This is a genomic window from Aeribacillus sp. FSL K6-8394 (assembly GCF_038008865.1).
Lineage (GTDB): Bacteria > Bacillota > Bacilli > Bacillales > Aeribacillaceae > Aeribacillus > Aeribacillus composti.
In genome coordinates, this window is the sequence record NZ_JBBPAA010000002.1 from 444,517 (window position 1) to 675,202 (window position 230,686).

At 38.3% G+C, this 230,686-nt stretch carries 178 protein-coding genes, 10 pseudogenes, 1 CRISPR repeat array and 2 riboswitches (2 of these 191 running past the window's edge); of the genes and pseudogenes, 148 read left to right on the forward strand and 40 right to left on the reverse strand.

The features are described from left to right. On the reverse strand, positions 1-360 hold the 5' end (the start) of the coding sequence (gene tagU / locus NSR00_RS14680) for a polyisoprenyl-teichoic acid--peptidoglycan teichoic acid transferase TagU (protein ID WP_340789571.1). It extends 591 nt beyond the left edge of the window; the window shows 360 of its 951 coding nt (coding positions 1-360); its start codon is at positions 358-360; its stop codon lies off the left edge, out of view. A gap of 193 nt (positions 361-553) precedes the next feature. Here tagU and NSR00_RS14685 point away from each other — a divergent pair, with 193 nt between their 5' ends. The 4 genes from NSR00_RS14685 (at position 554) to NSR00_RS14700 (ending at position 7,648) form a co-directional block, all read left to right on the forward strand. Continuing rightward, positions 554-1,348, forward strand: a complete 795-nt coding sequence (locus NSR00_RS14685) for an SGNH/GDSL hydrolase family protein (RefSeq protein WP_340789573.1) — start codon at positions 554-556, stop codon at positions 1,346-1,348. Positions 1,349-2,189: 841 nt separating this feature from the next. Further along, on the forward strand, positions 2,190-4,283 hold the full coding sequence (locus NSR00_RS14690) for a CgeB family protein (protein ID WP_082830195.1): 2,094 nt from the start codon (positions 2,190-2,192) through the stop codon (positions 4,281-4,283). Positions 4,284-4,528: 245 nt separating this feature from the next. Further along, positions 4,529-6,655, forward strand: a complete 2,127-nt coding sequence (locus NSR00_RS14695; RefSeq protein WP_063386317.1) for a glycosyltransferase — start codon at positions 4,529-4,531, stop codon at positions 6,653-6,655. A 75-nt stretch (positions 6,656-6,730) separates the two neighbouring features. Further along, on the forward strand, positions 6,731-7,648 hold the full coding sequence (locus tag NSR00_RS14700) for an NAD-dependent epimerase/dehydratase family protein (protein ID WP_063386316.1): 918 nt from the start codon (positions 6,731-6,733) through the stop codon (positions 7,646-7,648). A 92-nt stretch (positions 7,649-7,740) separates the two neighbouring features. Here NSR00_RS14700 and NSR00_RS14705 read toward each other — a convergent pair whose 3' ends face one another. Next, positions 7,741-8,910 carry an ISL3 family transposase gene (locus NSR00_RS14705; RefSeq protein WP_021292746.1) on the reverse strand — a complete coding sequence of 390 codons (1,170 nt, stop codon included), beginning with the start codon at positions 8,908-8,910 and terminating at the stop codon, positions 7,741-7,743. A 141-nt stretch (positions 8,911-9,051) separates the two neighbouring features. Here NSR00_RS14705 and NSR00_RS14710 point away from each other — a divergent pair, with 141 nt between their 5' ends. Further along, entirely contained in the window at positions 9,052-13,245 is a 4,194-nt protein-coding gene (locus NSR00_RS14710) for an alginate lyase family protein (RefSeq protein WP_340789577.1), read from the forward strand. Positions 13,246-13,802: 557 nt separating this feature from the next. Further along, entirely contained in the window at positions 13,803-17,006 is a 3,204-nt protein-coding gene (locus NSR00_RS14715; protein WP_340789579.1) for a glucosaminidase domain-containing protein, read from the forward strand. Positions 17,007-17,232: 226 nt separating this feature from the next. On the opposite strand, the gene NSR00_RS14720 is transcribed toward NSR00_RS14715, so the two are convergent. Beyond that, positions 17,233-18,348 (reverse strand): IS4 family transposase, encoded by a 1,116-nt coding sequence (locus NSR00_RS14720; RefSeq protein WP_340786703.1) that lies wholly within the window; start codon positions 18,346-18,348, stop codon positions 17,233-17,235. A gap of 310 nt (positions 18,349-18,658) precedes the next feature. Here NSR00_RS14720 and NSR00_RS14725 point away from each other — a divergent pair, with 310 nt between their 5' ends. The 7 genes from NSR00_RS14725 (at position 18,659) to wecB (ending at position 32,576) form a co-directional block, all read left to right on the forward strand. Beyond that, positions 18,659-19,444, forward strand: coding sequence for an ABC transporter permease (locus NSR00_RS14725; RefSeq protein ID WP_340789580.1), 786 nt, complete (start codon positions 18,659-18,661; stop codon positions 19,442-19,444). A gap of 1 nt (position 19,445) precedes the next feature. Then, positions 19,446-20,180, forward strand: a complete 735-nt coding sequence (locus tag NSR00_RS14730) for an ABC transporter ATP-binding protein (protein WP_063386314.1) — start codon at positions 19,446-19,448, stop codon at positions 20,178-20,180. Next, positions 20,177-21,406, forward strand: a complete 1,230-nt coding sequence (locus NSR00_RS14735; RefSeq protein WP_340789582.1) for a glycosyltransferase — start codon at positions 20,177-20,179, stop codon at positions 21,404-21,406. The genes NSR00_RS14730 and NSR00_RS14735 overlap by 4 nt, the downstream gene beginning before the upstream one ends. 71 nt (positions 21,407-21,477) lie before the next feature. Further along, the gene (locus tag NSR00_RS14740; RefSeq protein ID WP_340789583.1) at positions 21,478-22,734 is read left to right on the forward strand and encodes a nucleotide sugar dehydrogenase; all 1,257 of its coding nucleotides are present in this window, start codon (positions 21,478-21,480) and stop codon (positions 22,732-22,734) included. Positions 22,735-22,830: 96 nt separating this feature from the next. Further along, positions 22,831-25,590 (forward strand): glycosyltransferase family 4 protein, encoded by a 2,760-nt coding sequence (locus tag NSR00_RS14745; protein WP_340789584.1) that lies wholly within the window; start codon positions 22,831-22,833, stop codon positions 25,588-25,590. 122 nt (positions 25,591-25,712) lie between these two features. After that, on the forward strand, positions 25,713-28,646 hold the full coding sequence (locus NSR00_RS14750) for a M14 family metallocarboxypeptidase (protein ID WP_340789585.1): 2,934 nt from the start codon (positions 25,713-25,715) through the stop codon (positions 28,644-28,646). Between the two features lie 527 nt (positions 28,647-29,173). After that, positions 29,174-30,922: a CRISPR direct-repeat array (repeat unit 30 nt; unit sequence GTTTTTATCTTAACTATGAGGAATTGAAAC). Positions 30,923-31,427: 505 nt separating this feature from the next. Then, a complete protein-coding gene (wecB, locus tag NSR00_RS14755; RefSeq protein WP_340789586.1) occupies positions 31,428-32,576 on the forward strand; it encodes a non-hydrolyzing UDP-N-acetylglucosamine 2-epimerase in 1,149 nt (382 codons plus the stop codon). A 13-nt stretch (positions 32,577-32,589) separates the two neighbouring features. Here the strand turns inward: wecB and NSR00_RS14760 are convergent, their stop codons facing one another. Then, a complete protein-coding gene (locus tag NSR00_RS14760; protein WP_340789588.1) occupies positions 32,590-33,813 on the reverse strand; it encodes a glycosyltransferase family 4 protein in 1,224 nt (407 codons plus the stop codon). Between the two features lie 91 nt (positions 33,814-33,904). Between NSR00_RS14760 and NSR00_RS14765 the strand changes: the two genes are divergently transcribed. Further along, positions 33,905-35,026, forward strand: coding sequence for a glycosyltransferase family 4 protein (locus NSR00_RS14765; protein WP_340789589.1), 1,122 nt, complete (start codon positions 33,905-33,907; stop codon positions 35,024-35,026). Between the two features lie 108 nt (positions 35,027-35,134). After that, the gene (locus NSR00_RS14770) at positions 35,135-36,220 is read left to right on the forward strand and encodes a glycosyltransferase family 4 protein (protein ID WP_327856585.1); all 1,086 of its coding nucleotides are present in this window, start codon (positions 35,135-35,137) and stop codon (positions 36,218-36,220) included. A gap of 890 nt (positions 36,221-37,110) precedes the next feature. Here NSR00_RS14770 and NSR00_RS14775 read toward each other — a convergent pair. Both NSR00_RS14775 and NSR00_RS14780 read right to left on the reverse strand, forming a co-directional pair. After that, positions 37,111-38,097: an LCP family protein gene (locus NSR00_RS14775; RefSeq protein ID WP_327873221.1), complete on the reverse strand. Its 987-nt coding sequence runs from the start codon at positions 38,095-38,097 to the stop codon at positions 37,111-37,113. Positions 38,098-38,118: 21 nt separating this feature from the next. Beyond that, complete coding sequence (locus NSR00_RS14780) at positions 38,119-38,751, reverse strand: YigZ family protein (RefSeq protein ID WP_340789591.1); 633 nt, start codon at positions 38,749-38,751, stop codon at positions 38,119-38,121. A 172-nt stretch (positions 38,752-38,923) separates the two neighbouring features. On the opposite strand from NSR00_RS14780, the gene NSR00_RS14785 reads away from it, so the two are divergent. The 25 genes and pseudogenes from NSR00_RS14785 (at position 38,924) to NSR00_RS14895 (ending at position 63,564) form a co-directional block, all read left to right on the forward strand. After that, positions 38,924-40,081, forward strand: a complete 1,158-nt coding sequence (locus tag NSR00_RS14785) for a sensor histidine kinase (RefSeq protein WP_340789592.1) — start codon at positions 38,924-38,926, stop codon at positions 40,079-40,081. Between the two features lie 68 nt (positions 40,082-40,149). Beyond that, positions 40,150-40,827: a response regulator gene (locus tag NSR00_RS14790; RefSeq protein WP_063386301.1), complete on the forward strand. Its 678-nt coding sequence runs from the start codon at positions 40,150-40,152 to the stop codon at positions 40,825-40,827. Positions 40,828-41,523: 696 nt separating this feature from the next. After that, the gene (locus NSR00_RS14795; RefSeq protein ID WP_340789876.1) at positions 41,524-42,363 is read left to right on the forward strand and encodes a DegV family protein; all 840 of its coding nucleotides are present in this window, start codon (positions 41,524-41,526) and stop codon (positions 42,361-42,363) included. Positions 42,364-42,664: 301 nt separating this feature from the next. Continuing rightward, positions 42,665-44,041 carry a DEAD/DEAH box helicase gene (locus tag NSR00_RS14800; protein WP_340789593.1) on the forward strand — a complete coding sequence of 459 codons (1,377 nt, stop codon included), beginning with the start codon at positions 42,665-42,667 and terminating at the stop codon, positions 44,039-44,041. 138 nt (positions 44,042-44,179) lie between these two features. Continuing rightward, positions 44,180-44,455, forward strand: a complete 276-nt coding sequence (locus tag NSR00_RS14805) for a late competence development ComFB family protein (protein ID WP_063386299.1) — start codon at positions 44,180-44,182, stop codon at positions 44,453-44,455. Further along, a complete protein-coding gene (locus NSR00_RS14810) occupies positions 44,455-45,153 on the forward strand; it encodes a ComF family protein (RefSeq protein ID WP_242513831.1) in 699 nt (232 codons plus the stop codon). The genes NSR00_RS14805 and NSR00_RS14810 overlap by 1 nt, the downstream gene beginning before the upstream one ends. Positions 45,154-45,218: 65 nt before the next feature. Further along, complete coding sequence (locus NSR00_RS14815; protein ID WP_063386298.1) at positions 45,219-45,641, forward strand: TIGR03826 family flagellar region protein; 423 nt, start codon at positions 45,219-45,221, stop codon at positions 45,639-45,641. 90 nt (positions 45,642-45,731) lie between these two features. Continuing rightward, on the forward strand, positions 45,732-46,001 hold the full coding sequence (gene flgM, locus NSR00_RS14820; RefSeq protein WP_063386297.1) for a flagellar biosynthesis anti-sigma factor FlgM: 270 nt from the start codon (positions 45,732-45,734) through the stop codon (positions 45,999-46,001). A gap of 241 nt (positions 46,002-46,242) precedes the next feature. Then, the gene (locus tag NSR00_RS14825) at positions 46,243-46,722 is read left to right on the forward strand and encodes a flagellar protein FlgN (protein WP_066246862.1); all 480 of its coding nucleotides are present in this window, start codon (positions 46,243-46,245) and stop codon (positions 46,720-46,722) included. A 14-nt stretch (positions 46,723-46,736) separates the two neighbouring features. Then, positions 46,737-48,242, forward strand: coding sequence for a flagellar hook-associated protein FlgK (gene flgK / locus NSR00_RS14830; RefSeq protein WP_340789595.1), 1,506 nt, complete (start codon positions 46,737-46,739; stop codon positions 48,240-48,242). Positions 48,243-48,412: 170 nt separating this feature from the next. Further along, the gene (gene flgL / locus NSR00_RS14835) at positions 48,413-49,285 is read left to right on the forward strand and encodes a flagellar hook-associated protein FlgL (RefSeq protein WP_340789596.1); all 873 of its coding nucleotides are present in this window, start codon (positions 48,413-48,415) and stop codon (positions 49,283-49,285) included. 296 nt (positions 49,286-49,581) lie between these two features. Continuing rightward, the gene (locus NSR00_RS14840; RefSeq protein WP_340789598.1) at positions 49,582-50,172 is read left to right on the forward strand and encodes a DUF6470 family protein; all 591 of its coding nucleotides are present in this window, start codon (positions 49,582-49,584) and stop codon (positions 50,170-50,172) included. 13 nt (positions 50,173-50,185) lie between these two features. Continuing rightward, positions 50,186-50,620, forward strand: a complete 435-nt coding sequence (gene fliW, locus NSR00_RS14845; RefSeq protein ID WP_340789599.1) for a flagellar assembly protein FliW — start codon at positions 50,186-50,188, stop codon at positions 50,618-50,620. Between the two features lie 4 nt (positions 50,621-50,624). Further along, positions 50,625-50,855, forward strand: a complete 231-nt coding sequence (gene csrA, locus NSR00_RS14850; RefSeq protein ID WP_340789600.1) for a carbon storage regulator CsrA — start codon at positions 50,625-50,627, stop codon at positions 50,853-50,855. Positions 50,856-51,065: 210 nt separating this feature from the next. Next, on the forward strand, positions 51,066-51,875 hold the full coding sequence (locus NSR00_RS14855; RefSeq protein ID WP_340789601.1) for a flagellin N-terminal helical domain-containing protein: 810 nt from the start codon (positions 51,066-51,068) through the stop codon (positions 51,873-51,875). A gap of 115 nt (positions 51,876-51,990) precedes the next feature. Beyond that, complete coding sequence (locus NSR00_RS14860; RefSeq protein ID WP_340789602.1) at positions 51,991-53,916, forward strand: tetratricopeptide repeat-containing glycosyltransferase family 2 protein; 1,926 nt, start codon at positions 51,991-51,993, stop codon at positions 53,914-53,916. 12 nt (positions 53,917-53,928) lie between these two features. Beyond that, positions 53,929-56,019, forward strand: a complete 2,091-nt coding sequence (locus NSR00_RS14865; RefSeq protein WP_340789604.1) for a glycosyltransferase — start codon at positions 53,929-53,931, stop codon at positions 56,017-56,019. Further along, positions 56,019-57,302: pseudogene (locus NSR00_RS18155) on the forward strand (glycosyltransferase); the annotation flags it as partial. The gene NSR00_RS14865 and the pseudogene NSR00_RS18155, both read left to right, overlap by 1 nt. Positions 57,303-57,629: 327 nt before the next feature. Next, a pseudogene (locus NSR00_RS18160) lies at positions 57,630-58,463 on the forward strand (glycosyltransferase family 2 protein); the annotation flags it as partial. A gap of 123 nt (positions 58,464-58,586) precedes the next feature. After that, a pseudogene (locus NSR00_RS18165) lies at positions 58,587-59,270 on the forward strand (class I SAM-dependent methyltransferase); the annotation flags it as partial. A gap of 35 nt (positions 59,271-59,305) precedes the next feature. Beyond that, positions 59,306-60,049: a sugar phosphate nucleotidyltransferase gene (locus NSR00_RS14875; RefSeq protein WP_340789606.1), complete on the forward strand. Its 744-nt coding sequence runs from the start codon at positions 59,306-59,308 to the stop codon at positions 60,047-60,049. Positions 60,050-60,066: 17 nt separating this feature from the next. Further along, complete coding sequence (gene rfbC / locus NSR00_RS14880) at positions 60,067-60,630, forward strand: dTDP-4-dehydrorhamnose 3,5-epimerase (protein ID WP_340789607.1); 564 nt, start codon at positions 60,067-60,069, stop codon at positions 60,628-60,630. Beyond that, positions 60,627-61,640 (forward strand): dTDP-glucose 4,6-dehydratase, encoded by a 1,014-nt coding sequence (gene rfbB / locus NSR00_RS14885; protein WP_340789608.1) that lies wholly within the window; start codon positions 60,627-60,629, stop codon positions 61,638-61,640. Before rfbC ends, rfbB begins: the two co-directional genes overlap by 4 nt. Then, positions 61,637-62,497 (forward strand): dTDP-4-dehydrorhamnose reductase, encoded by an 861-nt coding sequence (rfbD, locus tag NSR00_RS14890; RefSeq protein WP_340789609.1) that lies wholly within the window; start codon positions 61,637-61,639, stop codon positions 62,495-62,497. The genes rfbB and rfbD overlap by 4 nt, the downstream gene beginning before the upstream one ends. Continuing rightward, complete coding sequence (locus NSR00_RS14895; RefSeq protein ID WP_340789610.1) at positions 62,467-63,564, forward strand: glycosyltransferase family 2 protein; 1,098 nt, start codon at positions 62,467-62,469, stop codon at positions 63,562-63,564. Before rfbD ends, NSR00_RS14895 begins: the two co-directional genes overlap by 31 nt. 287 nt (positions 63,565-63,851) lie before the next feature. Here the strand turns inward: NSR00_RS14895 and NSR00_RS14900 are convergent, their stop codons facing one another. After that, positions 63,852-64,844: an NADPH:quinone oxidoreductase family protein gene (locus NSR00_RS14900; RefSeq protein ID WP_340789611.1), complete on the reverse strand. Its 993-nt coding sequence runs from the start codon at positions 64,842-64,844 to the stop codon at positions 63,852-63,854. Between the two features lie 131 nt (positions 64,845-64,975). Between NSR00_RS14900 and NSR00_RS14905 the strand changes: the two genes are divergently transcribed. The 3 genes from NSR00_RS14905 to NSR00_RS14915 all read left to right on the forward strand — a co-directional run bounded on the left by NSR00_RS14905 (position 64,976) and on the right by NSR00_RS14915 (position 67,481). Next, on the forward strand, positions 64,976-65,563 hold the full coding sequence (locus tag NSR00_RS14905; RefSeq protein ID WP_327863938.1) for a TetR/AcrR family transcriptional regulator: 588 nt from the start codon (positions 64,976-64,978) through the stop codon (positions 65,561-65,563). Positions 65,564-65,818: 255 nt separating this feature from the next. Continuing rightward, positions 65,819-66,565, forward strand: coding sequence for a YkgJ family cysteine cluster protein (locus NSR00_RS14910; protein ID WP_340789612.1), 747 nt, complete (start codon positions 65,819-65,821; stop codon positions 66,563-66,565). 310 nt (positions 66,566-66,875) lie between these two features. Beyond that, positions 66,876-67,481, forward strand: coding sequence for a TetR/AcrR family transcriptional regulator (locus NSR00_RS14915; RefSeq protein WP_340789613.1), 606 nt, complete (start codon positions 66,876-66,878; stop codon positions 67,479-67,481). 463 nt (positions 67,482-67,944) lie between these two features. Here NSR00_RS14915 and NSR00_RS14920 read toward each other — a convergent pair. Further along, positions 67,945-69,068, reverse strand: a pseudogene (locus NSR00_RS14920) (IS3 family transposase). Positions 69,069-69,449: 381 nt separating this feature from the next. Here NSR00_RS14920 and NSR00_RS14925 point away from each other — a divergent pair. The 3 genes and pseudogenes from NSR00_RS14925 to NSR00_RS14935 all read left to right on the forward strand — a co-directional run bounded on the left by NSR00_RS14925 (position 69,450) and on the right by NSR00_RS14935 (position 71,585). After that, positions 69,450-70,243: pseudogene (locus NSR00_RS14925) on the forward strand (ParA family protein). Next, on the forward strand, positions 70,227-70,511 hold the full coding sequence (locus NSR00_RS14930) for a hypothetical protein (protein WP_094245219.1): 285 nt from the start codon (positions 70,227-70,229) through the stop codon (positions 70,509-70,511). Before NSR00_RS14925 ends, NSR00_RS14930 begins: the two are co-directional and overlap by 17 nt. Before the next feature lie 240 nt (positions 70,512-70,751). Further along, entirely contained in the window at positions 70,752-71,585 is an 834-nt protein-coding gene (locus tag NSR00_RS14935) for a hypothetical protein (RefSeq protein ID WP_340789614.1), read from the forward strand. Positions 71,586-72,085: 500 nt separating this feature from the next. Here NSR00_RS14935 and NSR00_RS14940 read toward each other — a convergent pair whose 3' ends face one another. The 3 genes from NSR00_RS14940 to NSR00_RS14950 all read right to left on the reverse strand — a co-directional run bounded on the left by NSR00_RS14940 (position 72,086) and on the right by NSR00_RS14950 (position 74,830). Beyond that, complete coding sequence (locus NSR00_RS14940) at positions 72,086-72,886, reverse strand: ExeA family protein (protein WP_340787332.1); 801 nt, start codon at positions 72,884-72,886, stop codon at positions 72,086-72,088. Then, entirely contained in the window at positions 72,879-74,132 is a 1,254-nt protein-coding gene (locus tag NSR00_RS14945; protein ID WP_340789615.1) for an IS481 family transposase, read from the reverse strand. The genes NSR00_RS14940 and NSR00_RS14945 overlap by 8 nt, the downstream gene beginning before the upstream one ends. 140 nt (positions 74,133-74,272) lie before the next feature. Beyond that, positions 74,273-74,830, reverse strand: a complete 558-nt coding sequence (locus tag NSR00_RS14950) for a DUF6431 domain-containing protein (protein WP_340789616.1) — start codon at positions 74,828-74,830, stop codon at positions 74,273-74,275. A gap of 589 nt (positions 74,831-75,419) precedes the next feature. Here NSR00_RS14950 and NSR00_RS14955 point away from each other — a divergent pair. The 5 genes from NSR00_RS14955 to NSR00_RS14975 all read left to right on the forward strand — a co-directional run bounded on the left by NSR00_RS14955 (position 75,420) and on the right by NSR00_RS14975 (position 80,176). After that, positions 75,420-76,124: a FadR/GntR family transcriptional regulator gene (locus NSR00_RS14955; RefSeq protein ID WP_340789617.1), complete on the forward strand. Its 705-nt coding sequence runs from the start codon at positions 75,420-75,422 to the stop codon at positions 76,122-76,124. Between the two features lie 127 nt (positions 76,125-76,251). After that, entirely contained in the window at positions 76,252-77,505 is a 1,254-nt protein-coding gene (locus tag NSR00_RS14960) for an enolase C-terminal domain-like protein (RefSeq protein ID WP_340789618.1), read from the forward strand. 29 nt (positions 77,506-77,534) lie between these two features. Next, positions 77,535-78,482: a sugar kinase gene (locus tag NSR00_RS14965; protein WP_340732871.1), complete on the forward strand. Its 948-nt coding sequence runs from the start codon at positions 77,535-77,537 to the stop codon at positions 78,480-78,482. A gap of 11 nt (positions 78,483-78,493) precedes the next feature. Next, positions 78,494-79,132, forward strand: coding sequence for a bifunctional 4-hydroxy-2-oxoglutarate aldolase/2-dehydro-3-deoxy-phosphogluconate aldolase (locus tag NSR00_RS14970; RefSeq protein WP_340789620.1), 639 nt, complete (start codon positions 78,494-78,496; stop codon positions 79,130-79,132). A 33-nt stretch (positions 79,133-79,165) separates the two neighbouring features. Then, the gene (locus NSR00_RS14975; RefSeq protein ID WP_340732874.1) at positions 79,166-80,176 is read left to right on the forward strand and encodes a zinc-dependent alcohol dehydrogenase; all 1,011 of its coding nucleotides are present in this window, start codon (positions 79,166-79,168) and stop codon (positions 80,174-80,176) included. Between the two features lie 152 nt (positions 80,177-80,328). Here NSR00_RS14975 and NSR00_RS14980 read toward each other — a convergent pair whose 3' ends face one another. Next, the gene (locus NSR00_RS14980; protein WP_027725928.1) at positions 80,329-81,558 is read right to left on the reverse strand and encodes an IS110 family transposase; all 1,230 of its coding nucleotides are present in this window, start codon (positions 81,556-81,558) and stop codon (positions 80,329-80,331) included. Positions 81,559-81,989: 431 nt separating this feature from the next. Here NSR00_RS14980 and kduD point away from each other — a divergent pair, with 431 nt between their 5' ends. The 4 genes from kduD to NSR00_RS15000 all read left to right on the forward strand — a co-directional run bounded on the left by kduD (position 81,990) and on the right by NSR00_RS15000 (position 85,925). Beyond that, positions 81,990-82,745, forward strand: coding sequence for a 2-dehydro-3-deoxy-D-gluconate 5-dehydrogenase KduD (kduD, locus tag NSR00_RS14985; protein ID WP_340789621.1), 756 nt, complete (start codon positions 81,990-81,992; stop codon positions 82,743-82,745). Between the two features lie 109 nt (positions 82,746-82,854). After that, positions 82,855-84,207: an MFS transporter gene (locus NSR00_RS14990; RefSeq protein ID WP_340789623.1), complete on the forward strand. Its 1,353-nt coding sequence runs from the start codon at positions 82,855-82,857 to the stop codon at positions 84,205-84,207. An 83-nt stretch (positions 84,208-84,290) separates the two neighbouring features. Then, positions 84,291-84,524 (forward strand): hypothetical protein, encoded by a 234-nt coding sequence (locus tag NSR00_RS14995; RefSeq protein ID WP_340789625.1) that lies wholly within the window; start codon positions 84,291-84,293, stop codon positions 84,522-84,524. A gap of 519 nt (positions 84,525-85,043) precedes the next feature. Beyond that, positions 85,044-85,925, forward strand: coding sequence for a LysM peptidoglycan-binding domain-containing protein (locus tag NSR00_RS15000; RefSeq protein WP_063389278.1), 882 nt, complete (start codon positions 85,044-85,046; stop codon positions 85,923-85,925). 150 nt (positions 85,926-86,075) lie between these two features. Here the strand turns inward: NSR00_RS15000 and NSR00_RS15005 are convergent, their stop codons facing one another. Together NSR00_RS15005 and NSR00_RS15010 are read right to left on the reverse strand one after the other, a co-directional pair. Next, positions 86,076-86,423, reverse strand: a complete 348-nt coding sequence (locus NSR00_RS15005) for a hypothetical protein (protein ID WP_327856578.1) — start codon at positions 86,421-86,423, stop codon at positions 86,076-86,078. Between the two features lie 417 nt (positions 86,424-86,840). Continuing rightward, positions 86,841-87,479 carry a Bax inhibitor-1/YccA family protein gene (locus tag NSR00_RS15010; protein WP_340789628.1) on the reverse strand — a complete coding sequence of 213 codons (639 nt, stop codon included), beginning with the start codon at positions 87,477-87,479 and terminating at the stop codon, positions 86,841-86,843. A 683-nt stretch (positions 87,480-88,162) separates the two neighbouring features. On the opposite strand from NSR00_RS15010, the gene NSR00_RS15015 reads away from it, so the two are divergent. The 4 genes from NSR00_RS15015 to NSR00_RS15030 all read left to right on the forward strand — a co-directional run bounded on the left by NSR00_RS15015 (position 88,163) and on the right by NSR00_RS15030 (position 93,996). After that, positions 88,163-89,755, forward strand: a complete 1,593-nt coding sequence (locus tag NSR00_RS15015) for a sigma-54 interaction domain-containing protein (RefSeq protein ID WP_311066874.1) — start codon at positions 88,163-88,165, stop codon at positions 89,753-89,755. A 238-nt stretch (positions 89,756-89,993) separates the two neighbouring features. Next, the gene (locus NSR00_RS15020) at positions 89,994-91,139 is read left to right on the forward strand and encodes an iron-containing alcohol dehydrogenase (protein WP_340789629.1); all 1,146 of its coding nucleotides are present in this window, start codon (positions 89,994-89,996) and stop codon (positions 91,137-91,139) included. A 20-nt stretch (positions 91,140-91,159) separates the two neighbouring features. Then, a complete protein-coding gene (locus NSR00_RS15025; RefSeq protein WP_063389297.1) occupies positions 91,160-92,560 on the forward strand; it encodes a hypothetical protein in 1,401 nt (466 codons plus the stop codon). Beyond that, complete coding sequence (locus NSR00_RS15030) at positions 92,557-93,996, forward strand: NAD-dependent succinate-semialdehyde dehydrogenase (protein WP_327856574.1); 1,440 nt, start codon at positions 92,557-92,559, stop codon at positions 93,994-93,996. The genes NSR00_RS15025 and NSR00_RS15030 overlap by 4 nt, the downstream gene beginning before the upstream one ends. A gap of 243 nt (positions 93,997-94,239) precedes the next feature. Here NSR00_RS15030 and NSR00_RS15035 read toward each other — a convergent pair whose 3' ends face one another. Next, positions 94,240-94,365: a hypothetical protein gene (locus tag NSR00_RS15035; RefSeq protein ID WP_261308703.1), complete on the reverse strand. Its 126-nt coding sequence runs from the start codon at positions 94,363-94,365 to the stop codon at positions 94,240-94,242. Between the two features lie 353 nt (positions 94,366-94,718). Next, entirely contained in the window at positions 94,719-95,897 is a 1,179-nt protein-coding gene (locus NSR00_RS15040; RefSeq protein WP_340789630.1) for an MFS transporter, read from the reverse strand. 604 nt (positions 95,898-96,501) lie between these two features. Here NSR00_RS15040 and NSR00_RS15045 point away from each other — a divergent pair. The 19 genes and pseudogenes from NSR00_RS15045 to NSR00_RS18175 form a co-directional block, all read left to right on the forward strand. Next, positions 96,502-97,494: a Gfo/Idh/MocA family protein gene (locus NSR00_RS15045; RefSeq protein ID WP_340789632.1), complete on the forward strand. Its 993-nt coding sequence runs from the start codon at positions 96,502-96,504 to the stop codon at positions 97,492-97,494. Positions 97,495-97,789: 295 nt separating this feature from the next. Further along, positions 97,790-98,620: a BglG family transcription antiterminator LicT gene (gene licT, locus NSR00_RS15050; RefSeq protein ID WP_063389270.1), complete on the forward strand. Its 831-nt coding sequence runs from the start codon at positions 97,790-97,792 to the stop codon at positions 98,618-98,620. A gap of 256 nt (positions 98,621-98,876) precedes the next feature. After that, entirely contained in the window at positions 98,877-100,340 is a 1,464-nt protein-coding gene (locus tag NSR00_RS15055; RefSeq protein ID WP_063389269.1) for a glycoside hydrolase family 1 protein, read from the forward strand. Positions 100,341-100,396: 56 nt separating this feature from the next. Beyond that, the gene (locus tag NSR00_RS15060; protein WP_340789633.1) at positions 100,397-101,809 is read left to right on the forward strand and encodes a glycoside hydrolase family 1 protein; all 1,413 of its coding nucleotides are present in this window, start codon (positions 100,397-100,399) and stop codon (positions 101,807-101,809) included. 288 nt (positions 101,810-102,097) lie between these two features. Next, positions 102,098-103,348, forward strand: a complete 1,251-nt coding sequence (locus NSR00_RS15065; protein ID WP_340786714.1) for an IS4 family transposase — start codon at positions 102,098-102,100, stop codon at positions 103,346-103,348. A 187-nt stretch (positions 103,349-103,535) separates the two neighbouring features. Then, positions 103,536-105,473, forward strand: coding sequence for a beta-glucoside-specific PTS transporter subunit IIABC (locus NSR00_RS15070; RefSeq protein ID WP_340789634.1), 1,938 nt, complete (start codon positions 103,536-103,538; stop codon positions 105,471-105,473). Between the two features lie 352 nt (positions 105,474-105,825). Beyond that, positions 105,826-105,956: riboswitch (guanidine-I (ykkC/yxkD leader) on the forward strand. Between the two features lie 140 nt (positions 105,957-106,096). Continuing rightward, entirely contained in the window at positions 106,097-107,122 is a 1,026-nt protein-coding gene (locus tag NSR00_RS15075; protein WP_340789635.1) for an ABC transporter substrate-binding protein, read from the forward strand. Between the two features lie 13 nt (positions 107,123-107,135). After that, positions 107,136-107,954: an ABC transporter permease gene (locus NSR00_RS15080; protein ID WP_063389266.1), complete on the forward strand. Its 819-nt coding sequence runs from the start codon at positions 107,136-107,138 to the stop codon at positions 107,952-107,954. After that, the gene (locus tag NSR00_RS15085; protein ID WP_340789639.1) at positions 107,955-108,749 is read left to right on the forward strand and encodes an ABC transporter ATP-binding protein; all 795 of its coding nucleotides are present in this window, start codon (positions 107,955-107,957) and stop codon (positions 108,747-108,749) included. Between the two features lie 34 nt (positions 108,750-108,783). Further along, positions 108,784-110,475 (forward strand): methyl-accepting chemotaxis protein, encoded by a 1,692-nt coding sequence (locus NSR00_RS15090; RefSeq protein WP_066246816.1) that lies wholly within the window; start codon positions 108,784-108,786, stop codon positions 110,473-110,475. Between the two features lie 136 nt (positions 110,476-110,611). After that, a riboswitch (guanidine-I (ykkC/yxkD leader) is annotated at positions 110,612-110,734 on the forward strand. Between the two features lie 62 nt (positions 110,735-110,796). Then, on the forward strand, positions 110,797-111,510 hold the full coding sequence (locus NSR00_RS15095) for an urea amidolyase associated protein UAAP1 (RefSeq protein ID WP_063389264.1): 714 nt from the start codon (positions 110,797-110,799) through the stop codon (positions 111,508-111,510). A 100-nt stretch (positions 111,511-111,610) separates the two neighbouring features. Next, positions 111,611-112,261, forward strand: a complete 651-nt coding sequence (locus NSR00_RS15100; RefSeq protein WP_094245131.1) for an urea amidolyase associated protein UAAP2 — start codon at positions 111,611-111,613, stop codon at positions 112,259-112,261. A gap of 43 nt (positions 112,262-112,304) precedes the next feature. Beyond that, on the forward strand, positions 112,305-115,943 hold the full coding sequence (gene uca / locus NSR00_RS15105; RefSeq protein ID WP_339229662.1) for an urea carboxylase: 3,639 nt from the start codon (positions 112,305-112,307) through the stop codon (positions 115,941-115,943). Then, entirely contained in the window at positions 115,940-117,712 is a 1,773-nt protein-coding gene (gene atzF, locus NSR00_RS15110) for an allophanate hydrolase (protein ID WP_340789640.1), read from the forward strand. Before uca ends, atzF begins: the two co-directional genes overlap by 4 nt. Positions 117,713-117,990: 278 nt before the next feature. Further along, positions 117,991-118,470, forward strand: a complete 480-nt coding sequence (locus tag NSR00_RS15115; protein WP_340789642.1) for an ABC transporter permease — start codon at positions 117,991-117,993, stop codon at positions 118,468-118,470. Positions 118,471-118,486: 16 nt separating this feature from the next. Beyond that, the gene (locus NSR00_RS15120) at positions 118,487-119,512 is read left to right on the forward strand and encodes a substrate-binding domain-containing protein (RefSeq protein ID WP_340789644.1); all 1,026 of its coding nucleotides are present in this window, start codon (positions 118,487-118,489) and stop codon (positions 119,510-119,512) included. A gap of 10 nt (positions 119,513-119,522) precedes the next feature. Further along, the gene (gene deoC, locus NSR00_RS15125) at positions 119,523-120,194 is read left to right on the forward strand and encodes a deoxyribose-phosphate aldolase (protein ID WP_340789646.1); all 672 of its coding nucleotides are present in this window, start codon (positions 119,523-119,525) and stop codon (positions 120,192-120,194) included. Between the two features lie 140 nt (positions 120,195-120,334). After that, positions 120,335-120,842, forward strand: a pseudogene (locus tag NSR00_RS18170) (transposase); the annotation flags it as partial. Positions 120,843-121,044: 202 nt separating this feature from the next. Next, positions 121,045-121,206: pseudogene (locus NSR00_RS18175) on the forward strand (transposase); the annotation flags it as partial. Between the two features lie 232 nt (positions 121,207-121,438). On the opposite strand, the gene NSR00_RS15135 reads toward NSR00_RS18175, so the two are convergent. The 3 genes from NSR00_RS15135 to NSR00_RS15145 all read right to left on the reverse strand — a co-directional run bounded on the left by NSR00_RS15135 (position 121,439) and on the right by NSR00_RS15145 (position 125,899). Further along, on the reverse strand, positions 121,439-122,572 hold the full coding sequence (locus NSR00_RS15135; protein WP_094245137.1) for an iron-containing alcohol dehydrogenase family protein: 1,134 nt from the start codon (positions 122,570-122,572) through the stop codon (positions 121,439-121,441). Between the two features lie 12 nt (positions 122,573-122,584). Continuing rightward, positions 122,585-123,931, reverse strand: coding sequence for an aminotransferase class III-fold pyridoxal phosphate-dependent enzyme (locus NSR00_RS15140; RefSeq protein ID WP_340789648.1), 1,347 nt, complete (start codon positions 123,929-123,931; stop codon positions 122,585-122,587). A 786-nt stretch (positions 123,932-124,717) separates the two neighbouring features. Next, a complete protein-coding gene (locus tag NSR00_RS15145) occupies positions 124,718-125,899 on the reverse strand; it encodes a PucR family transcriptional regulator (protein ID WP_094245139.1) in 1,182 nt (393 codons plus the stop codon). Between the two features lie 166 nt (positions 125,900-126,065). Between NSR00_RS15145 and NSR00_RS15150 the strand changes: the two genes are divergently transcribed. The 5 genes and pseudogenes from NSR00_RS15150 to NSR00_RS15170 all read left to right on the forward strand — a co-directional run. After that, positions 126,066-127,322, forward strand: coding sequence for a Zn-dependent hydrolase (locus tag NSR00_RS15150; protein ID WP_340789651.1), 1,257 nt, complete (start codon positions 126,066-126,068; stop codon positions 127,320-127,322). A gap of 127 nt (positions 127,323-127,449) precedes the next feature. Continuing rightward, the gene (locus tag NSR00_RS15155; RefSeq protein WP_340789877.1) at positions 127,450-127,608 is read left to right on the forward strand and encodes a DUF3311 domain-containing protein; all 159 of its coding nucleotides are present in this window, start codon (positions 127,450-127,452) and stop codon (positions 127,606-127,608) included. 88 nt (positions 127,609-127,696) lie between these two features. Continuing rightward, positions 127,697-129,226 (forward strand): sodium:solute symporter family protein, encoded by a 1,530-nt coding sequence (locus tag NSR00_RS15160; protein ID WP_340789652.1) that lies wholly within the window; start codon positions 127,697-127,699, stop codon positions 129,224-129,226. Between the two features lie 679 nt (positions 129,227-129,905). Further along, entirely contained in the window at positions 129,906-131,513 is a 1,608-nt protein-coding gene (locus tag NSR00_RS15165) for an amidohydrolase (protein WP_340789653.1), read from the forward strand. A gap of 347 nt (positions 131,514-131,860) precedes the next feature. Beyond that, positions 131,861-132,594: pseudogene (locus NSR00_RS15170) on the forward strand (type I restriction-modification enzyme R subunit C-terminal domain-containing protein); the annotation flags it as partial. 218 nt (positions 132,595-132,812) lie between these two features. On the opposite strand, the gene NSR00_RS15175 reads toward NSR00_RS15170, so the two are convergent. From NSR00_RS15175 to NSR00_RS15190, 4 genes are read right to left on the reverse strand one after another with little or no spacing between them, the layout of a single operon-like run. After that, positions 132,813-133,412 (reverse strand): DDE-type integrase/transposase/recombinase, encoded by a 600-nt coding sequence (locus tag NSR00_RS15175; RefSeq protein WP_340789878.1) that lies wholly within the window; start codon positions 133,410-133,412, stop codon positions 132,813-132,815. Between the two features lie 15 nt (positions 133,413-133,427). After that, on the reverse strand, positions 133,428-133,691 hold the full coding sequence (locus tag NSR00_RS15180) for an IS3 family transposase (protein ID WP_340789655.1): 264 nt from the start codon (positions 133,689-133,691) through the stop codon (positions 133,428-133,430). 38 nt (positions 133,692-133,729) lie between these two features. After that, complete coding sequence (locus NSR00_RS15185; protein ID WP_340789656.1) at positions 133,730-133,933, reverse strand: hypothetical protein; 204 nt, start codon at positions 133,931-133,933, stop codon at positions 133,730-133,732. A 9-nt stretch (positions 133,934-133,942) separates the two neighbouring features. Then, a complete protein-coding gene (locus NSR00_RS15190; protein ID WP_340789657.1) occupies positions 133,943-134,041 on the reverse strand; it encodes a transposase in 99 nt (32 codons plus the stop codon). A gap of 500 nt (positions 134,042-134,541) precedes the next feature. On the opposite strand from NSR00_RS15190, the gene NSR00_RS18180 reads away from it, so the two are divergent. Next, positions 134,542-134,694 (forward strand): HXXEE domain-containing protein, encoded by a 153-nt coding sequence (locus NSR00_RS18180; protein ID WP_445659589.1) that lies wholly within the window; start codon positions 134,542-134,544, stop codon positions 134,692-134,694. Positions 134,695-134,929: 235 nt separating this feature from the next. Here the strand turns inward: NSR00_RS18180 and NSR00_RS15195 are convergent, their stop codons facing one another. Continuing rightward, complete coding sequence (locus tag NSR00_RS15195; protein WP_340789659.1) at positions 134,930-135,142, reverse strand: M23 family metallopeptidase; 213 nt, start codon at positions 135,140-135,142, stop codon at positions 134,930-134,932. Between the two features lie 131 nt (positions 135,143-135,273). On the opposite strand from NSR00_RS15195, the pseudogene NSR00_RS15200 reads away from it, so the two are divergent. The 5 genes and pseudogenes from NSR00_RS15200 to NSR00_RS15225 all read left to right on the forward strand — a co-directional run bounded on the left by NSR00_RS15200 (position 135,274) and on the right by NSR00_RS15225 (position 139,656). Then, a pseudogene (locus tag NSR00_RS15200) lies at positions 135,274-136,389 on the forward strand (IS4 family transposase). Positions 136,390-136,699: 310 nt separating this feature from the next. Continuing rightward, the gene (locus NSR00_RS15205; RefSeq protein ID WP_340789880.1) at positions 136,700-137,425 is read left to right on the forward strand and encodes a S8 family peptidase; all 726 of its coding nucleotides are present in this window, start codon (positions 136,700-136,702) and stop codon (positions 137,423-137,425) included. Positions 137,426-137,436: 11 nt separating this feature from the next. Next, complete coding sequence (locus NSR00_RS15210) at positions 137,437-138,345, forward strand: SAR2788 family putative toxin (protein ID WP_340789660.1); 909 nt, start codon at positions 137,437-137,439, stop codon at positions 138,343-138,345. Then, positions 138,321-138,839: a DUF7878 domain-containing protein gene (locus NSR00_RS15215; RefSeq protein ID WP_340789661.1), complete on the forward strand. Its 519-nt coding sequence runs from the start codon at positions 138,321-138,323 to the stop codon at positions 138,837-138,839. The genes NSR00_RS15210 and NSR00_RS15215 overlap by 25 nt, the downstream gene beginning before the upstream one ends. Before the next feature lie 298 nt (positions 138,840-139,137). Then, a complete protein-coding gene (locus NSR00_RS15225; protein WP_340789662.1) occupies positions 139,138-139,656 on the forward strand; it encodes a DUF7878 domain-containing protein in 519 nt (172 codons plus the stop codon). A gap of 714 nt (positions 139,657-140,370) precedes the next feature. On the opposite strand, the gene NSR00_RS15230 is transcribed toward NSR00_RS15225, so the two are convergent. Continuing rightward, positions 140,371-141,552 (reverse strand): IS701 family transposase, encoded by a 1,182-nt coding sequence (locus NSR00_RS15230; protein WP_040037972.1) that lies wholly within the window; start codon positions 141,550-141,552, stop codon positions 140,371-140,373. Positions 141,553-141,815: 263 nt separating this feature from the next. Here NSR00_RS15230 and NSR00_RS15235 point away from each other — a divergent pair, with 263 nt between their 5' ends. Together NSR00_RS15235 and NSR00_RS15240 are read left to right on the forward strand one after the other, a co-directional pair. Continuing rightward, positions 141,816-142,715, forward strand: coding sequence for an ABC transporter ATP-binding protein (locus NSR00_RS15235; RefSeq protein WP_339194285.1), 900 nt, complete (start codon positions 141,816-141,818; stop codon positions 142,713-142,715). Next, the gene (locus NSR00_RS15240) at positions 142,708-143,961 is read left to right on the forward strand and encodes an ABC transporter permease (protein WP_339194287.1); all 1,254 of its coding nucleotides are present in this window, start codon (positions 142,708-142,710) and stop codon (positions 143,959-143,961) included. Before NSR00_RS15235 ends, NSR00_RS15240 begins: the two co-directional genes overlap by 8 nt. Positions 143,962-144,235: 274 nt before the next feature. Here the strand turns inward: NSR00_RS15240 and NSR00_RS15245 are convergent, their stop codons facing one another. Next, a complete protein-coding gene (locus NSR00_RS15245; RefSeq protein ID WP_094245152.1) occupies positions 144,236-145,861 on the reverse strand; it encodes a methyl-accepting chemotaxis protein in 1,626 nt (541 codons plus the stop codon). Positions 145,862-146,067: 206 nt separating this feature from the next. Between NSR00_RS15245 and NSR00_RS18185 the strand changes: the two genes are divergently transcribed. Next, positions 146,068-146,151 carry a putative holin-like toxin gene (locus tag NSR00_RS18185; RefSeq protein ID WP_375338799.1) on the forward strand — a complete coding sequence of 28 codons (84 nt, stop codon included), beginning with the start codon at positions 146,068-146,070 and terminating at the stop codon, positions 146,149-146,151. Here NSR00_RS18185 and NSR00_RS15250 read toward each other — a convergent pair. Next, positions 146,120-146,290, reverse strand: a complete 171-nt coding sequence (locus NSR00_RS15250; protein ID WP_158640191.1) for a hypothetical protein — start codon at positions 146,288-146,290, stop codon at positions 146,120-146,122. The two genes, NSR00_RS18185 and NSR00_RS15250, sit on opposite strands and share 32 nt — an antisense overlap. 292 nt (positions 146,291-146,582) lie before the next feature. Between NSR00_RS15250 and NSR00_RS15255 the strand changes: the two genes are divergently transcribed. The 12 genes from NSR00_RS15255 to NSR00_RS15310 all read left to right on the forward strand — a co-directional run bounded on the left by NSR00_RS15255 (position 146,583) and on the right by NSR00_RS15310 (position 162,170). Next, entirely contained in the window at positions 146,583-148,652 is a 2,070-nt protein-coding gene (locus NSR00_RS15255) for a bifunctional aldolase/short-chain dehydrogenase (protein ID WP_144598060.1), read from the forward strand. A gap of 415 nt (positions 148,653-149,067) precedes the next feature. Continuing rightward, positions 149,068-149,838: a DeoR/GlpR family DNA-binding transcription regulator gene (locus tag NSR00_RS15260; protein ID WP_066246791.1), complete on the forward strand. Its 771-nt coding sequence runs from the start codon at positions 149,068-149,070 to the stop codon at positions 149,836-149,838. Positions 149,839-149,964: 126 nt separating this feature from the next. Continuing rightward, on the forward strand, positions 149,965-150,393 hold the full coding sequence (locus NSR00_RS15265; protein ID WP_063389250.1) for an RbsD/FucU family protein: 429 nt from the start codon (positions 149,965-149,967) through the stop codon (positions 150,391-150,393). 66 nt (positions 150,394-150,459) lie between these two features. Continuing rightward, the gene (gene xylB / locus NSR00_RS15270) at positions 150,460-151,989 is read left to right on the forward strand and encodes a xylulokinase (protein WP_340789670.1); all 1,530 of its coding nucleotides are present in this window, start codon (positions 150,460-150,462) and stop codon (positions 151,987-151,989) included. A 35-nt stretch (positions 151,990-152,024) separates the two neighbouring features. Next, a complete protein-coding gene (locus NSR00_RS15275) occupies positions 152,025-152,693 on the forward strand; it encodes a transaldolase family protein (protein WP_066246789.1) in 669 nt (222 codons plus the stop codon). Positions 152,694-152,753: 60 nt separating this feature from the next. Beyond that, positions 152,754-154,259 (forward strand): sugar ABC transporter ATP-binding protein, encoded by a 1,506-nt coding sequence (locus NSR00_RS15280; protein ID WP_340789671.1) that lies wholly within the window; start codon positions 152,754-152,756, stop codon positions 154,257-154,259. Positions 154,260-154,325: 66 nt separating this feature from the next. Beyond that, complete coding sequence (locus NSR00_RS15285; RefSeq protein WP_063389247.1) at positions 154,326-155,324, forward strand: ABC transporter permease; 999 nt, start codon at positions 154,326-154,328, stop codon at positions 155,322-155,324. Positions 155,325-155,428: 104 nt separating this feature from the next. After that, positions 155,429-156,385: an ABC transporter substrate-binding protein gene (locus NSR00_RS15290; RefSeq protein WP_063389293.1), complete on the forward strand. Its 957-nt coding sequence runs from the start codon at positions 155,429-155,431 to the stop codon at positions 156,383-156,385. 146 nt (positions 156,386-156,531) lie between these two features. Next, a complete protein-coding gene (locus NSR00_RS15295; RefSeq protein WP_066246786.1) occupies positions 156,532-157,182 on the forward strand; it encodes a class II aldolase/adducin family protein in 651 nt (216 codons plus the stop codon). A gap of 29 nt (positions 157,183-157,211) precedes the next feature. Next, the gene (locus tag NSR00_RS15300; protein WP_066246784.1) at positions 157,212-158,684 is read left to right on the forward strand and encodes a rhamnulokinase; all 1,473 of its coding nucleotides are present in this window, start codon (positions 157,212-157,214) and stop codon (positions 158,682-158,684) included. A gap of 23 nt (positions 158,685-158,707) precedes the next feature. Further along, a complete protein-coding gene (locus NSR00_RS15305) occupies positions 158,708-160,495 on the forward strand; it encodes an L-fucose isomerase (protein ID WP_063389244.1) in 1,788 nt (595 codons plus the stop codon). Positions 160,496-160,520: 25 nt separating this feature from the next. Beyond that, positions 160,521-162,170 carry a ribulokinase gene (locus NSR00_RS15310; RefSeq protein ID WP_340789672.1) on the forward strand — a complete coding sequence of 550 codons (1,650 nt, stop codon included), beginning with the start codon at positions 160,521-160,523 and terminating at the stop codon, positions 162,168-162,170. Positions 162,171-162,464: 294 nt separating this feature from the next. Here the strand turns inward: NSR00_RS15310 and NSR00_RS15315 are convergent, their stop codons facing one another. From NSR00_RS15315 to NSR00_RS15325, 3 genes are read right to left on the reverse strand one after another with little or no spacing between them, the layout of a single operon-like run. After that, positions 162,465-163,646 carry an acetyl-CoA C-acetyltransferase gene (locus tag NSR00_RS15315; protein WP_063389242.1) on the reverse strand — a complete coding sequence of 394 codons (1,182 nt, stop codon included), beginning with the start codon at positions 163,644-163,646 and terminating at the stop codon, positions 162,465-162,467. After that, positions 163,647-164,300 (reverse strand): CoA transferase subunit B, encoded by a 654-nt coding sequence (locus NSR00_RS15320; protein WP_063389241.1) that lies wholly within the window; start codon positions 164,298-164,300, stop codon positions 163,647-163,649. Positions 164,301-164,317: 17 nt separating this feature from the next. Further along, on the reverse strand, positions 164,318-165,013 hold the full coding sequence (locus tag NSR00_RS15325; RefSeq protein ID WP_094245162.1) for a CoA transferase subunit A: 696 nt from the start codon (positions 165,011-165,013) through the stop codon (positions 164,318-164,320). Between the two features lie 116 nt (positions 165,014-165,129). Between NSR00_RS15325 and NSR00_RS15330 the strand changes: the two genes are divergently transcribed. The 12 genes from NSR00_RS15330 to NSR00_RS15385 all read left to right on the forward strand — a co-directional run bounded on the left by NSR00_RS15330 (position 165,130) and on the right by NSR00_RS15385 (position 181,619). Continuing rightward, positions 165,130-166,011 (forward strand): LysR family transcriptional regulator, encoded by an 882-nt coding sequence (locus NSR00_RS15330; RefSeq protein WP_340789674.1) that lies wholly within the window; start codon positions 165,130-165,132, stop codon positions 166,009-166,011. A gap of 552 nt (positions 166,012-166,563) precedes the next feature. Then, positions 166,564-168,711, forward strand: a complete 2,148-nt coding sequence (locus NSR00_RS15335) for a hydantoinase/oxoprolinase family protein (RefSeq protein WP_063389238.1) — start codon at positions 166,564-166,566, stop codon at positions 168,709-168,711. Between the two features lie 22 nt (positions 168,712-168,733). Beyond that, positions 168,734-171,013 (forward strand): hydantoinase B/oxoprolinase family protein, encoded by a 2,280-nt coding sequence (locus NSR00_RS15340; protein WP_340789676.1) that lies wholly within the window; start codon positions 168,734-168,736, stop codon positions 171,011-171,013. 4 nt (positions 171,014-171,017) lie between these two features. Then, on the forward strand, positions 171,018-171,518 hold the full coding sequence (locus NSR00_RS15345) for an acetone carboxylase subunit gamma (protein WP_340789678.1): 501 nt from the start codon (positions 171,018-171,020) through the stop codon (positions 171,516-171,518). Positions 171,519-172,035: 517 nt separating this feature from the next. After that, positions 172,036-174,024: a sigma-54-dependent Fis family transcriptional regulator gene (locus tag NSR00_RS15350; RefSeq protein ID WP_340789679.1), complete on the forward strand. Its 1,989-nt coding sequence runs from the start codon at positions 172,036-172,038 to the stop codon at positions 174,022-174,024. A gap of 233 nt (positions 174,025-174,257) precedes the next feature. Then, positions 174,258-174,686 carry a DUF2935 domain-containing protein gene (locus NSR00_RS15355; protein WP_063389235.1) on the forward strand — a complete coding sequence of 143 codons (429 nt, stop codon included), beginning with the start codon at positions 174,258-174,260 and terminating at the stop codon, positions 174,684-174,686. Positions 174,687-174,882: 196 nt separating this feature from the next. Continuing rightward, positions 174,883-175,927, forward strand: a protein-coding gene (locus tag NSR00_RS15360; RefSeq protein WP_015374552.1) for an IS630-like element ISBs2 family transposase whose coding sequence is annotated in 2 segments (ribosomal slippage) — positions 174,883-175,386 and positions 175,388-175,927 — 1,044 coding nt in all. Because the reading frame shifts where the segments join, the coding sequence is not laid out codon by codon here. A gap of 360 nt (positions 175,928-176,287) precedes the next feature. Further along, positions 176,288-177,388: a sensor histidine kinase gene (locus NSR00_RS15365; RefSeq protein WP_340789681.1), complete on the forward strand. Its 1,101-nt coding sequence runs from the start codon at positions 176,288-176,290 to the stop codon at positions 177,386-177,388. Continuing rightward, positions 177,388-178,023 carry a response regulator transcription factor gene (locus NSR00_RS15370; RefSeq protein WP_340789683.1) on the forward strand — a complete coding sequence of 212 codons (636 nt, stop codon included), beginning with the start codon at positions 177,388-177,390 and terminating at the stop codon, positions 178,021-178,023. Before NSR00_RS15365 ends, NSR00_RS15370 begins: the two co-directional genes overlap by 1 nt. A 272-nt stretch (positions 178,024-178,295) precedes the next feature. Beyond that, positions 178,296-179,228 carry an ABC transporter ATP-binding protein gene (locus NSR00_RS15375; protein WP_327848465.1) on the forward strand — a complete coding sequence of 311 codons (933 nt, stop codon included), beginning with the start codon at positions 178,296-178,298 and terminating at the stop codon, positions 179,226-179,228. Between the two features lie 13 nt (positions 179,229-179,241). Next, positions 179,242-180,507 (forward strand): ABC transporter permease, encoded by a 1,266-nt coding sequence (locus NSR00_RS15380; RefSeq protein WP_340789685.1) that lies wholly within the window; start codon positions 179,242-179,244, stop codon positions 180,505-180,507. Further along, entirely contained in the window at positions 180,504-181,619 is a 1,116-nt protein-coding gene (locus tag NSR00_RS15385) for an ABC transporter permease (RefSeq protein WP_340789687.1), read from the forward strand. The genes NSR00_RS15380 and NSR00_RS15385 overlap by 4 nt, the downstream gene beginning before the upstream one ends. Positions 181,620-181,659: 40 nt before the next feature. Here the strand turns inward: NSR00_RS15385 and NSR00_RS15390 are convergent, their stop codons facing one another. Next, a complete protein-coding gene (locus NSR00_RS15390) occupies positions 181,660-183,357 on the reverse strand; it encodes an ABC transporter ATP-binding protein (RefSeq protein WP_340789883.1) in 1,698 nt (565 codons plus the stop codon). A gap of 534 nt (positions 183,358-183,891) precedes the next feature. On the opposite strand from NSR00_RS15390, the gene rraA reads away from it, so the two are divergent. The 8 genes from rraA (at position 183,892) to NSR00_RS15430 (ending at position 191,214) form a co-directional block, all read left to right on the forward strand. After that, positions 183,892-184,371, forward strand: a complete 480-nt coding sequence (rraA, locus tag NSR00_RS15395) for a ribonuclease E activity regulator RraA (RefSeq protein ID WP_340789689.1) — start codon at positions 183,892-183,894, stop codon at positions 184,369-184,371. 708 nt (positions 184,372-185,079) lie between these two features. Further along, positions 185,080-185,418, forward strand: a complete 339-nt coding sequence (locus tag NSR00_RS15400; RefSeq protein ID WP_063389226.1) for a L,D-transpeptidase — start codon at positions 185,080-185,082, stop codon at positions 185,416-185,418. A 169-nt stretch (positions 185,419-185,587) separates the two neighbouring features. Continuing rightward, positions 185,588-186,007, forward strand: coding sequence for an IS200/IS605 family transposase (gene tnpA / locus NSR00_RS15405; RefSeq protein ID WP_340734271.1), 420 nt, complete (start codon positions 185,588-185,590; stop codon positions 186,005-186,007). A 1-nt stretch (position 186,008) separates the two neighbouring features. After that, positions 186,009-187,274 carry an RNA-guided endonuclease InsQ/TnpB family protein gene (locus NSR00_RS15410; protein WP_340789871.1) on the forward strand — a complete coding sequence of 422 codons (1,266 nt, stop codon included), beginning with the start codon at positions 186,009-186,011 and terminating at the stop codon, positions 187,272-187,274. A 500-nt stretch (positions 187,275-187,774) separates the two neighbouring features. After that, the gene (locus tag NSR00_RS15415; protein ID WP_063389224.1) at positions 187,775-188,485 is read left to right on the forward strand and encodes an AAA family ATPase; all 711 of its coding nucleotides are present in this window, start codon (positions 187,775-187,777) and stop codon (positions 188,483-188,485) included. Positions 188,486-188,577: 92 nt separating this feature from the next. Continuing rightward, the gene (gene ybaK / locus NSR00_RS15420; RefSeq protein WP_340789690.1) at positions 188,578-189,072 is read left to right on the forward strand and encodes a Cys-tRNA(Pro) deacylase; all 495 of its coding nucleotides are present in this window, start codon (positions 188,578-188,580) and stop codon (positions 189,070-189,072) included. 126 nt (positions 189,073-189,198) lie between these two features. Then, the gene (locus NSR00_RS15425) at positions 189,199-189,489 is read left to right on the forward strand and encodes a phasin family protein (protein WP_339198839.1); all 291 of its coding nucleotides are present in this window, start codon (positions 189,199-189,201) and stop codon (positions 189,487-189,489) included. Between the two features lie 45 nt (positions 189,490-189,534). Further along, complete coding sequence (locus NSR00_RS15430; RefSeq protein ID WP_340789692.1) at positions 189,535-191,214, forward strand: ABC1 kinase family protein; 1,680 nt, start codon at positions 189,535-189,537, stop codon at positions 191,212-191,214. Between the two features lie 223 nt (positions 191,215-191,437). On the opposite strand, the gene NSR00_RS15435 is transcribed toward NSR00_RS15430, so the two are convergent. Beyond that, entirely contained in the window at positions 191,438-192,244 is an 807-nt protein-coding gene (locus tag NSR00_RS15435) for a glycosyltransferase family 8 protein (protein ID WP_066248838.1), read from the reverse strand. Between the two features lie 201 nt (positions 192,245-192,445). Here NSR00_RS15435 and NSR00_RS15440 point away from each other — a divergent pair, with 201 nt between their 5' ends. The 7 genes from NSR00_RS15440 (at position 192,446) to NSR00_RS15470 (ending at position 203,290) form a co-directional block, all read left to right on the forward strand. Continuing rightward, on the forward strand, positions 192,446-194,665 hold the full coding sequence (locus NSR00_RS15440; protein WP_340789694.1) for a helix-turn-helix domain-containing protein: 2,220 nt from the start codon (positions 192,446-192,448) through the stop codon (positions 194,663-194,665). A 142-nt stretch (positions 194,666-194,807) separates the two neighbouring features. Continuing rightward, positions 194,808-195,662, forward strand: a complete 855-nt coding sequence (locus tag NSR00_RS15445; protein ID WP_063389218.1) for a 3-hydroxyacyl-CoA dehydrogenase family protein — start codon at positions 194,808-194,810, stop codon at positions 195,660-195,662. 22 nt (positions 195,663-195,684) lie between these two features. Then, entirely contained in the window at positions 195,685-196,464 is a 780-nt protein-coding gene (locus NSR00_RS15450) for an enoyl-CoA hydratase/isomerase family protein (RefSeq protein WP_130158386.1), read from the forward strand. A 160-nt stretch (positions 196,465-196,624) separates the two neighbouring features. Further along, positions 196,625-198,178 (forward strand): class I adenylate-forming enzyme family protein, encoded by a 1,554-nt coding sequence (locus NSR00_RS15455; protein WP_340789697.1) that lies wholly within the window; start codon positions 196,625-196,627, stop codon positions 198,176-198,178. Positions 198,179-198,990: 812 nt separating this feature from the next. Continuing rightward, positions 198,991-200,709 (forward strand): acyl-CoA dehydrogenase family protein, encoded by a 1,719-nt coding sequence (locus tag NSR00_RS15460; protein ID WP_340789698.1) that lies wholly within the window; start codon positions 198,991-198,993, stop codon positions 200,707-200,709. 751 nt (positions 200,710-201,460) lie between these two features. Continuing rightward, on the forward strand, positions 201,461-202,684 hold the full coding sequence (locus NSR00_RS15465; protein ID WP_340789700.1) for an FAD-dependent oxidoreductase: 1,224 nt from the start codon (positions 201,461-201,463) through the stop codon (positions 202,682-202,684). Between the two features lie 33 nt (positions 202,685-202,717). After that, a complete protein-coding gene (locus tag NSR00_RS15470; protein WP_340789702.1) occupies positions 202,718-203,290 on the forward strand; it encodes a hypothetical protein in 573 nt (190 codons plus the stop codon). 923 nt (positions 203,291-204,213) lie between these two features. On the opposite strand, the gene NSR00_RS15475 is transcribed toward NSR00_RS15470, so the two are convergent. From NSR00_RS15475 to NSR00_RS15485, 3 genes are all read right to left on the reverse strand, one after another. Next, the gene (locus NSR00_RS15475) at positions 204,214-205,482 is read right to left on the reverse strand and encodes a phenylacetate--CoA ligase family protein (protein WP_339198847.1); all 1,269 of its coding nucleotides are present in this window, start codon (positions 205,480-205,482) and stop codon (positions 204,214-204,216) included. A gap of 118 nt (positions 205,483-205,600) precedes the next feature. Further along, the gene (locus NSR00_RS15480) at positions 205,601-206,371 is read right to left on the reverse strand and encodes an IclR family transcriptional regulator (RefSeq protein ID WP_340789705.1); all 771 of its coding nucleotides are present in this window, start codon (positions 206,369-206,371) and stop codon (positions 205,601-205,603) included. 14 nt (positions 206,372-206,385) lie between these two features. Continuing rightward, entirely contained in the window at positions 206,386-207,186 is an 801-nt protein-coding gene (locus NSR00_RS15485) for an IclR family transcriptional regulator (RefSeq protein WP_340789707.1), read from the reverse strand. Between the two features lie 138 nt (positions 207,187-207,324). On the opposite strand from NSR00_RS15485, the gene NSR00_RS15490 reads away from it, so the two are divergent. The 17 genes and pseudogenes from NSR00_RS15490 to NSR00_RS15575 all read left to right on the forward strand — a co-directional run bounded on the left by NSR00_RS15490 (position 207,325) and on the right by NSR00_RS15575 (position 226,166). Next, complete coding sequence (locus NSR00_RS15490; RefSeq protein WP_094245184.1) at positions 207,325-208,275, forward strand: fumarylacetoacetate hydrolase family protein; 951 nt, start codon at positions 207,325-207,327, stop codon at positions 208,273-208,275. Then, positions 208,272-208,751 (forward strand): DinB family protein, encoded by a 480-nt coding sequence (locus NSR00_RS15495; RefSeq protein ID WP_094245185.1) that lies wholly within the window; start codon positions 208,272-208,274, stop codon positions 208,749-208,751. Before NSR00_RS15490 ends, NSR00_RS15495 begins: the two co-directional genes overlap by 4 nt. Positions 208,752-208,775: 24 nt before the next feature. Then, positions 208,776-209,888: a cupin domain-containing protein gene (locus tag NSR00_RS15500; protein ID WP_063389206.1), complete on the forward strand. Its 1,113-nt coding sequence runs from the start codon at positions 208,776-208,778 to the stop codon at positions 209,886-209,888. Positions 209,889-210,458: 570 nt separating this feature from the next. Then, positions 210,459-210,689, forward strand: a pseudogene (locus tag NSR00_RS15510) (group II intron maturase-specific domain-containing protein); the annotation flags it as partial. Positions 210,690-211,151: 462 nt separating this feature from the next. After that, positions 211,152-211,496 (forward strand): flagellar protein FlaG, encoded by a 345-nt coding sequence (gene flaG / locus NSR00_RS15515; RefSeq protein WP_063389205.1) that lies wholly within the window; start codon positions 211,152-211,154, stop codon positions 211,494-211,496. A gap of 15 nt (positions 211,497-211,511) precedes the next feature. Then, positions 211,512-212,990 carry a flagellar hook-associated protein 2 gene (locus tag NSR00_RS15520; protein ID WP_340789710.1) on the forward strand — a complete coding sequence of 493 codons (1,479 nt, stop codon included), beginning with the start codon at positions 211,512-211,514 and terminating at the stop codon, positions 212,988-212,990. Positions 212,991-213,046: 56 nt separating this feature from the next. Continuing rightward, the gene (fliS, locus tag NSR00_RS15525; RefSeq protein WP_340789711.1) at positions 213,047-213,448 is read left to right on the forward strand and encodes a flagellar export chaperone FliS; all 402 of its coding nucleotides are present in this window, start codon (positions 213,047-213,049) and stop codon (positions 213,446-213,448) included. Continuing rightward, entirely contained in the window at positions 213,448-213,801 is a 354-nt protein-coding gene (locus tag NSR00_RS15530; protein WP_066249842.1) for a hypothetical protein, read from the forward strand. The genes fliS and NSR00_RS15530 overlap by 1 nt, the downstream gene beginning before the upstream one ends. 174 nt (positions 213,802-213,975) lie before the next feature. Next, a complete protein-coding gene (gene hpf, locus NSR00_RS15535) occupies positions 213,976-214,527 on the forward strand; it encodes a ribosome hibernation-promoting factor, HPF/YfiA family (RefSeq protein ID WP_063389201.1) in 552 nt (183 codons plus the stop codon). A gap of 191 nt (positions 214,528-214,718) precedes the next feature. Further along, positions 214,719-217,229: a preprotein translocase subunit SecA gene (secA, locus tag NSR00_RS15540; RefSeq protein WP_340789712.1), complete on the forward strand. Its 2,511-nt coding sequence runs from the start codon at positions 214,719-214,721 to the stop codon at positions 217,227-217,229. A 136-nt stretch (positions 217,230-217,365) separates the two neighbouring features. Then, a protein-coding gene (gene prfB, locus NSR00_RS15545) for a peptide chain release factor 2 (RefSeq protein WP_340789713.1) occupies positions 217,366-218,467 on the forward strand; the annotation gives its coding sequence in 2 pieces (ribosomal slippage) (positions 217,366-217,437 and positions 217,439-218,467; 1,101 coding nt in all). A 358-nt stretch (positions 218,468-218,825) separates the two neighbouring features. Continuing rightward, complete coding sequence (gene cccB / locus NSR00_RS15550) at positions 218,826-219,158, forward strand: cytochrome c551 (RefSeq protein ID WP_063389198.1); 333 nt, start codon at positions 218,826-218,828, stop codon at positions 219,156-219,158. A gap of 315 nt (positions 219,159-219,473) precedes the next feature. Then, positions 219,474-220,160 (forward strand): cell division ATP-binding protein FtsE, encoded by a 687-nt coding sequence (ftsE, locus tag NSR00_RS15555; RefSeq protein WP_327863853.1) that lies wholly within the window; start codon positions 219,474-219,476, stop codon positions 220,158-220,160. Beyond that, on the forward strand, positions 220,153-221,043 hold the full coding sequence (gene ftsX / locus NSR00_RS15560) for a permease-like cell division protein FtsX (RefSeq protein WP_327863852.1): 891 nt from the start codon (positions 220,153-220,155) through the stop codon (positions 221,041-221,043). Before ftsE ends, ftsX begins: the two co-directional genes overlap by 8 nt. 73 nt (positions 221,044-221,116) lie before the next feature. Next, positions 221,117-222,433, forward strand: a complete 1,317-nt coding sequence (locus tag NSR00_RS15565) for a murein hydrolase activator EnvC family protein (protein ID WP_340789714.1) — start codon at positions 221,117-221,119, stop codon at positions 222,431-222,433. Between the two features lie 535 nt (positions 222,434-222,968). After that, the gene (locus tag NSR00_RS15570) at positions 222,969-224,414 is read left to right on the forward strand and encodes a S41 family peptidase (protein ID WP_340789715.1); all 1,446 of its coding nucleotides are present in this window, start codon (positions 222,969-222,971) and stop codon (positions 224,412-224,414) included. Positions 224,415-224,975: 561 nt separating this feature from the next. After that, positions 224,976-226,166, forward strand: a complete 1,191-nt coding sequence (locus tag NSR00_RS15575) for a PDZ domain-containing protein (protein WP_063389193.1) — start codon at positions 224,976-224,978, stop codon at positions 226,164-226,166. A gap of 315 nt (positions 226,167-226,481) precedes the next feature. Here the strand turns inward: NSR00_RS15575 and NSR00_RS15580 are convergent, their stop codons facing one another. The 5 genes from NSR00_RS15580 to NSR00_RS15600 all read right to left on the reverse strand — a co-directional run. Next, positions 226,482-227,528, reverse strand: coding sequence for a flavin-containing monooxygenase (locus NSR00_RS15580; RefSeq protein ID WP_340789716.1), 1,047 nt, complete (start codon positions 227,526-227,528; stop codon positions 226,482-226,484). 21 nt (positions 227,529-227,549) lie between these two features. Continuing rightward, complete coding sequence (locus tag NSR00_RS15585; protein ID WP_340789718.1) at positions 227,550-228,464, reverse strand: cation diffusion facilitator family transporter; 915 nt, start codon at positions 228,462-228,464, stop codon at positions 227,550-227,552. A gap of 14 nt (positions 228,465-228,478) precedes the next feature. Continuing rightward, positions 228,479-228,787, reverse strand: a complete 309-nt coding sequence (locus NSR00_RS15590) for an ArsR/SmtB family transcription factor (protein ID WP_063389190.1) — start codon at positions 228,785-228,787, stop codon at positions 228,479-228,481. A gap of 662 nt (positions 228,788-229,449) precedes the next feature. Further along, positions 229,450-230,622, reverse strand: a complete 1,173-nt coding sequence (gene chrA / locus NSR00_RS15595) for a chromate efflux transporter (protein ID WP_340789719.1) — start codon at positions 230,620-230,622, stop codon at positions 229,450-229,452. Position 230,623: 1 nt separating this feature from the next. Then, positions 230,624-230,686 carry the final stretch of a PadR family transcriptional regulator gene (locus tag NSR00_RS15600; RefSeq protein ID WP_063389188.1) on the reverse strand. The gene runs 258 nt beyond the window's last position, so the window shows 63 of its 321 coding nt (coding positions 259-321); its start codon lies off the right edge, out of view — the gene reads right to left on this strand; its stop codon occupies positions 230,624-230,626.

Here is a 230,686-nt window from a genome sequence, read left to right on the forward strand (position 1 = left end):
AATGCCTTTTCCGACAATTTCTGTTCTTGTATCGCGGGGAATGCTGACCATTTCCATTGACTGTTCTTTTGGATTGACTGTCATCAAAATGAGCGAATCAGACCGTCCTCGGTCTCCTTTTCTTTCATCAACACCCATCAGCAATATGGAAATAGGATCGCGATTTTTAAAGTTGACTTGCTGATCGCGTTTGTCTGATTTATCCCGCCCGATGTTTTCTTGAATGTTGGCAATGGTCGATTGTGCTTTGTTCCAAATGTAAAAGGCATAGGATCCCGTGGCAATAATGAAAACTCCAATGACTGATAACAAAATCCAGAGCCATTTCTTTCTCTTTTTTCTCTGTCTATCTGATCTCATAATTCCATCCCTCATTACTAAATTTATCTAATCTGATTATAAGTTTCCAATTCTATTAAGACAATATATTTGTGAGGAAAATATTTTCGTATATACTTGTCAGCACCGCTTGAAAAAATGAATGGACAGCATGGAACGGCAGGGCATTTTCCGCTATAATAAAGTGAGAAATTTGTCGTTTGGAGGATTATCTGTGAAAAAAAGGATTATTGTTAGTAATGTTGTCGTTTTATGTATAGCATCAATTATTGTCGGCCATTTTTACTGGAAACAAAAAATTTCAAAACCGACAGCTGCTTCTGTGGAATCGTCTGCAGAAAATATAAAGGAAGACAATAGTAAACAAAATGATACGCGAGAGGACTACGCCAAAAATTTACCGGAGGATGTTCAGAAAAAAATCCAAACAGCATTAAAAGAAGAGAAACAATTGAACTTTGTAATTTGGGGATCTGAATCAGTTCCTTCCGATCAAAATGGGTGGCCGGAAAAACTGAAAAAGGAGCTTCTTTCTGCATATGGAGATGAGCTCTTTAACATCTCGATTGTTTCCGATGCTGAGGAGACAACGCATAGTGTATTGAATAAAAAATTATATAAAAAAATTGCAGACAAAAAGCCTGACATCCTCCTTTTCGAGCCGTTTATTTTGAATGATAACGGCGTTGTCGGCATTGACAATACTCTAAGCAACATTACGGACATCTTGCGGAAAATTCAAGAAGCAAATCCTGACGTATCGATTATGCTGCAGCCTGCGCACCCGCTCTTTGGTGCAAAATTTTATCCTAAGGAAGTAGATGCGCTCAAACAATATGCCGAAGAAAACCATTTTACATATTTAAACCATTGGGAAAATTGGCCGGATAAGGAAGACGAACAATTGAAGCAATACGTTACAGAAGACCGATCCAAACCGAGCGAAAAAGGAAATCAGGTATGGGGAGAGTATTTAATTAAAAATTTTGTCGCAAAGGACGGACAATGATCGTCCATTCTCCTTTTCCCATGTAGAAAATTTGCTGTTTGCCGTCAAAACACGCGGAAAAACGAAAATTTTCTGGGAAATAATTATTGGGTGTTTATTTTATTATATTGATATTATTTAGAATAGGGATAAAATCAAAAAATTAATTAAAAAAGCTTTATAATGGGAATTGCAGAAATATATTCAAAAAGTATAATTGGGGTGTCGAAAAAGTAAAGTATTTAGAAGACAATCTGTCAGTAAAATAGAGTTAGAGATTTTTAATAACAATTTTTTTTATTAACCAGACAGTGTATCGATTTTTATACTTTCGATCAAAATTCAGGTGAAATAAGAAAATACTTTGTTGATTCTTTATAAGAAATATATTTTTTTAAATGAAAAAACTTTGAATTTAATAATGTGTATTATTCAACAACAAGAAAAATTCAAAAATGTTTTTTTGAAAATTTTTTTTGCAGTGAAAATTCATTTGAATATATAAGAGGTGAAGCTATAGGGGTTGTATTTCTAAAAGGTTCTAGGAAATCAACATTATCAAATTATTTGCATAAGTAAAATAATAAAAGGAGAAATTAAATTTTATGTGCATTCTCCCTTAATATATCAATATTAGCTGGATTAAATAATAATTTTAATAGGAATAGAAAATTTTTATCTTAAATGTATGATATATGGTATATTGGAACAGTGATGTTAGTGAAGATAAAGAAACTTTATATAGGGAACTTTAGTTAACGTTTTGTGCTATTGTTTTGAAATTAGTAGGATATTTTTACTAATTAATATCATATACAGGCTTTAATGCTATAAAATTTACAGGATCAAAGGGTGGATTAATTTGATAGCTAAAGCAAGAAATCTTTTTGTAAGGAAAATACTTAATAACTATAGAAAAAATTTAACAGACATTATGCCAAATTTTAAAACAGAATTCTTTAAAATCGAAAATTGGAATTATAAAAAAAATGGAGCTCAAATATATCTTAAAGAAAATGAATTGGTGATAAATAAAACAGGAAACGGATTGTCCTATTTTAGTTTTTTGGAAAAAAATAAAAACTACAATTTTATTCCGTCAAATAGTAAAAGAATTATGTTAAAAAACAACTTTCTTGTAAAAATTTCAGGCAGAACAACTTCTAGTGTGAAAGCACTCATCTACCTAATTGAATATGATAATTTTACTAGAATAAATACTCATAAAATTCCACTAAATAAAGAGGTTGAAGTAGTTATTAACCCAAAATCAAAATACTTAAGAGTTGCTATTCGCCTTTTTGGAAAAGGAACAGTAAAAATAACGAATGTTGAAATAGTAGAGGATTATATTTTTAAAAATTTCTCCAAGAAAATGAAATCGAAAGCAAGAAAGATAAATGAAATAAAAGTTGCTTGTATATTAGATGAATTTAGTATGTCTTGTTTTTCTGATATAATTTCTCTTATTCCGTTTTCACCTGATAATTGGAGAGAAGTTTTAACGGAAAATAAACCTGATTTTTTATTAGTGGAGTCAGCATGGCGAGGAAACTTTGGTTCTTGGGAGTATCAAGTCGGTAAATACAATAATAATCAAAATAATTTAAAATTAAAAAGGTTAATAAAATTTTGTAAAAATTGTGGCATTCCAACAGTATTTTGGAATAAAGAAGACCCTATTCATTTCGAAAAATTTATAGAAACTGCAAAACTGTTTGATTATGTGCTTACCACTGATGCAAATATGATTCCAAAATATAGAAATTATGTTGGGCATAGTAGAGTTTATGCAATGCAATTTGCGGCAAATCCTGCCCATCATAATCCAACCTCTGCAAATAAACAAAAAAGAAATAATATTTCATTTGCTGGCTCATATTATGCCAATCGTCATGAAGACAGAAGACGTGATATGGATATGATGCTTTCCGTGACTAAAAAATTTGGATTAGATATTTACGATCGAAACTATGAAAGAAATAAAAATGGAAACTCTCATTTCCAATTTCCTGAACAGTTTCAAGACAATATTGTTGGGACTTTGAAGTATAAAGATATTGATATAGCCTATAAAGAATATAAATTAATTTTAAATGTAAATAGTGTAAAATATTCTCCAACTATGTTTTCTCGAAGAGTGTTTGAAGGTTTGGCGTGTGGAACACCTATAATAAGTAGTTATTCGATAGGTATAAAAAAGACATTCAAGAATGTTGTATTGATGTCTGAAGATAAAGAGGAATTAATTAAAAATATAGAAGAAATATTAAATAATGAAAAAAAATATCGTGAGTTGTCCATGGAGGGAATTCGTTCAGTTTACCGGAAACATACTTATTTTCATAGAATAAAATTTATTTTGGATCTTTTAAACATAGAATATGATGACAATAATCAAAGTATTACTTTAGTAATTCCTGTAAGTTCCTTGTCGGAATTTAATGAAGCTCTTGCAGTGTTTGAAGAACAAAGTTACGAAAATAAAAAACTATTAATATTTATTCAAAAATTTGAAGGATATGAACAGTTATTAAATAAATATAACAATTCAGTTATCACAACTATGATTCATGACTATGTTTTTAACTATGAATCAATAAGTGATATTATTTCAACCGACTATTTTACAATAATGGATACAAATAATAGTTATGGAAAATATTATATAGAAGATCTTATGTATGCAAGTATTTATTCAGGAGCAGATATAATAGGTAAAAGAGTTTTATTTAAAGATAGTTATGAAGTTGAAAATTACGAATACCAATATGTTGATTATGTAATACCGGATACCGCCTTGTTTAAAACAGATATAGCTAAATTTTACAACATAAAAGATATATTATATAACAGGGAGTATGTAATTTCTGAGTTATTTAAAAAATATGGTGCAAAAATTTACAGTTCTGATAAATTTAATTTTAAGATAGGAGAAAAAAACAGTTCTATCTAATCTCAAAATAGCTATAACTTTAAATATTAACCCAAAAATAGTATTTATTTAAAGATAGGCATGCTTATCTATGACAAACCAATTTTTAGGTGATTGTCATATAAAGCATGCCTTACCAAATATTCGAATAATAATAGGGATTAATTTATAATTAAGTATTTTTTTGTGAACCCAAGTATTAAAAATGTTCTAGTTTAATAAAAGCATACAAAGCATTATAAATGTGAACTCAAGGAGGAGCAAAAGTGAAACGGCTGAAAATTTTACTATACGGAGATCAAAATTTAAATATAGTAGATGGATCAGCAATTTGGTTAACATCTTTGGCCAATTTACTTACTATCGATGACAGAGTAGATTTAACAATTTTGTTGAAAACTCCTGTAAAGCGTAAAGAGGTCATTTCCAATATTAAAAAGAAAAATAATATCGTATTTATAAATCCATATAATAGGTTTTCAAACTGGAATTTCAATGATAAACATAAAATGAATGTAGGGGATGCTACTAATATTATAGAATTACTAGATAATATTGAAAACTATGATTTAATCATAACAAGAGGAAAAGATTTAACAGCTGAATCATTAAAAAAATCTTTTGTAAAAAAACAAATCCCATATATAACAGATTTTACACATGATGAAACAAAGATAGCAGAAGAAGAAATTAATTTTTTTAGAGAGGTTTATACCACATTTCCAAATATATTTGTTCAGACAAAGGAAATGGGAAATTACTTAAAAAAATTGCTTAATGTAAGTGGGGAAAAATTTATTGAATTACCACCAACTGTGGAGGATTCTCTTAACCCACCAAAATTCGAATTAAATAACTATTCTATTGTTTATGCAGGGAAATTTGCAAAGGAATGGATGATAGAGGAGTTAATTAATGTTTATAAACAAGTAAAAAAATATGATCCTGCCATTACTTTAAATATAGCAGGGGATAAATTTCAAGGTGAGCTTATTGATAAAAAAGATGAAATAAAGCAAATTTTTAATGATACTGAAGGAATTCAATGGTTTGGAGCTCTTAGTAGAAGAGATTCATTAAATCTGATAAAAGATTCAGACATTGGATATGCATATAGATCTGAAGAAATAGATAATGATAATAGTCTAGAGTTATCTACAAAAGTCTTAGAATATGGGATAAATGGGAAGCCAGTTTTACTTAGAAGAACGAAACAATATGAAAAATTGCTGGGATCAGATTATCCATTATTTGCAAATAACGAAGAAGAATTAAAAAACAAAATTGTATTGTGTTTCAATGATGAAAGAATTTATCAAGAAGCTGCAAGAAAATGTTATGAAGCAAGCAAAGCTTATCAGATCAGTTTAGTTAGTAAAAAAATTTTAAGTGAATTGTGGAAATACAATAATGATAAATTGACGATTTTATTTGCTGGTCATGATTTTAAGTTTTTGAATTGGTACATTGACTGGTGTAAGGAAAACAAGAATATAAATGTACTTATTGATAAGTGGGAAGGTCATAATACTCACAACATAGAGCAAAGTGAAAAATATTTAAGAGAAGCTGATATAATTTTTTGTGAGTGGGGTTTAGGGAATTCTGTGTTTTATTCTCAAAATAAACTAAGAGGACAAAAACTCTTTATTAGGCTACACAGACAAGAACTCGATACAAATTATCTTGAAGAAGTCAATTTTTGTAATGTAGATAAAGTTATCGTGATAACACCATATTTATTTGAAGAATTTAATAAGAAAAAGAGAGTTCCAAGAGAAAAAATGATAATTATCGAAAATATGATTGATTATAAAAGATTTGATAAGCCTAAATTAGATAAAATTGATAAAAACTTGGGGATTATTGGCATTTTACCTAAACTTAAAAGATTGGACAGAGCCCTAGATATTTTTGAAAAGTTATGGATTAAAGATAATGAATATAAATTATTTATTAAAAGCAAATTGCCTAATGAACTTCCTTGGTTAATGGCTAGAGAACAAGAGAGAAGATACTATGAAGAAGTTTTTAATAGGATCGAAAATTCAAATTGGAAAGAAAATGTTATTTTTGATCCTCATGGTAATGACGTTGATGAATGGTTACAAAAAATAAAATTTATACTATCGACAAGTGATATAGAAGGTTCTCACGTTTCACCAATGGAAGGTATGGCTAGTGGTGCAATTCCGATTGTTTTCAATTGGCCAGGAGCCGACACAGTATATCCTGAACAGTTTATTGTTAAAAGCGTTGATGAAGCAGTAGATTTAATAGAAAATTATGAGGAAAAGGTAAAAAATTTTGATATCAAAAATTTTCCAAGGAAATATTCAAGGGAATCGAGAATTAATGCCTTTAATGATTTATTATTTGGTGATTTGAATTAATTAAATTAAAAAAATGTATGAAATTGATAAATTTTATTTTAAATATCTTTCGCTATTACTGGAGGAGAAATTGGTATGAAAAAACAGAAAGTATTAGTTACTGGAGGGTGTGGATTCATTGGATCTAGAATTGTGAAAAAGCTCCTAGAAAAGGATTTTGAAGTTCATGTTATAGATGATTTAAGTACTGGAAATATTTCTAATATTCCCTTAGATCAAGTTGAATTTTTTCATATTGACATATTGCATAATGATTTAGAGGATCTATTTTCTAAATTTCAATACGATTATGTTATACATCAAGCTGCACAGACAAGCGTTGCCTTTTCTGTTGAAAATATTAAAACAGATGCAAAAATAAATATTTTAGGTTCGATTAATTTAATTGATTTAGCTATAAAATATAAAGTCAAGAAATTTATTTTTGCTTCTTCAGCTGCAGTTTATGGACATCCAAATGAACTGCCTATAACTGAATCTCATAATACTGTTCCTTCTTCCCCGTACGGACTTTCTAAATTAACAATAGAGAAATATTTGGATCTTGCTCATGATTTATACGGTTTAAGTTATATTATTCTTAGATATTCGAATGTTTTCGGACCAAAACAAACAGCTAAGGGCGAAGGAGGAGTTGTTTCGATATTTAATGAATGCTTAAAAAATAATGAAAGACCTATTATTTATGGGGATGGGAATCAAACAAGAGATTTTATTTTTGTTGATGATGTAGCAGAAGCAAATATTGCAGCTATATATTCAAATGTTAGTGGAATCTATAACATCTCTTCAAATGAGCAAATTTCTATTAATAAATTATTATCAATAATGAATGATATTTCTGGAAAAAATTTAAAACCAATTTTTGATTCACCACGGGTCGGTGATATTAGAGATAGTTTATTATCTAATGACAAGGCCAATCAGTATCTAATGTGGAAGCCGAAAATTTCATTATATGATGGATTAAAGATGACATTGACGATATATTAAAAACTATTTTATATTGTATATTTTCAATTTCATATTTTTGGAATAAAATAAAAAATATGGTTCATCACCAAAAGATGTACTTGATTTTTACGTTAAAATGTGATAGAGGTCTCTAGACGGACACGCAAAGTAAAACGCTGGATATTTCGATACCCATATCCTCGCCTTTTGATCAATTTTATTTTGTTGTTGATTCCTTCCATTGGACCATTTGAGTAAGAAAAAACGATGCAAGAAAGCACTGCGTCTCTTCGGGTGATGAGTGCCTTGGCAATACTGCGTACGGCGGCACAGTCGCTAAAAAGGTACCGGTCAAACCATTGGGTCAAACGAGTTTCGGCTTGCTTTCTTGTTTGGCTTTTGGATACGTAACGGAAATGTTGAAGTGCTTGATAGACATCACGTAAATAAGCACTTTCTTGGCACCATTGTCGAACTTCCTGTCTCTCTTCTTCTGTTAATTTTTCTGGACGTTGGCTTAACAATCGGCACACGCGGCGAACGCTTCCATGTTTGGTTCCGCCTTTGGCAAGGTATTTGCGACAACGTTCCAGTGCATCGGTGAATAACTGAATCACATGGAAGTGGTCAAGAACATGGATGGCTTTTGGACATACCTTTTCAATGGCTTTTCTCATGGCAGGAGCCAAGTCGCTGACAACATACTTCACTTTGGAGGCGACGGGTTGAAGCGCCTCCACAATGGCTTCTTCATTTTTTCCAGAAGCAATGGAAAGGACATTCCGAGTCTGTGTGTCCATCACCGCTACTCCGTAATCATGTCCCTTTCGGAAAGCGAATTCATCCACACATACTACTGTAGGATTCGATGTTGGTAAAAGAGCCGGGGCATATTGATAAAACCAGCGTTCTACTGTCGTATAGGCGAGTTGTAACAAGCGAGCGACTTCTTGAATCGTTTTTCCGATGCATAACTGGGCGACCCAATGTTGAAACGATTCCGTCGCGATACTGTGAGACGGAAGTCCCGGATAAGAAACGGTGAACGTCAGAAAACAGGCTTGGCAACGCCGTCTTTCTATGGGAAGTTCAATCCAAAATAAACCGACCGTATTGGTATAGCCATGAATCCATTGTTTTCGTTTCGATGATATTTTGGTTGTCCGTCCGAAGCAAGTCGGGCAGATCGGACAATGAGGAGGGAGGGAAAGTTCAAAAATCCATCGTTCTCCCTCTTTTCGTTCTCCATGAATAAGAAAGCCTGGTAAAGTGATCAAATCTTTGATAAACTGAGATTGCATGCGAAATTTCCTCCATGGTTGATGGTTTGGTCACCTTTACCATACAGGAAATTTCGCATTTTTTGTACCCTTGATCAGAAAACAACCTGATTGTCAAGTACATTTTGTGGTGAAGAGCCAAAAATATGGGGGGGTGATATTATGCAGAGATTGATTTTTAGACGTGTGTTTTCAGTTTTGATCGTTCTGGTACTATTGATCTCATTCTTTTTACCTGTAAGGGCATTAGCGGAGAGTAATGGAATTCAAACGGATGAAGTAGAAACATTTTATTTGCGAGTAGTTGAACAAACCGATGTTTACGAGATGGAGGGCTATGTGATCGGGAAATTGTTAGAAGGCGCTGTTTTGCAGGTTGAAAAAGTGGAGAACAACCGCGTTTATTTTCAATGGAATGACGACTTGGCCTATGTAAATTTACAGGATGTTGAGATTTTAACGGAAGTAGACAATGTTTCATGGGTTGATCCAAAAGATTTTAAAATTTCAAATGTAATAGAGTTTCCCAAAGAAATAGAAGTGCTGGATGGTCAAGATCGTTTGAAAAACAGTCCGATTGCAATGATCGCTGCAGGTGTGTCATACTCCGTCATAGGAGAAGATGAACAAAACTACTATATTATTATTGGACATCGTCAAGGAACAGTAGTAAAAGATCAACTATCCGAAACAGTGGAACAACCTCAGTCTACAGAACAAACGAATGATCCAGAAAAGGGAACAAATCAAGAAGCAGTTACAGATGAAATAAATGAGGAATCTACAACAAAAGAACAAAGCAATGAAAATCAAGAATTAACCAGCGATCAAAAAACGAATCCTGATCTCAAACAGGAAAATGAAGAAACAACAAAAGGTCAAGCACGTCTTTTCACTATTCAAAATCAAGCCGATTCTAAAACATCAGATGCTGCCCAACAATCAGTCAAGTTCGAAAAAATTGACAAATATTTTGAAGTTCTAGAAGACAATTTACCTGTTTATGACAACCGTACCGGTAAACTTGTGAAAATTGGAGAACTCAAAAAAGGCCAAGTATATCCAAGAGTAAGCGATTATGGGAACTGGCATCGGATTCAGTTTAGTGATTACTATGGTTACGTAAAAAAATCCGAGACAAAGCCCGCAAATGGTACTTCCATCAAAAATGAAAATAAAAGTTATAAAAATAGCAGCAAAAGTTTTAAAGCGATAGAAAATGTGACGGTCTATGACAATACGTCAGGAAAGCTTGTTCCGTTTGGAACGATTGAAAAAGGAAAAGAGTATAAAATTGCGTCTGATTACGGGAACTGGTGGCGAATTATATTCAGCGGCCGGATTGGGTATGTACAAAAATCTGCTGTTCAGCTTCCGTTCAGTCAGCAGGATAAGTATTTTGAAGTTCTAGAAGACAATCTACCAGTTTATGACAACCGTACCGGTAAGCTTGTGAAAATTGGAGAACTCAAAAAAGGCCAAGTATATCCAAGAGTAAGCGATTATGGGAACTGGCATCGGATTCAGTTTAGTGATTACTATGGTTACGTAAAAAAATCCGAGACAAAGCCCGCAAATGGTACTTCCATCAAAAATGAAAATAAAAGCTATAAAAATAGCAGTAATAGTTTTAAAGCGATAGAAAATGTGACGGTCTATGACAATACGTCAGGAAAGCTTGTTCCGTTTGGAACGATTGAAAAAGGAAAAGAGTATAAAATTGCGTCTGATTACGGGAACTGGTGGCGAATTATATTCAGCGGCCGGATTGGGTATGTACAAAAATCTGCTGTTCAGCTTCCGTTCAGTCAGCAAGATAAATATTTTGAGGTTCTAGAGGACAATCTACCAGTTTATGATAATCGTACTGGTAAGCTTGTGAAAATTGGGGAACTCAAAAAAGGCCAAGTGTACCCAACTGTAAGCGACTATGGGAACTGGCACAGAATCCAATTCAGCGACTATTACGGATATGTGAGAAAGGATTCGACACGGCCAGCCAACGGTTCATCAATAAAAAATAAAAATTCTTCTTATAAAAGTAATGGCAGAAAAATAACACCAATTCAAAAGATAACTGTTTATGATAATAGCTCTGGAAAACTTGTACCATTTGGAGCGATCGAAAAAAGAAAAGTATATAAAGTAACATCTGACTATGGTAATTGGTGGCAGATTGTTTATAGTGGAAGAATTGGATATGTAAATAAATCAGATGCCATCGCAGAGTTTTTTAGCAGTGATAAGTATTTTGAAGTTATAAAAGACAATGTGGCTGTTTACGATAACCGTACCGGAAAACTAGTAAAAGTCGGAGAATTAAAGAAAGGCCAAATCTATCCAAGAGTGAGCGACTATGGGAACTGGCACAGAATCCAATTTAGTGATTATTACGGTTACGTGCAAAAAAGTTCGACCAATTATCCAACTAAAAAAGTCGTACTGCCAAGTGAAAATACACAATATACACATTCGAAAAGCCAGTTTGCAACGATAAGAAAAGTAACAATTTATGATAATAAAGAAAAGGTAAATGGTAAAAATGTACCTTTTGGTACAATTGATGCGGGGATTACATACCCTATAGCATTTGAGTACGGAGATTGGTGGGGAATCATTTATTCGGGAAGAATAGGATATGTGAAGAAAACTGAAACTTCTACAGTAAGTGAAATAAATGAAGTAAAAACGCTAAATCATTATTATATGAAAAATGATAATATTGAAGCTTATAAAAATATTAATCAATTATTTATTTCACCTTCATCAAATTATTTGGAATCAGCTAACAACATACTAATCAATAAATATAAAATTGGGGACTACGGCACATTTTCATTTCCTGATGGCATTGTTTGGGATAAACCGATAGTGAATGAAAATGAGAGATCCTATCTCCGTGAATTAAACGGACACTTTTTTCTTTCTGATTTGATCAAAAGTTATGAAGTAACTAAAAAAGAAACTTATATAAAAAAAGGCTATGAAATAATAAAAGATTGGATTGACAACAATTCATATGCTACAACATCTAATTCAATGGCATGGCATGATGAAACAACTGCTCGCAGACTTGTGCAGTGGATTCATTTTTACCACCATGCAAAAAATGTTTTATCTAAAAAAGATTTAGAAATTTTATTAGCAAATATTACTTTCCATGCAGAGTTATTATCAAAGGATTCCTTTTATGCCCATAATACGAATCATGGAATGTTTCAAGATGAAGCTTTGCTTGCTTTTAGTGAATATTATAAAGCACATAAAAAATCCGATTATTTTAAAAATCTTGCTAAACAAAGATTAAAAGATTATTTTAACTTTATAATTTCGGAAGAAGGGGTACATTTAGAGCATTCTCCTCAATATCACCAAATAATTGCAAGTTCATTATTAAGTTATTATAATCTTTTTGACAAAATAAATGATACTTCAATGAAAGAATATCTTTTCAAAAAATACGAAAAGATGTCAGACTTCGCTACATTTATAACAAAACCAGACGGAGTTTTTCCAGCAATTGGAGATACTGAGTATAATTTTAAACCATCAAGTACTTTGTGGAGTAATGATTACTATAAATTTGCTGTAAGCAAGGGTGCGTCGGGAAAGCCTCATCCGAAAACAGACATGGTGTTTAAAAATTCAGGATATGCAATCTTCAGAGACACTTGGAATAAAGGCCCTGATTCAACATATGTTCTTTTTACTGCTGCTTATCATACTGGATATCATAAACATTCAGATGATTTAAATATGTGGATTTATTCTAAAGGAACGGACATAATCGTTGAAGCAGGCCCACATGGATATGACTATCACAATGCTTTTACAGAATACGGATATTCATCTTTTGCTCATAACACATTAATTGTAAATGATAAAGGTCTTCCGAGACATGATTCTCAGTATAAAAAAGTTTATATTGAAAGTTATCAACTTGATAAAAATAAAGCTAAGGTCAGAGGAGTTAATGAAAGATACAAAAATGTAAAACATATTCGTGATATTCAGTATGATAAATTGAACCAAATGATTGAAGTAAATGATACGATTCAATCAAGTGTCAGAAATAATTACAAATTACTTTGGCATATGGCAGAAGGCATTGAAGTTGAACTGGAAAAAATACACAATAATGCTTATAAGGTTTATCTTTTTAAAAATGAAAATAAAATAGCGACTATTGAGGTCACTAGTGAATCAAAAATTGAATTAAATATAGTGAAAGGACAGAAAAATCCCCCTCTAGGTTGGAAATTATTAATTAAAGGGGAAAATGTACCAATTAATACTCTAATCATTTCTACAAATGATGATACTGCCAAAATAAAAACAAACTTCATATTACATTGATTTATAGTCGACAAAAATTATGGGCACCTTGAAAAAGGTGTCTTTTTTTGAATAAGCATAAAACGGTGTGTATAGTGATTTTTTACAAAATTACAAGAAATATGTCGAAAAACCTTATTTTAATTCTAGCATTTTGATATAATGTATCCTGTGTAATTTTTTAATAATAAAAAGGAGTGGTGCGTTCGAAAAATTGTTTATATTTTTAGAAAAAAGTGTAAAATTGTTTAATTTGGTAGAATATTTTTTTTAAAGAGTGCCACTAGGTTAAACAATAATTAGGAGTGAGAAAATTAATGCAGAGATTGGTTTTTAGGCGCATTTTTTCCGTTTTGACAATTCTAGTACTATTGATCTCACTCTTTTTGCCTGCAGGGGCAATAGCGGAGAGTAATGAAATCCAAACGAATGAAGCTGAAGCATCTTATTTGCGAGTAGTTGAACAAACCGATGTTTACGGGCTAAAGGAAAATGTGGTCGGGAAATTGTTAGAAGGCACTGTTTTGCAAGTTGATAAAGTGGAGAACGACCGCGTTTATTTTCAATGGAATAACGACTTGGCCTATGTAAATTTACAGGATGTTGAGATTTTAACAGAAGTAGACAATGTTTCTTGGGTTGATCTGCAAGACTTTAAAATTTTAAATGTAATAGAGTTTCCAAAAGAAATAGAAGTGCTGGATGGACAAGAAAACAGTCCGATTGCAATGATCGCTGCAGGTGAGGCATACTCCATCATAGAAGAAGATGAACAAAACTACTATATCATTATTGGTCAACGTCAAGGAGCAGTAGCAAAAGATCAACTATCCGAAACAGTGGAACAACCTCAGTCTACAGAACAAACGAATGATCCAGAAACGGGAACAAATCAAGAAGCAGTTGAAGATGAAATAAATGAGGAATCTACAACAAAAGAACAAAGCAATGAAAATCAAGAATTAACCAGCGATCAAAAAACGAATCCTGATCTCAAACAGGAAAATGAAGAAACAACAAAAGGTCAAGCACGTCTTTTCACTATTCAAAATCAAGCCGATTCTAAAACATCAGATGCTGCCCAACAATCAGTCAAGTTCGAAAAAATTGACAAATATTTTGAAGTTCTAGAAGACAATTTACCTGTTTATGACAACCGTACCGGTAAACTTGTGAAAATTGGAGAACTCAAAAAAGGACAAGTATATCCAAGAGTAAGCGATTATGGGAACTGGCATCGGATTCAGTTTAGTGATTACTATGGTTACGTAAAAAAATCCGAGACAAAGCCCGCAAATGGTACTTCCATCAAAAATGAAAATAAAAGCTATAAAAATAGCAGCAAAAGTTTTAAAGCGATAGAAAATGTGACGGTCTATGACAATACGTCAGGAAAGCTTGTTCCGTTTGGAACGATTGAAAAAGGAAAAGAGTATAAAATTGCGTCTGATTACGGGAACTGGTGGCGAATTATATTCAGCGGCCGGATTGGGTATGTACAAAAATCTGCTGTTCAGCTTCCGTTCAGTCAGCAAGATAAGTATTTTGAAGTTCTAGAGGACAATCTACCAGTTTATGACAACCGTACCGGTAAACTTGTGAAAATTGGGGAACTCAAAAAAGGCCAAGTATATCCAAGAGTAAGCGATTATGGGAACTGGCATCGGATTCAGTTTAGTGATTACTATGGTTACGTAAAAAAATCCGAGACAAAGCCCGCAAATGGTACTTCCATCAAAAATGAAAATAAAAGCTATAAAAATAGCAGTAAAAGTTTTAAAGCGATAGAAAATGTGACGGTCTATGACAATACGTCAGGAAAGCTTGTTCCGTTTGGAACGATTGAAAAAGGAAAAGAGTATAAAATTGCATCTGATTATGGAAACTGGTGGAGGATTATATTCAGTGACCGTGTTGGCTACGTGCGAAAATCTGAAGTCCAACTTTTGTTTAGTCAGCAAGATAAATATTTTGAAGTTCTAGAGGACAATCTACCAGTTTATGACAACCGTACCGGTAAACTTGTGAAAATTGGAGAACTCAAAAAAGGCCAAGTATATCCAAGAGTAAGCGATTATGGGAACTGGCATAGAATCCAATTCAGCGACTATTACGGATATGTGAGAAAGGATTCGACACGGCCAGCCAATGGTTCATTAATTAAAAATAAGAATTCTTCTTATAAAAGTAATGGCAGAAAAATAACACCAATTCAAAAGATAACTGTTTATGATAACTCTTCTGGAAAGCTTGTTCCATTTGGTGTAATTGAAAAAGGTAAAGAATATAAAATAGCTTCAGATTATGGAAATTGGTGGCTGATTGTATACAGTGATCGTATAGGGTATGTGAAAAAATCAGAAGCTATAGCAGAATTTTACAAAAATGATCGATATTTTGAAGTTATTAAAGACAATGTGGCTGTTTACGATAACCGTACCGGAAAACTAGTAAAAGTCGGAGAATTAAAGAAAGGCCAGATCTATCCAAGAGTGAGCGACTATGGGAACTGGCACAGAATCCAATTTAGTGATTATTACGGTTATGTGCAAAAAAGCTCGACCAATTATCCAACCCAAAAAGTCGTACTGCCAAGTGAAAATACACAATATACAAATTCGAAAAGCGGTTTTAAAGCAACGAAAACAATTACCGTTTATGACAATAAACAAATTCAGGGGAAATTAGTACCTTTTGGTGAAATTACTGAAGGCGCTCATTATCAAATTGCTTTTGATTACGGTAATTGGTGGGGCATTATATATGCTGGCCGAGTAGGATATGTAAGAAAAGCAGATGCAAATATAAAGTATACAAAATATAATAGAAGTTTTAATGAGTTATTAAATATGCAGATGAAAGCAGCTCCACAAACGGATTTGTATCGAAATTTACCTGCCTATGTTTCAGCATATTATATTAAAGATAATAAAGTAACAGCGAGCACATTAAATGTAAGAGAAAAACCGAATAATACATCATTCATTTATGGAACTCTGAAAAAAGGGAGCACAGTCACAATTAAAGGAACGGTAACAGGTACTGCAGTCAATGACAACACAAAATGGTACAATATTGTCATGACTTGGCGCAATGCAAAACAAGCTGATCTATCTTATTATTTAAATCCAGATAATTTCAAATCAAAAGAAGAAATGTATCAGTTTTTAGTATTGTCCAAGTATACAGGAATAAAGGGAGAAGCTTTAAATAAACTTTTGGTTGGTAAAGGGGTATTACAAGGTAAAGGTAATGCATTTGCGACTGGGGCTAGCAACCATAAAATAAATGAAGTTTATTTAATTGCACATGCCTTACTTGAAACTGGAAATGGAACTTCAACTCTTGCAAAAGGTGTGCCAGTTAAAGTCAAAAGAGATAAAAACGGAAACCCAATTAAAGATCAAAATGGATTAATTGAGGTAGAAATTGTTGAAAAAGGAGAAGATAAAATCGTTTATAATATGTTTGGAATAAATGCAACCGATAGCTGTCCGGTATTGTGCGGTGCTAAAAAAGCTTATAATGAAGGATGGACAACGGTCGATAAAGCCATAATAGGTGGCGCAAAATTTGTTGGTCAATCTTATATTCACCATCCAACATATAAGCAAGACACTTTATATAAAATGCGCTGGAATCCAGGAAACCCAAATAGTTATGCAACACATCAATATGCAACGGATATCGGTTGGGCGGTAAAACAAGCAAAAATAATCTCAAACCTTTATGATAAACTTGACGTAACATATCACACCTTTTATGATATTCCGGATTTTTGATTCTTAAAAATTGACAAAAGGTATTCGATGGCTTAGTCTATTGAATACCTTTTTTCTATATCAGATAATATATTAAAAATCATTAGCATTGCATAAATATAGTTAGAATTTTCTGTTAATTATTTTTTGTGAATTTGTGCCAAAAAGACAAAACCTAAAGAAAGGTGGCACTGCCCATTTGGTAAATATATACAGTTAAATCAGAGCGACAACGACAAAAGGGAGATTATGGACTGGCTCGCCCATCAAATTTTCGCAACCAAACATAAGCTGGTTTCCACAGAGCTCTCTTTAACCAACGAGTAATTCGAAGTAGGGATTTCTTACTTTTCATCTCCAATTGAATGAGAACATGTAAGCAATACGTGATAAGGGCTAAGAAAATTTGATTTTGAATAGCTGTTTCACTCATTCCATAAAAGTGCTTAATTTCTACGTGTTGCTTAAGCCATTTGAAAAAGAGTTCAATAGCCCAGCGAGATCGGTAAATATCACTTATCTCTTCTGCTTTTAAATCAAATCGGTTGGTAATTAAACGAAGTAAGTTCCCTTTTGTGTCCATAACTTCTAGTAGACGATAGACATTTTCAGTACGATTTTGTGTGGTACCAATGTAGACCATTTTATCGGATAGAACGTGACAATCATCAGGAAGTGAAAATGTATAGACTTCACGAATGACTGCGTTTTTCTTCAGTCTTGAAACGAAGAAATAGCCATCATCTGTCATCCGGTCAAAACGTTCATAGTCCACATAACCGCGGTCAAACACATACATGGCTTCTTTATCATCCACTAGGACTTCGAGTTGATTTCGGTCATGTTCTTTTGCTGTCGTAATCACTGCTTTTTCAGGATAGACGGTGTCTTTATCCATGAAAACGAGCCGTAAGTGTAGCTTTACACCAGCTTTTGTTTTACGGAATTTTGCCCATTTATAATTGGTCAAATTCAACGGGAGTGTACTCGAATCAATGATTTTCAGTGGCATATTCTTTCCGTTTTTATAATGGTACCGTTGAATTTTCCAAACAAGATCCAAGAACAAATTTGCAAGAATTAGTGGGTTGATCTGATTGTTTTTTCGGGATAGCTGAGAGGCACTTATCGATTCAAATCCGAGTGCTTTTTGAAGATCTTCGTCTACAAGTGCATCACTCATTTCCTCTAAGCTCTTAAATTCGAGCAGTTGGGCTACCAATAAAAGTTTAATATAGGCTTCTGTTGTCAGCTTTTTTGTGTAATAGTCCTGTTTCAATTCTTTGACTTGTTCGCTAAGTTTTTGAATATTTATGGGTGAAACCCATTTACCAAATGATGAAATTAGTGTATTCTTGTCCATAACAGTTATCCTTTACGATTGGATTTGGACAGGAACCACCTGTACTTCCATTGTAAAGGATTTTTTTGTTTCGAAATCAATAAAAAATTGAACATTCTTAGTATTTTGAATCATCAGATTTAATTACTGCAATGCTAGTGATTAAAAATTATCCAAAAAATGTTTACTTTTTTTTCTAATGGAAATAGATGTTTGAAGTTGTTATAAAATTGTTATGGAAAAGCAATGTAAGATGTTGAAAAATATGATAAAATAATGTTTGTTTTTTGGATTACATGTGTAGAATACTCTAGAAATAGGAGATATTTGCATGACAGTATTTGCGAAGTTCATTCGTTCTATTAAAGAACATAAAGATTTGATTCGTTATTTGACTTTTTTTGATTTAAAATCGAATGTGGCAAGAACCTATATGGGATTTTTGTGGTGGATTATCGATCCAATTCTCTATATGATGATTTATTATTTGCTTGTTGTCGTTATTTTAGGGCGGGGAGGTCCGCATTATCTAGTGATTTTATTTACCGGGTTAATTCCGCTTAAATTCACAACCGCCTGCTTAGTTGATTCCACGTCATCGATTGTCGGGAAAGCTAGCATAATCAAGCAAATATATGTGCCGAAAATTGTTTTTATTCTAGTTCGCCTATGTGTAAATAGTATAAAATTTTTGTTAAGCAGCATTGTGTTAATGTTGTTTTTGTTAGTTTACGGCATTGATTTTGAATGGACGTATCTTTTATATCCTTTAATCGCCGTTATTCATGCGATCATTTTATTGCCTTTAATGATTCTTTTCGCCCATGTAGGAGTTTATTTGCGGGATATCAAAAATTTAATGCAGTATATTGCAAGGGTACTTCTTTATGTATCGCCTGTATTATTTACAATTTCGGATGTTCCTAAACGACTGGCTGGTCTTTTTTATTTAAATCCATTTACAACTGTGATTGAATCTTACCGGAATATTTTGCTCCACCATTCTCAGCCATTATGGCTTTTATTAGGTGGCTTAATCGTAATAAGCTTCATTTTGTTATATTTTGCACTAAAGATTTTATTTAAGTATGAAAATGAGTATGCAAAGGTGATTTGATTTGAGTACATCGATTATTGAATTAAAAAATTTATGGGTTTCCTACCCGTTAGGAAAAAAAAGCAGAATTTCCGACTTGTTTAAAAAACGGAAAGAAAAAAAGGAATTTTGGGCTTTAAAAAACTTAAATTTTGATGTAAAAAAAGGAGAGGTATTAGGGGTTATCGGACGAAATGGGTCAGGGAAAAGCACTCTTCTAAAAATTTTGAGCGGCCTCATTCTCCCTGATAAAGGCGAATATATTGTTCGTGGAAAACGTCCTGTTTTATTGTCGCTCGGAGCAGGGTTTGACGGTGAATTATCAGGTATCGAAAATATTTATTTAAACAGTCTCCTTCTTGGCCATAAAAAAGAAGAAGTAGATGCCAAGCTAAATGATATTATTGAGTTCTCGGAACTAGGTGATTTTGTATATGAGCCTGTCAGAACATATTCGTCGGGTATGCGGTCAAGGCTGGCATTCTCCATTGCGATCTCGCTGGACCCGGACATTTTATTAATTGACGAAGTTCTCGGCGTTGGCGATCAAGCATTTAGAGAAAAAAGTGAAAAAGCCATCCTTGAAAAAATTAAACAAGACAAAACAGTGATTATTGTTACCCACTCGGCCAGTTTGGTCAATAAAATTTGCGACAGAGTTGTCTGGATTCACCTAGGGGAACAAAAAGCCGTCGGATTAACTGCTGAAGTTGTTCCAAAATACAATGCATTTATGAATGGAAGAGCGAAAAAATGAAGCGGATTGTGATGCTTCTTTACAAAGATATCCATTTTGATGCGAGAGTTCAACGGGAAGCCATCGGTCTGGCAGAACAAGGTGAAGAAGTTTTCATTCTTTGTTTGAAGGAATTTAACACAGAGCCCCCGTTTCTTCATAAAAACATTAAAATTGTAAGAATGAGCATATGTTCGAAAAAGTATAAACAGCAATTGCTCAATGAACCGAAAGAAAACAAAAAATTAAGTGTTAAGCACAAGGTGATAAGCCGCATCATTCGGAGTCCGGTCATTAAATTGATAAAAGATTTATATTCTTATCATGAATTTTACCTAAAATGCAGAAGCTGGTTGAAAGAACAGCAGCAACAATGGGATGTTATACATTGCCATGATTTGAATACATTAAAAACTGGAATAAAACTGGCAAAAGAATTTCAAGCGCACGTTGTCTATGATTCTCATGAACTGTTTAACGAAATGTCAGGCAGGAACAAGCTTGACCGTTGGTACGGTTATCGGCTTGAAAAAAAATTGCTGCGGGATGTAGATCAACTAATTGTTGTTAATCCGTATGTTGCCGAAGAATTTAAGAAACAATACGGTCAATTGCCGGAAGTAACGGTTATTCAAAACGTACCGATTTATAAGGAAGAAGATACGTGCGCTATAGAAGATGACTATTTTCGAAAAAAATACCGATTAAAAGAAAATGATTTCCTGCTAATTTTTCAAGGCGGCATTGATCCTCACAGAGGATTGGAAGAGATTTTAAAGGCAATGGAGCTGCTGCCTGAGCATTTTAAATTAGTGCTTGTTGGAAATGGCCGGATCAAGAGTGATCTAGAAAAGGCTGTTTTGGAAAACGGTTTGGCAAACAGGGTGTTTTTTCATGAACAAGTACCTGCTAGCGATATTTTATGTTATACAAAACAAGCTGATGCAGGACTTGTTATGTATAAAAACATAAGCCGAAACAATTATTTTTCTACACCTAACAAAATATTCGAATACTTGTTAGCCGGCATTCCTGCTATAGCTTCCGATCATCCTGGAAAAAGCTATATAGTCAAAAATGAACAAACAGGCATTTGTACGGAAGAAACTCCTGAACAAATTGCTAAAGCCGTGTTACAAATTTATGAAAACTACGATTTCTATAAAAACAACTGTTTACAAAAACGAGAAAAGTATTCATGGCAAAAGGAAAAAATGAAACTTGTCGAAATGTATCGAAGACTTTGAAAAATAGTTGTGTATTTTTATTTTTGGTATAATATAATGGTGTTTATTAGTGCAAAAGGAGTGTACATTTCATGAGATTGTGTGTAATGGGTCTAGGTTATATCGGTCTGCCAACTGCAGTAATGTTTGCAAAACATGGTGTGCAGGTGCACGGCGTTGATGTGAATGAAAAAGTTGTTAATATGTTGAATAATAAAGAACTTCATATTGAAGAACCCGGATTGCCTGAAATGCTTGCTGAAGTTATTGATGCTGGACAATTTACAGTCAGCACGAAACCGGAAAAAGCTGACGCATTCATAATCGCAGTTCCTACGCCGGTTAATCCGGACGGTTCTGCTAATGTTGATTATGTCCGCAGTGCAACCGAGATGATTCTTCCGTATATTGAAAAAGGGAATCTTGTCATTCTTGAATCTACTGTACCGCCAAAAACAGTTGAAAACGTGATGATTCCAATTTTAGAAAAATCAGGCTTGGTTATTGGAGAAGAATTATATATTTCACATTCACCTGAAAGAGTTCTTCCAGGGAGACTGTTTGAAGAGCTTGTATCAAATGATCGAATTGTCGGTGGTATTAATGAAAAATCAAGTGAATTAACCGTGCAATTGTATAAACGATTTGTTAAAGGTACTATCCATACGACAGATGCTACTACTGCGGAAATGGTTAAATTAATGGAAAATACTTATCGCGATATAAACATTGCCTTTGCTAATGAACTTGCTAGAATTGCTGAAAAATTGAATTTTGATGTATGGGAAGCAATTGAGCTTGCAAACTATCATCCGCGCGTAAACATTCATAAACCAGGACCTGGTGTTGGCGGACATTGTATTGCAGTTGATCCGTATTTCATTATTGATAAAGCACCTGAGCAGTCTAAGCTTATTACACTGGCACGCAGCATTAATTCCAATACACCAAAAACTGTCGTGAAAACCATTCAAAATATTGTAAAGGAAATCGAAGAGCCGAAGATTGCTGTATTAGGGTTGGCATTTAAAGGCAATATTGATGATATGCGGGAAAGTCCTTCTTTAGAGATCATTGAGGAACTGAAAAAAGCAGGATTCAAGCTCAGCATTCATGATCCGCACGTGAAAGCAGATGTAGAAGGAAAAGTGGATACGGTCGAGGAGGCGGCAAAAGATGCTGATTTATTGGTAATTTTAACAGATCATTCTGCTTATAAAGATTTGGATTTTGCGGCAATCAAGAAAGTGATGAAATCTCCGATTGTTTATGACACACGGAACCTGCTTGATCAAGAAAAAGTAGAACAAGCTGGGCTTCACTATTTAAAAATTGGTTCAAAACTTTAATGTATGAAGAGGCTGGCTCATGTCGGGGAGTTCAATCTTCCTGAAAAAATGTCTTTGAGCAGCCTCTTCTTCTATATGCTGGAGGTTATGAAACCAATGAAACAATGGATCTTAAAAATGGGCGTTTTCTTTTCTTTATTTATAAAATCTCAGCCAGTGCAAAATCGCCTTTTCCGCCTGTATTTAGAAAAAGGGGACTCTCTGCAAACGGCAATTGATTTGATTCCACTGGCAAAAAAATTTAATAAACAACTTATATACATGAACATGATTCAACGGACAAACCAATTGAAAGATACAGAAAAACGCTATATAAAAGCTCTTATTTGGGAATCTCTTTCCCTTTTTTCAAAAGCTTTAAAAGAAATTTTCCAGCTTTCAGATCAAAGTGAAGAAATAGTGAAATTAAAAGGGAAATTGCTCTATTTGGAAAGAAGGACTAAACCATTTCTGCTGCTTTTGGAAAATACAGAACACCGCCATTTTTTGCCGATTGAGATGCAATTATCGTTTATAAGATACGCATACAGCAAGGAAAAAATTGAAATAGCCAAACAGCTATGTGAACTGTTTTTACAATGGGGTCAGAATAAAAATGTAGAGGAAGTTTATCAGCACATTGTTGAAATTTATGATATAAGAAGGAAATGGGAAGACGAATTCCAACACGTCTCCTATGATATTCATACGGCCATTCAAACCATTGAAAACCTTCCCGAATTAGAACAAACACAGGCAGTCATCGCATTGCTTCAACAAAAAGACGGAGACGAGTATGAAACTGTATTGCGATGGTTATGGGAAAAAGGGGTATCAATCCCTTATTCAGAAGAAATTTTACTACCTCTAAAAGAAGCGATAAAAGCGAAGGATCAAAAAAAGTACCAAACAGTTTTTCATCAGTGCATGACAGCATACAACAGAGGTGAACGCTCCCAACTGTTAAGAAATATGCTCATCGAAAGTTTGCAAAATGCTGTCCTTTCAGAACAAGAGCTTTATTCATTAAGAAATGCGGTGGAATCAAAATATATCCATTTATTGAGCAGGGAGCTGTTAAACGCATTAAAAGAAAACAATCAGCTTATTTCTTTATATGAACAAATGATGACCGATTCTGTTACACTTGATGATTTTTCTGTTTTCATGAATTGGTGCAGGACTATAGATCACGATTTATCGATTAAAATGTTAAAGACTTTCGTCCGCAAGCTGTTTCATTCAAACAGAAAATTGCCAATTGCAAAAGAGCATTTAGAAACAATGAATCATTTTATTGCAGGCGATTTCGAATTTGAATGTGTGAAAAAAAGGTGGCTTCTTGAACATCGCCAACAAGAAGAACTGCTTAAAGAAATCGACGGCTATAGCAGCCATCATAAAACGAAGATGCTTTTTTATTTGGCGAAATATGCTTATGAACATGAGTATTATGCTGAAGCATCGCTTCTTCTAAATAAAGCGTATCAATTGCGGCCGAGAAGTCTGTTTGTATTAAGAACATTGATTGGGGTTCATCATCGATTGGGAAACATTTCTGAGCGTGTGAAATATTTTGAAGAGCTTCCTTTTTTCATTCGACGAATACTCAAGAACGATTATGAGATCGCAAAAGATGAAAAAGAACGGATGAAGGAAAAGTGGACGTGGAAAAAAGATTTGCCGCAGATCGCATTAGGCGACAAAATTGTCCACGTATTAAATAAATCTATGCCTGAGGTTAATGGATATACCATTCGAAGCAGAGAAATTGTCGTTCATCAAAAGAAGCTTGGGCTCAAACCGGTCGTCGTGACAAAACTCGGCTGGCCCCTAAATCGGAAGAAAACGAAAATAGAGAACATTGATGGAATTGAACATTATCGGCTGTACACGCAGCAAGATATTCGTTTAAACGTTGTTCCGCTGACAATGTATTTCGAACATTATGCTGAGCAGTTTGCAAATTTATTGATGGAAATAAAACCGAGAATTGTACATGCAGCGTCAAATTTTCAAAATGCTTTGCCGGCTATTCAAGCAGCTAAAAAGCTCGGCATTCCTACTGTTTATGAAGTAAGGGGCTTTTGGCACGATACGACAGCGAGCAAAGTAAAAGGATTTGAACATTCCGAACGTTACCGGATGCATGAAGAATATGAAATCTATTGCTGCCAATTAGCAGATAAAGTTGTAACAATAAGTGAAAGCTTAGCTCAACAATTGATCTCTTTAGGAGTTGAAAAAAATAAAATTTTCATCGTTCCAAATGGTGTTGACGCAGATGTTTTTACTCCTGAAGAACGAGATGAGGAGCTCATGAACTTGTATGATTTGCATGGTAAAATTGTTTACGGGTTCATCGGCTCTGTGACAAAATACGAAGGACTGGACTTTGCTTTAAAAGCTCTTAAACGATTGAAACAGGATGGTGAAGATTTTCATTTCCTTTTAGTAGGTGATGGACCTGCTGTCGCTGAATTGAAAGAACTTGCTCAACAACTCGATATAGCCGAACACGTTACGTTTGTGGGTAGAGTCCCGCACGATGAAGTAAAAAAATATTATTCTGTTATTGATGTGTTTCCGTTTCCGCGTATTAATGCGAAAGTATGCCGGCTTGTTACTCCTTTAAAACCTTACGAAGTAATGGCGATGGGGAAACTTGTGCTTGTCAGCGACATTCCAGCTTTGAAGGAAATGGTGATCGAAGGTGAGACCGGATTAATCTTTGAAGCGGAGAATGTTGAATCATTATACGAATGTATGAAAAAAGCTCAGGCAGATCTGCACATTGGCATAAAAAGCAGAAAATGGGTAGAGCGGGAGCGCCATTGGAAAGAGTTGAGCAAGCAGTATGTAAACATATATAGTTGAATGAATTGCCCAATTGTTTTGGGCATTATTTTTTTGAGTGATAAAAAATTTGTTATTTATACCGATACAACATAATGATATGATCTTTTAAGTGGCACAATTTTTATTCAGGAGGAGATGTTGTGACAAAAAGGTATTTTTCTATATTTTTAGCCTTTATCATGATATTTTCTTTATTTTTTCAGCCAGTTTTAAACGATGTTTATGCTAATAAAACTGATGCTGTTTCTCTCGTTTCGTTAAAAAAAGATTTTGTGATCACAGATGATGCAAATCAAATTTTAGGCACTATTTCCAAAGATACTGAAATTTTTGTAAAAAAAACTGAAAACGGAAATTATGTATTTGATTGGCTCGGAAAAGAAATGGAACTGCCGCAAGATCAATTTGAACTGAGTGAAAGCCAATTAAATTACTATAATGTGAATGGCGAAAATAGCAGTATAGTAGATTTTAAAAGTTTTAAGGAACGTGTGAAAGTTTCTGATCCAAAATCGAATAAAACAATTGCATACATAGAACCTGGTCAGAACATTCCATTCATAGAAGAGAATGAAAACAAGTTAAAAGTAATTATTGGCAATCGTGAAGGAATTATAACTCTTAAAAAGACTGACCAAGCAACAGATGCTAATACTGAATTGCCAGTACAAGAAAAGGATGTAAACAATAAGGAAAGTGTTCCAGATTCTAATGATGTAAACACTGAAAATGATTTTAAAAACAGCGAGGAAATAAATAAGCAAACAGAAGGAACAAACAATCGTGAGAATCAACAAACATCTTTAACCCAAAACATAAAAGAAAAACAGCTTAATAATGAAATATTAAGTTTCACAAAAAATATTAAATATTTTAAAGCTCTTGAAGACTTGGCTGTTTATGTCAAACGAAACGGAAAATTAGTCAAAGTCGGGACGCTGGAAAAAGGGCAAACGTATCCAAGAATAAGGGACTATGGCAATTGGCATGAAATCCAATTCGGAAAATATAAAGGATATGTTCACAAAAATGGAACGGCGGCAGTTCTTTCCCCGTCTATAAAAAATATTAATAAAAGCTATAAAATCAGCTCTTATTTGCTGAAGATCACCAAAAACGCCCAGGTTTATGACAATAGTTCTGGGAAACTAGTAAAGTTTGGGGAGATATATAAAGGAAATGAATATCCGGTTGTGGCTGATTATGGAAAATGGTGGAGAATAGACTATTTAGGAAGAATCGGATACATTCAAAAAAGCCAGGGAGAACTGCTTTTCGCTGCCAATATAAAATACTTCCAAGTAATCCAAGATCAAACACCTGTATATATTAAAGGAAAAGACAAATTGGTCAAAGTCGGGGCGCTAGTAAAAGGACAAGCGTATCCAAGAATAAGGGACTATGGCAATTGGCATGAAATCCGCTTTGGAAAATATAAAGGATATGTTCACAAAAATGGAACGGCGGCAGTTCTTTCCCCGTCTATAAAAAATATTAATAAAAGCTATAAAAATAGCTCTTATTTGCTGAAGATCACCAAAAACGCCCAGGTTTATGACAATAGTTCTGGGAAACTAGTAAAGTTTGGGGAGATATATAAAGGAAATGAATATCCGGTTGTGGCTGATTATGGAAAATGGTGGAGAATAGACTATTTAGGAAGAATCGGATACATTCAAAAAAGTCAAGGAGAGCTGCTATTCACTGCCAATATAAAATACTTCCAAGTAACCCGAGATAATACACCAATTTATATTAAAGGAAAAGACAAATTGGTCAAAGTCGGAATGCTGGAAAAAGGGCAAACGTATCCGAGGATAAGGGACTACGGTAATTGGCATGAGATTCAATTTGGCTCAAAAAAAGGATACATTCATAAACTTTCAACTGTTCCGGCAATAAAATTTGGTCAAAAGAAAGTGGGACAATCAAAAACAAATATAGGCACCTTTGTTGCATTAAAAAATGCCGTCATTTATGACAATTCAGGAAAGAAGCTTGTACCGTTTGCGACCATCTCAAAAAATATTGAATACCCAATAGAAGCACCTTATGGCAACTGGGTGAAAATCCATATTGCTAATCGGGTTGGCTACGTCCATAAGAGTGATGTAAAAGTTTCGTTTAAAAAACAGGCGAAACCTGGGAATCTTGTAAACCCGAATCAAGTTTACACATATGAAGAGATGGTCCGGGATATTAGCGAATTAGAGAAAGCTTATCCTAATCTCATTAGTAAGAGAATTATCGGTCAATCGGTTGATGGACGAAACATATATGCAGTGAAGCTTGGAAAAGGCAAAACGGAAATTATGATAAACGGTTCCCATCATGCGCGAGAATATATCACGACAAACTTGCTGATGGAAATGATCGATGTATATGCTTACGCATATTCAAAAAATTTACGTGTTGATGGCTATCCTGTAAGAAGCATTTTAAATAATGCCTCCATTTGGTTTGTACCGATGGTAAATCCGGATGGGGTGACATTAGTACAAAAAGGGCACAGAAGCGCTAAAAATCCTGCCTATGTATTAAAACTAAACGGTGGCAGCACGAATTTTGCAGCATGGAAAGCAAACATTCGGGGAGTGGATTTAAACCGGCAATACCCAGCAGATTGGTATAGAATTGCTGGGAATACAGGAAGACCATCCCCTCAAAATTACAAAGGGCCTAGACCATTAAATGAACCGGAAGCAAAGGCAATGGTTAACTTTACGCTAAGCAGAAATTTTAAAACGGCGGTTTCTTATCATTCTTCTGGCGAGATAATATATTGGCACTTTAATACACCAAAACAGCATGAAGTAAGAGATAGAAAAATAGCGAGTATGATAGCATCAAAAACAGGTTATCGTCTCGTTCCGCCGAGGAATAATCCTAGCGGGGGAGGTTTTACGGACTGGTTTATATCAACACAGAAAAAACCGGCCTTTACTCCTGAGGTCGCTCCATATGTTGGCAATCGTCCTGTTCCGATATCTTACTTCCCATCCATTTGGAAGAAAAATCAGGCCATTGGCATTATGCTAGCTGACGAAGCATATAAAAATAGAAATACTCGATAACAAACAATGAGGGTGTCCTAAAAGTAATTAGGGACATCCTTTTTTAAAAAACACTCCAAGGTTTGCCACTTCTTAGATATAGTTATATTGAAAAAAACGTAAAAAATTGAGATTGACGGTGTATTTTTTAGCTGATTCGAAGACAATCGCAAAATTAAACAATCTTTTCAAATATCCTGGATATTTGGGTCTTAAAAGGATCAATGTGAAAATGGTTCAAAAAGGGATGGAAAAAGCCGATGGATATTCAGCACAAAAACAGAAGCAGCAGTAAAAGCATTCTAGAAAAACATATATTTATAAAGGATGGAGTTATCGAGCCGCAAACGTAATACGTCTGTTTTAAAAATAATGAAATTTGTCGTCGACCTCCAATCGTGCAAAAATCCCAGGGGATCGACGACTCTTTTAAATCTCCATTGAGCCCGCGCAAATCAAAGGATTGATAAATTTTTACTCATTGGCTAAAATGAAATTAACCAATCAACCATTTAAATCGGAATGCTGACCTAACAACATTTTTTGGGGTTTTTATCTTAACTATGAGGAATTGAAACTCTACCTTGAATCCATTTTCGGTTTTCACCATTTCGTTTTTATCTTAACTATGAGGAATTGAAACTTTTTTCCGCTAACTCTATAAGCTTTTGTTGGTCTATGTTTTTATCTTAACTATGAGGAATTGAAACAGGTTCCGTTGCTTGATGCGATCGTGGACATGGAAGTTTTTATCTTAACTATGAGGAATTGAAACCCATTTCGCAATGCGCTAGAATCAAACCCTGCGTTCGTTTTTATCTTAACTATGAGGAATTGAAACCGTGTCGTACAGCAGTTCCCCACGGAAACTTCACGTTTTTATCTTAACTATGAGGAATTGAAACTTTTCGAGTTGCACAATCGTTCCTACTCGCAGTCCACAGTTTTTATCTTAACTATGAGGAATTGAAACTGGCGGTGAAACATTACATCTTAGAAAAGCGTACCGCCGTTTTTATCTTAACTATGAGGAATTGAAACATAGTAATAGCCATAAAAGTGTGCGAGAAGGAGTGAGTTTTTATCTTAACTATGAGGAATTGAAACTCGAATACAGGCGTGAATGAAGCTGCCTTATCACGGTTTTTATCTTAACTATGAGGAATTGAAACCGTTGTTTGTATTTGAGTTCTCTTTCAAGTTCATCGTTTTTATCTTAACTATGAGGAATTGAAACTTTGTTCTTTTGTAAGTGTAAATCATTCTATTTCCGTTTTTATCTTAACTATGAGGAATTGAAACTTTTTTGCCCTATGTGCAATTTTTTTCACCCCCTTCGTTTTTATCTTAACTATGAGGAATTGAAACAACATCTTCGATCGTATTTCAGATTCATTCATATCAGTTTTTATCTTAACTATGAGGAATTGAAACAGGACAACGGCCGATCTTGTGGAAGAAACGCAGTCGTTTTTATCTTAACTATGAGGAATTGAAACAAACGATTCAATTCTTCTCTGAACCGTTTTGGATTGTTTTTATCTTAACTATGAGGAATTGAAACGTTTATCGAAAAGCATTTCGAGCGGCTCACGGGAAAGTTTTTATCTTAACTATGAGGAATTGAAACTTTTTCAAAGATGACGATGATGACGATCGTAAATACAGTTTTTATCTTAACTATGAGGAATTGAAACACGGCAATCGTGCTTTTATGTTCGAATGCGAAGGGTTGTTTTTATCTTAACTATGAGGAATTGAAACTATAACCGCACAAAAGACTTGAATCCGACTTTTTGGTTTTTATCTTAACTATGAGGAATTGAAACTGTCGAGGATTACAAAGAACCTAAAAAGACAACAACCGTTTTTATCTTAACTATGAGGAATTGAAACAGCTGTATTTGATTGGACAGCTGCGTTATAGATGTTTCGGTTTTTATCTTAACTATGAGGAATTGAAACTTGCTTCTACTAGGTCATCGTATGTTCCCACGAATCGCGTTTTTATCTTAACTATGAGGAATTGAAACAATATCACATGGAATCTACCACAATCTCCTTGCATATGTTTTTATCTTAACTATGAGGAATTGAAACTAGAAAAATAGAGTATATCGCGGATTTTGAAGTGGTTTTTATCTTAACTATGAGGAATTGAAACATATGCTCGATTTGTTCTTTGTGTGTTTCTTCGAGTGTTTTTATCTTAACTATGAGGAATTGAAACCAATGTTTCATTGGCTTCATATCGCCTTCTGAACAGCGTTTTTATCTTAACTATGAGGAATTGAAACCATTCTTTCTAGTAATGTGTAAACGACAACGTCGTTGTTTTTATCTTAACTATGAAAAAATATTAAGCAAAAAACTTATTAAGATTAGTAGCACAGACCACGGTCAAGGTATGTGCTACAATTTTTTTATAGCAGAAGGAGAAGGGGAGAATAGATCGTGACATTGTCCAAGTATCATTAGTTCGTAATGCGGTTGCATTAAGGACAATCGGTCGTTCCGAAGAACTTTTGCGGGAACTCACCAAGGTACACATCGAGTTTAGAATTGCGGAATTGGTTCACAACATAGTGAAGTAACAGTCATCCGCCAAGCTGCTTTAAACAAAAATCGAAAGTATACAAAACAAGTGGAGAAAAGCAGCAAGTTTTCTCCATTTGTTTCATTTTAGGAACTTATTGGACAGTTTCTAGCAATTTGGTGAAAAATATGAAATTCGTTTGTACAATGATTGTGGTTATGATAATTTAGTAATTGGTGCATATTAACGAAAAAGGAGACGTCAGAATGGATCGAAAGATTAGGGTAATGACCATATTTGGTACAAGACCTGAGGCGATTAAAATGGCTCCGTTAGTGTTGGAGCTAAAAAAATATTCGGACGAAATAGAATCGATTGTGACGGTAACAGCTCAGCATCGGCAAATGCTGGACCAAGTTCTTGAACTGTTTGAAATTAAGCCTGATCATGACCTCAATATTATGAAGGATCGACAAACATTGACAGGCGTTACGGTGAGAGCACTTGAGGGGCTTGATCAAATTATGAAAGATGTCAAGCCTGATATTGTGTTGGTACATGGAGATACGACAACAACATTTGTTGCCAGTCTTGCGGCTTTTTATAATCAAATTGCTGTCGGACATGTAGAGGCTGGGCTGAGAACATGGAATAAATATTCTCCATTCCCAGAGGAAATAAACCGACAAATAACAGGTATCATTGCGGATTTGCATTTTGCACCGACGACAAAGTCAAAACAAAACCTTCTTCAAGAAAATAAAAACGAAGATTCCATTTTTGTTACTGGAAATACAGCGATCGATGCTTTAAAAACAACTATTAAAGATTCTTATCAAAACGATATTCTCGATAAAATCGGTTCGGATCGGATGATTTTGCTAACTGCCCACCGGAGGGAAAATCTGGGTGAACCAATGCGCAACATGTTTAGAGCTATTAAAAGAATTGTTCAAGAGCATAATAATGTACAAGTTGTGTATCCGGTTCATTTAAATCCTGCTGTTCGTGAGGTAGCGAATGAAATTTTAGGAGACGACGATCGGATTCATCTTATTGAACCGCTTGATGTATTTGATTTCCATAATTTCGCTGCCCGTTCGCACATTATTTTAACCGATTCCGGCGGAGTACAAGAAGAGGCGCCTTCATTAGGGAAACCTGTTCTTGTGTTAAGAGATACGACAGAAAGACCTGAAGGTATTGAAGCGGGTACATTGAAATTAGCGGGGACGGACGAAGAGACCATCTACAAAATGGCCAAAGAGCTGCTTACAAATAAAGAGGAGTATGAACGAATGGCGAAAGCGTCGAACCCATATGGAGATGGAAATGCCTCTAAGCGCATAGTAGAGGCCATTTTATATCATTTTGGCAAAAGAGAAGAAAGACCACAATCTTTCCAACCATATTAAGAAAGAGGGAATTTTAAGCATTCCCTCTTTCTTTCTTTTTATGAAGTAATTCAATATGATCTGATAGTTTTTTTGCGAACATTTCTCGATTGTAATGTGCTAGCAGCCGTTCCTTCAAATTTTTCCGCATTCGTTTTAATTCCGCCTCATTTTCAAAGGCGTTGAATAGAGCGCGGATAAAGTCGTCTGCATTTTCAGGTTCAAAGAAGTAACCGCCATTTAATTTTTCAATAATTTGTCTCGCCTCTCCATCAACACCGATTAAAACAGGAATGGACATGGAAAGGTAATCGAACATTTTCGATGGGATCGTAATAGAGAAAAGAGGGTGCTTTTTTAAACTAACAATACCGATATCTGCTGCTTTGTAATAGGAAATAAGCTCATCTTTCGGAATTTGATCGATAAATCGAACGTTTGATAACTGATTTTGTTCAGCTAACTCTTTTAACCGTTTTTTTTCGACCCCTTCACCGATGAATAAAAATATATAATCAGAATTGTCTTTTAGCTTGATTGCCGCCTGAATAACGGTTTCCAGTCCTTGGGCTGAGCCGATATTCCCTGAATATAATATCACTCGTTTGTTTTGAAGATTGTACTCTGTTTTTATATCTTTATAATTAGCATAAGTGTCATTAAGCAAAGCAGGATTGACGCCGTTAGGAATGACAATAATTTTTTCTTCCGGAATTCCTTCGGATACTAATCTGTCTTTATATCCATTGGTCACAACGACAATGAGATCAGCCTTTTTATATAAAAATTTTTCCAACTTCCGTGCAAGGTTTAAAAGCTTTTTATTTTTGAATTGGCCAAGAATCTCAGCAAAATCCACCCATAAATCGCGGACCTCCAAAACAAATTTGGCTCTGTGCCATTTGCTTAAAAGCCATCCGGAAAAAGTTTGAAAAAGCTGTGGCGTAGTAGCGTAAACGATGTCAGGCTTTTGAACAAAAATCCCTCCAATAAAGCTTGAAAAAGTAAAAGAAAAATAATTCATTAAACGCCGCAATGCGCTTTGTTTCGTATCTTTCATCCGAAACATACGGTAAACATTTACATGCTCCATTGTTTCTTTTTTAAAAATGCCAAAATTCGTTTCATGATTAGGGAAGGCTGTTATAATAGTAACGTTATGTCCTAATTTTCCTAAATAATAACTTAAATCGTATGCCCTAGCAGGCGCAGCGCCTATTTCAGGCGGAAAATGCTGTGTAATGTAAATGATTTTCATGTTAATTCCCTCTATATGAAAATAGAATTCGCTAATCTAATAGTGTAAAGTAAAATTATGAAAATGACAATGCATAAAGAGGTTGGAGAATATGACAAAAGTGTGCGTGTTAACAACAGTCCATCATGCTTATGATGGAAGAATTTATCATAAACAGTGCAAAACGCTGCAAAAAGCCGGCTACGAGGTTACGCTGATTGCTCCAAAACCGGAAAAAATAATTGAACATGATAATATACAACTGATTCCGATTGATAAACCGAAGAAAGAATGGAAACGTTTTTTACATACATTTTCTATTATAAAAAAAGCAATAAAAACGAACGCAGATGTTTATCATTTTCATGATCCGGAATTGCTCCCTGTAGGGGTTTTGTTAAGGCTTATAACACGTAAAATTGTAATTTTTGATGTTCATGAGCATTATCCGAATGCGATTATGAGCAAAAAATATTTAAAAAAATGGGTAAAAATTCCTGTTCGAATCGCATATGAGATTATTGAGAAAATTTCTTTGCAGTTTATTTCCGGGGTTATCTATACAACAGATGAAGTAGGGGAAAGATATAAAAAATATAAAAGCTGCAAAATTGAAAACTACCCTTTGCTTGAAATGTTTGAACAACTCAGCATCAATCAAAAGGATCCAAAACTTATTTTATATTTAGGCGGGATTACACCTATAAGAGGCATTCGGGAATTAATTGAGGCATTCAAGATCGTTTCTGAAAAAATGGATGCAAAGCTGCTGTTTGTCGGCGGGTTTGAAGCAGAATCTTTTGAGAAAGAAATAAAAGATAAAATCCGTCAATATGGACTTGAGAACCACATTCAATTTGCTGGGAAAGTTTCTTATGAGCAAATCCAAACATATTTAGAAAAGGCATCGATAGGGATTATTCCTTATTTGCCTGTTCCGAATCATCTTGTTTGTTTGCCTAATAAAATTTTCGAATATTTAGCAGGCGGTGTTATTCCGATTGCATCAAATTTTCCACATTATGATCGGGTGCTGAAAAAAGCAGGAAGCGGCAGAGCGGTCGACCCTGAAAATCCGAAAGAGATAGCGGATGCCATTCTGTTCTTTTTGCAATGCGGTCAGGACCAGTTAAATCAAATGAGGGAAAGAGGGAGAAACGAATTTTTAAAAAGCTTTAATTGGAAAAGTGAAGGGAATAAACTGCTTGATTTTTACCAATCGTTTCAAAAATAAATGAGTCATAAAATAGTTATAAAAATTTAAAAATAATATTGTTGAAAGTTTCGCCATTTCTGCTATGATGAAAGAAGTGAATACTTCTTGCAATGAGTGGGGGATTATATGAATTATTCCCAATATATAATAGCCTTTATTTTAACATTCGTTATTGCGGCATTGCTTACACCTTTTGTAAAAAAATTGGCTTTAAAAATAAATGCAGTGGATTATCCAGAAGGAAGAAAAGTTCACACAAAAGTTATGCCCCGTTTAGGCGGGCTCGCCATTTTTTTTGCAGTGGTGATCGGTTTTCTGTACTTGCAGCCGGATGATCCTCACATGTTAAAAATTATTTTAGGGGCTACTATAGTTTTAATTACTGGCATTTTAGACGATATTTTTACTTTGACACCGAAACAGAAATTATGCGGGCAATTGTTGGCTGCATTCGTTGTCGTGACATCAGGGCTTTTGATTGATAAAGTAACATTGCCGTTTGTTGGAACGGTTTACATAGAAGAATATCTTAGCTATCCTTTGACAATTTTGTGGATTGTCGGCGTTACGAATGCCATTAACTTGATAGATGGATTAGATGGTCTTGCGGCAGGAGTCACAGCGATTGCCTTGACAAGCATTATGATTATGGGATTTATGGATGGCCGTTTAGTTGTTGTTGCTCTGTCTGTCATTCTCATCGGCAGCACGTTAGGATTTCTTGTCCATAATTTTTATCCTGCCAAAATATTTATGGGCGATACGGGCGCAATGTTTTTAGGCTATTCGGTCGCGATCATTTCGATGTTAGGATTGTTTAAAAATGTTGCGCTGTTCAGTTTTGTCATTCCGATTATTGTGCTGGCCATCCCATTATTTGATACTATTTTTGCGATCATTAGAAGAATTTTGAACAAGCAAAGCATTACAATGGCTGATAAACATCATCTGCATTATTGCTTAGTTGATTTAGGATTTAGTCATCGGACATCGGTGCTAATCATTTATTTAATAAGCGCATGCTTCGGCGTTTCAGCGATTCTCTTTACTCATGCGACATTATGGGCATCGTTGATCATTATGATTGTGCTGATTATTATAATTCAAATCGGTGCTGAGATAGTTGGGTTAATCGGAGAAAATCAAAAACCTTTTCTTAATATGTTGAAAAAAATATTTTCTTTAAATAAACCGCAAAAAGATAATTCATAACCTTTGCCAAATATAAAAAGCTGTCAAAAGATTGACAGCTTTTTCCTTGTGCGCCCGGCATGGGTGTAATCTATAGGGTGAAAGTCCCGAGCTGCGAAGGCAGAAGTAGCAGTTAGCTTAACGCAAGGGTGTCCGTGGTGACGCGGAATCTGAAGGAAGCGAGCGGCAAACTTTAAGGTCTCTCGGAACACGAACTTCATATGAGGCTAGGTATCACTGGGTGAGTTTGCAAGACAAAACAAAGCCCTTTCTGCCGAAGGTGATACAGAGTAAATGAAGCAGATGGATGGAAGGAAAGATTACACTCTTACCCGGGGAGGTCTGGCTGGCACGCCAAGTAACCTTGGTAACCTATCTAGTGATAGATAGCTGAACAGTCAGAAGTCAGCAGAGGTCATAGTATTAGTTGGTCTAGAACAACTAAGAAGGACCGAACAATTAAGAGAGAATAGCCCTTGGCATTCAGTGAGTCATGATGAACACAGAAAACGTAGTACCTCACTTGAGGGAGGAAGCGGTGAATCCCGTGGGAGATCTCTTGGAGGGTGGAGTGACCACTGGCATAAAGAGAACAGCTATTCACGGAAGTTATAAAGACTTGCGTCAATTATCTTAATTGAACCGCCGTATACGGAACCGTACGTACGGTGGTGTGAGAGGACGGGAGTTAATCGCTCCCTCCTACTCGATTAGGGGAATCTGTCTTATACGTTTGCGCGGCTCGGCAATATCTATGTCGAGTTTGGGATTTATGGCAGTTATCCGACATCTTAAAATAGTCGGCGACTGTTTTCAGCAAAAAATCGAAAAAATTACAAAAGCCGGTGGAAAAAACAGCTCATTTTTTCCACCGGCTTTATTTAAGACTTCTCGGACGTCCCTTTTTTCATTTATTCGAGGGAAGCCCTATTATTCAATTGAAAATTTAGGTGATCCTGCAGATCATGTTGTACCTCCGCAAGGGATTCATCGTCTACGATATAATAGGAAACGCCATTTATATATTCTGGTGTGCCTTCTAGTTTTACTTGCTCGATTTTGGAAGAATTAAAATCTGAATATTTTTTGTAAAAAGCTAGCAACTCGGTTACTTTCATATTTGTTTCTACGTTATCGCCGATTTCATCTGTTAATTTATCAATTTTCGTAATAGTTCCGATAGAGGAAAGTTTATCAATTACTGCCATTACGACCTGCTGCTGTCTTTCATTTCTTCCGAGGTCTCCGCGCGGATCTTCAAGCCGCATTCTTGCGTAGGCAAGAGCATGACGACCGTCCAAAGTCATCGGTCCTTCTTTGAATTCAAGCTTCTCTGCGACTCTGTCGTCACTGTTTTGTTTAAAGTCAAATGGGACATCGACTTCAATTCCGCCAAGAATATCTATAATATTTTTAAATCCTTCAAAATTGACTGTCACATAATAGTCAATAGGAATGTTTAAAAAGTCTTCGACTGTTTCGATTGTCAACTCTTTGCCACCGTAGGAATATGCATGATTAATTTTTGTTTTCTTATCCTTTTCTTTTATATAAACTCTTGTATCCCTTGGAATACTTAACAGTTTCATCGTTTCATCTTTTGGATTAAACGTGGCAACCATTAAAGTGTCCGACCGCCCGCCTTTTCCGCCGCTGGAGTAGTCTTCAACACCCATAATCAAAATGGAAACAGGGTCATTCGATATCGTAACCGCCTCATCGCGCAGTTTTGATTTCACCCGATCCAAATCATCATAAGCGGAATTATAAACTTTCCAAAACGTATATCCTGTGTAGCCGGCAAACACTAACAAAATTAAAATAAAAAGCTGCACAATTCGTTTAAATAATTTTCTCTTTTTTCTCTTTCGTGTTTTTTTCAATTGTTGACGTTTCATATAATATCCTCCATAAAAAAATTAGATTTTCTCCTCCAAATAAACGAAATCCCCCTCCTGGATCACACATTTCCCATTGGTGAGATCGGTCATCCAGTCTTTGAAGCTTTGAACCCGGCCTTCCTCTACATATGTTTCAACTTCCACATGATCGGTATAGTAGATGTCTTTCAGCTTATAGACAGACGAGCGCAATTCGTTTTCGATTTTGCCGAGAAAGCTGTAATCGAACGTAGTGCGAATAATTTTCATTAGCTTGCGTTCGATGATGCCAACGTGGTCAATGGCTTCTGAAACAGCTTTTCCGTATGCACGGATCAGCCCGCCGGCGCCGAGTTTAATCCCGCCGAAGTAACGGGTGACAACAACGACAGTGTCTTTTAGTTGTTTCTTTTTCAACACTTCAAGCATCGGCACTCCTGCTGTTCCGCTTGGCTCTCCGTCGTCGTTCGCTTTTTGAATTTGGTCATGCTCTCCAATTAAATATGCGGAGCAGTTATGTGTGGCATCCCAATGTTTTTTTTTGATTGTATCAATAAACTCTTGAGCTTCTTTCTCAGTTTTGGCACGATTAATATAGCAGATAAATCGTGATTTTTGAATCACGATTTCATGCTCTCCAAAGCCAGCTACGGTATAATAGGAGGAAAGCATTGTGTATCACCTCCGCAGAAGAAACAAAACGGCATAACTTTTTTTTGACAAAAATCGACTTTTTTTATAAAAAAACACTCACATTAGAATATTATAAAACGACAAAATTTTTACTTCAATTATGAACTGATAAAGTTTTTGTAACAACTTTTTTAAAATGGAGGAAAAGGCTGTGAACTCCAAAAAAATAGATTCTACTGTAATAGACGATATTTTAAATAAAATGATCGAAACCGTCCAATCAAGCAAAGATCAAATTTTTGAAATCGGTGAAAAATCCCGCACAGAGTATGAGAAAATAGTAGAAGAATTGGAAGAAGTGAAAGAGCAAGTAAGTGAGGTGATAAAGCAAACCGATAAGCTGACGATTCAATCGAAAATCGCACGGCAGCGCCTCGTGGAAGTCAGCCGCAACTTCTACAAGTTTTCAGAACAAGATATTTTGAATGCCTATGAAAAAGCGCAAAATATTCAAATTGAACTGGCCATGCTCCAAGAAAAAGAAAAACAATTAAGAAAACGGCGGGATGAATTGGACCGCCGGCTTTTATCATTAAAAGAAATGATTGAACGAGCAGAGGTCATAGTAGGTCAAATTACTGTTGTGCTGCAATATTTAAACCAAGATTTGCGGCAGGTTGGCGATTTGCTGGAAGATGCAAAGAAAAAACAAGCCTTTGGCTTAAGAATTATAGAAGCGCAGGAAGAAGAGCGAAAACGGGTGTCACGTGAAATACATGACGGACCAGCCCAAATGCTTGCAAATGTTCTGATGCGCTCTGATCTGATTGAACGGGTTTTTCGGGAAAAAGGGACTGCAGAAGGGTTTCAAGAAGTTCAAAATTTAAAAAAAATGGTGAGAAATGCGTTATCTGAGGTTCGCCGCATTATCTATGACTTAAGACCTATGGCATTGGATGATTTAGGACTCGTTCCAACACTTAGAAAGTACCTTTCGACTATTCAAGAATATGAAAAAGATATAAAAATCAATTTTCAAAACATCAGTGATGTGGAAGAAAAACGGCTCCCGCCGAAATTTGAAGTGGCCCTGTTCCGGCTTGTTCAAGAATCTGTAACGAACGCTTTGAAGCATGCGGAAGCAAAGCAAATTGACGTTAAATTTGAAGTCCGTCCAAACCAAGTAAATGTTGCAATAAAAGACGACGGCAAAGGCTTTGATATAAAGAAAGTGTTTAAAGAAAAAAAGGAGTCATTCGGTTTAATGGGAATGAAAGAACGAGTGGAGCTGTTGAATGGGAAAATGGCAGTCCATTCTGCACCCGGAAAAGGAACGTTCATTATTATTCAATTGCCTACTAATCTATGAAATAGAGAAATGGTCTGATTGACTTCATGCATACACCACTGAAAAAATAATAATGGGGAGGATTGTAAATGAATAATCAAGTTAAAATTGTCATAATAGATGACCATGCTCTGTTTCGGGAAGGTATAAAACGTATTCTTGATTTTGAGCCTAATTTTGAAGTGGTTGCGGAAGCTTATGACGGCAGTGAAGCTTTAACAGTTGTTGAAAGCTATATGCCGGATGTTGTCATTATGGATATTAATATGCCTGGTGTAAATGGCGTTGAAGCTACTAAGCAGCTGGTTAATTCATATCCGGATACGAAGGTTATTATATTATCGATCCACGATGATGAAAATTATGTGATACATGCTTTGAAGACCGGAGCGAGAGGATATTTATTGAAGGAAATGGATGCTGACACTTTAGTAGAAGCAGTTAAAATCGTGGCAGAGGGAGGAAGCTATTTACATCCAAAAGTAACTCACAATCTAGTCAATGAGTTCCGCCGTCTGTCATCAGCCAATAATGGACAAATTCCAGCTACAGTCCGGCGCCCTCTTCATATTTTAACCCGACGTGAGTGTGAAGTTTTGCAAATGCTTGCTGATGGAAAAAGCAATAGAAGAATCGGTGAAACGCTGTTCATTAGCGAAAAAACGGTGAAAAACCATGTCAGCAACATTTTGCAAAAATTAAATTGCAACGATCGAACACAAGCTGTAGTTCTTGCCATTAAAAACGGCTGGGTGGAAGTTAAGTAAAGTTACATATTTTCCATGGCGATTAATTTTGAACGATTTGAATCGTCAAACCGTGAAAGTGAGATTGATTTCTAAATACCAATTTTGCTCGGTGTATCTATATTGTTTTTTCCGACTTGGCTGATTGTCCAGCGATGATAAATGAATTCAATTGCATTTCTTCATTACGGCTGGAAACATAATATCATTTGGCAACTTGTCAATCTATTCGGATCCTGACCAGAGAAATGTTTTGATCAGAAGCTACGAGAATGAATCATAGGAAGCATTACATTCAATGTTCCGGTTTTGCAGAACTCACATCTTAGGCGAAAATAAATCAACAGGAAGCATAACGGCCTCTTCAAATAACTACAGGCGCTGGGAAGAGGTCGGTTTGCTCAGAAACAAGAAAAAATGTAGCAAAATTGGTAACCGCAATTGGAATCCACATAAAAGCTCCGTTTAAGCTGCTCAAAAATCCTTTAAAAAGGTGTAGACCTCATAAGAATAACCTCAACGAAAATCATAATGAGCCGATCGACAAAACGAAATCCGCATAAATGGCAGTATAAAGACTTTGAAGCAGCTAAAAAATTTTTCATCCTCTTGCAGTTTCATGGAAATCCGGCAAAGTTAATGATAAAAGCTTGCTTTTTTTATAAAATAGTCTTATAAAGGAGAGAATGAAATTATTAAAAGGAAAGGAAAAACATGATGCAAATTGCGATTGTAACAGATAGTACTGCTTACATTCCTGAAGAAGTTCGAAAGAGGCATGACATACATATGATTCCTCTTAGCGTTATTTTTGGAGACGAGTCTTATCGTGAAGAGATAGATATGACAGCAGAGAGTTTTTGGGAAGAAATAAAGCGCCAGAAAGAGCTGCCTACAACTTCTCAGCCGCCAGTTGGTGAATTTGTCGAGTTGTTTGAAAGCTTATCGAAAGAATATGATGCAGTCATCAGCATTCATCTTTCAAGCGGTATCAGCGGCACTTACAATGGTGCTGTCACAGCAGGTCAAATGGTAGACAGCATTAAGGTATATCCTTACGATTCGGAAATAAGCTGTATGGCTCAGGGATTCTATGCAATTGAAGCAGCGAAAATGGCAAAGGAAGGGAAAAAACCGGAAGAGATCATCGCTCGCCTTGATGAAATTAAAAAATCAATGGATGCTTATTTTATGGTGGACGATCTTTCTCATCTTCAGCGCGGCGGACGATTAACCGGTTCTCAAGCTTTAATAGGGAACCTGCTGCAACTGAAGCCTCTTCTTCATTTTGTTGATAAAGTGATCGTGCCGTATGAAAAAATTCGTACGCGTAAAAAAGCAATCCAACGTATCTATCAATTATTTGACGAAGCTGCAAGCAAACATCCGGTGCGGGCGGCTGTCATTCATGCCAACAGGCCGGAGGATGCCAAAAAAATGAAAGAGGAGCTCGAAAGTAAATATCCAAATTCTGAATTTATTATCAGCTATTTTGGCGCTGTCATTGGAACTCATCTAGGAGAGGGAGCTATGGGTCTCTGCTGGTATAAAAAGTAATTGCAAGGAAACGTTAAACCCATTGTGAAAAATGGCTGTATCCATCCTCTTAAAAGAACTTCCCCTTCAAAACGAGAAAAGGTGTGATCCACCAAAAAATGGAATGGTGTCTGACCATCTGAAGGTGCAAAAAGCACCTTTTATTTTTTACAGAAATGAAGGATATAAATGATTCATCTAGCATCTTTCATTCGGACGAAAAGCAATAAGATCAATTGAATAAATATATTGATTTTTCAGAAAATATAAGGTAAAAAATAATAGTAAGGAACAATATGGTATGTACAAGCGGAGGTTTTATATGCATGATCATGATCTTCAAAAACATCTTCTCGGAAGACATCTCCTTTCAAATGAGCTCCCGTTTTCAATGGATGCCGTTCAAAATGCCCTCTTCGTTGAAATAGAACAAGGCGTTGTGAAAAAATCCGGTTTTTTTTATTGCAATCGATGTGGAAATGATCAGCCCTTTTTATTTGCAGGCTTTGACTGTGCAAAGTGCGGAAAGTTTTGTCATTATTGCCGGAACTGCATCATGATGGGGCGAGTAAGTGAATGCTCAAAGCTTGTTAGTTTTCCAAGACGAGAGAAGGAGGAAAAACATTCGATCCAATCGGATCAAACAAACTTTTTGCAATGGGATGGTGAACTGTCTCCGGCGCAAAAAAGAGCATCTGACCGGATCGCGGAGTCCGTTTTGCAGCGTACAGACTGTCTCATTTGGGCAGTTTGCGGAGCAGGAAAAACAGAGGTGCTGTTTGCCGGCATAAACACAGCTTTGCAGAAAGGGCTATTTGTTTGCATTGCTGCACCGCGTACGGATGTTGTTTTGGAGCTTGGACCGCGTTTGAAAAACGTTTTTCCGAGCATCGATGTGGCAGTGCTTTACGGAGGAAGCGAAGATCGTTTGAAGCTGAGCCCAATTACCATTTCAACGACTCATCAGCTTCTTCGGTATAAAGAAGCCTTTGACGTGGTGATTCTTGACGAAGTGGATGCTTTTCCATATTCTGTAGATTCTGCTTTACAATTTGCGGTTGAAAAAGCACGCAAACGAAACAGCTCCCTTATTTATTTAACTGCGACTCCCTCCTCATCAATTAAACAGCATTTTAAGCCTTCCGAAATTGTGAAAATCCCTGCTCGATACCATGGTTATCCCCTACCTGTTCCTGAATTCAAATGGTGCGGCAATTGGAAAAAAAGATTGGAGAAAGGAAAGCTGCCGAAAAATATCATCACATGGGCAGCCGAACAAATGCAAAAGGAAAGACAAGCTTTTCTATTTGTACCGGAAATCAAAGTGCTTCATGATGTCGTTCCGTTACTAAAAAAATTGAATTCAGCGGTTGAAGGAGTACATGCCGAAGATCCCCAAAGGAAAGAAAAGGTTCGGGCATTTCGAAATGGCCGGATTCCGATCATTGTCACAACTACCATTTTGGAAAGGGGTGTAACAGTTCCTGGAACTGATGCAGCTGTTTTAGGAGCAGAAGAAACCATTTTTACAGAAAGTGCCCTTGTTCAAATATCCGGCCGTGTTGGACGGAGCATGAACAATCCAACAGGCTCCGTTATCTTTTTCCATTATGGCAAAACAAATGAAATGATTGCAGCGAAACACCATATTCTTGCTATGAATCGGGAAGCGGCAAAGGAAGATTTGTTAAAGCGTTAGTATTTAGAAAATGAAGGAAACGATACAGAATGTGTAAAGTTGGAAAAATCTTTTCAATTTTGGCTGAAAAAAGAAATTCCTTTTTCCAGTATGATCCAATATAATACAGATTAGAGATCATATATTTGGGGTGAGGACATGATAGTAAACGCTCTGGAAAAAATTATGGAAGAATTGCTAGATGAATATATTGACCAATTTCATATGGAATGCACGTGCCCAACTTGCCGCAATGATGTTTTAGCTCTAGTGTTAAATAGAGTTCAGCCCCGTTATGTAACGAGTGAAGATAAAATTACATATGTAAGAGCGGAATTTTTTGATCGGCAGCAAATGACATCTCTTCTTGTCAGCCTGGCAGAATGCGCAAGAATTGTTTCAGAAAACCCACGATGTGATAATAGGAAGGCTTGATGCGAAATATGGGAAGATGTCTTTATTGTTTTAAAAGTATAGATGTCCGCTTGACTTGGAGACGGCTTTTTTTCCTTGAAAAAGACCCTGTTTTATGCGAAGAATGCTCCAGCAAGCTAAACGTTATATCAGGCCCCATTTGTCCAATGTGCGGGAGGCAAAGTGAAAAAGCCGAGTATTGTACTGATTGCGCGGCTTGGGAAAAACATCCTGACTATCATGGAGTGATAAAGAAAAACCGCTCTGTTTTTCAATATAATGAATTTATGAAAGAAGTGCTTGCTAGGTTTAAATTCCGCGGGGATGCGATATTGGCGCAGATGTTTTCCGAACCTTTTGTGAAAGCATTTCACCATCACTTCGACAAATCGATGATTCTCGTTCCCATCCCATTAGGTGAAGAAAGGCTTTTGGAACGCGGGTTTAATCAAGCAAAATTATTGGCCCAGCTCCTTCAGCTTCCGATTATTGAGCCTTTGCGCAAAACAGATGCAGCAAAACAATCAAAAAAATCACGGATCGACCGAATGAAGACGAAAAATATGTTTACTGTAACAGATCCAAAACAAGTACATGGTCAACATATTGTTATCATCGATGACATTTACACAACAGGCGCAACGGTACGCCAAGCTGCAAAGCAGCTGATGAACGCTGGTGCGAAAAGTGTCGAATCATTTACGCTTGTCCGCAGCTAAATGACAAATCCGTTTTTCCGATATAAAATAATAATAATAGGAAGATTTTTGAAAGGTGGATTTTTATGGGGGAATTAGCAAACTGCCCAAAATGTGGTTCCTTGTTTGTCAAAACGCGGCTTCGTTCAATATGTGATGCTTGCTACCAAGAGGAAGAAAAGGCATTTGAAACAGTATATAACTTTTTGAGAAAAAAGGAAAACCGCAGATCGACCATTACTGAAGTTGTGGAAAAAACAGGAGTGGAAGAGGACTTAATACTGAAGTTTATTCATCAAGGACGCATTCAACTGGCGAACTTCCCGAACCTTGGTTATCCTTGTTCACGGTGCGGCAAATTTATTCGCGAGGGAAAACTTTGTGTTTCTTGCAAAAAGGAAATACAGTCTCAAATTGAGCAAATGGAAAGAGAAGAGCAGTTTCAGGAGGAGAAAGAGAAGATGCAAACATACTACGCTATCCAACCGAAAAATAATGAAAAACGTTAACAAATCCCTCTATCGATCCGATAATGAATATAGAGATAGATTTCCAGCTGAAACAATCGTTCCATTAGAGCAGGAAAGGAGGCGGTGTCCATGAAGATTCACAGCTATCGGTCATCAAACGTTAATCCTTATCAAAAGCAAATGGATGCTAGCAAGCAGATGAAAGTGGAAGTCCAAAAAGATAGAGTGGAAATATCCAAGCAGGCAAAACAGCTTCAGCAGACGAGCGGTTTTGATCTTCAGCGCCAAGAAAAAGTGCAGGCGATAAAAAAAGAAATTGAAAGCGGGACTTACAAAATCGCCCCAGACCTGATCGCGAAAAGCATGATCCAATTTTATAAGAAAAAAAATGAAGAATAAATTGCGTCAATCCGTTTCGGTTTTTGATTTGGTTGCGTACGAAGCAGCCTGTTTCGATTTTTGATTTGGAACAGAATGAAAATGTGCTGGGCAACTATATTGTACATTTCTGCATTTTTAGCATCTTCATCTTTACAACAAAAAATTATTTTTCATGTCCGGCTTTGGATCATCTTGTCAATGTTTTGAACGAAGCACCGGTAAATATGATTGTATTGAATTTTGCGGGGAGGACGTTTTCGTGTCTCTTGCCAATTTAATTAACGTTTTAGAAAAGCAGTTAATCATTCATGAACAATTGTATAACTTGGCAGTAAAAAAAACGGATTTGCTGAAAAAAGATGATGTTAATCAATTAATGCAGCTTTTAAAGGAAGAGCAGAAATATGTAATGCAGCTTGAAAATGCTGAAAAGGAACGGATCAAAGCAGCGGCTTGCTTTTTAGAAAGAGAAGACGATTTAACAATTTCCGCCTGTATTGAAAAAGCGGAAAATGAGGATAAAGAACGGTTGATAAATCTAAAAGAAAAATTGACAAACGTATTGGCTAATTTGAAAAACGCGAATTTTGTCAATCAACAACTGGCATTGCAAGCATTGCAGGTTGTGAATTTAACGCTTGATCTTTTCATGCCGGAGGAAGCATCGCCGAATTACACGAATCCGAATCAAGAATCGAAGCAATCGAAACGGCGTTCATGGTTTGATTCAAAAATTTAACGGGGGAATTCGCAATGGTATCAACATTTTTTGGACTGGAAGCGGCTAGAAGCGGATTGTATGCCGCACAAAGCGCTTTATATACAATTGGACATAATGTGGCAAATGCCGAGACACCTGGTTATTCGCGGCAGAGGGTAAACCTTGTGCAAAAGCAAGCGTATCCGACACCAGGCCGTTTTCGAGCTGATATCCCTGGGCAGTTTGGAACAGGGGTGGATACACAAACAGTGCAGCGGATCCGCGACCGCTATCTTGATGTACAATATCGCGGCGAAAATTCTAAGCTTGGCTACTGGAGCTCTAGATTCAACGCATTATCGAGAATGGAAGATGTGATGAACGAGCTGAACGAGACAGGCTTGAACAAAACGATGGATAGCTTTTGGCAATCGCTGCAAGATTTGGCGGTCAACCCTTCCAACCTGGGCGCCCGCTCTGTTGTCCTTGAGCGCGGAAGAGCTGTTACAGAAACGTTCAATTATTTGGCGGAATCATTAAAGCATAATCAGAAAGATTTACGCAACGAACTCGATGTCGCAACAACGAAAATCAACTCTTTGCTTGAGCAAATCAACCAAATTAACAAACAAATCGGCGAAGTAGAACCGAATGGTTATTTGCCAAACGATTTGTATGATGAGCGCGATCGATTATTGGATGAGCTTTCTTCGTATATTGATATTAAAGTGACGCCGGTTGAAAGCGGAGGCAACGCTTTGAAAGTAGCCGAAGGAAAAGTAACTGTCGAGCTCGCTGGCTTCGAACCGCCAATCACCCTTGTCGACGGAAATAGATACAAAGTAAGACAATTTAGCCTCAATGAATCCAAGACGAACGGTCTCATCGAATCTATTTCTGTTGGTGGAAGAATGATAGGGGCAGACGATTTTGTTGAAAATTTAAACATCAATGGAAGTTTAAAAGGCTTAATCGAGGCGCACGGTTATACGAACATAGGCAGCACGATTGAACGCGGCATCTATCCTAGCATGATGTCAGATTTAGATCAAATGGCATATGATTTTGCGAACGCATTTAACACTGTCCACAGAAACGGATGGAGCCTTGAGGACATAAACAACGGCGTTCAAACACAGCGTGATTTCTTTGATCTCGGAGGTTTAAGCTCTCCTAAAGGCGCTGCGGCTGCCATTAAAGTATCGGATGATATGAATCGCGATCGAATTGCAGCTTCTGCTACAGGAGAAATCGGCGACGGCCAAAATGCGCTGAAGCTTGCTGAAGTAAAAAATACTTCGTTTCAAAGTTATTTTGAAGCTGTTATCGGCGAAATGGCTGTTATGACACAAGAAGCGGAGCGGATGAAGGAAAATTCAGAAACTTTAGTTTCATCTGTTGAACAACGCCGCAAATCCGTCAGCTCCGTTTCATTAGACGAAGAAATGACAAACATGATCCAATTCCAGCATATGTACAACGCCGCAGCAAGAATGATCACTTTGCAGGATGAAATTTTAGACCGAATCATAAACGGCATGGGACTGGTCGGGAGATAAAGTAAAATTGACGGTTGAATAACCATAGTGGAAAATGAAAGCAAAAATTGTCGGGTTCAGAATGTATGAAATGAAATAAGGCGATGAAGTGCAAATCATATAAGAAATGTACTATTTGCACGTTATGAATTTGTACAAAAAATTTATTTAATGAAAGAGAGGTGCAGCATATGCGTGTCACTCAATCGATGCTTGCGCAAAACTCGCTCCGCCATTTAAGTAAAAGCTATGAGCTGCTGGGAAAATATCAAGATCAGATGTTGACAGGAAAAAAAATCACCCGCCCGTCCCAAGATCCCGTTGTAGCGATGAAAGGATTGTACTATCGGACAAACTTAAAGGAAGTTGAACAATATAAACGAAATTTATCAGAGGCTTACCTTTGGATCGAAAATTCTGAAGCGGGATTAGAACAGGCCAACCAAGGGCTGCAACGAATACGCGAGCTTTTGATTCGGGCAAAAAACGGTACAAATTCGGAAGACGAACGTGATGCGGTTGCCCGCGAATTGAAACAAATTAAAGACGACCTTGTTGCTGTCGCCAACACACAAGTGGCCGGTCGCTATATTTTTAATGGAACGAAAACAGACTCAGCGCCTGTCAGCGGCGACCCGCCTGTCGTTAATAACAACAATGAACCGTTTAAAATTGAGCTTTCAAAAAACATTCAAATCCAAGTGAATATAACGCCTGACAATGTCTTTAACCAAGCATTGTTTGATACAATTCAAGACATTCAAAATGCTTTGGAAAACAACGACACAACGAACTTGGACACCCTGCTCGGCCAGCTTGATGACCATATTGATGCTCTCAGTGCAGAACGGGCTGAGCTTGGCGCCCGTTACAACCGGATCGAGCAGATGGAAAACCGCATCGGTCAACAGGAAGTAATCTCTACAAAAATTTTGTCAGACAATGAAGATGCCGACATCGAACGGGTCATCATCGACTTGAAAGAGCAAGAAAGCGCGCACAGAGCAGCGCTTGCTGTCAGCGCCCGCATCATTCAGCCAAACTTAGTTGATTTTTTGCGATAATGTGAGAGCGAAAGGACCTGCATAAAGGTCCTTTTTGTTCATCGTTATGACTTTGTTTTTGCCCCATGTTTTCCTGCTTCTAAAGGGTTCACAGTTTTTATCGAAGAAATTTCAATTCCCGGCTAATTAGATTTTGCATTGTTCTTAGTATATAGTTTGTTCCTATCATTGAGGAATTTTAATTGTATCGTAATAGTTGAAACCCAATAAAAATTGTTTGTTGGTTTGCACCAACGGAGTTAAGATGAGAATTTCTTTTCTGTTTAAAACTTATGTTGTCAGTCGAGGTGAGAGGAATGCTCCTGCCGCAAATCAGAATGGAAAGCCAAATGGCGAAAATTGCGATCAACACTACTCCTGGAAAGCAGTCGATCAAACAGCCGAAAGCGGATGTCGACTTGCAGCCGGCGAAAGTAGCGGTGGAAATCAACCGCACGCCTGGAAAATTGACTATCGATCAAACGAAAGCGTGGGAAGACCGGAATTTAGCTGACACGTTCCGTTTCATTGAAAAAATAGCTGAGGAAGGCTATCAAGCTTGGCTTGAAGGTATTGCCCGCCGCGCCGAGCAAGGAGATGAACTGATGAAAATTGAAAACGGCGGCAGCCCGCTGGCTGATCAAGCGAAAGAAAACAGCGAATCCCCGATGTATGAAGTGAATGTCGGCTGGATTCCATCGCTGTTCAGTGTGAATTTTGATTACGAACCAGGAAAACTTGACATTAATTGGCATTTGAAAAAGGCTGAATTTCGCGCCATTCCCAATAAGCCGATCATTCATTACGACCGTGGCAGAGTCGATATAAAAATCGCCCAATACCAAAAATTAAAAATCGACTTTGCCAACCTCACCTTTAAAGGACAAAACTTTGAAATGAACATATGAAGGTTGTGAGAACATGAAACTAGAGACAAAATATCATGGCGAAATAGAAGCCGCAAGCGACAGCATCATCCAATTTCCATCAGGAATCCCGGGGTTTTTAGATGAAAAGCAATTTGTGCTTTTGCCATTTGGCGCCGAATCGCCATTTTTTATTTTGCAATCGGTCAACACAAAGGAACTTGCTTTTGTCATGACTATTCCTTTTTTATTTTTCAAAGACTATGCTATCGACTTAGACGATGCGACGATTGAGCAGCTGGAAATCGAGTCGGAACAAGACATCGCTGTCTATGTGATTTTAACGTTAGAAGAGCCGTTCGAAAACACAACCGCCAATCTGCTAGCTCCGGTCATCATCAATCAAAAAAACAAAAGGGCCAAGCAAGTGATTTTAACAGGCACTACATATAAAACGAAGCATCCACTTATGGAACAGAAGGAGGTGTGAAGCCGTGCTCATTTTAACAAGAAAGCTGAACGAATCCATCATTATCGGCGACAACATCGAAATCACCATCACCGCCATCGAAGGCGACCAAGTCAAACTCGGCATTAAAGCTCCAAAACAAATCGATGTCCACCGAAAGGAAATATATGACGCCATTCAAACAGAAAACAGCGCGGCTTCCCGCACCGACCTTGACCTGTTAAAACAATTTCAAGAAAAGCTCAACAAAAAATAAACCTGAGGTTTGAAACTGTAAAAACCGTAATCAAACAAGGATGTTCAACCATTTTATTTTTCTATTAAAAAAGTCCTATTTTTTCTTTAAACACTATTAAACATCAAAAAAACAATCCGATATAAAACATGTAAAGAGCAGCGGCGGCCGACGCGGCTCTTTTCATACCACATGGACGTGGAAAAATAACAATTCAAGGAGGAAAAAATCATGAGAATTAACCACAACATCTCGGCGTTAAACACTTACCGCCAACTTTCATTTAACAACACACAAACTGCGAAAAACCTTGAAAAGCTTTCTTCAGGTTACCGCATCAACCGCGCTGGCGACGATGCAGCAGGTCTTGCCATCTCTGAAAAAATGCGCGGCCAAATTCGCGGGTTGGAAATGGCATCTAAAAACTCACAAGATGCTATCTCTTTAATTCAAACAGCTGAAGGTGCATTAAATGAAACACATGCGATCCTTCAACGGATGCGTGAATTAGCGGTCCAAGGCGCTAACGATACGAACACAACTGCAGACCGTCAAAACATCCAAGACGAATTAAATCAATTGTTGTCTGAAATTGATCGTATTTCAACTACGACACAATTTAACACACAAAATTTATTAGATGGTAATTTTTCGGCTACATTCCAAGTAGGAGCAAACGATGGTCAAATTATCACATTAAGTATTACTGATATGGACGCTACTGCTCTTGGTATTAATAGTATTTCAGTAGGTTCAAACGCTGCTGCGAGTGCTTCTATGTCTTTACTTGATGCTGCAATTCAAAACGTGTCAAAAGAACGTTCAAAACTTGGAGCACTTCAAAATCGCTTAGAGCACACTATTAATAACTTAGAGACTTCAGCTGAAAACTTAACTGCTGCGGAATCTCGTATCCGTGACGTAGATATGGCGAGAGAAATGATGGAATTCACGAAAAACAACATACTTACTCAAGCAGCACAAGCTATGTTGGCTCAAGCTAACCAACAGCCTCAAGGAGTTCTTCAATTACTCCGCTAATACAATAATGTCCCTCTTTTTAAGAAGAGGGACGTTTAAAAAAGTGTCGTGTCTATCCTTTGAAATGAATGACACGATATTTTTTTAAGCAATTGGGTGAAAAAGGATGTGTACTATGAAACCATTGTTATCTTTATGTATGATTGTAAAAAATGAAGAAAAGGTATTACAACGTTGTCTTGATTCTGTTTATGGCATTGTGGATGAAATCATTATTGTTGATACTGGCTCCACAGATTCTACAAAAGAAATCGCTTTAAAATATGTAGATCAAGTATATGAATTTGAATGGACAAATAGCTTTGCGGATGCAAGGAACTATGCACAAAAGCAGGCAAAAGGGAAATGGATTTTAGTACTTGATGCAGATGAATATGTAGATAGATCGAACTTGGAGGAAGTTATAACAAAATTAAAGAATTCTGAAGAATATATAGATGGCTATGATGTAACCATTTATAACTTTATAGGAACGTCTGGAGAGCGTATTGTTCAACATCGAAATACAAGAATATATCGAAATACAACTAACATTCGTTATTTTCGTTCAATTCACGAACAACTGAAAAAAAATGAAAATGAAGATTTAACCACAGAGATGATTCCTTTAATCATTTTTCACTCTGGATACATAACGCAAATTGTTAAAGAAAAGAATAAAAAGGGACGGAATGCGAAATTACTCGATAAGGAAATAAAATTGTCTGGAAGTAAGGGATTTGATTACTTTAATTTAGCAAATGAATATCTTTCAAAAGACGTGGAAAAAGCTCTTGAATATTATGTGAAAGCTTATAAAAATAAACCTGATTTTGGATATAGTTGGGTCTCTCTTTGTATTATACAGATTATCCTTTGTTTAACATATTTAAAAAGATTTAATGAAGCATTGAACGTTATAAGTGATGCAGAGAACATTTATAGTGAAACACCTGATTTTAAATATTTGAGAGGAGAAATTTATTTTAAACAACATAGATATGATGATGCTTTAGTAGTTTTAACTGAATTAGTCCAAAACAAAAATAAATTTCAGCGGTTTATAAGAAGCATAGAATACTTGGAGTACGATCCGCACATTTTGCTTGGGCATATTTACAAATATAAAGGTAACCTCCAAGAAGCAGTCCATCATTATACAAGTGCATTATCTGTTAACAACAAGAGCTATGAGGCATTATACAATGTTTTAGGTTTATTTGCGAAGTTTCACTCTGAAAATGAAATAATTCAATTCCTTGAAAAAAGAAATTGGTTTACTAATGAAAGAGATATATCGCTACTATTAAGGATTATTCTTAATCTAAATTTGACAACGATTGCGGATTATTTTATGTCAAAATTAACAAACGAAGCTATTAGAAAAGGATTTCAAATTAAACGCAATATTCTAAAAGGTGAATACGAAGAGGCAATTACAACATTAATGAACAGCTCTATATCTTCATTAGAAAATTATATAAAAAATGGCTGCCTAGACTTATATGATATTTTAATTGCTTCTTTAAGTGTAGGAAAACGAGAGATTGTACAAATGTTATCTGCGATTGTTAGTGATAAAAAAGAAAAAGAGTTTTTATTATTTATAATAGATGAAACAAAGCATGTGCCTAAACAAGATTTTTATTTGAAACTAATTGAAAGAACAGTCCAACTAAAAAAAGATCATTTATTTGAACAATTAATTTCAAAAAAAGATAAGTTCGAAAATAAAGTAAATCTTTATCTTGGAAATCTTCTTCATCGTTATGAATTTTTTGAGGTTGCCCTTGGCTTTTATCAAAGCATAGAAAATTTGAATGATTTAGATGCAGAAGGTTTTGTCAACATTATCGAAGGGCTAGCAATGAAAAACCAATTTACAGAGGCGATTCAATATGGACTATTAGGAATTAATCTCGGTTATAACGATTTTCGATTATATAAATATGTATTAGAGCTTATGAAACTAAACGGAATGTCAGCAGAACGAAAAAATATATTGAAAAAAGCAAAAAATATTTACCCTGATAGTAAATGGTTGATGCAGCAGGGGGATTAAGAGGAGACTTACATGAAAACTAGTATTATCATTCTCACTCATAATCAATTGGATTATACAAAGCAGTGTATAGAAAGTATTACTAAATATACAAAAGAAGGCAGTTATGAAATTATTATTGTTGATAACCACTCTACTGATGGTACGGTAGAGTGGTTAAAACAACAAAAGAATATTAAGGTAATCTTTAATAATGAAAATTTAGGCTTTCCAAAAGGATGTAATCAAGGAATTGAGATTGCAACAGGGGAAAACATACTTTTTTTAAATAATGATACGATAGTAACGGCCAACTGGTTGGATAATTTACTGACATGTTTATATAGTTCTGATGATATTGGGGCAGTAGGGCCAGTGACTAATTCGGCAGCTTATTATTCAACCATCCCTGTAAACTATACGTCTATTGATGAAATGCACCAATTTGCTGCAAGTCATAATGTGTCTAATCCTGATAAATGGGAAGAGCGGTTAAAGCTCATTGGTTTTTGTATGCTGATTAAAAGGGAAGCGGTTGATGAAGTTGGTTTACTTGATGAGCGGTTTACACCAGGGAATTTTGAAGATGACGACTATTCTGTGCGTTTACGTAAAGCAGGATACCGTTTGATGCTTTGCAGAGATACGTTTATTCATCATTATGGGAGTGTATCTTGGAAAAAAGACGTAAATACATATTCTAAAGTTTTGACTAAAAATGAAAAGAAATTTAAAGAAAAATGGGGAACAGACTCAAATTCATACAGAATTGATTATGAAATGATTGAGTTGATTGATGCTTCTAAAGAAGAAGCCATTCAAGTTCTTCATATTGGTTGTGGATCAGGTGGCACTTTATTAAAAGTGAAACATGAATATCCTTTAGCAAAATTATATGGCATAGAGAACAATCCATTTTCCATTGAAGAAGCAAATCGATTTGCTAAAGTTACTAGCAGTTTTGAGAATGAAGAAATACGGAAAAGAAAGTTTGACGCTATTTTATTTAGTGATAATGACGTTAAGCTAGATAAATCATTACTAGAATTTGTTAAAGAACATCTTGAGGAAAATGGAATATTTATTGCTAAAATCCCTAATATTGGTCACTATCTAGTGATACAAGACTTATTAAATGGGTATAATCCTTTTGTGAAACATAACATAAACATGTATAGTTTTTCACAAATTGAAAATTTACTAAAGGATACTGGTTTTAATATTTCAATATCTGGTTTAAAGTCTTTTATTAACGCTGATCAACAGCAATTTATCAATCAACTAATTGCTGTGCGTGGAGACGCTATTCGTCCGATGTTAGAATCAAGCTACTTTTTAGTTTCTGGTCAATTACAGAATGAGCAACTTTTATCTTTACTAAATAAATTAGCTTCGGAACAAAGTAATGACCCAAAAGTATTAGAAGAGTTAAATCATTATCCAATGGAACACATTATCAATACAGTTAAAGAAAATTATCATTCATCTGTTACCATGCTTAATCAAATTGCTATTGAAAATTTTGCGGCAGGATATCATGAACACGTTCTTCCTTATTTGCAAGCGGCTTTTGAAGAAGAACAAGAAAATACAGATACTCTTTATAACTTAGCGTTTGTGTTAAATGCATATGGTGAGAAACAATTAGCTAATCGATATCTTTCTCTAATTAAAAACCCAGATGATGAAATTCAAAAATTATTCGAGGAAATAAATGAAGAATCATTAAAAAAGATTCAAGAGCTAACATTTTTAATGCGTCGGTTAGAGTTTGATATAGACGTAGAAGAAACAAAACAAATTATTGCTAAAAAATTTGTACAAGATGAAATAGAAGAACAGTTAATTAAAGAAGTGATCAATACAAGTATCGTTGACAAAATAAAAGTATTGCAATCGCTAGCCATTATCTGTTTTGAGCAGGGACTTCATGAGCAAGTATTACCGTATTTGCAAGCAGCTTATGAACTCGATAAAACTAACGAGGATACTCTCTATAATCTCGGTTATGTATTGCTATATTATGGAGAAAACGAATTGGCAGAGAATTTTTTACGGCAAATTCAGCAACCTGACGAACATGTATTAGATTTATTAAGGGTTGCAAGAGGAGAGTCTTTGTAATGAATGAAAAAAAAGTTGCTTTCATCTATTGTGTTAACAATCATGAATTATATGAAGAGTCAGTTCGTTATGTAAATTCCCTTAATGTACCTGATGGATATGAAATTGAAATTATTAAAATTGAAAATGCTAAGAGTATTACTTCAGGATACAACCAAGGAATGAGGCAGACAGATGCAAAGTATAAAGTGTATTTGCATCAGGATGTGTTTATAGTTAATAAAAATTTCTTATATGACATTATTGCTCTTTTTGACAAGTATCCTAAATTAGGGATGATTGGAGTAGCTGGAGCGAAGACAATTCCTAGAAATGGAATTTGGTGGGAGAGCACGCAACGATTTGGAAAGGTTTATGACAGTCATACTGGAGAAATGAAGTTACTAAGTTTTAAGGAAACAGAACTAGAGTATGAACCCGTTCAAGCTATTAACGGGTTAATAATGATCACTCAATACGATATCCCATGGCGAGAAGACTTGTTTACGGGTTGGCATTTTTATGATCTCTCCCAGTGTCAAGAATTTTTATTAGCGAGTTATGATGTAGGGGTTGTGCGCCAAAACGAGCCATGGTGTGTTCATGACTGCGGTATAGCGGATGCGAAAAATGGATTTGATAATGATCGAAAAAAATTTATTGATGTTTATGGGGAAAATGTTCAGAGATTCAACAAGACATTTCTTCCCCTTGTGAGCATACTAACTCCTACTTACAATCGTCCGCATTATTTTGAGCTTGCTTTACAAAGCGCTTTAAATCAAACATATGAAAATATTGAAGTTATTGTATGTGATGATAGCACAAATGAGGAAACAGAAAAGTTAATCAAAAAATATACTGCTAAATATGATAATTTAACCTATATCAAAAATCCAACTAGATTGGGACAATTTGAAAATGATATTAAATTATTTAACCTTGCCAATGGAGAATATATTAACTATTTAATGGATGATGATTTGTTCCATCCCCAAAAAATTGAAAAAATGATGAACTATTTCATCAGTGATGTAAATAAAGAAATAAAACTTGTTACTTCGAGTAGGAAAATGATAAACCAAAATGGGGAACAACTTCCAGATAATGTTCTGACACAGCCTCTTTTTGAAGAAGATACGGTAATAAACGGAAAGGATTTAGGAAATTTAGTTTTAAAACATAATTTTAACTGCATAGGTGAACCAACTACAGTATTGTTTCGAAAATCTGATTTAAAGGAATCATTTGGAACATTTCTAGGTAGAAAATACGGTTGCAATGTAGATATAGCAACATGGTTAACCTTGTTAGCGGAAGGAAAAGCGGTATATATTTCCCAACCGCTAAGCTATTTCAGAATTCATAATAGTCAACAACTGCAATCAACAAAAATGTTATTAGATGGGGCTTTAGATTATGCTCATGAGGTTTTATATGCGAGGAAAAAAGGGTTTTTAGAAAAGAAGGAAGATTATTTAATTGCGCTCAATAGTTGTGAGAAATATTTAGCTAATGTTATAGAGCAACTTAAACAGGAAAAAGATAACGATAATTTTGAAGAGCTTTTAGATGTTTATAAGAAGATTAATTTCGAAATAAAAACAGTTGAAAAACAATCAAAAGATTTAATGATTAATGAGAAATATCCGTTAGTAAGCATACTAATTCCATCTTATAACAAACCATATTATTTTGAGTTGGCTCTACAAAGTGCTTTAAATCAAACATATAAGAATATAGAAATAATAGTATGTGATGATAGCACGAACGACGAAATTGAGAGACTTATATCTAAATATACTTGTAAATATGATAACTTAACCTATATTAAAAATCCGGTCAGATTGGGTCAGTTTGAAAATGATGTTAAGCTGTTTAACCTTGCACGAGGAGAATATATTAATTATTTAATGGACGATGATTTATTTCATCCCCAAAAAATTGAAAAAATGATGAATTATTATCTAAATGATAAAAATAATGAAATAAAGTTAGTAACATCACATAGACAATTAATTGATAGAAATGGGAATTTTTTAAAGGATATTGTTAGTACGAGACGGCTTTTTGAATCAGATACTATTATAGATGGAAAAATGATGGCAGATTATGTATTAATGTCACTGATTAACTATATTGGTGAGCCTACTACAGTGTTATTCAGGAAGAGTGATTTAGATGAGCCTTTTGGTACTTTCCTTGGAAGGAAATATTTGTGCAATGTTGATCTAGCTTCATGGTTTAATCTTTTGGCTAAAGGAAAAGTTGTTTATATTAGCGAAACACTAAGTTATTTTAGGATTCATGATGATCAGCAATCACAATCAATTGAAATGCAGTTAAATGGAATAATAGATTTTGCTCATTCAATTATAGAGGCTAGAAAAAAAGGTTTTTTACAAAGTGATAGGAACTACGAATTAGCCTTAAAACATTGGTTAGATTATATAAATAGATTCATAGATGAAATATTGAATAATTCGGAGATTACAGAAATATTTAATTCAAATGTTTCAGATAGAATAGGAGAAATACAAAAATATAAACTATTAATGGAAACAGAGTATCATAAACTTGTTCAACAATTAAAGCGAACTAAATATGATTTTAACATAGATATAAACGCTGAAAACAATTCTCATGCTATGATACTGAGAATGGTTGGAAAAAATAAAAAAGTTTTAGAATTAGGTTGTGCCACTGGATATATGACTAATATATTAACTAATTTATTAGGCTGTGAAGTTAGTTGTGTAGAATATGATGCGGTGGCTGCTGAAAAGGCAAGAAGATATTCTAATAATGTTATTGTAGGCGATCTTAACAATTTCGATTTTAGTCAGCATTTCCAAAAAGGGGAATTCGATGTTATTATCTTTGCGGATGTTTTGGAACATTTATATGATCCTTTGGATGTATTAAAGCGTGTCAAACCCTATCTAAGTGCAAATGGGGAAATTCTTGTATCCATTCCTAACATAGCTCATTGCTCTGTCATAGCAGAGTTATTACAAGGTAGATTCCCTTATAAAGAATTAGGTCTTATAGATAATACTCATATTAGATTCTTTACTAGATCCGGAGTTGTCAAGTTGTTCCAAGACGCTGGATTAACGATTAAAGAAATGAATAGAACAGTGTGTCCACCGGAGCAAACAGAATTTAGAACTAATTTGAATGTATTTCCTCAGCAAGTTGCTGATTATTTGAGATCACTACCTGACGCGGATACTTATCAGTTTATAGTACGCGCAGGGTTAGTTAATTAGTTAAGTAAGGATGAATTTACAGGAGGATTACTTAAATGAAAGGCATCGTCCTCGCAGGTGGGACAGGCTCCCGTCTTTACCCGCTTACCAAAGTAACAAACAAACATTTGCTACCAGTTGGCAAATATCCAATGATTTACCATGCAATTTATAAACTGAAAGAGGCTAATATTACTGACATTTTAATTGTGACTGGACGCGAACATATGGGAGATGTTGTGAATCTTTTAGGCAGTGGTTCTGAATTTGATGTTGAGTTTACATATAAAGTACAGGATCAAGCTGGTGGAATTGCACAAGCATTAGGTCTATGTGAAGCGTTTGTCGGTAATGATTTAATGACGGTTATTTTAGGGGATAATGTATTTTCTGACAGCATTGTTCCTTATGTTGAAAACTTTAAAAAACAGGCAGCAGGAGCGAAAATTTTAATTAAAGAAGTTGAGGATCCTGAGCGATTTGGCGTTCCTGAACTCGAAGGTAATCGAATTAAGAGTATTGAAGAAAAGCCAAAGAAGCCGAAAAGCCGTTATGCGGTTACGGGAATTTATATGTATGATGCTAAAGTATTTGACATTATTAAAACGTTAAAGCCGTCTGCACGAGGCGAATTAGAAATTACAGATGTGAATAATGCTTACATTGAACGAAATGAATTGACGTATGATATTTTGGACGGATGGTGGACGGATGCCGGTACGCATACATCCTATTTGCGGGCCAATGAACTGGCTAAAGATGTCGATTTCGGTAGCTCGTTTAATAAGAATATGAAATAATTGAAGGATGAAGCGATATGAGGATTATTCAAACCGAATTTGATGGAGTGGTTATATTCGAGCCTACTGTATATAAAGATGAGCGCGGTTTTTTTATGGAAAGTTATAATGAACAAACATTTCGTAAATTAGGTTTCGACCTTCGGTTTATGCAAGATAACCATTCTCTTTCCGTAAAAGCGGGGACGATTCGAGGGTTACACTATCAACTAAATCCGAAAGCCCAAACAAAACTTGTTCGTGTTACTCGCGGTGCGATTTATGATGTGATCGTTGATATTCGTAAAGGGTCACCGACGTTTGGAAAATGGCAAGGATTTATTTTGAGTGCGGACAATAAACGACAATTGTTAGTTCCTAAAGGATTCGCGCATGGTTTTTGTACAATAGTAGAGAATACAGAAGTGCAATATAAAGTCGATGAATACTATTCTTCTGAGCATGATCGGGGCATTCTTTGGAATGATCCGTCATTAGGGATTGATTGGCCAGTAACTGACCCTGTTCTTTCGGAAAAAGATGCAAATCATCCATTGTTAGCGGATGCAGAAATTAATTTTGTATGGGAGAGAACTCTATGAATCTTTTAGTAACTGGCGGAGCAGGCTTTATCGGCAGCAATTTTGTGCATTATATGTTAAATAAATATCCTGAATATAAAATCGTTAATTACGACTTGTTAACTTATGCTGGTAATTTGGAAAATTTGAAAGATATTCAAGAAAATCCACAGTATGTCTTTATTAAAGGTGATATTAGAAACTATCAACTCGTTGATTATATTGTAAAGTCTCATCATATTGATGTGATTGTTAATTTCGCTGCTGAATCGCATGTGGATCGCAGTATTTCTGACCCAAATATTTTCGTTAAAACAAATGTATTGGGGACTCAGGTATTGTTGGATGTCGCGAAGGCGAACAATATCCAAAAATATGTTCAAATTTCTACCGATGAAGTGTATGGCAGTTTAGGAGATACAGGGTATTTTACGGAAGAAACGCCGCTTGCTCCAAACAGCCCTTACTCAGCAAGTAAGGCTAGTGCAGATTTACTTGTAAGAGCATATCATAAAACATATGAATTAAATGTGAATATTACACGTTGCTCGAATAACTATGGACCATATCATTTTCCAGAAAAGCTAATTCCATTAATGATAACAAATGCATTAGAAGGTAAAGATCTTCCTATTTATGGTGATGGTCAAAATATTCGCGATTGGCTTCATGTTAAAGATCACTGTGCCGCTATTGATTTAGTTATTCATAAGGGCAAGTCAGGAGATGTATATAATATCGGCGGACATAATGAACGGACAAATAACGAAATAGTCCATTTAATTGTTGAAAAACTTGGAGTTTCAAAGTCGTTAATTAAATATGTAGCGGATCGTCCAGGGCATGATCGCCGCTATGCAATCGATCCTACGAAAATTATGACAGAACTTGGTTGGAAACCACAATATACGTTTGACAAGGGAATTGAGGAAACGATTCAATGGTACATCAATAATCCAGATTGGTGGAAACGTATTAAGTCTGGAGAGTACATGGCTTATTATCAAAAGCAATATGGTGAAAGAGAATGAGTAAACCAAAAATATTAGTTACTGGTGCGAAAGGGCAGTTAGGCACAGAAATGGTCAAATTGTTAAAAGAGATGAAATATGAAGTATATGGATATGGACGAGCAGAACTCGATATAACGGATTTTCAGCAAGTGAAAAATGTTATTGACCATATCCAACCTAATGTCGTTATCCACGCTGCTGCTTATACAAAAGTAGATGCAGCAGAATCCGAACCAGATCAAGCATTTTTAGTTAATGCATACGGAACAAGAAACATAGTCGTAGCGTCAGAGCATATAGGTGCTAAGTTTGTTTATATAAGCACCGATTATGTGTTTGACGGCACCGCCAACGTGCCTTATAACGAGTTTGCTTTTACGAATCCGATAAGCGTATATGGAAAAAGTAAACTAGCCGGTGAACAGTTTGTAAGAGACCTTCACTCTAAATTTTTTATTATTCGAACATCATGGGTTTACGGGAAACATGGAAATAATTTTGTGAAAACAATGTTAAAGCTAGCGCAAGAACAAAAACAGTTGTTTGTCGTTGATGATCAAATTGGATGTCCAACTTATGCAGTTGATTTGGCTAGATGCATTTTTCAACTTATTCAGACTGAAAAATATGGAGTTTACCATATTTCTAATTCAGGTCATTGTTCTTGGTATGAATTTGCAAAAGCCATTTTCGAAGAGGCCAGTATTAATATAGTAGTTAATCCATGTAAAACAAAAGATTATCCAAGACCTGCTCAACGCCCTCCATATTCTGTATTGGATCATATGGCTCTACGATTAAATGGATTTAAGGAATTAAGGCATTGGCGGGAGGCGTTAAAGGAATGTATCAAAGTTTATGGGGTGAAATCTTGACAACATTAGCATTAGTCATGATTGTAAAAAATGAAGAGCGACATCTTAGCCGTTGTTTGCAAAGTGTCAAAGGTATTGTTGATGAGATGGTCATTGTTGATACAGGATCTACCGATCGTACAAAGGAAATAGCTTATTCATTTGGTGCGAAAGTATTCGATTTTGAATGGGTGAATGATTTTTCCGCTGCCCGGAATTATGCACTTGAAAAATCCACGAGTGATTGGAACTTCGTATTAGATGCGGATGAATATATTATGAATGACTGCGGAAGCGTTATACGTAATTTTATAGAAAAAAATGGAAAAGTAATTGGGCGGATTAAAATAATTGATGAGTTTATGCAAGATGGTGAGAAGAGGTATGCGCAGTCTTATCTATCACGGTTGCTGCCTAGAGGGGTGAAATATGTCGGAAGAATTCATGAGCAGGTAGAGTCTGATTTACCGAGAAAAAATTTGGATATAGAAGTGTATCACGATGGATATGTTTATACAGACAAAACGGATCGAAACCTCAAGTTGTTGTTGCTAGAATTGGAAAGAGATCCTCTTAATGATTATGTTTTGTATCAAGTAGGAAAACAATATAAGTTGCGGCAACAACTGCAACAAGCAGAATTATATTTTGAAAAGAGTTATCATCTTGCTCCATTGAGATCATGGTACCGTCATAGTTTCATTATTGATTATTTATATACGATTATAGGAAATAAATCGTTCGAGAAAGGCTTGAAATTAATTGAAACTGAGCGGGACCGATTTGTCGATTCCCCAGATTTCCATTTCGCATGCGGTTTATTTTATATGGACTTAATTTTTAGCAACGTTAACAAATACATCCATTTATTTCCGCTTATTGAAAAATCTTTTCTTCGATGTTTAGAAATCGGGGATACGGATAAGTATGATAGTGTGAAAGGGACGGGAAGTTTTCTTGCTTCTTATAATTTAGGAGTTTATCACGAGGTGATTGGCAATAAGGACAAGGCTGTCACTTTTTATCAACATGCAGCAATAAAGAATTATGAAAGAGCAATTGTACGTTTAAAAAAGCTACTAAAGTAATCTCAATAATATAACTTTACAAATAACAGAGTTTTGATGGGCTGGCTTTTTTTGCCGAATATAAAAAAATACTGAGACCGAACTAAAAGAAATAATTTATCTAAAAAAAGCTGCGGATTAGTTGCTGGTACGAGCTGCAAACTTTTTTTAAGAACTGTTGACAGACAAAAAGCTCGGCATATGCTGAGCTTTTTGTCATCAATTCACTAAAAAATTTTTTTAAATACCGATTTCCCGTTTCAAAAAGGGAACTATTTTCAAGCAAAACCCAGAAAGTGCTGCGAGTATTATGAGAGCTTTACAACCGTTCTGCCGCGCAGTTTGCCTTTTAGAATGTTCGATAATGCGTCAGGAAGCTGATCGAGTGTGATTTCTTGCGCAATAGATTCTAGTAGTTTATCAGGTTTTAAATCAGCGGCCATTCGCTCCCAAATTTGTTTTCGCAATTCCATTTGGCAATAGACCGAATCGATGCCAAGCAGGTTGACTCCTCGCAAAATAAATGGGAAGACAGTCGTTGGAACGTCGCTGCCTCCAGTTAGCCCACTGACTGCTACAGAGCCGTTGTATTGAATTCTGCTAAGGATTGCGGCAAGGGTTTTCCCGCCTACAGGGTCAACGGCTGCTGCCCAATATTGTTTATCTAACGGACGGATCTGTTCTGGACAAACTTCTTCGCGAGAAAGGATTTCTTTTGCGCCAAGCTCGCGTAAATATTCATGTTCTGTTTCTTTGCCTGTACTTGCGACAACATGATAGTTTCGTTTTGCCAACATGGAAACTGCGATGCTTCCGACTCCGCCGGTTGCTCCTGTAACGAGTACTTTTCCTTTGTCAGGAGTTAATCCATTTTCTTCTAAACGATGGACAGACAATGCCGCCGTAAATCCAGCTGTTCCTAAAGCCATAGCATCTTTTAGTGTCAATCCTTTTGGAAGAGGGACAATCCAATCTGCAGGAATGCGGGCGTATTCGCTGTAGCCGCCGTAATGTGTCACGCCGATTTCATAGCTTGTTGCAATAACTTCGTCTCCCTCTTTAAAGCGCGGATCTTTAGAAGAAACAACAGTGCCGGCTAGATCGATACCTGGTACGAACGGATACGATTTTACAATTTTCCCATTCGGAATGGAAGCTAATCCATCTTTATAATTGACACTGGAATAAGCAACTTTTATGACGACATCTCCTTCTGGAAGGTCATTCATGGAAATGGTTTGTACTTTCACTGAAAAATCTGTCTCCGTTTTGTTCACTACTAACGCTTTGAAGTGGTCCACTCGACATCCCCCTTATTGTTTTTCATATTCTTGTTTTTACGATAACAAAATTATTCTGACCGGTCAAAATATTTTTATCGTCAAAAATTCATGTATAATAGCGTTATGACCGAAGTTTGAGGGGTGTTTTTATGAAGAAAAAAGCAGAAGAAAGGCGAGAACAAATTTTAAGGGCTGCTTTTCAAGCTGTTTCAGATAAAGGGTACGAAACGGTAACATTGCAGGATATTGCTGATTATGCAGGTGTAAGCAAAGGGGTTACGAATTATTACTTTGAAAATAAGGAGGACGTTTTTTTAAGCTTGCTGGAATGGGTGACGGATCGCATTTATCAACATGAGTATAAAGCGGTTAGTAAGCAGACAGCAGCGATAAATAAATTAGAGGCTTATATCCATTCTGTTTTTATCGATCCAAAAAAGAATAAAAAATTTTACAAAGTGTACCTTGATTTTATGGCACAAGCGAGCCGAAATCCGCAATATCGGCTTATAAATCTCAAGTTTTACGAAAACTGCTGGAAAATCGGCCGCGACATTGTTGCTCTTGGTCAAGAGGAAGGAACGTTTTCAGCTGACATTGATGTCGATACAGCTTCCAAAATGATTCGCTCGATCATCGATGGATGTCTCATTCAGTGGTTAATGCGTGATGAAGATCATCTTCATGAGTTTTATAAGAAAACTTGCTATGAGCTAATTTTAAAATATTTAAAATAAGGAAAGTCTTTTGGGTATGATCTCCTGAAACTAGACATATTCCAGCGCTCAGCACCTGAAAGTACTTGAGACAAACTGGGACTGTAACGAATGTTAAAATTATCGAATCATTTGTAGAAAGTAGCTGATTGGAAGCGGTTTGACGGCTAAAGGTGCATTTTGGTTGCTGAAATTTTAAAAGATGTACCTGATGGATTTTTTGCAGGCGATGATTTACGATATTGAAAAGACATTGTTGCAAGGAGTCGAAGTCTTTTGGATAATCGATTAACCTACGAAGACATGTTGAAAATCTGTGAAACAATTAATATACATTATATTCCGGATGAGCAGCTGTTTTATGACACGATTGATCATATTTTAGAAAACTCAGAAAACGAAAGTGCTTCCGAAATTATTTTAGAAACATTTATAGCACTTTTAAAATTAATAGATTCCCAAATTAAAGAAATTGAAACAAAAGTGAATATACAACCTTCCTGTTTTAAAGGCTGTGCTTATTGTTGTTATTTTCCGATTATTACCACGCGCTTGGAAGCCAAATTAATTTTGCAATATATTCAAAGACTGCCAGAAGAACAAAAACAGGATATTCTTGGACATTTGTTCAATTATTTTGAATCGAACAAGGAGCAACTGGAAAAAGTATGCTCCATCGATTTTCATGAAGATCCTCAATTTAAATTCAAGTACATTTCTGAACAAGTGAGCTGTCCATTTTTAGATCGGTCGTCCAATACTTGCAAAGTTTACGAGGTCAGACCGACTCCGTGCCGCACGTATTTAAATTATTGCCATCCGAATGTGTGTGCGCAATCTTTAATGCCTCGGGAAACCTTCAGCTACGAATTTTTGCATGAATTTTATATGACGGCATTAAATGAGGTGCTTCAAGAGTTTTTATATGAAGATGAAGACTTAGGAATCACCTTTCCAGATGATGTATTTCATATCGATTATTTACCGAAGCTGTTAAAAGAAGAGCTGTGCAATAAGTCTTGAAAAAAAGAAGTCAGATTTTAGACAAATTCAGCTTAAGAGAATTTTCTGCATGCTTTGGTGAAAAAATGAAATAGAATTTAGTAAATATGGTAAAAAAAGAAGGAGCTGTCTTAGAAAGTCAAATCCCTATTGAAAACAAAAAATCATAAACATCGATGATATATCAACGTTTCTAAAACATAAAAGGGGGCCGTCAATAAGCCGAAAAAACGCTTATTAGACAGCCCCATTCTTGAAGAAATATTTTTCTTGATTTTTTTCACACTTTCTGTGAATATAAAATAAAAATATTCATATAAACATAAAGAAGGTGATTCGATGCCCACGTAAATTTCGTGAGGAAGAAAAGGAAACGATACGTCAAACATTATTAGAAGCAGCCAAAGCAATGTTTCGTCAATACGGGATACAAAAAACAACTGTTGCGGCTTTGACTGAAGCTGCTGGCATTTCACAAGGAGCGTTTTATTTATTTTTCCCCTCCAAAGAAGCGTTGTTTTATGAAGTGTTTCAAATGGAGGAACGAAAATTAAGAGAAATACTTCTAGTTGAGTGGACAGAGAAGCCATTAACGCAAGAACGATTGGCAGATTTGTTAGTACAAGCTGTAAAGTTGATCGAACAAGAACCGATTTTGCGCTTGATGATTGATCGAAAAGAATATGAACTTTTAATGCGGAAGTTACCGCCGGAATATGTTGACCAGCATACGACAGAGGATGAAGATGCACTTGTGCCTCTTATTGAAAAATGGCAAGACGAAGGAGTTATGGTAAAAGAAAACCCACGTACAATCGTCGCGGTCATACGCAGCTTCTTTTTGCAGCTTTTGTACCGCGATGAGATAGGGGAGAAGTTTGCCGAAGCGTTAGTGCTTCAAGCGAAATGGCTGGCGAAAGGATTGATGGAGGAATGATTGAGATCAAACAATTAACCTACACATACCCAAAACAAGCGAAAACGGCATTAAAGGGATTTAACTTTGAAGTCAAGGAAGGGGAAATCGGCCTTTTGAAATAGACATGAATCTCCTAGCAAAAATGGAGGTTCATGTCTTTCGTTATTTTACCAGAGATATCCATGATGATGGCACTGAGTCGGTTGTTCTGAGCACCGTCTCCTTGTTTTTCTAGAATGGTGTATAACGATTGGATTCGAGATTTTTGGATCTAAGTCAAATTTTTGGACACAAAAAAAGTTATTTTTTTAATTAAGTGTCTGCCCATATAAGTGTGGTAAGGCAGTGACACTTGACAAGGAGCCTCTGCGGGCATGATTCTCCTGCCAAGAAGGCAGATGTGTAAAACATCGGCATCGCCAAACAAGGCTATCATGCCCGCCACTCCATGTAAAGCGGGTGCACAATCTCAAGATAGCGATTAGGCGGTACGCCGAATGTAGTCCTCTAGCTCTTGTGGGGTTTTATAGCCAATGCTACTATGAATTCTTTTTCGATTATACCAACCTTCAATGTATTGAAATAAAGCTAATGTAGCTGACTGGTAATCCATATATTTGACGTTTTGTATTTCTTCTTTCTTCAAAATGGCATGAAAAGATTCCATGCACGCACTATCATATGGGCAACCTTTGCGGCTGAATGACTGTTTCATGCCTTTGGATTGAACATACTTAGTAAATTCTTCACTTGTATATTGAGAACCTAGGTCAGTATGAATGATAAGCCCTCTTTCCGGAGTTTGAGTGTCATACGCGTTTGCTAAAGCTTGAATCACCAGATCCGTTGTCATCGTCCGCGAAAAGGAATAACCAATAACCTTTTTAGAATGCAAATCCAGTACAGAAGCTAAATAACACCAACCGTCTTTCACTGTATGGATATAAGTAATATCTGATACCCATTTTTCATTAATGGAATTTGTCGAAAAATCCTGTTCTAATAGATTTTCTCGTTCTTTCACTCTTTGATTACTTGAATATGGACGGTATTTTTTCGAAATGATCGAACGAATTCCAGCTTTTTTCATCAAACGCTGGACTCTTTTTAGGCTCACCAAATAGCCTTTTTTTTGAAGAGTGATATGGATTTTGGGAGCACCATAGCGTTGTTTGCTTTCTGTATGAATTTCTATGATTTTGTCGGTTCATTCCTTGTTTTCCCGGTTACGATTCGACTCAACCTGTTGAAGTGATTGATAGTACGTACTTCTAGGTATTTCGAACACTTTGCAAAGCGTTTTAATGGAATACTGGTCTTTATGTTGATCAATCACAGAAACGAGATCGTCTTGACTTACTTTTTCGCGAATATGGCCATAGCCTTTTTTAAAATGTCGTTTTCCTCCTGAAGACGACGGATTTCTTTTTGCAGCTTGACAACATCATCCGGAGTGACAGATGTTCCATCTTCCAAATCGATAGGGGAATATTGCTTAATCCATCTGTAGATTGATACATCTGATACGCCATATTCGCTGCATAAATCTTTCACAGAGCTGCCAGTGTTGTAAAGATCAACAACCATTTTTTTTGAAGTCTTCATTAAATTTTTTTCCAGTACTATGGTTACCCATAAGGACACATCCTTTCATTTTTTATTATGGTCAGTTATATGAAAATTTAACTTAGATGTGTCCATGGAATTATACTAGCATCACTTTTGTTGCTACTAGTTTTTGTTTTAATAAAAAGGTATGTAGGGACTATCATTATGGAGTTTGGTTTGTTTACTGTATTTGATAACTACAAAACTGTACACCGGAACAATTTCTTAATGAAGTATTAGAACAAACAGAGTACGCAGAAGAATTAGGATACGATGTTAGTAAAATTTTATAAAGATTGCAGGGTTATCAAAACTTTAGTAGAATAAATCTACAAAGAAAAGAAGAAATAAACGTTGGAAGAAAGGAGGATACGAAGGTTGGCGATCACTATCACCATGGGCATCCAAAAAGGAGCGGAAAATCAACTACCACAGGGGTTTTAGCGTATTTATTAAGCCGGGATGGATACAGAGTGCTTGCGATCGACATGGATTCGCAAGGAAACCTGACCGAGCTGCTTTCCAAGAAACCGGCAAACGAATTCGTAGAAAAATCTGTGCTCGAAGCCATGCAATACCGCGATCCGAAAAAATACATCGTGCAAATCGATGAAAACCTGGACCTATTGCCGGCCAATAACTTCCTAGCGACTTTTCCACGCTGGATTTATACGGGTATTACATATACGGGGGATAGAATCAAATATCATGGAAATCCGAGCTTGGTGCTCGATGAAACTCTGGAGGAAGTACGCAACGAATATGACTTTATCGTGATCGACATTCCTCCGTCCTTAAGCGAACAGACTACCAATGCTTTATGCGCTAGCCAATATGTCGTCGTATTGTTTGAATGCTCCAACTGGTGCTATTCCGCGATTCCAAACTTCATGGATTCTGTAGACGGCGCCAGACGACATGGAAGACACAACACGCGGCTGCTTAGCATTTTACGAACCATGAACGATGTAAGACGCAATGACGCCAAAGCTTTTAACGAAATGATCGAGGAAGACTACCCAAATGAAGTGTTTAAAACCGTCATCACACGCAAAGCCCCGATCGGCCGCTTGTCGCTGTACGGCTTTGATCAAAACAACGAACTACAGCAGGCTTTGGAACAATACGAAAACTTCTATAAGGAGCTGATGGAACGTGTCAAAAGTAGATGACATCAAAAATCTAAAGCGCCAGCAAAAAGTCATTACACCTACGCAAGTTTTAGTAGAACCTGTTGGAGATGAAACCAACGTTTCTTCGAATGAAGAAAACAACCAAGAAAGAAAGGAAGGAAACAAAGTGGAAAGAAAACGCGTATCCTTCGATTTGCGGACGGATTTGCACAAAGAGCTGAAAATGCAATCGATCCTGCAGGAGAAGAATATTTATTTGCTTATTGAAGAAGCTTTAGAAAAATATTTAAATGAGCTTAAAAAATAAAGTAATATACCCAGCAAAGTGCTGGGTTATATGAAGAAAATTCTTAATTTTACACAAAAAAATAAAAAATACCTAAAACGGTAGTTAACAGTACTTCGACGGTTTTTCACGCGGAATCCCGAGTTACTCACCGTCTATATTCAATATCTCGCGGAATCCCGAGAGATATTGATGTACCCTTATATTATAATAAGACGTAAGCAAAAGTCAACTTCCAGTTGTAAGGAAGGGTGTTAATTAGTGGGTAAGGAAAAGATAATGATATTTTTTGATGAGAGCGGAAAAGGAAGTGTCAAACCTAATTTGATGGGTGGCTTATCTATTCCGCATGAAATATACTATCAAGATGATTTCCAATTATTAACTCAAAAATTACGGGATGGATTGATTAAGTTACATTTTAAGGGTTATTATGGCGATGCGAATGAAAGGGATAATTTTATTCGTGTTGGAGAAACTTTAGCAAAGTATTCTAAGTTCATCAAAATGATTGTGATTAATTATAATTATTCTGCTCTTGTTGGTGCCACTGAATTAGGAAAAGATGTAGTTGAAGACATGATTTACACAAAGTTTCCCGAAAGAATTCTTTATGGTTTACTAAGAGGATATGGTAAGAACATCGACATAGAAGCGGAAGTGTTAATCGAAAAAGCTAACGAGTACGAAAATCTTAATCTTTTCCAACTTAGAGATAAATACGAACATGACGTTAAATTGAATTTAGATGGTTTAGTAAAGGACTTATTAAATATTCAAGCGCTTTATAGAGGGGAAAATTACGTGATTAACAATTGCAGACTAGTTCCTAAGGGCGAAGAAATCGGAGTAGAAATGACTGACATGCTGTTGGGAATTGTTAGAACAATTATAGAAAACAAGCCATCAATCACTTTAAAACCTACTGCCAAAAATAAATTAACTATGCACTTATTACGAAATCCCGATTTTTGTTCTTTAATACAAAATATAAGATATTTTGAATGGGATCAATCCAAGGAATTACCGGAAGTAAGTTTAACGAGTTACTTGCAGCTATTCATGGCTAAACATTTTAACGAAACACTAAACTGAGTACCACCAAAGCTGGTGGTATTTTTCATTCCACAATTAGCCACTATGTTACATTCGGTTTGGACTCACATTTATATTTGTTTGGTGAAGTTGTGAAGAAGAGGTTTAAAAACGGAGAAAATACCTAAACCAAAACCGAGATTTACCACTTAAAAACAGAGAACAAAAAGCTTAAAACAGCATTACATGAACACATATGATAACGTCCATAGCTATAGCTATACGTAGCGAAGCCGGAAAGCAGTTCACCGCATCGGCGGGAAGCTTTCAAACAACGAATAAAGTATCCATAATGTAAACTAGCACATTATTTCAGAATCCCTTTTTCAAATTATTTCAGGCGGATTCGGAAATAATGTGCAAAATTTTTGCGGATTGTTCCGGATTTTGCACATTCTTTCGGAACGTTTGCACGCTCTTTCAGATGAAGATTTCCAGCGCGCCTGATGGACCGATGGAAAAGAGAAAGCACAAAAGAGGCCGATTCGGCCCCTTTCGTGCTAATACCCCATTTCCTCTGCGGCCATGCGCACCACTTCTTCGTCAATGGCGTCCTTTTTCAGCTGATACCCGTATAACAGGCACGTCGTGGCTAACGTGTTGATCACCCGAGGCCATCCCCGCGACTGCAGGGCAATCGCCTCTAACGCCGATGGGGTGAAGATCGGGTGCTTCGCCCCGGCCTGTTTCATCCGATGCTTGATGTAGCCCGCCACCTCTTCCTTCTCCAGCGGCCCCATCCGGTATCGCATGATGATCCGCTGGTCGAGAGGGCGGTGCTGATTGAGCCGCAGCTTCCCCTGTAAATGGGGCAGCCCGGCCAAAATCAAGACAAATGGGTTGGTCGAATCCATCTCAAAGTTGAACAAGATCGCGATGTCCTGTAAAAATGCATCCTTCGCTAAATGCATCTCGTCCAAAATGAACACCGGCGTGATCCGCCGTTCATGATACAATCGCTCGATCGCCTGCTGGATTTGGCGGAAGAGGTCTACCTTGCGGTACTTCGGTTCCTCTCCTAATCCCAAGGCCAAACCACGGTAAAAATCCATCACGCCTCCGGTGGATAACGGAAAGTAGACGACATGATACAATGATGGATTCAATGATTCTTTCAGCGCCCGAAGGGCGAACGTCTTGCCCGCCCCCGGCTCTCCGATCAACAGCCCGATCCCCCGGGTTCGTTTCACGTACTCCATCGCCCGCAACGCTTCCTGAAACGACGCCCCTTGATACGCCTCGGACGGGTCTGTTTCTTTCGCAAACGGCTCCCGCGAAAGGGAGTAAAACGATTTATACACCGTGTTCTCCCTCCTTCGCCGGAATCGCCGCAAACGGGGACCGATGGCGTTTTACATAGGCGTTGTCCTCCAAACGAACCCGAACGGCCTCCGCCACCTTCCTTCCATCTTCGTACACATAGACGCCCCGTTCGTCATAGCGGAGTTCAATCGATTGCCCAATGAACCGGGGCGGCACTTCATACAGCTGCTTGTTCAAGGTGATCGTTCCATCGGCTTTGACCTTGCGGTGCTCCCGCTTCAGAAAAATCGCATCCAGCCAATCGCTATCTTCGATGAACGACACGAGATGCACTTGCGATTGAAACACCTCATGCGGCGTTTTTCCGTCCAGCGAGGCGTGCGGTTTTCGATGATACTCCTCTTCAAGCCACCTCCAAAAGCGCTCGTTCAGCTCTTCGAGCGACTTCGGGGGATCCAACTCCAGCAGCGGATAAAACCGCGTCTGTACGGTGCGGAAGAACCGTTCGATTTTCCCTTTGCTTTGCGGGTCATACGGCTGGGTGTGGATGAGCGTAATTCCCATCTCGGCGCACGCATACTGCAGCACCTCGGATCGATAAATTTTCCCGTTGTCCGAGTAAATGCGCTTCGGCTTCCCGCAACGAAGCACCGCTTCCTTCGTGACGATCCGCAGCCCGTCAAACTTCTCCGAAGGGAAAAACTGCGCGTACGGCACAAACCGCGAGCAGTCATCGATATAGGCGATCAAAAACGTTTTCTGGGCTTTCCCATTGACTCGAATCGTTGGTCCATGGGATAAGTCCCCTTGCCAAAGCTCATTGATCTGGTCATACGCAAAGCGCTTTCGCTCCGGCATGGGCAAGATTTCTTTCCCGACAAGGTTGTGTTTTTTCAACAATCGGTATATAGTAAAGTAAGAGGTATAATTTTCTGGGATTTCCCCCTGCTCGATCAGGTGTTCGTAGAACACCGTCACGGGCATGGTGGGATGTTCTTTTCTTAGGGCTAAAATATGATCCTCATCATCGGGCGACAGACGCCTTGAGTGGCCGCGGTCCGAACGGCGCTTCGGCTTTAAGGCGTCAAAGCCCCCTTTTTTGTATCGGGTGCACCAATCGAGGATCGTCTTGGCTGCGATTCGTTTGTCGCCCTGGTGGGGAACATGGTGCACTCGCTCGCTCACCTCTTTCAGATACGTCTTCGGTTCCACCTGCCCATTCACCAACGGAGCGATTAGCCCGTACCGAAACAGGGCAATGTCGTGTCTCATCGACTCATCCATTCGAATCTCCTCCTTGTCTCACTTGGAATCAGGACCGTTCCGGTCCGTCTGCCCTTATCGTACCGGATCGCTTTTTCTCCGTCGATAGGAAAGGTTTGTGAGAACCTCAACTATTTCCAATTTAGGATATGTATGTAAAATCAGGATCCCATTTGATTCGCAAAAGGGTGTCGGAATCCGTTCTCCCACATGTCTCTGATGACCGAATAGAGACCGTGTTTCTCCAACGTCCGGATCCACCAGGAAGCCCGTTCCTTTTCTTTTTTCACGATAGGGCCTATGATCCTCCACCGCCTCGCAAAAAAGCTGTGAAGGCTTGATAGGTTTCGGCAGAACCGTCGGACATAAAAGATGATGCCGTCCTTTGTCGGGAGAAACGGAGCCCGGTTCGTCCCCTCGGTCAATCCCAACTGCTCTTTCACGACTTGCCATATGGCGGACAACGTATACTGAAAATACGGGAGGAGAAAGGAAGGCAGCACACTCACCGTCTTCAAGCATTCCCGACAGCGATACCGGACAATCCAAATGCGATAATCACCATGTGGGGTCAATGCGTTTCGCTCATAGTAACCGTGGCGGTGCAACGGGCGCTTGGCCCGGCAATGCGGACACTTTTTCAGAAGAGGGAAGTCGTTTTCTTTTCCACGCTCTGCATACGTTTGGACGTCAATGCCAAAGTCATGAAATTGAATCACGTCCTCCTCCCCCTCCTATGAACCGATGGATTTTCTCTTCCGAAATAATTCACAAAAAATTTAGCACATTCTTTCAGAAAAGGGGAGAGGGCTTTCTGAAGGAATGTGCAAAAAAATGGCTCTTTTGTTCCGAAATAAAGTGATAATTTACACCATAAAACAATAAACGTTTATGACATCGAATAAAAGAATCAACGTTTATTTCTTCTTTTCTTTCTAACAAGATTTATATATCCTCTGCCAATCAGGTGATTCATCACATAAATAAAGCCCGCGCCGGTCTTCTCGGCTGGCCGCCTCCCTGCCTGTGGCAGTCCGGCTGGAGCCTGCGAAGCCCGGCGCTTGCTCAGCGATTTGCAGGCCGTAAAACACGCTTTTCTTCTCCCATACAGCAATGGTGTGCTGGAAGGTCAAATAAACCGGTTGAAAACTATTAAACGAATGATGTATGGCCGAGCTGGGTAACCAATATATTTTTGCTGCAAGTATTTATTTTTTAAGAAATCCCAAGAAAACGTTTACTTTAGAAAAAGCATATGTTATTATAGATACATAACTTGTAGTACATGTTACAAGAGAGGTAAGGGAATTGGGACTTAAATCGATTGATAAGCAAAGTATAGTAAATTCAGTTTACGAGCAGTTAAAAGAAAATATCATTAATGGTACCTGGCCGCCTGGAAGTAAGATCCCTTCTGAAACACAATTGCAGAAAATGTTTAATGTGAGCCGTGTTAGTATTCGAAGCGCAATACAGCGGCTTAGGGGTTTAGGGATTGTTGTAACTTATCAAGGAAAAGGAACATTTGTTTCTGAAGATATTGGTGAGGTACACATCAATGACTTTATTCCTATTATGCATCTTAGCGAGGAAGAATTTTTAGACATGATGGTATTTCGACAGACAATGGAATATAAATGTTTAGATTTAGCTGTGGCTAACGCAACAAGCGAAGACTTTGAAAATATGGAAGAAATTCTGAATGAAATGCTCCGTTGTAAAGATGATTATAAAAAATATTCAGAAGCAGATTTTAATTTCCATTTAGCTATTGCGAAAGCTTCAAAAAATAAAGTTTTCTATAGAGTGATGCTTTCCATTCGGGATCTTTATTATTATTATTTAGAAGAATTAAATCGGGTATTAGGAGTAACATTGGAAAGTATAGAAGCCCATTTACAAATATTCAGAGCTATTCAAAATAGAGATGCTGATACTGCAAAACAAAGTCTCAGTAAGGCAATGGAAACTAATAGTGAAATTATCAAAAAATTAAAGGATTCAAGAAAATAGATTACCTCTTCTTTTAGTGAGGTAATATATTTTTTAAACATAAACTTGTAGGACAACTAATAAGTATCCTCTGAAAATCCCACTTTATAAAGTTAAATACTTTCTAAACTGAGAAGGAGCTGTAAAAATGAACCAATTAAAGATTCAGGATGTAAAAGTAATTTTAACTGCACCCGGTGGAATCGATTTAGTTGTAGTAAAAGTCGAAACCAATGAACCGGGATTATACGGGTTAGGATGTGCTACCTTTACTCAACGTATTTTCGCAGTAAAGACAGCAATCGAAGATTATTTAAAACCATTTCTCATTGGAAAAGATCCAAGAAGAATAGAAGATATTTGGCAGTCTGCAAATGTAAGTGGATACTGGAGAAACGGACCAATTATGAACAATGCACTATCTGGAATTGATATGGCACTTTGGGATATTAAGGGGAAAATTGCAAATCTACCGGTCTATGAATTATTAGGCGGCAAATGCAGGGATGGAATTCCTCTTTACCGCCATGCGGATGGTCCGGATGAAGTGGCAGTTGAAGAAAACATATTGGCGCTTATGGAAGAAGGCTACCAGTATGTCCGCTGCCAAATGGGGATGTATGGTGGAAGCGGAACCACTGATACAAAATTGATTGCAACAATCTATGAAAAGTCTAACAAAATAGTTCCTAAGCGTTCGCCTAAAAATTCATTACCTGGATGTTATTTTGACCCTGAAGCCTATGCAAAAAGCATCGACAAGTTGTTTGACCATTTGCGTTCTAAAATAGGGTATAATATGGAATTTATCCATGATATCCATGAACGACTTCCACCTATTGAAGCGGTTAGATTAGCTAAAAAACTAGAACCTTATCATTTGTTTTATCTAGAAGATCCTGTTGCACCGGAGAATATAGAATGGCTTAAATTGATCCGACAGCAAACTTCTACACCTATCGGGATGGGAGAACTGTTCACTAATGTGAATGAATACAAGAGTTTAATAGCTAATCAGCAAATTGACTTTATCAGATGCCACGTAAGTTTTATTGGCGGTATTACACCAGCGAAGAAACTAGCTGCATTTAGTGAATTATACGGGGTGCGAACAGCTTGGCATGGACCCGGAGATATTTCTCCAGTAGGAGTTGCAGCTAACCTTCATTTAGATTTGAGTACACCGAACTTTGGGATTCAAGAATGGACTCCATTTAATGATGCGCTGCAAGAAGTATTTCCAGGCTGCCCAGTGGTTGAAAATGGGTTTGCCTACGTAAGCGATAGACCTGGATTGGGTATAGACATTGATGAAGAGAAAGCGAAGAAATTCCCTGTTACAGGCGGCATCCCTTCCTGGACTTTAGCTCGCACTCCAGATGGAACAGCTGTACGACCATAATCATGGGTAGGTCAAAGGAGTACATAAGGATGGATGTAATAACAATTGGCGACGGGATGATTACATTTGAACCAATCTCAAAAGGCCCTCTTCGATTTGTCAACCAGTTTGAAAGAAAAATTGGTGGGGCCGAGTTAAACACGATATTAGGATGTACTCGCCTCGGCCTTTCGACTGGGTGGATCGGTCGTCTTGGCCAAGATGAGTTCGGACGTTATATTATTAACACAATACGAGGTGAAGGGGTAGATACATCAGAAGTGAAATTAGTGGAAGGGTACGCAACATCCCTCAATTTTAAAGAAGTATTTGAAACAGGAAAGGGAAGAACGTTTTACTACCGTAATCCGTCACCTACGGAAACTTTGACTCCGGAATTGCTGCCAGAAAATTATATAAAACGATCCAAAATCTTGCATGTGACGGGTGTGTTTCCTGCAATTCACCCTCAGAACCGGGCTGTTATTTTACGGGCACTTCAAATTGCGAAGGAAAATGGTGTGAAAATTTCATTTGATCCGAATATTCGTCTTCGTTTATGGTCCAAAGAAGAAGCAAGGGAAACGATTTTAACGTATTTGCCTTATGTTGATTTCTTATTGGCTGGTCGCGAAGAATTGGAAATTATATTTGATTCTAGTGAAGACCATGAATTGATTCATTCTCTTCATCAATTTAATTTTGAAAGCGTTGTTATGAAAGATGGAGGCAACGGTTCATATGCATTGGTCAACGGGGCTTGGAAACATGCACCAGGTTTTCGGGTAGAAAAAGTTGTAGATACCGTTGGAGCAGGTGACGGATTTAATGCCGGATTTTTATACAGCACGCTTCAGGGATGGCCGATTGAGAAATCACTTGAATTTGCCAATGCAATAGGTGCAATGGTGGTGCAAGTAAGAGGTGATAATGAAGGACTTCCTTATCTTGAAGAAGTGAACAGGTTCTTAGGAGTAGAAGAAACGATCGAAAGGTAGGTGGGATTTAAATGATTATTAAACAACTATCGACAGTTCCTCTTGTACCGGTATTACGTAATGTACCGTATGCTAAGAGTTCTTGCATCATTAAAGCACTTGTTGAAGGTGGCGCTCGTTCCATAGAAGTGACAATGGAAACAGACTTGGCAGAGAAAATGATTGAGGAAACAGCCGAAGCTTACAGAAACCGGATTCTGGTAGGTGCGGGAACGGTTTTAACTGTAGATGAATGTGAGCGAGCGATTAAAGCAGGAGCTCAATTTATCGTTACACCTGTACTTGATGAAGAGGTAGTTCGGTTTGCAATGAAAAAGGAAGTACCTGTTATCCCTGGAGTTTTTACACCAAGTGAAATGCTGAGGGCGGTGAACCTTGGAGCCCCCATGATAAAACTATTCCCTGCCTCTGTTCTGGGATCGGCGTTTATTAGAGATGTAAAAGGCCCCCTTAGTCATATTCCCATTATGACAACTGGTGGAATTACACTCGATACTGCTAGAGATTTTCTGGATGCAGGTGCGATTGCAGTTGGTGTTGGAAGTGCACTGCTGCGTAAGGATTTAATAGACTCAGAGGATTGGACTCAATTAACAAAGGAGACTCGTAGATGGCTTGAAAAATTAAATATTTCAAGATCTACGATATAAAGTTATTAAATAATGACAAAGGAGTGAATTTGAATGAAAGTAGGAACATATGTAGGTCCGATGCAGGTAGAAATGACAGAAAGAGAAATACCAGTTCCAAAAGAGGATGAAGCATTAATTAAGGTTTCCTACGGAGGAATATGTGGGACAGATATGATGATTTATCATGGATTGCATCCGAGAGCAAAGGCCCCATTGATAATGGGACATGAGTTCAGTGGGGTTGTTGCAGAAGTGGGAGAAAATCAACATGTGAAAAAGGGTGATAAAGTAGCGATAGAACCCCTTTTAAGTTGTGGCATATGTGAAGCATGCAGAAACGGGCAAATGAACGTTTGCAGGACCTTAAGATACATCGGAATCGATAAGGATGGAGGATTTGCTGAATATGTGGCCATTCCTATTAATAGACTACGCATATTGCCAGAGTCTGTTACAGAAAAAGAGGCAGCAATGCTTGAACCTTTGGCTGTGGCCATTCATACCGTTCGACGTTCGAGGCTGAAAGTCGGTGATACGATAGCCATTCTAGGAGCGGGGCCGATCGGGTTGTTAATTGGCATCATTGCTGAACATGCCGGTGCAGGAAAAATCTTCATTTCCGATGTTAGTTCTATGCGACTGCAAGTTGCACAAGATTTAGGTTTTGAAGCGATAGATGCGAGAAATTCGGACATTGTCCAAGTTGTAAAAGATTATACAAACGGGGTCGGGGCTGATGTTGTTTTCGAAGTAGCAGGCACTCAGATTACAGCTAACCAAATGATTGATTGTATTAAATTCCAAGGTGAGATTATGGTTGTGAGTGTCTATAAAAATCCTCCTACTGTTCAACTGGCTAATATGCATTTTCGTGAGATTTCCTTAAAAACAACCCGATGCTATAGCCCTGAAGACTTTACGAAAGCGATTGAGTTACTCGAACAAAACAAAATTAATCTTGATCCATTGGTTTCCCATGTTCTTCCTTTAGAAGAAATTAAGAAAGGTTTTGAATTAATGAAAAACCCTGACCAGTCATTAAAAATTTTATTTCGACCTTAAGTCCTGCGGTAATATGTCAAGGTGAAAAATCATAGAAATTGGAAATTCCCTTGTCCGATGATCCGAAAAAAGGCAATACTGAAGAAACCCAGTATTGGTACATGTAATAAACTGGGTCTAAAGGTTGATATTGGTATACCAGATCGATCCTCTTATCGATCTTCCCCCTTTCTTGGCGTGTAGATTTGACCGTTGCGTAGCAGCGCATCGATCACACGCACGAGTTTTCTAGCGGTGAGGACGAGGGCTCGTTTATGTTGGTGTTTGGGCACTTCCTCATACTTCTTCCGGTAGTACGCACGAAACGTCGCATCATGCCGTTGCACCGAGTTGGCAGCCTCCACTAGGTAGTAACGGAGATAGCGATTGCCGGAACGAATGAGGGAGGTGTCCTCGGCTTGAAAACGGCCCGATTGGTGCTTGGACCATGTCAAGCCGGCATATTTTGCCAAGGCGGCCTGGTTGTGAAACCGCTCGATTTGCCCGATTTCGGCCAGGATGCCTGCGGTATAAACCGGTCCGATGCCTGGGATGGTTTGCAGTGTGTTCGGAATGCCTTCAAGATGGCGGGTAATGGCTTTATCGAGCTCTTTGAGCTGCGATTGCAGGCTGCGGATTGATTGAATCGACAGCCCTAACAGCAAGTCGATGGAATCCTCGACACACTTGGACAACCGATACGACGAACGGGCCGCCTTTTGAATCGACTTGGCGATGCATTCCGGATCGGCAAAGCGATTGCGCCCTTTTTGGCGCAGGAAGTCGGCCAACTGCTTGACATCCATTTGGCAGATGTCATCGAGGCTCCACGACTCAAGCAGCAGTTCGAGAATGGCATGTCCGAAGATCGAACTGTCCACCTCTTGGGTAAAGGAACTGCATTTGTAAAACAAGTGCTGGAGAAAATACTGTTTCTCACGGGTTAACTGGTGGACGAGATGATATCGCATGCGTGTCAGTCGCTGAAGCGCGAGAAACTGCTCCTTGAGGACAGCCGTCATCTTCAGACGGCCGAAGCGAAGCCGATCCGCAATGATCCAAGCATCGATGTCATCCGTTTTCTCCAAGTCGACATAGGCTTCTTTAAACTTGCGAATGAGCTTTGGATTGATCGTAAACACCTTGACGTTCCAAGCCTGCAAGGCCTCCTGCTGGTGGAAAAACATAGCTGGATGCCAACTGTAGACCGAGGTGGCTTCCATCCCGATCAGAATTTCGGTTGGCTTTCGCTTGTTAGCCCACAGGAGGATTTGATCCCGAAGGAAGGTGGCACCCAGAAGATGATTATCCACTTTGAAGCGTGCGCACGTATTTCCTTCATGATCCATAATGCAGGTGGCTAAGTCGCGTGAGCTCACGTCGATCCCGACGTAGAGTTTCATGAGATCACCTCCTATTGTTGTAGGATCGAGGGGTAGGACTCTTCGGGATGCCCCCGGATCGCGCCTGTTGACCAGTCACCCTCGCATATGAGAACTCACGTTGGACCATGGGCTGCCCTGGAAGCTGCTCCTTCCAGCATGGGGAAAACCAACGGGAACAGCCTGCGGGTTAGACGTCCAAACAGGGGCCGAGGAGACAGACTTTACAAGTAGTCAAAGCTACAGGAGTGAGAAGAGTATCCCCGATGATCCTAAGACCATTATCCAGGAACATTGCGAAAAGTCCAACCCCGGTACGCTCAACCCTTTGTGGGAGGGCGCGCCCCTCCCACAAAGGCAACCACCCAAGATATGCGATTGTCAAGGAGCGTATCGGACTGGAAATTCGATAAAAAAACTTTCTGAAACTTAGTATACGAGGAGTGATAATGATGAAACAAGCATTTGATTTAACCGGTAAAGTTGCAGTGGTAACAGGGGGATCTCGTGGTATTGGCAAGGGGATTGCTATTGGACTCGCAGAGGCAGGAGCAAATATAGTATTAGTGCAACGTTCTAATGATACATCTACACAAGAGGAAATTAAGGCGTTAGGCGTTCGTTGTGAGATTATTCATTGTGACTTAATCAATCTGGAAGATGTGAAACAAGTTATTCCAAACGCAATCGAAACTATGGGTTCTGTAGACATTCTCGTTAATAATGCAGGTATTCAAAGACGCTCTCCGGCAGTAGATTTTTCAGAACAGGATTGGGATGATGTTCTAACAGTAAATCTTAAAGCGGTATGGATACTTTGCCAACAAGCTGGAAGACATATGGTGAAGAGAAAGAGCGGGAAAATTATCAATATTGCCTCTCTTGTCTCTTTCCAAGGCGGTATTTTAGTCCCAGCTTACGCTGCAGCAAAAGGCGCAGTAGGTCAACTGACAAAGGCCCTTGCGAACGAATGGGCTTCACAAGGGGTAAATGTAAATGCCATTGTTCCTGGTTATATTGCGACAGAAATGAACACAGCCTTAATTGAAGACCCCGTTCGAAGCAGACAGATTCTTGAGCGAATTCCTGCAGGGCGATGGGGAAATCCAGACGACTTTAAAGGACCAGCCGTGTTCCTGGCATCCGATGCATCCAATTATATTCATGGTCATTTGCTTGTGGTTGATGGCGGATGGTTAGGACGTTAATGATAAATGAATGAGAGATTAGCAACTTAATAGTATGACTATTCAAACTTTTTAAATATTTTTAGTACAAAGGGGTAGGGCTATAGATATGAAAAAGGGGGAGACTAGTATGAGTTTGGTGAGAAATGACATTAATCAAATGGAAACTATTCCGTCTGCTAAGAAAACAAACATTCGCTGGATGATTGTAACCATGTGTTTTATAGTGACTACTATTAACTATGCAGACAGAGCTACCATATCTGTTGCAGCTGCACCTTTACAAAATGATTTAGGTATAAATGCTGTCACGATGGGATATATCTTTTCTGCTTTTAGCTGGGCTTATGCACTTGGACAAATTCCAGGTGGATGGATACTAGATAAATTCGGAACAAAGAAAATTCTTTCCTGGAGCTTGTTTCTGTGGTCTTTATTCACTTTATTACAAGGATTTGTCGGATTTTTTAGTACTGCTACAGCAATTGTGATGTTATTTGTACTTAGATTTATCATGGGTCTGGCTGAAGCACCATCGTTTCCTGGCAATAGCCAAGTTGCGGCCTCCTGGTTTCCGGATAATGAGCGTGCTACTGCATCTGCCATTTTTAGTGCATCCGCATTTGTAGCCATCATTATTTTCAACCCATTTATGTCTTGGATTACACAATCCTTTGGTTGGGAATATGTCTTTATTGTAATGGGTGTACTAGGCATACTCATAACCTTTCTTTGGTTAAAAGTCATTCATAGCCCAAAAGATCATCCACGTGTCAATCAAGCTGAACTGGAATATATAAAACAGGGCGGCGGTCTGTTAGAAATGATGGATAAGGGTGCTAATAAAGAAGCTAGCAAAATTAACTGGTCCCATATTAAACAGTTGCTTCGAAGTCGTATGTTAGTAGGGGTTTATATTGGTCAATATTGTATTTCAACCCTTACATATTTCTTTATGACTTGGTTCCCGGTTTACCTGATTCAAGAACGTGGCATGTCTATTCTTGAAGCCGGGTTTGTAGCTGTTCTACCTGGTCTAAGTGGTTTCTTAGGTGGAATTTTAGGGGGAGTTTATTCCGATTATTTGTTAAAAAAAGGGAAATCCCTTACATTTGCTCGAAAAACTCCCATTATTATTGGGATGATTCTCTCATCAACTATGATTATTTGTAATTATACGGATATGGAATGGCTGGTAGTTGGAATTATGGCTCTTGCCTTCTTCGGGAAAGGATTCGGACAGCAAGGATGGGCCGTTATGGCGGATACTTCTCCAAAAGAAATGGGCGGTATCAGTGGAGGATTATTTAATACATTTGGTAATATTTCTGGTATTACAACACCGATTATCATTGGATATATCATTAATGCAACAGGCTCTTTTAATGGCGCACTAGTCTTTGTAGGACTCAATGCGGTTGTTGCCATGATCAGCTACTTGTTCATTGTTGGTGAGATTAAACGTATTGAACTAAAAAATTAAAAAGATCAGATGTAAATTAGTAACTACTCAGCCCTCTAATAGAGCTTGTTTTTGAAGCTAGCCCAAAGAGAGGTTTTTCAGGCGTGAAAAACCTCTGGCGGGCGGCATCCCTCTTAGGAAAACAAATCATCCGTGTGTCCTTGAAGCAGCTGCTCAAGGGTGTCAGCGATCGGTTTGTTCTGTTTTTGGATTGTGGAGATGACACTCCGCATCAGGCAAAAGGCCTTACGCCTTTCTCGGAACGGAACGTGCCGGAAATTTTCTCCTTCGTTTTGGCCATCCGCAAATCACGATATAAGGGGCATCTTTCCTCTTGAGAAGGGGAAGGATTTATCAAACCGTTCTCCTTCTCAAGAGGCCACTAAACGAAGTGCGGTAGTAGGGTGTAGGGTTTTAAAATTTTTCTCGATTTTACGTGTCTATTTTCTTGACATAATACCATTTTCTACTATTTCGTACGACATATAGATCGGTTTGGATAAAGATCGACTGTCCAATCAATGTAGATCAAGAATGATAAGCTATCAATTCATGTCTGAAAATCCCTTCATAAATAACATGACAAATTTATTTGAGGACTGGATGAAATAGCAGTGAAGTGAGGTTTAAGCGAAAATATGGCAAGGCTTATATTTTGCCTGAGCAATCAGAAGAGAAGGAATTATGCACTGGCGTAACAGTAACTGAAGTGAAAAATTCCTAAATATTAGTATGAAATTTTACAGTCTTTTCTTCTTTGAAAAGCAACTGTTATCTATTTAATATCTTTTTGCAAAGCTATTGTTACATAAAATTGCTATGATTGTCGTTGTAGGGAAAAGGAGGGATTTTTCATCATGAAAAAAACAATCATTGCTTTTACAGCTGCAGTAGCGACTTCGCTTCCATTTGTAGGTCAAGCTTCTGCTGAAACATATAAGGTAAAACAAGGTGATTCTCTTTGGGAAATCTCTAAAGAATATAATGTATCAGTGGCAGATATAAAAGAATGGAACGGCTTAACGACTGAAACGATTTATCCAAATCAAGAATTAGTCGTAAGTGAAAAAATAAAATATACAATCAAATCTGGAGATACGTTAAGCAGTATTGCCGATCAATTCGGTGTGACCGTTTCGTCACTAAAATCTGCGAATAACTTAACATCCGATTTAATTTTTGCTGGTGATGTTTTAATAATTGATCAAGCAGCAAAAGAGGAACGTACAGTAGAAAAGAAAGTGAACAAACCAGTCGTACAGCAAGAAACAACGACGAATGATAAAAACACAGCATCTGCAAATAAAACCAGTACATATGCTGCGAATGAAAAGAGTTTAAAAAATGAAGAAGCAACGTCTTCTTCACCTAAAGAGGAAAACAGCTCTAATCAAACTGTCAGCAAGCAAGAAGTTCAAGCGAGAGAAACTGCAACGAAAGCTCAAGAAGATAACGGAGCGAAAGATGCTGGCGAAACGATTACAATGGAAGCCACCGCATATTCTTTAGTAGGAAATAAAACAGCAAATGGAACTGTATTAACAAAAGACTCAAAAGTTGTATCTGTAGATCCAAGTGTTATTCCGTTAGGAAGCAAAGTATATATAGAAGGATACGGAACATATACTGCTGCTGATACGGGCAGTGCAATCCGCGGCAAAAAAATTGATATCCATATGCCTACTGAACAAGATGCGATCCAATTCGGACGTAAACAAGTAAAAGTAACAATTAAATAACTAGATAATACGGGTGCCGAAAGCTTCTTTTTGGCGCCCTTTTTATTTTTTGATTATTACGTTTTGTCAAAAAGGCTAAAGATGCAGAAACTGAAGGTGAAAAGGAAAGGAAAAAATATTGCAGCGATTTTTGGAAGATGAGAACTTAAGCTATAATTGTCTAAGCTTTTTTTCATGCTTCAATGTTTTGCTGGACACGAAGTCGAGGGTTTCTTGTGCGTCTGTTAATTCAGCGCGAATCCCTTCCAATTTTTTCTCTAAGCGTGTAAAGCGTTCATCCACGTTTTTTCTAAAAGATTGCAAATCGTTTTCCAGTTTATCCATTCTTGATTCCAGCTTGTCCATTCTAGATTCCATTTTATCCATTCTAGATTCCAGTTTGTCCATTCTTGCCTCTAAGCCATCCATTCTTTTTTCAAGATGATCAAATCTTGAGTCAATGTGCTCAGAATGCTCTTTCAGCGCCTGCAAAATTGTTTTTAATGCAACGTCTTCCATATTAAAAGGGCTGCCTCCTTTCTTTTCACTATATTTTTTATTATAAAAGATTATAGGTAAAAATGTAAGTTGGAATAATTCTGGAAAATACTCAAATCGGGTATTTGTCAAAAAGAGTTGATTACAGCAAAATTCAGCTGCACGTAACCGTCAGCCGTACAGGGCAAACGCGTTTGAAGATTGCAGTGAAACGCCGGGCAAAAAGAACAAACATGCTGAAATATTAGGCTTGTTGCAAGGACAAAAAAGGAGAGCAGCAAGCAAAAGTAAAATGGCCAAAAAAGGAATCATAAAAGCTTTCCTAACGAGTGAAAGAAGAACCGGCACTAGATGACTCTGACATAAAAATTGCGCCGGTTCTACAAATTTTTAAATACCCGAAATTTTTGCAAGCAGCTTTCTTTTTTTAGCTCTCCTTCAATCTTTTGAAGAAAGAATGCCAAAGATTCGTAAAATTTGAATGAACAGGTTGATGAAGTCTAAATATAGATTTAGGGCTATTAACGGCACTTCTTCTGGATGAACACCGTAATGCTTCATTCGATTAAAGTCATATAATACGTAGCCGCTGAAAATTAATACTCCTATGAAGGAAAATGCGAGCATGCCGCCTGAGTTCAACGGCCAAAAAAGATTAAGAACATAAATGATCAGAAAAGCGAGCAGGGCAGAAAATAACATTCCGCCAAGAAATGAGAAATCTCGTTTTGTTGCAGTTGCATATACAGCTAATCCACTAAAAACAGCGGTTGTGGCGGCTAGTGCCATTATGACCGCGTGCGCGCCGATTGTTGAAACATAATGCGAGATCATTGGATAGGCTGTAATCCCTGAAATAAACGTAAAACTATATAGAAATGTATAAGAAATAGCTTTTTTTCTGCGCAAAAAGAATGCAAAAATAATCATGCCAAGTTCAATTATGGCAAGTGGCAAAAACAGTGATGGCGGCACGTATATTCCCGCTGCCATTCCTAGCATGGCGATAGCCAAAGAAACGGCAAACGCCTTTAAAACACTGGGCATTTGTCTTCTATTCGTAGCGTGCGTATACATTGTTTCCCCCCGCAAATTTGATCTTCGATATAACGGTTAATGTTTTATTCTTTTGATATAATTTACGATTAACTTTATGCAAGGATTCATTTTTTTTAATTCAAGTCTTTGCAAATTCGATTTTGTTTAAACAATGTTCATTTTTTTGCATCCTTTAGAAGCGGGAAGTTAGAAATCAACTATTCTACTGGACTCGACCTTTCTCGAAGAAAAGCATTGTGAGCTTGCAAATGTCAATATTGGAAAATGGAATCGAGCCATTCACACGATTTAGCGGCGAGTTTCTGCTGATGCTTTTCGAATCAAGGAAAGGTTCTAATATTTATAAGAAACTGTTTTGATCTGTGTAATTGAACAAAAGGCTGATTTCTGCTTTTGCCTTTTGTTCAGCCTTCCTGTCATGATCTGTTGAATTGCATAAAAGCGTGCACCAATTAAACCTGCACGTTTTTTAATTTTTTATCTAGAAACTTAAGCTGCGGAAACTTTTTCGAAACGCTGGCCCCAGTGATTAGCCCTCGAAATCAGACCGTTGCCACAACAGCATAAAACGCCTTTATGCTAGAAGTTGGAAGGTACTTGAACTTTTTGCTAAGTCAGAAAACAACCAATCATTTTTCTAATCGTTTATACTAAAACTAATCAATGTAAACAGTTGCAAAGTGGCATTAGGAGGGAATTTTATGACTAGCTTTCGTCCCGATATGTCGGTTGAGGAAGCGATTTCAATTTTTCCTATTGGCGTTAATGAAGTGGAAGTATTTAACGAATCCGGTGAATTTGCAGGCTATTTAACACTTGAGTCGCTATTTGGAGCCGTTCAGCAAGGAGAATTAACAAAACCGATTCGTCATTTTATTTTAACGAATGCTCCTGTACAAAGTCTTGAGCAGCATTCGATCTCTTACTCTCAATTCCAATCTTTTTTTCAGAGCAAATTGTGCCGGATCGTTCTTAACTCATTATATGACGGTGTCTATATAACAGACGGTTCAGGGATTACGCTGTTTATCAATAAAGCTTATGAACGGATTACGGGGATCAAAGAAGAAGAAGTGAAAGGGAAGCATATGAGCCATTTGGTTGAGCAAGGGATTATTTCCAAATCTGCATCTTTAGAAACGATTCGAACGAAAAAGCCGGTCACTCTTATACAGACCATTCGCAATGAGAGGAAAATTATTGTATCTGCAACACCTGTTTTTTCTTCTTCCAATGAAGTGATGTATGTCGTCAACAGTGTGAGAGATATAACAGAACTGATTCGTTTGAAGCATGAATTGGACAGTCAAAAGCTTTCGTATCAAAAAATTTCGCAAAACTCGCTTTTTCCTGAACAAACGGGTTTTCAAAATCTTGTCATCGGTCCTTCTACTTTTCCAATTTTCCAGCTTGCGAACAAAGTCGCCAAAACTGACGCAAAAATTTTGCTGCAGGGAGAAACCGGCGTAGGAAAAAGCTTAATTGCGAAATATATTCATTCGAGAAGCTCCCGAAGCAATAAAATTTTTATGGAATTAAACTGCGGCGCCATTCCTGAACATTTAGTAGAAGCTGAACTTTTTGGCTATGAACCCGGTTCTTTCACAGGAGCCTTGAGAGAAGGGAAAATAGGCATTTTTGAAAAGGCTAACGGCGGGACGTTATTTTTAGATGAAATTGGAGACTTGCCGTTAGAATTACAAGTTAAGCTGCTAAAGGTTGTAGAAGAAAACCGGTTTATGAGAGTAGGATCTACTGAAATGAGAGAAGTCGATGTACGACTCATAACAGCAACTCATAGAGATCTTGCATCTCTAGTAAGGGAAGGGGCGTTCCGTGAGGATTTATATTATCGACTGAATATTGTCACCTTTGATGTTCCCCCTTTGCGGGAGCGGAAGGAAGAGATAGTTCCTTTATTAGAAATGTATTTGAAGGAATTTAATAAAAAATATAATGAAAATAAAAAAATGACCCCGGAATGCATTGAGTGGCTGACAAACTATTCATGGCCTGGGAACATAAGGGAGCTTGCGAATTTAGTTGAGAGACTAGTTGTGACTACCTTTCACGACACAATTGATGTAGGCGACCTTCCTCCTTTCATACAACAGATTTTCCCGGCTTCAAAGCCTAAAACTTTAAAGGAAGCTGTGGCGGAGCTTGAACGCTCCCTCATTATCGATGCACTTAAAAAGCATGGTACGACTAGAGCCGCAGCGAAATTTTTAGGAATTAGCCAAAGTGCCATTGTACAAAAAATGAAAAAACTTCACATACGATTAGAAAACTAATCAAAAAACCTAGATATGATTCGTTTTATAATCAATTTTTCCTGATTTGAACCACTACTTGAATAAAAAACGATCTAAAAAAACATTGAAGATTTTGTTACAAATATTCGAGGCTATTAAAAATTTATAAAAAATACACAAATCATTTTCGAGTTGGCACGAAAATTGCATAGACATTTGAGTGACACCAGGAAAATCAATTCATTTCTCGCTAGTTTGAAAGGAGAGGAAGGAAAAAATGAATATATCTACATTTTCAATGGCGAACAAATTAATTACAGGAACTGATTCTCTCAATCAACTCCCTGAAGAAGTGAAGCGGCTTGGGATAAAAAATCCACTTATCGTGACAGATAAGATACTTATCAAAGCAGGAGTAGTAAAACAGGTTCAAAATTTATTGCCGATGGAGCCGGGAGTATTCTCGGATGTAAATCCGGAACCGGAAATTGAAATTGTCGAACAATGTCTTCAAGCGATAAAAGTAGGAAATCATGACGGGCTGATCGCTGTCGGCGGTGGAAGCGCTATCGATATTGCCAAAGCGGCTTCTGTCATGGCGACGAATAAGGGGAAAATTGAAGAATACTTTGGAATTAATTTAGTGGAATCACCAGGGCTGCCTTTAATAGCCATTCCGACAACTGCCGGAACAGGTTCCGAAGTTACGAATATTTCAATCTTGTCGGATACGAAAGAGCAGGTGAAAAAAGGGATTGTCAGTCCGTACTTATTACCTGATGTCGCAATTGTTTCGCCGATCATGACCATTACGTGCCCTCCTAGCGTGACAGCAGCAAGCGGAGTGGATGCATTGGTTCATGCTGTGGAAGCATATATTTCAAAGTTTGCTTCTCCAATTACGGATGCACTGGCAATTGGTGCGATGAAACTTATTTCCACCCATTTACCGAAAGCGTATTCAAACCCGGAAAACATCGAATCACGTGAGGCGATGATTACAGCGAGTCTCATGGCGGGATTGGCTTTTGGTAATGCAGGTGTTGGAGCAGTGCACGCTCTCGCTTATCCTCTTGGAGGACGTTTTCATATAGCACACGGTGTAAGCAACTCCTTGCTGCTTCCATACGTCATGAAATGGAACAAAATAGCTTGTTTAGAAAGATTCCGTGATATCGCAGAAGCGTTAGGAGAAAAAGTAGATCATCTAAACGATGATCAAGCGGCTGATGCAGCGATTGAAGCGATGATCCGGATATGCCGCTATGTGGAAATTCCACAATCTTTGCGTGAATTTAATATTCCGGAATCTGCGATTTCTGAAATGGCTGAGGAAGCTTTAAAGCAAACGCGGCTTCTGCGCAATAACCCTCGAAAATTAAGCAAAAAAGATATTGAACAAATATACCGTGCTGCCTATTGATAGGAGGGAAAATCATGATCATGAAATGGAAAAATCGTCCGCACGGCGCTGAAACGCCATATATCCCTGCAGGTCCCTTTAAAATACGGCTGCCGTTTATTCATTATCGGTTTGAATGGCCCGATTATGTGCAAGGCTTGCTCATGTGTGCGGTAGACCTTGGGGCTATTACTCTTTTAGCGGATCATTTAGGGATGCCGTTTGAAGTGGCTCTCGCTGTTGTTGTATTGAATGGACTTTTATATTTACTGCATCATCTGCTTGGTGACCCGGTCATTCCAGGTTGGGTCACTCCCGCGATTCCATTGATTGTTTTGTTTGTTAAACAATTTCCTGAAGGTGAGGACCGAATCTATGCACTCATTGCATTTCAGTTGACTCTTGGAATTTTATCCATCATTTTAGGAGTAACGGGACTTGCCAGCAAAGTGGTGCGTTTAGTGCCTGACGCCATTAAATCAGGTATTATACTGGGTGCCGGCATTGGAGCTGTCGTATCGATTTTTGAAGCTGGAGGAAAGTTTGAATTATTCCCGATTACGATCACAATTTGCATTGGCTTTGCGTTTTATCTAATATTCTCTAAACATTTCGAAAAATTAAAGCAAAAAAACAAAGGCTGGGCTTTGTTGGGGAATTTAGGGATTTTACCTGCTATTTTGCTAGCTGTTTTTGTAGCGCCTCTTGTTGGAGAAGCGAAATGGCCGGACATTCAATGGGGTTTCAGTAAACCAGACTTCGCCACACTTTGGGCGGAATATACGGTGTTTGGCCTGGGCTTCCCTGCGTTATCGTTTTTCGTGAAGGCAGTCCCTGCTGTTTTTGCAACGTATTTAGTTGTGTTTGGAGATGTGCTGAAAACGAAAGCTCTCCTTTCTGAATCTGATGTCATACGTACGGATGAAAAAGTTGATTACAATCCGAACCGCGCCCACTTAATATTTGGTGGCCGAAACATTCTGATGAGCATGATCGGCCCTGATATTACGATGTGCGGTCCGATGTGGGCTGCTATGCAAGTGGTCGTGATTGAGCGGTTTAAAAAAGGTAAAGAAGCGATGCATTCGTTTTTCGGCGGAGCAGGATCGTTCCGTTGGGGTACAAATACTGGATTATTTTTGCTGCCTATAGTAAGTTTAGTACAACCGATACTTGGGGTAGCTTTAGCATTGACATTGTTGGTGCAAGGTTATGTAAGCGTTCGTATCGGTGTCATGCAGTCCCGCAGCCAGCGTGATCTTGGAATTGCGGGGATTGTTGGTGCAATCCTCGTCATAAAAGGAGCAACAATGGCTTTTGCTGCCGGCATCCTTTTATGCATCCTGCTGTATGGGAAAGATTTTCTGCGCGGAGAAAACGACCGCATATTTACGCACCACTCGAACGAAGAAAAAGAAAGAGAGGAGATTCAAGCAGTATGAAAGAACAACCATTGACAAAAGGGCTGTATCTTAACGGAGAATTTGTTCAGTTGGATGACAATTTTGCCGTTCAAAACCCTGCCACTTTTGAAACAGTTGGTTATGTGCCGAACGGAACCGCCAAGGAAGCAAAGCTGGCTGTCGATGCAGCTCACGAAGCTTTTAAAACTTGGTCAAAAACGACAGCCTATGAACGAGCAGAATTACTGGAAAAATGGTATAAGCTCATAAATGATCGGCTGGAAGTGTTGGCATCCACGATGACAATCGAGCAGGGAAAACCGCTCGCCGAGGCGAAAGGCGAAATACAATATGCAAACAGCTTTGTGAAATGGTTTGCAGAAGAAGCGAAACGGATTTATGGCGAAACGATTCCGGCATCTGTTCATTCGAAGAGAATTATCGTTCAAAAACAACCTGTTGGAGTCGTTGCTGCCATAACTCCTTGGAACTTTCCGGCGGCGATGATCACACGGAAAGTCGCCCCTGCCCTTGCAGCCGGATGCACAGTTGTCATAAAACCGGCTGAACAAACACCGCTTACAGCACTTTTATTAGCAGAATGTGCTCATGAAGCAGGTTTTCCAGCCGGTGTCATCAATGTTATAACGACTGAAAAACCAGCTGAAGTCGTTGATGTTTGGATGGAAGATTCACGCGTTAAGAAGGTTACTTTTACAGGGTCTACTCCAGTTGGAAAGCTGTTAATGAGAAAAGCAGCGGATACCGTAAAAAAAGTATCGCTTGAACTTGGAGGCTTGGCACCTTTTATCATAACAGAAGATGCAAATATTCAAGAAGCTGTAAAGGGCGTTGTGCAATCAAAATTCAGAAATGCCGGTCAAACGTGTGTATGCGCCAACCGGATTTATGTCCATGAGTCAATTAAGGAGCCGTTTTTAAAAGCATTTCATGAAGCTGTTTTAACGCTGCAAGTAGGGAATGGTCTTGACGAGAAGGTAGACATTGGACCGCTTATTGACGAAAATGCAGTCAAAAAAGTTCAACATCAATTAGAAGATGCAGTCGAAAAAGGCGCGAAACTCCATGAAGGACCTGCCGTGAATATGGACAAAGGATATTTTATGAAGCCGGTTGTAATCTCTGATGTAACAGATGATATGTTGTGCATGCAGGAAGAAACATTTGGTCCATTGGCACCGGTCAGCACATATTCAGATGATGAAGAAGTTATCCAACGTGCAAATGGTACACCATTTGGTTTGGCTGCGTATGTTTACACCCAATCTCTCAAAAAGGCTGTTTGGTTTTCTGAAAATCTAGAATACGGCATTGTCGGAATCAATGACGGCCTTCCGTCTGTCGCCCAAGCACCTTTTGGCGGAATGAAAGAGAGTGGCCTTGGAAGAGAAGGAAGCCACTACGGGCTGGACGAATTCCTAGAAATTAAGTTCGTTTCTCTTCAATTAATATAATTTTGGAAATCCAAAAAAGTGTGGAAAGAGGGTAAAAACACCCTCTTCCATGCTTTTAGCTACAATAGAAAAATCGTAATCTAACACTTTTTCATAAACCCATTCATTGACTAATCTATTCTAACTGACAGCCTTCCGAATTTTCTATCAGGTTTTGTTTGCTGACTTAACAATATGAATTTTAGCTATCACAATTGACAGTTCATAAGGGTCCCACATATCAATTGCTACAAGTTTTATATATCAAGCAAGATTTGAAAGAAATCGAACAATTTCATCTTGTTCGATTGTAATTTCGATGACTATTTTCATTGCTTCCACCTTGCAAATTTTGATTATTTGAAAAGCCCCTGCTTCTTTTACCTTCATTGTCACCTATTACATCTCTGCGTTAGCAACTATAAGGTGTTACGCAACGTAAAAGTCAATAGAAAAAGATGTTATTTTCTGGAGCTTTTTTAAAGATGAAAGTTGCCATATTTTTATTTTGAAAAGTGGCATTTTTTGAGGGATTTTACGTGAAATGGGCTGTGTAAAACAGTGGACAGTTTACAGGAATTCCATGCAATTTTCTGCTTGTGACATGCTGATCTATCTCTAATTTTTATGGGAATTTTGCACGATAATCCGAACACCATAAATTTTTTCTTGAAAAAACGCTCAGCTCTTCCGACAGGGCTAAGCGTTTTTTTTCTGCACTAATCTATTATACTTTCTGACGGTTAAAGACGTTTCTCAGCATACCGAATAAAAGGTACGCTTGATAGCAATAAAGCTGTGATAAACAAGATGACTCCCGCCCAATGGAAATGAATCCAAAAATAGCCCCCAAATGTACCAACTAAGCTTGATCCCAAATAATAGAATAAAAGATATAAAGAAGATGCTTGAGCTTTATTCTTATCCGCCCGTTCTCCAATCCAAGCGCTGGCAATGGAATGACAGCCGAAAAAACCATATGTAAATAGTGAAATGCCGATAATTTTCACCGATACTGGCGGAAAAAGAGTTAATATGGCTCCGGCAATAGTCAAAGCGACGGCAAAAATTAGCGTGGCTGAATGGCCGTGTTCATCAGCTTTTTTGCCTAAAAATACAGAGCTGAAGCTTCCGAAAATGTAGACGATGAAAAGGAAGCCAAGCAATGATTGGCTGAATGAATAAGGAGGCTCGCTCAGTAAATAGCCGATATAATTGTATAATGTCACAAAGCTTCCCATAAATAAAAAGCCCAAAAAAATGAGAGATAAAAGCGGCTTATTTTTTAAGTGTACAGTATATGCCTTTATAACAGCTTCTATATTAAACGGCTTTTTTTCGCTATTCTTTGGTGTCGGTAGAATAAAAGCAAAGACGATGCTTAAAATAAGAGCTAGCGCTCCGATGGAAAATAAAGCGGTCCTCCATGAAAAAAAATCTGTCAACAAGCCAGTGATTATTCGGCCGGCCATTCCGCCGATGCTTGTTCCGCTTATATACAATCCCATCACTTTGCCAATTGCAGTTGGATGAAACTCTTCTGCTACATACGCCATAGCGAGAGAGGGGATGCCTGCTGAAGAAATTCCAAGCAGTGTTCGGAATACAACAAGCAAAGGAAAATTTGGGCTCATAGCAATAAACATAGAGAGCATGGAAGTAAGCAGCATCGAGATGATCATGATTTTCTTTTTTCCAAGAACATCTGACAAACTAGCAGCTACCAGCATCATAAAAGCCAGTGTTCCGGTTGAAGCCGATACGGTTAAACTGGCTGATGCGGCAGAGATATGAAATTCTTTTGAGAAAACAGGCAGTAAAGGCTGTGTTGTATACAAAATGGAAAAGGTGACAAACCCGCCGAAAAAAAGAGCTATGCTGGCCTTTACATATTCTGGACTGTTCATTTTTATGTATACCAATTGGACTCGCCTCTTTCCATTATTTCCAAATATACTATACATCTAATAAGCTAAACTGTCTAATGCAACGAATGAAGTAGAGGCGAATGACAATGAAAGATAATCTGTACGAAATCACTTTTAAGGGCCGACTAGTCGAAAAAAACACAAAAATTCAATCATAAACAAAAATTTAAATCTAGCAACATTCCTCTTTCAAAAACTTGCAAATGTCAAAGCCAACATTCCCTCGGCAACCGAGTGATTTGCCGTATTTGCTGCTGAAGGAATTTGAGCACCGATTCCTTTATGTGTTCACACAACCAAGGGAAAACAATTTATACGATTGTTCCAATTGGTCATTGGCAAAAATATTGCAAGTACAAACAAACATCTTCAAACATAAAAAGTTAGCAGGCGGACAATGTTCCGTGACAGTGGCAGCAGCGGTTTGAATTCTTGTGGAGGAAGCTGCTGAAAAGTTGTATGGACGATGTGTGAAAATGTGGTAAAATATAAAAAATCGTTTTCAAAATCAAAAAATATTAATGTAAAATCAAAAGAATTTCAAAAATAATTGACAAGATTATGTTTTTTCAAAATTGATCTGGAGGGGATTTAGAAATTGAAGAAAACTCGTTGGGGAATAATAAGCACAGCACAAATCGCTAAAAAGCAGTTGATTCCTGCGATTCAAAGATCTAAAAATGCTGTTGTGGCGGCGATAGCAAGCCGATCCGATAAAGTGATCGGGGTGGCTGATGAACTAAATATTCCGAAAGCCTATAAAAGTTATGAAGACTTGCTAAAGGATCCAGATATCGATGTTGTATACATACCGCTGCCTAACCATTTGCACAAAGAATGGATTGTGAAGGCAGCTGAAGCAGGAAAACATGTATTATGTGAAAAGCCGGCAACGTTGACAGCTGAGGAGGCGAAAGAAGCGGCAGCCGTTTGTGAAAAAAACAATGTGAAGTTTATGGAAGCGTTTATGTACCAATTTCACCCACAGCATCAAAGAGTTCGAGACATCATCGCATCAGGTGAAATTGGCGATGTGAAATTAATGAGAGCCAACTTTTCGTTTTATTTGGATCCTGCCTCGCAAAATATTCGTTTAAATTCTGATATGGGCGGCGGCAGTATTTATGATATTGGCTGCTATTGTATTCATTCGATTCGAAATATTATTCAAGCCGAACCGGCTGAAGTGAGAGTAGATGCTGAAATAGATCCTGTTCATCGCGTTGATACGACGGCTGTCGGATATATGGAGCTTGACAATGGAGTCAAAGCCGTTTTTGACTGCAGTTTTCACGCGAGTTTTTCAAATGTTTATGAAGTGGTCGGAACGAAAGGTTCTATTCGCGCTCCAAGAGCCTATCGACCTGACCGCCAAGGAGGAGAAGGCTTAATCATTGTTGAAAAAGAAAATGAGCAGAGAATCGAAAGCATTGTAGCGGATCAATACGCTCTTCAAGTTGAGCATTTTTCAGATGCGGTGCTGCATGGAAAAAATCCTTCCTACACAAGCGAAAATATGATCCAAAATATGACTGTAATCGAAGCTTGCTATGAATCGATCAAACATGGAAAAAAGATTTCGCTCAAATAAAATGACAAAACGGCGGGGCATGTGTTCTCGCCGTTATTTTTTATCATTTTGACCAATAGAAAGCGTACTGGACAGAAGCCAATCCATCTCCCCATTATCGCCGGGTTGCACTCTACTCATGTTTAACTTTTTGTCTATTTAAAAGCGGAAAGCAGTTTTTGCAATCGAAATTTTTTATTGACAAATCCTAATAAATCGTAAATTCTCTTAATTAAGGACTTCTTTCATAAATAATATCGAGTGCATTTTGCAATATATAGGTATAATAGCATCAAACTAAAGGCAGGGGGTACGCGTGAAAATCGCAAAAGTGATTAATAATAACGTGATCAGCGTTATACAAGATGATCAAGAGCTGGTCATCATGGGACGAGGGATTGCCTTTAAGAAAAGACCTGGCGATGAGGTTGATGAAGACAGAATTGAAAAGATTTTTAAATTGGAAAATCAGGATATGGCCAGTAAATTTAAATCGCTATTGTACGAGGTTCCGATGGAATATGTAAAAGTAACGGAGGAAATGATACAATACGCGAAAAATAAACTTGGCAAAAAACTGAATGATATTATTTATATATCGCTGACAGACCATATTAATTTCGCCATAGAACGGCAAAAACAAGGGATAAAGATTGTGAATCCATTACTTTGGGAAATCAAGCGGATATATAAAGATGAATTTCAAATCGCTTTGGAAGCACTGAAAATGATTAAAGACAAATTGGCGATTGAACTGCCTGAAGATGAAGCCGGTTTCATTGCGATGCATTTCGTCAATGCTGAGCTGAATGAAGAAATGACGGATGTCGCCAATATGACAAAGATTATTCAAGATATACTGAATATTGTAAAATACCATTTTAAAATTGAGCTTGATGAGGATTCATTAAATTATTTCCGTTTCCTTACCCACTTGAAATTTTTCGCGCAACGGCTCATAAACAACATGCTGCTGAAGAGCGACGATGATGAATTGTATGAAATCGTAAAAAATAAGCATCCGGAAGCTTATGCCTGCACGAAAAAAATAAAAGATTATATTCAAAAGGTGCATGGCCATGAAATAACTTCGGAAGAAAAACTATATTTGACAATTCATATTGATCGAGTCGTGAATCGTAATTAAACAAAATCTCAGCTTCTCGTAAAAATTTTTAAATGAACTGTTGACAGGAAATGAAAGCGTATGCTAATTTGTAAATAACAACCGAATAGAAACCATTTCATTTAGGATTGTTACTGGTCATGCAGGCAAAACCTAAATTGTTTCGTCATTTTTATGGCGGGCAATTTAGGTTTTTTTATTTTCTTGATCGTATAAGCGCTTTGCGACAGGATAAAGTTGGAAATTTTTTTAATAATAACGAGAGGGTGAATGAACAATGGGCCATTTCGAAGCGAAATTCCCGGAAAACTTTCTCTGGGGCGGCGCAACTGCTGCCAACCAATTAGAAGGTGCTTTTGATGCAGATGGAAAAGGTCTTTCTACTGCCGATATGGTGGCTTATGTACCAAAAGAAAAACGTGGTAAAAACGGACATTCATTAGATGTGACAAGTGCAGAAATCGAGGAAATCTTAAGCGGAGCAGCATCAGATAAAATTTTCCCGAAACGTTTCGGAATCGATTTTTATCATCGCTATAAGGAAGACATCGCCTTATTTGCAGAAATGGGGTTTAAAGTATTCCGTTTATCCATTTCTTGGCCGCGTATCTTCCCGAATGGGGATGAGACCGAACCAAATGAAGCAGGATTAGCCTTTTATGACAAAGTGTTTGACGAACTGGCGAAATATAATATTGAGCCGCTTGTTACACTTTCCCACTACGAAATGCCGCTCGGGCTTGTGCAAAAGTACGGCGGCTGGACGAATCGCAAGGTGATAGATTTCTTTGTTCACTACGCTGAAACCGTATTTAAACGGTATAAAAACAAGGTGAAATATTGGCTGACATTTAATGAAATCAATATGATTACTTTCAGTCCGTACACCGGCGGCGGCATTTTAACCGATCGGGTTGAAAATGTAAAACAAGCTGCCTTCCAAGGGGTACACCACCAATTTGTAGCAAGTGCACTAGCTGTTAAAGCATGCCACGAAATCATTCCGGATGCAAAAATCGGCTGTATGCTGGCTAGATTGGAAGTATATCCGGAAACATGCAACCCGGACGATGTACTTAAAGCATTAAAAGAAGATCAGCTGAACTTATTTTTCACAGATGTTCAAGTTCGCGGCGCATACCCAAGTTATATGAAACGCTATTTTGCAGAAAATAATATTCACATTGAAAAACTTCCAGGCGATGATGCCATTTTAAAACAATATACAGTGGATTTCCTTTCGTTCAGCTACTATATGACACTTGTAGCCAGCACGAAGGATGATGCTGAAGAAGTTTCAGGCAATTTAATCGGCGGTGTGAAAAACCCTTATCTTGAATCATCTGATTGGGGTTGGCAAATTGATCCGGTCGGCTTGCGGATTACGTTAAATAAATTGTATGACCGCTATCAAGTTCCTTTATTTATAGTGGAAAACGGATTAGGGGCCTACGACAAGGTTGAGGAAGACGGCAGCATCCATGACGATTACCGAATCGACTATTTGCGCAAACATATTGAGCAAATGAAAGAAGCGATTGGCGACGGTGTTGAATTAATGGGGTATACAACTTGGGGGCCTATTGACTTAGTAAGCGCATCTACCTCAGAAATGAGCAAACGGTATGGTTTTATTTATGTCGATCAAGATGACTTCGGCAACGGAACATTGAAACGCCTCCGGAAGGACAGCTTCTATTGGTATAAAAAAGTAATCGAAACGAATGGAGAAGAATTGTAAAAACGATTGCGATGTCGAAATCACTCTGTTTAAAAATGAAATGGGAGGTAGTAAGCATGAAACACGAGCGGCGCAAGCCTTTTCCAAACGATTTTTTTTGGGGAGGTTCCACATCAGCCTATCAAGTGGAAGGCGCATGGAATGAAGACGGAAAGGGACCTTCCGTTATCGATATGGCCAAATACCCCGAAGGCACAACTGATTTTAAAGTAGCCAGCGGTCATTACCACCGTTACAAAGAAGATATTGCTCTGTTTGCTGAAATGGGCTTTAAAGCATATCGTTTTTCCATTGCCTGGACACGCATTTATCCTAATGGCGACGGAGAGGTAAATCGAAAAGGGATAGAGTTCTACGATCAACTTATCAATGAAATCAGAAAGCATGGAATTGAACCGATTGTGACGATTTATCATTTTGATTTGCCTTATGCATTACAGGAAAAAGGCGGCTGGTCCAATCGTGCAACGATTGATGCATATGAAAATTATTGCAAAACATTATTCGAGCATTTTGGCGATCGGGTAAAATATTGGCTGACGATTAATGAACAAAATATGATGATCCTTCATGGCGAAGCGATCGGGACCGTTGATCCGAACTTAAAAAATCCAAAAAAAGAATTGTATCAACAAAATCATCATATGTTTGTCGCTCAGGCGAAGGCAATGGCGTTATGCCATCAAATGCTGCCTGATGCAAAAATCGGACCGGCGCCGAATATTGTGACGATTTATCCGGCAAGCTCAAAACCTGAAGATGTTTTAGCTGCCAATAATTACGCAGCCATCCGCAATTGGCTGTATTTGGATATGGCTGTATATGGGCGCTATAACAATATTGCCTGGGCTTACTTGGAGGAAAAGGGATATACTCCAACAATTCTTGAAGGCGATATGGAAATTTTACAAAATGCCAATCCGGATTTTATTGCTTTTAACTATTATACTTCGCAAACAGTAGCAGCAAGCGAAGGAAATGAAGAAGATGTGAAGCAAACAGGAGATCAGCATATTACGGTTGGGGAACCGGGAGTTTATAAAGGAGCCTCCAATCCGCATTTAAAGAAAAATGAATTTGGCTGGGAAATTGATCCAGTCGGGTTTCGGACAACATTAAGAGAAATATATGACCGCTATCATTTGCCATTGATTGTCACTGAAAATGGATTAGGCGCCATCGATCAATTGGAAGAAGGCGATGTTATAAACGACACATACCGAATTGAATTTTTAAGAAACCATATCGAACAAATGCAATTAGCGATTAGTGACGGTGTTGAAGTGTTCGGTTTTTGTCCTTGGTCAGCTATTGATCTCGTCAGCACGCATCAAGGTATAAGCAAACGCTACGGTTTTATTTACGTTAACCGTGATGAATTTGATTTAAAAGATTTGCGCCGAATTCGAAAACAAAGCTTTTATTGGTATAAGCAAGTCATCTCATCGAATGGCGCAAATTTAGAGTAATAAAGGTAAAATTCAATAACGAAACGGTTTTTGCGAAACTGTAAAATCAGGAAGGAATGTTACCATCCGGGCATAACCTGAACTGATTTGAACAACACAGTGCGTTTATTCGTGCGCGTTCAAATTGGTTCAGGTTTTTTATATATCAAATCAGTAGCATTGCATTAAGTTAATTTTAATTTGTCAAGCCCAATTTTATGTTAAATTTCATCTTTTTGGATATAAAAAAACTCCTTATAATTAGGATTGGCAGTCCTATCCAAATCCTAAGAATAAGGAGAAACCATTATGGATAAGAATACCACAGAATCCACAATAAATGAACTATTTAAAGAGATCGATCCAATAACTTTTTCAAAACTAATTAATGTGATTGACGTTGACAAATACATTAAAAAATTAACGGTGTATAAGTTTTTACAACTTTGTATCATCGCTCAGATAAATGAATTGGAAAGCTTAACAAAATTGGCCAAACATTTGAAAGACAAGGAAGAGTTGCAGACATATCTGGAATTTGATGCAATTAGTACTTCGCAACTTTCTCGCAAATTAGGCCAATTATCCCCTCAACTGTTTGAAAAAGTATTTAAATATCTGGTCTTAAAGATCCAAGGGCAAATGAAAAATGCCCCGATCATCCGAAACATTGGTCGTCTTCTGGTCATTGATTCTACCACGATGAGCATGAGTTTGAGCCAATATCCATGGGCAACTTTTCGTAAGACAAAGGCTGGTGTTCGACTCCATTTAAAGGTTGTTGTAACGAAGGATATCACTGTTCCGGATCAAGGGATTATCTTACCCGCGAAACATGCCGATCGCACACAGATGGACGAACTCATTGAAATCGATCCAAATGCGATTTACTTGTTTGATCGAGGGTATGTCGATTACAAACAGTTCGACCGCTTATGCCGAGAAGGGGTGCGATTCATTACCCGGCTTAAAAAGAACGCAGAGATTGAAGTTTTATCGGAACGGATTCCCAATCCAGAACGTTTGATTTATAGGGATCAGATTGTCATTTTAGGAAATGACCGTAATCATACCAAAATGACTCATCCTCTCCGATTGATCGAAACGGTCGACAGCGAAGGGAATCCCGTGATCATCATAACCAATTGCTTTGATCTTTCTGCGGAAGAGATTGCAGATTTATACCGATATCGCTGGAAGATAGAGACCTTCTTTAAATGGATGAAACAGCACCTTAAGATAAAAAGATTTTATGGAAAAAGTCAAAATGCCGTTTACAATCAAATTTGGATCGCCCTAATCACCTATTGCTTACAGGCCATGCTCCAATTAAAAGTGAATCACGATGGTCCTTTATTAGAGATCAAGCGAACTTTACAGAATCTGCTTTTTAAAGGTTTTGACTGTTTTGTTCGCTCCCTTTTTAAAAAGCCAATTCGAACGTCCAACGGTCGGAAAAAATACCATTGGGAAAAAGATTTTGAAACCATCGTGTACCAATTTGAAGAAGGGGAGGTGGAACACCTAGACGATTTAGTTTATGATCCAATGTTTCTGTAATATATTACCAAATTGTGGAAATGGACTGCCGATTAAGACGTCATTGTCCTTTTAAGCTTGCTTAGAAAGATTGTATGTCTGAATATTCAGTTACATGAAATAACTGGAATTTTTATTGAGCTTGACAAACATTAAATTTTTTTATGCAACGCTACTGATATCAAATATATTTTTGGGAGGGTCAATCATGAAATATGAGCAATTGGCTAAAGACATTATCGAAAATGTCGGCGGTAAAGAAAACGTTATAAGTGTTGTTCACTGTATTACAAGATTGCGCTTTCAATTAAAGGACGAAGGGAAAGCGAACACAGAAGTGTTAAAAAACATGGACGGAGTCGTCACCGTTATGAAAAGCGGCGGACAATATCAAGTTGTCATCGGCAATCATGTGCCTGATGTGTATAAGGCGGTCGTTGCTATTGGCGGGTTTGAAGCTGCAAAGCCTGTCGATACGGAAGCGGGAAAAAAGGATAAAAATTTATTCAACCGCTTTATTGACATTATTTCGGGAATTTTTGCACCAACTCTCGGCGTTCTAGCTGCAACAGGAATGATTAAAGGGTTTGCCGCTCTTTTCGCATCACTAGGCTGGATAACAGATAAATCAGGAACTTATCAAATTTTATATGCAATTGGTGATTCGTTATTTTACTTCTTCCCGATCTTTCTTGGTTATACGGCCAGCAAAAAATTCGGCGGCAACACATTCATCGGTATGGCGATCGGGGCGTCATTGGTTTATCCGGCATTATCTAATCTTACTAGCGGAAAAGCGCTTTACACTTTGTTTTCAGGCACGATGTTTGAGTCGCCTATTTATATTACATTTCTTGGCATTCCGGTCATTTTAATGACGTATTCATCTTCCGTTATTCCGATTATTTTGGCTGCTTATTTTAGTGCAAAGGTGGAAAATTGGTTTAAGAAAGTTATTCCTGATGTCGTGAAAACATTTTTAGTTCCTTTTTTTACACTGATTATCATAGTTCCTTTAACATTTTTATTGATTGGACCAATTGCAACTTGGGCAGGAAATCTTCTAGGTCAACTAACAGTTGCCATCTATGATTTATCGCCAATGATTGCAGGTTTATTTATTGGCGGGTTCTGGCAAGTATTTGTGATTTTCGGTCTTCATTGGGGGATAGTGCCGATTGCCATCAACAATATGAGCACACTTGGAGCGGATCCCATTTTAGCACTGACATTCGCTGCATCCTTTGCGCAAATAGGTGCTGTACTTGCCGTCATGGTGAAAACGAAACAGCAAAAATTGAGAACGCTTAGTGTTCCTGCATTTATTTCCGGAGTTTTCGGGGTTACAGAACCGGCGATTTATGGTGTTACGCTTCCGCTCAAAAAACCGTTTATTATCAGCTGTATTGCTGCGGCAATTGGCGGAGGACTCATAGGAGTATTTGATTCAAAAATGTATATGCTGGGAGGTCTCGGAATTTTTGGTATTCCATCCTTTATCAGTCCGACTGAAGGCATTACGTTTGGTTTGTGGGGCACTTTAATTGCCATTACCGTTGCCTTTATCCTTGGTTTTATCCTTACTTTCCTTTTTGGATTCAGTCAAAAATCGACAGCAGAAGCAGATCGGCAATCCCAACAAGCAACAGCTGAGGCTGAAGCGGAAGAAGAATTATTAGGTAAAAAAGAAATTATTTTCAGCCCGTTTAACGGCGAAGTAAAGCCGTTATCAGACATCAAGGATGCAGCATTTTCATCCGGGGCCCTCGGCGCGGGCGTAGCCATTGAGCCTTCGGAAGGAAAATTAGTAGCGCCTGTATCCGGCACAGTAACGACTCTTTTTCCTACGAAACATGCAATTGGCATAACATCTGATCAAGGTGCGGAAATTTTGATTCATATTGGCATGAATACCGTTCAATTGGAAGGTAAATTTTTCACTGCTCATACAACTCAAGGTGCCCGTGTAGAGAAAGGACAGCTGCTCATTGAATTTGACATAAATGGAATTCAGTCGGAGGGCTTTGATTTGGCGACACCGGTTGTTATAACCAACACTAGTCACTACAAAGAAATAAATGAAACGAAAGAAAAACAAATCAAAATTGGCGAACCTTTATTGACGCTTATAAATGACTCGGAATGATTTTGCACAAGAAAAAAGCATCTGCCTGATTAAGGGCAGATGCTTTTTTTAAGAAGATTTTGAACGTTTTGCAGCTTTTCATGCTGTTTTTTTGAAAAAAATACAATTCTTTTATGTAATAATAGTTTCCGTAATATGCGAATATTTCGAGAAATTATGTTAGAAAATATTACATATTTATTGCAGATATAGTCATATAAACTATAATTCTTAATAAATAAAAAATCCCCCTAAAGAGTTTGTAGTGATCTCTCATTCTCTGTCAACCGGAAAAAGAAGGTGAAAAGCTGACATTTGCCAGCGTATCTTGGAATGATGAAAAGTGAATATCGTTCCCCGAAATAAGTGGGAAATCAAAGCTGTCTAGGGTTCCGTTGCTGGCAGGCTGTATCACCGCCGGTAAGTCTGGTCCGAGAGAGAGCGTATAGAAGCTGCGTTTGATTGCAACTTCTATATACACGGAAGGATAAAAGCCTGGGAGATCTATTCTCTCTGGCTTTTATTTTTTTAAAGCTGAAAATTTAAAAATCTGGGGAGGGGGATATAACAGAATTTCTTTAAGTACTATTTTGAAATACCTAAATTCAAAAAGAGATGAAAAATATAAAGCCGAGGTGAAAGACATGAAGAAAAAGAAGCTTCCACTACTTGTTCTTTCTATCATTTTTTGCTTGTTGTTGGCTGCTTGCGGAAGTAAATCTGCAAATGAAACTTCTTTCGGCAATAAAAGCAAGAAAGAACCGATTAAGATTGGTTTCAGCGCCTTGCCGAGCTGGTATTTATGGCATCTCGTAGAAAAAAAGGGTTTTTTCGAAAAACATGGAGTGGATGTCGAATTGGTTTGGTTTCCAGTATATGCTGATTCCCTTTCTGCATTAAATACGGGAGAAATTGATGGAAACAGCCAAGCTTTGCTTGATTCGATCTCCCCTTTAGAAAAAGGAATTGATTTAAAAGCGGTATTTATTACAGACAATTCACTTGGCGGCGATGGGCTTGTTGCTTCAAATGATATTCGCTCGGTTAAAGACTTAAAAGGGAAGAAAGTTGGTACGGAAATAGGTACGATTGAACACTTTTTTCTGCTCACGGCATTGCATGAAGCGGGATTAAAGGAGTCCGATGTGAAATTTACAAACTTATCTGTTCAAGATGCGGGAAATTCATTTATAGCTGGAAAATTGGATGCAGCCGGTTTGTGGGAGCCTTTTTTAAGCATGGCAGTGAATAAGGGAAAAGGACATAAGTTGGTGACATCCGCTGATTTTCCGGGCTTGATTTCCGACTTATTCGTTGTAAGGGGAGATGTTGCGAAAGAGAGGAAAGAGGACGTGCAAAAAATCGTAGCAGCATGGTTTGATGCGGTTGACTATCTTTCGCAAAATTACGATCAATCGATTCAACTAATAGCGGACGAGGCGGGAATTTCAAAAGAAGAGCTGGATGTAGGAATGAAAGGATTCAAGCTGTTTTCTCCTGAAGAAAGCTTGAACGCTTTTAAAGAGGGAGATAACTATCAATCTTTTTATTACACAGCTGAAAAAAATGCTGAATTTTTAAAAGAGTTAGGGTTTATTAAAGACATTCCTGATTTTAGCAGCTTCGTTGACACCTCATTTATAAAAGCGGAAATTGAACGGGCAAAGTAAGGAGGATTAATGGATGGAGCTTCAAAAAGGAAAAAGGCATCAATGGACATTATTCAAAATACGCGAGGATATTCCGAAAAAATGGTATTTTACTGGGGTATCAGCTGCTTTTATCTTGTTATTGCTCATTTGGATTTTGCTGAGCAATTTAAAACTTGTGGATGAAGTATTTCTTCCGACTCCCGCAGCTGTTGTGGGCTCTTTCTTTGCTGCCCTTTCAAGTCCGGAGTATTGGGGAGAAATCGGGATTAGCGTCTACAGAGTTTTTATGGGGTTTTTACTGGCATGTCTGTTAGGGATTCCGCTCGGAATATTGGCTGGCACTTTTAAGCTTGCAGAATCGGTTATTTTGCCCGTCTCTGAGTTTATCAGGTATATGCCGGCAGCCGCTTTTATTCCACTTATTATGGTTTGGGCAGGAATTGGGGAAACAGCAAAAATTTTAGTGATTTTTATCGGAAGCTTTTTTCAGCTCGTTTTAATGGTGGCAGATGACACAAACCGGATTCATAAAGACCTACTTTATGCCTCCTATACTCTTGGAGCAAACCGCTGGCAAGTCATCTCAAAGGTTATCATCCCTGCAATGCTTCCGAAATTAATGACAACTATGCGGCTGATTATGGGATGGGCTTGGACGTATTTAGTTGTAGCAGAGCTGGTGGCGGCAAACAACGGTCTTGGATATTCGATTATGAAAGCGCAGCGTTTCATGGATACCGAGTCCATCTTTGTCGGAATCATTGTTATCGGGCTGTTGGGACTTATTATTGACAGATGCTTTGCCTACATTAATAAAAAATTATTTCCATGGGCGGAAGGAGGAAATTAAATGTTGAATGCTATCAAAGCTGAAAAAAATCTTCGTCAAGAGAAGATTGAAATAAACATTCAAAATTTGTCGAAAGTGTATAAAACGAATAATGGCTCCTTTCAAGCGCTGGAGAATGTTTCTTTGTACGTAAAAAATGAAGAATTTGTTTCCATTCTTGGACCGTCGGGATGCGGTAAGTCGACCATTTTGAGAATTTTGGCAGGTTTGGAGGAGCCGACATCAGGCAGTGTGCAAGTATCCGGTGAAGAAGTGAAAGGACCAAGTGCGAAACGAGGTATGGTCTTTCAGTCTTATACGTTGTTTCCTTGGTTGACAGTAAGAGAAAACATAGAGTTTGGCCTCAAGCTAAAAGGAATGAAACAAAAAGAGCGTAAAGAAATTTCCGATCGATATTTAGAGCTGGTAGGACTGGAAAGATTTGCGGATTCCTACGGCAAAGAATTGTCCGGCGGCATGAAACAACGTGTGGCTATTGCAAGATCGTTGGCCAATAATCCGGAAGTGTTATTAATGGATGAACCTTTTGGAGCGCTTGATGCACAAACAAAGCAATCCATGCAGCAATTATTGTTGGATATTTGGAAGAAGGAAAAAACAACCATTGTGTTTATAACGCACGACATCGATGAAGCCTTATTCTTATCCCAGCGAATATATGTCATGGAAGCAAGACCGGGGAGAATTCTCGAAGAGATTGATGCGGGTTTGCAATTATTTCAAGATGGGGAGCTTGTGGATGTAGAGAAATTTATGAATGTAAAAAAACATATCATTTCTTTATTAAAGCATTAGTAAAAAAAATACAGAAGGATCGGAAGGGCTGTTGATGATGAAGATACGAAACAAACTGCTCCTTAGCTTTGGAACCGTTTTGCTAATTGTCCTGCTCGCCTTTCTTATTGTTTACTCTACTTTGCAGGACGTTTCCAAATCCTATTTTAATTTAGCAAATACCGATATGAAAAAATTGCAGCTTGCCCACCAGATTCAATTTGAAGACCTTGCGTTAACAGATGCGGTCAGAGGGGTGATTATCGAACCGGATAATACGGCCGAAAGGGAAAAGTACAATCAGTTTGCAAAGCAAATTGATCAACATATTAAAGAAGTGACTCCGATGCTGGATGATTCCAGGACGAAAAAAATTTTCCACGATCTAAATATAAATAATCAAAAATTAGTTGAATTAGAAACGCAGATGATGGAATTGGCCGGGGAAGACCGCCAAAAAACGCTTGCTATTTTTCATGGTGAATATGCGGATATTCGAGCTATTTTTAGTTCCAAACTGGAAGAATTCAAACAAATTGAGACAGAACGGATAACCAAGAAAATTGCGGAAGATGAAAAATTAATAAGAAAAAAAATCATGGCGGGTGCAGCGGTATTTATCACAGCACTGTTTGCAGGTATTTTAATTGCAATATTTATTTCTAAAAGAACCACCCGGCCATTGTGGAAAATTGCAAATAAATTAGAGGAATTGGCGCGAAATAAAGGAGATTTAACAGCTAGAATCCATATCACGAATAAAGATGAAATTGGAAAGCTGGCGGCGGCATTTAATAGAATGCTGGAGAACTTGCAAAAAATGATGCTAAAAATAAAGGAAACGACAGATGAAGTTTCCGCTTCAGCACTCGAGCTTTCTGAAGGTACTAAAAACTTTGCGGAAAGTACAGAACAGATCACGATGGCAGTTCAAGACATTGCTTCCGGAGCCGGTGATCAAGGGGACATGGCGGATGAAAGCTCACATGCGGTGAATAATATTGCCAATGAAGTTCAAAAAATTGCATCGTCATCTTCTTTCGCAGCAGAATCGGCCTTGACCACATCGAAAATCGCAGAAGAAGGAAACAAATCAATTGTCAAAGCAGTCAAGCAGATGGAATTTTTACAAAAATCCGTTGATGAAGCGTTTATTAAGATTGAGGAACTTGGCAAGCTTACCGACGAGATAAAAAAAATATCAGATGTCATGGCAAATATAGCGGAGCAGACGAATTTATTGGCTCTAAATGCTGCAATTGAGGCGGCGCGTGCAGGGGAACAAGGCAAGGGTTTTGCTGTTGTAGCAACGGAAGTTCGAAACTTGGCGGAAGAGTCAAAACAATCTGCGATTCAAATAAATGAAATGATACAGCATGTCCTCTCCATTGCTGCTGCCGCCGTGGAGAATATCGATAAAGGAAGGAGCGATCTAAAAGAGGGTAAAAGGGTTGTTGATGATGCTGGGCGCGCTTTCCATAAAATTTTAACATCAGTTGAGAAAGTAACATGTCAAATACAAGAGGTTTCCTCATCTGTCCAGCAAATGTCAACAGGAGCTGATCAAGTTGCTGTTTCTATCGGACAATTGGCTGACATCGCCAAAAAATCATCAGCTCATTCACAAAATGTGGCAGCCTCAACGGAAGAACAACTGGCTGCAATTGAAGAATTTACAGCAACGGCAGAAAATCTCTCAAATGTAGCAAAAAAACTGAGAAACATGATCGGGGAATTTAATGTTTAACATTGTTTTTATCTATTTCCAGCATTCATTGTAAGTTTCATGTTATATTATCTAACAAAATCATTGAACAATGCTGCACTCCTTTCTATATTAATCTTAAATAAAAATTTCATAAAGGTTCCTGATCGATAGGAACAAAAAAGCTGTCTAGGGTTCCGCTGCTGCTTAAGTTTGCAGCAGGTCTGGTCCGAGAGAGAGCGTATAGAAAGCATCAAAAGATGCCTTTCTATAAACACGGAAGGATAAAAGCCTGGGAGATTTCCCCAGGCTTTTATTTTTTTACAACGATCATTAAGAAAAGTCTCAAGGGAGGTATTTTGGATGACTAAAATTTTCAGCAAAACGATCGTACCTGGAGGAAAATGGTCAGGAAAAATTGGAAAAGGAAAGCTTATTCGTTTTACAGCCTTGGAGGCTGGAGCCAATCTTTCACTTATGATGTATCATGCACATGATCTTTCAGAGCGTTATAACATGCCAGATACATTAAAAGCCCAGCACACATTTCACTTGACAAAGGGAAACGTATTGATGAGCGATAACGGCCGAGTATTGGCCAGCATCACTAGCGACAGCCTTGGCTGGCACGACACTGTTTCAGGCTATACCACAAGGGAAGGAACAGATGAGAAATATGGAAAAACAAGCTATCAAGAATTAAGAAATGACTGGCTCAGAAGCGGAGAAGAGAACTTTGCCATGGAACTTGTAAGAAACGGGCTCAGCCTGCGCGACATGGCTCCTGTCGTCAATCTGTTTTCAAAAGTGAAAACCGACGACAAAGGCAACCTTACCTATTGTTTGGATCATTGCAAAAAAAATGACACAGTAACATTAAGAACAGAAATGGATATTTTGCTGATTGTATCTAATACACCAAATCCGCTTGATCCAAGAACCAACTATCCGTCCGTTCCGGTGGCAATGGAAATGCTTCCGGCAGAGCCTGTCGATTTGAACGATTATTGTGTAAATTATCGTCCTGAAAACCGCCGGGCATTTGAAAATACTTGGGAATATTATGCGCTTTTGTAGCATTGGGCAGGAAATTGTTTGAGTACCCAGGCTGATGCCTTTAAAGATCAACATTATAGAAAATACCGATTTAAAAATACGATATGGGGAGGAAAGGAACATGGAAAATATTAAAAAAGTAGAAAGTCCTCGAAAAGAAGAAAATGCAATCTATAACAAAATCATCCCTGCCGGTGAAGGCTGGATGCATGAACTAAAGCCAGGGCAAGTTCTAAGAATTGTCGACTTGGAAGGAAACCAAGCAGTAGATACATTGTTTTACGATGCAGATAATCCGGAGGATCATTACAGTGTAACAGCCACCATTACAGGACAGAAAAATATTTACTTAACAACAGGTTCGGTGCTTCGTTCTGAATCAGGAAATGAATTGCTGAAGATTGTAGCGGATACATGCGGGCGGCACGATACATTAGGCGGTGCTTGCTCAGCACAAAGCAATACCGTCCGATATGCACATGATAAATTGCATATGCACAATTGCCGCGACACGTTTATGCTGCAGTTGTCGAAATATGGGGAGCGTTTTACAAAAAGGGATCTGGCTCCAAATATTAACTTCTTCATGAATGTTCCGGTTACAGAAGATGGTCATTTAGAATTTGCTGATGGAATCTCTTATGCCGGAAGTTATGTGGAATTATTATCCCTTCGGCGGACATTGGTGCTGATCAGCAACTGCCCGCAATTAAACAATCCTTGCAATGCTTACAATCCAACAAAAATACAAGTGCTGATTTGGGATAAATAAACAGAATCAACTAGGATACGGATGCGTCAGGGGGGAGTACAAAATGTTTAAAAAAATTCTGATTGCCAATCGCGGGGCAATAGCCGTCCGGATTGAACGGACGCTTCGCAAACTTGGAATTCTATCGGTTGCTATATATACAAAGGCGGATCAAGACAGTTTACATGTAGACGAAGCAGATGAAGCTATTTTAATAGGAGAAGGCCCGGTCAAAGACAGCTATTTGAATGGAAATTTAATCATAAAAGCTGCCATTGAGTCAGGAGCCGATGCCATTCATCCCGGATATGGATTTTTAAGTGAAAACGCAGATTTTGCCCGCTTGTGCGTACAAAATGGAATTACGTTTATCGGACCTTCACCTGAACAGATGGAGATATTCGGATTAAAGCATTCTGCCAGAGAAATTGCAAAAAAAGCCAATGTTCCTTTATTGCCGGGAACGGACCTCATCACCGATTTGGATGAGGCGGTAAAACAAGCTGAACATATTGGTTATCCAATTATTTTAAAAAGCACGGCAGGAGGCGGAGGCATCGGAATGCGCGTTTGCGAAAATGAACAGCATTTGCGCTCGGCATTTGAGGCGGTACGTCGTCTTGCTGAAACAAATTTTAAAAATAAAGGAGTTTTCCTGGAGAAATATATCGCTAGAGCACGCCATATAGAAGTTCAAATTTTTGGAAATCGATTTGGTGAAGTGGTAGCTTTAGGCGAACGAGACTGCTCTATTCAGCGCCGCAATCAAAAAGTTGTGGAAGAAAGTCCGGCCCCTCTTTTGTCCCAGGAAGTCAGAAAAGAAATGTTCGCAGCCGCCATCCGATTGGCGGAAGAAGTTGGATACCGGAGTGCAGGCACTGTTGAGTTTTTATATGATCCTGAAACAAGCTCCTTTTACTTTCTTGAAGTGAATACAAGACTTCAAGTGGAGCATGGTGTAACAGAAGAGGTCTTTGGCATCGATCTTGTTGAATGGATGATACGTGAAGCAGCAGATGATCTGCATGAATTGCATTCCTTAGTAAAAGAGCCGAAAGGGCATAGCATTCAAGCGCGTATTTATGCGGAAGATTGTTTGCATGAGTTTCGGCCGAGCGCCGGACAGATTGATGAGGCAAAATTTCCTAAAACAGCTCGAACGGAAACGTGGGTAAGAAACGGAATCACGGTTACGACTCTTTATGATCCAATGCTGGCGAAAGTGATTGTTCGTGGAAAAAACAGGGAAGAGGCGATCGGAAAACTCATACAAGCGCTAAACGAAACGAAATTGTACGGTATTACAACCAATCTCCACTACTTGAAAGCTTTATTGAAGGAAAAGGATTTTATAAAAGGAAATGTATACACCCGTTTATTAAACCATTTTCAACCTAGAGAACATGCACTGGAAGTATTGGACGGAGGAATTCAAACAACTGTTCAGGATTGGCCCGGACGCATTAAATATTGGAGCGTAGGTGTGCCGCCTTCCGGTCCAATGGACCAGCTCTCGTTCCGGATTGGAAATAAACTTCTCGGGAACAGAGAAGGCGCCCCTGGTCTTGAAATGACATTGCGCGGGGGATCTTATCGTTTTCGAGATGATATATGGTTTTGTATTACAGGTGCCGATATGCAGGCTAAGCTTGACGATCAGCCCGTGCCGATGTATGAACCTGTTTTGGCAAAAAAGAACCAAGTATTATCATTTGGTGAAGCGAAAAGGGGAATGCGGACTTATTTATTAGTAGCAGGCGGTTTTGACATGCCTGAAGTTTTAGGAAGCTCCTCCACATTTACGCTCGGCGGATTCGGCGGCCATGGCGGACGCGCCTTGCGCACTGGCGATGTGCTTTTGGTCAACCGGGGGGCTGTTGTCAAAAAAACGAAGGGGCTTCCAGCTGAATATAGACCGATCATGACGAATAAATGGACGATAGGCGTCATTCCGGGCCCTCATTGTACAAGCGAATTTTTGCAGCCGGATTATTTGCAGCAATTAACTGAAACAGAATGGGAAGTGCATTTTAACAGTTCGCGCACAGGCGTCCGGTTAATGGGCCCAGCCCCGAAATGGGCAAGAGAAGACGGCGGAGATGCAGGTTTGCATCCATCAAATATTCATGATAACGCTTATGCAGTGGGAACGCTTGATCTAACAGGCGATATGCCGATTTTACTGGGACCTGATGGACCTAGTTTAGGAGGATTTGTCTGCCCAGTTACGACGGCTTCAGCTGAGTTTTGGAAAATTGGGCAATTGCATCCGGGCGATATCGTCAAGTTTCATTTGTTGTCATTGGAAGAAGCGGAGGAACTTCGAAAAAAACAAGAAATGTTTATGCAAAAAATTGAAAATGGCAGTTTGTACGGATTTCAACCTTCTCAACTTCCTGCCATTAATCCAAAAATTACAGCCGACGATTCAATTTTGGCTCAAGAACAAACATCTCGAAACATTCCAATTACGATTCGTTCAAGCGGCGACGAAAATTTGCTGATTGAGTACGGTTCAATGGATTTAGACCTGCTGTATCGGTTTCAAGTACATGCTTTAATGCAAGCGATACAACAAAAAGGCAACATCCCTTTCCTTGATTTAACGCCGGGCATTCGGTCTTTGCAAGTGCACATTGACCCATCGAAAATGTCCGTTCGCGAGGCTTGTCAAAAAATTTTAGAAATTGATCGCGAGCTTCCGCCGCTGGAATCGATAAAAGTCCCTTCACGTATTGTTCGGCTGCCTCTTTCCTGGGATGATCCGGCTACTCAATTGGCCATTGAACGCTACCAGAAAAACGTCCGTTCCGATGCTCCGTGGTGTCCGAGTAATTTGGAATTCATCAGGCGCATAAATGGCTTAAAAAGCATTGATGATGTAAAGAAAATTGTATTTGATGCAAAATATCTTGTTTTAGGATTAGGTGACGTCTATCTTGGCGCTCCAGTAGCCATTCCAATTGATCCTCGGCACCGTTTAGTCACAACAAAATATAACCCTGCCCGGACTTGGACGCCTGAAAATGCGGTAGGAATTGGCGGTTCGTATTTATGTGTATATGGAATGGAAGGTCCTGGAGGCTATCAATTTGTCGGCCGGACGATTCAAATGTGGAATAAATTCCGGACAACGAAGAGTTTTGAACAAGGAAAACCTTGGCTATTGCGGTTTTTCGATCAAATTCAGTTTTACCCAGTAGATGCGGAACAGTTGCTGCAATTGCGGGAAGATTTTCTTAGAGGAAGGTTTGAAGTGGAAATAACAGAAACAGCGTTTGATCTTGGCGAATATTTAAAATTCTTGGATTCGATCAAAGATAGTGCCGAAACTTTCCGCATGCGGCAGCAGGAAGCTTTTCAAGCAGAGCGAGAACGGTGGAAGCAGCTAGGATTGGCGGAATATATATCAGAGCATGAACCAATGAAAGAAGGGCAAGAGGAAAATATCCCTCCAGGTGCTGAGGTTGTTCGTTCTTCCATGCCTGGAAGTGTATGGAAAGTTCTTGTGTCTCCTGGACAGCAAGTTAAGAAAGGCGATGTTCTGATGATTGAAGAAAGCATGAAAATGGAGTTTCCGCAGCTGGCCCCGTGCGATGGACAAATAGTAAATGTTTACGTGAAACCAGGGGACGAGGTGCAATCAGGACAATTGATTGTCAGCATTTTAAAGCAGAAAGAACGAGAGGAGGTTCTCAAATGAAATCGGTCAAACATTTTCCTCAACCTTTGACGATTGCGCGGTTGAGAGAGATGTACCTTAACAATGAATTGACTCCCGAAGAAGTAGTCGTTGAAATCATTCATCGAGTTAAACAAGATGAGGATATGAATATATGGATTACCCCTCCGGCAATGGAAAGAATTCAGCCTTATCTAGACAGGCTTGCTTCACTGGATCGGAAAAGCTTGCCATTATGGGGAATTCCATTTGCTATTAAAGACAACATTGATTTAGCCGGGGTTCCGACAACTGCAGCTTGCCCCCAATATGCTTATATACCAGAAAAAAGCGCAACAGTGGTTGAGCGGTTAATTGCAGCAGGTGCAATCCCATTAGGAAAAACAAATTTAGATCAGTTTGCCACTGGGCTTGTCGGTACAAGAAGTCCTTATGGAGAAACGAAAAATGCCTTAAAAGAAGAACTGATCAGCGGGGGATCAAGCTCTGGATCTGCGGTGGCCGTTGCACGAGGCCATGCAGCGTTTGCACTCGGAACGGACACTGCTGGGTCCGGACGAGTGCCGGCAGCCTTAAATCGCTTAGTCGGATTTAAGCCGAGCAGGGGAGCCTGGCCGACCGCTGGAGTAGTTCCGGCTTGCGCAAGCCTTGATTGTGTGACAGTTTTTGCGCACAATTTGCAGGATGCATTGGAAGTTGATCGAATTGTGCGCGGCGAGGATGAAACAGATCCTTGGTCACGCTATTTCCCGAACGTATCGCCGAAAAGTCCGAGCAAAATTTGTTTGCCGAAACAACCGCTTTCGTTTTTTGGCCCATTTCGTGAAGGATATAGGAATGCATGGATGAAAACGATGAAAAGATTGGAACGTTTGCGTCTTCCGATTGAGTATATCGATTATGATTTGTTTTCCGAAGCGGCGTCTCTTCTTTATGAAGGTCCTTGGGTGGCGGAAAGATGGGCGGATTTAGGTGATTTTGTGAAAGCAAATACAGAAGATGTGTTTTCCGTTACGGAAAAAGTCCTTTCTTCCGGAGCTTCTCCTGATCATACGGCAGCATCAGCTTTTCAAGCGATGCACAGGATCCAATCAATCAAGCATAAAGTGAAAAAATTGTTAAAAGATGCAGTATTAGTTTTGCCTACTTGTGGCGGTACTTGGACGCGCGAACAAGTTAGGCTCGATCCGATTCGCACAAATAACGAAATGGGAAAATACACCAATCACTGTAATCTTTTGGATCTGTCGGCAATCGCCATTCCGGCAGAGGATGCGGAAGCAAATGTTCCTTTTGGCATGACGATGTTTTCGCTGGCAGAACAGGAAGGATTGATATTCGGACTTGCTTCTCAATTTTTAGGAGAGATTCTAACAGAAAATTTTCAACCGCAAAAAAATACGACTTTTGTTGCCGTCTGCGGTTTGCATATGAGAGGGTTTCCGCTCGAAAATGAAATGCATCAATTCGGCGGCAAATTCGTATGTGAAGCAACAACTGCTCCTAATTACCGGCTGTATAAGCTGCCTACGGATCCTGCCAAACCGGGGCTTATCAAAACAAACCACAATGGCGCCTCCATTCAATTGGAGATATGGGAAATGCCATTAGCTTCATTTGGTGCTTTTACAGCATCTATTCCAGAACCTTTAAGTATAGGAACAGTAGAACTGATCAACGGAAACAAAGTGCCGGGCTTTCTTTGTGAAGCGTATATAGCCAATCGATCCGAGGATATTACAGCCTTTGGAGGATGGCGCTCCTATTGCCTGAAAGAACTCAATTCATAATACAAAAGCCGTCAAACATGTTGGCGGCTTTTTCACGTTCAAGCGCAAAATTCTAATTTTAAGAGATCGACAGGATGGAGTGACTGAACTATTTAGATAAAATCGACGTGTACGTACAGTGTATTAGGAGACAGAAAGTTAGCTGCATACTTCTGTTTTGTTTATTTTTTAAACTGTAAAATACGACTTTTACCTCTGCTGGTTACTTGAATATTGAAAATACCAATGTATCAATTCATTTCCAAATTGCTTGAAAAAATAGTATTTCCTCTTATTTATTGATTGATAATAAAGTTCCTGTTTCTGGGATTTTGTGGATATTATTAACTATTATCGGAATTTTCGTTTTGCATTATACTACGTTTGGACGCAAACTATATGCGATTGGAGGGAACCCCCAATCTGCCTATTTATCGGGTATTGAGGTGAACCGATATATTATTGCAGCTTATGTTATTTGTGGAGCCATGTCCGCCTTGACAGGAGTTGTCCTTACATCATGGCTGACGGTGGCTCAGCCTACCGCTGGGAAGGGAATTGAATTGGATGCTATCGCAGCGGTAGTCCTAGACGGAACAAGTTTATTTGGCGGAATTGGAGATGTTGGCGGGACGTTTATTGGTGTTTTGTTGTTAAGTATTATCACGAATATTTTCAATCTGTTAGGTTTGTCGTCTTATTATCAGTCGATCTTCATGGGGATAATAATTGTTCTGGCTTTAGTATTGAATCGATTTGTTGTTAAAAAATCAGATTAAGAGAGGAGAATATCAAATGAAAAATTTTAGCTTGTTACGTTTACTTCTAGCTACGTTATTATGTTCAAGTCTTCTTTTGGCAGGATGTACAAACTCCCAGCAAACTGATGGATTATCAGAAAACGGTGAGGGGCAAACTTCCGATTCCTCTCAAGAAAATGACAATGTGGTTATAGAGTTTTCACAGGTTACGCTAGAGTCTCCATTTTATGTATCTTTAGTAGATGCTGCAAAAGCAGAAGCAGAAAAGCAAGGAGTTGAATTGATTGCTATCGACGCACAGAATGATATAGAAAAACAAAATCGGGACGTGCAGGATTTGATTACAAAAGGTATTGATGTTTTGGTAATAAATCCTACACATCCGACAGCCGTTGCGCCGGTGCTACAAGCAGCGAAACAAGCAAATATTCCAGTGATTACAGTGGACCGTCCCACTGAAGAAGAGGTAACAGCTTTTATTGGTCGAGATAATAAGGAAATGGGTAGAATTGCAGGAAAAAAAGCGGTTGAACTGCTTGGCGGTGAAGGAAAAGCAAAAGGAAAAATTATTGAACTGCAGGGAGATGCAGGCGGTAAAGTGATGAAAGATCGTCATGACGGGTTTCATGAAATTGTGGAAAAAGAAGCAGGCATTGAGATCATCGAAGGACCTTATTGTGACTATGTTCGTTCTAAAGCCGTCAAAGCATTTCAAGATCTTCTTCAAGCCCACCCAGATGTCAATTTGGTTTATGCCCATAATGATGATATGGCTCTCGGAGCCCTTCAGGTCTTAGAACAGTCAAACATGTTGGACAAGATAAAAATTGTAGGTATTGATGGGCTCACAGAAGCAGTAAAAGCCATTGTCGATGGCAAGTATCATGCAACGGTTTTAAATGATCCAGCAAAGTTGGGGCAATTAGTAGTGGAGACGTCTATAAAAGTTACAGAAGGTGAAGAAGTCAAAGAGTACATTGATGGAGGTACTGGTTTGATTGATGCTTCTAATGCGAAAGATTATTTTGATGAAAAAACAGTTTTTGCATCAATGAAATAGGGGGATTCCTATGGATAATATTTCTTCATACATTGATCATACATTATTGAAGCCTGAGGCAACCGGAAAAGACATTGAAAAGCTATGTGAAGAGGCAATAAACTATCAATTTGCTTCTGTTTGTGTTAACCCGTATTTTGTTCCACTGGCGTCTAACCTATTAATGGGTACGAGAATAAATGTGTGCACGGTCATCGGCTTTCCCCTTGGTGCAAATACAACCATCATCAAAGTCAAGGAGACGGAAGAGGCTATTCAAAACGGTGCAGATGAAATTGACATGGTAATGAATGTCGGAGCTTTAAAGGAAAGGAACGATCAAGGGGTATTCCAAGACATAGAAGATGTAGTGAAAGCAGTACAGGGAAAAATCGTGAAAGTTATATTGGAAACTTGTCTATTGACAGAAGAGGAAAAGAAACGGGCTTGCTTATTGTCGAAAGAGGCTGGTGCACATTTTGTAAAAACATCTACAGGATTAGCATCAGGTGTTGCGACGGTCGAAGATGTAACATTGCTGCGAAAGGTAGTAGGTGATCGAATGGGAGTTAAAGCATCAGGAGGAATACGAGATAGAAAAACAGCCATAAAAATGATTGAGTCCGGAGCTTCGCGTATCGGTACAAGCAGTGGTGTGGAGATTGTGAAAAGCGATTTAATTTCCGACAATAATGGATATTGATGATGGAAACATACCTGTAGGAAAGTTACCTACAGATCAGCCTGTAGACAAAAGCTTCACAAGAAGCAGGTCTTCAGGCTTTTTTTGTCGAAATGATTAACGAGTGATTCAACATAAAAGGGATGAAGGAATGAAAAAAAATTCACATTGAAGGACGTTATCCAATTGCTTTTTTCTCCTTGGAAGATTTGGTTCCTCAAGATCATTTGCTTCGAAAAATCGACCAAGCGATTGACTTCAGTTTCATTTATGACTTGGTTCAAGATCAATACAGTCCCCATACCGGACGTCCCCGTATCGACCCGGTTGTGCTCATCAAAATTGTTCTCATCCAGTATCTGTTTGGAATCCGTTCCATGCGCCAAACCATTAAAGAAATTGAAACGAACGTCGCCTATCGTTGGTTTATCGGTTATGACTTTACTCAACCCATTCCTCACTTCTCCACCTTTGGGAAAAATGATGCCCGCCGTTTTCGCGGCACTAACCTGTTTGAAACCATCTTCCAACGCATTTTGGAAGAAGCGGTTCGTCATGGTTTGGTGGACCCTGACATTTGGTTGATCGACCTTGGCGCCGGTCAAAGCCGGTGCCAATAAGCATAAGTTCATCAAAACCGCGATTCAGAAAGAGAGCCAAAAATATCAAGCCCTCCAAATGGTGCTTGGAACGCAACATTCGTCCGGTCATGCCGTATACTCGCCCCCCGTACAAAAGACGATTTTTTCCGCAAACGCGATGATATGATTGTTACCTCTGTCCGCAAAAATAAAGTCTCAGACTATGAAACAACCACTCGGGTACCGTTCCAAATCCGGACCGATCGCGATGGACGGAAAGAAAAGATGTGACCAAGCGCATCAGTGGCCATATTTGGGTGGCGGATGTGGAAGAAGCGGAGCATTTGAGACACACCGAAGAAAATAAGCGGCTGTATGCACTTAGGAAAGAAACCATTGAACGGGTATTTGCTGACGCTAAGGAGAAGCATGGCATGCGATGGACCACTTTCTAAGGATTGGAAAAAGTGTCCTTGCAGGCGATGCTTACTTTTGCTGCCATGAATTTAAAAAAATTGGCCACCTGGCTATGGAAGTCAGGTGGTTCGAAAGATCGATCGTTATTATTTTTCATAAAATGGCAAGTTCAGCACACTGCCTTTCTTCTTGTTGGCTTAAAACAGAGGTGTTTGTCATCAATCTGGCTCACTAAAGTGAACGATTAATGAGATTGTACAGAAGCAGTTATAAAGATTCATATAGCTGTTTTAAAGAAGAAGGATCCATTTCAACAGGATTGTTAAGCATGTTAGGAGCGAAGCTTTTTTTCACAAGTTGATCAAGTTGCTTCTCAGAAGTAACACCAACATCTTCAAGCGTCATACGAAATCCCATTTCTTTTTTCATTTCATCAATTCGATTGGCCAAATCATCAGCATTAGTAAATCCTAACCGTTGACTAAAGCTTTGGAGACGCTCTCGCACTTTCTCATCATCGCTTTGACTATTTAATCGCCAAAAAGCTGCTAATGTAAAAGCGCATGCTTCTCCATGGGGAATATTATAATCTTGGGTAAGCGGGTAAGAGCAAGCATGGGCTGCAGCTGTTTGCGTTAAATTGAAAGCAAGTCCTGCTGTGACAGATGCAAAACTCATATTTGATCGGGCCTCTAAATTATTTGGTTCATGAAATGCTGTTAATAAATGATCAAATACTAATTGCGCCGCTTTTTCAGCCATCATATCTGTGTAAGGTTGGTGTCTTTTATTGTAAAATGCTTCTAAAGCGTGAGCGAGCACATCGATGCCGCTTGTTGCCGTGACACTCGGAGGGCAACTGACGGTTAGTTCTGGGTCTATCAAGGCATATTTCGGATAAAAATACGAACTGGCTAAAGGTCTTTTTATTCCTTTTTCAGGGTCTGTCAAAACTGAAACAGAAGTAATTTCACTCGCTGTACCCGAAGTTGTAGGAATGGCGATTAAAGGAATTGACGGATGCTGAATCGGTTTCTTATTGTAGAAAAATTCCTTTGTCAAAAAATCTGTAGTGGCGACATAACAAGCCACTTTTGCACAGTCTAAAATACTTCCTCCGCCGAGAGCAACTGCAAAATCGTATGCCTTTTCCCGTAAAATGTTTGCACAGTTATCCGTATTTTGTAGCGTAGGATTAGGCTGAATGTCTGAAAAAATTTCTTTTATTTTGCCTTTTGATAATTTCATCATTTTTTCTGCAGTGCCATTTTTAACTAATGAGGGAGTGCTAATTAATAGTCCGCGTTTAAACTGGAACTTTTCGATGATTTCTGGGATTTTGTTGATTTTTCCTATTCCAAATTCAATAGGAACTGGCAATTCATAGTAAAAGTCTTGCATTTTATTCACTCCTTACGCTAGTGCAGACAAACATTCTTTTTCGAACTGTTGTAAAGTTTGTTCAAAAAGGTCCATCGCTTCATGAATTTGACGTTCTGTAATAATCAGTGGAGGAGCGATAATGACGCTTGATTCGTGGGAATAGGTGTAAAAACCGTTGGAAATTAAACGTTGAACAAATTGACTCATGAGACCCGTTGGATCTTTTCCGTAATCCATCCCATATTGAATGAGTGGCTCTTTCGTGACTTTATTTTTCACTAATTCAACCGCGGCAAATAAACCGATATGACGGACTTCCCCAACTGAAGAATAATCAAGCAATTTTTTTAAACGGCTTTTCAAAGTTTTTCCTACTGTCTCAGCATTTTTGAAAAGATTTTCTTCTTCATAAATTTGTATGTTAGTACATCCAATGTGTGTACATATCGTATGTCCACTATAAGTTAATCCGGTCATTAGAATATTTTCATCAAAATAACGTGCCACTTTATCGCTTACAATCACCCCTCCAAGAGGCGCATATCCAGATGTAACGCCTTTAGCAAAAGTAATGATGTCCGGTTGGAAATCAAAATGATTTACTGCAAAAGGCTTGCCTGTTCTACCGAAACCGGTCATGACTTCATCACAGATCATTAAAATGCCGAATTCGTCGCAAAGGGCACGTACGCCTTCTAAATAACCTTTCGGAGGAATTAAGACCCCGTTACTTCCAGGGATCGTTTCTAAAACAATTGCCGCAATGGAATGGGGACCTTCATATAAAATTTGATTTCTTAATTTATCTAAATAATAGGCTGTAGCTTCTTCTTCGGAGTCAAAGTCGATGACTTCTCTATATAAATAAGGAACTTCAAATTTGATAAAGCCCGGTATACCCGGTTCAGCATAAAATCGACGGCTTTCGCCAGTGAGATTACCGGCTCCGAAAGTAGCCCCGTGGTATGAACGATATCTAGAAAAAATTTTGTAACGTCCAGTCACCATTTTAGCGATTTTAATAGCATGGTCGTTTGATTCCGCCCCACCGGAAGTGAAAAATACTTTTGACATATTAGGTGGTGATAATTCAATAATCTTTTTCGCTAATTCCGATTTAGGTTTTGTCGCAAAGGAAGGGGAAGCAAGGGGATAGTTACGAATTTGTTGGAAACTCTCTATCATTTTAGGATGTTGATGGCCTACGTTTAAATACACTAATTGCGAACACATATCAAAGTAACGTCGCCCATTCTCATCCCAAAAATATACACCTTCTGCTTTTGTGATCACTTTCGGATTTAAGCCCTTCTGTTTTGACCAAGAATGTAAAACATACTTTGAATCATCATTTTTGATTTGTAGTAATTCATCCATTTTACATGACCCCTTTAATTGATATGATGAATAGATTTTGATGTCATCATATCAACGGGAAAAGTTGAAAACAATGAATATTATGACAAATTATATTGTGCACTTGCACAACATATCTAACCTTTCTCCCCAATCCAAAAACGTATTTCATATTTAGTTTTAAACGTGAAGGTACGCCAGCTCCAGTAAAAGTGGGAGATGAATGGTGGTCGATCAAGTCTTGCACCATTTCTAAAACTTTGTTTCGATTCTCACTGAATACGTCCATCAACCGATGAACACGCTGTATGTCGATGGTGAATGATTCTCGATCGCCAAGGGTTGGAAAAATGGCAAACTAACGAAAAGGCTTTCTACACAAAGGCATCACACCAATTAACGAAACGGTATGACGGCGTGGTGAATGAAGATCTCAACATGAAGGGAATGTCACAAGCCCTTCATTCGGCAAAAGTGTTGCTGATCATGCGTCGGGGATGTTTATGACATTGCTCCAATATAAATTAGAAGAACAAAGTAAGAAACTGATCACAATCGACCAGTAGTTTCCATCATCCAAAACGTATTCGTGTTGCGGTCAAGTCATGGAGTCGCTATTGCTTTCTGGGCGAACCTTTCGCTATGAATGGGGATGGAGCGTCAATGCGGCGATCAATATAAACATCATTAGCGATAGCCTAACTTGACCGCAAACCGTGATACAAACGGGGATCGCTCTTCCCGTCATGAGATGGGATGGTCCGAGAAGCTCCCACCACTAGCGTTAACGTTGATGGTGGGAGCATGTCACTTATTCTGATTTAAAATATTTTCAATCATAAAAGCGACGCTCAAATTAGTGCGGGCAAACGTATTATTTAAATCTACATCTAATAACGTTTCAATTTTACGAATTTTATATGTGACCGTATTTCGATGGATAAAGAGTCGTTTGCTAATCTTATTTGCACTGCCGTTTTCTTCAAGGAAAATTCTTAAAAAGTCAACAAAATCTGTTTCATGCAGCTCGTCATATAAATAGAGAGGACCGAGCATATCTTGATGAAATGTTTTAAGAATTGAATGATCTGGTACACTTAAAATAATTTTGTAGGCTCCGATTTCTTTGTACTTAAAGATAAATGGATTTCGATGTTTTTGTGATAAAAATATCACAGTTAGAGCTTCATTATAACTTTTAGACATTTTCCCTAGAGAATTATAAAAATTGCCCATGCCAATGATTAAATTTAATTCTCCGTCCTTCTCAATGACCTTATTATAGATTTTCTCAACAGTTTTAGAAAAAGGAATTCTGTTAGTTTTCACCTTTGCTTTATCAATTAAAAAAATGAGTTGATTGTCATGTTTTAAAGATAAAAAATCATGATAGCGGTTCTGAAATTCATAGAGAATAATGTCAAAATATTGATTAATGGATTTTTTATTATTTTTTGTCGTGCAAACGATAATGCCTAATTCTGCCCCTTTGGATATTCCTCTTTTTTGTAACTGTTTTTCAACAAGTTGGTGGAGATGTTTAAAGCGAAACAATAAATTGTATAAAATTTTTTCCTCCGCTTGATGCATAGTCACTTCTTTTTGAGCCATCGATATAAAGGCGAAGGTTTTTTTTAACAAATCAGCTACCCTGTACTTCCATTCCATTTGAATAAGGGGGAAATGATTGTTATCTGCAAATTCTATGATCGATGGAGGAACTTCAGGAATATATGGTCCCACATTTATAATGACCCCCGCCACTTTTTTATCAAAAGAACGTTTTACCAAGCGTTCTAGCATTTGAGTATTATTTTTCATTTGTATGCCTGTTGTAACGATTAACTCGTTCGCTCGACAAAATTGAATTAAATCATCGCTTTCAATCACATTGATGCCGGACAATTTACGATTTAAACCATCTTTTCCTGCAATTAATTGAAGATGTTGAAATTCAGGTGCGAGAAGAAGATGTCGAATTGTCGTCATAATAACCTCCTCCAATTATCATGTTAATAAATATGACATACAATATATGCAAATGCATAATTTTTTTTATATTATTTTACATATACTATCAGAAAAATATCCATTAAAATATTCTCAAACGGAATATATGTTAAGTTAAATAACATGAAAGGTGAGGGAATACAAGATGTATACATGTAATGCTGAGCGTTTAAAAGAAACTATCGAACAATTTAGTAAATTCGGAGCGACAAAAAACAACGGAGTCACAAGACTTTCTTTGTCAAAAGAAGATATTCAAGCAAGAGACTATTTTTGTGAATGCTGTAAAGCGCTAGGCATGGAAATAAAAGTAGATGATATGGCCAATATTTATGCGACTTTGCCCGGGAAAAAAGATCTTCCCCCAATTGTAATGGGATCCCATTTAGATTCTGTAGAAAAAGGGGGACGCTTTGACGGTGTTTTAGGAGTTTTAACGGCACTGGAAGTTGTTCGAACGATAAAAGAAAACAACATAGAATTGGATATTCCTGTAACGATTGTCAACTTCACGAATGAAGAAGGAGCTAGATTTGATCCTGCGATGATGAGTTCGGGAGTTCTTACAAACAAATTTGATAAAGAAAAAATGCTCCAATCGACTGATAAAAACGGGATCACCTTTGGTGAAGCTCTAAAGGAAAGTGGTTATGAAGGCGATGTTGAAAATCGATTAAAAGAAGCTTTAGCTTTTATAGAACTTCACGTTGAGCAAGGGCCGGTGTTAGAAACTGAAAATAAAACGATTGGCGTCGTAGAAGGCGTGTTGGGGATGGTTTGCTACGAAGTCACTGTTACAGGAGAGTCTGATCATGCGGGAACGACTCCGATGAGCATGAGAAAAGATCCCCTTTTTTTATCAGTAAAACTCTTATCTTCAATCATTGAACAACTAGGAACAGTAGATGAAGAGTTAGTTTATACCGTTGGACGAGTCTTGGTTACACCAAATATTCATACCGTCATTCCAAATAAAGTAACGTTCACAGTAGAAGCTCGGCACAAAGAAGAAGAAAAAATTAAGCAAGTAGAAGATATTTTACAATCTTTGCCTAAAGAAGATAATGGTTGTACTGTTAAAGTCGAAAAACTTTGGGGGCGGGATACGGTTGTATTTGATTCGGACTTATGCGATCAAATCGAACAAGCGAGCAACAAATTTGGTTATTCGTCTATAAGGCTGTACAGTGGTGCTGGTCACGATGCTCAGTTTATTGCTAGTATCATTCCTTCCGCAATGATATTTGTTCCAAGTATTAACGGAAAAAGTCATTGCGAAGAAGAGTTCACACCGTATGAAGATTGTGCAAAAGGGGCAGATGTATTGCTTGAAACAGTATTAAATTTACAAAAGAAATTTTCTTTAGAAGAAAGCAATCATAAAAATGCTAGTTTTCAATAAAGTTTTCATATTTAATTTACGTTATAACGAGAAGGAGAAAATGAAAAAAGGAGGAAATCAACTGTTGTCTAAGTATTATCGAAAAAAAGTAATCTTGTACAGTCTAATCCTTATTTGTTTTCTTGTAATGGAAAGTCCGCTTATTCTTTTGGCTAATTCCGTGCAACCGATGGTTTTGGGCATTCCTTTTTTTATTTTTTGGAATCTACTTTGGTGGTTTATCACTACTGTACTCTTTCTTATTGGCTATTTTATTGATTGGGGAAGCAAATCAGTAGACTACTAAAATCAGTAGACTACTAAGATTACTAATTGTTTTAGTTGAGAGAAGCAACATCTCAAGCTGTAAAAATTAAATACAGGGAGTGATTAATATGACGGTGGGTGTAATAATTATCATAGCTTTTATGATTATACCGCTGTTAGTTGGGTTTGTAGCTGCATCTAAATCGCTCAATACAAGCGAAGACTTTTTTATTCAAGGAAGAGGAATGGGCTCTGTTGCTGTATTTTTTACCGTGGCAGCAACATGGTGGAGTTCATTTGCTTTTCTTGGATCAAATGCAACATTTTATACTCATGGCCCCGTTTACTTAACTGCTCTAGCTTGGAACTTATTATTTGGATTCATGTATTATTGGGTTGGAAAAAGGGTATGGTTTCTCGGGAAGAAATTTAACTATATAACACCGTCTGATTTAGTTGGTGATTTCTACAACAATGAGCAACTCCGACGGATAGTAGCGATAATTCTCCTCGTATTTACTATACCATATTTACAAATACAACTAACTGGTGGAGCTTATTTAATCGAAATTGCTTCCGGTGGAAAGATTCCTTTTTGGATGGCAGCTTTATTGTTTTATTTTGTTATTGTTGTATACGTTTGGGTTGGAGGTATTCGTGCTGTTGCATGGACAGATATTTTTTATGGGGTCATTCTTTTCTTTGGTATGATGTTTGCAGGGTTTTATATTTCACAAATTCTTGGTGGGCCTATAAATATGTTTAGTGAGTTAATGAAAGTCAGTCCAGAACATCTAACTTTACCAGGTCCTCAAGGGACAATGGGATATTCCATGTGGTTTTCTTTGTTTATTGTGACATCTATCGGTGCTTTCATGGGACCGCAAATGTGGTTAAGGATGTATTCAGTTAAAAGTGGAAAGCTTTTTAACTTAATGCCTTTTCTACTAGGATTTGCGGCAATTGCATATATTGGTTCTGTTTTAGTTGGATTTTCTGGTTTTATACTTGAACCGAATGTAGAAAATCCAGATCAAATTTTGCCAATTATGCTGATGGAGTATGCTCCTTTTGCATTAGCTTCCTTAATATTGGCAGCTGGGGCAGCGGCAGCTATGTCTACAGCGAACTCACAAATACATGCTGTTTCAACTATTGTAACATTAGACTTCTATAAGAGATATTTGAAGAATGATGCAAGTAATGATGATATTATTCGAATTGGTCGCTGGTCATTGGTTATCTTTTCTATGATTGCTTATTTCATGACTCTTTTAGTACCTGGAGTACTTGTTACAATTGGTGTAATAGCTTTAGCCGGAACAGCTCAACTTATAGTTCCTACAATTGGAGCAATTTATTGGAAACGTGCTCATCCGGTAGCTGCTATATGGGGGTTGATAAGTGGAATAACGATTGTTCTTTTAATTACTTTTGTACCTTTTATAAATTCGCCATTGGGATTACACGCAGGTGTTTGGGGGCTTTTTGTAAATACAGTATTGTTTATTTCCCTAAGTTTGATATTAAAGAGAGAAGATTTAGAAGTTGTTAAACGTTTTGAAGATGCCCGCACTGAATATAACAATCTATATCATCAAGAATTAATTCACAAAAATAAAGACGAAACTATTTTAAAAAGATTAGCAGAAGAGTAAATTACTATTTCAGCTCTATTTGCTCAAAAGTAATTAATGAACTTCATTAGGTGGCGTCTTGAGAAAAAGTATGGATTAGTAAATCCCCTTTTTTTCTCAAGATGTTTTTCTTATTTTGGTTTTGTAATGAACTCCTCTTTCATGATTTTATGAATATTTTTTCTGTTTTTGATCATTAGGTTAGCTGTTGTTGGTTTTTTTGATCAAAAAATGTATTAAATGTAAAAAATAACATTATATGATCTGTAAAAATTTCATACTTGTTGTCGCTTGATATGGAGGATTTACAGGTATACTTTCTGACAAAAGGAGCAAGACACAGGGCTTTGCAAGGCGTGTAAGCCTATCATGTCCGTGTAAAGATGCGAATATGCAATAAATTATGTATATTCTTAATGCCAAAAACATGTTGTGTTTTGGAATTCGTATTTATTGGATCGCCCAGATGAGTTCATTTTAAAAAGTATTTCAATATTATATGTAGTTTTTTATATTTAATTTTTGATTTGGTACTTTGGATTAAAAGGTTGGGAACTTGGTAAAAAGTTAATTCACATTACTCGATCAACCGTCTCAGTATCTAAAGGAACAATTGAATGATTCTATAATGTAAATCCAAATAAAATTGTTTAGCATTTTATTTGGATTTCAAATATATTTTAGAGGAGGAAAAGTGATATTGAATAAGAAATATTTGTTTATCAATGGAGAGATCATTACAGTTAATCATAAAGATGATATTCAAGAAGCAGTTGCAATTATGGGAAATAAAATTGTGGCAGTCGGAACGACAGATCAAATTCTGCAATTGAAAGATAACAATAGTACAGTAGTAGATTTAGAAGGAAAAACACTTATGCCTGGATTCATTGATTCTCATATTCATGTGACATTATATGGAACGAATCAACTGTCAGTTTCATGTAAATCTAAGTATATTAAATCTATTAACGATTTACTGACTGAGCTCAGACAAAAGGCAAGAAGTAGAGAAAAAGGAAAATGGATTAGAGCCTGGGGATTTAACGAAAGTAACATAAAAGAATCCCGTTTTCCAACAATTGAAGAACTTGATAGTGTTTCGACAGAACATCCAATTATGATTATTCGCGCATGCGGACATATTTCAGTGGTAAATAGTTGCGCCCTTAAACTGGGGAATATCAATAACAACACTCCTGACCCATCTGGAGGAAAAATAGGGAGAGATCAGTATGGCAACATAAACGGAGTACTATATGAAAAAGCCCATATGGACATGTTTAATATTGCAGCTTTTACAGAAGAAGAGATTGAAGAAGCCCATAAAATCGCTTCTCAACATTTTTCTAAAAAAGGGATTACTTCCATTCATGATGCGACAGGATACGGAGCGTATAATTTAAGATTGTTACAACGATCTACCTATAACCAATTGATTAAACAAAGGGTTTATGCAATGGTTGGTGCTCTAAATAATGCCCATGAAATTGTCAAAACGATTACGGAAACAGGTGTATACACTGGGTTAGGTGATGATCGCTATAAAATCGGTCCTGTCAAATTATTTTTAGATGGTAGCAGTAGTGGACCAACAGTTTGGACACGAAAGCCATACACAAGTGATCATGAAAATTATGGAATCCATTATTATACCCAAAAAGAAGTCGATGACATATTGATTCCGGCACATAAAAACGGGTGGCAAATTACTGCACATGCCCAAGGAGATGCAGCGATTGATATGATATTAAATACGATCGAGAAAGCCAATAAACTTTTTCCTAGACCTAACAGCCGACATCGTATTGAGCATGCGGGAATTGCCACTCCAGATTTGATAAAAAGAATGAAAGAACAAAATGTGGTACCAATACCAAATCCAGCTTTCCATTATGAATACGGTGATGGTTATTTAAAAAATTATGGAGAACGTGCCCATCAAATGTTCCCATTAAGAGATTATTTACAGGAAGGAGTAAAGGCAGCAATTGCCTCTGATTGTCCAATTACTGATTTTTCACCTCTAAAGGGGATACATGCAGCCATAAAAAGACGAACAAAATCAGGAAAAATCATCGGAGAAAATCAAAAAATTTCCCTGTTGGAAGCCATTAGAATGTATACGATAAATGGTGCATATGCGTCTTTTGACGAAGATAAAAAGGGAAGTATTGAGGAAGGAAAGCTTGCAGATCTAATTTTATTTGATCGCTCTCTATTGAACTGTGAAGTTGATGAACTGTTGGAGGCTGAAATTGAATGGACTATGATAGACGGAGAATTTGTTTATCAAAAAATTAGGTAATTGATCATTAAGTATGTAAATTTTTCTTCATCTGTATACTTTTTAACATTAGTTATACTTATCCCAAAAATAAGGCTTGATTTTCATTATCTGTTGGTGCTGTTCTCGAACGGCATGAGGGTCTATGAAAGATCAAGAGTTACCCCAGCCTTGAAGAGTAAACATTTTTCGAGATAGATTCTCATATTTCGCCCCCTGAATTTTGATAAGCATAGGATAATTTATCTGTATTAATTATGATTTGTGAGGGATTTAATAGATGATCACAAGAAAAGAAAAAAACGAAACTTTTTTTCAAATTTCTAAAAATCCAATGTCATTTTTTAACTATTGGTCGGAACAATCATCCCATTCGCAGTGTGATTCAAACCGCAGAATCTTTATCGAAACTTGGTACGATTCCACAAGTACTGGAACAAAAGCACGTCATCGAAAGAGTATTGACCGAAGAATTTTGGGACAGTGCGGATATTTTCGAACTGGAAGAAGTACGGGAAGCACTTAGAAATTTAATCAAGTTTACCGAAAAAGATACGCAAAAGATTTATTATACCGACTTCCAAGATGAAGTCATCGAAGTAAAGGAAAACGCTCCAATGTTCCAAGTGAATGACCTACAAAATTATCGAAAGAAAGTAGAACATGATTTAATCGAACATAAAGACCAAATGGCCATTTACAAGTTGCATCACAATAAACCGCTAACCGCCCAAGATGTGAAAATCCTTGAAAACATCCTTTGGAAAGAACTCGGCACGAGAGAAGATTACGAAAAAGATTTTGGTGACACACCGATCACAAAACTCGTTCGGAAAATTGTTGGCTTGGATCCCAAAGCAGCTAATGAAGCTTTTTCGGAGTTTTTATCGGAAGAGCGTTTAAATCTCAACAAAATCCGCTTTGTGAAACATATTGTTGATTATGTCATTAAAAACGGAACACTTGATAGGAAGGTATTGCAGCAAGAACCGTTCCGATCAGTGGGCAGCATTGTCGAATTGTTGAAAGGTAATATGGACGATGCAAGAAAAATCATTGATTTATTGATGAAATTAATTGGAATGTAGAAGAATTGCTGGGGCGGATTAACCCCCGTATTTTGGACAGATTCTCTTTTCATCTATCGCTTATTAAAAATTATGCTCTTTTTCATATTTTCTTTTGTCTTTTTTAAAGCATAGCTATTTCTTCCATTCCATCAAGGGTAAAGGCTTCGCCTTCCTATCGTCACCCTTGATGCCATTCCAGGAAATAGCTGAAATGAATGTTGAGACAAAAGGAAGAAAAATGGAAGGGGAGTTACAGCCTAATGGCTCTGATTTGCAAGTGTCCCTTGATATGTTTTTCATAAAATTCCTTTGGGGATAAGTCTAGAATACTAGAATGCATACGTCTTTCATTATAAAACACCATAAATGCTGTAACAGCTTCATAGGCTTCGGCATAGGTCTCAAACTGCCATCGGGATAGGCAGTCATCTTCAAAAATCCGATGAAAAGATTCAATATGAGCATTCATATTTGGTGTTTTAGGCGGAATTCTCTCGTGCTCAATGTCGTGATTGTCACAAAACTCCTGAAAGGTATGGGAAATAAACTGTGGTCCATTGTCGGTTCGAATCACAGGTTTTTCCAATATGTCGAATTGTTGACGTTTCAATAATGCTCGTTGCAGGGATTGAATCACATCTTTGGCAGTGCAGCTGAAACCCATATAATCGTCTACAATGCTGCGATCAAATACATCGATAATAGACATGACAAAGAAAAAGCGATCTTCACCTTCAATAAAGCCATACTTGATATCCGCTTCCCACAGCTGATTCGATCCTGAAATGGTACGATTTCGTGCCAGTTTTCGAGGATATGAAACATTCTTTTGTCGTTGCGGGCGTAAAATGCCTAGTTCCTTGCATCATCGATAAACTTTTTTCTTGTTGATCATCAGATTGTATTTTCGACGAAGCCATTGGGTTAATTTGCGATAGCCATAATTGTAAGCATCGCCAGCAATCTCTTCCAGTATCATTTCTTTCATTTGTTCATCGGATATTTTTTGACCGTTCGCTTTGAATGAATAACCGGATGCTGGACGTCCCTCACTAACTTTTTTCTCTTCCACCCGGTCATTCTTTTGATAATAGTAGGTGGAACGAGGTATACCAATGATCTTTAGCACCTTTGAAATTGAGCAGCCTTTTTGAATCCATCGGCCAGCTACTTCAAGTTTTTCAGCAAGTGAGGGTTTTTCTTTTTTATGAGATCACGCAATATGGCAATTTCAAGATCTTTTTCACCGAGTAACTTTTTAAGTTGATCATTTTCCTTCGATAACTCTTTTGCATCAAGGTCTGGCAGAACTGTTACGTCTACATCACCAAATTTGCCTTCTTTATATTCACGAACCCAACGGCTCACCATGTTGGGATTTCATTCGTAACGGCGTGCGACAATTGACGTTTTCCCGGTTTCAAGCACTTCCCTTATGACTTGTAACTTAAATTCTTTCGAATGTTTCGTTCTTCTCATGATTAAGCCCTCCTTGGTAACAGTATAGTTTATATTACTCTTACTGTCCAAATTCATTAAGGGGCTTATAAGGAACGTGTAAGATGTATATAATAAACAAATTTACCCAACCACAACGAGCCGTTGCGAATATTTGCAGTAACATTTGTACGGCGTTATCGAATCGAGTTGATTCCAAATAAAACATATCTTTCAAATGCTCCGTTTTCCTTTTCAATGGCGATAGAAATAGGTAACGAGGCAAGTTGGTATTGCTCCAAGACCTAAAGAAATAAATACATACTTTATCAATAAAATGATGTCCATCGCTAATCTCGATATATTTCTTGTACTTCCGACAAAGATTATCATCATTTTTTAAAGATTTGTATAAATAGCTATTGCTATAATATTACTCACCTTAACTGTTAGTATTGTAATCTGGTTGGAATATAAGAAACGTAACGGTATAACTTTTAATTTAACAATTTTATGTACATGTTTATTGTTGATTAAATGGGATATTTCATGTCGGACAGTTTTTTCTATACAAACGTTATGTTCCAGGTTTAATCACAGCAGTTTTGATATTGATTCCTTATATGGCATATATTATTTACCTATTTATTAAGAATAATATTATATCAAGGTTGGAGCGGTTTTTAAGTATTTAGTACTCAGCATTATTTTAATGAATCCAATCATTTTTCTTTTAATCTCTATCCCGAAAATTTGATTTGTTATTTTCATTATCTGCTGGTGCTGTTATCAAACGGCATGGGGGTCTAATTGGTTTGCGGAATTAATATCCAGTTTATTTACATAATAGGAGCAACTGACCTTCATCTCATGAAAAGCCTGAATAAAGGAATTTAAGGGCGAATAATTCTCAGGATTTTTCAGAAGCAACTAATTAAACCGTACCAGTTGATTTCTAACGAGAAAGCGTCCATTGAATCGTATTGGAACTTCTCTGCCGTCTCTTTCTGCGTGAATATGCAAATGCGGTTCCGTTGTATTTCCCGAATTGCCAACATTCCCGATCTGTTGTCCTTCTTGCACCTTTGCCCCTTTATTGACCAGGTCATGAATAATGTTTAATTTATTAAAAATCACTAGCATTGCACTAATTAAATCTGATGATTCAAAATGCTAAGAATGTTCAATTTTTTATTGATTTCGAAACAAAAAAATCCTTTACAATGGAAGTACAGGTGGTTCCTGTCCAAATCCAATCGTAAAGGATAACTATTATGGACAAGAATACACTAATTTCATCATTTGGTAAATGGGTTTCACCCATAAATATTCAAAAACTTAGCGAACAAGTCAAAGAATTGAAACAGGACTATTACACAAAAAAGCTGACAACAGAAGCCTATATTAAACTTTTATTGGTAGCCCAACTGCTCGAATTTAAGAGCTTAGAGGAAATGAGTGATGCACTTGTAGACGAAGATCTTCAAAAAGCACTCGGATTTGAATCGATAAGTGCCTCTCAGCTATCCCGAAAAAACCATCAGATCAACCCACTAATTCTTGCAAATTTGTTCTTGGATCTTGTTTGGAAAATTCAACGGCACCATTATCAAAACGGAAAGAATATGCCACTGAAAATCATTGATTCAAGTACACTCCCGTTGAATTTGACCCATTATAAATGGGCAAAATTCCGTAAAACAAAAGCTGGTGTAAAGCTACACTTACGGCTCGTTTTCATGGATAAAGACACCGTCTATCCTGAAAAAGCAGTGATTACGACAGCAAAAGAACATGACCGAAATCAACTCGAAGTCCTAGTGGATGATCAAGAAGCCATGTATGTGTTTGACCGCGGTTATGTGGACTATGAACGTTTTGATCGGATGACAGATGATGGCTATTTCTTCGTTTCAAGACTGAAGAAAAACGCAGTCATTCGTGAAGTCTATACATTTTCACTTCCTGATGATTGTCACGTTCTATCCGATCAAATGGTCTACATTGGTCCCACACAAAATCGCACTGAAAATGTCTTTCGTCTACTAGAAGTTACGGACACAAAAGGGAACTTACTTCGTTTCATCACCAACCGATTTGATTTAAAACCAGAAGAGATAAGTGATATTTACCGATCTCGCTGGGCTATTGAGCTCTTTTTCAAATGACTCAAGCAACACGTGGAAATTAAGCACTTTTATGGGATGAGTGAAACAGCTATTCAAAATCAAATTTTCTTAGCCCTTATCACGTATTGCTTACATGTTCTCATTCAATTGGAGATGAAAAGTAAGAAATCCCTACTTCGAATTACTCGTTGGTTAAAGAGAGCTCTGTGGAAACCAGCTTATGTTTGGTTGCGAAAATTTGATGGGCGAGCCAGTCCATAATCTCCCTTTTGTCGTTGTCGCTCTGGTTTAACTGTATATATTTACCAAATGGGCAGTGCCACCTTTCTTTAGGTTTTGTCTTTTTGGCACAAATTCACAAAAATTAATTAACAGAAAATTCTAACTATACTTATGCAATGCTAATGAAGAAAACTATTTTTTTATAATATTCTTCATCTTCTTAGCTTCATGCAATCATCAATTATCCTATGATCAAAAAATTGATTGTAATCAGAATTGGGCTCTATGCTCCATACAGAAGGAATATGCTGATCCTAACTCTTTAACAGACACACCTATAAAAATTGCCATTATTGATAGTGGAATTGATGAAGAAAAGGCTCGTGTCAAAGTATCAAAAAGGTTCAACGAGAAAAATAATCAAATAGATTCATACGGACATGGTACAGCGGTTGCTAGTATCATTGCGGCTCAGTCTAATCAAAAAGATCATGTAGAAGGAGTTATTAAAAATATTGAAATTTACGATGTCAATGTACTGGATGCTAATGGGAACGGAGATATTGACGATATTACGGAAGGCATTGAATGGTGCGTTAACCAAAATGTAGACATTATCAATATGAGTTTTGGGATTCAAAAAGATGATGCAAGATTACGTGCTGCAGTAGAAAAGGCCATTAACCATGATATTATCATAGTTGCTGCAGCTGGGAATACACTTGGTTTATATACTGAATACCCTGCAAAATATGAAAGTGTTTTGTCTATTTCAGCAATCGATAAAAATATGAAAATTTATAAATACGCGGCGAAAGGAAAAATTGATTTTGTTGCTCCAGGTGTAGATATTGTTGCTATAAAGACTGGAAAGCTATCACATCAAAAAGAATTAAGTGGTACCTCTTTTGCAACGGCATATGCCACAGGCATTATTGCGAGCCTCTTAAACAATAAAGAAATTCATAAGGAAACAGTCCATAAAGATTTATTGGAATATTCGAAAGATTTGGGTGAAAGTGGCTGTGATGATTTATATGGATGTGGATTATTAACATTAAATCATCGAAAATAAGGAGGAAAAGTATGAAAAAACTGATATTAAAGTTACTTATAGTAACTTTATCGATATCGGCAATATTACCGGGATTTGCTAGTGCTGAATCTAATGAAAATATACCTGTAAGTGACACAAATACTGTATTAGTTGAAGACATTACTGGTGTTGAGTATGAAGTAGATGTTGAGGAAGAACTTGGATTAGATTTAGCAGAAGATATTGAAATGACAGCAACAGAAATCTCTGACGAGGAAGTGGTTGTTTCTACAGAAGTAGAAAATGAAGATACATCCATTGATACCGAATTGTTTGTGAATAGTGAATCTGGTGAAATAACGCTTTCAGGTCATATAGAGTTAAAGAATGGAGAAATCATTACTCAACATTTTGATGTAGTGTTGCAAGAAATTGACGGCACCGATTTTATTGCAACACTCATTGATCAAGATACCGGAGAATCTTACCAGCTCAATACCATTGATGCTCAAGCTTCGGTTCTGCCGGCGGTTATAATCGGAGTAGTTGCAAAACATGGAATCAAGTATGCCATAAAAAAATTTGGAAAAAAACTTATCGTTAAGTCGATAAAAAGCTCTAAAGCCGTTCTTAACACATTTGCAAAGGCAGCCGTTAAAGCAGCAAAAAGTAAAGTTTCTAGTTTTCGTGTAAAAGATAAGCATTTGAAAAGCACTGGAGGAACCTATGCTAAATTCAATACTAGCAGTAAAAGCCAAGTAAATAATTGGGTTAAAGAAGGATTAAATTCTAAGAACGCATCGTATTCTTTAAATCCAGAGGTAGAAACAAAGAATGCGGATTTGTCATTTGTAGTTATAGCCAACCTTGGTAAAGTAATAGGTACAAAAGGTCAGAAAAAAATTAAAATAGTAGTAGGGTGGGATGGTAAAATATGGACAGCATATCCAATCAATTAGAGTTTGTCTATCACTTTACAACCGATGAATCTTACATTCCTAAAAAATGGAAAAAAGATTCTGCTATCGTACTTAGAGTTGATGGAGATTTTGAAATTAAGGTAGATGGAAGATCATATTGTCAAGAATATGTTGCTTTATTAGAATTTTATCTATATTTACACAGATGGCTTGCCATTATCGAGAGTAAAAAATATATCATCCCTGAATTCCATTATTATTCTCTTGAATGGCATGAGGATGAGCCGTTAATTTCAATCATTCCTTTTGACAATAACGATAAGGCTCGACTCACTTCTATTTGGAGAAAGGAACCGTTTGATCCTGTATTTAAGATGGATTATATAGTGAACAAATTGACAGAATTACGCGATCAATTAAAAAAAGATATCGAGGCACATTATCGTATTTCGGTAGATGTGTTTATTGATAAGTTTCCAATAAAGGCATTGGCAGTTGTAGACAAAAAAAAGGGTAAGACGAAATGGCTTTAGTCATTGAACGTTACCTGTTAAAGACTATGTCAATGTTTGTAGTTGATAACATTTCTTGGGGCTGCCTATTATTTTTGAAGCCCCATTTATTTTTTCAAAAAGTGTCCGAATTATGCTAATTCAACACTACTGATAAAAGCCAAGTACGCAATCGAATGAAAAGGATTCAATTCTATAAATCCAGAGGCAGAAAAAAAGAATGCGGATTTGTCATTTGTAGTTATAGCGGACCTTGGTAAAGTAATAGGTACAAAAGGTCAGAAAAAATAAAAATTGTAGTAGGGTGGGATGGTAAAATATGGACAGCATATCCAATCAATTAGAGTTTGTCTATCACTTTACAACCGATGAATCTTACATTCCTAAAAAATGGAAAAAGGATTCTGCTATCGTACTTAGAGTTAGTGGAGATTTCGACATAAAAGTAGATGGAATCTCCTATTTTCAAGATGATATCGCATTATTAGAATTTTATTTATACTTACAGAGATGGCTCGCCATTATCGAAAGTGGCAAATATGATATCCCGGAATTTCATTATTATACTCTTGAAATTGACGAAGATGAGCCGTTGATTTCAATCATTCCTTTTGACAATAACGATAAGGCTCGACTCACTTCTATTTGGAGAAAGGAACCGTTTGATCCTGTATTTAAGATGGATTATATAGTGAACCAATTGACAGAATTACGCGATCAATTAAAAAAAGATATCGAGGCACATTATAGTATTTCAGTAGAACCGTTTATTGATAAATTTCCCATTAGAGCTTTAGCTGTCATCGATAAAAAGAGAGGCAAGAAGAAATGGTTTTAGTATTCTGTAAAAAATTAGGGATACAAATCCTTTAGAGTATAGGAACAGTAGAACTGATCAACGGAAACAAAGTGTCGGGCTTTCTTTTGGAAGGCGTATATCGCCAATCGATTCGAGGATATTACAGATTTTGGAGGATGGCGTTCCTATTGCCGAAAAGAAGCCGAATCATAATGGCAAAAGTGGCTGTCAAAGTAGTCGATTTTTTCGGCTTATAGGTGCCCTTTCGATATTCAATGTTTATGTTTTTCGTTTCCAAAAGATTTTGGCTTTCTGGACAACTGCTTTTCCTATGTTTCCCTATCTTGATTTATGTCCTTCGGGAATCTTATGAAGGACTTTTTCTATGCACGCCATTTTCATTCTGTCCTTCAAAAGTTATGACGGACATTCAGTATATGCAATTTCCTTTTTTTGGATTACATCACCTCCATAAAGGACGTTTATAAATTTTATTAGATTATTTTTGTCCTTCACAGTGGCATTTCTTCAAAATCCATCCTCAGTTCGGATTCTAAAATCAAATCAGTGAACCTTTAAGTAATAAAAAAAGGTTTCTGCCTTTTTGTTCATCTCAACATTTATTAAATGGAGAGGTGCTTCCAAAAGTTTGAACAACTTTTGTGAAGTATCCTCCTGTTTTAATTATGTGGCTGTAGTTGAGTAATTTTAATTACAATAATTACCATATAAAAGAGACAAACAGGGTACCCCTTATGCCACGTGGAGCTGTTTTTTCACGGTATCAATGGGAATATTTTGTTTCGCTGCACGGTAAATGAACTCCACGAGGCTATGTCCTTTTCTCTTGCGCAGAAGATCGAGCCCATCAGAAAAATCGCTGTTCGACTCGAACATGCTGTACACGTAAGCAAGCTGCACCAAGATCCAGTAGCGTTTCACCGCCCGACGTCCGCGAACGCGGTATCCATCGAGTTTCAGCTGGTCTTTCGCTTGACGGAAAAAACATTCGATCGACCAACGCTGGGCATAGTAGCGCAAGATCTCTTCATCGCTTAGATCCCGGTCGGTGCTCAAGACGCAGTGAAGATGTTCCGATGTCATCGGCTGATCGGCTTTCCAAGCGAGCAGCACCACGGCATCATCGAGACCTTTGAGAGAGCCTTCGTAGCGATACACGCGATAACGCTCTTCTCCCACCGTGACGAGGTGAGTGTCTTTCGGTTCGATGTAGCGGGCAAACTCCCTCACCTGAACCGCAATGCCTTTTGGATAAAGAAGCCGATTGGCCTTGAGCATTGCGATGACGTGGAATCCCTTTTTCAGACAAGCTTCCACGAGCGTTTGCGATGGATACCAAGAGTCCATCAGCACATAAACAGGACGGTGTACATCCAAAGAAGAAAGCATCTCGATCGCGAGTTCCCCCTTGCTTTTCCCAGCCGCCTTGTCGTAGAGGCGGAACGCAAAGGGAAAAGCCTGGGTCATCGTATGAACCATGAGCCAAACGAGAGAATGTCCCCAGATCGACTTTTTCTCTGTGTGAGAATAGTGCCAATCACACCCTTGAATGGCGTGCGTTGCCTGTGACGAAGGCTTGGTTTTTTGGCAAATCGTATCATCGATCGAAACAAAAAGGGGTTGATTCTCCTGTTTGGCGATGCGTTCGACACGACGAAGCATCCACTGTTGAAGTTTGCGAAGCAGCGTCTCTTCATCCCAAGGGCTTTTCGTGAAAAAATGGCTGAGTGTCGTGCGGTGGTTCGGATGAAAGCTCCAATGATGAAGATCGGTCAATGTTCCCGCAAATCCTTTGGTGGTCAGCGCATCCACGATATGAACGAGATGCTTCATGACAGGTTTTGAAAAATAAAGTGCCAACCCCAACATCGTGAAAAACTTGTGGATTCCTTGATGATGTGCTAATCTATTCATGAGACATGAACCTCCTTGTGAATAGTTTTGGTGACACATCTATTCTAATCAAGGAATCGGGTTCATGTCTCTTTTTTTGTTTGGTTGTAAATTTATGTTAGCGAATTTGCTCATCTACAGATGTGGTTTAAATATTTTTAACATAGTTTTCATATCATCATTGTCACTAACGATGTTTCACTTGTGAGTTAGACAGAAATTTAAAACGATACTGAACTTTTTTCTTGTTTAATCCGTATTAAAAGATGAGAGGAGGAAAATACATGACGTTGAAGCTAGAGCAAGTGACGAAAAAATTTGGCGATTTCACCGCTGTGGATAAGCTGTCTTTATCCATTCCGGAAAAAGAAATGTTTGGTTTTTTAGGGGCAAACGGTGCCGGAAAAACGACAACATTTCGCATGATTTTAGGGCTGCTGGCACCAACTGAAGGAACCATTACATGGAATGGAGAAAAAATTGATTATAGCACGAGCCCGTATATCGGATATTTGCCCGAAGAGCGGGGATTGTACCCGAAATTAAAGGTAAAGGATCAGATTGTCTATTTAGCCAGATTAAGAGGGATGAACAAAAAAGATGCGCTGAAGGAGCTGGCAAATTGGCTCGAACGGTTTAAAGTGCCAGAGTACGCTGAAAAAAAAGTCGAAGAGCTGTCGAAAGGAAACCAGCAAAAAATTCAATTTATTGCTGCTGTCATACATAAACCGAAGCTGCTCATCTTGGATGAACCGTTTAGCGGATTGGATCCGGTCAATGTTGAGCAATTGAAAGAGGCTGTCATTGATTTGAAAAATGCCGGTACATCCATTGTGTTTTCCAGCCATCGGATGGAGCACGTTGAGGAATTATGTGAACATTTATGCATATTACATAGGGGAAGCCCTGTAGTTCATGGGTCGCTCAAAGAAATTAAACGTTCCTTTGGCAAAAAAAATCTCGTGATTCATGCGGATTTTGATCTCAATTTCTTGAAGAATTTCCCAGGTGTCGTAAAAGCCAAGACAACAGTTGAAGGGATTCAATTGCAAATTGAAAGAGAAGAGACCGCACAACAATTGTTACAGGAGATTGTCGATAAAGGATTTATTCGCAAATTCCAAATAGAAGAGCCTTCATTACATGATATTTTTATAGAGAAAGTGGGTGCGGCCTATGTATAACTTTTGGACTGTTTTATTCCACACTTATTTTACCAAACTAAGATCGAAGCAATTTATCATTTCCACGGTTATTACATTGCTTATTATTCTAGTTTTGGGAAACATATCAAAAATTATCGATTTTTTTAATTCTGGTGAAAATCAAGAACGCCTTGCAGTCATTGATCAATCAAATTCTTTATTTGAACCGTTTAAAAAGCAATTGAAAGAAGTTAATCCGGACATTCAATTGCAAAAAACTAATGCTTCCGAAGAAAAGCTGAAAAAGAATGTATTAAATGATGAGATCAAAGGGTATCTCGTTTTATCTTTAAATGATGAAAACCGGCCGATGGCGGTATATAAAGCAGCGTCTCTTGCAGACTCAACCGTTCCAAACGATTTGCAATATGCCCTCCAACAAGTGAGCATGGTATGGACAGCAGGTCAATTGAAATTAACGCAAGAGGAACTGATGAAGCTGAATGCGCCAGTATCTTTTGAAATGGAAGCGTTGAATGCCAACGCAAAAACGGTGGAAGAATTGAATCAAGCGAGAGGTCTCGTATATGTACTTTTATTTGTAATATATTTTGCAGTGATCATGTATGCAAATATGATTGCGATGGAGGTAGCAGTAGAAAAATCTTCTAGAGTGATGGAAATTTTAATTTCCAGTGTTCCTCCTATTACACAAATGTTTGCGAAAATTTTAGGTGTTGCTCTATTGAGTTTAACGCAGCTTGCCTTATGGCTTATTGTCGGCTACGTTTCCATTAAACAAAATTTAGAATCGATGGATGGAGGATTTTTCTCTTTCTTTGGATTCCAAAACACGTCGTTGTCGACCATTCTATATGCAGTCATTTTCTTTATTTTAGGCTATTTATTATATGCGACGATGGCTGCCTTTCTAGGCTCGCTGGTCAGTCGTATAGAAGATGTTCAGCAGTTGATCACTCCGATGATTTTAACGGTTGTGGCGGGCTTTATGCTAGCGATATTTGGTTTGAGCAATCCGGAAGCTTCCTATGTTACGATCACATCATACATTCCGCCGTTTACCCCGATGCTGATGTTTTTGCGGGTTGGAATGCTGGATCTTCCAATTTGGGAGCCGCTTTTAGGAATCGGTTTATTAATAGCATCCATTGCTATATTAGCTGTCTTCGGGGCAAGAGTTTACAAAGGCGGCGTATTGATGTACGGAAAATCCAATGCGCTTAAAGATATTAAAAAAGCTTTGCAGCTATCGAAAAATAAATAAAGAAGACATTACGCAAAATGGTTTTCTTTTGATTTTGAGCAGATAATAATAAACGTAGCAAGCAGCCCGATTCCTATATACTAGGAGTTTGGCTGCTTAATTTTTTGGAAGCTTTGATAATGATGAAAATGAGTCAATTTCTGCGCAGTATTTTTTCTCAACTACCGAAGTTGGGGGATCTCCCTTTTGCATTTTCGATTATTCCTGCAAATATTCGCTTCTTGACGATGTGATTTTTAATAGTAAAGAGAAAATCCCCAGTCAATCAAGACATTTATTGTAATTGAAAGCGGTTTAAAATTTTTTGAAGATGTATGACAGCATCGGAAAGAATAACTGATTCCTTTGCAAGCTCATGGATCCCTTCAATATGTTCCTCCAATGCTGCCGTTGTTTCGTTGACTGTGTTGGTGAAATCATGTGCGATTAAGTTTACATTTTCTATTAAACCTTTTAAATTGTTGCCGTTTTCACGAATGTTTATGACGTTTTCTCGATTATGCTTTAACAGAGAATGAATGTCTGAAAACATTCGCTTAAATGTCTGCATGCTTTCTTTTGTTCCAGATATAGACAAGGAAGCTTGATCAACACTTTCTTCATTTTTTTTGACGGCAGTAACGGCATGAGCTAAATCATTTCTCGTTTCTTCCAACGAAGATAAAATTTTAGCCGCAAAAGAATTTGTATCATCTGCCAGTTTGCTCACTTCTGCAGCTACAATCGCAAAGCCTTTTCCAGATTCACCTGCTCTCGCTGCTTCAATGGAAGCATTTAATGCTAAAAGGTTCGTTTGCTTGGCAATTGCTGTGATCGCAGAAGCCATTTCCATCGCTTGATCCGCTTTTTTGGATACCATTTGGATGAGAGAAGTTGCCTTTTTCGTGTCATTTTCAATATTTAGCATAAGCTGTTCCGTTTTTTCAATCATTTGTTGCCCTTCATCTGCTGAACGCATCGTTGATTGAGCGTATTCAACAACACGTTCAATTTCCGATCCCATATTTGATACACCTTCTATCATCGAATTTGCCAGTTCGCTAACTTTTTTAAACGAATCGGTCTGCTGTTTGGAGCCTTCGCGGAACACTTCCATTGTTGCAGCAACTTCATCAAAAATTTCCGATAAGCGATTCGCTTCTTTTTTTTGATCTTGACTGACCTTCTTGACAGTTTTGACGGCATTGGCAAACTCGCTTAAAATCGACCGGATTCCAAAAATAATTTTATTGATTTCATAACCTATTTGATGAAACTCATTGCGTTTGCCGACAATATCTACTTCGACATGAAGGTTGCCTGATGATACAGTACGAGTGACGTTATACCATTGTCTAAGATTAGAAGTGAACGAGCGGTAAACAAAGAAGCTGTTTACTGCACTGGCGCAAATAGTTACGAAAAATAAAATAATTGCTTGACGAAAAGATAATTGCATAAATAAAGCTGTCATGAGGCAAAGAAAGCTTGGCAAAAACGATAGCATGGCAAAATTCATTTGCAAATACGGGCGATGAATGAGTCTTCCTAACCGGATATTATAACGTTTTCCAGTACTGTCTGTAACGAGCGGACAGCTCGCATCAACAAGAATTTCTCCTGTATCACGGATATACAGCTGCAAAAGCGGTTCTTTTGTTGTAGCGGCTTTTTTGCCGACCTCATCCGAAAATACTCTTCCTTCACGAAGGCGATTGGTATGTAGCGGAGAATATCCTGTTTCATCTACGACCAAAAAATATTCGTCTTGGTCCAGCCTTTCATCGAACGTTTTTCGAATTTTGTCGAGCTGTTCGGTTAGCGGAAGCTGAGGATCTAGCTGTTTCTTAATGATATCGCTTACATGCACGACTTTTTTGAGTGCTTGTTGAGCAGCTTTTTTCTTTATTAAACGGCTCATACTTCTCCCTCCCCTTACTACAAATGTATACCCCATTTACAGAATTTTCAATAATTAATTGCTAAAAATTTAATTTCTAGTAAAAAAGGAACAAATGTTCTGTTTTTTATAGATTCAAAATTTAGTATTTGATATAATGAAAATGCAATAGAACGGTAGACTCAAGGGTGGTTGGCATTTACCCCGTACAGAAAGGGGGTGTGCCGATGACAGTATTCGAAGCGTTAATGTTTGCGATCAGTTTTTCAAGCCTTATAATTACAATGCTGTCAAATCCGCAAAAAAAATAATCCACCCTTGAGTTGATAGCAGTGGTGGATTATTTTTTACCTGCTGCCTGATCCCCTTGAAGGGAACCGTCTGTTGCAGGGCCAAAGGTGTCGCAGCACCTTTGGTCGTCTGGTTGTTGATGCAATTTTTCAACTTCATTATACATTATTCCCCTCGTCTTGTAAAAGAGAGCAACTATATGATCCTGCCTGATTATATTCCCTTCATATTTTGATCCCTTTTTTTTATGTTGATTTACCTTTTATTTTTCCCTTGATTGAAAAATCCCAAAATAATAGACGTGAAATCAACAAGTAAACAATATACATTTCAAACCTTAGCTATAAATAAAATATTCAAAACAAAAAAACAAAAATAAAAAAATATATTCAATAATAAACAATCATATGTTATATTTAAAATAAATAAAAACAAAAATGGAGGTCAACAGATGGTCAAAAGTTTGTGGGATTCAGAAAAAGCTAAAAAATTGTCGGAAGGTTTAGAACAGTTAGTCTACCGTTCCAATTTAATCGGAGCTGATCGCGCTGTATGCAACTGGGGCGGAGGCAACACTTCAATGAAAACAATTGAAAGCGATTTCCGCGGCCGTGAAATTGAAGTCATGTGGGTAAAAGGAAGCGGTTCAGATTTAGCGACAATGAAAGCGCACAATTTTACAGGACTTAAATTGGACGATATCCGCCCGCTTATAGAACGAGATGAAATGTCCGACGAAGAAATGGTAGCTTATTTATCTCATTGCATGATTGATCACAAGCATCCACGCCCTTCGATTGAAACTTTGCTGCACGCATTTCTTCCGTTCAAGCATGTTGATCACACGCATCCTGATGCGATTATCAGCATTTGCTGTGCGGACAACGGAAAGCAAATTGCTGAGGAGATTTACGGCAACCGATTTGTTTGGGTGCCTTACGTGCGTCCTGGATTTACGCTTTCCAAAATGATTGCTGAAGGCGTGAAAAACAACCCGAATGCAGAGTTAGTGTTGATGGAAAAACACGGCTTAGTCACATGGGGCGATACTTCAGAGGAATGCTATGCAAAAACGATTTCTATTATTAATGAAGCAGAAAACTATATAAAAGAGCGAATCGATGAAGAAAAAGCATTTGGCGGATTAAAATATAAAGCCCTTTCCAAAGATGAAAGAAAAGAAATCCTAGCGGAAATACTGCCAGTTATTCGTGGTGCTGTAAGCGATGAAAGAAAAATGATTTTAACTTGGGATGACGGAGAGGATGTTCTTCAGTTTGTTAACAGTCGAAACGCAAAAGAACTTTCTCAAATAGGCGCAGCATGCCCTGATCATTTAGTTCACACGAAGCGGGTTCCTTTATACATCGAATGGGATCCGCAAACAGAAAATAAAGAGCAATTAAAGGAAAAAATAAAAGAAGGAGTTTCCAATTATAAAAAAGACTACAAAGCTTATTTTGAGCGGAACAAAAACGAAGGGGACAAAATGTTTGAAGCTGCCCCTAGAGTAATCTTAATTCCTGGTATTGGAATGGTGAATACAGGGAAAAACGAAAAAATGTCAAGGATCAGCGGAGCTCTTTATCATCGCGCCATCGCTGTCATGAAAGGGACAGATGCGATCGGGAAGTTCGTCTCATTAAACGAAAATGAGTCTTATAATGTAGAATATTGGCCGCTTGAGCTCTACAAATTAACGCTTGCTCCGCCAGAAGCAGAATTTTCGCGCAAAGTGGCTTTTGTCACAGGCGGTGCAGGAGGAATTGGCAGTGCGACGTGCCGACGTCTAGCCAGCGAAGGCGCACATGTTGTTATCGCTGATTTAAACATCGAAGGAGCAGAGGAAAAAGCTAAAGAAATTAACGAAAAATATGGCGAAAATCGTGCAATTGCCGTCAAAATGGACGTAACAAAAGAGGAAGAAGTGCAAGCTGCCTTTAAAGAAGCTGCCCTTGCCTTCGGCGGAGTCGATATTATTGTCAACAACGCTGGACTTGCTACATCCAGTCCGTTCGATGAAACAACTTTGCAAGAATGGAATTTAAATATGAACGTTCTTGGTACAGGATACTTTTTAGTAGCTCGCGAAGCGTTTAAACAAATGAAGACGCAAGGTATTGGCGGGAATATGGTATTTGTTGGCTCGAAAAATTCAATTTATGCTGGAAAGAATGCGGCTGCTTACAGTGCTGCAAAGGCGCTTGAAACTCATTTGGCAAGATGTATTGCTGCTGAAGGCGGCCAATACGGAATACGTGTAAACTCCGTTCTTCCGGATGCCGTTCTTCAAGGCTCTGCAATATGGGATTCCAAGTGGCGTGAAGAGCGTGCAAGAGCTTATGGAATTTCACCGGATGAATTAGAAGATTATTATAAAAAACGAACAACATTATTAGTAAATGTGTATCCTGAAGACATTGCAGAGGCGATTGCATTTTTTGCATCTTCTAAAGCTGAAAAAACAACAGGATGCATGATCACAGTTGACGGAGGTGTTCCAGCGGCATTTACTAGATAATCTTTCGACAATACAAAAGAGCAATAGCCTATTGGCCATTGCTCTTCATGAAAATTCTCCACATAACAGTTATCGGTTATTATAACGAATTCGTGAATAAGAAAGATTTAATCATTGCAGCAGGTCATCCCCCTTCAACAACGTACGGAGACTTAACCATCAGGAGGCTTCCGGAAAGCGGAAAAGGGCATAAAAACCTTTTCCGCTTTAAAAGATAGTAGATGCGCTGTGAGAAAACTGCTTTGAGCCTGATGCGCTAAAAATATTGGTGACAATGATTTAATGATTCATTTTATAATGTGGTATATTATTTTCTGGCAGCGCTTGAAATCTTTAGGACATATTGGGGTAATGTGGTATATTATTTTCTGATAACTATTGAAAAACTTTTGAACATATTGGGGGGACGTGCAAGGTGCTTGTAGCCGAAAGACATAGGAAAATAGTTGAAATCGTTAACAAAAAATTAAGTGTACGAGTATCGGAGCTTAGCAAAATGTTTTCAGTCACGGAGGAGACGATACGAAGAGATTTAGAAAAGCTGGAAAAGGAAGGGAGGCTTCTGCGCAGCCACGGGGGAGCGGTCAGCATTGAAAGAGACCAGCAGCTCGAATTGTCCTATTTAGAACGTGAAGTCACAAATGCCAAAGAAAAAAAAGCAATCGCTGCAGAAGCAGTTAAGCTCATACAACCAGGAGACCAGATTGTTTTAGATGCAAGTTCGACGGCATGGTATATGGCAAAGGAACTGCCGAATGTACCACTAACAGTTATAACAAATTCCATTAGAGTAGCAATTGAATTAAGTGTCAAAGATCAAATAAAGGTAATGTCAACCGGCGGAATGCTCTCTTCAAAATCATTATCGTATATTGGTCCTCTCGCAGAACGATCTTTGGAAACATACCATGTCAATAAAGCTTTCCTATCCTGCAAAGGTGTGCATCTTGAAGGCGGTCTCAGCGATTCGAATGAATGGCAAGCATTAATAAAAAAGCAAATGATGGAGATAGCAGATAAAACCATTTTACTAGTTGACTCCAGCAAGTTTGGCGTTCGGACGTTCGCTTTAATCAATCATATTGAGAAAGTGGACGAAATTATTACAGATTCCAATATCCATCCAGCATATAAAAAAGAGTTTGAAGGAAAAAACACAAAAATCACAATCGTTCCTTTATCGTAAAAGGAGTCAAATTGTTTCAAAATAAAACAAAAAAAACAAAAAATTTTTTATAATAACACTCTTTATTTTTTTTGGTATATTTGATAATATAAAAACAAACAAAAATAAACAAAGGTTGTGTAAGCGTTGTTAAAAGGTATTCCAAAGAATCTTTCTCCTGAGCTGTTAAAAATTTTGATGGAAATGGGCCATGGTGACGAAATTGTCATTGCAGACGGGAATTTTCCGGCAGCAAATTTTGCTCAAAGATTGGTTCGAGCTGACGGACATGGTGTTCCTGAGCTGTTGGATTCTATCTTAGATTTGTTTCCGTTGGATACTTTTGTGGATAAACCGGTGGCTCTCATGCAAGTAGTAAACCAAAATGAAAGCAAACCGGCCATTTGGGACGAATATAAAAAACTTCTGGAGAAAAAATGTTCCGAACCATGGGATATAGAATTTATGGAGAGATTCAGCTTTTATGAAAGAGCCAAAAATGCTTATGCAATTATCGCAACGAGCGAGAGTGCGCTTTATGCCAATATCATTTTAAAAAAAGGTGTCATTTCATAATAGATTTCATTGGGAAACTAGTACATTTTCCGTTCAAGATGGAAGCGATAGGATGGTGGAGACAATATGGTGCAAAAATTTATTCTTGCTCATGATCTTGGGACAAGCGGAAATAAATCCACATTAATATCGCCGGACGGTGAAATCATAGCTCATACTACCTATCAATATTCCACCATTTTTTTGAAGCAGCATTGGGTTGAACAAAATCCGAATGATTGGTGGGATGCCGTGGCAAATGCATCAAAACAACTTATTTCAGAAGCAAAAATTGATCCGAAACAAATTGCATGCATTACGTTCAGCGGCCAGATGATGGGGGCTGTCCCAGTCAATCATAAAGGAGAAGCTGTAAGAAATGCAATTATTTGGGCTGATATGCGTTCGGCGCAAAAAACAGAAGCAATTGCAGAAAAGATAGGAATGAAAGAACACTATGAAATTACTGGAAACAGATTATCCCCATCCTATTCTGCAGCAAAAATTAATTGGATTCAAGAAAATGAACCAGCTGTTCATAAAGAAACATTTAAATATTTACAAGCAAAAGATTATATAATTGCTAAACTAACGGGTAAATTTGCCACCGACTATTCTGATGCAAGCGGCACGAATCTATTAAATATTAAAAAGAAAGAGTGGTCGGAAGAATTAATAAAATTATGGCAAATTGATGATGAAAAATTGCCTGAGATTTTGCCTTCAACAGCGGTTGTTGGTGAAGTTCATTCAAAGGCGGCGGAAGAAACAGGTCTGATGCCTGGTACACCTGTTGTAATGGGCGGTGCAGATGGGTGCTGTGCTGCATTAGGTGCAGGTGCGATTGATGAGGGAGATATTTTTAATTACATTGGCTCTTCTTCCTGGATCTCATTTTCGTCATCTCGTCCAGTTTTTGATCAAGAAATGCGGACATTCAATTTTATCCATTTGGATGAAAATAAATATATTCCCATCGGAACGATGCAAGCAGCAGGGACTTCCTTTCAATGGTTAAGAGACATACTGTTTCAAGACGTTTTGAAAACGGATGCAGCGAAGAATATTTATGAAATGATGAATGAAGAAGCTGAAAGCTCACCAATCGGCTCCAATCAATTGATTTTTCTTCCGTATTTAATGGGGGAGCGGTCTCCTTGGTGGAATCCAAACGCAAAAGGCAGTTTCATAGGATTGACGATCAATCATAAACGATCTGATTTGATTCGTGCTGTTTTGGAAGGGATTTCAATGAATTTAAAACTTATTTTCGATGCTCTGCAAGAAAATTATGATCGGCCATTTCAAGACATATGGCTGTTTGGAGGCGGAGCGAAAAGCAGAATATGGCGGCAAATGCTGGCTGATCTTTTCGGTGTTACCATCCGTATACCGAAAATTTTGGATGAAACGACCTCAATGGGCGCTGCGGTTGCAGGCGGTGTAGGAGTAGGCCTTCTGAAAGATTTGACAGCAGCGAAAGCTTGGTGTGTTGAAGCTGAATCATTTGAACCAGATCAACGCAACCATCAATCTTATCAAACAGCTTTGAAAGCGTTTGAACAAGTTTATAAACAAGTGGAGCCGATTTTTAATCAATGGAACGGGATTGAATAAATGTACAAACAATTGTGCGAGAAAGGGGGAAAATCATGGACATTTATTTAGACACCGCAAATGAACAAGAAATAGAATTTGCTTCAAAATATGGCTTTTTAGCAGGGATTACAACAAATCCAAGCATTATTTCAAGAGAAAATAGAGAGTTTCGGCAAATTATTGTGGATATTTCCTCCAAAATTAATGGAGAAGTCTGGTGCCAGGTAACAGGAGAAACAGCTGAAGAAATGATCCTTGAAGGGAGAGAAATGTCCACATGGGGAAAAGATATTGTCATTAAACTCCCGATGACTGAAGAAGGATTATCCGCAGCTTATCAATTGAAACAGGAAGGCATAAAGGTGAATATGACTCTTATTTATACACTGCCTCAAGTTGTATTAGCTGCCAAAGCAGGGGTGGATTTTATAAGCCCTTACATCGGAAGAATGGATGATCATGCGATTGACGGGCTGCAATTTATTAAAGAGGCAAAAGAAATTATTCATCAAATGCATGCGGAAACGAAAGTTATTGGAGCAAGCATCCGAAATCCGCAGGTTGTCGTTGATCTTGCAAAATCAGGCGCAGATGCTGTAACGATGCCATTTTATATTTTTAAGAAAATGTTTGCGTCAGATCTTACAAATATCGGGTTAAAAGGGTTTTTAAATGATTGGAAGCAGTACCAATCCGCGAAAAAATCTGAAAAATCTTATTAATGTAAAAGTGGAACAAAAATTCAGGACGGATAATGACAGTTACGTAAAGTAGGTGATAGGATGTCAGCTCAATTATTAAGAATGGAAGGGATAAGCAAAAGTTTTCCTGGAGTAAAGGCATTATCAAAAGTTCGACTGGATTTAAATTATGGGGAAGTTCTAGCATTAGTTGGCGAAAATGGTGCTGGGAAATCGACTTTAATGAAAATTTTGTCTGGAGTCTATCAAAAAGATGAAGGTGAAATCTACTTAGAAGGCAACAAAGTTGAAATTCCTAATGCGAAAGCAGCACAGGAAATGGGCATTAGCATTATACACCAAGAACTAAATTTAATGCCTGATTTAACGGTTGCCCAAAACATTTTTATTGGCAGGGAGCCTCGCACCGGATTTAATTTCTTTTTGAAGGAAAAGGAATTGAATGAAAAAACAGCAGAGTTGCTTGAGAAACTCAATATTAATTTAAATCCTAAAGAAACAGTATCAGATTTAACAGTGGCAAAGCAGCAGATGGTGGAGATTGTGAAAGCGTTATCTTACAATACGAAAATTATCGTGATGGACGAACCAACTGCCGCTTTGACGGAATCTGAAATTAAAACATTATTTGATTTAATTGAAAATTTGAAAAACAAAGGTGTTGGCATCATTTATATTTCACACAGAATGGAAGAATTGAAAGTCATTTCTGACCGAATAACAGTCATGCGCGACGGTCAATACATCGACACGTTATATACGAAAGATACAGATATGAAAAAGGTTATTTCGTTAATGGTAGGCCGTCACATCCAGGATGAATCTCGCCCTACAACGACGGTTTCAAAAGAGGCTGAAACAGTCCTGGAAGTGAAAAACTTATCGACCAAAAACTTTTTAGAAAATATCAGCTTTACTTTGAAAAAAGGAGAAATTTTGGGCTTTGCCGGTTTAATGGGAGCTGGACGCACAGAAGTAGCAAGAGCCATTTTCGGTGCTGACAAAATCGATGAAGGGCAAATTTTTATCAATGGAAAAGAAGTGAAAATCAATAAGCCTGAAGATGCAGTAAAACACGGAATTGCCTATTTGTCTGAGGACAGAAAGCGATATGGCTTAATGCTTGAAATGGACGTGAATTCGAATATTTTAATTTCTTCACTGAGCAATTATGTGAATTGGCTGACCTTTGTCAATGACTCAAAAGGATATGTAACATCAGAAGAGTATGTAAAGTCGCTGAAAATTAAAACGCCAAGCATCAAACAGCTAGCGAAGAATTTATCGGGAGGAAACCAGCAAAAAATTGTCATTGCCAAATGGCTTGCTAAAAACTGCGACATTTTAATCTTTGATGAACCTACACGCGGAATTGATGTTGGGGCGAAAACTGAAATATATCAGCTGCTAAATGAACTGGCTCAGCAAGGAAAATCCATTATTATGATTTCTTCCGAATTACCGGAAATATTAAGAATGAGCCATCGAATCATCGTCATGTGTGAAGGAAGAATCACCGGAGAGTTGACGAACGAGGAAGCATCTCAAGAAAAGATTATGGATTATGCAACACGAACTAGATCATAAATTGGAGTCCGATTTAAGTATCATTTATGTCAAAAGGATTTGGAATACAAAACGAGGAGGATCAATATGAGTACAGGAACTGCACCTAACACAGAAACAAAAAAGAGTGGAAATCTATTAAAATCCAATGCACTGCAACAAATATTGGCATTTGCTAGTTTAATTGTACTTATTCTGTTTTTTACCATTTCCTCCGATAACTTTTTAAATTGGACTAATATTACCGGGATATTATTATCAACGACAGTTATCGGAATCATGGCGTTAGGAACTACATTTGTTATTATGACTGGAGGAATTGACCTTTCCATTGGTACAGGAATGACGCTATGTGCTGTTATGACAGGGGTATTTATCGTCTTTTGGGATTTGCCAATTATAGTCGGCATTTTAGGCGGAATTTTGACTGGTGCTTTAATGGGATTTATAAGCGGATTCAGTGTTTCAAAATTAAAAATTCCTCCATTTATTGCAACATTGGCGATGATGATGATCGCGAAAGGATTAGCACTTGTTATTTCAGATGCAACTCCAATTTATTTTAGTGATAAACCTAGCTTCAGTGAAATTGCATTAGGTTCAATTATACCAGGATTTAATTTGCCTAACGGTGTCCTAATTTTCATTATTATGGCAATTATTGCAGGAATTTTATTAACGAAATCTATTTTTGGCCGCTTTACAACTTCTATTGGAAGCAATGAAGAAGCGACAAGATTATCCGGTATCAATACGGATAAATGGAAAATCATCATTTACACGGTTGCAGGTGTGTTTACAGGAATAGCAGGAGTTTTAATGGCTTCAAGGCTTAATTCAGCACAGCCTGCTTTGGGAGCCGGGTATGAGTTGGAAGCAATTGCAGCTGTCGTTATCGGAGGGACTTCGTTAAGTGGTGGTAAAGGAACTATTTTAGGAACAGTTATTGGGGCTCTTATTATGAGCGTATTAACAAACGGTTTGAGAATTATGTCAATCCCTCAAGAATGGCAGACAGTTGTTGTTGGATTTGTCATTTTGGTTGCAGTTTATATCGATATTATCCGTCGAGGCAAAAGCAGTTAAATTCCGTTTTTTATCTCTAGTTACAAACTAGAGTTAAAAAATAAAAAAATTATAAGGGGGAAAATTCAGTGAAGAAATGGTTGTTAACTCTATGCGGTATTTTAATGTTGTCGCTCGTTTTGTCAGCATGCGGAAGCTCCTCGAAAAACGAGAGCGAAGGAAGCTCTGAATCCGCAGGAGGCGACAGTGGAAAACCCTATATCGCTATTGTTTCTAAAGGATTCCAGCATCAATTCTGGCAAGCTGTTAAAAAAGGTGCTGAACAAGCAGCAAAAGAGTTTGACGTAGAAATTACGTTTGAAGGTCCAGAAAGTGAATCTCAAGTCGACAAACAAATTGAAATGTTAAGAACAGCTATTGATAAAAAGCCGGATGCAATTGGTTTTGCTGCTCTAGACAGCCAAGCATCAATTCCTTTATTAAAAGAAGCTGATGAAAAAGGTATTCCGATTATTGCATTTGACTCAGGGGTTGACAGCGATATTCCTTTGGCAACTGCATCTACAGATAACAAAGCTGCTGCAGCGTTAGCGGCAGACAAAATGGCTGAAAAAATTGGAGGCAAAGGAAAAGTTGCGCTAATTGTTCATGACCAAACAAGTATAACTGGTGTTAACCGCCGAGATGGATTTGTTGAGAGAATAAAAGAAAAATATCCAGATATTGAAATTGTCGACATTCAATATGGCGGCGGTGACCAATTAAAATCTACAGACTTAGCGAAAGCAATCATCCAAGCGCATCCTGACTTAAAAGGGATCTATGGTGCCAACGAAGGTTCAGCGATCGGTGTAATTAATGCAGTAAAAGAAATGAATAAACAAGGCAAAATTGTTGTCATCGGCTTTGACTCTGGTAAACAGCAAATTGAAGCGATTAAAGACGGTACAATGGCAGGAGCCATTACACAAAATCCGGTCGGTATCGGCTATGAAACAGTAAAAGCTGCTGTTCAAGCAATCAATGGCGAGAAAGTAGAAAAGGTTATTGACACAGGATTCTATTGGTATGACAAAACCAATCTTGATAATGAAGAAATTAAATCTGCCATTTACGAATAATAACCTGAAAGCTGGGGATGCATTTTGCAGCCCCAGTTATACAAATACTTGAAGGGGAAAAAGATTAACCAGCTCATAAAAACAGGGTGAAACGAAACTTAAAAATTGTTTTCAAGATGATAAACATATACTAGAGGTGGAATTTAATGTCAGCAGTAATCGGAGAACTAAAAAAATATGCACATAAAATTGTAGATGCTGGTTTAGTTGTTGGAGCCGGTGGAAATCTTAGCATGCGTGATGGTGAATATATGTACATTTCACCAAGCGGCTTTGATTTAAAGGAGATTGAAGATGATCAATGGGTTAAAGTAAAAATTGACACTGGAGAAGTTTTTGGAGATTTAAAACCTTCCTCCGAATTGCTCATGCATTTAGAATGCTTTCGGCGAAATCCAGAAATCAATGCAGTGTTGCATGCGCATCCTAGCTACTCTGTTGGAGTCTCTAGTGCAGGGAAAGATATCCCAATGCTTTTCCCCGATTTTCCTGCAATGGTAAAGAAAGTTTCCTACTTAGATTATATTATTCCTACAACCAATCTTTTAGCAGATGCTGTTGGAGAAGTCATCCATGACAGCGATGTCATTGTGATGAGGAACCATGGAGTGCTCACAGTCGGCAAAACGATGAAAGAAGCATTTTTTTATATGCAATTAACCGAAGAATCAGCAAAAGTATTTACCATCGCTTCAACTGTTGGTACTCCGAGAATTTTAACGGAACAAGAGTGCGAAGATTTACGAAATTTGTCATCCGAAAAGTATCGGGCCAGTCTGTTAAAGAAGAAGTCATAAACAGGCTTTTTTACGGGAGTGCGAATGACATGAAAAGAGTACTAGCTTTTGATTTGGGTGCTTCGAATGGTCGATTAATACTCGGAGAATATGAAAATAGAAAATTAAACATAACAGAAATTCACCGTTTTCAAAATAACCCCATCACGATCGGAGATCATTTGCATTGGGATTTAAACTACTTATTTGCTGAAATGAAAAAAGGAATAAAAAAATTTGTCGAGGTTTATGGAAAAAGGATCGATGGAATTGGTTTTGATACGTGGGGAGTAGATTTCGGTCTCATTTCTGAGGAAGGAGATCTATTAGAAAACCCGTATTCTTATCGGGATACACATACCGTTCTCTTTATGGATGAAGTCCATGAGAAGATAGATAAGAAAAAACTTTTTCAAATGACTGGCGTAGAGCCAGCTGCCATCAATACGCTTTATCAGCTGTATGCGATTTTGAAAACAAGGCCTGAGCTAATAGAAAAGGCAAAATATATATTAATGACACCGAGTCTGTTCGCCTATTTGTTTACAGGGGAAATCAAAAATGAATTTACAATCTCGTCGACTTCTCAACTATTAAATTGGGAAAAAAAAGATTGGGATGAGACGATTTTAAATAAGCTGTTTGCAGATAAGGTGAATTTTGCACCTCTGGTAGAAACGAATCGCATTTTGGCCAAAACGAAAGCATCTATTAATAAGGAATTAGGGATCGATCCGGCCAATGTCATCGCGGTTCCAGGACACGATACAGCTTGTGCTTTAGGTGCCATGCCGATCCAAAATGATCAAACAAGCTGTTTTATGAGCTGCGGAACATGGGTGCTGATCGGTGTGACGGTTGAAAAGCCGGTTGTTTCAGATGAAGCTTATGAATGGGGCTTCACAAATGAAGGGACATTTGACGGGAAGTTCCGTTTGCAAAAAAACAATACCGGCTTATGGTTTATTCAACAGTGTAAAAAAGAATGGAACGATAATGGCGAAGGCATCTCCTATGAAGAAGAAAGCCGGCTGATAGAAGAAGCAGAACCGTTCCGTTCTTTTATAAATCCAAATGATCCATCGTTTTTTAACCCGCCAAGCATGCTGAAAGCTATTCAAGATTATTGTCAAAAAACTTTACAGCCTATTCCGGAAACGAAAGGGCAATTTTTGAGATGTATATTGGAAAGCTTAGCTTTTCAATACCGTTTCGTGATCGAACGGCTGGAAAATTTAATCCACCATAACATCCGGTCGATTCATATGGGAGGCGGGGGAATACAAAACAAATGGTTTTGTCGATTTATTGCTGGCGCCGCAAAGCGTACCGTTTATGCAGGGCCGGTGGAAGCCAGCGCAATCGGCAATATGCTTTCTCAATTAATTGCCCTTGGAGAAATTGCAGACTTAGAAGAAGCAAGAAAAATTGTTACCAACTCCTTTAGCTTTAAAACATATGAACCCGAAAACTGTGATCATTGGGAAAAACATTATAAATCATTTCTAGCAATCATTAAATAAATAACATACAGGAGGAATGAAAGATGGCAAAAGATCCACGATATGTAGGAAATCTACCAAAGATAGGAATACGCCCGACGATCGACGGCAGAAGAAAAGGAGTTCGTGAATCATTAGAAGAAACAACAATGAACATGGCAAAAGCTGTAGCTAAATTACTGGAGGAAAATGTTTTTTATTATAATGGACAGCCAGTGGAATGTGTGATTGCAGATACATGTATTGGAGGAGTAAAAGAAGCGGCAGAAGCAGCTGAAAAGTTTGCAAGAGAAGGCGTTGGCGTTTCGATTACTGTTACTCCATGCTGGTGCTATGGAACTGAAACAATGGATATGGATCCTCACATTCCGAAAGCAGTTTGGGGATTCAATGGAACAGAAAGACCTGGCGCTGTCTATTTAGCTGCTGTTCTAGCAGGTTATAACCAAAAAGGACTTCCTGCCTTTGGAATTTACGGTAAGGATGTTCAAGATGCAGGAGATACGAATATACCTGAAGATGTAAAAGAGAAGCTCATTCGTTTTGCAAAAGCAGGACTGGCTGTTGCTATGATGAAGGGTAAATCTTATCTCTCCATTGGATCTGTATCAATGGGAATTGCAGGAAGTGTTGTGCAAGAAGACTTTTTCCAAAACTATCTTGGAATGAGAAATGAATATGTTGATATGAGCGAATTCGTGCGCAGAATTGAACTGGAAATTTACGATAAAGAGGAATATGAAAGAGCCTTAAAATGGGTGAAGGAAAACTGTAAAGTTGGTCCGGACAACAATCGCGACGGCTTTAAAAGAACAGAAGAGCAGAAGGAAAAAGATTGGGAAATCAGCGTAAAAATGGCTCTTATCGCACGCGACTTAATGGTTGGCAATAAAAAATTAGAAGAAATGGGATATGGAGAAGAAGCTCTAGGAAGAAACGCCATTGTTGCTGGTTTCCAAGGACAGCGTCAATGGACCGACTATTTCCCAAATGGAGATTTTATGGAAACGATTTTAAATTCATCTTTTGACTGGAACGGAAAAAGAGCGCCATATATTTTTGCAACGGAAAATGATAACTTGAACGGCATTTCCATGTTGTTCGGCTACCTTTTAACTAATACGGCGCAAATTTTTGCCGACGTGAGAACTTATTGGAGTCCGGAGGCTGTCAAGCGGGTAACTGGCTATACTCTTGAAGGGAGAGCGGCAAACGGAATCATCCATTTAATTAATTCTGGAGCGGCTGCATTGGATGGAACAGGAGAACAAACAAAAGACGGCAAACCAGTTATTAAACCATACTACGAATTGACAGATGAAGATATTAAAAAATGCTTGGAAGCAACACAATTTAGACCTGCTTCAACTGAATACTTCAGAGGCGGCGGATATTCAACTGACTTTTTAACAAAAGGCGGCATGCCTGTAACGATTTCGCGCTTAAATATTGTTAAAGGGCTGGGTCCTGTTCTGCAAATTGCAGAAGGATATACGGTTGATTTGCCGGAAGAAGTTCATGACGTGCTTGACAAACGGACCGATCCAACTTGGCCTACCACTTGGTTTGTTCCGAATCTAACCGGAGAAGGTGCATTTAAAGATGTTTACTCGGTTATGAATAACTGGGGAGCCAACCATTGTTCCATCAGCTATGGTCATATTGGAGCCGATTTAATCACGCTGGCATCCATTCTTCGCATTCCGGTAAATATGCACAATGTACCTGAGGAAAAAATATTCAGACCAGATGCTTGGAGCATGTTTGGAACAAAAGATCTTGAAGGCGCTGATTACAGAGCATGTAAAAACTTTGGGCCGATCTATAAATAACAAGTAACAAAGGAACGGGATGCTTATGAAAAAATACGCAATCGGAGTAGATTTTGGGACTGAATCTGGAAGAGTTGTCTTAGTAGATGTTGCAACTGGTGAGGTTGCTGGTACTCATTCCACACAATATAAACATGGAGTCATAACGGAAACTCTTCCTCATAAGCAGAAGAAGCTGAAAAACAGTACAGCTCTTCAGCACCCGCAAGATTATTTAGATGTGCTGGAAACGTCCATCCCGAGAGTGCTAAAGGATTCTGGGATAAGCAAAGATGATATCGTCGGCATAGGAATTGATTTTACATCCTGTACAATTCTGCCTGTCGATGAACAATTAACACCATTATGTTTTCAGGAAAAATGGAAAGATGAGCCGCATGCATGGGTAAAATTATGGAAACATCATGCAGCGCAGCCAGAAGCAGATACAATTAATCAATTAGCAAGCGAGTCGAATGAAGAATGGTTAAAGCGTTATGGTGGAAAAATTTCGTCAGAATGGATGCTGCCGAAAATATTAGAAATTATACATGATCGTGAGGAGCTCTATCATGAAGCGGCATTGTTCCTTGAAGCAGCTGATTGGCTGACGTCGCTGATGGTCGGTGAAGTGAAACGAAATAGCTGTTCTGCCGGCTATAAAGGAATGTGGCATAAACAGGAAGGCTATGTAAGAAAAGAATTTTTAAAAAGACTTCATCCATTGATGGAAAATATTTATGAAACAAAACTGTCGGGTGAAGTGGTTCCGATCGGCAGCAAGGCTGGCGAGCTGACGGAAGAGTTTGCAGCAAAAATTGGACTAAAACCAAAAACACCGGTTGCCATTGGAATTATAGATGCTCATGCTGCTGTTCCAGGTGCAGGAGTTACCGCACCTGGAAGCATGGTTATGGTTATGGGAACCTCCACCTGTCATATGCTGTTAAGCACAAAAGAAGAGTTTGTCGAAGGAATCAGCGGAGTCGTCGAAGATGGAATAATCCCTGGCTACTACGGATATGAGGCAGGCCAGGCTGCTGTTGGCGACATTTTTGCATGGTTTGTCAAAGAGCTTGTGCCGGGTTATGTCGAAAGAGAAGCGGAGGCCAAAAATCTATCCATTCATCAATATTTGGAACAAAAAGCCAGCACATTGCCTCCAGGATCAAAAGGATTGCTGGCATTGGATTGGCATAATGGAAATAGAACTCCGTTAGTTGATGCCAATTTGTCAGGTTTATTAGTCGGTCTTACGCTGAATACAAAACCTGAAGAAATTTACCGTGCATTAATTGAATCAACAGCATTCGGGACACGCTTGATCATTGAAAGCTTTGAGAATGCAGGAATCGAAATTAATGAATTGGTTGCATGCGGCGGACTGCCTCATCAAAATGAAATGCTCATGCAAATATATGCAGATGTAACGGCAAGACCAATCAAGATCGCATCTAACAAAATCACATCAGCCATCGGAGCTGCAATGTTCGGAGCTGTTGCTGCAGGATCAAAACTAGGTGGATACGATACGATCGAAGAAGCAGCAGCAAATATGGCCAAATTAAAAGACAAAGTTTTTTATCCGAAACAGGATCACGTAGAAAAATATAATTTGTATTATGAAGAGTATAAAAAATTGGTAAACTATTTCGGCCGCGGAACGAACAATGTGATGAAAAAAATAAAAAATTAATACAAAAAAAATACGGGGGTTTCTAATAAGTCGCTTTTACGGCTTATTGATGCCCCCTTTAATGTTTTGAAACGTTGATATATCGATGTTTATGATTTTTTGCTTTCAATGGGGCCTGGTTTTATGGAGGCTTCTTTTTTTATTTTGCACTGGCGCACAAAACTACTGATGCTAAATGTTTTAATAGAATCAAAGCTTGATGCAAAATGGCGATTATGTTTCTATTAAATCAATATAATAATTAGTTTGGTCAAATTCACTCTTTTTGTTTATAGGTTTCAAATTATATCCATTTTATTTTACTTCAATCATCACGGCATCTCCCTGACCGCTTCCAGAACAGATCGCTGCGATTCCAATCCCTCCTCCGCGACGGCGTAATTCGTACGCTAGTGTCAAAAGAATACGCGCGCCGCTTGCGCCGATTGGGTGACCAAGGGCAACAGCACCGCCATTTACATTCACTTTTTCCGGATCGATTCCCGCAATTTTTATACTAGCGAGTGCAACGACTGCGAATGCTTCATTAATTTCGAACAAGTCGATATCATCGACAGATTTCCCCGTCTTTTTCAATAGCTCAAGAATGACAAGGCCCGGTGTTATTGGAAAATTTTCTGCTTCAACCGCAACTTCTGCATGGCCAATGATGGTTGCAAGAACGTTTTTACCTTCTCTTTTTGCCCGTTCATCGCTCATCAGTACAAGCGCTGCAGCTCCATCATTAATTCCAGGTGCGTTGCCGGCTGTAATCGTTCCATCTTTGTCAAATACAGGAGGTAATGTTGCCAGAATCTCTTTCGTTGTGTCTTTTCGCGGTGATTCATCTTTATAAATGACAAGCGGGCTGCCTTTACGCTGTGGAATTTCAACCGCTGCAATCTCTTCTGCCATCTTGCCTTCTTCGATTGCTGCAATTGCTCTTTTATGGCTTCTCACAGCCCAATTGTCCTGTTCTTCACGCGATATTTCATACTCTTTCGCAATTTTGTTTCCGTACGTCCCCATATGAACACCAGTAAAACTGCATGACAGGCCATCATGAATCATTAAATCAACCATCTGTGCATTACCCATTCTTAACCCCCATCTTGCGTTCTTCAATGCATATGGAGCGTTTGACATTGACTCCATGCCGCCTGCCAAAATGATTTCTTCGTCGCCTGCCCGAATGATTTGATCAGCCATTGTTACACTGCGAAGACCGGATGCACAAACTTTATTCACTGTTTCTGTTTTAATGCTCCAAGGAATACCTGCTTCACGTGCTGCCTGGCGCGACGGGATCTGTCCCTGTCCAGCCTGAAGAACATTTCCGAAAATGACTTCATTCACATCTTCAGGCTTTACTTCTGCTCGCATTAAAGCCTCTTTCATCGAAATACCGCCAAGCTGTGATGCTGTTAATTGAGCAAGCGATCCGTTAAATTTTCCAATCGGGGTACGCGCTCCTTCTAAAATAACTGTCTTTACCATTTAATTCACCTCCGAAAGTTCAGGAGAAACTGTGAATTTTGCCTCTGTTTTTGCTATCACTTCATCAACTGAAACACCATCCATTGTTTCAATCAGCACCATCCCTTGATCTGTAAAGTCAAACACGGCTAAATCGGTAATCAATCGATGGACGACACCTTTTCCAGTAAGTGGAAGTGTACATTCTTTCTTCACTTTCGATTCCCCGCTCTTGTTCAAATGTTCCATAATGACGATGACACGTTTCGCACCGTTTACAAGATCCATTGCTCCGCCCATACCTTTGACCATTTTTCCTGGAATCATCCAATTGGCTAAATCGCCGTTCTCTGAAACTTCCATACCTCCTAAAATAGCAAGATCAATATGTCCTCCACGAACCATTGCAAATGATTCGGCACTGTCAAAAAATGAAGCGCCAAGCACTGTAGTAATCGTTTCTTTACCAGCGTTAATCAAATCGGGATCTTCCTCCCCTTCAACCGGATAAGGTCCAATGCCAAGCAGCCCATTTTCTGAATGTAATAAGATGTTGAAATTGGACGGAATCTCATTGGCAATAAGTGTTGGCATTCCGATACCAAGATTGACAATCATTCCGTTTTCAATTTCCTTTACCGCACGCTTAACAATCTTTAATCGATTGTTAGACATCCTGATCACTCCTTCTCTTATTTAGTAACCACTGTTCTCCGCTCAATGCGTTTTTCATAATTCGTTCCTACCAGTAAGCGTTGAACATAAATACATGGTGTGTGAATTTCGTCCGGATCAAGTTCACCAGGTTCAACAATTTGTTCCACTTCCGCTATGGTGATTTTACCTGCCATTGCGGCAAGCGGATTAAAATTTCGCGCTGTTTTCCGATACACAAGATTCCCATAAGTATCAGCCTTCCACGCTTTTACAAAAGCAAAATCTGCAACGATGGCTTCCTCTAGCAAATATGTTTTTCCGTTGAACTCTCTTTCTTCTTTTCCTTTTGCGATCGGCGTTCCGACACCTGTTGCGGTATAAAAAGCCGGAATTCCTGCTCCGCCTGCTCTCATTCGTTCTGCAAGAGTACCTTGTGGTATAAGTTCTACTTCTAAATCGCCGCTTAAAAATTGCTGTTCAAAAATTTTATTTTCCCCGACGTAGGAAGCGACCATTTTTTTTATTTGTTTATTTTTGAGTAGAAGACCAAGTCCCCAATCATCGACACCACAATTGTTGCTGTAAATAGTCAAATTCTTTGTCCCCTTGTCACGTAAAGCTTGAATAGTCTTTTCTGGAATTCCGCACAACCCAAATCCGCCTACAACAATGGATGCACCGTCTTGAATGTCTGAAACCGCTTCCGAAAATGAATTCATGATTTTGTTCATGAACATCTCCTCCTTTCTTTGTCTTATGTAAGAGTTTACATTCCCATTATCTATAAGTAAAATAGATAAAAAGAATACAATTTATTCCAATAGTGAATAAATAAGGGGGGAGTATGGTGGAATTTCGTGATATTCAATCTTTCATTGATGTTGCCAATCATAACAGCTTTACAAAGGCTGCTGAATATTCCTACTTATCACAGCCTTCATTGAGCAAAGCCGTTAAAAAGCTTGAAGCTGAGCTGCATGTTGAACTGATCGAAAGGTCAACTCGTCATCTCCGTTTGACAGATGCAGGTCAAATTGTATATCAGCAAGGAAAAAAATTGATTGAAACGTTGGAAGAAATGAAAATGTTATTAGATGAACTTTCTAATCTTGCGACTGGAGAGATTAAGATGGGGGTTCCGCCGCTCATTGGAACTTTGTTTTTTCCTTCTATTGCTAGAATGTTTCATCAAAACTATCCGAATGTGAAACTTGAACTTATAGAGCTTGGGGCAAAGGTCATCGAACAATTAGTGGAAGAAGGAGAGATTGACATTGGCATAGTTGTACTGCCTGTAGACGAATCCGTTTTTCATATTCATCCGTTTATTACAGAAGAATTTGTCTTGTTTATTCATCGCGACCACCCAATTGCACAAAAACAAACAGTTTCAATACATGAATTAAAAGATGAACCGTTTATATTGTTTTCAAAAAATTTCAAACTCCACGATTACATCATCAACACATGTAAAAATGCAGGCTTTACTCCAATTGTTTCATATGAAAGCTCGCAATGGGATTTAATTCTTGAGCTTGTTTCATCAAAACTAGGTATTACTTTAATGCCGAAAATGATTTTTCATAAACAGAACAGCCCCAACATCACGATTGTTCCACTTAAAGATCCGCCTCTTCTTTGGAGACTCGGCATCATTACGAGAAAAGGTAGATATCACTCATTTGCTTTAAAAAAATTGCTGGAAATGCTTAAAGAAAATCCATTATGATTTTTCAAACGTATTTATCGTTTCGATAATGGGGACTTTCATCAAAGTATCAACTGTTTCCAACTAAAATTTCAGAACATTCAAACTTGTTTTTTACTTAGAAACAAAATGAAACTGCAGTTATTGTTCATCAAATTTTCCATCATAAAATTAGGACGGTACAATAGTGGCTTTGTCATTCAAGTCGTCTTTGTTGTCCCTTGGAAAATTCCTTGTCGTTATTTTTATGTTTACTAGACTAAAAGATGGTCTATTTTTTTACAAAAAATCTCTTGATCGAGCTTAAGCTGTCTGTCGAATAGTATGGAGCAAGCAACAAAATTCTATGGGCAAATTGCAACAAATTCTTTTTTAGCTGTATTGTTGTACGAAAAAATTGTAGCGAAACAGTGTAGCGATTCACTACAATTCATCATTCTCTTTCACCATTCTCTAATTTACGAAAGCCTTTTCTCTCCTTAATTTTTTGATAATTTTTAATATTGGCACGAATGTTGCAAAGTAAAAAGCGAAAACAAAATCAATTTTTGAAAAAAGAAAGGAGAGAAATGGATGGAAGCAGTAACAACTCGGAATGCACAAATACTTGCTATCGATGCAGGGGGAACGATGACAGATACCTTCATTATTGACGACAATGGTGAATTTGTCGTCGGAAAAGCACAATCCACACCTGAAGATGAATCAATTGGTCTTCTCAACTCTGCAAGGGATGCACTAACTTACTGGAACACAACAGTAGAAGAAGAATTTCCTAAATTGCTTGCGGGTGTCTACTCCGGAACAGCGATGCTGAATCGTCTCGTGTCAAGGAAAGGACGCCGCGTCGGTCTGATCGTTAATAAAGGGATGGAGGATTTCCATCGAATGGGCCGGGCGATCCAGGCTTACCTAGGATATTCTTATTCAGACCGTTTACACTTGAATACTCATCGTTACGATCCTCCACTTGTACCGAGAGAATTGACAAGAGGCGTAACAGAAAGAGTCGATTTATTTGGAAACGTTGTCATTCCGCTTTATGAACATGAAGTGGAACCAGCAGTATTGGACCTTCTGGAACAGGATGTCGAAGCAATTGTGATCAGTTTGCTTCATTCTTACAAATATCCGCAGCATGAACGAAAAATTAGGGATATTGCAAAGGAAGTCATGAAGAAAGTCGGAAAAGAAGTGCCTGTGTTTGCATCGGTTGATTATTACCCTGTTAGAAAAGAGTCTCACCGCACAAATACAACCATTATTGAAGCATATGCAGCAGACCCGTCTCGGGAGACATTGTCGAAAATTGATAACATGTTAAGAAATCACGGGGCAAAATTTGATCTTCGGGTCATGGCCAGCCACGGTGGAACGATAAGTACGCGTGCAAATGAACTGGCAAGAACGCTCGTTTCAGGTCCGATTGGGGGAGTAGTTGGCGCGAAATATCTTGGTGAACAACTCGGTATTCGCAATATTGCATGCTCGGATATCGGCGGAACAAGTTTTGATATGGCTCTTATTACTCAAGGGGATTTGAGTATTAATACAAGCCCAGATATGGCAAGGCTTGTACTATCATTACCGCTTGTTTCCATGGATACTGTTGGAGCTGGGGCCGGCAGCTTTGTGCGAGTGGATCCGAACTTCAAATCATTAACACTTGGACCGGACAGCGCAGGTTCGAGAGTCGGCGTTTGTTATCCGGAGGGCGGCATAGAAACGGTAACAGTAACCGACTGCCACGTTGTTCTTGGACTAATCAACCCGGATAATTTCCTTGGCGGCGAGGTTAAGCTATATCCGGAAAGAGCCTATGAAGCATTGAAGAAGCAGGTCGCCGATCCGCTCGGATTATCTGTTGAAGACGCAGCATACGGTGTTATCGATCTGCTTGAGTCGCAACTGCGCAATTACCTTGAATCTATGATCCTTGGAAAAGGGTATTCGCCATCTCAATATGTATGCTTCTCTTATGGAGGCGGTGGTCCGCTTCATACTGCCGGCTACACAAAAGGTCTTGGCTTTGAAGATGTTCTAGTACCGGCGTGGGCAGCTGGATTTTCTGCTTTTGGCTGCGGTGCGGCAGACTTTGAATACCGCTATGATAAAACACTTGATATCAATGTAAACAACGGAGATGAAGACAGCAGTAAGCTGAAGGCAGGTAAAGAATTGCAGGATGCTTGGGATGAACTAATCGAAAAAGTGGCAGCTGAATTTGAGAAAAATAACTTTAAACGACAAGATGTGAGTTTCCGTCTTTATTTCCGCATGCAGTACCAAGGTCAGTTAAACGACCTTGAAATTGAATCGCCGATTCAAAAGTTTAAGGATATTAACGACTGGGAAGAGCTTGTCAAAGCATTCGAAGAAACGTATGCGAGAATTTACGCAAAAGCGGCCAAATCGCCTGAACTCGGTTACAGCATCACAGGAGCAATCGTACGCGGTATTGTTGAAGTGGCAAAGCCGAAAATTCCTGAGGAGCCTTTATCTGGAGAAACTCCGCCGTCAGAAGCGTTTCTTGGCCAGCGTGATGTGTATTGGAAGGGCGAGTGGATCAAAGCAAACATTTGGGAAATGGAAAAATTGAAGCCAGGGAACAAAATCGGTGCATTTTCAATTTTAGAATCACCAGCCACAACGTTTGTGATTCCACCTGGTTTTGAAACATATCTTGATGAGCATCGCATTTTCCACTTAAAAGAACTTTAAGGAAAAAGGAGGGTATTTTTTCATGACGATTACTGAAAAAACAATACAAAGCCAGAAAAATATTGGTTGGCACGGAAAAACACTCAAGCAAATGCGCAAAGAAATTGATGAAATCAGCCGAGAGACAGGACATTACGCAGGTTTAAAAACATTGCCATTAAAAGAGTCATATCCAATCCGCTATGAAAAGATCTTTTCAAAATTGCGGGGAGGAGTTGTGCATGCAAGGGAAACGGCCAAAAGAGTGGCGGCCTCCCCGATTGTTGAGCAAGAAGGGGAATTATGCTTTACTTTATACACTCCTGAAGGAGATTCGATTGTAACTTCTACTGGAATTATCATTCACGTCGGGACGATGGGCGCAGCGATTAAATACATGATTAAAAACGATTATGAAGAGAATCCGGGAATTGAAGACGGAGATATTTTCTGTAACAATGATTGCCAGATCGGAAATGTGCACCCATGTGACGTTCATACAATTGTTCCAATCTTTTACGAGGGCGAGCTGATAGGCTGGGTTGGCGGAGTTACCCACGTAATTGATGTTGGGGCGACTGCACCAGGAAGTATGACCGTTGGACCAGTTAGCCGTTACGATGACGGTTATCAAGTGGCCTGCCGTAAAATCGGTAAAAACGATACGCTCTTAAAAGATTGGCTTATTGAAAGCCAGCGTTCTGTTCGAACAACAAAGTACTGGCTTCTTGATGAACGGACTCGCGTTGCCGGCTGCCATATGATCAGAGACCTTGTCCTTGATATTGTAAAGGAGGAAGGTGTCGACACTTATAAACAATTTATTCGCGAGGTAATTGAGGATGGACGGCGCGGTTTTGTCAATCAAGTAAAAACGTTGCTGATTCCGGGTAAATACCGCCAAGTTTCATTTGTGGACGTACCATATAAAAACCTAGATGTTCCTCCTTACGCTCGTGTAAACACGATTATGCATGCCCCAACAGAACTGACTGTTCACAAAGATGGCAAGTTCCAAATCGACTTTGAAGGCGTTAACAGATGGGGATGGCACAGCTACAATGCTACACCTGTTTCGATTACGAGCGGAATATGGGTCATGATGTCGCAAACGCTCATCCCGAACGATCGGGTTAATGATGGCGCTTATTATGCGAGCCAGTTCGACTTGCCTTACGGTTCATGGCTAAATCCGGACGATATTCGGACCGCTCACAGCTATGCATGGCACTTCCTTGTATCTGCATGGAGTCCATTATGGCGTGCACTTAGCCGCAACTACTTTGCACGCGGGTATTTAGAAGAAGTTAACGCCGGAAATGCCAACACTTCTAACTGGCTGCAAGGAGGAGGATATAACCAATTTAACGAAAATCATGCCGTTAACAGCTTCGAATCAGCAGCCGAAGGGGTCGGAGCAAGTGCGGTAAGAGACGGTATTAACCATGCGGCAGCCATCTGGAATCCTGAAGGTGATATGGGAGATATGGAAATTTGGGAGCTCGCAGAACCGCTTCTTTATTTGGGACGAAGCATAAAACCAAATACAGCAGGGTATGGAAAATACCGGGGAGGCAGCGGCTACGAGACTTTGCGGATGGTATATGGTGCAAAAGACTGGACGATGTTCTTTATGGGAAATGGCTATATGTCAAGTGACTGCGGTTTAATGGGAGGCTATCCAGCAGCATCAGGATACCGTTTTGAAGCACATGGAACGAATTTGAAAGAACGGATCGAAAAAAGACTGCCTATTCCTACAGGGGGAGACAGTGATCCGGATAATCCAGAATACGATACTTTAATGGAAGCAAAGGAAATTATCCGTGATAAGCAATCCATTACAACAGAAACAATTTTTGAAAATTACGATCTGTATTTAAATTACCTTCGTGGGGGCCCTGGTTTTGGAGATCCGCTTGAGCGCAAGCCGAAAATGATTGAGGATGATTTAAATGAAGGACTGCTGCTGCCGCGTTATGCAGAAAGCGTTTACGGAGCAGTTGTCAGTAAAAGTGAAAAAGGCAAGTATATCGTTGATGAAAAAGCGACAGAAAAACGCCGCAAAAAAATAAGAAAAGAGCGTCTAAAGCGCGGGGTTCCTGTAAAAGAATGGATGGAGCAGGAGAGACAAAAAATTCTAAACAAAGAAGCGGCTGTACAGGTTCGTCATATGTATGCCGGCAGCTTTGCCTTAAGTGAAAAATTTGCGAATGAGTTTAAACAGTTCTGGAATCTGCCGACAGAATGGCATTTATCAGAAGATGAGTTAGGTGTACCAACCTTCGGAGCAAAAATAAATCATCAGAAAAAATCGGGGTGAGAACATGACACAATATGATCGTAAGACGATTGAAGAGCTGATCGACGGAACAATTGATTTTTACAAATTAAAAGAAATGCTTTCAAATTTTAAGGATGCTGACCGATTTGATATATATATCAGCATTTTGCAGGAAAGAGTTCCATGGGATGATCCAATTCTATTGCCGGCTGGACTTCACCTTTATATCGTTTTGAAGCCAGATGGCAAACGAGTCGTAAAGTGTGATTGCGGACATGAATTTTGTGAGGCAAGTGACAACTGGAAACTTCATGCGCTTATACACGTTCGTGATACAGAGGAAAAAATGGTGGAGCTGTATCCGAAGCTGCTTGCTCCAGATCCGGAGTGGCAGGTTATACGTGAATACTATTGCCCAAATTGTGCAAGTCAACTGGAGGTAGAAGCTGTAACACCTTGGTATCCAATCTTAAAAGATTTTGAACCAGATATTGATGCATTTTACAATGAATGGCTGAAGCGTCCGATACCTCAAGTGAAATAAACCATCAACCAGGAGTTCGTTTCTGACTAAAGGCTGACACAATCGAACAGCAAGTGGATAACCTAGTGTTTTCATCACAAAGGTTATCCACTTTTATTTAAAGCAGTTTTAAAAAAACTATAGAAAGTTGACACATTATTTCATTTTTAGAGAGAATACCATAAAGAAACAGAATTTTTCACGACAAGCAGTTCAAAACTTATTGCTTAAAATCAATCTGTCGCATGCACCCTTGAGCAAATGCGTTAAACATTTGACATCGTTTTGATAAAGCGTGGTGAACGCATGAATTTGATTCAAAAGATTAAAAATGCGAATCTAGACACTTGATATCTTCGAGTAAATACGTTAATAATTGTGGTAACACTTGTCACTTCCTTGCTGATCATCACTGGTGTGTAATTCCTCAAGAACTACGGGGGTGGTAAGTTTTTTGCTTTTAAAGCCCCGAATAAAGTATTTTTATAATTTATTTTCGAAAAATTTTGATAATATGTTCAAGAGGAGGGGGGAGTACATGGGCAATCCATATATATCTATTTTCTCTACGCACAACTTGCCAGATAAAAAAAGAGATTTGGAAACTTTATGGGAAATGTTTGTGGAAAGATCGTGGGAAGATAAAATATCGGGCAAAATACGAAAAAATGTTTTAGATTCTTGGAGCCGCTGTCAGGAAACTGGAGTTGACCCGATGCAATTGCAAACGAAGGCAGCTTTAACAGAATACGAATTAAATCATCTGTTAAAAGGATCTGAGCTATATCAAATTGCGAAACCGATTATTGATAATTTATTTTATAAGTTGAAAGGTACTCGGTATCTTATCACGCTGACAGATGAAAACGGTTGCATAATTTATTTGAAAGGTGAACCGTATGTTTTGCGGGAAGCGGAAAAAATGAATTTCACAGTTGGCATGGACTGGAGCGAAAATGCAGCAGGTACAAATGCGATTGGAACGTGTATCGTCACCCAAAATCCCATTCAAATTTTTTCTGCAGAACACTTTTGTCAAGGATGTCATCCATGGACATGTTCTTCAGCTCCTATCATTCATCCCTTCACAAAAGAGGTCATCGGTGTCATCGATTTTACAGGATTTTGGGAAGATGCTCAGCCTCATACACTTGGTTTAGCTGTATCCACTGCACAAGTGATTGAAAAACAGCTTGCATACGTCTATATGAAAGTGAACAACTATTTAATAGATTATTTTTTTCAATGCGCAAATAAATGGAAAAACGATCATATTCTAGTACTGAACCATGCCTTTTATGTTGTGAAGAGCAGTGAAAAGCTAATGGAATTATTTAACCTGAAACATGCAGGAGATTTGACGGAAAATCCTGATTTTCATTCTTTAATAAATGAGATGAAAAGAATGTCCAAATTTTCTGCGAAAAACGATATTTCCAGCGATTTGATGGTTCGAGATTTCAAGGTTTTAGCAATCGAGCCGATTCATTTTAAAGGGGAAGTTGCTGGATATATGGTCGTGTTGAAGGATAACAAAAAGGTATTCCGTACCACTGCGCGATACATTCTCAAGGATGAACCATGGAACGATATTATTGGGACATCGGATGAATTGTTAACAGCACTAAACAAATGTTATAAAGCTGCTCCTTCAAATGTTCCGATTCTTCTGTTGGGAGAAAGCGGTACAGGAAAGGAAAAAATTGCAAAATCAATACATCAATCCAGTCAGAGAAGAGACAAACCTTTTTTAGCAATAAACTGTGGCGCAATTCCGAAAGAATTGATTGGAAGTGAACTGTTCGGTTACGAAAGTGGAACTTTTACCGGAGGTTCGAAAGAAGGGAAGAAAGGAAAATTTGAGGAAGCAAACGAAGGAACCTTGTTTTTAGATGAAATCGGCGAGATGCCGCTAGATCTGCAAGTCCATTTGCTTAGGGTGCTGCAAGAAAAGGAGATTATGAGGCTGGGTTCATCTCAAACGATTCCAATCAATGTGAGAATTATTGCTGCAACGAATAAGAACTTATATGCCTTGTGTAAACAAGGGCTTTTTCGCGAAGACTTATTTTTTAGACTTAACGTTGTTACGGTTAATATTCCTCCTCTTCGTGAGCGAAGGGAAGATATTCCTCTGATTGCTGATTATTTCTTAAAAAAATTTGCAAAAAAGTATGCGAGAGAATCCCTTTCCATTGCGCAAGAAACTTTAAATTACTTTTTAGAATATTCGTGGCCCGGCAACATAAGAGAAATGCAAAATGTCATTGAGTATGCCGTCATATTTAGTGATTCTCCTGTTATTAGGATAGAAGACTTACCGGCATACTTTATTGAAAACAGAATGAGCCTCTCCATCAATAACCAGCTTAAAGATTTATCTTTAATTGAAATCGAAGAGCAAAAAGTGCTTGTCAGGCTTTTAGAGGAAACAGGCTGGAATTTATCAGCTGTCGCCAAAAAAATGAATATTGCCAGGTCCACTCTTTATCGGAAGTTAAAAAAATATCAGCTAAAACAAACATAAGCCGATTTTCTCGCGTAAATCCAATCATATTCACTAAACTCTTCACATGTCATCACATCTCAAATTTTTTAAAACAAAAGAACACCTAGGCAAGGCGCTTTTTTTTACGGTGTCATAGTTAATAGAAGCTAGTGTGTTGAAAAATAAAAAGATCCTCAAGCAAAATGAGCTATCATACCTTATCCATTCCTTCCATACAATTGAAATGAACGACGATCATGGGAGGATGGATGATGCAATTTTATTACGGTCAGCAAATGCCGCTTCGCATATTGGATGAAGCGGAGTTTTGGAAGCATCAAGAGGAAGAGCATACTGTTGTGATCCGAGAGCTGGTGGCAAATTTAGAGCAAAACTATGTAGATGCTTTGTTAAATTGGGAAGAAGAATTGTCGAAGACGCATCAAAAGGTTGTGCGCTATATTGAGTCTGTCATACGCTCCCCTTACTATATTCCAGCAAAGCTTTATCAACGAGTATTGAATTTGGTGTCATTTTGCTTAAAGCAAAGTCTCGATTTTATTAAATTATGCCGGCAAATTAAAACGGAAAGCGCTGCTGTTCGAAAAAATCCGACCGCCAAAGTTGTTTTGAACCATATTATTCGTGAATCAGAATATTTTGTCGGCATAGCGCAAGTGCTGTTGTATGGCAGCAAGTAAATTTTCAAGGGAATTCCTTTTTTGAAGGAGTTTCCTTTTTGTTTTCCTGGATTTTATTATTATATCTATGATGTGTAATTTCGAGAGTATGAGGATATTTTTACATACTATGGAATACTATATAAATTGAAATAAAGGTTTTCTCCCGTTCCACGGCGAATAAATAAAAGAGAAAATAGGGGAACGGAGAGAAAATATGATGCCAAATCACAAAGACGAGATCGAAAAGTTGTCCACTGCCATGAAAGAAGCAAAAAGTAAACGAGCATATGAACGCTACCAAGCGATTTATCTTCATTTGCAGGGATATACCAAAGGAGAAATCGCAACGATTATTGGTCGATCCAAGAAAACTATTTATAACTATATTCATGCCTACGCCCAGCGCGGTCTTGATGGACTGGAGATGAAATACTCACCTGGCGCCCCACGTCGATTGACCCCTGAGCAGGAAAAAGAGCTGGCTTTGATCATTGAACATCAGCTCCCCGTAGATGTGGGATTCGAAGCAAAATATAATTGGACGCTTGCGATAATCGCTGAACTCATTCAACAAAAGTGGGGGCCAACATACACGCTTCGCGGAACAAGTGACATTCTGCATCGGTTAGGGCTAAGCTATACGAAACCGACCTATACACTAGCCAATGCCGATGAAGAGAAACAAAAAGAATTCGTCGAAATCACCTTCCCTGAAGTAAAAAAAACTGGTAGATGGGAACATCGCCCATGTCCTCTTTCAAGATGAGTCGATGATTCGTGATTACCAAGCGATTCAAAAAACATGGTTTGTCAAAGGAAAACAACGAATCATTCCGACGTTTGGAAAACATCAAGGGCTGAAGCTGATTGGCACGTTGAACTACGAAACAGGGGAAGTGTTTTGCATCGAAGAAGAACGCTATGACGCGGAAACATTTCTTCGATTTCTTCAACTTGTGTTAGAACGCTATCCCACAGGCAAAATAGTGATGATTTTAGATAACGCTCGAATTCACCATGCCAAACTCATTCAGCCATTTTTAAAAGAACACGAAGATCGGTTAGAGCTCGTCTTTTTGCCACCATACAGTCCGCAATTGAACTTGATTGAAGGGCTATGGAAATGGCTGAAATCAGACGTGATTTACAACGTGTTCTATTCGAGTGTGCAAGAAATTAGAAAGAATGTCCAAGCCTTTATTCAGCGAATCAACCAGAAACCAGAACAAACGATCGATCGTTTGTGTGTTCAGTTGTAAATCTTTAATTCAACTTATATAGTAAGAAAAAATTTTATTTATAAAAACCGCTGGAATATTGATTTTTATGCGGTTTTTACATTAACTAATTAGATATAGGAATTGTTATTGTTAGTTATAGGATTTAGTTAAAGACATCGGTTAGATTAAACCGGTGTCTTTAATTATAGAGGTTGTTATTTAGAAATGTTGAATTCTAAAATCACAGGGTAATAATTTTGGAGAGAAAAAGGGAGGAGTTCAGTATTTTAATTAATTGGTACATGATTTGAGAATAGTCCGACATTTCTTTTGAAAAGCCGTTGACATTCTTTTATAGTTTCAGTAGGTTGATAGTAGATTACAAAGGGTGGGATGTCAGTGAAGGCTTTTTTATTCAGAGTGTTCGTTTTTGCTGTTTTATGGACGTACTTTTTATTTTCAGCTTTTTTGGATCATTCAGCACATCTCACCTTATTGGTATTTTTAAGTGCTTGTACAATTGGCTGCTATTTTTTTCTGCCTGTTGTCAAAAATCCTCTTCTGTTGTACATCATCTTGGATCTCTTCATTTTGTCAGCGGGGTGGCTTCAGTCTGCTGCAGGCAATCATGCCTCTCTTTTATTAATTTTATATCTTTATGTCGAAGCAATTTTTCAGCTAAAAAAACAGCCCTTTCGTCTGTTTGCCGTCATTCATGTTTCTGTTTCGATCCTGATCGCCTTATTCCTTCCTAATCCTTTTGAATGGCTGACGGCGTTTGCTATATTTACTTTCATTTCTGTTGTTTTAAATGAATATATCTTTGAAAGGAAGGAACAAAGGGAGCTGTATGAACAACTATTGGGAGAATATAGAAGATTAAAGCGTATCAGCTATGAAAACGAGCGGTCGGCCAGATTGGAAGAACGAACGAGAATTGCCCGTGATATTCATGATTCTGTCGGGCATAAATTAACGGCATTGCTGATGCAGCTTGAGATGCTTTCGATCAAAGAGAAAAGGAAGGAATATGAAGAATTAAAATCTTTAGTTCGCGAAAGTTTAGAGGAAACGAGACATGCAGTTAGGGCGCTAAAAATGGATGAAAGTGAAGGGATTTCGTCAGTGCTTCAGCTCATTCGCAAACTGGAATCGGAAAGTCATATTATGGTGCATTTTACGACGAAGCAAGGGGTTTTATCGGCCCGTCTTACTAATCAGCAAAATGTCGTTTTGTACCGAGTCATCCAAGAGGCGCTAACGAATGCGATGCGGCATGCGCAATCAAGGGAAGTGTATATCATATTAGGAAAAAATGCGATCGGTGACTTGGAATTTACGATAAAAAACCGGATATCGGATGCCAAACCGTTTCAAAAAGGCTTCGGTTTAACGAATATGAAAGAGCGTGTGAAAGAAGCTGGAGGAAGCTTGAACATATTTCAAACAAATGATGAGTTTGTTGTTCATGGGACTTTGCCAATAAAGGAGTATGAATGATGACCATCCGTATTTTACTTGTTGAAGATCAAGCCATTGTCCGCCAGGGCTTGAAAATGATGATCGAACAGGACGAGCAATTAAAAGTAGTCGCGGAAGCTGAGCATGGGTTAAAAGCAATCAAAATAATGGAAAAGACAATTGTAGATCTGATATTAATGGATATTCGAATGCCAGTTATGAACGGAGTAGAAGCGACTAAAAAAATAAAAGAGCGGTGGCCTGATGCGAAAATTCTTATTTTAACAACGTTTAATGATGAGGAATATGCCGTACAGACGTTGAAGGATGGGGCAAGCGGTTTTTTGCTGAAGACATCTGAACCGGCAAAGCTGATTGATGCGATACATAGCTGTATGAAAGGCGGAATGTCCATTCATGAAGATGTAGCGGCAAAAATGGTACCGAAGCTGCTGGAAAAGCCAAAAAAAGAGATGGTGAACGTGCCTTTAACACCGCGTGAGCTGGCGATTGTGAAGCTTGTTGGCGAAGGAAAAACGAACAAAGAAATTGCGTCTGACCTTCATTTGTCCATCGGAACTGTCAAAAACCATATGACGCAAATTTTAAATAAACTTGGGCTGCGAGATAGAACACAGCTCGCTATTTATGCCATCAAACATGATATTTGCTAGCTGTTTGATTAGGATCGGCTATTTAGGCCGGTCTTTTTTTGTATTGAAATAATGCCGTGAAATTTTAAAGCTCTATGTTAATGAAGCGTTCATAATTGAAAAATGTTTGCTTCGACTCGGAATGTTTGCTGATTTTCAGCGTTATTCCTAGAGACTTTGTAAATGTATGACCTAAGTCATAGTTTTTCAGTGAAAAGAGTGACTGCAGATAGTATGTGAGAAAGTGCGGACGCTGTAATATACAAATAGAACGTTGAGAGGGAGGATAAAAAATGCTGGAAGCTGTTGAAATAACGAAAAGGTTTAAACAAACGCATGCTGTAAACGGTGTGAATTTATTTTTGGAAAGAGGGGAAATCATCGGGCTTTTGGGGCCAAACGGCGCCGGCAAATCGACCACCATTTCAATTATTTCTACTCTGATTCCGCCGACAAGCGGTGATGTCCGTTTGCATAACGAAAGTGTCATCAAAAGGCCGGAAAAGCTCAGAAAAATTTTAGGGGTTGTACCGCAAGAAATTGCATTATATCCCGATTTATCAGCGCGGGAAAATTTGCTGTTTTTCGGCAAAATTTATCGGCTGTCAGGTTCGCAATTAAAACAGAAGGTAGAGGAAGTTTTGGAAATGATCGGTTTAACGGATCGCCAGCATGATCTTGTCAAAAATTTTTCAGGCGGAATGAAGAGAAGATTGAACATCGGGGCTGCCTTGCTGCACGAACCTGAATTGATCATTATGGATGAACCGACAGTCGGCATTGATCCGCAATCAAGAAATTATATTTTGGAAACGGTCAAAAGGTTAAATAAGGAGAAAAAAATGACCGTATTGTACACGAGCCATTATATGGAGGAAGTCGAATTTTTATGCAATCGCATTTACATTATGGATAAAGGGAATATTTTGGCGGCCGGTACTAAAGAGGAGATAAAAAATATTTTATCGGCAGAAAACACAATCCAAATTACTGTCGAGCGCGTGAACGATTCATTTATTCAAGCGCTGCGTGATCATCCGGTTGTCAATCGCGTGACTGTGCAAGATCGGGTAATTACCGTTTTAACGCCAAAGGAAGCGAATGCTTTTTCCATATTGTTCAAAATTGCTGAGGAAACAAACACAATGTTGACATCTATCGAGATTAAAACACCTACTTTGGAAGATGTGTTTCTTCATTTAACTGGAAGAGCATTACGAAATTAAAAGGGTGATGATCATGATTGGACAATTTATTAAGAAACAATTTTTAATAATGGTCCGCAATAAGCAGGAATTGCTTCTTCTATTAGTAATGCCGTTCACTCTTATATCTATTTTAGGTTTTGCGCTCACAAGTGTAATGGACAGCAAAAAAATGGATATTCAAGCGAAAGTAGCGATTGTTGAACACGGCAATGAACAAGAGGACTTCGAAAAATTCGCCAACGACGTAAAAAACGTGCAAATGCCGGATGAGGAAAAGGAATTTCTATTAAAACAAGTGGAAAAAATGATGCCTATTTCCATTTTAAAACAAGAAATTTTAGGCTCAAAAGAGCTGGAACCGTATATACAAATGGCAGAGTTTCAGCCTTCTGAATTGGAGGAAATCCGTGAAAATGACAAATATACAGTCATTGTTGAAGTGCCGGAGCATTTTTCATACACGTTGTTAAACCATTTAATATTTGGTGAGAAAACGAAGCCGAAGCTTAGTATATATGTCAACGAAGGCAAAGAAATTACAGCTCAATTTGTTCAAGAGCTCATCACTGAATTTCAAGAGCAATATTCTTTGATTTCTAAACTGGATCAGGCTGGCTTAAACGAATCACTTGAACTGCCTGTCGCAAAAGTAAAGGGAGAAATGGAAACCGTGACAAAACGGGAGCCAATTAATTCTTTTACTTATTATACAGTCGGCATAAGCGTTATGTTTGTGTTGTATCTGGCTTCGAATATTTCGTCTCATGCTTTGCAAGAAAAACAGTCGAACGCATTCCATCGTTTGTTGCTTGCCAATGTACCGAAAAATTTATACATGGCTGCTATTTTCATAACTTCCTTGATCATTGCCTTTTTTCAGCTCTCCTTGTTATATGCTTTAGCAGCCGTTTTTTACAGTGTCAAGTGGCCGGATCTCGTCTCGTTTATCATTGTTACGCTTGCTCTTTGTGTGGCAGTCGGAGGAATAGGAACCTTTTTAACATCATTGAGCTATCGAATAAATTCAGATAATGTTTCCATTTTCTTCTCAAGCGGAGTCGTTTCTATTTTGGCTTTTCTTGGCGGCAGCTATTTCCCGGTTTCGCAAATGTCGGAATTTATGCACAAATTGGGGGATATGACGCCAAATGGAGCCGGCATGACAGCTTATTTAAAAATTTTGCAAGGCTATGATCTGTCGCAATTTATTTGGACTGTCATATATTTATGTCTTTTCGGTTTTGTTATGTTCGTATTGAGCTTGCTAGTTTTCCCAAAAAGGGGTGAAATGGCGTGATCGGAGTTTTGACAGCAAAGCTGCGTCTTTTTATCCGGAAGCCTTGGCTATTTTTAATGTTGTCGATCCTTTCTGTCGTTTTTGCTATGCTCATCAGTTCCGTAAACAAACAGACTATAGTTGTTCCAGTATACAGCGCACTGCCTGAAAGTGAAGTGAAGGAAATCATTCGCTCTCTTGAGCAGTATAATCTATTTTCGTTTAAAAGGATGAAAAAAGAGGAAGTTGAAAAGCTGGTTGGCGAAGGCAAGGCGGAAGCAGGTGTGGAGCTTAAAAAGGACGATTTCCGCATAATCGTTGCTTCCAATACCCCCAATAGCTATTTGGTTCAGCAAACGGTTCAAAAAGTTTACGCAAAAGCATTACAATCCAAGTCGATCATCGATCAGGTGAAGGAAAAACAAGGAGAATCAAGCGCAAAGCAAGTGGCAAAATCGCTTGCGGAAGCGAAAAACGATCCGGTGTTTACCATAGAGACAAAACATTTCCGTGCGGATGAAACTGTTATCATCAACAGCAAAATGCAATCGATTTTCGGCAGTGTCTTATTTTTTGTCATTTATACGATTGCGTACAACGTTTTCAATATATTAATGGAGAAGCGAAACGGCATTTGGGATCGAATGATTTTGTCGCCGGTCAAAAAATGGGAGATGTATGCCGGAAATTTAATTTACAGTTTTGCAACCGGCTATATTCAGGTGGCGCTTATTTTTGCAGTCTTTCACTTTGTGTTTGATGTAGATTTCAGCGATAAATTTTGGTTTGTGCTCGTATTGCTCATCCCTTATGTACTGGCAATTGTCGCAATATCAATTTTTATAGTAGGAATTGTCAATAATGAGCAGCAGTTTCATGCGGTGCTTCCGCTTGTTTCTGTCAGCATGGCGATGCTCGGAGGAGCTTATTGGCCGCTGGAAATTGTTTCTTCGGATGCACTTCTCTTGCTTTCAAAATTTGTCCCCGTTACGTATGGAATGGACCTGTTAAAAGGGGCGGTAGTTTACGGCTACTCATTCAGCGATTTGCTCTATCCGATGAGCATCCTATTCTTGATGGCTGTTGTGTTCATGGGGTTAGGGATCAACATTATGGAGCGGAAACGGGCTTAAGCGGTCAGCTTCCATTTGTAAATTATATGCGGCTCCCGCCTTAATCGTTGGCGGGAGCAAAATTTTGCATTTGTCGGCTGACAAGCTTTTGATACAACGGATGGGACTGCAATAGCTCATTATGTGTTCCCTGACCGGTAATTTTACCATTTTCGAGGACGATGATTAAATCTGCATTAATAATAGTTGAAAGTCGATGGGCGATGACAAATGTTGTACGATTTTTCATAAGATGAAGGAGAGCGTTTTGCACTTTTTGCTCGGAGTTGCTGTCTAAATTGGATGTAGCTTCATCCAGCAGAAGAATTTTTGGATTTCTCAACAGTGCCCTCGCGATGGCAATGCGCTGACGCTGCCCACCGGATAGTTTGATTCCTCGTTCACCGACTTCTGTGTCATAGCCGTCTTGCATTTCTTCGATAAATTCATCTGCATTGGCCAATTGCGCTGCTTTTCTCACTTCTTCTTCGCTGACTGTACGATTTAGCCCGTAGCAAATATTTTCACGAATCGTGCCAGACATAATCGGGCTTTCTTGAGAAACGTAACCGATCTGTTGGCGCCACTCAAAAAGCGGAAATTCGCGAATGTCGGTATTCCCTAATTTTATTGCCCCGTTTGTTGGCTGATAGAACCGTTCAATAAGGGAAAAAATAGTTGTTTTACCAGCACCGCTTGGTCCGACGATCGCGACGGTTTGGCCGGGCTTCACTTCAAAATGAACGTTTTGCAAAATCGTTTTTCCTTTTTCATAAGCAAACGAAATGTTTTGAAACACGATTGGTTTATGAACATCAATTCTTGTATTTCCATTATTATGTTCTGTTTCTGTATTCAAAAGCTGCTGAATTCGTTCTGTCGCACCCATTGCCTTTTGGAAAGCTGTAAAGAATCCTGCCATTTGGCTAAAAGGTACAATAATTTGCACCATATATATTATGATGGCAACGAGCGAACCTGCGGATAATTCCCCTCTGGCAACACGAATTCCTCCATAGCCGATAATGACGACTAACACCGCCATAATAATCGTTGTCATTAAAGGTGAAATAATCGCTTGGATTTTTGCTTCCTTCAAGCCGAATCGGAACAACTGCTGAATTTTTTGATTTCCGTTTTGTTTTTCGACAGGTTCGGCAATGTTTGATTTTACCAACCGGATATCGCTCAGCACGCGGCCTAGATTGCCGCTGAAAGTGGCCATTTCGTCTTGGGTTTGCATGGAAATTTTATAGATTTTCTGTCCAAGAGGAAGAACCAATACGATAGCAAGCGGTACAAAAATAAACAGAATGAGCGTCATTTTCCAATCAATGATAATTAAAATAGCGACAGCCCCTAAGACCGTAACAATTCCTGAAACGAAATTAGCTAAATGCTCGGTCACAAGCGACTTTACTGTATAAGTGTCCTGTGTTATGCGGCTCATCAATTCTCCAGATTCATGGCGGTCAAAATAAGGTATCGGCAAATACAGCACATGGTTCCAAAGCTTTGAACGGATTTTTGCCACAATATATTCGCCAATATAAGACATAAGATAATAGGAGAAGCCCGATGTAGCTGACTGAAGAATAAAAACTGCAATCAATAAAAAGATTAAATGAGTTTCAATACTTGAAGTTGAGAAACGATCAATCAAATCCCGTGTAAAGATCGGAACGACTAATCCTGTAGCTGCTTCCAAAAGACTTAATACGATTGCCGCAACAAAAATCCAGAAGGGAGGGTTAGCCATTTTTATCAGCTTTTTAAAATTTTGCCAGGAAGTTTGATTTTTTTCAAAATTCTCCACAACGAATCTCTCCTTTACGTTCGGGCCATTTTGAATCAGGGTTGCTGGATAGCTTCTCTCCTTCTTAGTTTTATCTTAAAACCTGACGTAACGTTAGAATCAATATATTTTTTGAAAAAATTGATTTAAATTTTGAAATTGTATGGAAAGGAAGAATTGCGGCAGTCTAATTGGAACAGATTTGACGTCTCAGTCCTTTTCATATCGTTAAAACGGTTACATGAAGCCCGCCTCTAAGCAAGTGGGAGGGGGTAGTTCATCGAAATATTTTAAAGAAAGAATTAATGAATCACTAAGTGCAAGAGAGAAGAGTTTGGCTTTGTGTTGCGCCGGCTAGTATCCAGCAAGCCCGGCCAAACAACGAAAAGCGAGCGCGAATCTTGACCTTTGATTATTTTTTCAATTTGAAAGGGATTTGCTTCTTAGTTGTCAAAATATATTTTTGTATCAATCATAGATGGGGAAGGAGAATTCATCATGAAAACTGCTGATTTATGCGATCAATATTTAGAAAAGCTTCAAGTTTGTAAATTGCCGCTTATCAGTTATGGGGGAAAAAAGGAATTTTCAGGTCCAATTGCAACGGTTGAAGTGTTTGAAGATAATGTGCTAGTTCGTCAGGCTCTAGAAACGATCCCAAAAGGTTCAGTTCTTGTTGTGGATGGAAAAGGTTCACGAAACTGCGCGCTTTTAGGAGATCGTTTAGCTCAGATTGCATGTGAACGTGAATTATCTGGCGTGATTATAAATGGATGTATACGCGACTCCGCTGAAATTGCGACGATGCCGATTGGGGTAAAGGCACTCGGCACCTGTCCGGTTAAAAGTAAAAAAGAAGGGAAAGGAAGCCGTGATGTCGCACTTGAATTTGGTGAAGTGCGCTGGATCCCAAATGCGTATGTGTACGCTGACAGCGATGGCATTGTCGTTTCTGAAGTGTCGCTGAATATAGAATAATTTAATTGATTGCATACTGTCCTTACGTGGGACAGCATAGTGATCGATACTTGAAAAGCTGTCAAACGATACAGAGGACGAAACGTAATGTCGAAAGGAAAAATGAGAATTTTTTGCGAATAACACGCGTTCAGACGCACCGTCAGCCTATATAAGTAACAATGAAGATCTAGACAAAAAGTCGACATTCGTATAAAAGTGTCGGCTTTTTCCTTTTCACCAATTACGTTACTTTTATATTTGACGATTTATTTCAAGCTGACTAAAAGCTATATGTGGGAAAGAAGCCATTTTTTTATAAAGCCATGAGTTATTTTGCTACTCGCTAATGATTGAAAATAATCTTTGGAATTCACTGTTTTTTATAGAAAACTCACTGTCCACGCCATCCAAAATGAAACATGTCATACCGAAGCTTCAAGTACTGCATGATAATGATAATAATCAATCCTTTTTGGTAGGCCCCTCTTTTAAAGTCCATGTTCAAAAAATGGATGCGGACCACACATTTATTCATTCTGTCTGGTATGAAAAAATGGAAGTGATGCTTAAGCGGCGATTCAGGTCGTACCGTTCATCAAGCAACAAATTAAGAAACTAGAAAACAGATAAAAACGTAAAAATAATGATAAGGCTTAAGCCTTTGGCTTTCATGTTGTCACACTAGTTTCCGCCCTCCCATATTGTGCAGGTAGGAGGGTGAGAAGCATGCCAAATTATCGGATCATCGTTGACATTTCGGATCGCAAACTTTTTCTGTTGGATGGAAACAAAGTGATTAGGGGGTACCCAGTAGGAATAGGAAAAATTGTCACCGCGACGCCGATTGGTCGTTTTAAGATTGTCAATAAAGCTCCGAACCCAGGAGGGCCTTATGGTGTCTTATGGATGGGATTGTCGAAAAAACATTACGGCATTCATGGAACAAATGACCCTTCTTCGATCGGGAAAAGGGTGTCCAAAGGCTGCATTCGCATGCACAATCACGATATAATTGAATTGTCTAAATTCGTTCGAATCGGCACGATAGTTGATATAAGGCAATAAATAACAGCGACAACTAGCATCACAAGGTTTAGGATATAGCGGTGAGAATCCTCCTTATTTCAATGAGGAGATGAATCAACGCCTTCTTTGTACAGATAAAAGACTATATGTAATTAATCTAATCTATATAAATATTGGAATTTCGTTGTATTTGTAATATACTATATGTATGGATAAAAAAGCAAAAATTACTTATGCTAGAACTTGTGTTTATAATGTCAATTATCATATTGTATGGTCTGTCAAATATCGAAGAAAGGTGCTAATCAAGGAAATCGAGAAATATTTAAAAGACCTTTTTCAAGAAATCGCAAAAGAAAAAGGATTTGAAGTGGTCATGATGGAGGTAGGTGAACAAGATCATATTCATGTATTTGCGACCGCTCATCCAAAAGTAGCTCCTTCTTACATTGTAAAAATGTTAAAAGGAATTTCGGGCAGAAAATTGTTCTTAGAATTTCCTGAGATTAAGCAAAAGTTATGGAAAGGGCAACTATGGAACAGCAGTTACTATATTGAAACGATTGGTTCTATTAGTGAAGGAGCGATTAAGAAATACATTGCTATGCAGAAGAAGGGCAGTGAATAACATGATTCGTGCATCGTATTTCATTTATAAACCAAATCAAATGAACGAGATTATCCTTCGTCAGCTATGTTATGCGAGCCGAAAATTATGGAATGTTGCAAATTTTGAAAGACGTAACTGGACAAAAGATAGTGGTATTCCTTATCCTAACTGGTACGATCAAAAGAAGCGGTTAAAGAATCACTTTTGGTACAAGAATCTTCCTTCTCAATCCGCACAAGAAGTTTTGAAGGTGTTACAAGAATCTTGGCAATCATTCTTTGAATTGAAGAAATCGGGAGGGATTGAAAATCCCAAACCTCCACGATTCAAACATCACAATTTCAATGTAAAGTTTCTAAACAATGGTTTTCGCATCGAAGGAAATCGTATTCGATTGTCTATTCCTGCTAAACAAAAGGCTTATTTGCAAGAAACGTATGGGATTATAGAGAAATTCGTTTATATCTCTATCCCTAAACATATAAAAATTCATCATGTGAAAACGGTCGAAGTAAAACCGTTGAAAAATGGGAAGTACAAAATTATTTTGGCACAAAAATACGATGATGTGTTGATGAAGGAACATTCTACAAAGTTTATGTCTATCGACATAGGGATTGTGAACGCTCTTACTTGTTATGATTATAAAGGAAACTCTCATATTCTATCGGGTCGCCAATGGTTAGCGGTTGAACGGTATTTTCACAAGAAAATAGCGCACTATCAAGCTATTTCTGATGCTCAACAGGTAGCCAAAGGAATGAAATACCCGAAGAAATCCAAACGAGTGTTGCAGTTATATCGCAAAAGAAAAGGACAAACGTTTCATATCTTGCATTGTATGACGAAGAAAGTTGTTGATCTTGCAGTTAAGCAAGGAGTTGAAACGATTGTCATTGGAGATATAACAGGTATTCGTGATCAAACGAATTTTGGGAAGAAAACCAATCAAAAGTTTCATCAATTACCGTTTGAAAAGATAGTTCAGATGATCACGTATAAAGCCGAGGAACAAGGGATTTCAGTCGTTAAGCAATCAGAAGAATATACATCACAAACGTGTTCGGTATGTACACCATATCCAGCGAAAGAATTTGCGAAAAGGTCGAATCGTAAGCATCGAGGACTATATGTATGTAAGGATTGTCAAAGTGTAATCAATGCAGATGTGAATGGAGCGATCAACATCAGCAAAAAGTATCTGAAAGGGCTGAAAGCCCAATCAGTAGTGGTGTTGGACACGCCAACTGTGTATACGTTTAATGGACAAAAGTTCATTGCGTAGAACAGGAAGCTCGTCATTTCAATGACGAGTAGTTCACAGACCGTTAAGGAGTGTATTCAAAATCAATTCATCCGAAGCATTCAATCAATATTGTTCGTTTGTTTTGATGACGAAAATTATCATATTTACAAGACGATGATCAGATAGGAAAAAACTCTTTTTCGAATCAATGGCCACCATACAAAAATCATTTATTCGTTGGCGAGCTTTAATTGTAAACAATAAGTTTTTGCGACATATTTATCAAAAACTAAGAAAATATGCAGCGTTGAGACGAAAATATCCATCGCCCGTTTCGTTTATAATGAAACTTTTTCAATGAATGCAGAAATTTCGAAGTCGGAATACAACATTTGATGATTTTCAAAGCGATTAACTTCAAAGGTCGCAATATTCCAAAAAATTTTTTTCATAAAACATCAAGCAATCGGCAGTTGTTTATTTTATGTGAAACGTGCACAGTGAATAAGAAAATACGAACGACTTTGGAGATGAATTCAATGTATTTGAAAAGCCTCGAAATTTTAAGAAATAAAGATATTGATTTAAATAGCTACCCGTTTTCGATTCCTGCAATAAAAAATTTAAAATCCATTTCGTTTCGTTCCAATATTACTTTTTTTGTCGGGGAAAACGGTTCCGGAAAATCAACGCTCCTTGAGGCAATAGCTTATCAGTGTGGCTTTAATACAGCCGGAGGAGGCAAAAACAATAATTTTCATGTAGATGCTTCCGATGCGGCCCTTGGGGAATACATACGGCTGTCATGGATGCCAAAAGTGACGAACGGGTTTTTTTTGCGAGCTGAGACCTTTTATCATTTTGCGTCGTATCTCGATACAATTCCTGAAAGTCTCCCTTATTATGGAGGCCGTTCTCTTCACAAACAGTCGCACGGGGAAGCTTTTCTCTCACTTTTAACAAATCGTTTTGGAAAAAAAGCGATCTATCTGTTGGATGAGCCTGAAGCAGCACTTTCACCTGCTAGACAGCTGACTTTATTAAGAATCATAAAAGATTTGGAAAACGATGCGCAGTTTATTATTTCTACCCATTCTCCCATTTTACTCGGCTATCCAAATGCCCAAATCTTAAATTTTGATGAACATCCGCTAAAGGAAGTAAAATATGAAGAAACTATGCATTATATTATTACTAGGCGGTTTCTCGAAAATAGAAAAAAGGTGTTAAGTGAACTGTTTAACGATTGAGACACAACAGCCTGTATTGGAGATTGAGTCCATTTATATTTTTCATCACATCGCTCATCCTAAAATATTCTGCTTTTGGAGAGGTATAAACAATGAACACAAAAACAAACGCAATGCGAATTCTTGATAAAGAAAAAATACAATACAACGTGATTACTTACGATGTCCAAAAGGGGAAGGTTGATGGGAGTTCTGTTGCACAAATGATTGGCAGAAGCCCTGAATCAGTATATAAAACATTAGTTGCTAAGAGCAGCGTCGGCAACATTTATGTATTTGTCATCCCTGTTGAGGCAGAATTAGATCTAAAAAAAGCTGCGAAAATAACAGGAGAGAAAAAAATCGAAATGCTGCCAGTAAAAGATTTACAAAAATGGACAGGCTATATCCGCGGAGGCTGTTCGCCGATCGGCATGAAGAAACATTACCCGACGATTATCGATTCAACTGCATTGGAACACGAGCATATTATTGTCAGCGGGGGCAAAATCGGCGTGCAAATGGAGCTCAGCGTCAAAGATTTGCAGCAAGTAACAGAAGCGAAGCTGGAAGATGTGACGAATAACAAAAATAGCCGAATTTTATAAGATGTGGTTGTTGTTTTACACTTCGAAAAGAAAGTGAAGGAATTTTACTGAATAAAATAGAAGATTAAGGTGATAACAAGGATAAAGCCTCGTGTTGAAATTCGAAAGAAATGGAGGGCAAGCATAATGGATTTATTCAAAAAGGGATTGGCGTTCGGACTTGGTTTAGCTGTAGCAAGCAAAGAACAAGTGAAAAAGTTTGTAGATGAACTCGTGAAAAAAGGCGAGATATCGATTGAAGAATCAAAAGAAGTTTTTAACCAGCTAATCAAGCGCGGTGAAGAAGAAAAAACTGAACTGCAGCGTCTTGTTCGAGAGCAAGTGGCTCAGGTGATCAACAAACTAGATATAGCAACGAAAGAGGATATCCGAGCACTGGAAGAAAAGATTCGCAAATTGGAAAAGGAAGATGAGTAAAAGAGGACCTGTTAAAAGGTCCTTTGTTGTTGAGGAGGCGGTAAAGTGGTTGGAAAAAGGATGCGGCATATTGGTCGTTATCGGGATATCGCGTCTGCTTTAATTCGAAATGGATTTGGATTCGTCGTAGAGGAAATGGGTATTTCGCAATTTCTTTCTTTGCCGCAAAAAGCTTTTTTTGGCAGAAAAACTGAGCATCATTCCAAAACGATAGGTGAACGGGTAAGGCTTGTATTGGAAGAATTAGGCCCGACATTTATAAAATTAGGTCAAATTGCGAGCACCCGTCCTGATTTGCTGCCGGAGGAGATTATTAGTGAATTGGAAAAATTGCAGGATCGAGTTCCGCCTTTTTCTTTTGATGAGGTGCGTGAGATTGTTCAATCAGAATTGGGCGGTGAAATAGAAAAAATTTTTCGCCACTTTGATCATGCTCCGTTAGCTGCTGCTTCCATAGGACAAGTTCATCAAGCCGTTTTGCATTCGGGTGAAAAAGTGGCTATAAAAATTCAACGCCCTCATATTTCGAATGTGATTGAAACGGACTTAGAAATTCTTCAAGATTTAGCGGTATTAGCGGAGCATAGGCTAAAATGGGCTGCAAAGTATCAGGTCAGGGACATGATTGAAGAGTTTTCAAAGGCTCTTCGTGCTGAGCTCGATTATACCATTGAAGCCCGAAATGCAGACAAATTTTCTAAACAGAGTGCAAATGAACAAGCTGTCTACATTCCGAAAGTGTTTTGGGAGTACTCGACGAAAAGAGTATTAACAATGGAATATGTAGAAGGAATTAAACTAAATGAGATTGAAAAACTAAAAACAAATGGATACCATTTGGATCATATTACAGAAAGTTTATCAAAGGAAATTTTCCGGCAAATATTTATGGATGGTTTTTTTCATGCCGATCCCCATCCTGGAAATGTCATCATTAAGCAGGGCGGAATCATTGCCTTCATTGATTTCGGAATGACCGGCCGGCTTACATCGGACATGAAGCATCATTTCTCATCATTAGTGATTTCTTTAATGAGACAGAGTACGGATGGCGTCATGAAAGCCATTTTGCGCATGGGCATCGTTCCTGAAGATATCGATTTAAAGCAATTGAGAGCGGACATCGAAGATTTACGGGAAAAGTATTACGGTGTTCCGTTACACCAAGTCAGCATCGGTGAAGCTGTGAACGACCTTTTTCGAGCAGCTTTCAAACATTCCATCAAAATCCCTTCTGATTTAACACTATTAGGAAAAACGCTTTTGACGGTTGAAGGCGTGGTCGAAAAATTGAATCCTGATTTTAGAATTATCGATGTTGCTGAGCCTTTTGGTCGCCGGCTGGCAAAGGAGCGCTTGCATCCGAAGTATATCGCTGAAAATGCATGGAAACACGTAACAGATTATACAGAACTGCTAATGGATTTTCCAGCTTATGTAGCAGAGATCGCTTCTTTAATGAAGCGGGGCAGACTCCGCCATGAGATCACGATTCCGGAATTAGATCTTTTTCTGAAAAAACTTGACCGCATCAGCAATCGGTTATCGTTCAGCATCGTGCTATTGGCATTCAGTATTATTATGGTAGGGATTATTATTGGTTCTTCAATGGGAAGGCAATCAACACTGCTTTGGAAAATTCCAGCGATTGAAATCGGTTTTGGCGTAGCAACGCTCATGTTTTTGTGGCTGTTATTTTCCATTTTTAAGTCAGGAAAGTTTTAGTCAAAAAGAGCCGTCCAGAAAGTCAAATCCCCATTGAAAACAAAAAATCATTAACGTCGATATTTCAACGTTTTCTAAAACATTAATTCATATCTCCAAAAGAATTTAAAAAAGTACTTGACTAAATGTAAGAAAGGGGTGTCAATAAGCCGAAAAAACGACTTATTAGACAAGCCCCTTTTATTAAAGCGGAGATGTGATGATAAATGTTTTTTGCCGCTCTTTATAGTATTTCGTACTTTTTATAAAAAGCTCCCAGCTCTCCTTTATAGTTTTTTTGCCAAGGCTTGTCTTTCCCGCAATAATGGATAAAAACAGTATTCTCTTTTATCCACTCCATCCCATGCTTTGCATTTGGAAGCAATTTAATAATTTCATAATATCTTGCATCATAATTGTATCGATAACAATCAACAGGTTTAATTTTATCCCAGTATAAAGCATTGAGCACATCTTGATCAGGAAGGACAAGCTTTAAACGGTTTTCATTAATAAATGCATAAATATCTTCCAATTTTACTTCTTTTCGAATCCGTTCCAAATTCATAAGCAAAACGCCCGTATTAAAATATCCTTTCGCATTCGGGGTTTTAAGCCTTAATTTATTAAAAAGGTTGGCAACTTTTGTAGAATGTGTATGTTCAGAAGCAATAAACAAGCAATTTTCAAAATCACTATAGTAAAAATCTTTGATGGGATTGATTACAACGATGTCGGGATCAAGGTACAGAATTCGGTCCAAATCGTCTGGCAAAAATTGATGGGAAGCTAATCGATAATACATTTCTGATGTATAATGGCGAAAAACGGGTGCATCTTCAAAGAGCTTAGGGTCTACGTATATTGGATATAAACTTTGGTTATGACGTTTTACAAATTGATCCAATTCGTGTAAATCTTGATCGGAAATATTTGAATACATGATATATATCGAAAATTTTTCTTCAATATTATTTTGGAATAATGAATTTAACATAACTTTCAGCGGGGGAATATAATTTGAATTCAGTGTGACAAGAATATTGATCATTTGTACCATCCTCGCAAAAGATCGTAGCAAAATTTTTAAAAGCGTGGATAAAGCCACAGCTATTTAACAAATTACCATCAACGTTTTCATTTTTCAAATAAAATTTGTACGCAGCATTTGTTTTTGTTTAAATTGAATTATAGCATGTTTTTCATTTTTTGAAATATTGACACAAGCTTCTTCAAAAAGGAGGAGTCCTCTTTGACAGAATCAAAACGGGAAAAATTAATGAGAAAGATTGAAAATCATTTGCGAAAAACGGCTAGACATCTAGTGAAAATTGATACGGAGGAAGAGGCATTGCAATTTTTGGCTGATTCCTTCCGCTCCCAGTTTTCATGTGATTTTGTCGGCATCATTTTACAAGAGGGAGAGGAGCTGAGTTTGAAAGTTTGGAGCGGAGATTTGCAGAAAATAACGGAATCCTTTCCGCTGCAGGTTCAAAACTGTTCGCCGAATCTCCTTCACCAAAGCTTAACATATGATAAAGCAGAGCAAGCAGGCGACTGTCAGTTTACCAATTTAATGAAAAAAGAAAAAGTAAAAACGTGGTTTACAGTTCCTCTCAAAGACGATATGAGCAGCTTGGGCTTTTGCATTATTGCCTATCTTGACTACGTACCTCTGTTGGATATGAAGGCACATTTTGATGAATTCGGCAAAGATGTAGCTGTTGCAATTGCAATGGCAAAACAAAAAGAAGCACAAATTAAAAAAATCGAAGGGATCGAGTGGATCAGCAAAAATTTGTCGCTTGATGTGCCGCTTGAAAAAAATATTGAAACACTTGTGGAACGCGCCGGAAAAGGAACTAATGCAAGGATGGCTTGTATTTATTTATATAACGAAAAAGAAAATCATTTTATTTTTCAGCCTCCATCCTATGGTCCATTTGAAAAACCGGAACGGATTAATATTGAAACAAATTATGTTTTAAAGGAATACTTTCCGTTTTTGGATACTCCAGGCGGGTCTGAACTGACCGTTCCATTAATATTTGATTTGAAAACAATCGGTGTGCTTCATGTAGAAGAGAAACAAAAGGGAGTTTTTAATGAAGATGATTTGGAGATATTAAAGCTGCTTTCCAATCATATTGCCGCTATTTTGGAAAATGCCCGTTTATATAAAAACGAAAAGGAGCATAAAGAACGTCTTTACTTTCTGCTTGATTATCAGCACGCCCTCGTGAAAGAAACAGTTGAACATGACAATTTTGACGGTATTACGTCTGCTTTAAGAAGTCTTTTTTCCAAATCCGTCCTTTTGTTCGACCGTTTTATGAGGCCGATTTCTTGTTCCTTCCATCATTATGATTTATCAAATAAAGATGTAGAAAGGCTGATGGGCAGCGGAAATAAAGAGAGATTGATAGAAAACGGAAGGAAACTCTACATCCAATTGGATGACGGGGAAGAGCTTCATTTCCGGCTGTGGAAGGTGAACGGCGGAGGAAATTTGCTTGGGTTTTTGGCTGTCGAAATTGGCGAAAATGACATGGATGAATTTGATCAGCTGACAATTGATTTGGCAAGAAATATTTGTTCGATCCAATTTATCAAGCAGAAGCTTGTTTTGGATACAAAAGAGCAGGTAAAGGATAGTTTTGTCAGCAAATTGCTTGTGGAACGTATAGAGGATCAAGAGCGGATTTTACAATATGCGAATTTATTCCAATGGAACTTATTTCATCAGCACCGATTAGCGGTGTTGTCGATTTTATTAGATGAGAAGGAAACGGAAAACAGTAATTTGCTTGTTCAACAATCTAAAAAAACATTGATTTGGGACCAGTTGAAAACACAAATTTCCCGTTTCAGCAAAGAAATTATCATGGCGACAAACGATGGAAACTATATATTGATTGTTCCGGTAAAAGAAGAAGGCAAGCATCCAAAAAACTATTGGAAAGTATTTTATAGAAATATAAAAAATTGGGTTCGAGAAGGCAATATTGAATGCCAAGTATTCATGGGGATCGGCGGTAAAACTGAAAATTTAAATGATTATTATATTAGCTATCAGCAGGCTATCCAAGCTTTGAATGTCGTGTTTCACAGGTTTCGCCAAAAAGGGTTTGCTTTGTTTGAGGAATTGGGTGCTTACACTATTTTACATCATTTAGATAATAAAGAAGCGGTGGAATTTTTCATCAAAAGGCATCTTGAACCGTTATTGAATTATTCGGAAGGGAAAAGTATGGATTTATTCCATACGCTGCGAGTGTTCCTTTATAACAACGGAAATATTAAAAATTCGGCAGAAGAGCTGTTTATTCATCGAAGCTCCCTCCTTTATCGTCTTGAAAAGATTGAATCGCTGCTGGAAATTGATTTAAATGATGCTGATCATCGATTCAATATGATGATGGCTTATAAGCTTTATGATCTGTATTATTCAAAAACAACTGAAAGAATATAAAAGCGCCGCAGCGTTTTTTCCACAAAATTGTTGATAGAAGAGAAGCTTTTTCCGTATTTTGTAGGTGTTTATTTCATTTTATATTTTCTATAATAATTTACAGAATATTAATAAAGTTATGTTTTTAAAAGGAGTTGTGACTATGACGATATCTAAAGTCGGGGTAGTTGGAGCAGGCTCGATGGGAAGCGGCATCGCCAATTTGGCCGCCATTTCAGGATTTCAAGTTATCTTGCATGATGTCGAACAAAAATTTCTTGATAACGGCTTATCAAGAATAAATAAATTTATGGAAAAAAGCGTTGCAAAAGGAAAAATGACCGAAGAGCAAAAAAAGGAAGTTTTGGAACGAATTCAAGTTACGACAAATTTGGAGGATTTTAAACAGGCTGATATTGTGATTGAAGCTGTTATAGAAGATTTGGAAGTGAAAAAAAGCGTTTTCGCGAAATTGGATCAAATTACATCTGACCATGTGATTTTGGCAACAAATACTTCTTCCATGTCCATAACAGAGATTGCGTCTGCAACGAACAGGCCGGAACGCGTCGCAGGAATGCATTTCTTCAATCCTGCGCAGATCATGAAATTAGTGGAAGTTGTTCGAGGATATAAAACAAGCGATGAAACAGTAGTAGAACTGAAGGAATTTGCGAAAAAGCTGAATAAAGAGCCGGTGGAAGTGAAAAAAGACACTCCAGGATTTATTGTCAACCGTATTATGATTCCGCAATTTATTGAAGCGATTAAGCTGCTCGAAGAAGGGGTAGCTACAGCGGAAGATATTGATAAAGCGGTTACGCTCGGGCTGAACTATCCTATGGGGCCGTTCACACTTCAAGATTTTGCCGGTGTTGATATCGGCTACTACGTAATGGAATATATGAAAAATGAGTTTAATGATAATCGTTTCGCACCTCCAATGCTTCTAAAGCAATTAGTAAGAGCAGGAAGACTTGGAAGGAAAACAGGAGCCGGTTTTTACGACTATGACTAATCATGAGAATGGAGGACTGAAGATGAGCTTGGAATTTTTAACATGCGATATTGAACAGCATGTAGCAGTTGTCACCATCAACCGCCCGCCTGTCAACCCGCTGAATTCAAAAGTATTTAAAGAGCTTGTAACCGTTTTTAACGAGCTGGAAGAAAACAGCCAAGTAAGAGTCATTATTTTAACAGGCAGCGGTGAAAAAGCATTTGTTGCCGGAGCAGATATTAACGAAATGGCTGATCTCGATCTTGTTGGCATGATGAATATGAACCGTGTGTCAAGGGAAGCTTTTTCAAAAATTGAAAACGCATCCAAACCTGTCATTGCTGCCATTAACGGTCTTGCTTTAGGCGGAGGCTTAGAGCTTGCATTGGCTTGTGATCTGCGGATTTGCTCGGAAAAAGCTAAATTTGCTTTCCCTGAAGTCGGTCTTGGCATTATTCCTGGCGGCGGAGGCACCCAGCGTCTGCAAAAAATTGTCGGTCAAGGCATTGCTAAAGAATTACTTTATTTTGGCGACATGTTTGATGCTAACAGAGCGTTGGAGCTTCATATAGTGAACAAAGTTGTACCTGGCGAAGAACTGCTGGCAACTGCCAAACAATGGGCAGAAAAGCTAGCCCAAAAACCGCCTGTGGCTCTTCGTATGCTGAAAATAGCTGTCAATGCTGGCAGCAATGCTGATCTGGAAACAGGATTGACCCTTGAAGCATCTAGTTTTGCCAATGCCTTTTCAACAGAAGATCGAAAAGAAGGATTGAAAGCGTTTGTAGAAAAGCGCAAGCCGGTTTACGTTGGAAAATAATAAAAGCGATACAACCGACTTCATGTAGAAAAGGTTATTTTATATAGAAAAAGTCATCGAACAAATCATGTAATTTCACGAAGTGTCCGATATGAAATGACTCAGGATGCTTCGTGTCTTACATGTTTTGAATATTTGCGTAAGAGGAGATGGCGAAGCAATGAACAATTATTTGTTTTCGGTGTACGAGTTGGTAGAACATACGGTGAAAGCCTATAAAGATAAAGAAGCGCTCTATGACCTGAAAAACAGATTGACCTATGGCGAATTTTTTCAAGAAGCTAATCGGCTGGCTGCGGGTTTGAAAAAGCTGGGGATCAACAAGGGAGATCGAGTCGCTGTTTGCTTGCCAAACTGGAACGAAACAGCCGTTATTTTTGTAGCAGCGGCCAAAATAGGTGCAATTCTAGTTCCGTTTAATCCGAAGTATAAGCATCACGAAGTGGAATACATTCTCAAAAATTCGGAGCCAAAAGTGTTGTTTGTAACGGAACAGTTTGATGAAAACATTGGATTTAAGCAAGCGTTCCAAGTTGTAAAAACTTTGATTTCTGTTCGTTTTGAACATCCTGATCTATTATCCTATCAAGAAGTAGCGTCTTCCGCGTCAGAAGATGCTCCAGCTGAAAAGCTTGATGTCAACAACGATTTGTTTTGTTTATTGTATACATCAGGAACGACAGGCATTCCGAAAGGTGTAATGATTAGCCATCGCGCCATTGTTCAATCAGCTAATATTATGGCTAAAACGATTAGATGTACTGAAAAAGATGTGTTTATCGTTCCTGCTCCTTTATTCCATATTTTTGGAATGGCCGTCAATTTGTTTTGTGCGATCTCTTGCGGCGCAAGAATCATTTTGCAAGAGAAATATCATCCGAAGGAAACATTAAAATTAATTGAACAGGAAAAAGTGACGATCAAACAAGGAGTTCCCGCCATGTTTATAAAAGAATTAGAACAAGAAGATTTTGAAGATTATGACCTTTCTTCATTGCGAGCGGGTATTGTCGGGGCATCACCTATTCCACCAAACAAAGTGAAAGAAATTCGGGAGCGGATGGGAATAAACTTGTGCCAATCATACGGAATTACCGAAACAGGATCTGTTACTGCGACTGACTATGATGAACAGGATGAACGAGTGATATTGGAAACTGTAGGAAAACCGATCGAAGGTGTAAAGCTGAAAATTGTAGACGAAAATCGGCAGGAGCTCCCTCCAGGCGAAGTTGGTGAAATTGCCATCCACAGCTTTGGCACCATGAAAGGGTATTACAAAATGAAGGAACAAACAGAGCAGGTTTTGGATAAAGAAGGATGGTTTTATACGGGAGATCTCGGAGTGTTGGATGAAAAAGGAAACCTTCGTTTCGTCGGGCGAAAAAAAGAAATGATCATTCGTGGAGGCTTCAACATTTATCCGCAGGAAGTCGAGGCAGTTTTAACTAAACACCCTCAAGTTGTCGAAGCAGCTGTCATAGGCTTGCCTGATGAAGTAATGGGCGAATCAGTTTGTGCTGTTATAAAGCTGAAAAAAGGCGCAGCTTGCACAGAGGAAGAATTAAAAGAGTTTGTTAAAGCGCAAATGGCATCATACAAAGTTCCAAACAAAATTATTTTCACAGAAGATTTTCCTGTCACAGCGAGCGGTAAAATTCAAAAGGTAAGACTGAAAGACCAAGTGATGGAAAAATTTAATTTCAATGCGTAAATGGTTCGATGAAAAGAAGAGTTTAAGAACAGCTTATCGGCTGAAACATTGAAACTCCGGCGATTATGATTTGGAAAATATCGGGATATCTTAGGAAGCTGAGCATCCATTCCATATAATGTTTCCTGTTGGTTCCTTTACACTGCCGGCCGGCATTAATTATGTAACTCGTCGTAACGGACAGTTTTGCCATGGTATTGAAGTCATTCATGCGTTTGATGTCCATGCTGCGATTTGGAAGCTGGTTTATTGACTGAATAAACGAGTTATAATTTCCGAAAATTCAGATAAAATAACAATATCTCAAATCTATTATTTTTACTTCCAATCTTTTGAAATTTGAAAACGGTTGCAAAAAATGTTCATAAGCGTTTGATGATTGCATGCTCATTTGATTTCATTTGCGAGATCCGGATTTTCTTAATCTTTTGGCGGCTCCCTGCTTCTATTCTTGTCTTTTTTCGATATTGCAGCAGCAATTACTTACCTTCCATATAAATTGTCGTCTCATGATGAGTTTTTCAGCCGTTATTTCGGCTGGCTCCGCCTCTTTTTTTTGGACGCAAAGGAAAAGTGATGTATGATTTGGAATTTCCCGCTATTCTTTCGTGCCTTTAGCTTTTGTTCTTTCCATTAAGTATGTGATGCCATTATGTTTTGCGCTTCCATTCAGCAAGCTTATACAGATGCCGGTAGTTATGGGGACTGTTTTCAGCTTATTGGAGCAAATGCACTTTTCTTGATTTTGCTCTAATAACAGATGAAGCAGCTTTGGGAGAAAAATGAATGGGTAAAAACAGAGGTGTTATAAAATGGAACAATTTTCAAGTAACCCTTTTTTGAAAAAAGTGATTTCTTTAGATGATATATTTACACCGGAGAATTTTACTGAAGAACATCGCATGATAGCTAGTACTGCATCAGCCTATGTGGAACAAGAAGTTTTGCCTGTTTTGCCGGAAATAGAAAAACAACAATTTGATCAATCGATTGAGCTCTTGAGAAAAGCAGGAGAATTAGGTCTATTAGGATCAGATGTGCCTGAAGAATACGGAGGGCTTGATTTAGACAAAATCAGCTCGGTTATCATCATGGAGGAAATTGGAAAGACGAGATCTTTCTCAACAACATTTGGAGGGCAAATTGGAATTGGCTCCCTTCCGATTGTGTATTATGGAACAGACGAACAAAAGGAAAAATATTTGCCTTACGTAGTTAGCGGCGAAAAAATTGGTGCGTATGCATTGACAGAACCGTCGGCAGGAACGGATGCCTTAAGTATCAAAACGTCAGCACGATTGTCTGATGACGGCAAATACTATTTAATTAATGGCGAAAAACAATTTATTACTAATGCATCTTTTGCAGATTTCTTTATTTTGTACGCGAAAGTGGACGGTGAGAAGTTCACCGCCTTTATTGTCGATAAAAACAGTGAAGGGATTACAATAGGACCGGAAGAAAAGAAAATGGGTTTAAAAGGCTCTTCAACAACACCGGTCATTTTGGAGGATGTAAAAGTTCCGATTGAAAATGTATTAGGGGAAATTGGCAGGGGACATTTGATTGCGTTTAACATTTTGAATAACGGCCGCCATAAAATATCAGCGGCAAGCCTCGGCATGGCAAAAAGAGCATTGGAGCTCGCCGTTCAGCATGTAACAGAGCGGAAACAATTTAATCGGCTGCTGTCGCAATTTCCGTTAATTCAAGAAAAAATAGCCGACATAGCTGCAAAAATATTTACGATTGAAAGCATGGTATATCGTTCTGCCGGCGAGTTGGATCGGGGATATCAGTACTGTAAAGAAAATAATATTCCGTATAGAGATATTTTAAAGCAATTTGCAGTGGAAGCTTCGATCAACAAGGTGTTTGCCTCCGAAGCGCTGGATATCATTGTGGATGAAGCGCTGCAAATGCATGGCGGATACGGTTATATTTCCGAATATGAAGTGGAGCACCTTTACCGCGATTCAAGGATTAACAGAATATTTGAAGGAACAAACGAGATTAACCGGATGATTATTGCCCAAACACTGCTGCAATCAAAAGCGGAATGGCCGGATTTCAGAAAGCTGGATGAAGGTCCATCTGAAGAAATGGCGCAGGAGTGGGAACTGCTGTCCAACTTGAGAAGGCTCGCGGGACAAGCGATGGAAATGATTTTACAGTCATCTGAAAATTATAAGGAAGAACAAGAAATTTTAGCATGGTTGGCAAATTTGGCCATTTCGATTTATGCAATTGAAAGCAATTTATTTCGAGTGGAAAAATTACTTGCAAATAAAGCTCAGAAAAAAATAAAAGAAAAGAAACTATTGGCAAAAATTTTCGCATATGAGGCATCTAGTAAAATCGTGTCAGAAATGTTCAAGTTCAGTGTGTTACACGATGAACAAATAAAGCAGCAACAAGAAAAATTATTTAAAACGATTCAATCAAGCAACAATGATTTTGTTCATGATAAACGATTGATAGCATCTGCCGTTATATCTGCCGGAAATTATTCAGGCATTCACAAGCTATAATCGATTTTTTCTTACGTGGAAGTCCGATAAGTTCCAAAAATAATTCAAGTAGGGCTGTTCAGGAAGTCAATTCTCCATTGAAAACAAAAATCATAAGATCATATATAACGTTTCTAAAACATTTAAGGGGGCGTCAATAAGCCGTAAAAACGACTTATTTGACAGCCCCCTTAATATATTTCGATTTTTGTTTGAAGAGGCTGTCCAAAAAGTCAGTTACCCTGACTTTTTGGAGCCCCTTCATTTTAGGGACTTATCGGACAAACCATTTTTTCTATCTGTTTATATCCTTCAGATGTCTTATGAAGGACTTTTCTTATGCTCTCTTTTTTAATTACGTTCTCCAAACGTTTTATGACGAACATTCAGCACATACAATTGCTTCTTGTTGAACTTCATGACCTATATGAAGGACATTTACAAATTTTATTCGATTATTTTGTCCTTCGCGGTAGTATTTCTCCTAAATCCTTCATTTTAGGAACTCATCGGACAGCTCCTTTCAGCATGTATGAGCTGATGCCGCAATCCCAAACTCAACATATACCTATCGAGCTCCCGCAAAGAAAATCTAGCACCTTGCAGACGCGAGGAGCATTCAATTTAAAAAAATAGCAAAGGTATTTTATTTGTCCCGCATAGAGGAACAAATGAGTGACGAATAAAGAAAAAATGCCATTATAATAGAATCATAGTAAGCGTTTCCATTAATCAATCCATCCATTTCATTTATGTAAAGGAGAGATATGTCATGAGCAACAAGCGTACAGTTGTCGTTGTAGGCGCCGGTCCAGTTGGCCTTGTAGCAGGATTGGCACTTAAAAAAAGAGGAATTTCTTCTGTCGTGATTGAAGCAGAGCCGAAAGGGCGGCCAAGACCTGGAAGCCGAGCAATTTATATTCATAACGCAACGTTGAAGCTGCTTGAAAGCATTGATGAAGGACTTGGTTTTGAAATTGCGAGAAATGGTGTTGTCTGGCCGATAAAACGCACGATTTATAAAGGGAAAGAAGTGTACGTAAGAAATTACGGTGTGACGGATACTAGTGATCCGACAACGCTTCCGCCATTTACGTCATTACATCAAAATCATATTGAATCGATTATATATGATTATTGTGAAAAAGCCGGCGTTGAATTTGTATGGGATACCCCTGTGAAAGAAGTGATTTCAGAAGAAGACGGCATTAAAGTGGTGACAGAAAAAGGGGATGTTTGGGAAGCGGAATATGTGATTGGTTGTGACGGCGCTCGTTCTGTCGTCCGTGAAACAGCAGGATTAAAATTTGAAGGGCCAAGAACAAAAGATACATTTCTTGTCGTTGATGTTGAAGAAGATGAAAATGATCCGCTGCCGCTTGAAAGGGTTTTCCACTATCAGCATCCGGCAATGGGCGGGCGGAATGTGATGTTTGTACCGTTCAAAGGCGGGTGGAGAATCGACCTTCAACTGCTAGAAGACGATAATCCAGATGAATATTCAGAAGTGGAAGGAGTAAAAAAATGGCTTCCGAAAGTTATGGATCCTAAATATGCAGAACGGATTACGTGGGTATCATCATACAGATTTCATCAAGTTGTCGCCAATTCATATACAGACGAAAAACGAAGAGTTCTGTTGGCAGGAGAAGCTGCCCACTTATTTGCACCATTTGGTGCTAGAGGGCTGAATTCGGGGGTTCCTGATGCTTTAATTGCTGTTAAAGGAATTGAAAAGGCTCTTGATGCTTCAAGCGAAGAGAAAAGACGCGAAGCGATTGAAAAAGCGGCAAATGAACGGAGAATTGCAGGCTTGTGGAATCGCAACAGCTCTTCGACTGCATTGCATCACCTGCAAGGAAATTCTCCAGAAATGAATTTAAAAAGGGAAATTGCTGCATCTTTAACAGCCATTGTGCCGAAATTAGGAAGATGGCTTGATGAAGGCCCTTATGGCCCGAAATTTGGTCCGCCTGAATTAACAACAAAATATTAATCGCTTTTGATTTTATATAAAGGGGTGGAAAACATGTCAATTACGCTCATTGAGAACCATGCTTCATATGATTTCAAGCATGAACGAGTCAATCAAATGGCGGATCGTCTGCTAAACATTAACTGGTACCAGCATGTCGGAACAATTCATGATGACGTCCAGAATAAAGCAGAAAAATTTTTGCAATCACTGAATATAGCAAATTACGAAATTAAGTGGATTTCAAAAGATGAAATTGGAAATATATACGATACCATTCGGTTAACTAACAGCTCTTTATGGGAAGCATTGAAGGTGCTGCCTGACAGGCTGAAAGAGAAAATTGATCAATCCGGACAAGAGGAAATTTTGAACGAAATCGTCTATCACTTGCCGGAAGCTGTATTTCATGAAGTCTATAAAGGTGCCTTCAAAACATTTTCAGATGAATCATTCATTCGGTTTTTAGTTGGCCATGCCATGTACATCAGCGTGTTGGCATGCGCATGGGAATTGGTTGCAAATATAAACGAATGGGGAGAAAATCCATTTACCTATTTAGTTGATATTTTAGAAATGGGACATATTCCATTAGGTTCAAACAACCAAACATTTTATATCATGTAGGGGTTCCATATGTGTGCGGCAGCCATATTTTCGTGCGAACAGCATGTAAAGGAATCGCTGAAGCTGTTAGATGCACCGCATGTCATAATATTAAGTCATTACACAAAAAAGAAATGCAAATTTTGTCAGAAAAAAGCCGTTTTTAAGTTTGAAGAATAAAATTATGCAAAATAGCAGCCTTGTCTTCTTACAAATGAAGCAAGGCTGCTTTATGTGCGCCCGGCATGTACATGAACTATAGGGTGTAAGTCCCGAACCCCGAAGACAGAAGTAGAGGTTAGCTCAACGAAAGGGTGTCCGTGGTGACGCGGAATCTGAAGGAAGCTGGAGGCAAAACACCGGTCCGAGGAACACGAACCTCATATAAGGCTAGGTATGATTGAGTGAGTTTGCATAACAAAACAAAGCTCTTTCTGTCGAAGGTCATATCGAGTAAATGAGGCGGATAGATGGTGTGAAAGTGCATGTACTTACCCGGGGAGGTCTGGCGGATATGTGAAGTACTCTTCATAACCTACTTAGTGATAAGTAGCTGAACCGTCAGAAGTCAGCAGAGGTCATAGTATTAGTTGGTCTAGAACAACTAAGAAGGACCGAACAATTAAGAGAGAATAGCCCTTGGCATTCAGTGAGTCATGATGAACACAGAAAACGTAGTACCTCACTTGAGGGAGGAAGCGGTGAATCCCGTGGGAGATCTCTTGGAGGGTGGAGTGACCACTGGCATAAAGAGAACAGCTATTCACGGAAGTTATAAAGACTTGCGTCAATTATCTTAATTGAACCGCCGTATACGGAACCGTACGTACGGTGGTGTGAGAGGACGGGAGTTAATCGCTCCCTCCTACTCGATTTTTTGGAGATAAGAAAATCTTCATCCTTTTCTAGCTATACGGAAAACGTTTTCAAAAATATATATGTGTTTATCTTTTTTTTCGATTGTCCACAACCCTTCTCGCTTTCATTGTAAAGCGAGGCAGCTCGTTGTCTGGAACTTTTTCAACTTGAATTCTTAAACCGACTCGTTCTCTTAATTTTGTTGCGAGGATAGGGACGATTTGTTCAGAATCGGATTCAATTTCCACTTTGATTTGATCCATCTCATTTTCTGTGTAGTACACGATGCGAAATTCTTTCACTTCTTTGAATTCGCGAATAATGGATTCGATGGAAGACGGGTAAATGTTAATGCCCCGTATTATGACCATATCGTCTGCGCGGCCGAGAATTCCTCCAGGGAAAAATTGATAGGAATTGCCGCATTCACATTGCTGATCAGACCGGATCACGATATCGCCTGTCCGATAGCGAATAACCGGATAGCTTTCTCTTCCTAAATTGGTTAATACTAATTCTCCTTTTTCACCAACTTCCACCGGCTCCAACGTGTTAGGATTGATCACTTCTACAATAAACTCCGATTCATTGACATGAATCCCTTTTTGTTCTGAACAAGAATAACCGTATGCTCCCATTTCTGTCATGCCTACGTGGTCATATAAAACGGCTCCCCACAAACTTTCAATTTGCTTTCGTGTAGAAGGGACAGAGGCTCCAGGTTCACCAGCCGTAATGATTTTTTGGACAGGGCCATTTTTAATATCAATGCCGTTTTCTTCCGCTACTTCCGCCAGATGTAAAGCGTAGCTTGGAGTACAGACTAGTACTGTTGCTCTGTTTTCTATCATGCTTCTCAATCGCTCAATCGAAGTTTGGCTGCCGGATGAAATCGAAAGGGCGCCTAATCGTTTTGCTCCTTCAAATGCAGCCCAAAATCCAATAAAAGGACCGAACGAAAAGGCGAAAAATACTCTGTCTTTTTTCGTAACTCCGCTGGAGCGATAAACTTCCAGCCAGCATGTTTCCCACCATTCAAAGCTTTTTTTTGTATCTAAAATTTTCAGCGGTTTCCCTGAAGTGCCGGAAGTTTGATGGTATCTTACATATTCCTCTAAAGGGTATGAATGGTTTTTGCCGTATGGAGGATGATTGTTTTGATCATCGACCAATTCCTTTTTCATAGTGAAAGGAAGCTTTTTCATTTCTTCCAAAGATTGCAGCGGAAGCTTTAAACCGGCAAGTTTTTCTTTATAAAATTCATTATGATTCAAAACAAAATGTAACAATCGATTCAATTTTTGCAATTGCAGCGACCTAAGTTCGTTTTCTTGTGTTTGTACTGTATGAACCATGAATATTCCTCCCTTTTAGACTTGTGGCTAGTTTCTTATCATAGTCAGAAAAGAAAGAAAAAGGAATATTCTAGTTCTTTTATACAAAACAAAAAATTCGAAATTTTAAAAAATATACTCATTTTCCTTCGATATAACCTAAATGCTCTGATATGCTTTTAGCTGCTTGCGTAATATGTTCAATAAAGACTGGAAACCGATCATCTGTCATTCTGGCAGTTGAGCCAATCATGGACAGTGAAGACACCACTTTGCCGGAATAATCGCGAATTGGTGCTGCGATCCCGACATACCCGACATAAAATTGGTCTTTTGATATGGCAAATCCTTGTTTTTTAATTTTTTTTAACTCATTTTTTAAAATGTCTGGATCAGTGATCGTATAGGGAGTGTATGCATATAATTTTTTGGACAAAACTTTTTCAATTGTTCGTTTGTTTTGATAAGCCAGAATGCATAACCCTTCACTTGTGCAATGAATCGGATTTTTCCGCCCTATATATGTTAACAGCCGATCGGGCTGGCTGCTTTCAATTCGGAACAAATACACTACTTGATCCTCTTCCAGAAGACAAATATGGGCGGATTCATTTAATGTGTGAACAAGCTTTTTGACAATGGGCAGCGCTTCTTTGTACAACTCATGATTGCTGAAAATCACGCCTCCTAATGTTAGAATCGAAAGGCCTAATCGATACTTGTTTGTCCGGGGATTTTTTGATAAAAATCCTTCCTTTACAAGCAATGAGACAAGGCGATGGGCGCTGCTTTTGGAAATATTTAATTTTTTTGATATTTCGGTAATCCCTAGCTCTTTTTGTTTATGTGTAAAAAGACGCAGAATTTTCATTGCGTTCTTCACAGATGACAGCAAATATTTTTCGCTCATGTTAGTCCTCCAGTCTAGTCGTCATTGCCGAACAAATGCTTCGTTTTTCTCTGTTTTATTAATTCAGAAATTCTTTCTCCCGCATTCACCACTTTTTTTATAAGCTGCTTGATGTTAATGGAATTGATTCGCTTCGTAGAGCCGGTGATGTTCACTGCTGCAACCACTTTGTTATGTTCATTAAAAATGGGCGCACCGATTCCGATGATCCCTTTTTGGAACTCTTGATTGCAAACGGCGTAGCCTTCTTTTTTTATTTTCAAAAGCTTTTCTTTTAATTGCTCGGGTGAAGTGATCGTGTTCGGACCGTATTTTTTGAAGGGCTGCGAGCAAATTTTCTCGATTACTTCTTCGTCTTCAAAGGCTAAAATGGCTTGACCGGGACTTGTGCAGTAGACAGGATTCCTTCTGCCGATATGGGTATATTCTTTTTTTGAAGGATACGTGCATTCAATTTTTTGCAAATAAATAATTTCGGTGCCTTCTAATATGGAAATGTGCGAATTTTCGCCTGTCTCCTCTGTTAAAACATTTAGAACCGGCGTCGCCTCATTTAAAATTTTCAATTGGGAGCTAACGATGCTTGTTAATGTCAAGATCGAAGCACCTAAACTGTAATGATTTGTGTTTATATCTTTGTATACAAATCCTTCGCTGGCTAAGCTTGTTAAAAGTCTGTGGGCAGTGCTTTTTCCGATATTTAGCTTTTCGGCTATTTCTGACACACCCAGTTCCGGTTCGTCCATTGAAAAGCTTTTTAAAATTTTTAAAGCGTTTTCAACAGAAGAAATTCTTTTTTTATTTTGAGAAGTCATCCATATCACCTGTAAAAAATTTTTTGATTGATGAGGAAATCCATTTTTGTTCTGTATATAAGAAAAATAATGTATTTTTAGATTTTTTTCAATATTAAGATGGTAACAAGACCATAATCAATGAAAGGGGTTTCAATAGTGAAACTGATCACGTTTACAGAACAAGGCGTCACACGCATCGGTGCAATTGAGGATGGAAAAGTGATTGATCTGCATGCCGCATTTGAAAAAAAGCTGGAATCGGAAGGGAAATTGCGCTTCAAACAAATTGCTGAGGCGTATGTGCCGGCAGATATGAACGGATTTTTACAAGGCGGAAAGGAAAGCTTGGACTATGCAAAAGAAGCAGTTGCATTTGCTTTAAAACATGAAAAATATAAAGGAAAGCAGCTTGTGTTTTCCAAAGAAGATGTAAAAGTGGAAGCACCAGTGCCATCGCCGGGGAAAATGATTTGCGTAGGCCATAACTACAGGGAGCATATTTTGGAAATGGGAAGAGAGATTCCTCCATATCCTGTAGTTTTTGCGAAATTCGCGAATACTGTCATCGGACCGGAGGATGACATTCCTCATTATCCAATTTCCGATCAGCTGGATTATGAAGCTGAGTTTGCTTTTGTGATTGGAAAACGGGCGCGCAATGTTTCCCAAGCAGAAGCATTGGATTATGTTGCAGGCTATACAATTGTGAATGATGTGACTTACCGGGATCTTCAACGCCGTACGCTGCAATGGCTTCAAGGCAAGACAGTGGATGGAAGCGCTCCGATGGGGCCGTGGTTAGTAACAACCGATGAGCTGTCAGATCCTTCTGGGCTGGAAGTAGTCTTAACGGTTAACGGTGAAGAACGTCAGCGTTCTAACACGAAAAATCTTGTCTTTTCCGTACAGTACTTGGTTGAATTTCTATCTGGACTTATGACCCTTGAGCCGGGAGATGTCATTTTGACAGGAACTCCAGGAGGTGTTGGTGTAGCAAGAGACCCTCAAGTATTTTTAAAAGATGGAGATGTTGTCCGCATCGAGATAGACGGCATCGGTGCATTAGAAAATAAAGTGAAAAAAGTGACGGGGGAGATCAGCGAATGACTAATATGAACGAAGCGATTGAAAGCATAAAACAATCCATTGATCAAATGATTGAAACTACAAAAAGTCTTTCAGAAGAGACCATTCGTTGGAATCCATCAGAAGAAGAATGGTCCATCATGCAAATTCTTTGCCATGTTGAAGAAGCGATTCCATACTGGTTAAACGAAATTGAGCGGCTGCTTGAGTCGCCGGGTACAGAATGGGGAAGAGGACTTACGGATGAAAACAGGCTTGCTGCTGTTGCTAATACAGAAAAACGTGAAGTTTCAGACGTGCTAAACAAGCTTGAAAACGTAAAAGATCAAGTGGAAAAAGTGTTGAGCAAGCTGTCAGAAGAAGATTTAAAATCAGAGGCTCCGAGCCGCAATCCTCGTTTCGGAACAAAACCGATGTCTTTTATTGTCGACCACCTGCTTGTCGAACATGCAAGCAAGCATTATAGCCAAATTCAACGTAATTTATCAAAGCTTTAAAAGAATAGAGGAGGTTAGTTCATCATGGCGGAAAAAAATGAGTTTTTTAAAAGTAAAATTGTCCGAGATTTCACAAAAGATATTGAGCAATACCATCTAGGACCGCTTTGGGATGCTATTCCAGATTTAATGCATCGCCAGCCAACTCCGCAAGCTGAAGCGTATCTTTGGAAATGGAAAACCCTTTATAAAAAATTGATGGAAGCAACTGAAATTTTTACTCCTGAGCGCGGCGGAGAAAGACGGGCGATTTATTTTCAAAATCCTGGATTGACTTATCGAAAGCCTTGGGGATGGGCATCAACAACACAAACGCTTTATGCTGCCGTACAATTAATTCTTCCCGGTGAAGTAGCGCCTTCGCATCGCCATTCGCAAAGTGCGCTGCGCTTTATCAGTCAAGGAAAAGGCGCTTATACAATTGTGCAAGGCGAGCGGATTTTTATGGAGGAAGGCGATTATCTCATTACTCCGAAAGGGCTTTGGCATGGTCATGGACATCCGGGTGATGAGCCGATGATTTGGATGGACTGTCTTGATATTCCAACTATCTATTCGATTGGCGGCACGTTCTTTGATCCTTATCCAGACGGAATTGAACAACCGAAAGTTCCTGATAATTACTCATCGCAAAGATATGAAGGTGGCATGGTTCGTCCAATTTCTGACCGTGAACCAAAAATCGCTCCGTTAGGGTCTTATAAATGGAAGCAGACTGAAGCAGCTATTCAAGGTTTAAAACGCTTTGATCCAGATCCGTACGATGGATATGCGGTTGAATATATCAATCCTTCAACAGGCAAACAAGCCAATCCGACGATTTCCGCTTGGATGCAATTGCTTCCAAAAGGGTTTCATTCAAAAGCTCACCGTCATACGCACTCAACTATTTACCATGTCTATAAGGGATCTGGGTACAGTATTATCAACGGTGTGCGCTTTGATTGGGAAAGCGGCGATTTCTTCGTTGTTCCGAATTGGGCGTGGCATGAGCATGTTGCCGAAAAAGATTCTTACCTGTTCTCTGCGAATGATTTGCCGATTATGGAAAGATTTGATGTGGAACGTGAAGAAGCTTATGAAGAAAATAATGGATTCCAACAAGTGACCGATGAATTTCAACCTGTATTCGTTTAAACTTAGCAAGCATAATGGAGCAGTTGACGGTCCAAATTAAAACTGAACCTTTTGACGAGGTTTTCAAAACCCCTTTTTCACAAAGCTATTGTTGAAAAAGGGGTTTTGTTTTTTAGCGCGCCCAGCTAAGGTGTAATGGAAGATGGACAGTTTCGTAACACCGAAAAGGGTACCCTGCAGGGCGGAGTCATTTCGCCTCTTTTAGCGAACAGCTACCTGCATTATATGGACACGATATGAAAGAAGAAGTTCCTACACTTAGGAGAACTGTGCGATACGCAGATGATTTCGTGATCATGTGTTGCACGAAAAACGAAGCGCTGGAGAACATTCAAGTACTAAAAGCCATCATGAAGAAACTCGACCTTGAAATCAACACAGAGATCCAAACTGGTCAGCCTATGGGACGACACAAACGGATTTGACTTTCTAGATCTACACCATCGGAAATTTCCTGTGATGAACAAGGGTGGCTCGAAAGTTTATGTCATGTCTCACATTTCCAAGTAAGAAAGCCATGAAGAAAATGAAAATGAATTTAAGGAATATACGAGTCCAAGGAACAAGCGATTTATGGACATCAAAGAACTGGTGAAAGGGCTCAATCGAATTTTACAAGGATTTAAGAGTTACTACAGTATTTCGTCCATCGCCAAGAAGTGGCTAAATAAAGTGGACTGGTATGTATTAGAAAGACTTACTCTGTACTGGAATAAGAAGAAGAACCAAAGGAAGAAACATGCGAGAATGAAAGAAGTTATAAAATTAACACAAGGCTTATTAGTGAAATTAGCAAGTTAGACAAGAACGAAAGCCAAAGGAAGAACGTCGGAAAGCCGTATGAGGGAAAACCTCACGTACGGTTTGATGAGGGGAAGCTGAGAGTAAAGGGGGTGTCTAATAAGTTTTTTACGGCTTATTGACGCCCCCATTAATGTTTTAAAAACGTTGATATATCGGTGTTTATGATTTTTTGTTTTCAATGGCGATTTGACTTTCTGGTCAGCCCTTTGAAAACAGTTTTCTACTCTACTAGTAAATTGGAAGCCTTCCCCATCTTGAACGACTTAAGCTTTTAGAAGAATAAAAAATGGTTGTGTGGATGTTAAGCAGCCCGTCAGCTTACCGATTTCATAAACTCAATATTTTAAAAATTAAGAAATCATTTCAATAAAGTTATGAATGTTTTGTCAAAAGATGCTAAAACAAGGCAATTTTTTACCGATAAATAAAATAGCAAGAATTCCTCGGAGGAGAAGGAATATGGGAATACAAAAGATAACCGGTGTTAATAATAATGCTTTTTTGCAGGATATGCAAGGAAAAGAGGAAAAATTGTCAATGCCTGAAAACCAGCAGCCTGTCCAAGAAGAAGAAAAAAAAGCTAAAGTTACGCTGGAGGAAGCAATTGAGGATTTGAACAATTTTTTGAAGCCGATTAAAACATCGATTCAATTTGTACTTCATGAAGAACTGAAAGAATATTTTGTACAAGTTGTCAATGTAGAGACGAACGAAGTCATCAGGGAAATTCCTCCGAAAAAAATGCTTGATATATATGCGGCAATGGCAGAGCTGATGGGATTAATCGTGGATCGGAAAATTTAACTAGGGGTGGAAACAATGCGAATTGTCGGTTTGGCAAGCGGAATGGACATTGACGCTCTCGTAAAAGATTTAATGAAGGCGGAAAGAATTCCGCTCGATAAAATGGTCCAACAAAAGCAAATTTTTGAATGGCAGCGCGACAGCTACAGGGAAATCAACAAGCTGTTGGACGAATTGGACAGATTGATTTTTGACGGCGTATACAGACTGTCGAATTTCCGGCAAAAAAAAGTGACGAGCTCTGATGAGTCAGCTGTTGTGGCAAAGGCAATCAACGCTTCAGCCAATACGTCGACAGCGATTGAAGTCCAACAATTGGCTAAGGCTGCCACATATAGTGCAGCAACGTTAAATAATTTTACATCTGGTGCAAGAACGCTAAAATTTGAAGTGACCGATCCAGGTTCAACAGAAACGAGAGAAGTGACGATTAATATTGGTGAAAATGATACGCTTGATGATGTTATCTACAAAATCAACAGCTCAAATCTAGGCGTTACAGGGATGAAATTAAAGGATTCATCTGGTGTGGAAAGGCTCGTTTTAACGAATAATAAAACAGGTGAAGGCGGAACGATTAAAGCTGCCGATAGTGAAACATTTGATTTTTTGCAAAGCCTAGGTTTTTCACTTGATGATACAACGTTTAACCTAATCCCCGAAACTGCGGGTCAAAATGCAAAAGTTAAAATCAACGGCTACGAAACTGTCCAAACATCTAATACGTTTACGATTGCGGGGATTGAATATACAATTAAAAATGTAACGACAAGTCCTGTTACGATTTCTACATCAACAGATGTTGATGCAATTCTCGATACTATTGTAAAATTTGTTAATAAATATAATGAAGTGATTGAAAAGATTAATGGCAAATTAACAGAAGAGCGCTTCCGGAATTTTCCTCCCCTAACGGATGAACAAAAAGAGGAAATGACGGAAAAGCAAATCGAGCTGTGGGAAGAAAAAGCGAAAAGCGGCCTTCTTCGCGGCGATGCGATTTTAACAAGCGGTCTTAATCAAATACGGTTGGATTTATATTCTCCTGTCGCCGGAGATGCTTTGAAAGGGTTTAAGCAGCTTACGGATATTGGGATTTCAACAACAGCCAATTATTTGGACCGAGGCAAACTTACAATTGATGAAAATAAACTCCGGGAAAAAATTCAGGAAAATCCAGAAGCGATCTATAAACTATTTATGTCTGACGGCGAATCTTACAATGATAAAGGGATTGCCCGCCGTCTCCGCGATTCTTTGAAAGGTATGATGACAAAAATCAAAGACAAAGCGGGAACGTCTTTGTCTACAAATGACCAGTTTACGATTGGAAAAAACTTAAAAGATTTGGATAATCGAATCAATGCCTTTCAAGATCGGCTTATACAAATCGAATCAAGATATTATCGGCAATTTACGGCAATGGAACAGGCGATTCAGCGGGCGAACCAACAGTCAGCATATTTGATGCAATTATTTGGAGGCGGCGCTTAATCGTCTGCCTTTACTATTTACTTTTTAATGGATATGATATCTGAGGAGTGTCTTAAATGGCAATGAACAATCCTTATCAATCTTATTTGGAAAACAGCGTACAAACTGCATCACCGGGTGAACTCACGTTAATGCTTTATAACGGGTGTTTAAAATTTTTAAAGCTTGCGAAAAAAGCAATAGAAGAAAAATCTATCCAACAAAAAAACGAAAATTTGCAAAAAGCACAAAGAATCATTTGTGAACTAATGGCCACGCTAAATATGGATATTGAGATTTCTAAAAATATGTACGCACTGTATGAGTACATGAATCGACGGCTTGTTGAGGCCAATTTAAAAAACGATGTCACCATTATTGAAGAAGTGGAAGGATATGTGACAGAGTTCAGAGATACGTGGAAAGAAGTAATCCAAATCAACCGGAAACAGCGGCATAGTGAAGGCGGACAAGCGTAATGGACGAAGTGGAAAAATTGTTGGAAATAACGGAAGAGTTAGTGGAATTGACAAAACGGTCTAAAGATCAACATCGCGACCGTGATCAAGTGATACAAAAAATAGAAGACTTGCTAGCAAAACGGGAGGAGTTAACAAAAAGCATGAATCCTCCCTTCACGCCCAAGGAGAAAGAAGCAGGAAGAAAAATTATCCAATTGAATCAAATTCTTGTTGAGCAGCTTAAACTAATAAAACAAGAGATACAACATGATATCGTCAAGATGAAAGCCCAGAAAGAGATGACAAAAAAATATATGAACTCTTATGCGAATGCCACTATTGATGGCATTTTTTATGATAAGAAAAAATAGCAATATATGTACAAAAAGACACGATCATGTAGCGATGGATGAAAGTGTGAAAATCGTTTTCCCCGCTCATCAGCATTCATAAAATGTTCACGATTTTTTTTATTTTGTGAAAGGAAAAACGAACGAAACATTGAACTATATATATATATCCCTTAATAAAAGGAGGAGCTCAATATGAAATACAACATTAGAGGGGAAAACATTGAAGTAACGCCAGCATTAAGAGAATATGTACAAAAAAAATTATCTAAACTTGAACGTTATTTTGATAATGGAGTACAAGCCGATGCAAATGTGAATTTAAAATATTATAATGACAAAGAATCTAAAATTGAAGTAACGATTCCAATGACGCATTTAGTGATGCGTGCTGAGGAATATCATGAAGATATGTATGCTGCGATTGATCTTGTCGTTGATAAGCTTGAACGTCAGATCCGCAAACATAAAACAAGAGTAAACCGGAAGCTTCGTGAACAACAAGTTGATGCTAAATATTTCATCAATGCGGAAACGAATGATGACACTGATGTGAATGAAGAGGATATCGAACTTGTAAGAACAAAACGGTTCAATTTAAAGCCGATGGATACTGAGGAAGCTATTTTGCAAATGAACATGCTCGGCCATAACTTCTTTGTTTTTACGAACTCTGATACAAATAGAACAAATGTTGTCTACCGCAGAAAAGACGGCCGCTATGGATTAATTGAACCGAATGAGTAAAATTTATTATATATAAAAAAAGTGCAGCCTACCTTGGCTGTACTTTTTTTACCTTCAAGCAAATAAAATGTAGACAAATGGGACGGGTTTATGGAAAGACTTTCACATAGCAAAAGTTGTACGCTTGGAAAACCAGTGATAAAATTTAAAAGAAAAACTAAAATAATAAAATAAATTAAGGAGCGTTAAAGATGCTTGGACTTTTAAATAAAGTGTTTGATCCGAATAAACGCACTTTAGCTCGTTATGAAAAAATAGCTGAAAAAATAAATGCTCTCGGTCCTGATATGAGAAAGCTTTCTGATTTGGAATTGAGGTCAAAAACAGCTGAGTTTGCGGAACGGCTTGAAAAGGGAGAAACACTCGATGATCTGCTTGTGGAAGCCTATGCAGTTGTAAGAGAAGCCGCTCACAGAGTGCTCGGCCTGTATCCATATAAAGTACAGCTTATGGGAGCTATTGCCCTTCACGAAGGCAATATTGCGGAAATGAAGACAGGTGAAGGGAAAACATTAACCTCAACGATGCCAGTTTACTTAAATGCGTTGACGCGGAAAGGCGTTCACGTCGTTACCGTCAATGAATATTTGGCAAGCCGGGACGCAAAAGAAATGGGCAAAATTTTTGAATTTCTCGGCATGACTGTTGGTTTAAATTTAAACGGTATGTCAAAAGAGGAGAAAAAGGCTGCTTACGAAGCTGATATCACCTATTCAACAAATAACGAACTTGGGTTTGATTATTTGCGCGACAATATGGTTTTATACAAGGAACAAAAAGTGCAGCGCCCTCTGCATTTTGCGGTAATCGATGAGGTAGACTCCATTTTAATTGATGAAGCAAGAACTCCGCTTATTATTTCTGGACAAGCACAAAAATCCACCAAACTGTATATTCAGGCAAATGCTTTTGTCAGAACGCTTCAAAAGGATAAAGATTATACTTATGATGAAAAAACGAAATCCGTTCAACTTACAGAAGAAGGGATTGAAAAAGCGGAGCGTGCTTTCCATATTGATAATTTGTTCGATTTAAAAAACGTCACACTAAACCATCATATCAGCAATGCGCTGAAAGCCCACGTCGTCATGCATAAAGACGTTGATTATGTCGTTGAAGACGGACAAGTGATCATTGTAGACCAATTTACCGGACGGTTAATGAAAGGCCGCCGTTACAGCGACGGTTTGCATCAGGCAATCGAAGCGAAAGAAGGCCTTGAAATTCAAAATGAAAGCATGACGTTGGCAACGATCACGTTCCAAAACTATTTCCGAATGTATGAAAAGCTGGCGGGAATGACAGGTACTGCGAAAACAGAAGAAGAAGAATTTCGCAACATTTATAACATGCAGGTTATTACCATCCCGACAAACAAGCCGGTTATCCGCGAAGATCGTCCAGACCTCGTTTACCGTACAATGGAGGGGAAATTTAAAGCGGTTGTAGAAGACATCGTTCAGCGGCATATGATTGGTCAGCCTGTACTAGTAGGTACCGTTGCGGTTGAAACATCTGAATTGCTTTCTAATATGCTAAAGAAGCGGGGTATACCGCACAATGTGTTGAATGCAAAAAACCATGCGAAGGAAGCAGAAATTATTGAACAAGCCGGACAAAAGAATGCTGTGACGATCGCCACAAACATGGCCGGTCGGGGAACGGATATAAAGCTCGGCGAAGGTGTAAAAGAGCTGGGAGGATTAGCCGTCATCGGCACGGAACGCCATGAATCCCGAAGAATTGACAATCAGCTGAGAGGACGTTCTGGCCGTCAAGGAGACCCGGGTGTTACACAGTTTTATTTGTCAATGGAAGATGAACTCATGCGCCGATTCGGTTCAGAAAGTATGATGAGCATGATGGATCGGCTTGGAATGGACGATTCCCAGCCGATTCAAAGCAAAATGATTACCCGTGCTGTGGAATCGGCGCAAAAACGAGTGGAAGGAAACAACTTTGATGCGCGGAAGCAGCTTCTTCAATATGATGATGTGCTCCGTCAGCAGCGTGAAATTATTTATAAACAAAGAGATGAAGTGCTTGAATCTGAAAACCTGCGAGAAAATGTTGAAGACATGATTCAACAAACGATTACCCGTGTTGTGCAGTCATTTACGCCTGAAGAAGAGCTTCCGGAAGACTGGAACCTTGAAGGATTAGTCGACTGGGTAAAAGCCAATATTTTGGATGAAGCAGATGACTTTAATGTAAATGACCTTCGCGGAAAAGAATCGGATGAAATCATTGATATCATTTGGGAAAAAGCGAAGAAGCGCTATGATGAGAAGGAAGCTGCTTTTGGCGAGGAAAACATGCGTGAATTTGAACGAGTCATTGTGCTCCGCGCCGTTGATACAAAATGGATGGATCACATCGATGCAATGGATCATCTTCGCCAAGGCATTCATTTACGTGCATACGGACAAACCGATCCGCTTCGTGAATATCAATTGGAAGGCTACACAATGTTTGAAAATATGATTGCGTCCATCCAAGAAGAGGTTACAAAATATATAATGAAAGCTGAAATTCAAAACAATTTGGAACGTCAGGAAGTGGCGGTCGGCGAAGCCGTTCAGCCGAAAGAAGGAGACGTCCAAACGAAAAAGAAACCAGTCAGAAAAGCAAAAGAGGTTGGCCGCAACGAGCCATGTCCGTGCGGAAGCGGCAAAAAATATAAACATTGTTGCGGAAGATAACGATTTTAAATAGAATGGGTGTGGCGAGATGTCAGTCTCGCCTGTCCCATAAATTTTTTAATTAATGTATAAGTGGACAAAGCGAATCTGCAAAAATATAGTATACTGTGCAAAAAATTTTTAGAGGTGAGGACTAATGGATTTAGTAGAAATTCGGAATGAACTGGAGAAAATGGCTAAACGATTAGCGGATTTTAGGGGGTCTCTTTGACTTAGAAGAGAAGGAAGCACGCATAAAAAAATTAGAGGAGCAAATGGCTGCGCCAAATTTTTGGGATGACCAGCAAGCAGCTCAGAAGGTAATTAATGAAGCAAACGCCTTAAAAGATCTTGTCGGAGAATTTAACCATTTAAATGAATCATATGAAAATCTTCTAGTAACTTACGAGCTTATTAAAGAAGAGCCGGATGATGATTTGCAAAGAGAGCTTGAATCCGAATTGAAAAAATTAACGAAGGAATTGAATAATTTTGAATTACAGCTTCTTTTAAATGAGCCTTACGATAAAAACAACGCGATTTTAGAGCTTCATCCGGGAGCAGGAGGGACGGAATCTCAGGACTGGGCATCTATGCTCCTGCGAATGTATACGAGATGGGCGGAAAAGAAAGGATTTAAAGTTGAAACGATCGATTATCTTCCGGGTGATGAAGCAGGAATAAAAAGTGTAACGCTGTTAATTAAAGGACACAATGCATACGGCTATTTAAAAGCGGAAAAAGGAGTCCATCGGTTAGTGCGCATTTCTCCTTTTGATGCATCAGGCCGCCGCCATACTTCCTTTGTTTCCTGCGAAGTGATGCCAGAATTTAATGATGAAATCGATATTGAAATTAGAAGCGAGGATTTGAAAATTGACACGTACCGTTCAAGCGGTGCGGGAGGGCAGCACGTAAATACGACCGACTCGGCGGTACGGATTACACACTTGCCAACTGGAATTGTCGTGACATGCCAAACGGAGCGCTCTCAAATTAAAAACAGAGAACGAGCAATGAAAATGTTAAAATCTAAGCTATACCAATTAAAAATTGAAGAGCAGGAAAAAGAATTAGCGGAAATTCGAGGAGAGCAAAAGGAAATTGGCTGGGGTAGCCAAATCCGTTCTTATGTCTTCCATCCATATTCATTGGTGAAAGATCACCGGACAAATGTCGAAATCGGCAACGTCCAAGCTGTAATGGACGGTGAAATTGATGCATTTATTGATGCATATTTAAGAGCAAAATTGTCTTAAGGCTGTTATGAAAAGGACGATGACTCGTTACAAAAGATGAGCGAATAGAAATGTGATGCGGAAAAATGACGAAGAAAAACTGCCCTAAATTCCATTTGATTAGAGAACGTGTGGGACTGTCCAGAAAGTCAAAATCCATTGAAACGAAACAGCATAAACATTGATATATCAACATTTAAAACATTAAAGGGGTGTCTATAAGGCGTAAAAACGACTTATTAGACACCCTTTTTCTTTTTTATCAATATTCAAGTTATTTTCACAGGATTGTCAAATGTTGGTCAATTTGTTCCAGATTGAAACCTCAATAATTAGGTTATAATATCTTCGAGACTAATTGGCGAAGGGGGATTTCGCAGTGAAAAAGTTCTTGATCTTAGTATTTGGTCTTTCACTCGTATTAGCTGCATGCGGGGGCGGCGGGAATGACCAAGAAAGCGGAACAAATGGCGGAACAGATCAAGCTGAGAATACTGCATCTGCAGAAGATCTGATAAAACAAAATTGTACAAGCTGCCATGGACAAAATCTTGAAGGTGCTTCCGGTCCGAGTTTACAGAAAGTTGGAAGCAAATATAGCAAAGATGAAATAAAAGATATTATTTTAAACGGCAAAGGCGCTATGCCAAAAGGTTTATTGAACGATAGCGAAGCAGATGTTGTCGCTGAGTGGCTTGCAGGCCAAAAGTAACATAAGAAGCGAGGGGACATGATCACCCTCGCTTTTTTATGCTATAGAAAAAAATAGCAGATAATAGAAAATTTTGTAGTTTTTTTTACAAGAATTTTAAAAATTTTCCCTCGAATTATGATATTGAAACAAAAATGTAATATGAAAAAGTCTATTTTTGACGAAAAATGATGTTATAATGTTTTTTGTGGGAAGGATGTAAGATTTATTTTCTGCTTCATAATTAATAGACGAATAGAAAATAACATTAGTTTCAAGTAATAATAAAAATTTTTTGATGAGCACTGAAATAATTCAATGACTTCAGGTGATAGCATGATCGAAATGAAGGATGTTTATAAAACCTATTCGAATGGTGTTTTGGCCATTAACGGTATTTCAATAAAAATCAATCAAGGCGAATTTGTATACATCGTAGGTCCTAGCGGTGCTGGAAAGTCGACATTTATCAAATTGATGTATCTGGAAGAAAAGCCTACAAAAGGCAGTATTGTCATAAACGGTATACAACTAGAAAACCTAAAGGAAAAAGAAGTGCCGTATTTGCGGAGAAATATCGGGGTTGTCTTTCAAGATTTTAAATTATTGCCGAAATTGACTGTTTATGAGAATGTTGCCTTCGCTTTGGAAGTGATCGGGGAAAATCCGAAGAACATTAAAAAGAAAGTATTAAATGTCCTTGATCTTGTGCAATTGAAGCATAAGGCCCGTTTCTTCCCTGACGAATTGTCTGGCGGTGAACAGCAGCGCGTATCAATTGCTAGATCCATAGTAAACAATCCGCCTGTTGTAATAGCAGACGAGCCGACAGGGAATTTGGACCCTGAAACCTCTTGGGAGATTATGAGATTGCTAGAGGAAATCAACAATCGGGGCACAACGGTGTTAATGGCCACCCACAATAAAGTGATCGTGAACACGATTCGAAAGCGGGTTATCGCTATTGAGGACGGCAAAATTGTGCGCGATGAGGCGAGAGGGGAGTATGGTCTTTATGAATAAAACTCTCGGTCGTCATTTGCGGGAGGCGATAAAAAGTCTTTGGCGAAACGCTTGGATGTCCATAGCCTCTATATCAGCCGTAACAGTGACCCTTCTTTTGGTCGGCACGTTTTTGGTTATTATGATGAATTTAAATAATATCGCCAGCAACATTGAAGAAGATGTTGAAATAACCGTGCTAATTGACAGGACAGCAGATCAAAACGCTCAAAACCAACTTGAATCGAAATTGAAAAATCTAGAAAAAGTAGAGAATGTCCAATTTTCTTCCAAAGACCAGGAGTTGGAAAAATTAATTAAAAGCTTCGGTGAAAAAGGAGAGTCATTCAAGCTATTTGAACAGGATAATCCTTTAAACGATGTTTTCATCGTCAAAACGAAAGTTCCCGAAGATACTCCAGTTGTAGCGGAAGAAATTAAAAAAATGCGCTATGTCGAAGATGTTCAATATGCAGAAGAAACTGTGAAAAAATTGTTTGAAGTTGTCAACGTTTCAAGAAATATCGGCATAGTCTTAATCATCGGGCTTGTGTTTACTGCGATGTTTTTAATCTCAAACACTATAAAAATCACTATATTTGCCCGCAGACGAGAAATAGAAATTATGAAACTGGTTGGTGCAACAAACTGGTTTATACGCTGGCCGTTCTTTTTAGAAGGTTTGTTTTTAGGAGCGCTGGGATCTGTCATACCAATTACAGTTTTAGTTGTCAGCTACAATAGTTTAGTTAATTTTGCCATCCCTTACATTCAAGGATCTTTTGTTGAATTGTTGCCATTTTCCCCTTTTGTTTTTCAAATATCGGCTATCTTATTTTTAATCGGCGCCTTAATCGGCATATGGGGAAGCTTAATGTCTGTTCGAAAATTTTTAAAAGTGTAGTTTATCTTTAGCTACACTTATACATACCCGATTGAGATAATTTAAAACATGGAAAAAGAGGAGGAACCGGATTGTGAAAAAGAGAATAGTGACATTAAGTCTTACAGCTATATTGGGGACAAGCGGGGTATTTGTACCGCTGAGCAAAAGCGCTTATGCGTCATCCTTTGAGGAGAAAAAAGCAAGAATTCAAAATGAGCGGTCAAATGTTCAATCGAATATAGAAAGCAAGAAAAGTGAAGTAAAAGAGTTAGAGACAAAACAAAATCAACTTAATCAAGAGATTAAAAAGTTAGATGAAAAATTGTTGGATACTGGTGAAAAAATCGAAGAGAAAGAGAATGAAATCAAGAAAACTAAAGCTGAAATTGAACAGTTGAAAAAACAAATTGCTGAAGTAAAAAAACGGATTGAAAAGCGGAATGAACTGTTAAAAGAACGGGCAAAATCCTTGCAGGAAGCAGGAGGAACAATCAGCTATCTCGACGTTATCTTAGGTGCGAAAAGCTTCAATGATTTTGTCAACCGTATAAGCGCTGTTACAACGATCGTTGATGCGGATCAAAAAATTATTGAAGAGCATGAAAGAGATATGAAACTGAAAGAAGAAGCGGAGGCTAAATTAAACAAACAGCTGTCCTCTTTGGAAGAAGCTTTATCTGAATTGGCTTCATTGAAACAAGAGCTAGATAAGCAAATTGATGAAAAGGATAAACTGTTGGCGGAATTGGAAACAAAATATGGTCATGCGATGGATGAATTAGAAGATTTGGAATATCAAGATGCTATGCTGGCAAAGCAGCAAAAAATGATTGAACAACAGCAGCAAGAATATTTAAAAAGACTAGAAGAAGAAAAGACTGGACAGGCTCAAGCTTCACAATCTGCTTCTAAATCAAGCGATAAAGCTGCTGCTTCAAGCGATGGCGGATCTTCACCAGAACCATCTGTATCATCAGCTGCAGGAAGCGGATCTTTTATCTGGCCGGCTTCAGGTGTTCTTACTTCTAAAATGGGTGCAAGATGGGGCAGGTTACATGCAGGAATTGATATTGCGAAACGAGGAACGGTTCCAGTTTACGCTTCTGCTGGCGGCACGGTTAGTTATGCTGGGAAAATGAGCGGCTACGGTAATGTGATTATGATCATCCATAATATTAATGGTAAAACGTATACAACACTTTACGCGCATTTGAGAAGCATTAACGTTTCAAGTGGTCAAAAAGTGAGCCAAGGTCAGTTTATTGGATATATGGGAAATTCAGGAAATGTGTATCCGAAACCAACTAAGAATAACCCACAGGCAGGCCAACATTTACATTTTGAAGTACATAACGGAATATGGCGCAACAAATCCAGCGCGATCAATCCTTTAAGCGTTCTTCCATAAAAATTTATTAACAATGCACAATAAGCTCTTAAGGGAAGAAGAGTTTGTTGTGCATTTTTCATTTTTTTAATAAATTGCAAAGCTGTTCTTCTCTTAGATAGTTTCATAAAACATGTATTAACAAAAGATCGTGTCGAGTTACAATGGATTGATTTTGATTACTTCACAATAATTCTTTTCTCGTATTGAAAAAATGTGAAGATTGATCTCCCGTTTGATTGTGACAGCTTCCATTATTGCTTTTTCCTGATTGTGTCGATGCAGGCGGTTTGTTTGACCAGAAAAAAGGAAAGCATTTTTCAATAGAAAGAAGCGGCTTATTCGTGTTCAAAGCATCCTGAATCGGAAGGATTTTGCTGGCTGTTTTTTTGTTCCTTTTTGGATCCTGAATAGAATCGGTCAATTTCTAGGTAAAAGGCGGTAAATTTTAAGTCTTTTGAATTGCTTTTCCTTTTCCTGTAATCCGCACATGATTTGTACAAGCTTTGCATACGCTATAAATAATTCGGATTGTTGGAAAGGAAGGCAAAAACATATGAAACAAATAATAAAATTGATTACAGTGTTTTGGATAGTGACCAGTTCCATCATCGTTTTGGATGTGCACGGTCATGCTGAAAATAATGAATCGCTGGAAAATAAAACAATTGCTGCATCTGCGCAAAGTTCAGATGAAACCATTCCAGGATTGGAGAAATTTATAAAAACGTATGAATTAATTTCTGAAAAATATGTCCATCCAGTCGACAAAAAACGTCTCCTAGAAGGTGCCATTCAAGGGATGCTATCTTCTTTAGGCGATCCATACTCAGTCTATATGGATAAAGAAACTGTTAGACAATTTACAGAGTCCCTTGATTCTTCATTTGAAGGAATAGGTGCCGAAATCGGGATGAACAACGGCAAAATAACCATTATTTCACCATTTAAAAATTCGCCGGCGGAAAAAGCGGGCTTAAAGCCAAATGATGAAATTGTGAAAATTGATGGTAAAACAGTTTCCAGTTCAGATCTTCATGATGCAGTACTGAAAATCAGAGGAGAAAAAGGAACAACCGTCAAACTTACGATACGCCGCCCTGGAAGTAAAGATTTATTGTTTTTTGAAGTAAAGCGGGATGAGATTCCGATTGAAACAGTGTTCAGCTCCGAAATCAATAAAAATGGCAAGCGGTTAGGCGTCTTGCATATTACTTCATTTTCTGAAAGGACAGCTGATGACTTTAAACAAAAACTAAAAATGTTAGAAAAAAAGAAAATTAACGGTCTAGTCATCGATGTTCGCGGCAATCCGGGGGGATATTTGCAGGCTGTAGAGCAAATTTTGCAGCAGCTCGTCCCTAATCATGCACCATATATTCAAATAGAAAAGAGAGACGGAAAAAGGGAGATGTATTATTCAACATTAAAAGAAAAGAAGCATTATCCTATTGCAGTCTTAATTGACAATGGCAGCGCATCTGCTTCGGAAATTTTGGCAGCTGCGTTGAAAGAAGCAGGAGGGTATGCCATTGTCGGCGAAAAATCCTTTGGAAAGGGAACAGTTCAGCAAACAATACCGCTGGATGATGGAAGCAACATAAAGCTGACGTTATACAAATGGTTGACTCCTAAGGGAAATTGGATTCATGAAAAAGGTGTGGAACCAACGGTAAAAATATCGCAGCCGGATTATTTTAAAGCTGGTCCGCTCGATGTTGATCAGCCATTAACGAGAGAAATGAATAATGAACAAGTTCGCATTGCACAAATATTATTATCAGGACTAGGTTATGATCCTGGGAGAAAAGACGGTTATTTCAGTTTAGAAACCGAGCTGGCTGTAAAGGCGTTTCAAAAAATGAACGGTTTATCCGTGACGGGGAAAGTGGATCAAAAAACAGCTATAAAAATGAATGAATTGATCACAAATGAAACTCGTTCAAAACAAAATGATTTGCAGCTGCAAACTGCCATTTCACTATTAGCACGATCTTCTTAAGTATTGAAAAAATACGGCAGCTTTTATTTTGCATTTTGTTTAAGGGGCTGTCTAATAAGTCGTTTTTACGGCTTATTGACGCCCCCTTTAATGTTTTAGAAACGTTGATATATCGATGTTTATGATTTTTTGTTTTCAATAGGGATTTCACTTTATGGACAGCCTCTAAATGAGATTTCGCTTCCTTGTGCAGGCTTTTCAGTTGAGAAAATTTCTGTTTTCATATCGTAGTGAAATTTACAATTATTTATGCATACAGATGATGATCGCAGCTTTATGACAATATGGCTGCGTTTTCTTTTAAATCATCGGGAAGTGACAGAGCGGCATTGTTAAGTGGCTGTTTCCTTGCTCAATTTTTTGATCAATTTGCTGCAAGTCTGATTCATTCAGCTTTTTAGAAAAAAGCGGTATGAAGCCAAAAAAGCCGCTGCTCCATGAATTTGGTCAATCGGCCTTTTTGCCTATTTCCAGTTTTTTATATGACGTTCTAGCTTCTTTTTTAAAAGATTTGATAAAATAGAGGAAAGTCTCATATGATTCGTAAAAGGGGTGGGCCGTTTGGTTGGACAATGGCTTTTAGAATTGCTTTTCAGCATAGGCCGTTTTTTCTTGCATCCGCTTTTGTATTTCTTTCTCATTTTTTCCTTTTTAAATGGATATTGGCGGGTTAGAAGAGAACGAAAATCTTTTCATGTGCGCGTATATGATGTGTTTGACGATATTCGTTTTACTTATACGAAGGGAATTATCGCTGGCCTTATCCTTTCTGTTCTTTTCATGCTTCTAGGACTGTGGATTCCATTCGGAACACTCGTTTTATTGACTATTTGGCTGCTGGCTGTTAGTTTAACTTTTCAGCCGCGTTTTTTGTCATCAACGATCTCATTGGGCGGAACGATTTTTTTAACAGCTTTATTAAATGGAGTGGCAGATCAATCTCCTTGGATTGATGAATTTTTTGTGAGCCTTGATAAAACAAACTACAGCGTCTTGTCGCTATTTTTAAGCTTTTTGCTTATTTGTGAAGGGATTCTCATCTATCGAACAGCACATTACCATACATCCCCATTTATCATAAAAAGCAAGAGAGGAATGCCGATTGGGAATCATGTAGCGAACAGAACATGGATGATTCCGTTAATGCTTTTAGTTCCAGGCGGTTCATTGGAATCTCCTTTTTCTTGGTGGCCAATTATTTCTTTAAATGGTGAACCATTTATGCTCGTGATGATTCCGTATTTTGTCGGTTTTTATCAAAGAATTCAAGGGTCTTTGCCAAAGGAAAGCATTCAAGTAACAGGCCGGCGCATTTCGATTCTTGGAATTATTTCTCTTGTTGTTGCTGCTGCTTCGTTGTGGGCTCCATTTCTGTCGTTTGTTGCCGCGGCTCTAGCATTGATAGGAAAGGGATTAATAACTGTAAAACAAAGGATGAATGATAATTCGGCCGCTTTTTATTTCTCGAAACAAGATTATGGACTGGTCGTATTAGGCACGCTTCCTCAATCCCCGGGAGAGAAAATGGGAATAAAAGCGGGAGAAGTTATAACAAAGGTGAATGGAAAAAATGTAAAAACAACGTACGAATTTTACGAAGCGCTGCAGATAAGCAGGACGCATTGTAAGTTGGAGGTACTAGGACATAACAAAGAAATCCGTTTTGTCCAACGCGCCTTATACGAAGGGGAGCATCATGAACTCGGCTTGCTCTTTGTGCAAGATGAGAAGTGGAAGTCAGAAGCCTCTTAACCGGTATGAATGGTTCATAATCAACCGGAATAGCGACATAATTTTTAGGAATAGGCCATAATTCTTCGGAATGAGTTTCATTTTTTTTCCGGAACGATAAAGGTATATTTTCTCTATCACATCAAACCACTTAGTCAATGATTGGCTAAGTGGTTTTTTACGTCAAAAAATGTTATAGCTAGCAGAATTAGGCTCGAGAATTATTGTACAAAGGAACTGACATTGTTCAATGATATTTGAAGCCTTTCAGTAAATATGTCTAATCATGAAAATAGCCGCGGCAAGAAAAGCTCTAGCTAAACATTGCAAGCACCTTCAATGGTTTAAAATATCATTTATCAAGTACTCTGCATCGGCGCCCACCCCTCCGATAAGAGCGGAGCCTCTCCGATATTGCCAAGGCAATCCTAAGAAGTACAATCCTTTCACAGGAGTAACCCCTCTTTGGTGAACGGGCTTTCCTCTATGGTCTAAAACATTAGGAATTTGTATCCAGCTGTAATCAAAATAAAATCCGGTTGCCCAAATGACATTTTGAACTTGAATTTGACTGTTATCTGCAAAAGAGATAACATCTCCTGAAACACCCTCTGTTTTAGGCTTCATTTTTATTTTGCCTTCTTGTAGTAAATGTTTCAGCTCTTTACCGAAAATAGGATCTTTTTGTTTACTGATCAACCTGCCTAACGGGCTATTGATATGGACGTCTAATAAACCTATTTTTTGAAACCACCAGAAAATACTTTTCCCCATAATGTCAAGTGGAAGAAATCTCATTTTATGACCTACTGATAAATAAACTTCTCTGTCTTCGGACAATTCAACTGCAATTTGCGCTCCAGAATTTCCTGCACCGACTACTAAAACAGAGCCATCTTGCAATTGAGATGGATTCAAATAGCCGGATGTATGCACTTGATACACTTGATCGTATAAGCTTTCGGCAAATGGTGGAAGATAAGGCTTTTGAAAAGGCCCTGTTGCTATAACCACTTTATTTGCCATATATCTCCTATGGTTGGTTGTCACTTTAAAAATCTCATTTTCTTTTTGAAGAGAAATGACTTCTGTATTCAGATGAATAGGTAATTCGAATTTTTGAGCATAATCCTCTAAATAATCGGCTATTTCATCCTTAGTTGGATATCCGTCCGGGTCACCCTTTAAGACCATTCCTGGCAAGGAGCTAAACGATCGAGGGGTAAAAAGCACTAAAGAATCGTAACGATTTCTCCAAACATCTCCGATTCGATTTTCCTTGCCGACAATGGCAAATAATATATCGTGTTGCTTTAGATAATACCCCATCGCTAATCCTGCTTGGCCAGCGCCGATTACAAGAACATCAACATTTTGTGCCATTTCAATCAACTCCGAAAAAAGCTAGACTTTCATTTTTCCATGATGGATTTGAGAGGTTTCAATTTGAATGGTTGTATGCAAAATCTTAAATTTTTCTTCAATCATGTGAATGGCAGCTTGCAACACCTTTTGACTGTCTTGATGATCTTCAATTAAAATATGGCAGCTTAGTGAGTCTAAACCTGATGTAATCGTCCAAATATGCAGGTCGTGAACATCCTTCACACCTTCAATACTTTTTAAGGCTTTCTTCACTTCATTTTGATCAATGGTAACGGGCGTTCCTTCCATCAAAATGTGTATGCTATGCTTCAAAACTCCCCAAGCGCCTTTTAATATTAATAAAGCAACTAAAATGGAAATAATAGGGTCTGCTATATACCAGTCAAAGAGCCACATGATGAATCCTGCAGCAATGGCTCCGACAGAGCCTAATGCATCGCCGATAACGTGAAGATAAGCGCTGCGAACATTGACATTATGTTTCACATCACCTTTTCTCATTAACACCCAGGCACTTAAAAGATTAGCAAAAAGACCAATAGACGCAATCAACATCATCGAGCCGCTTGCTACAGTCGGCGGATTGAAAAAACGCTGAACAGCTTCCCAAATGATAAATCCAGCGATAACAAACAAGGTAACTCCATTAAACAAAGCGGCTAAAATTTCAAAACGATAAAAGCCATACGTTTTATTTGGGGAGGCTGGTTTGGCCGCAAACCATATAGCAATTAGGCTAAGAGCAAGCGAACTGGCGTCACTAAGCATATGTCCAGAGTCAGAAAGAAGGGCCAGACTGTTTGTCATTAACCCCCCGAAAAACTCTAACAGCAAAATTCCAACAGTAATGAACAATGCAATTATAAGTCCTTTTTTATTGTTTTCCCTGTTAAAGTCGTGATGATGGTCGTGAGAGTGGTGATGGATGTTCATGCTCCAATGCCTCCTTACTGATGTTCAGAATGATCAATGGCTTGTTTTAATAATGAAAAAACGTGTTCGTCATTACAGGAGTAAATCAGTGTTTTTCCTTCACGGCGATACTTAATGAGTCTAAGATTTCGCAATATACTAAGCTGATGGGAAACTGCTGATTGAGACATTTCCAACACTTCGGCAATATGATTTACGCTGCACTCTTCTTGTGATAACAAATAAAGAATTTTAATTCGAGTAGGATCGGCTAACACCTTAAATATTTGCGATATATGTTCAATTGTTTCAGGTTTTAAGAAAGAATGATCTTCCGTCTTCATTCATAATTCCCTCGTTCTTTTATTATATATGAGCATATGTTCATATTTTATTATATTTTGCATTCTGTTTTTTGTCAAGTTTAGGAAATCTGTTTAACAGTACATAATGAGGAGGGAACCTTTCAGATTGGAAATACGGTCAACTAGTTCTGAGGCATTTTCAGTGGGCTTAAGAAATCTAAGAGCTCTTTAAAAGTGACATTAGCAATGAGATAAATGAAGCAGTTTTTAAAAGATGATTGCTTCAAAGTAGATTGCAGCTGGAGAGAATGTTCTAAATTGATCGTATAAAGACATTTCAGGGTACTTGCGAGCAATCATTGAGAAGTCGATTCATTTATCTTTTTGAGAAGCTGCCAAGCATGGAAATTGAGCATCTCAATATGTTTATTTTAATCATTGACTAGCAGAAGATAACCTCTCGTTCTTGAACAGCCTTGCCTAAACGTTAACTTGGTTAATTCACGCTGTCGGCTAGCCTTCATACAGGAACGGGTGAAGCCGGGCATGAATAGCAGCTTCTGCCAGATCAAAAAATGTCGAAAAAGGGCATACTTTGTCCGGTTTAGCCGTAAAGGAATCCCTCTTATGGTAGACAGGTCTACATAAGAGGGATCATATCAAATGAAACCTGAAGGATCTTTGTGTCAGCAGATCTAGTTTTACAAGAACAAGCCGCCAATGGCGCCCGTTAAGACGATGATCCATGGAGCAATCTTCCAATAAGCGAGCATACTGAATAAAATTGCAGCAAAAGCAAAATCAATCGGACGATTAATGGAGCTTATCCAGATCGGATCATAAAAAGCGGCAATTAAAATTCCGACGACAGCAGCTTGTATGCCCATTAACGCACCATTAATCTTTGAATTGCTTCGAAGCTTTCCCCAAAACGGTAATGTACCAAAAATGAGCAGAATTGCCGGAAGAAAGATGGCGCAAGTTGCAACGAATCCCCCAGCCCATCCATTCATGACCGCTCCAATATAAGAAGCAAATGTAAACAAAGGACCAGGAACTGCCTGTGCTGCTCCGTAACCAGCCAAAAATTCTTTTTCTGTTAACATTCCTGTTGGAACAAATTCCTGTTCAAGCAGCGGGAGCACCACATGTCCTCCCCCAAATACGAGAGATCCAGAGCGGTAAAAGCTGTCGAACAAGCCGATCCAGTAAGAAGAAGTCCACACTTTTAATAAAGGAAAGAAAAGGAGAAGCCCGAAAAATAACAATAAACAGCTTGCGGCAAATCGTGTTGAAATCGGCACCTGTAACGAAGTCTGGGTGTCTTCTTCTACTTTTTTATATAATAAAAATCCAATAAAAGCCGCTAGCAACATGACGACAACTTGGGAAAAAGCATGTTGCCATAATAAAGTAACGACTAGCGCGCCTAATGCGATGGCTTTTCTCCCTAGGTCAGGGGCAAGTTTTTGTGCCATTCCAATAACAGCATGGGCGACTACAACAGCAGCAACAATCTTTAAGCCGTGAATCCAGCCGGCATCAACAATATGTAACTCTTTAAGAATAAGAGCAAAGATCATCAGTGCGATTGCAGACGGAAACGTAAAGCCGATAAAGGCGCAAAGTCCGCCTAATATTCCTCCCCGCATGAGACCGATGCCGATCCCGGCTTGGCTGCTGGCAGGTCCGGGTAAAAAATGGCATAAAGCAACCAAATCTGCATAGCTCTTTTCATCCAACCATTTTCTTCTCCGAATATATTCTTCATGAAAATATCCTAAATGGGCGATTGGTCCCCCAAATGAGGTCAATCCAAGCTTTGTGGAAATGGCAAATATCTCGAACAGCGTTTTCCATTTTGATTCCTTCATGTTATCCCCCACCTTCATTATGTATTTCTTTAAAAAGCTCGTACGCTTTCGTCCGGGCTTCTTT

Coding starts and splice junctions, on each gene's coding strand:
- NSR00_RS15135 (WP_094245137.1), bottom strand. CDS start 122,572: ATGCAAGACTTTTACTATGAATTGCCAGTTCCTATTGAATTTGGAATA.
- NSR00_RS15460 (WP_340789698.1), top strand. CDS start 198,991: ATGGAACAATTTTCAAGTAACCCTTTTTTGAAAAAAGTGATTTCTTTA.
- NSR00_RS15590 (WP_063389190.1), bottom strand. CDS start 228,787: ATGAAGACGGAAGATCATTCTTTCTTAAAACCTGAAACAATTGAACAT.
- NSR00_RS15320 (WP_063389241.1), bottom strand. CDS start 164,300: ATGTCTAACAATCGATTAAAGATTGTTAAGCGTGCGGTAAAGGAAATT.
- NSR00_RS15085 (WP_340789639.1), top strand. CDS start 107,955: ATGTTGAATGCTATCAAAGCTGAAAAAAATCTTCGTCAAGAGAAGATT.
- NSR00_RS15095 (WP_063389264.1), top strand. CDS start 110,797: ATGACTAAAATTTTCAGCAAAACGATCGTACCTGGAGGAAAATGGTCA.
- NSR00_RS14700 (WP_063386316.1), top strand. CDS start 6,731: ATGAAAAAACAGAAAGTATTAGTTACTGGAGGGTGTGGATTCATTGGA.
- secA (WP_340789712.1), top strand. CDS start 214,719: ATGCTTGGACTTTTAAATAAAGTGTTTGATCCGAATAAACGCACTTTA.
- NSR00_RS14815 (WP_063386298.1), top strand. CDS start 45,219: ATGGGGGAATTAGCAAACTGCCCAAAATGTGGTTCCTTGTTTGTCAAA.
- NSR00_RS15090 (WP_066246816.1), top strand. CDS start 108,784: ATGATGAAGATACGAAACAAACTGCTCCTTAGCTTTGGAACCGTTTTG.
- NSR00_RS15355 (WP_063389235.1), top strand. CDS start 174,258: ATGCAATTTTATTACGGTCAGCAAATGCCGCTTCGCATATTGGATGAA.
- NSR00_RS14875 (WP_340789606.1), top strand. CDS start 59,306: ATGAAAGGCATCGTCCTCGCAGGTGGGACAGGCTCCCGTCTTTACCCG.
- NSR00_RS15070 (WP_340789634.1), top strand. CDS start 103,536: ATGAAATATGAGCAATTGGCTAAAGACATTATCGAAAATGTCGGCGGT.
- NSR00_RS14865 (WP_340789604.1), top strand. CDS start 53,929: ATGAAAACTAGTATTATCATTCTCACTCATAATCAATTGGATTATACA.
- rfbC (WP_340789607.1), top strand. CDS start 60,067: ATGAGGATTATTCAAACCGAATTTGATGGAGTGGTTATATTCGAGCCT.
- rraA (WP_340789689.1), top strand. CDS start 183,892: ATGAAAACTGCTGATTTATGCGATCAATATTTAGAAAAGCTTCAAGTT.
- NSR00_RS15030 (WP_327856574.1), top strand. CDS start 92,557: ATGAAAGAACAACCATTGACAAAAGGGCTGTATCTTAACGGAGAATTT.
- NSR00_RS14780 (WP_340789591.1), bottom strand. CDS start 38,751: ATGCTTTCCTCCTATTATACCGTAGCTGGCTTTGGAGAGCATGAAATC.
- NSR00_RS15235 (WP_339194285.1), top strand. CDS start 141,816: ATGACGTTGAAGCTAGAGCAAGTGACGAAAAAATTTGGCGATTTCACC.
- flgK (WP_340789595.1), top strand. CDS start 46,737: ATGGTATCAACATTTTTTGGACTGGAAGCGGCTAGAAGCGGATTGTAT.
- NSR00_RS15290 (WP_063389293.1), top strand. CDS start 155,429: ATGTTGTCGCTCGTTTTGTCAGCATGCGGAAGCTCCTCGAAAAACGAG.
- NSR00_RS15100 (WP_094245131.1), top strand. CDS start 111,611: ATGGAAAATATTAAAAAAGTAGAAAGTCCTCGAAAAGAAGAAAATGCA.
- NSR00_RS14855 (WP_340789601.1), top strand. CDS start 51,066: ATGAGAATTAACCACAACATCTCGGCGTTAAACACTTACCGCCAACTT.
- NSR00_RS15435 (WP_066248838.1), bottom strand. CDS start 192,244: ATGATCAATATTCTTGTCACACTGAATTCAAATTATATTCCCCCGCTG.
- NSR00_RS15245 (WP_094245152.1), bottom strand. CDS start 145,861: ATGAGCCGTTTAATAAAGAAAAAAGCTGCTCAACAAGCACTCAAAAAA.
- fliS (WP_340789711.1), top strand. CDS start 213,047: ATGGCAATGAACAATCCTTATCAATCTTATTTGGAAAACAGCGTACAA.
- NSR00_RS15445 (WP_063389218.1), top strand. CDS start 194,808: ATGACGATATCTAAAGTCGGGGTAGTTGGAGCAGGCTCGATGGGAAGC.
- NSR00_RS14735 (WP_340789582.1), top strand. CDS start 20,177: ATGAAGCGGATTGTGATGCTTCTTTACAAAGATATCCATTTTGATGCG.
- NSR00_RS15285 (WP_063389247.1), top strand. CDS start 154,326: ATGAGTACAGGAACTGCACCTAACACAGAAACAAAAAAGAGTGGAAAT.
- NSR00_RS15345 (WP_340789678.1), top strand. CDS start 171,018: ATGACACAATATGATCGTAAGACGATTGAAGAGCTGATCGACGGAACA.
- flgL (WP_340789596.1), top strand. CDS start 48,413: ATGCGTGTCACTCAATCGATGCTTGCGCAAAACTCGCTCCGCCATTTA.
- NSR00_RS14975 (WP_340732874.1), top strand. CDS start 79,166: ATGAAAGTAGGAACATATGTAGGTCCGATGCAGGTAGAAATGACAGAA.
- NSR00_RS14710 (WP_340789577.1), top strand. CDS start 9,052: ATGCAGAGATTGATTTTTAGACGTGTGTTTTCAGTTTTGATCGTTCTG.
- NSR00_RS15155 (WP_340789877.1), top strand. CDS start 127,450: ATGGAAAGTCCGCTTATTCTTTTGGCTAATTCCGTGCAACCGATGGTT.
- NSR00_RS15585 (WP_340789718.1), bottom strand. CDS start 228,464: ATGAACATCCATCACCACTCTCACGACCATCATCACGACTTTAACAGG.
- NSR00_RS14905 (WP_327863938.1), top strand. CDS start 64,976: ATGAAGAAAAAAGCAGAAGAAAGGCGAGAACAAATTTTAAGGGCTGCT.
- wecB (WP_340789586.1), top strand. CDS start 31,428: ATGGATCGAAAGATTAGGGTAATGACCATATTTGGTACAAGACCTGAG.
- NSR00_RS15025 (WP_063389297.1), top strand. CDS start 91,160: ATGAAATGGAAAAATCGTCCGCACGGCGCTGAAACGCCATATATCCCT.
- NSR00_RS15390 (WP_340789883.1), bottom strand. CDS start 183,357: ATGGCTAACCCTCCCTTCTGGATTTTTGTTGCGGCAATCGTATTAAGT.
- flaG (WP_063389205.1), top strand. CDS start 211,152: ATGGGAATACAAAAGATAACCGGTGTTAATAATAATGCTTTTTTGCAG.
- NSR00_RS15080 (WP_063389266.1), top strand. CDS start 107,136: ATGGAGCTTCAAAAAGGAAAAAGGCATCAATGGACATTATTCAAAATA.
- NSR00_RS15230 (WP_040037972.1), bottom strand. CDS start 141,552: ATGAATAGATTAGCACATCATCAAGGAATCCACAAGTTTTTCACGATG.
- NSR00_RS15465 (WP_340789700.1), top strand. CDS start 201,461: ATGAGCAACAAGCGTACAGTTGTCGTTGTAGGCGCCGGTCCAGTTGGC.
- NSR00_RS15500 (WP_063389206.1), top strand. CDS start 208,776: ATGGCGGAAAAAAATGAGTTTTTTAAAAGTAAAATTGTCCGAGATTTC.
- NSR00_RS15415 (WP_063389224.1), top strand. CDS start 187,775: ATGTATTTGAAAAGCCTCGAAATTTTAAGAAATAAAGATATTGATTTA.
- NSR00_RS15035 (WP_261308703.1), bottom strand. CDS start 94,365: ATGAAGGTAAAAGAAGCAGGGGCTTTTCAAATAATCAAAATTTGCAAG.
- NSR00_RS15005 (WP_327856578.1), bottom strand. CDS start 86,423: ATGGAAGACGTTGCATTAAAAACAATTTTGCAGGCGCTGAAAGAGCAT.
- NSR00_RS15400 (WP_063389226.1), top strand. CDS start 185,080: ATGCCAAATTATCGGATCATCGTTGACATTTCGGATCGCAAACTTTTT.
- NSR00_RS14775 (WP_327873221.1), bottom strand. CDS start 38,097: ATGAAACGTCAACAATTGAAAAAAACACGAAAGAGAAAAAAGAGAAAA.
- NSR00_RS14795 (WP_340789876.1), top strand. CDS start 41,524: ATGCAAATTGCGATTGTAACAGATAGTACTGCTTACATTCCTGAAGAA.
- NSR00_RS15210 (WP_340789660.1), top strand. CDS start 137,437: ATGAAAAAACTGATATTAAAGTTACTTATAGTAACTTTATCGATATCG.
- NSR00_RS14740 (WP_340789583.1), top strand. CDS start 21,478: ATGAGATTGTGTGTAATGGGTCTAGGTTATATCGGTCTGCCAACTGCA.
- NSR00_RS15060 (WP_340789633.1), top strand. CDS start 100,397: ATGAAACACGAGCGGCGCAAGCCTTTTCCAAACGATTTTTTTTGGGGA.
- NSR00_RS15020 (WP_340789629.1), top strand. CDS start 89,994: ATGAATATATCTACATTTTCAATGGCGAACAAATTAATTACAGGAACT.
- hpf (WP_063389201.1), top strand. CDS start 213,976: ATGAAATACAACATTAGAGGGGAAAACATTGAAGTAACGCCAGCATTA.
- NSR00_RS14720 (WP_340786703.1), bottom strand. CDS start 18,348: ATGGACAAGAATACACTAATTTCATCATTTGGTAAATGGGTTTCACCC.
- NSR00_RS15150 (WP_340789651.1), top strand. CDS start 126,066: ATGTATACATGTAATGCTGAGCGTTTAAAAGAAACTATCGAACAATTT.
- NSR00_RS14990 (WP_340789623.1), top strand. CDS start 82,855: ATGAGTTTGGTGAGAAATGACATTAATCAAATGGAAACTATTCCGTCT.
- NSR00_RS15315 (WP_063389242.1), bottom strand. CDS start 163,646: ATGGTAAAGACAGTTATTTTAGAAGGAGCGCGTACCCCGATTGGAAAA.
- NSR00_RS14770 (WP_327856585.1), top strand. CDS start 35,135: ATGAATTATTCCCAATATATAATAGCCTTTATTTTAACATTCGTTATT.
- NSR00_RS14980 (WP_027725928.1), bottom strand. CDS start 81,558: ATGAAACTCTACGTCGGGATCGACGTGAGCTCACGCGACTTAGCCACC.
- NSR00_RS15530 (WP_066249842.1), top strand. CDS start 213,448: ATGGACGAAGTGGAAAAATTGTTGGAAATAACGGAAGAGTTAGTGGAA.
- NSR00_RS15065 (WP_340786714.1), top strand. CDS start 102,098: ATGGATAAGAATACCACAGAATCCACAATAAATGAACTATTTAAAGAG.
- NSR00_RS15120 (WP_340789644.1), top strand. CDS start 118,487: ATGAAAAATTTTAGCTTGTTACGTTTACTTCTAGCTACGTTATTATGT.
- NSR00_RS15300 (WP_066246784.1), top strand. CDS start 157,212: ATGAAAAGAGTACTAGCTTTTGATTTGGGTGCTTCGAATGGTCGATTA.
- NSR00_RS15190 (WP_340789657.1), bottom strand. CDS start 134,041: ATGAGAAGAACGAAACATTCGAAAGAATTTAAGTTACAAGTCATAAGG.
- NSR00_RS15195 (WP_340789659.1), bottom strand. CDS start 135,142: ATGCTAGTGATTTTTAATAAATTAAACATTATTCATGACCTGGTCAAT.
- NSR00_RS15055 (WP_063389269.1), top strand. CDS start 98,877: ATGGGCCATTTCGAAGCGAAATTCCCGGAAAACTTTCTCTGGGGCGGC.
- NSR00_RS14725 (WP_340789580.1), top strand. CDS start 18,659: ATGACAGTATTTGCGAAGTTCATTCGTTCTATTAAAGAACATAAAGAT.
- NSR00_RS14860 (WP_340789602.1), top strand. CDS start 51,991: ATGAAACCATTGTTATCTTTATGTATGATTGTAAAAAATGAAGAAAAG.
- ybaK (WP_340789690.1), top strand. CDS start 188,578: ATGAACACAAAAACAAACGCAATGCGAATTCTTGATAAAGAAAAAATA.
- atzF (WP_340789640.1), top strand. CDS start 115,940: ATGAAATCGGTCAAACATTTTCCTCAACCTTTGACGATTGCGCGGTTG.
- NSR00_RS15335 (WP_063389238.1), top strand. CDS start 166,564: ATGGAAGCAGTAACAACTCGGAATGCACAAATACTTGCTATCGATGCA.
- NSR00_RS15375 (WP_327848465.1), top strand. CDS start 178,296: ATGCTGGAAGCTGTTGAAATAACGAAAAGGTTTAAACAAACGCATGCT.
- deoC (WP_340789646.1), top strand. CDS start 119,523: ATGGATAATATTTCTTCATACATTGATCATACATTATTGAAGCCTGAG.
- NSR00_RS15000 (WP_063389278.1), top strand. CDS start 85,044: ATGAAAAAAACAATCATTGCTTTTACAGCTGCAGTAGCGACTTCGCTT.
- NSR00_RS15160 (WP_340789652.1), top strand. CDS start 127,697: ATGACGGTGGGTGTAATAATTATCATAGCTTTTATGATTATACCGCTG.
- NSR00_RS14945 (WP_340789615.1), bottom strand. CDS start 74,132: ATGGATGAGTCGATGAGACACGACATTGCCCTGTTTCGGTACGGGCTA.
- NSR00_RS15015 (WP_311066874.1), top strand. CDS start 88,163: ATGACTAGCTTTCGTCCCGATATGTCGGTTGAGGAAGCGATTTCAATT.
- rfbD (WP_340789609.1), top strand. CDS start 61,637: ATGAGTAAACCAAAAATATTAGTTACTGGTGCGAAAGGGCAGTTAGGC.
- NSR00_RS14810 (WP_242513831.1), top strand. CDS start 44,455: ATGCGAAATATGGGAAGATGTCTTTATTGTTTTAAAAGTATAGATGTC.
- uca (WP_339229662.1), top strand. CDS start 112,305: ATGTTTAAAAAAATTCTGATTGCCAATCGCGGGGCAATAGCCGTCCGG.
- NSR00_RS15215 (WP_340789661.1), top strand. CDS start 138,321: ATGGACAGCATATCCAATCAATTAGAGTTTGTCTATCACTTTACAACC.
- NSR00_RS14745 (WP_340789584.1), top strand. CDS start 22,831: ATGAAACAATGGATCTTAAAAATGGGCGTTTTCTTTTCTTTATTTATA.
- NSR00_RS14960 (WP_340789618.1), top strand. CDS start 76,252: ATGAACCAATTAAAGATTCAGGATGTAAAAGTAATTTTAACTGCACCC.
- NSR00_RS15140 (WP_340789648.1), bottom strand. CDS start 123,931: ATGGATGAATTACTACAAATCAAAAATGATGATTCAAAGTATGTTTTA.
- NSR00_RS15255 (WP_144598060.1), top strand. CDS start 146,583: ATGGTCAAAAGTTTGTGGGATTCAGAAAAAGCTAAAAAATTGTCGGAA.
- NSR00_RS15185 (WP_340789656.1), bottom strand. CDS start 133,933: ATGGTGAGCCGTTGGGTTCGTGAATATAAAGAAGGCAAATTTGGTGAT.
- NSR00_RS14765 (WP_340789589.1), top strand. CDS start 33,905: ATGACAAAAGTGTGCGTGTTAACAACAGTCCATCATGCTTATGATGGA.
- NSR00_RS14705 (WP_021292746.1), bottom strand. CDS start 8,910: ATGCAATCTCAGTTTATCAAAGATTTGATCACTTTACCAGGCTTTCTT.
- NSR00_RS15240 (WP_339194287.1), top strand. CDS start 142,708: ATGTATAACTTTTGGACTGTTTTATTCCACACTTATTTTACCAAACTA.
- NSR00_RS15340 (WP_340789676.1), top strand. CDS start 168,734: ATGACGATTACTGAAAAAACAATACAAAGCCAGAAAAATATTGGTTGG.
- NSR00_RS15295 (WP_066246786.1), top strand. CDS start 156,532: ATGTCAGCAGTAATCGGAGAACTAAAAAAATATGCACATAAAATTGTA.
- NSR00_RS15480 (WP_340789705.1), bottom strand. CDS start 206,371: ATGAGCGAAAAATATTTGCTGTCATCTGTGAAGAACGCAATGAAAATT.
- NSR00_RS14805 (WP_063386299.1), top strand. CDS start 44,180: ATGATAGTAAACGCTCTGGAAAAAATTATGGAAGAATTGCTAGATGAA.
- NSR00_RS15495 (WP_094245185.1), top strand. CDS start 208,272: ATGACTAATATGAACGAAGCGATTGAAAGCATAAAACAATCCATTGAT.
- fliW (WP_340789599.1), top strand. CDS start 50,186: ATGAAACTAGAGACAAAATATCATGGCGAAATAGAAGCCGCAAGCGAC.
- flgM (WP_063386297.1), top strand. CDS start 45,732: ATGAAGATTCACAGCTATCGGTCATCAAACGTTAATCCTTATCAAAAG.
- NSR00_RS14760 (WP_340789588.1), bottom strand. CDS start 33,813: ATGAAAATCATTTACATTACACAGCATTTTCCGCCTGAAATAGGCGCT.
- NSR00_RS14965 (WP_340732871.1), top strand. CDS start 77,535: ATGGATGTAATAACAATTGGCGACGGGATGATTACATTTGAACCAATC.
- NSR00_RS15485 (WP_340789707.1), bottom strand. CDS start 207,186: ATGACTTCTCAAAATAAAAAAAGAATTTCTTCTGTTGAAAACGCTTTA.
- NSR00_RS15425 (WP_339198839.1), top strand. CDS start 189,199: ATGGATTTATTCAAAAAGGGATTGGCGTTCGGACTTGGTTTAGCTGTA.
- NSR00_RS15455 (WP_340789697.1), top strand. CDS start 196,625: ATGAACAATTATTTGTTTTCGGTGTACGAGTTGGTAGAACATACGGTG.
- kduD (WP_340789621.1), top strand. CDS start 81,990: ATGAAACAAGCATTTGATTTAACCGGTAAAGTTGCAGTGGTAACAGGG.
- NSR00_RS15145 (WP_094245139.1), bottom strand. CDS start 125,899: ATGACGACAATTCGACATCTTCTTCTCGCACCTGAATTTCAACATCTT.
- NSR00_RS15520 (WP_340789710.1), top strand. CDS start 211,512: ATGCGAATTGTCGGTTTGGCAAGCGGAATGGACATTGACGCTCTCGTA.
- NSR00_RS14790 (WP_063386301.1), top strand. CDS start 40,150: ATGAATAATCAAGTTAAAATTGTCATAATAGATGACCATGCTCTGTTT.
- ftsX (WP_327863852.1), top strand. CDS start 220,153: ATGAATAAAACTCTCGGTCGTCATTTGCGGGAGGCGATAAAAAGTCTT.
- NSR00_RS15225 (WP_340789662.1), top strand. CDS start 139,138: ATGGACAGCATATCCAATCAATTAGAGTTTGTCTATCACTTTACAACC.
- NSR00_RS15370 (WP_340789683.1), top strand. CDS start 177,388: ATGACCATCCGTATTTTACTTGTTGAAGATCAAGCCATTGTCCGCCAG.
- NSR00_RS15280 (WP_340789671.1), top strand. CDS start 152,754: ATGTCAGCTCAATTATTAAGAATGGAAGGGATAAGCAAAAGTTTTCCT.
- ftsE (WP_327863853.1), top strand. CDS start 219,474: ATGATCGAAATGAAGGATGTTTATAAAACCTATTCGAATGGTGTTTTG.
- NSR00_RS14800 (WP_340789593.1), top strand. CDS start 42,665: ATGCATGATCATGATCTTCAAAAACATCTTCTCGGAAGACATCTCCTT.
- NSR00_RS15580 (WP_340789716.1), bottom strand. CDS start 227,528: ATGGCACAAAATGTTGATGTTCTTGTAATCGGCGCTGGCCAAGCAGGA.
- NSR00_RS15350 (WP_340789679.1), top strand. CDS start 172,036: ATGGGCAATCCATATATATCTATTTTCTCTACGCACAACTTGCCAGAT.
- NSR00_RS15325 (WP_094245162.1), bottom strand. CDS start 165,013: ATGAACAAAATCATGAATTCATTTTCGGAAGCGGTTTCAGACATTCAA.
- tnpA (WP_340734271.1), top strand. CDS start 185,588: ATGGATAAAAAAGCAAAAATTACTTATGCTAGAACTTGTGTTTATAAT.
- rfbB (WP_340789608.1), top strand. CDS start 60,627: ATGAATCTTTTAGTAACTGGCGGAGCAGGCTTTATCGGCAGCAATTTT.
- NSR00_RS15075 (WP_340789635.1), top strand. CDS start 106,097: ATGAAGAAAAAGAAGCTTCCACTACTTGTTCTTTCTATCATTTTTTGC.
- NSR00_RS15410 (WP_340789871.1), top strand. CDS start 186,009: ATGATTCGTGCATCGTATTTCATTTATAAACCAAATCAAATGAACGAG.
- NSR00_RS14970 (WP_340789620.1), top strand. CDS start 78,494: ATGATTATTAAACAACTATCGACAGTTCCTCTTGTACCGGTATTACGT.
- NSR00_RS15010 (WP_340789628.1), bottom strand. CDS start 87,479: ATGTATACGCACGCTACGAATAGAAGACAAATGCCCAGTGTTTTAAAG.
- NSR00_RS14895 (WP_340789610.1), top strand. CDS start 62,467: ATGTATCAAAGTTTATGGGGTGAAATCTTGACAACATTAGCATTAGTC.
- NSR00_RS15450 (WP_130158386.1), top strand. CDS start 195,685: ATGAGCTTGGAATTTTTAACATGCGATATTGAACAGCATGTAGCAGTT.
- NSR00_RS14840 (WP_340789598.1), top strand. CDS start 49,582: ATGCTCCTGCCGCAAATCAGAATGGAAAGCCAAATGGCGAAAATTGCG.
- NSR00_RS15310 (WP_340789672.1), top strand. CDS start 160,521: ATGAAAAAATACGCAATCGGAGTAGATTTTGGGACTGAATCTGGAAGA.
- NSR00_RS15570 (WP_340789715.1), top strand. CDS start 222,969: ATGAAACAAATAATAAAATTGATTACAGTGTTTTGGATAGTGACCAGT.
- NSR00_RS15275 (WP_066246789.1), top strand. CDS start 152,025: ATGGACATTTATTTAGACACCGCAAATGAACAAGAAATAGAATTTGCT.
- NSR00_RS15250 (WP_158640191.1), bottom strand. CDS start 146,290: ATGAAGTTGAAAAATTGCATCAACAACCAGACGACCAAAGGTGCTGCG.
- NSR00_RS15380 (WP_340789685.1), top strand. CDS start 179,242: ATGATTGGACAATTTATTAAGAAACAATTTTTAATAATGGTCCGCAAT.
- chrA (WP_340789719.1), bottom strand. CDS start 230,622: ATGAAGGAATCAAAATGGAAAACGCTGTTCGAGATATTTGCCATTTCC.
- NSR00_RS15305 (WP_063389244.1), top strand. CDS start 158,708: ATGGCAAAAGATCCACGATATGTAGGAAATCTACCAAAGATAGGAATA.
- NSR00_RS15470 (WP_340789702.1), top strand. CDS start 202,718: ATGTCAATTACGCTCATTGAGAACCATGCTTCATATGATTTCAAGCAT.
- NSR00_RS18185 (WP_375338799.1), top strand. CDS start 146,068: ATGACAGTATTCGAAGCGTTAATGTTTGCGATCAGTTTTTCAAGCCTT.
- NSR00_RS15475 (WP_339198847.1), bottom strand. CDS start 205,482: ATGGTTCATACAGTACAAACACAAGAAAACGAACTTAGGTCGCTGCAA.
- xylB (WP_340789670.1), top strand. CDS start 150,460: ATGGTGCAAAAATTTATTCTTGCTCATGATCTTGGGACAAGCGGAAAT.